The organism is Pseudarthrobacter scleromae, from assembly GCF_014644515.1.
Lineage (GTDB): Bacteria > Actinomycetota > Actinomycetes > Actinomycetales > Micrococcaceae > Arthrobacter > Arthrobacter scleromae.
In genome coordinates this window covers 115,344-321,505 of sequence record NZ_BMKV01000001.1, presented here as the reverse complement: position 1 = coordinate 321,505, position 206,162 = coordinate 115,344, and the positions used below count along the sequence as shown (strand labels likewise).

Here is a 206,162-nt window from a genome sequence, read left to right as displayed (position 1 = left end):
GGTACAGCCGGCGGCCATCCTCTACCCAGCCCTTCGAAATGCCGCTCTCGGCGAGCCACGCCATCTCCTTGTAGAACTGCTGCCCCGTAACAACATCATCAAAAGGCGATTCAGCGGGCGCCGTATAGTCTGGCGACCCTGCCATCCGGTACAGGAACGCGGCCATCGCGTCACGGTTGATGGACTGCAGCGGCCGGTACAGCCGGCGGCCATCCTCCACCCAGCCCGTTGAAATGCCCCGTTGGGCAAGCCACGCCATCTCCCTGTAAAACTGCTGCCCGGTGGAAACGTCATGGAACGGCGAGACCGATGGGGCTACGTAGGCGGCGGACGTCAGGGCTGTTGCTGCATCCACCAGTCCCGCACCACAGCCCTCGGCGCAGGCTACAGGCAGCGGCCGGGCCGTGGCTTTGAGCCGTTTCTCCACCATGTCGGGTGTATAGGTGCTGCCCTTCTGGGACATCAGCAGGGCGGCCACCCCAGCTATGTGGGGTGCCGCCATGGATGTGCCCTCGAGTAGCGCATAGGCTTCCTGTTCCGGGCCGGCGGAGCCAAAGTTGGAGGTGGAAAGGATGCCTTCGGCGTAGGGGTTGGGTATGTCGCCTTGGTTGCTTGTGTCGCCGCCCGGGGCAGTCACGTCGACGGCAGGCCCGTAGTTTGAGTAGGAGGCGCGGCCGCCGTCGCGTCCGGCGGCGGCCACTGCGATGACGTTCTGGCAGTTCGCGGGGCTGGTGCCGGCTGCATTTTCGCCGGAGTTTCCGGCGGCAACCACCACGGCCGCGCCCGCCTTGTAGGCGAAGTTGATGGCGTTCTGCTGCGTGACGGAGCACAAGGGCTCTTCGCCGCCGACACTGACGTTGATCACACGCGCGGGGTTGGGGTTCACCGGCGAGCCGGCGACCTGCCCGCCGGCCGCCCAGATGATCGAATCGGCCACATCTGATGCGTAGCCGCCGCAGGCACCGATGGCGCGGACGGGGAGTAATTTGGCTTCCGGGGCGACACCGATGATGCCTTTGTTGTTGTTGCCAACGGCCGCGATTGTTCCCGCCACGTGGGTTCCGTGCCAGGAAGAGAACGGGTTCTCGCCGACGCACCAGTCCCCTTCGTCCTGCGGGTTGGCGTCGCGCCCGTTGCCGTCCCTGGCGGTTTCAACGTCGGAGACCATGTCATAACCGGGCAGGACCCGGGAGTTCAGCTCCGAGTGGCTGGTGATTCCTGTATCCACCACCGCCACCACTGCGCCTTCACCGCGGTTGATTTCCCAGGCTTGCGGGGCACGGATCCCCGCGGTTTCCTCCCAGAGGTTCCACTGCGCGGGGTACCAGGGATCACTGGGAGCGACGGCGGACGGGTACATGATGATGTCCGGCTCGGCGTAGGCCACGCCGGGGCTGGAGCGCAGCGAGGCCAGGAAAGCAGCCGCTTCGGCGGCCGGAAGGGGCCGGCTGGTTTTCACCACCTGCCCGCCGGCGGCGGTGCCCTTGATGTTCCGGGCCGCGATGCCCAGCTTGCCCGCGGCCTTGCCGGCAGCCTCGGAGGTGACCGCCGCCTCGGACGCAATACCGGGACCTCCCTTGATCCCAACGATGAACTGGTCCGTGGCGGGGGCCACCGCAGGAGCAGCCGCCCGCGGCGGCGTCCTCCGGATATCGTCCAGGTGGTCATCGGCCTGGGCGGGGAGAGCTGCCAGGGTTGTGTTCGCCAGGACAGCGGCCAAGGAGATGGCGACGGCGGCGAAGGGCCGGAAGTGGTGGGTCATTGGCGGGCTTCCTTTAAGGACAGGCGCCATGCACTCGAAGCTGGCGCGGTCAGCCGGGAATCACCGGGCTGACCCCCCTCGGCGATTCTAGCGATAAGCAGGAAGCAGGTGAACGGTGCCCGCGGTAGATGACCTGCTTTCCCGGAGGAGGCAGCGTTTGTGACGAAGCGGAGGCAGCCGGGCGACGCCGGCGGCGCCCACCATTTCCGCGGCTCCGCACGGGTGCCGTAACCTTGGAGGGATTCCTGCTTCGCTGGCGGACACACACCTGGGAGGGTTTTGTCCGGGCACCAGGGCAGGTATCCGTTTCCCATCGGTCTCACATAAGGCGCAGTCGTGAACACTACTTCTCCCCAGGGGAGCACCCTTGGCCCGCTCGAGGACCTGGGCTGGACCGCTCTCTCCGTCAGCGTGGCGCTGGTCCTGCTGCCCGCGATCGGCCTGAAGGCGCTGGGCCAGTCCTTCTTCCCGAAGACTCCCAAAGCTGAAGAACGCCACTACCTGATCCAGTAATGCCCCGCCAGCACGCCAGCAGCACCAGACATTTTGCAGCGCTCTCCGCCGCGGCGGCCGCGCTGCTCGCCCTTGCAGGCTGCGCTTCCGCCTCAAGCCCGGCACCGGGCACCAACGGCACTGCGACTGGCACGGGCAGCGCCCCTAGCACGCTGCCCGGCTCCCACGTCCACGGCATCGCCGTCAGCGGCGAAACCAGCCAGGTACTCCTGGCCACACACGACGGCCTGTTCGACGTCACTACCGCCCCGGCCACCAAAATCGGCGGCACCAACGACCTCATGGGCTTCACCCCCGGCCCCTCCGACGGTGTCTTCTACGCCTCCGGCCACCCCGGCCCGGGTTCGGACCTGCCCGACCCCCTGGGCCTGCTGAGATCTTCCGACGGCGGCAAGACCTGGGAGCAGCTCTCGCGGCAGGGCGAATCCGACTTCCACGCGCTGACCGCCACCCAGGCGGGAATCGTGGCCTTCGACGGCGCCTTGCGGACCAGCCCTGACGGCAAGGCCTGGAGCACAGTCGCCGCAGATTTCACCCCGGCCGTCCTCGCCGGCCACCCGGACAGCACCACCGTCCTGGCCACCACCCAGGGCGGCATCCAGCGCTCAACGGACTCAGGCAGCACCTGGACGCCGCTGGAGAACGGCCCGGTGGTCCAGTTCGCGGCGTTCGCCCACCCGGCGGAAGCCGTGGGCGTAGAACCGGACGGCACTGTCCACTACTCCGCAGACGCCGGCGAAACGTGGACCGAACAGGGCCGCATCGACGCCGAAGTCATGGCAATCGCCGCCCTCAAGGGCGAGGATGGCCGCCCCTGGATCTGGGCCGCCACGGCGGACGGGGTCATCGTGTCCACGGATGGTGGCATGACTTTCCGGCCCGCAGACGCGGACTGAGCAGGCGCGGACTGAGCAGCCGCCTGCGGCCGCCCGCCTAGTGGCGCGCCCTGAACCGGATCAGTCCCGCCGCCAGGAGGCCCACTCCGCCAAGAGAGGCCAGCATCCCGCCAAGGGCTGCAACGTATTCGGTGATGGTCATTGTCTCCACTCCCCTTCCGTACTGCCTGGGTGCCCAAACTACGCCCGGAGGCTCAGGATTGGGCGAAGGATCGCCCGCGTGTTTGGTCAAGATCTGTGCAGTTCCCTGCCACGGACACCAGGCGGGAATGCACGACGGCGGTGCGCGCCGCCGTCGTACATCTCGCCTAAATGTTCACCTTCCGTTAGCTTTCGCTTGATATGCAGGACGCGTGGCCTCCTCCCCTCCGTCCCGTCTCCGCTGTGCAGCCGTCCACGCCCACGCTGGGTGACCTCGGTTTTGAGGCGATGGTCCTGAGCGGCGACACGCCCTCGGGAGAGATCGAGGCGCTGTTCCGGGAGGACCGCGGGCTCCGGGCCGTGGTGGTTGAGGTCCGGGGAATACCCACCCTGCTGACGCGGGACCAGCTGGACCACCAGATGACCGGGCGGCTGGGCTACGGGCGCGCGTTGAACGCCCGCGTGACGGCGGAGGCGCTGGTGCCCTGCACCACCTTCAGCCTGCCGCCGTCCCTGGACCTTCGGGCGGCCGCCGCCGCGCTGCTGGACCGGCCTGAGGAGAGCAGATACCAGGATGTGCTCGTGGTTCCCGCATCGGGGAGCCCGCGCGTGGTGCCCGTCTCGCAGGTCCTGGAGGGCCTTTCGGATGTGTTCCGGCATGCCGCGCTCCATGACCCCCTCACGGGCCTGGCCAACAGGCTGGGACTCGAAGAGTCAGGGCAGGCCCTGCTGGCCGGCTCCGGTTCTGCCCGGACGGCGGCGCTCTACGTGGACCTGGACGATTTCAAGGTCATCAACAACACGTTCGGGCACAGGGCCGGGGACAGTGTGCTCACGGCCTTCGCTGCGAGGCTTAAGGCCTGCACCAGGGCCGCGGACAGGGTGGCCCGGCTGGGCGGGGACGAGTTCGCCGTGCTGCTGGCGAACGTCGATGAAGCCAGTGCCCGCGCTCTCGCGGACCGGATCCTCCGTGTCCTGGATGAGCCGTTCGTCCATGACGGACACCTGCTCCACGTCTCCGCCACCCTGGGGCTGGCCATGGCCGCCGATGTCGGGGCAGGCGATCCTGGGGCACGCGACGGCGGGGCAGGTGTCAGTGCCGGCGGGCAGGAGCCCGGGACGCAGCTCGAAGACTTGCTGCGCCAGGCGGATGCGGCAATGCTGCAGGCCAAGCACGAAGGCAAGCGCAGGCTGGGCCGCATCGATCCTTCCCGGCCGGAAAGCCGCTTCGCCCGCCAGGCCCTGATCCGCCGTCGGCTGCCCCACGCACTCAGCAGCGCAGCGTTCAGCCTCCACTACCAGCCGCTGATGGACATTCCCACCGGTGAGTGCCCCGCGGTGGAGGCTCTGCTGCGCTGGCACGACCCTGAACTGGGCGCCGTCTCCCCCACCGAGTTCATCCACGTGGCCGAGCACACCGGCATGATCCACGCAGTGGGCCAGTGGGTTATAGACCAGGCCTGCGCGCAAGCCCGGCTATGGGCGGACGCCGGCACGCCGCGGGCCATTTCGGTGAATATTTCGCCGCTGCAGCTGGCCGCCGGAAACCTGGCCACGGTCATCCACGGATCGCTGCAACGGCATGGGGTGCCGCCCTCGCTGCTGAACGTCGAGATCACGGAGAGCGCCGCGATCGTGGACCTTTCGTCTGCGGCGGCCCAGCTGCGCACGCTGATCGGGGCGGGCATTGGGGTGGCCCTGGACGACTACGGGACGGCGTACTCGTCCCTCTCACTGCTCAGGGAGCTTCCCCTTACCGGGCTGAAGCTGGACAAGTCCTTCATCGACACCATCGATACCGATCCCACCTCGGCCGTTCTGGTGGCCAACGTCATGGCGTCCGCCAGGGCCCTGGGCCTCCGGACCACCGCCGAGGGCGTGGAGCGGGAAACGCAGCTGGCAGTCCTGCGCGAGCTGGGCTGCGACACCGCCCAGGGGTACCTCATCGCGAGGCCGCTGCCTCCGGCTGAGCTCGATGTGCTCAGCCGGCGGCGAGTGCCATGATGCCGGCGGCCGTGCTCTCCGCTGCGCCGTGCTGGACGATGTGCGGCTTTCCGGGAATTTCGAGGTAGCGCCCGTCCGGGGCAGTGGCGGCGAGTTTGCCGCACCAGGACCGGGAGGCCACGGGATCCTTGGAGCCGCGGAGCACCAGGACCGGCTGTGCCACCTGGGCCAGGCTTCCTTCGAGGTCGTAGGACATCATGACCGGAAGTTCGGTGAGGTACCAGCGCATGCCGGCGCGGACGTAGTCGGTGAACACGATGGCATTGCCCACGGGGCTTTCCCTCAGCGAATCCAGGCCCAGGGCCAGGGTCTGCTGGCGGACGGTCCGGCGTGCCGAGTCCACTACCGGGCCCAGGAGCACCACGTGGGACACCATGCCCGGGTGGCGGACCGCGAGTTCCGTGGCGAACTGGGAGCCCATGGAGTGCCCCACCACCACCACCCGGCCGGCGCCCATTTTTTGCAGCGTTGCGGCGATGACGTCGGCGTAGTCGGAGATGCTGAGCTGCCGGTCCGGGCGCGGCGTGGCACCGAATCCGGGCAGGTCGATGGAGTGTGTGTCCCCGTGTCCGGACAGGACAATCTGGAGCCTGCGGAAGTAGCGGTGGGACATGCCTATGCCGTGGAGCAGCACGTAGACAGGACCACCTTCCGGCGGCCCTGCAAGGGAGTGCACGTGCGAGGTCAGGGACCCCGTGGTGACAACCCTTGGCGTCAGCGGCTGGCGCATCCAGGAGAGAGGTCCGCTGGACTTCGGCGGTTCGATGGAGTTGTGCTGGTGGTTGGTCTCGGTGTGCACCGATGTTCCCTTCAATGGGGGCCGTGCCGGCGGGTGGTCAGCCAAGGGTGGCGAGGGCGGCGGGGGCGCACCGGATGGTTACCGCGGTGTCCGCGTCAACGGATTTCACTTCGCCGTCGATCTGGTACGGGATGGGTTTGAGGGTGGTGAACCCGTAGCTGCTGACGCTCGGCTGATCGCCCAGGCCCCGGGTTGCTGCCCGCAGCGCCGTCAGCAGGATCCGCAGCTTTGAGCGGTGCGGGAAGGTCACCACTTCGAACTTGCCGTCCTGGAGCCTGTGGTCAGCTTCGCTGAGGGTGGCGTATTTGGCCATCTGGGCGATGTTGGCAAAGACCAGGCTGTCGAACTTGCGGCGCCTGCCCTCTGTGTGGCGGATCTCGAACGGCTTGAACTTCGAGAACGTGCGCATCACGGAGACCATTTCCTTCAGCGCGCCCTTGCTGCCCTTTTCCAGGTCGATCGCCATGACCGGGGTCAGGCCGAAGCCGATGTAGGAGTGGGCGTACTCAGAGGGCGCGTCAGGCCCGTCGCCTGTGCTGATGCGCAGGAGGTCGATGTGCCGGACGGAGCCGCTGGCAATGGCTTCCTCCAACGGCTGGGTGCCGGTTGTGCGCCGGTGGTCGTTGGCGTTGCCGGCCGCCATCACGGCACAGACGGCGTCAGGGTTGCCGGCCTGCATGACGCCGTTGACAACTTCGTTGTAGCCGCCGTCGCCGCTCACTGAAATTACCAGCACGTTCCCTGCACCGCGGGCAGCGTCACGGGCCAGTTCCACGGCATGGCCGGCATGTCCTGTGGGCTGAAGGGTGATGCTGGCGGCGTAGGGAAGGCGGTCTTCCAAGTCCGAGCGCAGCTGCTCGGCGAGCGTGGGGGCGTCGCCGGTGCTGTTGGGGTTGAAGATGATGACGATTGATTCGAACGTGCGTGCAGTTTTCATGGGTGGCTTTCGTGGTGCCGCCTGCCGTGTAGGGCGGGGTGATGCACCGGTTTGCGGGGACAGCCGGGAGGGAAGGGCTGCGACGTGGTCCAGGGTGGTGTCCAGGACCCTGGAGACGCTGCACTGCGAGCAGTGGACGGCGACGGCGAGGGAGCCTGCCTGCCTGCCGGTGATGCCGGGGAACTCGACCATCAGGTGCTGGTCGGTATCGCAGTTGGCGCACCAGGGGCGCTTTCCGCGTGGCTGGTGGACATCCCTGGGCACGTAACTGGTGGCTGCGTGTGTGGTCAAGACGGTCAACGCGGTCAGACCACGGCCTGGTGGGTGGCGTCCCCGGGGACCTGGGAGGCGGGTGCTGCTGCCATGGTGGCTCTTCTCAAACGACGTACAAACAAAAGGGGAAAGGGGACAATCCTGGCGCGGCACCGGAGGGGTGCCGCACCAGGATCGTTCAGTTCCCGGCACTGGGCCGGGAGCGCGTGTTAGGCGTGGGTGTTGTGGACCCGGTTGCCGGCCTTCGCCAGGCCGCGGGCCACCATCAGGCCAACCGTGAGGAAGGTAATGTACTGCATGGCCTGGCTGGCGTTGAAGACGTCGACGCCGTTCTCGCTGCCGTCATCCCCCACCACAGCGGCGGTGATGATCGTGGCAATGACTGCGGCAACGTAGACGGCGAACTCGAGGGTCCGCGTTGAGATCTTGATGTCGTTGGCGTTGCGCACCGGGGCGGCGTGGTTGTTCTGGGTGTGGGTAGACATGTGTTTCTCCTGGGATGGCGTGAGCGGCCGTGGCGGCCATGCAAACTCTGATCCCTCTACTGAAACCATGTTGACAAATTCTCTACACTGTAGACTTTATGCGTAGACTAGATAATAAGCAAGCTGAGGAATCGTCCAACCGGAGATGCCCGACGCCCAACAGGATGGATTCTTTATGGCCGACAGTGCCGGCAGTCAAGCAGGTTCCCGGAAAGCGCCCCTGAGCAGGGAGCTTGTCCTCTCCACCGCCCTTGAACTGGTTGACGCTGAAGGACTGGATGCCCTGACCATGCGGCGCCTGGGGCAGGAGCTGGACCGGGATCCCATGAGCCTGTACCGCTACGCCGCCAACCGCGCGGCCCTGCTGGACGGTGTTTCCGAACTGGTCCTGGACGAGCTGGCGATCTTCCCTGACGATCCCGACTGGCAGTCGCAGCTCCGCAAAATCGCCCATGACCTGCGGCTCCTGGCGCTGCGGCATCCCAACGTGGTGCCGCTGCTGGTCACCCGCCCGCTCTCCACTCCCCTGGGGCTGCGCCCGCTGGGTACCCTCCGCCCGCTGGAACAGATCCTTGCCCTGCTGATTGAGGCCGGCTTCACGCCGGCTGTGGCCCTGCACGTCTACCGCGCCTACTACGGCTTCCTCTACGGCCATATCCTGAACGAGCTCCAGGAGTACATCGTTGACCCGGACGAGAATGAGGCCATCCTCCGCCTTGGCCTCCACCGCCTGCCGGCGAAAAGCTTCCCGCACCTCCGGGCGCTCGGCCCGGTCCTGGCCGACTACGACGGCGCCGCCGAGCTGGACCAGGGGCTCGCCATCCTGCTCTCCGGACTGACCAGCCAGCTCTCCGCGGGGCAAAGGGAAAGCCCCTCCTAGGAGGGGCCTTCAACGTAGTGGTCAATTGTCTTTCGGTCTAGGTCAGCGGTGATGCACTCCCCCTTCCCGGACGCCCCCTGGCGCCCATCCGGACTATGACAAGAACTGACTCTAGTAACTGGATTCCGTCAAGTAAAGGGGTCCGGGGCAAGTAAATTTCAGAACCCGTTCACCCGTCCTGTCATGCCTGGCCACGGGCGTGCAGGCGGGTGGCCGCCACGAGTTCACGCCCGCGTTCCTCGGAGCCTTCACCGGTACGTTCCGCGGTGCGTCCGGGAGCGTAAGGCACGACGGCGGGCTCCAGCCTTGCGTTGGCCCAGCGGCGGACGGGCGTTTCCACCAGGCGGTGGGACGCGACTGCCAGCAGCACGGTCAGGGCCGCGGCCAGCGCCACCCGGAGCCACAGCGAGGGGACGAGCGGCATCAGCAGCAGGTAAATCGGCAGGTGCCAGAGGTAGATCGCGTAGGACAGGTCCCGGCCCGGCCCGGCAAGCCACGGGTGGCTGAGCACCCGTCCCGCAAACCCGGCCGGCTGCAGGACGAGCGATCCGATCAGCACCGCGGACAGCAGGGACAGCACCGTGGGCCCAACCGTCCAGAAGGCGCTGAACCAGAGGCCGGGGGTGTCCGGTTCCTTCAGCAGGAACACGGCGGCCAGGAGGGCGGTTCCGGCAAGCGGCCCGGCCCACCGCGCAGCGTTCCGGAGGGATTCGTGGGGCCGTGATCCGGGGGTGACGGTGGTGAAGGCGAGGGCCAGGGTGCACCCGATCAGCAGCTCGTCCGCCCGGGTGTCCGGGCCGTTGTAGAGGCGGTTCAGCGGGGCCCCGAGCAGCACCAGGACGAACCGTTCCAGCAGGAATGCCGCGGCCAGCCCGGCGGTGATCCAGGCGACCGTCCGCACCTTCCAGAACCGCAGCAGCACCAGCAGGAGCACCGGCCATATCAGGTAGAACTGTTCCTCCACGGCCAGGGTCCAGGCGGGGCCGAGGGTTTCACCGGCGATGGACTCGCCGAACAGCCCGATCCTCGCCAGGTTCATCACGTAGCCGGCGGCCGGGAGGACATAGCCTTCCTGGCCGGCCCACTTGGACGCCGGGAACACCACTCCCACTGTGACGATCACGCCGCACAGCGCCAGCAGCGCCGGCCAGAGCCTGGCAAGCCGCTTGGCGTAGAAGATCCCCAGCCGCAGCCGTCCGGTGGCCAGGTACTCCTTCATGATCAGGAGGGTGATCACAAAGCCGCTGAGGGTGAAGAACACGTCCACGCCGATGGATCCGCCCGGGACCAGCTCGGTGACGGTATGGAAGAAGAAGACCCCCGCCACGGCGATGGTCCGGAGCCCGTCCAGGGCGTGCTTCCGCCCGGAGATGAGCCCGCCGCCGGACGCGGCCGGACGTTCCGGAGCTGACAAATTTCCACTGCTTGACCTAAAAACCACCCATCAAGCATATATAACGTTTCGGTAACTGCGCTGGGCGGAAGCTGGACGTAAGCTCCACGCACCCAAGGCAAACGCGTACGACGGCGGCGCGTGCCGCCGTCGTACGCCTCACCTTAGGCCCAGCTCTGGTCCCTGTAGATGCTGAAGCCGCTGCTTAGCGGCGGGCAGCGCGTTCCACGATCTCGTGGGCGATGGCATAGACCTTTTTGTTCGTATCCTGGCTTTGCTGGCTCATGATGTCGTACGCCTTGTCGGCGGTTATGCCCAAGCGTCCCATCAGGACTCCCTTGGCCTGTTCGATGACGGCCCGGTTGAGGGCGGACGCAGCCACGGCCTCGGTTGCGAGCTGGTGGCGGTCGGAATGGATGGACTGGGTGAGGTCCACCACCACGCCCCACACGCCCACAGGCGCACCACCCTCAAGGATGTAGTCCGCGGAGAAAAGCAGTTTGTGCTGGCGGTCCTTGAGGTCGCGGATGGACACGTAGATGGACGACGGGCCTCCGACCGCTGCGACGCGGTCCCAGTAGGCCTGGACAGCGGGCCGGTCCGCAGGCTCGATGTGGGCGAAGGCCATGTCCATGGAAGGGACAACGTCGCCGCGTTCGTATCCGTAGATGCGGTACAGGCCTTCCGACCAGTGGAAGACGCCCTCTGCGAAGTAGTACTCGACGAGTCCCGTGGGACAGTCCAGAAAGTCATCGTGGGGGATTTTTGCTGACGAAAGTGCGGGGGAATTGTTGCTGGATGTCACTGCGGGCCATTCGGTGTGCTCTGTCCGGGCTTCCCCCGGCCCGGAAACTTAAAGGATGAGAACATCCTAAACGAGGGAACACTCCGCCCAGGCAGCGGCAGCACACATGCCTACCGCGTCAGGGCGAAGGCGGCCACCGCCAGGACCACCAGGACAAAGATGCCAAGGACGGCAAGCTGCCGCCTGCTGCCCTTCGCGGGCCCCGGCCCTCTTCTGCGGCCGTGCTTCCGGTTCATTGCATCTGCCATGCGCCGACTCTACGGAGCCCCGTACACAGGCGCCCGCGTATTGCCTACTTGTCCTCTGAGAGTCCACTACTGGCTTAAGCGTGCCGGCACCAAGGACGCCTGCGGATATCCGCAGACTTCCAATAAGTGGTTTCCCTCGGGGACCCGCGTTCGTATGATTCATCCATGCACGTCCGGCTCAGGAACGTACAGGTGGTAGCCAGTTCTCCTTCCAGCAGGAATGGTGATGATGCTCAAGAAGACCGAAACGCAGGCACTCACGGACGTGGTGGACCGGCTCGCCGCGCACTTCCCCGGCCAGCCGCGCTCCGTCATTGAGGATGTGGTTGCCCATGAACACAGCCTGTTTGATGAGGGCCGCGTCCGGGACTACATCCCCATCCTGGTTGAACGCGCCGCGAAGCTCCGGCTGGCCCGCCAGCACCTTTTGATCCCGGCACCGTTGAGCCAGTAACGGCGCAGTAACGCGCGTCTGGTCAACTCGATCCTGTAGTCCCTCGCATGTGAGGACGGGGTCATGGAACAGGGGTGGAGTTCCCTCCGGGTGGCGGGCCTGGCGCTGGACGTTCCCAGCGCGCTGGCACCCTCGCCTGAACGCGGCATCGAGGGCAGCGCCGCTGTCCTGGAGGGTGCCGGCATGCGCCTGACCGTTGATGCGAGCCTCTTCGCCGATCCCCTCACCCGCTATGCAGCCAAACCCGGCTATGAACACTGGCGGGAAACCGTAGGCAGCAGCATCGCTGACTTTGTCGTGTTCGAGGAAGGCGGCACCCGCACCGTTGCCGCCACCATCCCCGGCCGCGCCACCGCCGTGGTCCATCTGCCCGCCGGCGCCCAACGGGACGTCGCCCTGCAGATCCTGCGAAGCATCAGAACAGATGAAGGAGAATCCAATGCCTGAAGAGCAGTACCGCGGCGCCCCGTACCTGGCCGCCGTCGAAAACACCTCCCCCGGCGAGCGCCATGTCGGCTTCAGCAAAGTGCAGACGTACCTCGAGCGGTTCGGCTACCTGGGCCCAGCCACGCCCCGGGAACTGGGCGTCCTGGACGACCCCACCGAAGGGGCCCTCCGGAGTTTCCAGGAGTTCTTCCACCTGCCGGTCACGGGCGTTTTCGACGACGCCACCCGCGAAGCCATGATGCGGCCGCGCTGCGGGCTTCCCGATGTGCGGCCGGGCGAACTCGCCTTTTCCACAACGTGTGCGTGGGCGGACCGGACCCTGACGTACGCGTTCGACACCGGCACGGACGACGTCGCCGGCAACGCCGAGTTCGATGCCATCCGGCGCGCCATCCAGACCTGGCAGGCCGTGGGCGGGCTGACCTTCACCGAGGTGGCCGTGGGTTCCAGCCCGGACATCCGCATCGGGTGGCGGCCGGCCGCGGACCCGGACCACTCCATGGTGGGCGGCGTCCTGGCCCACGCGGACTTCCCGCCGGGTTGCAGCGTCATCACCACCACGCTGCCCAAGCCGGTCCACTTCGATGACAGCGAGCATGTGTGGAGCGTCGGCGCCGTGGCCAGCGCCTTCGATATCGAGACGGTGGCTCTGCACGAGTTCGGCCACATTGTGGGCCTGGCGCATACCAGCGTGGCGAACGCCGTGATGGCCCCCACCGTGTCCTCCAACTTCACCAAGCGTGCCCTCACCCAGGACGACATCGACGGTTTCCGGGCCCTGTACCCGGCTGCCCCTGCGGCCTGGTCCGGCTGGAACTCCCTCGGCGGCGTCGTCACCTCGGACGTGACCGTGGCCAACAACAAGGACGGCCGGATGGAGGCCTTCGCCCGGGGAACAGACGGCGCCGTGTGGCACCGCTGGCAGACCACCCCCAGCGGCGACTGGTCCGGCTGGAACTCCCTGGGCGGGGTGATCACCTCCGAGATCGCCGCGGCCAACAACCAGGACGGCCGGCTGGAGATCTTTGCCCGGGGCACGGACAACGCCCTCTGGCACCGGTGGCAGACCGCACCCAACGGCAACTGGGCGGGCTGGAACTCCCTGGGCGGCGGCATCACCGGGCCCGCGGCGGTTGGACGCAATGCAGACGGCCGGCTGGAAGTTTTCGCCCGCGGCAACGACGGCGCCGTGTGGCACCGCTGGCAGACCGCGCCGAACGGCAACTGGGCCGGCTGGCGCTCCCTGGACGGGGTGATCACCTCCGAGATTGCGGTGGGCAGGAACGCGGACGGCCGGCTGGAGATCTTCGCCAGGGGCACGGACAACGCCCTCTGGCACAAATGGCAGACCGCGCCCAATGGCAACTGGTCCGACTGGCGCTCCCTGGGCGGCATCCTCACCTCCAACATCACCACCGGCAGCAACGCCGACGGCCGCCTGGAGGTCTTCGTCCGCGGCACCGACAACGCCCTCTGGCACAAATGGCAGACAGCGCCCAACAGCGGCTGGTCGGACTGGCGTTCCCTGGGCGGGCTGCTGACGTCGGACATCGCTGCGGGCAGGAACGCGAGCGGCCGCCTGGAAGTCTTCGTACGGGGCACGGACAACGCCCTCTGGCACAAGTGGCAGACCGCACCGAACAGCGGCTGGTCCGACTGGCATTCCCTGGGCGGCATCCTCACCTCCAACATTGCTGTGGGCACCAACGCCGACGGCCGCCTGGAGGTCTTTGTCCGCGGCACGGACAACGCCCTCTGGCACAAGTGGCAGACCAGGCCGTTCCTGACCGAGGAGTCCACCGGGGCCTCCGGCGCCGCCTCCATGACCGGGGAGGGCGGCGGGGACACGGCCGGTGCCCTGGAACAGACAGTGGAGATGCCGGCCGGCGCCATGGAGGAGAGCGTCACCACCAACGGACATCAGCAGCCCGCGGGCATGCCGGGCGTGAGCATGGACGGCGGTTCAAAGGACAGCGGTTCAAAGGACGGCGCCGCCAAGGAGTCCGCGGGCAGCCGCGGCGCCTCCGTCAAGGAGCAGGAGAAGATGCCGGCGGGAAGCATGGGCGCCTGACCAGCTCCAGGACTGAAACGTACGACGGCGGCGCGCGGCCGCCGTCGTACTCTCACCAGGGAACTACCCGTCGAACCGCGCGCTGGTGCTGCCGTGCGGCACCACCACGTGCACGGCGTTGCGCTCGATGGTGAAGTCGGCAGGGGTGGCGGTGGCGATCTCGCCGTCGAGGTTCACCGGCATGGGCGGCTCGGTGACCAGCCGGACGCGCCGGCAGGTCAGGTGGTGCACACCGCTGCGCTCCACGAAGCTGCCGTTCTTGAGCATCCGGGCGATCCTGATGTGCTCCCGGAGCGGCGCCCCCGGGATGGCGTAGACATCCAGCAGGTGGTCGTCGATGCCGGCCGTGGGCGAGACCGCGTTGCCGCCGCCGTAGTGCCGGCCGTTGCCAACAGCCACCTGCAGCAGGTTCTCGAGCTCCAGCGTTTCGTGGTCCCCGTCCGGGAACTCGAGGCGGGCACGGAACGGCTGGTGCCTGGCATAGGCGCGCACGGCGGCAACGGCGTAGGCCACGGGCCCGAGGTACCGCTTGAGGCGGGGGCTGAGGGTCTCGGTGACCCCAACCGAGAGGCCCACGGACGCAACATTCAGGAACGGCTGGCCGTTCACGCGCCCCATGTCGATGTCCACCACTTTCCCGCCGGCCAAGGCAGCTATCGCCCCGGGAAGATCCGCCGGGATCTCCAGGGTGCGGGCAAGGTCGTTCGCCGTCCCCAGCGGAAGGACCCCCAGCACGATTTGTGTCCCGGCGAGCCGGCCGGCGGCGAAGGACACCGTCCCGTCACCGCCGCCAACAACCACGAGGTCGTGCCCCTCGGCAACCACCCGGTCCAGGGTCCCGGCGAGCTCGGCGCCGGACAGGATCTGGTGCACGGCGGAGATGGGCAGGCCCGCACTTCGCAGGGTGTCCACCGCCAGCGCCGGCCCCGCCGATCCCAGGCGCGCCCCGGCGTTGATCACCACGGCAGCGGACTTCGCCTCTTGGGCAATCATCATGGGGAACATCCTAGGCCGGGCGGGCTGGGAACTCCCTGAGTACACCCCTCAGCACGTGCGGGATCGGGCTGGTGGCCTTACCGTGTCAGGGCGAACGCGGCGATGGCCAGCCCTACCGCCAGGACAACATTGACGATCACGTACGGTTGGATGCCGCGTTTGGGTTCCTTGGCCATCCTGCGGCGGCCGTGCTTGCGGTTGATTACTTCTGCCATGCATCGAACCTAGGCAGCAACAGGAGCTGGGGGCCCGAGTAATCGCTACTCGTTTTACTAATCCACGCCACTGGGGCGCCGGTTGCACGCCCAATTCAGCGCAGCAGCACTCATTGCTTCCAGGTGGCCAGATTCCTATGGTGTTCCCATGGCCATCAATCACGTTCAGAGCGATTACGATCAGCTCCAGGGCCTCCTGGCCACGTTCGAGGACCTCAGGAGTTTCCTCAACCGTTTGACCGCCCTCGGGGCCGAGGTGATGACGGAGGCGGCGGGGGCAAAAGTTGAGTGTGCCGTCACGTTGCGGCGGCAAAAGCGTCCGGTCACGATTGCCGGCAGCAGCGAGGTTGCTGTGCGCCTGGACGAGATTGAGCAGGCTGTTGGCGGCGGGCCGTGCACCGAGGCCCTGAAGACCGGCAGGCCGGTGCTGCTGGCGGACGTCTCTACCGACTCCCGCTGGCCCACGTACAGCAAGGCGCTGGCTGCGGCCGGATGCGGCAGCTGCCTCGGTGTTCCGCTTGACCCCGGAGAAAACGCGGCGGCGGCGCTGAATCTCTTTGCCTCCCCTGCCGGTCCGCTCACGGAGCCGATGATCGCCAGGGCCACAGCGTTCGCTGAATCGGCGGGCCACACGATGGCTCTGGCAGTCAGAATGGCGGCCAAGGACGAACTCACCAATGATCTCCGGGCTGCCATGGAAAAGCGCACTGTCATTGACCTGGCCGCGGGCATCATCATGGGACAAAACCGGTGCACACAGGATGAGGCCATGAAGATCCTGCTGGCGGTGTCCAGCAACCGCAACCAGAAACTGGCCGCGGTTGCCGAGGAAGTGGTGGCAGGCGTCTCAGGGAGCCGCACCGTGCGCACGCACTTCGATGATTGAGCGCTCGTCCCCCGGCTACTGCTCCCGGCGGGTCTCCTGCAGCCGCTTGATGAACCAGCGGGACTGCTCCGGCCCGTACGGCAGGACGGGGATGGCCTTGGTGGCATCGTCCGGGGTGTCCCGGATGGACTGGCGTGCCTGGCGGACCGCGGTGCTCAGGGTGTTCGCCATGGTCTTGACGAACTCGTCGCTGCAGGGCTTCCCGTGACCGGGGATCAGGAACTCGTAGCGGTGGCGCAGCGCTGAGATGTGGCGGAGCGCATCCGCCCACTCCTCAGGGTAGGAGTCCTCGAAGGACGGGTGGGCGCCCTGCTCCACGAGGTCGCCCACGAACAGGGTGGTGGGGGTGCCCACCACCAGGTCGCCGTCCGTGTGGCCGCGGCCCAGGTAGAACAGGGTGGCGGTCATCCCGCCCAGGTCCACCAGCACAGGCTGGTCCTTGACGATGGCGTTCGGAACCACGAGTTCTACGTTCTGGCCTTCGCCTACGGACATTTCCGGTTCCAGGGTCCCCACGAAGCGGCGCTGCAGGTCCCCGCGCTCCTCGATTTCGGTGGCGCAGTTCTGGTGCGCCCAGAACTCGGTGACGCCGGCCTCGGCGAACACCGCGTTGCCGAAGAAGTGGTCGTAATGGGCGTGGGTGTTCACCACCACGAGCGGCAGCTGGGTCTTTTCCCGCACCGCGTCCAGGATCTCCTGACCCTGCCGGGGGCCGCAGCCGGTATCGATCACCATGGCCCGCTCGGACCCCACCACCAGCCCGGTGTTGAGCAGCGATCCTTCGGTGACCAGAACATAGTTGTCAGCGCCGACTTCGAGCCATTCCTGCATTGTTTCTCCGTACCTCCGGCAAAAGCAGTGTTCGTTTAGTGGTCGATTGTACCCAGCACTGCTTGGAGTTCCCGGGAGGCCGGGCACGGACGACGGCGGCGCGCGGCCGCCGTCGCCTTCTCACCTCCTGCTCCCCCGGCGTGAGTTGTTGTCCAGATCTGCAGGCTTTCCACGCGGCAGGTTTGCATATCTGGACAAAGACTCCGGACGAGGGGCGATGCGCAGCCAGGAGCGGCCGCTTCGAGTTCCGCAGCCCGGAGACCGGGGCTGCGTCCCATCCTTTCGTGCCTAGCTCAATCCCGATGCATGTACGGCCTTCTCCGACCAGCGCTTAAGGAATGCCGCCATTGCGTCCCGTCGCACAGGCTCGGTGGGCCGGTAGGTTCCGTCCGGGAACCCTGTGGAGATGCCGAAGCAGGACATCCAGGCGATGTCCTCAGCAAATTGCGCGGTGGCAGGATTATCCGTGAAGACCGGTACTTCTTCCCTGGGCCGGATACAGGAAACGTTGTTGCTGTACCTACGAAGGAAGGCCGCCATCGCGTCCCGGTTCACCGCATTCTGAGGACGGAAGGTGCCGTCCTCGTAACCCCTGGTGATGCCCGCCGCATGGAACCAGGTGATTTCCTTGTAAAACGCCGTATTAGGGCTCACATCGTGGAAAGGTGACTGGGCCGGAGGCACAAACTCCGGCCTGCCAGCTGCCCTGTACAGGAAAGCTGCCATCGCGTCGCGGTGAATGGTTTCCAGGGGCTTGTAGGTATTGTCCGGAAAACCTTCAGTCACTCCCCGCGCTGCCAGCCAACGTATGTCTTCAGAGAACTGGAGACCGTCGGCGACATCAAAAAAAGCCGGCGCTACTTTCAAGGACATGTTGATGCCGCGGGTTGTTTCCTCTGACCCGACAGAAACGCTGGTGGCGGAGCCTGCCGAGCTCCCGTCTGTGAACCACTGATCAACCATGCCGCTGGCTCCTGCGGATACTTTGATCCGGTAGCTGCCCGGGAGCAGAGCGGTGATGCGGTACGAAGAGCCCGGTCCCACCGTGCCGTGACCCACCAGGTTGTTGTCCAGGCTTCTTGCCGTGACGCGCACGCCATCCATGGTGGCGCCGTCAGGCAGTGTCAGTGTCCCTTCAATCACAGACGCTTTGGGAAGATATGCGTCAATGCCTGTCACTGCTTCGGGTCCGGATATCGTAAACGGTGTGGGCAGCTTCGACGGTTCCCGGCCGTAGTCGACGGGTTGAAGGTCGGGATTTTGGGGATAAAAGTAGAGGGTGTAGGTTCCTGGGGCCAATCCCTTTATCAGGTAATTACCCTGGGCGTCCACCCATGCGAAGGGGCCGTTTTGGTTGGATTCCAGCCGGTAACTGTGCACGGTGATCTTATCGAAAGTGAATCCTCCCGGGACGGTCACCTTTCCGGAGATTGTTCCGCCAAGGGGGAGTTCGATGTCTATCCCAATAGCATCCTGGGCTGAAGCTAATTGCACGGGTGTAGCGAGTTCTCGTGTAATTCCGCCATACCAGGTGTCATGCCCGCCGCTGCTGACGCCGCTGACCCGGACCACGTATGAGCCTGCCGGTAATCCGGTGACTTTATAGGAACCATCGGCCGCCGTTCGGGTCCAACCCCAATGCTCGCCATCAGTGGCGCCAATTACCGTCACAGGAAGCCAATTGACGCTGATACCGGCACTGGTGGTGACGGTGCCACTAATCGAACCTGTCCCTTCCGCTTCTGCTTGTGCAGGAGCGCCAAACAGGGACATCGTCACGGCCAGAATCAGTGCCGGCAGGACCCGCTTGAGGCCGTGACTGGCCCAATTCCGAAGCATAGTTTCCCCCAATAGAAAAGTGAACGCTGGATAGCAGCGAGCGTGCAATCGCCGCACTCTGGGCGGGCGGCTACGCGCAATAGGCGAATCGTATCGCATTGCACAAGAATTCTGGATCCGAAACAAAATGCGTCACCGGATGCCGGCAGAGTGTAGATTGCGGGAAGCAATTCAGGGAGCATTTTTCTAGGTCTTTTGGCTCCAACGAACTCGGCGAAAAAGCGCCGTCCCAGCCAGGCTCAAGAGAAAGGCGTACGACGCCGGCATACGGCCGCCGTCGTACTGCTCACCTTTCAGCTTCGGGTACCGGCGTTATGGACGCGAAAGGCCCCGGCACTTTCGTGCCGGGGCCCCTAAATCGGATGCCTCGCTGGATCAGGCGAGGAGTCCGTCCAAGCGGAACAGGAAGGCCGCCATCGCATCACGGTTAATCGCCTGCAAGGGCCGATACGTCCGGACGCTGTTACCCTCGTCCCAGCCAGTTGAGATTTTTTGCTCAGCCAGCCACGCCATCTCCTTGTAGAACTGCTGTCCAGTGGACACATCCGCGAAAGGCGACACGGCCGGAACGGTGTACTCAGGCGAGCCAGCCATCCGGTACAGGAACGCGGCCATCGCATCACGGTTTATCGCGTGCAAGGGACGGTACGTCCTGACGCCGTTACCTTCATCCCAGCCGGTCGAGATCTTCTGCTCAGCCAGCCACGCCATCTCCTTGTAGAACTGCTGTCCGGTGGACACATCCGCGAAAGGCGACACGGCCGGCGCGGCGTACTCGGGCGAGCCAGCCATCCGGTACAGGAACGCGGCCATCGCATCACGATTAATCGCCTGCAGCGGACGGTACGCCCGGACCCCGTTGCCTTCATCCCAGCCGGTCGAGATCTTTCGCTCAGCCAGCCACGCCATCTCCCTGTAGAACTGCTGTCCCGTGGACACGTCTACGAAAGGCGAATCGGCCGGCGGGACGTAGGCTGCAGACGTGGTCTTGAACGTGTAACTCCACTCCGCCACGGCACCTTCAGCGAGGACATAGTCAGTCTTGGCACGGGCGGTCACAGCGATTGTCCCCGTGCCCGGATAGGTTCCGGCGGCGGTCACCTTGTCCCCGACCAGGTACTCAACACCCTCAGTGCCCGGAATGGTGTAGGTGTCCTCGGCGGTGCCGTCCTTGTCCATGAAGACGACGGCGGCCGGTACTACCTGATACGGCGTTGCCTTGAACTCGTGTGACCACTCAGCAGACGCGCCCGGAGCCAGCACGTAATCCGTCTTCGCCCGAGCCGTCACAGTCACTGTCCCCGACCCCGGATACGTCCCGGCCGCGGTCACCTTTTCCCCAACTAGGTACTCAACACCCTCAGTGACCGGAACCGTGAACGTATCCTCGGCAGTGCCGTCCTTGTCCGTGAACACCACGGCGGCAGGAGTCACCGAATACGGCGTTGCCTTGAACTCGTGCGACCACTCAGCAGACGCGCCCGAAGCCAGCACGTAATCCGCCTTCGCCCGAGCCGTCACAGTCACCGTCCCCGACCCCGGATACGTCCCGGCCGCGGTCACCTTGTCCCCGACCAGGTACTCAACGCCTTCAGTCACCGGAACCACATACGTGTCCCCAGCAGTGCCGTCCTTATCCATGAACACCACGGCGGCAGGAGTCACCGGATACGGCGTTGCCTTGAACTCATGCGACCACTCAGCAGTCGCACCCGGAGCCAGCACGTAATCCGTCATAGCGCGGGCCGTCACAGTTACTGTCCCCGACCCCGGATAGGCTCCGGCGGCGGTCACCTTGTCCCCAACCAGGTACTCAACGCCCTCAGTCACCGGAACCGTATACTCGTCCTCGGCGGTGCCGTCCTTGTCCATGAAGACGACGGCTTTTGGAACTACCTCGCCGGCTGCCGCATCGAAAGTAAATGACCACTCCGTAGCCGCTTCGGGCAAGAAGATATAGTCCTCCACCGTTGTTGCGCTCACCGTCACCGTACCGGAACCCGCGTAGGTCCCAGCGGCAACGGACTTACCGCTCTGCAAATAATTGACCCCCTCTGCCATGGGAACCGTATAGGTGTCCCTGGTCGAGCCAGGGGCATCAGAGAAAACGACAGCGGTGGGAGTGATCTTGTATGGAGACGCCTTGAACTTAGCGGACCACGTGGTTGTGGCCCCCCAATAAATGGAATACCCGGACTGCGGGCGAGCCAAAACCGAAACTTCACCTGCAGCTGGATACGTCCCAGCTTCCATCACACTTTCGCCGACCACATAGTCAACACCCTGACTGAAAGGAATTGTGTAAGTATCTTCCGCAGTTCCATCGCGGTCCATGAATGCGACAGCGGCTGGGATGGCCTTCCGGCCCTGCCAGTCAAACGTCACTGGGCCGACTCGCTCTGAGGTGCGCGTCTCTGGAACGTAGCCCGCCTTGCGGCCGGTAACTCTTACACTGATGTAGTCGCCAATCTCCCACAGAGACAGATTCAAAGTGGGGCCGCCAGCTCCGCTAATGGGCCTCCCGTCGGCCAACCACTCATAAGTGAACGCGACGTCGTCCGGGCCCCAATCGCCCGGTGCGGCAACAAGCTGGTGATATTCACTCAGGACTCCGGATACCGTTGGCACGGCCGGCTCAAGGGGCAGGTCCGGTTGCGGATCCGGCACTCCCAGTGCTCTCGCAGCGTCCACCAGGCCAGCTCCACAGCCCTCACTGCAAAGCGGCATCGGTCGCGATGTGGATTTGAGCCCTTCCTCGATCAGAGCCGGGGAAAGTCCGCCCGTTTCGGCCATCATCAATGCAGCCAACCCCGCAACGTGCGGGGCCGCCATTGACGTTCCCTGCGAATAGACGTAGTTTTCCGCGACGGGGCCATAGGCACCGTTGTTCAGGGTTGAAGCAATGCCGTTCTGGACTGACTGGGACATGTCGCCGCCCGGGGCCGAAACATCCACTGTACCGCCGTAGTTGGAATAGGGGGCTCGGCCCCCACCACGCGTGCTGGCTCCCACTGCAATCACGTTTTGGCAGTTTGCAGGAGCTGAGTCTGCTGCTGGCCTGTTGGAGTTTCCTGCAGCGACTACAACCACTGATCCGGCGTCGTAGGCGAAGTCGATGGCGCTTTGGTACGTGGAGGAGCATGCGTTTGTTCCACCGAGGCTGAGGTTGATGACACCCGCAGGGTTTGGATTAATCGGGGCCCCTGGAACTTCACCTCCGGCAGACCAAATGATGGAATCTGCAATGTCCGAGGTATAGCCCCCGCAGACACCGAGTGCGCGAATGGGAAGAATCTTGGCCTCGGGTGCCACACCGGTAACACCTTGGCCGTTGTCTGCAATTGCCGCTACAGTGCCCGCGACGTGTGTCCCGTGCCAAGACGAATAGGCGCCCCCTGTACCAGAACCGCACTGTCCGTCTGAGGTCCAGTCACCTTCGTCCTGCGGGTTGGCGTCGCGACCGTCGGCATCGCGCGCACGATAAGCATTGGAAATCATGTCGTACCCGGGCAGAACATTCGCGTTTAGATCGCTGTGGCTGGTAATGCCTGTGTCAATCACCGCAACGGTGGCACCGGCGCCCTTGCTGACTGCCCACGCCTCCGGCATGCGCATACCAGCAGTTTCTTCCCACATGTCCCACTGAAGTGGAAAGAAGGAATCGTTCGGGTCCCCCATCGGCTGCATCAGTTGATCCGGTTCAGCAAATTCAATGTCCGGGTCTGAGCGTAGATCGTCCAGAACTTGTTCGGCCCGGGCCGCACTAAGCTTTTCGTCGAGCTGCAGGACGCTAGCGCCGCTGGCAATGGCCCGCACGTCGGAGACTGCCGCACCCACCTCAGACGCTGCTCTGCTTAATTTCTGGTTCTCCTCCGCAGAACTAATGCTCGCCACTTCTTTGAACTTCACAATGAACTGGTCAGTGGGAACGTCCATGGCAACTGATGGTGCCGTTCTCGGTCCTGCCGGCAATACGGGGGCGTCATCTGCATTTGATGGCATGACCACCAATGAAGTACTTATCAAAGCCATAAGACCGGCGCATACAATGCGTCCGGCTAATCGTGCGCGCAGCGCATCTAACATACGAGCATCCTAGGGAAGGCGCGTCGCCCCCCAAGAGACGGAACGCGGGAAATTGAGACCGCGAACCGCGCGTCAGGTTGATTGTAGCAACAACTTTGTCAATGTCTCTTCGGCTTAAGGACTACATTTGGCGTCGCCATCACAGAAAGATTTCCGGAATCATCCTCCTTGCCATAGGGCTGAAAACCCCTGCGTGCGAGTTTCTGATAGATAGTCCTGATCTTCGCCATCTCCCCCTTCCTCGACGCAAGGGGGGGTCGGTACAAAGAAATAAGAATAATGGCGGCGGGAAACCCAAGCTGCAAAATGCCGATCCCCGAGAAGGTTGAGCTTGACTAGTTCTCCAGTGAGCCCAATGCGCGCATTTTCCGATTACGGGGTGACGTGTCACCCTGCAAACCATAAGTAGGCGCACGATGAATCTGCCAAGTCCGCAGGCTCGCCTCAATATGGAAAACACCTGAAACCGCAATCTGTACCGAAGAGCAGACCTTCACGTCAGAAACACCTTTTGAGGGCGCGGTGGCCTCGCCGTCCGCGTCCTAAATACACGACGGCCGTAGCGGACGCCGTCGCACTAGTCACCCTTCGGGAACACGCGCATGCTCGCCTTCGACACGCAAAGAAGGATGGCGCGGCCCATATCCGGGTAGCGCCACCGTCTTTATGCGTCGGTAAAACGTATACGCGTCGAAAACAAGTGATAAAGGGTTTCCGGGAAGCCAACATCAAGTGAGAGAGCGTCACAGGAAAACCGGCATTAAGTGAGAGAGCGTCGGGTGGGTGTGGTCGGGGGTGGGGTGGGGGTGGGGTTGGGGCTAGATGTCTACCAGAAGGGACTTTGGGTTTTCGATGGCGTCGGCTATGAAGCGGAGGAAGCCAGCCGCCGTGCCGCCGTCGCAGACCCGGTGGTCGAAGGTCAGGGTGAGCTCGGTGACCTTTCGGACGGCCAGCTCTCCGTTGACCACCCACGGCTTGTCAATGATCCGGCCCACGCCCAGGATGGCCACCTCCGGGTGGTTGATGATGGCCGCGGACCCGTCCACGCCGAACACGCCATAGTTGTTGAGCGTAAACGTGCCGCTTCCCAGCTCCGTGGGGGTCGCCTTGCCCTGGCGTGCGACGTCGGTGAGCCGGCGGATCTCGGCGTCCAGTTCGCGGGCGGTCAGCTTTTCGGCGGCGCGGACGGATGGGACCACCAGGCCGCGGTCGGTCTGGGCGGCGATGCCGAGGTTCACGCCGTCAAACGAGACGATCTCCTGCGAGCCGTCCTCCGCGGTTTCGATCCGGGTGTTCAGCTCCGGGTACTTTTTTAGCCCGGCTGTGACAAAACGGGCAATGAACGCGAGCAGGCCGGGCACCTGGGAGCTACCGGACTTGAGCCCTTCACGCAGTTCCATCAGCCCGGTGGCATCCACATCCACCCAGACCGTCGCCTCCGGGATCTCCGAGCGGCTGCGGGCCATGTTGGTGGCAACAACCTTGCGGACGCCCTTGACCGGCGTGCGGGCAGCAATTCCCAGACCGGTGCGGGCATCCACACCCTGGACCTCGGAAGAACGCGGTTCGGCGGGGGCAGACACCGGGGCGGGCTCAGCGACCGGCCGGGGCTTAGCAGCAGCGCGCTCCTCCACCGCCGGGGTGCTGATGGCCGCTTCCACGTCGCGGCGCATGATCAGGCCGCCCTCCCCGGAGCCGGGGAGGGCTCCGAGGTCCACGCCGTGTTCCCGGGCCATGCGCCGGACCAGCGGGGAGATGACTGCGCCGAGTTTGCCGGGGACCCTGGTGCGCAGGAGCGAAAGGTCTAGGTCGGCACTCTCTGCAGTGCCGCCGTCGGCCGCTCCATCCTCCAGCGGCAGGGTGCTGACGGAGCCGGAGGCAGCAGAAGCCTTCCGCGCCCGGGTGCGCCGGGCAACGCCGTGGCCGCCCGGAGTGCCATAGCCGATCAACACGTTCCCGGACCCAGCCTTCTCCTCCTCGCGGTAGGCCTCCGCTTGGGCCTGGGCCGGGGTATCGGCCGGCTCGTCCAAGGCTTCGCCCAGTTCGGTTTCGGAAGGCTCGGTCTCCGGCTCAGCGGGGGCGGCAGCATCCGCGGCAGGCCCGCCAGCAGAAACAGGCGTCACCGAAATCAGCGGCTTCCCCACATCCAGGGTCTCGCCCGGCTGCCCGTGCAGCTCGGCCACGATCCCGGCGTAGGGGGACGGCACCTCCACGGTGGACTTGGCGGTCTCCACTTCGGCGATGGGCTGGTCCACGGTAATTGTGTCGCCCACGGCAACGTGCCAGGACACCAGCTCGGCTTCGGTGAGGCCTTCGCCCAGGTCCGGCAACAAAAACACGCGTGTTTCACTCATGGTCAGTTCTCCCACTGAAGGTCGTCAACGGCGTCGAGGATGCGGTCCACGCCGGGCAGGTAGTACTTCTCAAGCTTGGGCGCCGGGTAGGGAATGTCGAACCCGGTGACGCGGCGGATGGGGGCGGCCAGGTGGTGGAAGCAGCGCTCCTGCACCCGGGCCACGATCTCGGAGGACACGGACGCGAAGCCGTGGGCTTCGGCGATCACCACGGCCCGGCCGGTCTTCCGCACGGACTCACACACGGTCGCGTCGTCGAACGGCACAAGGGTGCGCACGTCGATGACTTCCAGCGAGCGCCCCTCCAGCGCGGCGGCCTCGGCAGCGGCGAGCGCGGTGGGCACGGACGGTCCGTAGGCGATCAGCGTGGCGTCGGTGCCGGGGCGGGCGACGGCGGCACGCCCCTCAGAGGATTCCCCCACCGAAGCAGCAGCAGAGTGGGCATTCCGCAGCTCATCCAGGTCCACCTGGTCCTTGGACCAGTAGAGCTTCTTGGGCTCCATGAAGATCACGGGATCGTCCGAGTCGATGGCTTCGCGGAGCATCCGGTAGCCGTCCGCCACGGTGGCGGGGGTGAACACCTTCAGGCCGGCGGTGTGGGCGTAGTAGGACTCGGAGGAGTCGCAGTGGTGCTCCACTCCCCCGATGCCGCCGCCGTAGGGAACCCGGATCACCATGGGCAGCTTCACGGCGCCCTTGGTGCGGTTGTGCATCTTGGCCACGTGGCTGACGATCTGTTCGAACGCCGGGTAGGCGAACGCGTCGAACTGCATCTCGATCACCGGGCGCATGCCGTTGATGGCCATGCCCACGGCCATGCCCACAATGCCGGACTCGGCCAGCGGGGTGTCGAAGCAGCGCTGCTCGCCGAAGGTGGCGGTGAGCCCGTCCGTGATGCGGAAGACGCCGCCCAGCTGGCCCACGTCCTCGCCGAACACCAGGACGGAGGGGTCGGCGTGCATCGCGTCGGCCAACGCGGTGTTCAGCGCTTTGGCCATGGTGACCGGCTGCGGTCCGGCAGCCTCGGACAAAGCCGCGGCGGAGGCGGCTGCCCGGGCGGTGGCGGCAGAAACGTTGCCGTTGGCCTCGGAGGAAGTGGTGATGGTGGGGCTCACTTGACGGCCTCCTGTGATGTGGATGCTGCTGCATCGCGGGCGAGTTCGTCGGCGAGCAGGGCGGACTGTTCCTTAAGCTGCGGTGTGGTCTTTTCGAACACGTGGCGGAAGAGTTCCTGCGGGTCCACGGGCACGTCCTCGCTGAGCCCCTCGCGCAGCTGCGTGGCAACCGCTTCCGCCTTGTCGCGGATCCGCGCCTCGCCGTCGTCGTCCAGCAGGCCGCGGTCCGTGAGGTAGGTCCGCATCCTATTGACGGGGTCCTTGGCCCGCCACTCGGCAACCTCGCTGTTCTGGCGGTAGCGCGTGTCGTCGTCGGCGTTCGTGTGGGCCTGCATGCGGTAGGTGTTGGCTTCCACCAGCAGGGGGCCGGAGCCGCCCCGGCACAGCGCAACGGCCCGGTCCAGGACGGCGAGGAGCGCGACGACGTCGTTGCCGTCCACGCGTTCGCCGGCCATGCCGTAGCCCACGGCCTTGTGCGCGAGCGACGGCGCCACGGACTGGTGTGCCAGCGGCACCGAGATGGCGTATTTGTTGTTCTGGACGAAGAAGATGACGGGCAGGTGGAAGACGGCGGCGAAGTTCAGGGCCTCGTGAAAGTCGCCTTCGGACGTGGCGCCGTCGCCGCACATGGCCAGCACCACGGTGTCCTCGCCGCGGAGCTTGGCGGCGTGGGCCACGCCCACGGCGTGCAGCAGCTGGGTGGTGAGCGGGGTGCACTGGATGCCCACCTTGTGCTCGAGGGGATCGAACCCGCTGTGCCAGTCGCCGCGGAAGATGGTCATCACCTGCACGGGGTCCACGCCGCGGGTCATCACGGCGACGGCGTCCCGGTAGGTGGGGAACATCCAGTCGCCCTTGGAGAGGCACAGGGCGGCGGCCACCTGGCAGGCTTCCTGGCCGTGGCTGGACGGGTACACGGCCATGCGGCCCTGCCGGACCAGTGCCGAGTTCTGGTCATTGACGCGGCGTCCGACGACGAGCTGCTCGTACGCGGCCAGCAGTTCCTCATCGCCGGGCAAAGGGTATTCGTGGCCGGGTTCGGTGCCCTGCTCACCTTGCGGCTTGAGCCGGCCGTCCGGGTCCACCATCTCGATCTGGTGCCGGGCGGGGAGCATGTAGTCCTCGGCGGTGATGCCGAACTTCTTGGCGGCCTCGGAGAGGGCGTCCTCGGCGGGTGCCTGGCTGGTTGTGTCCGGGTGCGCGGTGTGGTCTGCGGAGATCGTCATTGTTCCGTCCTTCTGTTGCCACTATTCCTTCCCAGTATCGACCTGTGGCCGGTTTCGTATCCAGCACCTGACGGAATCGTGGAGAAGATGCTCGTATCAGTCGATACTCAAAGACGAATTGTAAGTGTGAGCTGGGTTACTGACCGGGCGCGTAGACAAATTGGCGGCCGCGGATGCGGGGTAGGAACCGTTTTGCGTCGATAACTAAGGGGTCATGCGGTAACCGACGCCGTGCACCGTTTCGACCCACCGGGGCCGCCTTGAGCTGTCCCCGAGGCGCTTGCGGAGACTGCTGAGCTGAACCTCCACCGCACGCTCTTCCCCCGCGCTGACAAAGGAATCAGTGCTGTAGGGCTCATTCCGGAGCCGCCTCACCAGATCAGCCTTGGTCTGGACCGTCCGTCCGTTCTCCATAAGGACCAGGAGGATGTCGAACTGACTGCGGGTCAGGGCGACGGGGGCACCATCAATCACTACGCGGCGGGTACCCTCATGCAGGTTCAGCCCCCGGTGGACAAAGTCGAAACGGTCTGCCGGCGAAGCCTGCGCGCGGCCCGTCCCCGAAGGGGCAGGACTGGAATGATGCCCAGCGCCGTCATAACGGATGCTTCTCGGCCGGCGGAACATGGCCCTGGCGCGCGCCCTGAGTTCCCTGGGGCGGACGGGTTTAGTGAGATAGTCATCGGCACCCGCTTCAAATGCCATGAGCGCATCCGCTTCATCTGTCCGGCCGCTCACCATGATGACGTAGGCGTCGCTGAAGGTCCTGATGCGCCGGGACGCTTCAAAGCCATCGAAATCCGGGAGCCCGCTGTCAATCACCACAATGTCCGGGTTGTGCTTCCGCACGCTCCCCAGACCTTCGGCGCCTGACGCGGCTGCCTGGACGGAGAAGCCGGACCGACGGAGAGCCTCAGCCAGCGCCAGCCGCGTACCGCCGTCGTGCTCGATCACCACCGCCACGCGGCGTTCCACCATCGCTTCTCCCTCTGTCGAGGGGCCCCAGGTTAGAGAGCTGGATGGAAGTTGCTGCTGCCGGCGGCCCGGGCCGCCTGAGCATCAAGGTCAGCAGTAATCCGGGGCCGCACGTTGAACTCTTCCTTGTGCATTCGGTGCAGTGCGCTGTGTGGCTGGGTTTTTGTCTGCGTCAGCTGTTGACGAAGCCCTTCATCCAGGTCTTCAGGTCCTCGCCGAACTCCACCCGCTCTGAAGCGAGGGTGATCACGGCCTTGAGGTAGCTGAGCTTATCCCCGGTGTCGAAGCGGCGCCCCTTGAACACCACGCCATACACACCGGAGCCTTCACCCTCCCCGGCGGCCAGAGTCTGCAGCGCATCCGTCAGCTGGATCTCATTGCCGCGACCCGGCTCGGTCCCCTCCAGGATCCCGAACACGGCCGGGTGCAGCACGTACCGGCCGATCACGGCCAGGTTGGACGGCGCATCCCCCACCGCAGGCTTCTCCACCAGGCTGTTCACCCGGACATAATCCTCACCCTCCACAGCAGTGATGTCCGCGCAGCCGTACGCACTGATCTGCGCCGGATCCACCTCAATCAGGGCAATCACCGAACCGCCGGTCTTCTGCTGCACCTCCATCATGGTGGTCAGCAGGTCCTCGGCCTCATCAATGAGGTCATCACCCAGGAGCACAGCAAACGGCTCATCCCCCACGTGCTGGGCCGCGCACAGCACCGCATGGCCCAGGCCCTTGGCCTCGCCCTGGCGGACATAGTGGATGGGGCCCAGCTCCGAGGCGTACTGCACGGACTCCAGCTTGTCCTTGTCCCCCTTGAGCTCCAGCGCACGCTCCAGGCCCGGCTCGCGGTCAAAATGGTCCTCCAGGGAGCGCTTGTTCCGCCCCGTGATCATCAGCAGGTCCGTCAGGCCGGACTTCACCGCTTCCTCCACCACGTACTGGATGGCCGGCCGGTCTACCACCGGCAACATTTCCTTCGGCATTGCCTTGGTGGCGGGCAGGAAGCGAGTCCCCAATCCGGCAGCAGGAATGACGGCTTTGGTTATTGCTTTCCCCGTTGTCATAGCTGAACCCTACAAACGGGGGCGTCAAAATGGGAAATCGAACACCCTTTATCAGGAGCTGACAATGTTCACATCAGTAACATGCTCCATTCACCCAACTAATGACTTCAGGTGAATTACCTCCTCAATGAGACATCGGTCACCCATGGTGTTGCAGAATCACAGCTTCGGCTCAAATCATTTCCCGTTCCACGCTTTGGATCTGTGCGGTGATGCTGCTCACAAGCGCCTGAACTGGGGTGATGCTCCCCACGAGGCGCAGCATGACAACTCTGAGGAAATCTTGAGAAAGCCTCTTAATTTGAGGGAGCCTTGCGTAAATCGAAGGAAAATTCTGAGAACTCACCTGTTCAATTGGTTGTAGCAGGAAAGGCAGGTAATGCTGCTGCGAGAAATAGAGTACCCGCTACTCGTGTACTGGTAATAATTTCCTGTTTCTAATTATGTTGTTAGCTTTCGGCCCCCCGCGGGGCCGGCACCAGCCGGAGTCGACGGCGGAAGCCAGCCCTTGAGACCAGGCTGGTCCCCCAGTCCGCCGTCGACTCCTCTTACCCGTCCGCCCACCCAGCTCCGCCCTGAATAGCACCGTCACCGCCTGCCGCGTCCTCATCGTCGAAGAGGGACCGGCGGGCTTCTTCATGCCCGCATGCAACCCGCTCAGCGGCTTGGCCGGGCCTTCTCAACCCAGCTCCACCGAGCGCACCAGCTTGTCCTAAGAGGAAAGAACACATCTTTTGAAGTCCTTGTTACACGATTCGTACACCCGTCAGATGTCCATGGTCATTGTCGTAGGACTAGTGCTGTCGGCTCTTGTACCCCTCGTCGTTCAGCTCTTTCCCGACGGTGCGGACCTTCCCGTGTTTGCAGCAGCTGCGCTGCCCTTCCTGCTGGCCCTGGCCCTGATCGTCAGGCCCGGCATTGCCGCGCCGAACCGCAGCGGGGATGCCCAGGCACCTGAGCGGCTGGGGGCCGCTCTTCTCCTGTACCTCTCCCCCGTACTCCTGCTGAACATCGTGTACCCATTGGTCAGCCCTTCCATGGCTGCCGTGGACGTCGATGGGGTGCCGCTGACGTTGGTGGTGCTGGCCTCCTCCATCACCGTGCCCTGGATGGCCCAGGCAGCGTGCCTTCCGATCTACCGCGTCCTCGGAGACCTCATGGCAGAGCGGAACCTCGAGGACATTACGCGGAGGTTTTGCCAGTTCTGGCCCATGATCTTTGTGCAGACCCTGCCCCTGATCGCAGTGTTCGCCGTGCCCATGTGGCTGGCGTCGGGATGGTCCGCCACGGTGATGCTCGATTATGCAGTCCTCTGTGTCCTGCATCTGCTCTTTGTCCAGTCACTGGTACTGGCCAACGTTGCAAACCGCCGTGGCCTGTGGGCCATCGCCTGGTCAGGCTATGCAGCTGCGCTCTTCATCGCTCCTACCGTGTGGTGGCTTCCGCCCCTGGTCGGAACAGTTACACAGCTCATAGCCATGCGTTCGGGCCTTCGCCATCTGGGCTTTTCCCAACGCCTGGGCATGCGCGTGTTCAATCTCGACCTGGTCCGCGGGCTGCTCATGGGCGCAGTCCTGTGGGCCGACAAGTTCGCCCTGTTCCTGGTCACCAAAGGAGACTTCCAGGTGGTCGCAGTGTTCGCTGCCATGCTGCCGGCGGTCATTGCCTACAACTTCTACTTCGTCCACCTTGCGCCGTCGGTGGACAGGGCTCTCAACGGCCTGCACCGGGACATCGCCGAAGCGCCCATCAGCTCGCTCAAGGGCAGTTCCCGGCGCCTAACCCGCGTTGTGGACCGGTCCGTAGTGCTCACCGGCGCTATCGCCGCACTGCTGACACTGTCAGTGTCCCTGGTCATGGCAGGAGTTGATCCGCTGCACACACTGCTGGCGGTGGCAGCTGCCGCGGCATCGTGGGGATTCATGGTCCTGACCCTGCTGAGCTACGAGTTGGATTTCATCGGCGAAAAGGCCACGCCCCAGATCCTCGGAGGAGTCCACCTGGCGGTCTGTGTCCTCGCGTTCGCGGCCGGCGGACTGTTCGGCCCCCTCACGGGTGCAGCCGGAAGTTACCTGCTGCTGGGGGCAGTGGACGCCGTCCTCATCGCCGTCGCCTGGATGCTTTACAAGCATCACTGGAGCCAGCCGGAATACACGCTCTTCTGGCGCCACGCCACCACCTGGTAGCCCGCCGCCTGCAGTCCCGGCGGACACTCTCCGCCCCATCAACGCCATACGCCTGAATGTTCAGAATGCCTAAGGGGAAAACTTTGTACTCGATCGCAAGAAGCCGGACCAAGAAACCAAAGGCCCTGCCACCGTTGACGGCTGCCCCCACCGAGGCGGCTCCCAAGCCTGTGTACGACGACGTCGATGTAGCCATCGTGATGGAGTCCACCTACCCGTATCTCAAGGGAGGCGTCTCCGCGGTTGTCCATGACATCGTCACCCACAACCCTGACCTGAGCTACGGCATCATCCACATCACCTGGGATTCGGATGCGCCCCTGACCGACCTGTACGGGATGCCCTCCAATGTGCGCTGGGTCCGCACGGTATTCCTCAGCATGGAAGAACACCGGCAGGACTTCCTCGCCGTCTCGGTCAAAGACCTGGGCATGACGGCGCCGCAGCGTGAAGAACTTTCCCACCGGCTCTTTGACGCCCTCTACGCACTGTCCGAGCACGGGGACGTTGACGGCCTGTGGGATCTGATCGACGAGGGCCTGAACGAGCGCACCCGCCGGTACCCCCTGTGGGCCCTGCTCGGGTCCAGGGAATTCATGCAGACCCTGCAGGAGCGCATGCCGCAGCTGGACCTCTCCTTGGCGAACTCGTTCTGGACATTGCGCAACTTCTTCTCCCTTGCCTTCGCCGTTCTCGGTGAAACCATGCCCCGCGCCAGCGTCTACCACGCCCACACCACCGGCTATGCTTCGCTGCTCGGAGCGGCAGCAGCACGGGACCATGACACCTCATTCCTGCTGACCGAGCACAACCTCTACGTCCGCGACACCGTCAACACCCTGCTGGACCGCAACATGGCCCTGTCCATCACCGCAGACGACTACCGGACGTTCGACGTGACCGCTGAACAGCGTGCGTGGATGGCGTGGTGGACGGAAATGGGCCGGTTCTGCTACCCCAGCGCACGGCTCATCACCTATCTCTACCCGAGTGCCATCACCGAGGCGGCCCGGCTGGGGACCGACATCGACAAATCAGTTGTGGTGCCAAATGGCATGGTCATTGAAGAGTTCGACGACAAGTACCGCGCCCGCCAGCAGGCGCTGGCCACCATGGAGCAGGAGGGTGCGGACTACGTCTGGCACCTTGTGTACATCGCCCGGGTAGTCCCCATCAAGGGTCTCCTGGATCTGCTGTCCAGCATGGACATCTTGCGGGACCGCGGGTACCCCAACCTGCATCTGGACGTCCTGGGTCCCACCGAGCACGTCCCCGAATACTTCGAGGCCTGCCTCGCGAAGATCGACGCCCTGGGCCTCCACGACCACGTCACTATCCACGGGACAGTCCATGTCCGGGAGATGCTTGACCAGTTCGACCTCCTGGTCCTTCCCAGCTACAACGAAGGCCAGCCGATCGTCATTCTTGAGGCCATGGCCGCCGGCATACCCACTGTTGGCTCCGACGTGGGAGGCGTGGCGCAGCAGATTGCCGATGACCTCATCACTGCGGACGGACGCACCATAGGTCCGTGCGGTGAAACCGTCACCCCGGGCGACGTTCAACAGATGGCCGACGGCATCCAGGCCGTCATCGGCAACCTGGATTCCTACGCCGCCTATGCTGCCAACGCCCGCAAGCGGGTCCAGGAACTGTTCCAGATGCACGAGGTCATGTCCTCGTACAACCAGATCTACCGTGCCCTGGGCGATCTTCCGATTGTCGGGGACATGGTTCAGTTCCCAGAAGATGAACTGGCTCCGGCAGAGCTGTGAGCGGTGTTGGCGCGTGGATCCGATACGGCGATCCAATCACCCCGGAGCAGACGGCGTTCGCGGCCGACCATTACCGCGCCGCCATCCTGCAGCCCTGGGAACTGGACGCGGCAGCTGAGCTTAAGCGGCGCCGCCCGGACATGACAGTCCTTTGCTACAAGTGCCTGTCCTCAACCCGGGATTATGAGCCCGGGCCGGTCTACAGCTCAGGTGTGTCATACAAGGAAGCGGAGGACCAGGGCGGAAACTGGTTCGCCGCCCGGCTGGACGGTTCCCGCATTGAGTGGAACGGCTACGGCGGGCACTGGCAGATGAACGTGCAGGACCCCGGGTACCGTGCACGCTGGGTCCAGAATGTCACTGCGGAACTGGCGGACTCGCCCTTTGACGGTGTGATGGCTGACAACGACGTGTTCGAGGACTACTACCAGCTGAACCTGCCCATCCGGGAAGCCTCCTCGATGGCTGACCTGCGGGGCGGGCTTGACCTCCTGGTGCACGCCGCCGGCCAGTCCCTGAACCGCGTTCACAAGATCCTGGTGCCCAACATCGCCGAATCACGGCGGCTCCCCGGCCGGTGGGCCGCCCACGCAGCCTACGGGGGCGGGTTCGAGGAAGTCTGGCTGGGCTACGGGCCGGAGAACCTTTTCGATCCCCACACTGCCGAGGCACAGCTTCCCCAGGCGGAAGGCCCGGGCCTGTCCATCCTGCGCGTACCGACCGACGGGAATGACAACCATCCCAACTTCACGTACGGGCTGGCGGCTTTCTGGATCTTCAGCGGCGGCCGGGGTTCCTTCTCGGCCACCGCGCACGACGACTACAGCCGCACGCAGCACATCCCCGCACTTGATTGGGCGCTGGGCAAGCCCAAGGGTAATCCGAAGGGCCGCCACCACGTCTGGTCCAGGGAGTTCAGCGACGGATGGGCTGCTGTGAACTTCAACAACGACGGCCGCCGCAGGCGCCGGATCACGGTGCCGTCCGGCCTGGTGGACGCAGCTGGAAACCCGGCCCCATCATCCCTGGTCCTGCCTGCACAGCGGGGCGTCATCTATCAGCGAGGGCAGAACCATTAAGATACTCATCACCGGCGGCTGCGGGTACATCGGATCCCACACAATCCTCGGATTGCTCGAGGCCGGACACGACATCACGGTCATTGATAACCTCAGCAACTCCTCCTCCGAGTCACTGCTGCGGGTGGAGAGGCTCGCGGGACGGGACATTTCCTTTGTCGAGGGGGACATCGCTGATACCTCTTGCCTGGAGAAGATCTTCACCCAGGGGGCTATTGAGGCGGTGATCCACTTTGCCGGCTACAAGGCCGTGGGAGAGTCCGTCAGCCAGCCCCTGCGCTACTTCCGCAACAACGTCACCGGAACACTGAACCTCCTGGAAACCATGGACTCCCATGGCGTCCGGAACCTGGTGTTCAGCTCGTCGGCCACCGTCTATGGGGCGAACCCTGACATGCCGTTGAGGGAAGACCTTCCGCTGAGGGCCACGAATCCCTACGGCCGGACCAAACAGCACATCGAAGAGATCCTGACGGATCTCCAGGCCGCTGACGGGCGGTGGCGGATAGCACTCCTGCGCTACTTCAACCCTGTAGGGGCCCACCCCTCCGGGCTCATCGGGGAAGACCCGCAGGGTCCCCCCAACAATCTCTTCCCTTTCGTCACCCAGGTAGCTGTGGGCCGCAGGGACAAAGTCAGTGTTTTCGGCAACGACTACCCCACGCCTGATGGAACAGGAATCCGCGACTACATCCATGTCATGGACCTCGCCGCAGGCCACGCCGCAGCGCTGAACTACCTGGCCGACCACCGGGGGCTGCACACGTGGAACCTGGGGACCGGCCAGGGCTACTCAGTCCTGGACATCATCCATGCTTTTGAAACTGCGTCGGGCACCACCATCCCCTACGAGATCGTGGACCGGCGTCCGGGAGACGCCCCCGTCAGCCTGGCCGATCCGTCCAGGGCCCTCCACGATCTCGGCTGGAAGGCGTCCGAGACCCTGGAGAGCATGTGCGCAGACTCCTGGCGCTGGCAGCAAAACAACCCCAACGGGTACCGGACCAGCACACAACCTGGCTAACCCTTGGGCCGCCGTCGTCCTTCCGCTTACGGAGCCGGCAGGTACTTCCTGCCAAGCGTCAGCCACCCGGTCAAGGTCTGGTCCTGGGAAGCATTTGCGAAGCGCAGGGGCATTCCGTTTGCCAGGGGGTTAACCGGCCGCACCAGGAGTGTGTAGTACCCCGGTGCCAGTCCGCTGCTGCTGACAGGTGCTTTCCACTGAACGGTCATCCCCGGCTTCACCGCAGAAAGCTTCCACGGGGTGGTCCATGTCCGGGCGATTTTTCCCGCACCGTTGACGGCAGCCACCTGCACAGGCCAGTCGTAATAGAAAGGCGCAACACCCACATTGCTCATCTTCACGCTGAGATCACTCTGTCCCTGGGCAGCCCCCCGGGTCAGGGCGAAGGCCGTCGCTTGGAACCGGTAGCCCAGGGACTGGGACGCCGCGGTGGCATCACTGAGCGCCTGGCCCGCGTACCCCGGACTGAATGCGTGGTGGTTCAGCAGCCAGGAGGCGTGCGTCGCTTTAACGCTGCCTGCAAAGTCGTTATCGGCCCCGTCCTCGATCACCGGACAGTTCATTGGCGCGTTGAAGATGCAGTGCTGGATTTCAGGGCGCAGTTCTCCGCCCACCGGCTGGGAGAGCCACTTCTCCGTGGCGCCGGCCTGCATCAGTTTGTCCATGAAGTGCCAACCTATGCCCGGCAAAGTTCCTACAGCGAACGAGTCGTCATGGTAGCCGACGTTCAGGCTGCTGTTGGCCGCGTCCGGGTACCTCACCTGAAGCTTCGTTTTCTTAAAGGCGTTGGTGTAGGCCTGGAGCACCCGTTGCTGGGTGGCCGAGGATGCAAGCCAGTTCTCGGGGCTCGCCCACCCGTCATGGGGGTACGTGTGCCATTCACCCCAAAAACCCAGGAGGCCCAGTTGGATGAACCCGATGCGCGGATCTCCGTCATAGCGGGACCCGAGGGCTGCGATGAAACCATCCAGGGCTTCCAGCAGGCGTGGGTCCTCGTAATTTGGGGAGACACTCACACCATTGTTGCCGTGGTCCGTATAGGTGCGGGTGGAAAGTCCCGAGGTCAAAAGATACCCGGGAATGCCAGAGGCCTTGCCAGGGTAATCAAGGTAGAACCTGAAAACTGCCTGGTGACCGCGTGCGGAGATGGCGTTCAACTGCGCGTCAAAACTGGACCAGTTGTACGTTCCGGGGCCTACCACAACAGAGTTGACCGGGGCATAGAACCACTCCATGGAGTGCGGCACCCCTGTATAACTGCCCGCGAACGGAACGAAACCCGCCAAGGGATTACTCGCTGGAACAGGACCAGCCGCCAGGGAAACCCACTCCCCCGGGGGATCCGCCGCTTCCGCTGCGGGAACGGTGGACGCGGACGGGACTACCAGCAACAGCACCGCTACAAAGCAGGAGACAAAGGCGGCAGTAAAAAGCCGTCCGCGTCGCTTGCTCCCCAGCAGGCAATACCTCAATGTATTCAATTGCACTTCCCCCTGAGACACGGTGCCAAGCACCAATGAGACCAAGCAGTGACAAACACCGGTGAGACCAGGACGTACCACGCCACCACCCCTGGCGGCACTGCAACCTCAGCACGTGGGACTGATCATAAGGCTTGAAACAGGATTGTCCTCAAGGAAGCCCACAACTTTTTTCAGAATTTCGGGGCACGGATCAGTCCCGGCCCAAGGAAGGAATTATGAGCCATCACCAAACCCGGCAGGATGAGCGGGGAGCCCCCGTGAACAGGGACGTCCCGGCCCGCCCTGCGGACGCCGCCAGGCTCGTGGACCGGTCAGTCCTCGACCGGCTGGGAAAAGAACTGGACGACGACGGCGAGGGGTACACGAGGATTTTTGTCGCCAACTTCATCACATGCCTCCCAGGCAGGATCGAACGGCTGCGGCTGGCGCTGACCACCGGAGACTTGGAGGCAGCCGTCGATGCAGTGTTAAGCCTGAAAACGTCCAGCCAGATGGTGGGTGCAGAGCGGCTGGCCGGCCTGGCCATGGATCTGGAAACGGAAGTGCGCTGTGAGGCTTCGCGCTCAGACACGATGGCGCTCCCGAAGCTGGCAGCGGCATTCTTGGGTCGCATTGCCCGGTGTGGCGGCCAGACGGTGCACATCCTTGATCAATGGACTTGAGCAGGATCGGTGAGCCGGAGATAGACCCCCGCATTGGCCGTTTAACGATGCCCTTCCGGGGCGGGGGTCGGTAATAGTCTGTACGTTTCGCAAACTCCTTGACCCCTTCCAGCGGTGGGGCCACACTCGGTGAAGACGATAGGCAAAAACGGCTACCGGCCGGTGAGCGGAAGCCTCCTTTCAGCGGGGCGGGGCGCGAATTCGTCTACAGGGAAAATGACAACGAGTGGGGGCATCAGTGATGGGCATTGAGAAGTTGTGGGACCGGCTTGAGCCTGGAACGCGGCAGTGGCTGGTGGACAATCCCGGCTGCAGGATTCTTCCCCGGACCGTGGTGGCCGCCATCGCGAAGGCCACGGGCGAAGAGCTGGAGCAGGATAGGCACGGTGAAACCGTCCTCTCCCCCAGCGACTGCGAGTTCATCCGCACCACCTCGCAGCTTCAGGACGCCAACAGCCACAAGTCCCCGTAACCACGGCCCAAGTCAGCCTATGCATCACTGGTAAGGACACGGTGCTGGGCCTGCGTTCTGATCGCCAGAGTTCCGTCCCGCTGCTAGAGCAGCGTTCCCGCGAGGAAGGCTGCGTAGCACGCAGCGGCCGTGATCGCGATGCCGTCACGGGTCCGCTTGGGTGCATCCAGCGCAACCAGGACGCCCACGACGGCCAGGAGCGCCCAGCAGACCGGATGCCCCCAGCGGATGGCGAGTTCCTGCACTCCGGAGGTTTGCGCGGCCTTGTCCGGCACAATGACAGTCCACACGACGGCCATGCCGGCTGCCGCCGCAGCCCCCGCCAGACCGAGCGCCTTTCGGTGGCTCCGCGTCCATGCGGTCAGCATCGGCCGCAGAGGACCGCCTTCCCGGCGCTGCATACCCCTCATGCTCCGGACACCCCTTCCGGCAGCCCGCGTCCGCAGCCGCCACGCCCACATAGTATCTCCGCGGCGTTTCTGGCGTGACCTAGGGTGGCACCCGTGCCGAAAGACCCTTGACCCCTTCCTTGTGCGGGGACCACACTCGGAGGACGCGCAGGGCACGGAGGGGACACATGCAGTCCTGCGCTTCCTAGCCGCAGCGGGCACCGCGGTTTTCCAACACAGCGAAATTTCAAAGGTGGGGGCGTCTGTCATGAACATTGAGAAGTTGTGGGACCGGCTTGAGCCTGGAACGCGGAAGTGGCTGGTGGACAATCCCGGGTGCAGGATCCTTCCCCGGACCGTGGTGGCCGCCATCGCGAAGGCCACGGGAGAGGAGCTGGAGCAGGACAGGCACGGTGAGACTGTCCTCTCCCCCAGCGACTGCGAGTTCATCCGCACCGCCTCGCGGCTTCAGGAAGCCAATAACCAGATGTCCCCGTGACCCACGGATGCGGCGGGATTTCGTATCTGGCGTCCCACGAACTGTAACGATGCTGCGCGGTTCTGCCTACACTGGAAGACGAATTGCAGGTGTGAGGCAGATTACTGACGGGGGCCGTGGGCGCAGTGGCAGGCAAGGACGCCGGGACGGAACCCGTCCCGCTGGACGAGATTGACCGCAGGATCATTGCGGAGCTGACCCGGGACGGCCGCATGTCCGTCACGCAGGTGGCCGAGAACGTCCACATCTCCCGGGCGCACGCGTACACCCGCATCGCCAGACTCACGGGTGAGGGCGTGCTGTCCAGGTTCACCGCATTGGTGGACCCCATCAAGGCCGGGCTGCGCTCGTCCGCCTACGTGACCTTGAAGCTGAAGCAGGACGCCTGGCGTGAGCTCCGCGACCAGCTGGGCGCCATCCCTGAAGTGCACCACGTGGCCCTGGTGGGCGGCGACTTCGACGTGATCCTGCTGGTCCGCGCCGTGGATAACATCGACCTGCGCCGGGTCATCTTCGATCAGCTGCAGTCCATGCCGGGAGTGCTGGATACCCAGACGTTCCTGGTGTTTGAGGATTTGGATACCCGGTAGCCGTCGTCGCCGCGGGCACAATCGAGCAGCCCGCGGCAAGTTCGACGAACTCCTCACAAGCGGGGGATCCCCGGAAGGGTCTTGGGGTAGTAGCCAGCGCGGTCGAGGACTGACCGCGCAGCTATATCGTCCAGGATGGGTCCGTTGGCGGACTTCCGGAAATGAAAAGGTGCTTTCCGACAGTATCCAGTGCCTAGGAGCATTTCCACGTGGTCGAACTGTCCGGCGGTGTCCGCTTCCGCGTCGAAGAACCCCAGATCTCCGGGCTGAATCCGGTCGAAGGATGGCGGGCCCCGTTCACGCCTCGGAAGCACAAGAAATAGCGGTGACAACTGATGCCACCGATGTGGCCAGTGCGGCTCGATGCTTGATGTTCAAAGGTCCCCTAATAGTTGTCACCCGGCCGTGTTGCTTGACAATGCGTTGTTTGAAGCCGCAGCGGTAGCATAAAGCGGCCGGCGGCGCGGCCTGAAAAGGTTATTCGCCGGCCGCTCCACCAAGAACCAACTTAGAACCGCGAACGGCGCGGTAGCCAAGATGCTAAAAACAATGAATGCTGTTGGGCCAAACTGCGCGGCACCACCGATAACCAACCACTGCTGCATCGGAAAAGCGTAGAGGTATGTGCCGTAGGAGAAGTCATCGGTCTTACACAGCGCAGCAAGAGGCTTGGGAATCACAAGGCCGAGCCACAGAAGCAGGTATGCCACGGGTAATGCAGACAGAGATTTTCCTTGCCCTACCGCGAGGACGACCAGGAGAGCGCCGCAGGCTGCGAACGCCATAGCGTTGTTGCAGGGAATCTTATCGGCGTAGGCGTGAATTGTTGCGCCTGCAAGGAAGAACGGAACTAACAGGGCGAGGTCCGCGGGGATACCGCCGATATCAGCAGCATGCACGGCCAAGCTTCCAGCGGTGGCACCCGCGAAGGCGGCAGGGAAAACAGCACGCTGTTGCCGCACGAAGCTGACGAGCAGAGCCACGCCGACCACTATGTAACAAAGAACCTCGAAGCGAAGCGTCCAGAGGGAACCATTCCAGGCCCCCGAATAAGGCAGCCCCGCAAGGGTGCTCCCGATGTCGCTCCCGCCAGCCTTGACCATGACAGCGTTCCAACCTATAAACTTTGCAGCTTCTATGGCGGACCACCCACCACGGACAAGCCCTGCCAGCCCGGAGGCTATAACTGCAGTGAAGAAGAGGCAGGCCCAGTATCCGGGGAGGATCCTGAGTGCCCGCCTGATCGAGTAGCTTTTTAGATCGCTACGAAATCGGCTCTGGGTGATGAGGTAGCCGCTGATCGCAAAGAACCCACCTACAGCGAAGCTTCCGAGGCCCAGTCCACCAATTGCCGGGTCAGGGCCGTAGCCACCAACGGGGAACGCATGCGAGACAATCACGAGAACCGCCAGCACAAGGCGTATGAGGTTGAGCGCGTTGTCGCCGCTGCCCATACGGTTCCCGATAGCATTTGCGTGCGCGACCAAATTGCGTCATCCCCCAAGAAGTAGTTGCCCCAATGATACGGGGTCAATAAGACGGGGCAGGCTCCTAACACTGGACGGCTTGATTCTATGTCCCGATTAGCAGGGCGCCCCTACAGCAACACAACAGGCTTCATTTACTGGGGAACGTCAGATTCGCTGACCGAGTAGCGCCGGCGGACCTATGACTTCGTCCTTCGGGGCTGGCTGCTTTTGGCATTGACGCAAGCCCGCGGCTAGGGCGATCGCGCCGATCATAAGCGGCCACTGGTAGAAGTCGAAGAAGATAATCTGCGCTGACAGTCCGACGGCGAGGACTCTTCCCAGCAGGGCGCCCCTTTGCAGGATCATGGCAAGAAGCATTATCCCCAACAGCGCTACGGGGATCACCCCGTAGTCGAACCACATAGTGAGATAGCTGTTATCGAACGTTGCAGCAAGATTATCCGACGTCTTATTGGCCGTGAAGTAGGCGACCAATGCGCCAGGACCCAGCCCCCACCACCAAGAAAACTCAGTGTGGGTGATCTGACTCCATGCCAAGTTCACCCGCAATTGACGTGCGAGGGCTGACTGGGACTCTGCGAAGTTCTCTACGCGCCCTGTAGCGGCGGAAACCACGTTGCTAACGCCGTCCGGGAAGACGATTATCGCCATAACGACGAGGCATAGCCCAATCAAGCCGGAGTAAAGACCCCAAAAGGAGACCTTCGGGCGCCGGATTATCAGGACGAGTAATAGTCCAACCGCCGCCCCTACCCAGGCGCTCCGCGCCCCGCATAGCACCAGGCCGCCCAAAGAGGCAACGAGTAGCACGCGCCACCATTTCGGTGTGAGTACTGCGGAGATTAGGGCTGTGACCATGCAGTACCCGCCGTACAGGATGGAGTGGCCCATGATGGCGGCGCTGCGGGAGGCGTCACCGCGTGAGGTGTAGGACTTGGCAATGGCGAACTGGTCAAGAACCGGCCAGTATCCCGCCACGCGCTGGTACGCGGCAAGTAGGAACAATGCCGGGGCGGCCCATGCGACCATGAGCGCAACGCGGCGCATTCGCTGAGGGTCAAGCCGCGCCTCTGCCACAAGGTGCCAGGACACCACGACAAGGACCAGAAGCGGCTTGACGTTCGCAAACCAGTCCCCCGGCGACGTGCTGTGGATTATCCCCGAGAGAATGATGGGTAGTAGGAACCACAAGATCCAGCCAGCTTCGAAGAACCTTTGCTTCCGCGTGATTGCCCGCACAAACCTGCCTAGCACGGCAAGCGCGAGGGCGGCATAGAACACGTAGGTCGCCGCTTGCCCCGGCCAGCCCAGGTTGATGGTGATCGGAGTGAAGAACAACATCGCCACGAGCGCGTAGAGGCCAACTGCTGGGCGGACTACACAGTAGAGGAAGCCAAGGGCAACAGGTACCGCAAGAACCAGAATGGGCTTGACCAGAGCTAAGAGCCCAATGCCTATCAAGCATGCCGGAATCAAAAGTCCTGGCAGGGCTAGGCCAATGCCACTACGCCTTACCCCCAAATTTGCGCGAGTCACGTGCACGAGTTTACCCGGACGAACAAGGAGTTCCTCATGAAGGCATTGCTTCTGTCTTGATCGTGGCCTTCGTATGCGGGGCCGGGACAATCGCCTTGGCCAGCACCTTGGAGCCCAAGGTCGAAAGCATGCCCATGGTGATGGCAGCATATTGCGCACTCCGACTGACCTACCATGAGCCAGCTGTGTAGCCTCCAAGCCCCTTACCTGATGACCCGAACCACGGAATATTGTTCAATGGCATAGCAGTGATGGCGGGAATTAAGGGCTTCCGCTGGCATGATGAGCGCAGCCCAATTGGCAGGAGAAGGCGGCGGCGCGGTTTCCGATACGTAGCAGTCCATCGCCGTCCCCTTAGCCAAAAACGGGGTCGCCGGAGATGCCCTCAAAGTGTCGAACTTTATCCCCGTTGGCGCAGTTCCATCGTGCACGCGACGTCGTAGACGAACACGTTGGTACGTACCATAGGGCGGATTTCATGCTCGCCCTGGCCGCGCGCATGCCGGCCGCCTAAGTAGCGATGTGATCTTGATGAAGGTCCGGGTAGGGAAGGTACATTTCATCCGTCCGGACCGATGCCACCAGCGCGTCCGTGCCTCTGACCATGGTTCGCATCGATTTCCGCGGGTTGCCATCCGGCAGTCTGAGAAACTGCGTGGTCTTGAAGCCGAGGGCAGCGCGTGTCCCTTCATGCTCACGCAACCAAATCTCGGTACGCCCGGCCAAACCACGACTTCGCATTTATCCGGGTACTGTGCTAGCAGCCCACCACCTCTTCATCACGGTGCGAATTATGCTGGGCATAGCAAGGCCAGCACAAGGGCTGAAGGCCGCAAATCCCTAAGTACGCGGCCACCCAGAATAGCCCAAGTACAACGAGTGACGCGAAAGCTCCACGACCTTAGCGGCGAGCTGCTGGGCGTACAAAATACGCCCAAGGCTCAGCGTCGAAGCCACCGGCAGCAGGTTTGCCGTGCCAACGAGCCCTTGGACCATAAGGACGTTAGCCATTGGTGTCACCGGAGAAAAGGATGCAACGTGTCCGGTGTAGCCAGCAGAAGGTATGCACCCAAGCCAAATCAATAAACGGGGGTGACGGCGGGAAGAACCTGCGGACCAAGAACGTCCGGTATCCTGTCTGGCCAGGCTCAGAGGGATGACGTAGCGGCTAACGAGGAAGAAGGCGACGACGCCGGCCCGCCCTAGATCGCAGTGACTTCCGTCCATTCATCATAGGGTTGCCACGAAGACGCAATGGCATGTCGTAGGACGACAAGGGCAGCAGCAATCCCGAACGGCCAGCAAGAAATTACTATCTTTGAGCCCTCACAGAAAGTCGGCCCGGCAGCTTTCATCGACACGACTGCACTCAATTGTTTCCATACATTCGACGCGTACCATTGGCGACACAGACGTCCGAAACTTGGGGCAAGTAAGAACTGAGCGGTGGCGACGCGTGACAGGTTGCGATGTGCGCATTGTGCAGGTTTAACTGGGCCTCGAACGCACTGACTGCGGCCCCAGATTAAGCATGGGCCTGCGGCCTCTATGCCGCCTCAGACTAAGCGAGGTTTGGCAGCTCAACCCTTCTTCCATTCCAGCTACGGGATCTGGTCATACATCTCGCGGAAGTCAACAGCAACCTGTTGTGCATACTGCTGGGTGGGGTGGATGAAGTCCCTTTTGATCGGGGTAGTTCCGGAGAACGATGGACATTTTCCGGATACACAGAACCAGTGCAGAGTATCGAGATAGGTGGCTCCGTCAAGCTTGGACTCGACTTCGCGGACCTGCTGCCATGTGCCCGGTATGTCGCTCACGCAACTACTCGGTGTGCTGACCTTGGAAGCACAGTCTGCCAACTGCTTGCCCTCAGGAGGCGGGGCCACAAAAACAACCCGCTTTGTTGAACCTGAAACCTTGCTAATGAAGGACTGAGCTGCAGCGCGCCATTCTTCTTGCATGGCTTCACCTGCAGCTCTGGAGGTGAGCTTCTTCGAGTTTGCCCACGCATAGTTCTCAATGACCAACACGGCTTCCGGCCGACGCTCTTGAATGTAACGCACAGCTTCCGCCCGAACGTTCAAGCAGTTGTCTCTGACAGCTTCCGACTCAAACTCGACCTCAAGGTCAATGACGGCGCATGCGGCTAAGGTCAAGCCGCGCACATAGTAGTCGCTTTCTAGCGCCTCCCGCACTGTCGGCATGAGCGTAGTTCCAAGGGAATCGCCGAAAACGACCACTTCCGGATTGGAGGGATTACCAAATCCACATGACATCGGGTCAAACACGTCCGCAGCCCCACAGCCCAAAGTCGCCTCCATGGGCATACCCTCCGCCATCACATTGTCTACGCTCGGGGAAAGCTTCGGCCATGCTGCGGTAGCTAAAGCAGCCGACAGCCCGCCGAGAATCTTTGACCGTGGAGTGTCAGCAACCGGGGCAGCCGGAGCAGACGTCCCGGCTCCAGTGGAAGCCAAACGCTCATTGTAAGCAGCAGCCTCCTCGGCGCTCGGCGACGATGTGGGACGCACGAGTACTATGGCGACAACCACGGCTGTGGTCACCGTTAGCGCCAGCAGCCCTCCGTTTTGGAAGACGCTTGCATGCGCGGTTCTCCACTTCTGCCAGGCACGCCGTCCTTCCGTTTTCGAATCGTGCTTGACCAAGATGGGCGCCTTGTTGAAGGGCTTCTCCACGAGGTGGTAGGAAGCGACTGACAGGGCCAGCGTCAAGCCCAGCGCGATAAACGTGTAGGCGATGCCGCCCTCTGGATAGAAAACGCCGAGGAAAATGATGACGGGAAAGTGCCAAAGGTACAAGCTGTAGGAGACATCGCCGAGATACCTGGACACCGGATTGGTGAGCAGATAGTTGTGCTTTGCTTCCGCTCCGATACCCGCAGCAATCACGGCCGCCGTTGCGGCCACGGGAAACACCCCACCGGGCGCCGGAAAACCGGGGCCGGATGTTACGAAAAAGATTGAAGCCAGCATCCCGGCTGTACCCAGCCATGCCAAGAGGGTACGGGCAGCGGCAGGTATGCCTACGAATGCTCCTGCGAAGAGTGCGAGCAGCGCTCCAACGCCCAGTTCCCAGGTTCTAGTTAGGGACGAGAAATAGGCAACTGTCGGGGCGGACGAGCTTTGTTCTAGAGCCCACGCAAACGAAGCGATGATGGCGACTGCCATCGCCAGTCCAGAGATCCGGACGGCGCGAGGGGCGGATACTTTCCAAAGCTTTGTGACCAGAAGAAGGATGCCTAGCATCAGCCATGGCCAAACGAAATAAAATTGTTCCTCGACGGCTAGCGACCAGAAGTGCTGCAACGGAGAGGGGCTGCCGCCGGCGGCGAAATAGTCAGTTCCCGTGGCAGCGTATCTCCAGTTGCCGACGAAAAAGAACGATGCAATCGAGTCCCATAGGACTGACTCGAAGTTGCTCGCCGTATACAAGAGCTTGGCTGTCAGGACAGTTGCGGCCAGAACCAGCAGGGAAACAGGGATTATGCGCCTTATGCGTCGAGTATAAAATCCCGTGAAAGAGATGTGCCCCGTTCGGGTGAACTCCTTGGCCAAGATGCCGGTGATCAAGAACCCGGAGATGACAAAGAAGATGTCCACTCCTACAAATCCACCGCTAGGCCAATGCAGCAAGTGATCAAAGATGACGGCGGTTACTGCAAGTGCTCGCAGCCCCTGGATGTCGCCGCGGAGCTTGGACGAAGGCTTGACCCCGCCCGAAGCTTTTCTCCTGATTTTGAGCATGGACATAGCTATATTTCCCCCACAAATAGAACTGAGACTTCGGCTATTCTACCGGGCGTGGATGTGTCAATAAGACCGTTTATGTATGCCTCGGACGTGATAACTCGGTAGGTCCCGAGGGTTTTCGTTGAGCCGCTATACACCGAAATTCACGATACTTACCTGCAGAAATTTCCGCTACTAGTCGGTCGTAAGTGCACTCGGCATTACTACTAGACCTGCCGGCCGAAGCGCCTACCGATACCCGTCCACAATCGCGGCTGCTATCTGCTTATATGCACGACGCGTCTCGGGCTTTAGCACATCCAAGGTCACAAGGTCGCCATCAGCAACCCCGCGGTCGTGCGGAACGGCAATTAGCTCGCGGCAGATGCCAGCCAAGTGTTCTTCAATCGCGTCCTTGTCCACGCGCGACGATACCTCGTCCTTGTCCGTGATCACCACAATCGCGTTTCGAGCCAAATCTTCGTACCCGTGGCTGGCGAGCCATTGCAGGGTGCTGCGGGCGCGTTTGGCCCCGCTCACTGCATATCCTGCGGCGATGACCAAGTTGTCCGTGGACTGCAGGATGCCGCTCATGGCGTTGTGGGTAACTCCGGTGCCGCAGTCGGTCAGGGCCACGGAGTAGTAGGCGGAGATCAGCTTCCGGATTCGCAGGTACTCCTCGGCGGTGAGCGAGTCCGAGACCTCCGGGTCCTGCTCCCCTGCAATCAGATGAAGCCGGCCGGCGTGGTGCATATATCTGGACAAGGAGGTCAGCGAATCTATGGACTCGACCTTCTCCAGCAGGTCTGATATGGTGCGCGGGCTGGACTGCTGGTAGATGCCCTCCCCCAGGGCACGCTCCACTAGGTCCCCGGAGTCAGGGTTCGCGTCGATAGCGCAGGGAGCATCCCCGCGGTATTCGGCGAGGGTCAGACCCACGCCCACGGTTGTCGAGGTTTTGCCGATGCCACCCTTGAGACTCAGAACAGCAGTGTTGTAACTGCCATGCAGCTGCCGCGAAATACGGCGACCCAGCTCCTCTTCTTGGCGCTGTTTCTGCCCCGGGCCCAGATTCCAGGCACCGCCGGTCATGTTGTAGAGCGCGCCACGGATGCCGCCGACAGGCCGGGGTTTCTGTTCCTTCACGAACGATCCAGGGGAGCTGATGAAGTCGGGCATGGGGCTTTCAGCGATGTTGTCAGCAACTGTGGGGCGGGCCCGGCGGAAGGCGGGAGTTTCAGTAGGAGCGGCCGACGGCGTCGGCGGGGCTTCCGCAGCAGCTGCGCCAGGGACAATGGTGATAGTCCTCGCCGCGGACTGCTGTGCGGATGCAGGCGCACGGGTGGGTGCCGGGACCTGCGATGCCGGCTTGGCTGCATCAGCCGCCGCGGCCGCCTCCGCCCAAGAGGACCGTCGCGTGAGAGGTGCGCCTGATTCCGGTTGGCTGGAAAGGTCGGGCGTTACGGCTGGCATGATTCCTGTCCGGGCATCCGCCAGCCCGCCGTCGGCGCGACGAAATTCACGGCGACGGCGCCGCTGCGGCTGCCCTGCATCCTCTGCGTGGGAGCGCGCGTTCTGATCCGCCGGATCTGGCATAAGTGTCCCCCCAGGACGTTCGGCAAAACTATCGAGCAGCACTATTTCAAACAGTAAGTCTAGGGGCTTTGGCAGCTACGGCAGATCAGATGCGGGCGAGGGCGGCCGCGACCACTGCGGCCGTGAGGACCAGGAGAACGCACAGCACGGCATAGCCGTGCCATCTGGGGCGTTCCTTGTGCGGGTTGATATCTACGTACGGCATAGCTAACGGCGGGCACCTCGGGATGGGGCGGGAGCAGTGATCCGGATGGCACGGCGCTTGAGCCGAAGCATCTGGTACAGAACAGTAAAAGGGATCAGCAGGGTGGCCAGCAGCAGGCAGAGCGCCAGTACAAAATCGGATAAAGCCACAACAGACCTCCGTCGGTGAGCAGTGATCCGCATGTCAGATCCCTTCGGACGCTACTCGCCAGTCACAGCTTTGACAAGTTCCGTCAAGGCTCTCAGTTGAGGGCGCTTTCTGGATGCACGAAAAACATCGAGCATTCTCCGCGCCAATACAAGGAAGTAAGGGTACTGAGCACTTCACTTGCAGAAAAGGCCAAACGGTTCAAGTCACGCCGCGTATGACGCCTGCAATGTCCGGCTTGGAATGCGGCGTTGACGTACTTCAAGGTTTGGAAGCTAAGGCCTAACATTCGTGCGAGGCGCCATTAAGGAATGGAACGCTCATGTGAAGCCGGACCACAGCGAAGGCTTTGTCATGATGCTCTAATGGTCAACAGCGCCACCGGGAGGGGGCAATGGCCAGCGAGGTGAGGCCACCTAGGTAAGAAGCCCCACCTGTTCGATTCGCACCTCGCGCCACATCCCTAGTGTGGAGACGAGTGTGCGAGACCATATTATCTTGATCATCTCGGGACGCCTTATGACAGCGTCCGACATCCCGCGCGTCGATAGCCATAAGCTCATTTGGCGGGCAGCCTAAGGCGTCTAGCCTCGCCTACGACATCACCCGGCAGCGCGTCACCTACACCCCGGATCTCTCCGGCCGTGCCGAGGACCAATTCCAGCGAAACTCGACACGTTAAGGGCGCCCTCCGGGTCTAAACAACCCCGGCGATGCGGCGGGATCCTTCTCGCCGAAGACGATCTGGTCAAAGGAACCATCTTGTCTGATGGCACTATTGCGACCGCCCGCTGCAATACTGTCCCCAGCAGATCTGTTTAAAGGACTAGTGCTACTCGAGTAGTAAGAATACGTGTAGGCGTCCGGGTCTTTGGCGGGCAGACGATTCAGAACCACGCCCAGCAGATCAGCCTCAACCATACTCAGGGACGACAGCGACTTCTCAAGGTCAGTGATCTTTACAATCTGGCTACCGACAACGAGCACGACGCCCCCCACCCGCTGTGCCAAGACCGCGGCATCGGTGACGGGCAGCAACGGCGGTGCGTCAATCACAACGGCGTCAAAGTCAGCCTCGAGAGTTTTGATTAGCCCCGACATTGCAGAGGATCCGAGAAGCTCGCTGGGATTAGGCGGAATCATCCCTGAGGTCAATACACACAAGTCGTCTGTTCCCCATGGCTGCAACAAGTCGTCCAGGCTCCCGTGCCCCACAAGGTAGGTAGTAAGGCCCGCACTCCCGTCAAGGCCTAGGTATTCGCCAACCATTGGCCGCCGCAAATCCGCATCAACCAATGCCACCCGTTGACCTGTTTGAGCAAGGGATATGGCCATGTTGACGGCTGTTGTGCTCTTACCCTCACCCGGCAGGGAAGACGTAACAACTACGGACTTTGAGCTGTGACTGACATGGGCAAACTGCAGATTCGTCCGTATCTGCCTGAAGGATTCTGCGCGGGGACTCTGCGTCGGTACTTGGGTAAGGAGCGGCTTCTTCACAGCATCGGCATCGAATGCGATGCCACCCAGAACGCTGGCTTCAGTCACCTTCCTCAGGTCCAGTTCTCCGCGGATCCTGGTGTCTATAGCAGACCGCAACAAAGCAGAACTGATTCCGACACCCGCTCCGATCAGCAGGCCAGCTGCAAGATAGAGGCTTGTGTTCGGAGAAGCAGGTGTCGAAGGAGCCGCTGCAGGAGTGATGACCGACAACCGTACAGGCGATATTCCATCCCTGGATGGGTTCTCAAGCTGGTCCACAGCTGAAATTAAGCTATCCGCAACTGCCTCGGCAACAGCCGCAGCCCTTACCGGAGAAGAATCTGTGACGGCAATATTTAGGAGGACAGTAGACCCTTCAACGCTTGCTTCAATTTTGCTCGCAAGTGCTGAGGGACTGAGCTCAAGGCCCAAAGAATCGATGACAGGTTGAAGAACTACAGGTGTCTTAGCGGTTTCGACGTAGGAGGCGACCCTAGCTTGGCTGAACGTGTTCCCTTGCTGAAGCTCGAGTACGCTACCCGAATTTTGTGTTGCCACGAACAACTGGGTGCGTGCGGTGTAGCTGGGCGTCGTGGCCATCGCTGCGGCGCCCGCTACAAGTAGACCCAACAAAGTTGAAGCTGCTATGACAACCCAGTTGCGGCGCACTACCCGCAAGTAGTCGATGATCTCCAAATTTGAACCTCTCAGATTCATGCCTCTGCATGGATAGACAACGCCGCGGAGGCAGGCCACCTTCTTAGTGCAGCCATGAGTCCCCCGAACTAGGATATCCGTATTGCATTCGGCCGTAGTTATTTAGACCTGAGCCTTTGAACACATGGCCCGGTAACAGTCGCCGACGATACGAACCTTATCCCTTGTTCTTGGTTTCTACTTGGGCAGCTAAGTTTGGCTGTTCGCACCCAACCGCCGATGAGCAATCCGTCATATTGTCAGTGAAAACCTGCGCGAGGACCGCTGCATCTTGAAGGGCTAGCAAGGGCAGATGACATCGGATGACTCGCAAAAGCGATAGGCACTTCTACAAGTGCTATACGGTAGAACCGCCCCACACATGGTGCACACACCTGATGGTGGGAAATATTTGAAGGGGAGTAGTGCAACGCTCTCGGATTGTTCGGATCCTCGGCTTTGTGGTCGTGCCAATGTTGAGCATCGCCAGTCCCTTGCTCGCGATTCCTGCTATAACTTCGCAGTTTGGTGCTGCAGGATGGTCCGCTGTAGCTGTTGGTCAATCCGTGGGCGCTTCTGTCGCTGTCATTCTCGAACTTGGATGGGGACTCACTGGGCCACAGCGAGTTGCCCGGCAGAGTCGAAGGAACCGACAACAAACCCTAGCGATGTCAATATGTACGAAGCTCGCTGTCCTTGCTCCCCTGGTTGCTCTTGCAAGTAGTGTCAGCTTCGGACTGTCCCATACGTTCCGATGGGAGGCGGCAGCCGTCGCCGCAGGCGCAACTGCTTACGGTTTAAACAGCAGCTGGTATTTCATCGGCATCGGTTCATCTGTGAAGTTACTACTTTGCGATGCGGTACCCAGACTTCTTTTCGTGAGTCTGTCCGCGTTCCTAATATTCGTGGGAGGGGAGCTCGCACTGTATCCCCTTGTTGGGATACTTTTGCCGATAGTCGTCAGTGCGTTCCTAGTAATTCGAACCGAAGAGCTCCAAGTGAGCCATCTTCGTGGCATGACATCCCGCCGCCTAACTCGAGTCCTAACTTCTCAGGGCACGGCGCTGGGAGGGCGCGCCCTGAGTGCCATTTATATGTCACTCCCTATCGCTCTGGTTAGCCTTGTAGCCCCGGGAGCAGTCGCCGTTTTTTCTGCAATCGAACGATTGCAGCGAATTTACCTGCAAGTGCTAGCCGCAGCACCCAATATTATGCAGAAGTGGGTAGGACAGTCAGTTGGCAACCGCAGAAAATCACGCCGAGCAAAAAAGAGTGTGTTCTACAGCGCCACTCTGGGGGTAGTGGCAGGATTGGGCTTTACGGTCGCCGCTCCGACCATGGCGGACGTCATCTTCGCCTCCACTGTCACGATTCCCCTCGAGTACGCCGCCCTCTCAGGAGTATTGATTTTCGTCGTGTCGGTGTCACGAGCCAGCGGGTCGATCGCGCTCGTGGCGTTTGGCCGGATTCATACCGTTTTTGTCAGCGCAGTGGCTGGCGTCTCTGTAGGAGTACCCAGCATTCTTTTAGGCGCCAGACTGCTAGGGCCTCCAGGTGCGCTTATCGGCGAAGTCCTAGCCGAAGTCGTAGTGCTAACGATCCAACTGCGCCAGATGCGGAAAATCATATGATCGGACGCATATCCCGGGGTTTGAAGACTTCACTACTTATGAGAGCGAGCTAGATAAATTTGACCGGTTTGATAGTCCACGAATGGATCGCCCGCTCTGGCGGGTCAGAAAACGTACTCCAAGCAATGTCTGATACCTTCCCAGGGTCGGATATTTTTTGCCTTTGGAACGATGCCCCGCACCGTTTTGAGCATCGGAGCGTGACAGAGTCCGTTCTAGCACGCACCCCCCTTCGTAAGAACAAAGCCGCGGCTCTCCCCTTCATGCCCAGGGTATGGAGCGGCATCTCCCTGGATACGTATGATTGGACGCTGGTTAGTTCACACTTGTTCGCCCATCATGTGGGAAGTAAAGCAAACCGTAACGACGGCAAGATATTTGCCTATATCCACACGCCCGCGCGTTATATCTGGACACCAGAGTTGGATAAACGAGGGCAAAGTATGGCAACTCGGCTCGTATCCCCCTTCTTTAAACGACTCGACCAGAGAAAAGCTGCCGAAGGTACAACCTTCGCCGCTAACAGCGTCTTCATCCGTGAGCGGATTCAGGCCACATGGCAACAAGAGGCTGTAGTGATATATCCACCAGTTGCGGTTCGCCGGCTGCAGTCTGAGGAATCGTGGAAGAATGTGCTCAGTGATTCGGATTCTGAGATATTCGCACGGTTACCCCGTGAATATGTGCTCGGCGCCTCCCGCTTTGTTTCCTATAAGCAGTTGGAGAATGTAATTAGTGCCGGCGAGTCAACGGGTATTCCGGTTGTCCTGGCTGGGGCCGGCCCCGAGGAAGAATTCCTGCGTGAGGTGGCCGCCCGCGCCTCAGTGCCAGTCCACTTTGTTCTCTCTCCCACTGATGCTCTGCTATACGCCCTTATCCAGAACGCACAGGTATTTGTCTTCCCACCAATCGAAGACTTTGGCATCATGCCAGTTGAAGCGATGGCACTTGGGACACCTGTGATAGTTAATTCTGTCGGTGGCGCCGCTGAGAGCGTAAACGCACTCGATGGCGGAACCGCGGTGGAGAGCTTCCAAGGAGCTGAAATTGCCGCAGCTGTAGGCACTGCCATCGCCAAGAACATGACACAGGCGAAACAGAAAGCTGAAATGTTTTCCGAGGAATCGTTCAGTAGGAATCTCCGGAAATGGATGTTTGCATGAAACAAGCCCTGCTGCCACCTTGCACTCGACTGCTACTCACCCTCGCCAGTGGGAGGGACCGAACCATTCTCGATATCTCGTCTACATTCCTTCAGGCGTCTAATGGATAGCGCCGAAGAGATACGTCAACTGCCGCTGGCCATTAGCTCACCGGTTCTGGGGGTGTCAATAGTCAATTACTTCTCGCACGCCAGCGTGGAACTTCTACTAGAGTCGCTGTCTGATTTTGCCCGCGATGCAACGGTTCAGGTGGTTATCGTCGATAACAGCCAGGACCCTGAACGCCGTGAGTGCCAGCGGCTGAACGAGATTGCCTCTCGCTATGCTAACAATCGCCTGCGGATAGAGGTTCTTGCAGCCAAAAGTAACTTGGGCTATGGCGCTGGCAACAACCTGGGGGTCGCGCGGCTGATAGAGACGGGATCTACATTTCTCTGGGTGCTAAACCCGGACACAACCGTGAGCGGTTCCGCAAAAGCATTAATGGCAGAAGCAAGCAAAAGCCCTCAGGCGTTATGGTCCACGGTCACCCAAGAAAACGGGGTCACATCAAATGGACTGGGACTGCTAAGTACGCTAACGGGTCAGGCTACCGCTAGTTCACGTCGCGAAGTCGAAGTTAGTCGCTACAGCCTGCACTACCCTGGCGGTCACTCGATAATTTTCTCTCTAGATGCTTGGCGACAACTCAACGGATTTGATGAGGACTATTTCCTTTTCATGGAAGAAGCTGACCTGACACTCCGATCTTGGCAAATAGGCATTGCCATTGGAACTCTAAAAAGCGTCATCGTTCTCCATGACCAGGGCCTTACCACTGGGAGTTCGACTGACGTCAGATCGAAATCGCTCTTGGCCTTTACCGAGGCTACGAAGAGCCGAATGGTTTTTTTCAGGAAGAGATATCCTTTTCGTATTCCCGTCATAGTCCTCATTCGCTCGGGCTACATTGCGCGAGTTCTCACCAAGGGAAATGCTGCCGGGGCTAAAGCTATTGCTAAGGGTATCCTTCTCGGCCTGTCGAAGAAGCTTACGAGCGGAGTTTAAGGTGTCTGAAAAGAACTTATGTATTCTAATTCTTAATTGGAACTGTTTAGAAGATTCTCTCCGCGCGGTTAGCCTGCTGGCCAAAAGCCCATGGCAGATCTGCGTAGTTGATAATGGCTCTGCGGATCCGGCGGAGGCGAGCGTGATTCGCGCACGTTATCCAGCGATACACACGATAAGCACAGGTGTAAATCTTGGTTATGCAGGCGGCATGAATACTGGCATGCGGTGGGCTTTTGCGGAGCGATTTACGCACTGTCTATTGCTCAACCCGGACACTACCCCGACTGTTCAGGTCGTCGAGGAAATGTTGAAACTGGCGGACGACGGCGCAGTTGTCGGAACCGCGCAGGTCACAGAAAACGGCCAACCCTACATCTCAGCCGCTACCCTCCGAGGTAGAAAAGTTGTGCCATTCCAATGCGCGACTTCATGCGGGATTGGACATGAAGTGGATATCGTCTCGGGGGCAGGCATAATGGTTGAATTGGGAGCCGCGAACAGCGTTGGCTTCATGGATGAACGCTTTTTCCACTATAAAGAGGAATTTGATTTTTGCTTCCGCATCTTACGCCTCGGGCGGAAGCTTCAATATAGCTGCGGCTCTGCCCTTATACACCGCCGCGGCGGCTCGCTATCGGGGTCGTCGCCGGCAGCAATGTATTACTCCTATCGTAATGAGATTCTTTTCTTGAAGAAGCACTTTGGAACGTGGGCATGGATTTCTAGCCTTGGCCTGTTTCGAAACGCCGTTATGTCCGGCATCAAGTCTCCCCGCACTACCCACGCCATCGTCCGTGGACTTGTGCACGGCGCCAGGGGTGTTACCGGGCCCCTAGCTGACCTGAGGATAGGAGGGCTGGCCAAATGAAGATCTTGTTTGCTTCCCACAGTTCCGCGCTGGCCGGTGCAGAGCAAAGCCTTCTACACCTCGTGGGTGCCGCCGCAGAGCGGGGCCATACAGGAACCGTTGCCCTGCCTGAACCTGGTCCACTGGCAGCCCGGCTTGAAGCGCTTTCGGGTTCTTTCGAAACTGTCATTATGCCGAGTCGACTTTGGATGGGCAGGCGATATTCGTTCTTGGTGGGTTTGGTGCGGCTGGTGCAGGCCGTATCGGACTTACCACGCTACGCGTCGCATATCCGTTCCTCCGGGTACGACGTAGTGGTTGTGAACAGCAGTGTTTCGCCAGTCCCCTTGGTCGCAGCTAAGCTTGCAGGGGTGCCCGTCTTGCAAGTGGTACGGGAAAGTCTGATATCCAACCCCATGCTTAGGTCGGCTCTACCCAAGAGCATCATTAGACGATCGCTCTCTAGGTGGTCTACGTCTGTCATTTGTATATCGCAGTACGTCGCGGCCCAATTCTCGTACCCTAACCGGATTATTTACCCCCAGGTGGGACGAGAATTTTTTGCAACTCCCGCTTTACAGGAGCGGCCAGCGCAGGTCCAGCCGCGTGCAATCATGTGCGGCACAATCAGCCCCGAAAAGGGGCAGATTGATGCCGTGCGGGCAATTCACGTGGCACGTTCGCTGGGTACTGAACTGCGTTTAGATATATACGGACATGGCAAGCCGGGGGATGTCGAAGAGTTGAAGCGGCTTGTAGACGACCTGGACCTCAATGACATAGTCGCGATCAAGGGGACTACATCGGAAATCAAAGGCGCCTATGAATCTGCTGACATCGCAATCGTATGTTCTCGGAATGAAGGCTTTGGCAAGGTAACGGCCGAAGCAATATTGATGGGACGTCCGGTGGTGGCCTACGGCCTGGGTGGCACGGCCGAAATTTTGGCATTTGGCGGAGGTCTTACGACCGCAGCTTCGCCACACGATCTCGGTGCTGCGTTGCACAGAGTATTCACAGAAGGCTCCTTACTGCAAAAGCTAGGCGCCGAGGCGCGCGAAAGCGGCATTCGCAACGAGTTGGCCGAAAGTGCTCAGCGAGTGCTCGAGTGCGTCGAGGATTTGCAGGCGACATAGCCTTCAGGTTGTAGAACGGGCGTCGGAGCTCGAAGCGAAGAGTAGTTCGCTCTTGAGCATGCCCGTCCGAAACCAGCAGGAGTTACGTGCCCCAGACGTCGTTGTCAGCACAAAGGGCAACAGCAAGTATGATCTGAGAGCACGAACTTAAGGTGGGGGAAATTGGGGCGTTTAGTGAGCAAAGCCTCTTGGCGTCGCAAGTATGCGATTCGTCTGAAATTTTTGGACGCTGGTGTCATCCTGTGGGCTGTGGCAGGTGCCTATGGAGTCCGATTCGGGTTTTCCGACGAAGGTACCGTGGGATCCAGCGAGATTGACTATGCGGCATTGTCAATCGTTCTCGTCATCGCATGGTGGCTCATGCTTGACTTCTGGGGCTCCCGAGAACCTCGGGTGCTTGGCTCCGGATCGGAAGAATACAAGCGCGTTCTCTCTAGCTCTCTATGGCTATTCGGCCTAGTTGCAATTGTTTCCTATGCGTTGCGCATTGACACAGCCCGTGGTTTCGTCGGCTTGGCTTTTCCAGCTGGTGTTCTGGGCTTGCTAGCCAGCCGCTGGCTCGTCCGTCAGCACCTGAGCATTGAGCGCAAACATGGTAAGAGCAGCTCGCGAGTCATGATAATCGGCGGTCCATATTCCGCTGCACACCTTGTTGCATCCTTACAGAGCGTCCCCAGCGCAGGCTACACCCCTGTCGCTGCTCAACTTCCTGGAGCGACGCAGCCCGTTCGGTCATTCTCCGCCCTGAACGTCCCAGTTGCAGGCGTTAGTACAGACTTCGACGCAATTCTTGGCGCTATTCTCGATTCGAATGTTGACGCCGTCGCTATTTCGGCGGGTGTAAACCTACATCCAAAGGATTTGCGAAAACTTGGCTGGGAGCTCGCGGCAAGAGACATTGGAATGATACTGGCACCGGCTTTGACCGACATCGCCGGTCCTAGGATCCACACGCAGCCCGTCGCTGGCTTACCTTTGATTCACGTCTCCACCCCAAAGTTAACAGGCGGAAAAAAGGTAGCGAAACGCGCTTTCGACATTGCTGTAGCCGGACTTCTTGTCCTCGCTCTCGCGCCCTTGTTTTTGATCCTGGCGCTACTGGTCCGCATGACGGATTCAGGACCCGTCTTCTACCGGCAAGAGCGCATCGGTCTTCGTGGCACAACCTTCTCCATGCTCAAATTCCGCTCCATGAAGGTAAATGCCGACGCAGAGCTGCAGTCTCTTTTGGCAGCCCAAGGGTCTGAAGACACTCCACTATTCAAGGTGGAAAACGACCCTCGGATCACACCACTTGGCCGAATTCTTCGCAAGTACTCCCTTGATGAGCTTCCGCAACTGCTCAACGTATTGGGCGGGAGCATGAGTCTGGTTGGTCCACGTCCTCAACGTGAGGGCGAAGTAGCTCTATACGATGACGCAGCGCATCGACGTTTGTACGTAAGTCCAGGGATGAGCGGGCTATGGCAGGTCAGCGGCCGCTCTAACCTCAGCTGGGAAGAAAGCATAAGACTTGATCTTTACTACGTAGAGAACTGGTCATTGATGGGCGACATCGTAATTCTCTGTAAGACATTCAAAGCAGTATTTGCGAGCACGGGCGCAGTTTGATCTGTTTCCAATTGGCTAGCAACTGCAAGGAAAACCTAGCATTGGGGAAGGCACAATAATGCGCATCACGGTAATAGGCTGCGGCTACCTTGGGGCGGTTCATGCCGCCTGCATGGCAAAACTTGGTCATGACGTCACAGGCATTGACGTAGACGAAGCAAAAATCGCCGCGCTTTCTGCAGCAAGGGCCCCGTTCTATGAGCCCGGGTTGGAAGAGTTGCTCGACGACGTTCAGGCGACAGGCCGGCTCTCGTTCACCTCGGACATGTCGGCCGCTGCGGGCAGCGCAGTTCACTTTGTCTGCGTCGGAACTCCCCAGAAAAAGGGCGAAAATGCCGCAGATCTGACATATGTCGATGCTGCCGTAACAGCGTTGCTGCCGTATCTCTCGTCGGGGGACCTAGTGGTGGGCAAGTCGACGGTTCCAGTTGGAACTGCTGGACGCCTTGCCCAACTCGTTCAGGCACAAAACCCTTCTGTGCACCTGGTTTGGAATCCTGAGTTCCTGAGGGAAGGGCATGCAGTTGCCGATACGCTACAGCCCGATCGATTTGTATACGGTGTTACTGACGGTTCCGAAGATCACCCAGCCGTAGCAGTCCTCGATGCTGTTTATTCGACGCCTTTGGCATCGGGAACACCTCGGCTGGTCACAGATCATCCCACAGCTGAGCTCGTAAAGACGGCAGCAAATTCCTTCCTCGCTACCAAGATATCTTTCATAAACGCAATGGCTGAGCTATGCGAGGCCGCCGGGGCAGATGTCACGAGGTTGGCAGATGCTATCGGCATGGACGACAGGATCGGAAGGAAGTTCCTCAACGCGGGAATTGGATTTGGTGGGGGTTGCTTGCCCAAGGACATCCGCGCGTTCATGGCGCGCGCTGGCGAACTCGGTGCCGACCAGGCTCTTACCTTCCTACGTGAAGTTGATGCGATAAACATGCGTCGGCGCACTCGAGTTGTGGAACTTACCCGCGAATTGTGCGATGGTTCGTTACTCGGACAGCGCATAACCGTGTTGGGCGCAGCATTCAAACCGGAGAGCGACGATGTTCGTGATTCGCCAGCGCTTAGCATTGCCGCGCAATTACAGTTGCAGGGCGCCGTCGTTACCGTCACTGATCCTAAGGCCCTGTCGAACGCGGCTCGCCGTTTTCCTGAGTTGCACTATGAACCTGACACGGACAAGGCAGTTGAGAATGCCGACGCCCTCCTAGTGCTCACAGAGTGGCAAGAATATGTTCAGCTCGACCCTTACGCGCTTTCCGGTTTGGTTGCTTCGACGCGCGTCCTTGACGGCCGAAACATCCTCGACCCAGGAAAGTGGCGTTCTGCTGGATGGAGCTATCGAGGTATGGGGCGCCCCTGACCATGGTGAAAAGGGGTAGTGCTCTCGGCGAACCAAGCTCCCGGCAGATACTGGAGCAGGAAGACCGCAACAGAAACCGGCGCCGCTGGAAGAGTGCTCGCGCCGTAATGGCGATGTTAGCTGTGCTTGCGGTTTTGACCCTGGGGACACTTTGGCTTGGCGCGAGGGCCTTGACGATAAAAACAGAATTAACAGCAGCGGAAGCTTTGGTGGGGCCACTGAAAGAGAGCCTCAGCAAGAATGACGTCGCAGGAGCGGCCGATGCCGTGCACGACATCAGGACGCGCACTCAGGCTGCAAAAGAAGCTGCCAACGACCCTCTTTGGTCCCTCGCAGTCTCCCTCCCCTGGGCCGGACGAAACTTCAGCGCCATAGCTGAGATCTCACGCTCTGCTGATGACGTTGCAGACCTCGGGCTGGCGCCGTTGCTCGGTGCTTTCGGTTCATTGGACTGGAATGCCCTAGTCCCGGGGAAGACTGGAACTGACCTAGCAGCTCTCGAAGCAGCAGCACCCAGCGTCAGTTCAGCAGCCTACGCAGTGCGGGCTTCTTCCGAGCGCCTCAGTCAGATAGATGCAAAGCAATTGCTGCCTGAGGTTGCGGAGCCATTGACACGAGCGCGCCTGCAACTGACGGAAGTAACAGGGACGTTAGATGGGGCAGCTAGCGCGGCGCAAGTCCTCCCAGCAATGCTTGGTTCCGAAGGTCCGCGTAATTACCTCCTGATAATTCAGAACAATGCGGAATCTCGATCATCTGGAGGTATTCCAGGGGCGCTCGCAATACTCACGCTTGATGAGGGAAAATTGTCGCTTAGCGGCCAGAGCAGCGCTTCTAGCATCGGGGTAATGAACCCGGTCGTGCCCACGGATCCGCAACAAGTACAAATATTTTCGGGGCGGCTCGGAAAGTTCATGCAGGATGTGAACCTCACTCCGGACTTTCCGACTGCAGCGAGTACGGCTCAAAAAATGTGGGAGCGCAAGACGGGCCAGCGAGTTGATGGGGTAATTTCAGTCGATCCCATCGTGCTGGGTTACGTACTGCAGTCCACGGGACCAGTTTCACTTAACCAACCTGACATACTTTCGATCGCCGGCTCGAGCCTCCCGCTTGAACTCACTGGCGCTAACGTCGTACAGACCCTTCTCTCAGACGTCTACGCCGCTGTGGACGAGCCCGAACTGCAAGATTCTTACTTTGCGTCGGTGGCTCAAGAGGTCTTCTCTGCAATCTCCCTGGGCAAGGGAGACTCGACTGGGCTACTTGCAGCCATTTCGCGAGGCGCCGAAGAAAACCGAGTGCTTGTCTGGTCAGCTCTACAGGAGGAGCAAGCCGTCATCGCCCGGTACGCAGTGAGCGGATCAGTTACAGGGCCAAGCATCTCGCCTGCCCAATTCGGCGTGTACTTCAATGACGGTACTGGAGCGAAGATGGACTACTACGTTAAGCGCACTGTGCAACTAATCAAAGAATGCCCAATGGACGGCTACGAGCAGACGACAGTCCGCGTGACCAGCACAAACTCTGCGCCTACTGACGCAGCTACGTCCTTACCCCCATATGTCACCGGCGATGGAATTTTCGGAGTGCCACCGGGGTCCGTGCAAACGAACATCGTTGCCTACGGCCCGGTACAAGCGAATGTCGAGATGGCGAAGCTTAACGGGCAGAAGACCGAGTTTGCGCCTCATCTCCACAGCAGCAGGCCGGTCGGCGTTCTCGCCATTCGGCTCGCCCCGGGAGAGAGCAAAACTGTGGAGTTCACGTTTGGAAAAATCGTGCAGCATGCCGAGCCGGAGTTGGTTGTCACGCCTACGGTTCAGGATGTCAAGGACGTGACACTGCCCACAGAAATTGCAACCTGCCTCTAGAAAACGAAAATGGCTCGTTAACACTATGTAAACCGACTGGATTGACATTGCTCACAAACAGGAGCAGATGGTAGCGTCTCTCTTGGGATCATTATCCGTAGTTCCGCATAGGTCTCGTGTGGAGAGGAAAAATTTCCTCAAAATCGGGTACACCAAAAACTTAACGTCTCCGGGGGGACACTCATGAAGAAAACACTCGCAGCACTCGCACTCGCTGGCTCACTCGCCCTTATTGGCTCACCGGCTGTAGCAGCCGAATACCCTGCACTTCCGCCGCAGGCAGCTGTTTCTGACGGCGTTGTTGGCCCGGGCGAAAGCTTCGTCTTCCGCGGCCAGGGCTTCCTTGCCGGCGAACCGCTCATCATCCGCGTGACGCCCGGCCAGCCGCCGGCAGCAGGCGGCGCCAACATCGCCGGCGGCACGTCCTTCTCCGCCAAGATCCCTGTCTTCCTGGCACCGCAGGAACTCAACGCATCCGCCGACGCCCAGGGTGCCTTCTCGCTCCCGATCTCCATCAGCGAAGCAGGCACCTACAGCCTGACCGCTGAAGGCACTCAGTCTGGCGTCGTCGTCGGCCCCGTTACTGTCACCGTGGCAGCTTCCCTGGCCAACACCGGCGGCAACGCTGGCGGTGCTCCGCTCGCCAACACGGGTGCAGGCCTTGCAAACACCGGTGCGGACTCCGGCCTGGTCCTGTGGACCCTGGTGGGCGCAGGCGCACTGGCAGCCGGCGCAACCTCAGTAGTGGTTGTTCGCCGCCGCGCCAAGGCTGAGGTAGCTGCATAACAGCACCACCCAAGTACCACCGAAGAAGGTAGGTGTACTCCGGCAACGGAGTACACCTACCTTCTTCGCTTAACGTCCCGACGGGTCGAGGCAGCAAATGTGAGGCTGGGCTGTGGTATCAATATGAGCTATGGGGAGACATTGGCGGAAAGCACCAAGGGAATACGACTTCTGGATTCCCCTCCCCAGCCCACAGGTGCTCCCCTACCTTCTTCTGACGCTGCTGGCGGTTGCCGCCCTGGGTACCGCAGCGTTAGCCCTTCTGCGGACCTCCTGAAGGCCACATGAAACAGCTCGCAAACTACCGGCTGTGGCGCCTTGTCCTCATCGTCATGCTGGTCCCCCTTGCATTGATCGCCTTCTGGCCAAGCCCAGTGGACCAGCCGGTTCAGGGCCAGCTCGCTGCCGTCCTGAATTTCCTTCACCGGCAGGGAATTCCTGCTTGGGTCAATTACAAATTTGTGGAATCGTCCGCCAATGTGGCACTCTTTGTCCCCGTTGGCGCAGTAAGCTCGTTGGCTTTTCCCAGCTGGCGCTGGTGGCGAATCGGCGCATTCGGATTCCTTATTTCCTGCTGCATGGAACTGGGCCAGCTGCTGTTTCTTCACGACCGTTTTCCGAGCCCGCTTGACCTTGTGACAAACACGTCAGGCGCTGTCTTGGGTGCTCTCTTGGCAGCAGCACTCCTAGAATGGCGGGCTCGCGACGTATCTGTTGCGAGCCCGCAGAGCCCCGGAAACATCGTCTAGCGGATCTACTGACCCTGTTCTTTGTACTTGGCTTCGGTCTGGACCTTTTGCGGGCGCCACCAGTCTTCGTTCTCGCGGTACCAGGCGATGGTGTCCTCGATACCAGCGTCGAAATTGGAGAACTTCGGTTCCCAGCCGAGCTCGTCGCGGAGCTTGGTGAAGTCAATGGCGTAGCGCAGGTCGTGGCCCGGGCGGTCCACCACATGGTCATACGCGTCCGGGGCCTGGCCCATGTGCTTCAGGATCAGTTCAACAACGTCCTTGTTGTTCTTCTCCCCGTCGGCACCGATCAGATAGGTCTCGCCGATTCTTCCCTTGGCGATGATGGCCAGCACGGCAGAGGAGTGGTCATTGGCGTGGATCCAGTCGCGAACGTTCTCGCCCTTGCCGTAAAGCTTGGGCCGGATCCCGTCGATCACGTTGGTGATCTGGCGCGGGATGAACTTCTCCACATGCTGGTACGGGCCGTAATTGTTGGAGCAGTTGCTGATGGTCGCCTGCAGCCCGAAAGAACGGACCCAGGCGCGGACCAGCAGATCAGAGCCGGCCTTCGTGGAGGAATACGGGCTGGACGGGTTGTAAGGGGTCTGCTCGGTGAACCGCTCCGGGTCATCCAGTTCCAGATCGCCGTACACCTCATCGGTGGAGATGTGGTGGAAACGCTTGTTGTGCTTCCGCGCGGCCTCGATCAGCGTGTACGTGCCAATGATGTTGGTATCCAGGAACGGGCGCGGATCATGCAGCGAGTTGTCGTTGTGTGACTCTGCCGCGTAATGGACCACAACGTCTGTCTGGGCCACCAAGCGGTCCACCAGCTCCGCATCAGCGATATCGCCGCGGACAAACTCAAAGCGGTCGTCCGGCAGTCCTTTCAAAGATTCCAGGTTCCCTGCGTATGTCAGCTTGTCCAGAACGGTGACTTGATCATCCGTATTGTCCAAAGCGTAGTGGACAAAATTAGAGCCAATGAACCCGGCACCGCCGGTTACAAGAAGTTTTTGCATTGATACATCGTTCCATGCCCACTCGATTTGGCTGAATTTGTAACACCCCGGAAAATAACCGTATGCGCGGAATAATCCTCGCCGGGGGAACCGGTTCACGTCTTCATCCAATTACGCTTGGCATCAGTAAGCAGCTAGTGCCCGTCTACGACAAGCCCATGATCTACTACCCGCTCTCCACTCTCATGCTGGCCGGGATCCGGGACATCTTGATTATCACTACGCCGCATGACGCCGACCAATTCCAGCGGCTCCTAGGCGATGGCAGCAGGTTCGGCATCAATCTCACCTACACGCAGCAACCGTCACCGGACGGCTTGGCCCAGGCGTTTATCCTTGGGGCGGACCACATCGGAGACGGGCCAGTTGCGCTGGTTCTTGGCGACAACATCTTCTATGGGCAAGGCATGGGCAAACAGCTGCGACGCTTCGAAAACATCGATGGAGGAGCTGTGTTTGGTTACCGGGTGGCAGACCCCTCCGCGTACGGTGTGGTGGAATTCGATGAGAATGGAACGGCGATCTCACTGGAGGAGAAACCAGCAAGACCCAAAAGCCACTACGCCGTTCCCGGCCTGTATTTCTACGACAATGATGTGGTTCAAATCGCACGGGACCTCAAGCCCTCGCCGAGGGGTGAGCTCGAAATTACTGACGTCAATCGCGTTTACCTGGAGCGGGGAAAACTTCAGGTCGAGATTCTGCCGCGCGGCACCGCATGGCTGGATACAGGGACATTCAACGACCTCAATGATGCTGCAGAGTTTGTGAGGACCGTGCAGCACCGCCAGGGTTTGTCCATTGGATGCCCGGAGGAAATTGCCTGGCGCCTCGGCTTCCTGACGGACGAGGAACTTCAGGAGCGGGCAGAACCGCTGGCAAAGAGCGGGTACGGCAAATATCTTTTGGAATTAGTCTCCGAGGATGCCTTAGCCGACGATCTCCAGCTGGTTGGCCGCTAATCAGCGCTTCAGCCTTAACCAATAACGGGCCCCGCATTGATGGCGGGGCCCGTAATTCCTTAGTAGTAGCGTCGTCTAGTTGACGAAGCCCTTCATCCAGGTCTTCAGGTCCTCACCGAACTCCACCCGCTCTGACGCGAGGGTGATGACGGCCTTGAGGTAGCTGAGCTTGTCCCCGGTGTCGAAGCGGCGGCCCTTGAACACCACACCGTACACACCGGAACCTTCACCCTCCCCGGCAGCCAGGGTCTGCAGCGCATCCGTCAGCTGGATCTCATTGCCGCGTCCCGGCTCGGTCTCCTCCAGGATCCCGAACACGGCCGGGTGCAGCACGTACCGGCCGATCACAGCCAGGTTGGACGGCGCATCCCCCACCGCAGGCTTCTCCACCAGGCTGTTCACCCGGACATAATCCTCACCCTCCACAGCGGTGATGTCAGCGCAGCCGTACGCACTGATCTGCGCCGGATCCACCTCAATCAGGGCGATCACCGAACCGCCGGTCTTCTGCTGCACCTCCATCATGGTGGTCAGCAGATCCTCGGCCTCATCAATGAGGTCATCACCCAGCAGCACAGCAAACGGCTCATCACCCACGTGCTGGGCCGCGCACAGCACCGCGTGGCCCAGGCCCTTGGCCTCGCCCTGGCGGACATAGTGGATGGGACCCAGCTCCGAGGCGTACTGCACGGACTCCAGCTTGTCCTTGTCCCCCTTGAGCTCCAGCGCCCGCTCCAGACCCGGCTCGCGGTCAAAGTGGTCCTCCAGGGAACGCTTGTTCCGCCCCGTAATCATCAGCAGGTCCGTCAGGCCGGACTTCACCGCTTCCTCCACCACATACTGGATGGCCGGCCGGTCTACCACCGGCAACATTTCCTTCGGCATTGCCTTGGTGGCGGGCAGGAAGCGAGTCCCCAATCCGGCAGCAGGAATGACGGCTTTGGTTATTGCTTTCCCCGTTGTCATAGCTGAACCTTACAAATCAGCGGCAGGCAAAGGCAATTTTCGTCCCGGAAAGTCAGCGCGTGGAACAGCGGGACCTTCAGCCCTAGAAGCCGGCCGCCGTTGGGCGGATCCTCGAAGAAGACCCACCGGGTCCACCGCTCCATCCCCTGCCGTCCTTCCCCGAGCGACCTCTCCCTATGCCATGAACTCCCACCGGACTCTGCCAGCCCACGGCGCCACCGCCACGGAAGCGCCAGTCCCGTCGCGGCGCCGTCGGGCCGTTGGCTGGAAGACAGCCCTCGCGCTGGTGGCCGCCTTCGTCCTGCTCCTGCCGGTGGTGCTGCTGCCCCTGACCACGGGGGTTCCCGCCCTGGCCTGGCTGCCCCTGCTGCTGGTGGCGCTGGCTGCGGTGGCCTGGCTGGTGGTCCGCCGCCGGCAGCCCTACGCCCAGCCGGCCGGCCTGGGGGTCCTGGTGCTCATCGCCGCCGCTTCCGTCCTCGCCTCGCAGGTATTCACGACGACGGCGCCCATCACCGGCGCGGACGGCCGCCCCCTGCCCGGCAGCATCGCGAGCGTCGAAAAAGTGGAGCTGAACGGCAGCGAGCAGTGGATCATGGTGCGGGGCAGCGACACCTCCAACCCCGTGCTGCTCAACCTGGGCATGGGCGGCCCGGGCGGTGGCGGGTTCTTCAACTCCATGGAGTTCCGGCCGCTCGAGGAGCACTTCACGGTGGTGAGCTGGGACGAGCCGGGCACCGGGAAATCCTACGGCGCCGTGCCCTACAGCGAGCTGGACAAGGAACGATACGTGGCTGATGCCGTGGCCCTCACCAACCTGCTCCGGGAACGGTTCGGGCAGCAGAAAGTCTTCATCTACGGGGTGTCCTGGTCCAGCATCATCGGCATCTGGCTGGTCCAGGAACACCCGGAGCTGTACCACGCGTTCGTCAGCAGCGGACAGATGGTGAACACCACCCAGAACGACCGCATGGGCTACGAGCTGGCCCTGCAGCATCTTGAAGAGCAGGGCGACACCGGGCGGGCGGAGGAGCTGCGCCGCAACGGCCCGCCGCCCTACCGCGGGGACAACGTGGTGGCCCCCTATGTCGACTTCCTGGACGTGCTCAATGAAATCATGGACACCCCGCGGTTCACGGTCATTGTGCCCCTCATCCCGTTCTTCGTCCCCGAATACGGCTACATCGACAAGATCAACCACACACGGGGGCTGATCGAAACGTTCAACGTGGTGTACCCGCAGCTGGAAGGCCTGGACTTCAAGGAACAGGCAGCGGAACTGCAGGTGCCGGTGTACTTCTTCGTGGGCCGGCACGACGTCAACGCCATGGCCTCCCTGGTGGAGGAGTACTACAACGCCCTGACGGCCCCGGACAAGAAACTGGTCTGGCTTGAGGGCGGGCACGGCCTGGGCAGCGCCGACAACCAGAGCGTGTTTATGGACGAGATGGTCAACCACATCCGCCCGTTGTCCGGGGCTGGCTGATGACCCCGTCTCCCGCTGGTCCCCTGCCACTCATCAAACGGCATCCCGTGGCAGCCATCGTGGCCATCGGCGTCACGCTGTCCTGGGCCGCCCAGATCCTGTCCCTCCTGCTGCTGGGCAACATCCTGCCCGGAATCCTCGCCGAATTGCTGATACTGCTGGGCACGGCCATCCTGGTCACCTGCGCCGCGGACGGCCGGCCAGCGGTCCGTGAGCTTTTCCGCCGGGCGTTCCGCTGGCGGGTGAGCGCACCCTGGTACGTGGTGGCGGTTCTGGCCCTTCCCGTGCTGACGGCCCTCATCGCTGCGCTCACGGGCACGTTCCACGTGCCGGCTGACGGCTGGGCGCCCCTGGCAGGGAACTACCTGCTGAACACCGTGGTCATCGGCGCCCTGCTGGCCAACATCTGGGAGGAGCTCGCCTGGACCGGCGTGGTGCAGCACCGGCTCATGGACCGGCACGGACCTGTCATGGCCGCCCTGCTGACCGCCATCCCGTTCGCACTCATCCACCTGCCCTTCGCCTTCGCCGAGAAGGGCTTCGCCGGCACGCCCTGGACCGACGTTGCCGTCTCCTGGGCGGTCCTGTTCCTTTTCGCCCCGTTCTTCCGCCTGCTGATGGGAATCGCGTACTTAAGGACGGGCTACTCCCTGCTGATCGTGGGGCTGCTGCATGCGTCCTTCAACGCCTCCGCATCCACGAAGCTTGACGTGTTCGACGGCGAGTGGCAGCAGATTGCCGCGGTTATCGTCCTGCTGGGGATTGTTGCCGCGGCTGCCGCGTCCCGCGCGGTCCGCTCCAGGCCTGCGCCTGCCTGAGGGGCCGCTCAACCGCGGCCGGTGAATTTCGGCTCACGCTTCTCCTGGAACGCCCGGAAACCCTCGGCATAATCGTCCGTGGTGCACAGGCGCGCCTGCTCGGCGTTCTCCTCCTGCATGGACTGCCACAGGCCCAGGCGCTGGTCCCGGATGTGCGCCACCAGCTCCTTGCTCGCAACAAACGCGCCCGTTGCGCCGGAAGCCACCTTGCCGACGATCCCCCGCGTGGTCTCCAGCAGCTGGTCCGCCGGCATGGCGCGGCTGAACATCCCCTGCGCCACGGCTTCGGCGCCGGAGATCAGGTCCGCGGTGTAGATCAGGTCCAGCGTCCGGTGCATGCCCAGCCGCTCCGTGAAGTACCAGTGCCCGCCCGAGTCCAGCGTGGCCCCCAGCTTGGCGAACGGGGACCCGAATTTGGCGTTCTCCGCCACGTACACCACGTCCGTGGCCAGCAGCAGCCCCAGCCCCACCCCCAGGCACGCACCGTGGGCGGCCGCGAACGTCGGCGCCGGGAACGCGGCCATCTTCTTCAACAGCGGCTCCACCAGCCCGCCCAGGTATGCAGCGGCGTCGTCGCTCTCCGGCGTCACGTTCTGGATGTCCCGGCCCGCGCAGAAGGCGCGGCCCTCTCCTCGAAGCAGCAGCGCCCGCACCTCGCCGCGGGAGGCGGCGGCAGCAGCGTCGTCGTACGCCTGTGTTAAATCCGCCAGGGCCTGCTCATCCAGGGAGTTCAGCTTGTGCGGCGCGTTCAGCACCACCTCGGCCACGGCGTTGTTGATGGAGAGGGAAATCATGGAACTCCTTGTTTGGGACCGGTCGGGCTAGACGTCGAAGTCGACGGTGACTTCCTTGCTGGTGGGGTGGCTCTGGCACGTCAGCACGTACCCCTTGTCCAGCTCATCCTGCTCCAGCGCGTAGTTTTCGTCCATGGTCACGCTGCCGGTGACCACCTTGGCCCGGCAGGTGCCGCACACTCCCCCGGCGCACGCGAACGGCACGTCCGGGCGGACCCGCAGGGCGGCGTTGAGGATGGACTCGCGGGCGTGGGTGGGGCTGGCCACCTCGCCCTGCAGGCCGTCCAGCTTGAAGGTGATCTTGTACGTCTCCTTGGACTCGTCCACCAGCACGGGACGGCCGGCGTTGCCCTCCGGCTTGTCCGGCTTGCCGGAGGTGAACAGCTCGAACCGGACGTTCTCCGGCTTCACGCCGCGCTCCGCCAGGGTGTCCCGGCACAGCTGCACCAGCTCGAACGGCCCGCACAGGAACCACTCGTCCACATCGTCCGCGTGGATGGCGGTGCCCAGCAGCTGCTGGAGCTTCTCCGAATCGATCCTGCCGGAGAGCAGCGGCGCGATCCGCTGCTCGCGGGAGAGCACGTGGTGGATGGCAAGCCGCTGCGGGTACTTGTCCTTCAGGTCCGCGAGCTCCTCCAGGAACATCACGTCCATGGCGGCCTTGTTGGCGTAGATGAGATCGAACCGGCACTCCGGGTTGGCGGCCAGCAGCGTCCGGGCGATGGCGATCACCGGGGTGATGCCGCTGCCCGCGGCGATGGCCACGAAGCTTGCTTCCCCCTGGGAGGCGACGTCCCCCGCCAGCTCCTCCGGGTTGTTCATGGAGTTCATCCGGTTCTGCTCCACGGCCTGGCCGTCGCGGCCGTGGCGGGACACAAACGCGCCCATGGGGCTCATGACGTCCAGGGTGTCCCCGGCCTTCAGCTCGGCGTTGGCCCAGGTGGAGAACAGCCCGCCCAGGTCCTTCTTGATGGCCACGCGGATCTCGCTGGTGCCGTCCTCGAAGCTGCGCGGCTCTGCGCAGATGGAGTAGCTGCGGCGGATTTCCTTGGGCTCGCCAGACTCGTCCGGCAGCGTGGTGCGCAGCGCCACGTACTGGCCGGGCAGGTAGTCGAACTGGCCGGCAAGCTCCGCGGGCACGTGGAAGGACACCTCGATGGCATCGTCGGTGAGCCGGCGTACCTCCTTAACGGCGAGAGTGTGGAAGGAAGGACGACGGCGGCCGGTGGCCTGCGCCTCCTCGGCGGCGGTCTGGCGGACAACAGGCATGGGGCTTCCTTACAGCACTTTGAAGTAGTCGAACGGTTCCTTGCAGTCCTGGCAGACATACAGCGCCTTGCAGGAGGTGGAGCCGAAGCGGGTGAGTTCCTTGGTGTTGAGGCTGGAGCACTGCGGGCATTTCACGGCCATGGTGAGGCGGATGGGGCCGGCGTGCCGTGCAGCATTGCTTTTTCCAGTAGGCGGAGCGATCCCGTACTCCTGCAGCTTCTGCTTGCCGGCCTCCGTCATCCAGTCCGTGGACCAGGCCGGGGCGAGCACCAGGTCCACCTCGACGTCCGTGTAGCCCTCCTTGGTGAAGGCGGTTTTGAGGTCGTCGCGGATGGCGTCCATGGCCGGGCAGCCCGAGTACGTGGGGGTGATGGTGACCTTGACGTGCTGGCCTGTTCCGTGTTCCTGCGTCACTTTCACGTCCCGCAGGATCCCCAGGTCCGCGATGCTGAGCACGGGGATCTCCGGGTCCACCACGGTGGCGGCGATGTCCCAGGCCTTCTGCTCATCCTGCCGCGGCGTCTGCGTCCGGGATTCAAAGTCCGAGATGTACATGGCGGCCGTCACCAGCTCGCTCCGGGGTGCTCGCGGGCCAGGACCTGCATCTCGGCCAGGATGTAGCCCAGGTGCTCAGAGTGCCTGCCCTGCCGGCCACCGCCGGGCGCTGCCGGGACGTCCGGGACCTCGAGTTCAGCTTCTGTCAGGACCTCGCCGGTGAGCCGGTCAAAGTCCTCTTTCAGGGAGGAAGGCGCGACGGCGATGCCCGCCTCAGCGAGCCGGCCCGTCAGGGCGTCGTCGCGGAAGAGTTCCTCCACGTACGGCCACATGATGCGGAAACCGTGGATCATCCGCGTGCGGGATTCCTCGGTGCCGCCGGCCAGGCGCAGGACCCACTGGGCGGCGTGGTCCCGGTGGTAGTCCACTTCCTTCACGGCCTTGGCGGCGATGGCGGCCAGGGTGGCGTCCTTGGATTCGGTGAGGCGGCTGTAGAGCAGGAACTGGTAGTAGCTCACCACGAACTGGCGGGCGATGGTGGCTGCGAAGTCCCCGTTGGGCTGCTCGAACAGCTGCACGGAGCGGAACTCATGCTCGCGGCGGAAATAGGCGAGGTCATCCTCTGACTTGGCCGAACCGTCGTCGTTCACCATTGCGCCGCCGGCGTAGCTGAGCAAGGAGCGGGCGTGGCCCAGCTGGTCCAGGGCGATGTTGCCCAGGGCGATGTCCTCCTCCAGCTCGGGGGCGCGGGAGATCCAGTGGCCCAGGCGCTGGGCCAGGATCAGGGCGTCGTCGCCCAGGCGCAGCGCGTACTCGGCGGTGTCTTCGCTTGGCTTTGCAAGGCCGGTGCGGACCTCCAGTGCGATGTCCTCCGGGCGGAGGGCGTTGCCGGGGGTGATGCGGGTGGCGCTGGCGTTGGCTTCGCTCACAGGTGCTTCACTCCCTCGCTCTTGGTGTAGTACGTGGCGTGGCGGTAGTCCTTGCCCTGGGGCGACTCGAAGAACGCGCCCTTGGAATCGGGATCGCTGGCGGCGATGGCGTCCGCCGGGACAACCCAGATGGAGACGCCCTCGTTGCGGCGGGTGTAGAGGTCCCGGGCGTTGCGCAGGGCCATGGCGGCATCCGGTGCGTGCAGGGAGCCGGCGTGGACGTGGCTCAGGCCGCGGCTGGACCGGACGAAGACCTCCCAGAGGCCCCAGGCGTGGTCCGTGTGTTCCTGCGGCTTTGGGGATGCCTTGGGGGCTTCGCGGTTGATCTCGGTGGCGGAGCTGGCGGGTGCTTCCGGGTTCCCGTGGGGGCTCATGCTGCGTATTCCTTCGTCTTCATTGACTGTTTCTGTGCATAGGCTGCCGCTGCCTCGCGGACCCAGGCGCCGTCGTCGTGCGCTTCCCGGCGGCGCTCAAGGCGCTGGGAGTTGCAGGGGCCGCGGCCGGCCAGGACCTCGTGGAACTCGTCCCAGTCCAGCGGGCCGTGCTCCCACTTTTTGGAGTCCTCGTTGAAGCGGATCTGGTCATCCGGGAGGGTGAGGCCAAGGACCCGGACCTGCTCCACCATCATGCCCACGAAGCGGCTGCGGAGCTCATCATTGCTGAAGCGCTTGATGTTCCAGGCCATGGACTGCTTGGAGTTGGGGGAATCGTCATCCGGCGGGCCGAACATCATCAGGGCCGGGGCGTACCAGCGGTTCACGGCGTCCTGGGCCATCTGCTTCTGGGCGGGGGTGCCGTTGGAGAGTTCCAGCAGGATCTCGAAACCCTGGCGCTGGTGGAAGCTCTCCTCCTTGCAGATGCGCACCATGGCCCGGCCGTAGGGGCCGTAGGAGGCGCGGCACAGCGGGACCTGGTTGCAGATCGCGGCGCCGTCCACCAGCCAGCCGATGGCACCCATGTCCGCCCAGGTGAGCGCGGGGTAGTTGAAGATGGACGAGTAGCGGGCCTTGCCGGCGATCAGGGCGTCCGTCATCTCGTCCCGGTTCTGGCCCAGGGACTCGGCGGCGGAGTAGAGGTACAGCCCGTGGCCGGCCTCGTCCTGGACCTTGGCCATGAGGATGGCCTTGCGCTTCAGGCTGGGGGCCCGGGAGATCCAGTTAGCCTCCGGCTGCATGCCGATGATCTCGGAGTGGGCATGCTGGGAGATCTGGCGCAGGAGGGTCTTGCGGTAGGCCGGCGGCATCCAGTCCTTGGGCTCGATGCGGGAGTCCTCGGCGATGACGCGGTCAAAGTTGGCCTGGCCGTCTGCTTCCGCCGTTTCGCTGGTTCCAGCCGTTAGCTCGACCGGCACTGACTGCAAGTTCTGGGCTGCCATGGTTGCTCCTATGCAAAGACCGTCTGGGACGTGCGGAATTATTTACCGACCGTTCGTTCAGGATATGCGGAACCGCGAGGGCCCGTCAAGCGTTGGCCCGCACCCGCGCGATGCGCACATTCGGGTTCGATGCAGATGTTCGTCTGCGCAGCCCATATCGCCGGTGCGCCGGCGAATGCGTGTGTCGGGACCGGATATGCGCGTCGCCTGCGCTTCTCCACATAACGGCACCAGCCCCTACCGGCCGGGGCATGCGGCTGAGAATCTCGGTCAATGCCAGATCTTCCACCGCTTCTGCTGTCCCGCGACCGCCTCCTTCATGGACTGACCCCGGACGAGCTCGCGAAACGCGTGAAGGCTGGCATCCTGGTCCGCATCCGGCATGGCGTCTACACGGACGGAGCGGCCTGGCGCAGCCTCAAATTATGGGAGCAGTACCGCCTCCGCATCCAGGCAGCAGCCGAAACCCTCGAGAAACCCACGGTCTTTGCCCGGCGCTCGGCCGCCAGTGTGTGGGGTATCCCGACCATCGGCCTGCACCACCCGGTCCAGGCCCTCACGTTCAAGAACGACGGCGGCCGGTCACGTGCCGGAGTCAGCCGCCACTATGCAGCACCGGCGGGGCTGCACGTGGTAGAGCGGGAGGGCCTGCTGGTCACCGGCCGCATCCGCACCGTCCTGGACCTGGCGGCGTCCATTCCGTTTGCCGAGGCTGTTGCGCCCATGGACCACGTGCTGCGACCGGACAGGGCGCGGCGCCTGCCCGCCGTGACCAAGGAGGACCTGGACGCCGGTATCGGCTCAAATTTTTCCGCCGCGGCCGGGCGGAGGATCCGTGCCGTTATTGAGTTTGCCGATCCTGAATCGGGCTCGGCCGGGGAATCCTTGAGCCGGGCACTGATGCACGTGGCCGGATTAGAGCCCCCGGTCCTGCAGCACCCGATGTACGACCGGGGCGGCTTGGCGGGGTACGCGGACTTTCACTGGAAGCGCTCCAAAGTGGTTGGTGAGTTCGATGGCGAGGAAAAGTACGTCAAACCCGAATTCCTGAAGGGTATGACTTCATCGCAGGCCGTGGTGGCTGAGAAGAAGCGCGAAAACCGGATCCGGGCCACAGGCTTTGCCGTGGTGCGGTGGGACTGGGCTGACTTGATGGCGCCGGGCAAGCTGGAACGCATGCTGACGGCGGCCGGCGTGCCCCGCCGTCGTACTCGCTCTGCCGGTTTCGACACGCAGACCGGGCCGTGACCCGCATATTCGCTGACGCACGCCATATCCGGGCGTCGCCATCGAACATGCGCAGCGACGGTGCCATTCGGGAATGTCAGCCCGCCCACGGGTGCGGTGGTAACGCGGCAGTAACGGCTCGCTGCTCTACTTGGCGATGGGAGGTTGTGCCGTGCCCAAGAAACATAAACCAGCAGCTAAGCCTCCCTGGTACAAGCGCACCTCCACGTTCATCATCGCCGCGGGTGCCCTGGCCGCCGCGATCCTGGGCGTGCTGAACCTCTGGGACAGGATCTTCCCTCCGCCCGACGACGACGTGGCTCGGATCGAGTCGATCCACCTCATCAAGCGCACACCGCTGACCGGCTTCGCCCCGGAAGGGATCGGCGGGCTCCTGCCCCTGACCGCCGTCCCTGAGGCTGCCTCGGCGGGGCGGATTTACGACGACGGCGGGCTGGCCGGGGCGGGTTTCGTCCAGGCGGCGCCGCCGGCCGGACGGGACGCAGCGGCCGCGCCCCAAGTCACGGGACTGGAACAGTTCACCATGCGTCCCCTGCCCACTGTCCGGCCGGTCCCGCGGCCCACCTTCCTGACGTTCACGCCGGAGCCGACGCCCACGCCGACGCCGACGCGTACGACGGCGACGCCCAGTCCCACGCCCACCGGCACCTCCACCGGGACGGGCAGTCCGACCTACTCCCCCGGACCGACAATGACAAAGCTCAAGATCCCCAAGCCACTTACAGCGGACATCAGGGACGTCATAGCCGAGCAGAAGGTCCTCTCCATCTACGTGCCCGAGGCCGCGCAGCGCGCCATCCAGTATTTGAGCATCGAACCGGTGGACGAAACAGGTGAATCGCTTCCCCCAGCCGAACTGGCTGTAAGACTGGCCGCGGCGCTGGAGGAGGTGGAGTCGACCACCGGCCCTCAGGGCGAGGATCCGCAGGGCTGGACCGTGGCCGTCAGGGTAGACCTCCAGGGACTAGCGGATGTCCCCCTGCTCCTGACCTGGTCCCTGGACGGCCTGGATGTTCCGCTCACCTGGCAGGCCGAAAAACTCGCCTACAGGGTGGTGGGAGGCACCCCTCACGATGCGGGGGTGGCCGAGATCTGGGTGCCCGACCTCAAGCGTTCCGGCGCCTACAACGTCAATATCAAACTCTCCTACGAAGCCACCGGGGTCATCGCAGACCTGCGCCCGCTGGCACTCCCGGACACGGGAGTCACCCAGGGCGGCTGAGCCGTAACGCCGTGGGCGCCGGCGCTACCGCCGTTCAGAGAGCCCGGAACGGGGCTGCATGCGGCAGAGTTTCAGGGCAGTGTCCCTCAGCGTGCTTGGAAGGAAAGGTTTTGTAAGATACGCGGCAGCTCCGGCCGCCAGCCCGGCAAGAACGTCGTCGTCTTCTGCCCTGGACGTAAGGAACAGCAGCGGTGCCGGGCTCAGCTTCCGCAGTTCAAGGCAGAGATCCTGCCCGTCCATATCCGGCAAACCCAAGTCCAGGGTGATCAGGGACAAGGTGGAACCGGCCGCAACGGCTGCGGCCTTACCCTCGGCCCCTGAGCCGACCGCCACTACTTTGAACCCGGCGCGGGTCAACACTGCGGTAATCAGTCCACGGACATCGGCGTCATCTTCAATGACCAGGCAGACGTGCTGTTCTTCCACTAAGCGCCCCCCGGCTCCTGTTAGTTGTGGCAAGTTTAAGGCTGGCCGGCCCGGACAGGGCTCCAATGCGGAAAAATTTCCTCCCCGGGACGGACTGTACAACAAGCTCAGCACTCGCGGACAATAACCACCGGTCTGTTCTGTACCCGGGTGAGTCTGTCTGCCACCGCACCCTCCATAGTCCTGCCAAGTTTGGCGAGGAGACCTGGCCGGCCGTTCCCGACCATGAGCATGCTGGCGCCGGTGCTCACAGCAAGCCGCGCCAGCGCGGTGCTGACGTCGCCGTGCAGTTCACGGAAGGACCATGCTGTTCCGTCAGGGCCCAGAAGAACCGCGATGCGCGAACGTACCTCGTTGGCGGGGTAGAGCGCTTCCTCATTGACAACGGGATCGAGCGAAAGCGCCGTACGTATCCGCGGGGGTTCCCATTCGGTGAGAACACTGGACGGATCAACATAGGCACAAACAAGGTGGATGTCCAGAGCATCGGCAAGCTCTGCACCCGTGCGTACAAGCGCCGGCGGCGCCGGCCACGGGACGCCGAGAATCAGCGGCCCTGCGTAAGCCATGACCACGTCCAAACTGGCGGAGAAGTGATTGGATGCATCCATGCTCCCTGACAGCACTCAGCGTTCGTGCTCCCGCACGTTGCCCTCTCCGAATTCAAGCATGCCCGGGGCCACCGCGCCTGCAAAAACTGAACCTGCCGGTCCGTATTCACCGGATGTTCACCACCCACGGCTGCCGCAGCTGTTCACCATCCGTTCACACCGGCAGAGTAGCTTCGGCCGGTGAATGTTTCTGATCTGACTGAACCGGCCGGGACGCAGGCAACATACCTGCCGCAGTTGGCCAGCGCCGGGAAGGCTGCACCGCCGCGCACCCTGGCCCAGGTTTTTGAGGAAACGGCCCGGCAGTTCCCTGACGCTTCCGCCCTCGACGACGGCAGGGCCTCCCTCAGCTACGCGGACCTCCACGCCGCGGCCAAGGAGTACGCCAGGCGCCTGCACCGGAACGGGATCGGGGCCGGCGACAAAGTGGGGATCCGCATCCCGTCCGGCACCAACGAATTGTACGTAGCCATCCTCGCCACACTGCTGGTGGGCGCAGCCTACGTTCCGGTTGACGCGGATGACCCCGAAGAGCGGGCGGCCCTGGTCTTCGAAGAAGCCGGCGTGGCGGCGATCCTCCGCGCCGGTGAGATCCTTACCGTTCCCGGCAGGGAGGGTCCCTTCCCTGCGCCCCGGCAACCCGGGGTTGAGGATGACGCCTGGGTCATTTTCACCTCCGGCTCCACGGGCAAACCGAAGGGCGTGGCCGTGACGCACCGGTCAGCCGCCGCCTTCGTTGACGCCGAAGCCAGGCTGTTCCTTCCGGACAATCCGGTGAACTCCTCGGACCGCGTCCTGGCGGGACTGTCCGTCGCCTTCGATGCGTCCTGCGAGGAAATGTGGCTGGCATGGCGGAACGGCGCCTGCCTGGTGCCCGCCCCGCGGTCCCTGGTGCGGACCGGGATGGATCTGGGCCCGTGGCTGATCACCAACGGAATCACCGTGGTGTCCACCGTTCCCACCCTTGCCGGCCTGTGGCCCGCCGAGGCCCTGGATGCGGTCAGGCTCCTGATCTTCGGCGGCGAGGCCTGCCCGCCCGAGCTGGCGGCGCGGCTGGCCGTGGACGAACGCGAGGTCTGGAACACCTACGGGCCCACCGAGGCCACCGTCGTCGCGTGTGCCGCACGGATGGACGGATCCGGTCCGGTGCGGATCGGCCTGCCCCTGGACGGGTGGGACCTGGCCGTCGTCGACGCCGCCGGCGTTCCCGTGGCCGACGGCCAGACCGGGGAACTGATCATCGGCGGGGTTGGCCTTGCCCGGTACCTGGACCCGGCCAAGGACGCCGAAAAGTATGCCCCCATGGACACGCTCGGGTGGGACCGCGCGTACCGCAGCGGCGACCTTGTGCGGTACGAGGCTGACGGCCTGGTTTTTGTGGGCCGGGCCGATGAGCAGGTGAAACTCGGCGGGCGCCGGATCGAACTGGGCGAAATCGACGCCGCGCTGCAGTCCCTGCCCGGCATCCAGGGCGCGGCTGCCGCGGTCCAGGGCACCGCCGCGGGAAACCAGATCCTCGTGGGGTACCTGGCGCCGGCGCCGGGCACGTCCCCCGACCTTGACCAGTTGCGAACCCTGCTGGCCGCCCAGCTCCCCGCGGCGCTCGTTCCGCTGCTCGCCGTCGTCGACAGCCTCCCGGTGAAGACCAGCGGCAAGGTGGACCGCCACGCGCTGCCATGGCCGCTGGCGCAGGCGTCTGCAGGTGAAGGCGTGGCGCCGGACCTGGACGGGCCATCAGCTTGGATCGCTGATCAGTGGGCGGCCGTCCTGGGGACGCCACCGGACAGCCTGGATGCCGATTTCTTCGCCTACGGCGGCAGCAGCCTGGCCGCCGCCCGGCTGGTCTCCGCCCTCCGGGTGCGCTACCCCACCATCACCGTGGCCGACGTGTACGCCCGCCCGCGGCTTGGCGCACTGATTGAACTTGCGCGGCTTTCATCGCCCGACGGCGGCATGGCGGCTTCCGAGCGGATGGAACGTTCAGTGCGGCCTACTGCCCGTAAATCGCAGGTCTTCCAGATCGTGGCCGGGTTGCCCCTGCACGTGCTCGTGGCAATGCGCTGGCTGACATATCTGATGGCCATCAACAACGTCCTCGTCGCGTGGGGTGTCCTGAGCGGGGCCCCGACAGTGTCCTGGTGGTGGGTGCTGGTGTCCTGGCTGGTGTTTGTGAATCCGCTGGGCCGGATGGCCATCTCCGTTGCGGCGGCGCGCCTGCTGCTCCGCGGCGTGGTTCCCGGCAGTTATCCGCGGTCCGGGAAGGTGCATCTGAGGCTGTGGCTGGCAGAACAGATCGCGGACTTGTCCGGGGCGGTCAGCCTTGCCGGCGCCCCCTGGGTTCCGTACTACGCCCGGGCCTTGGGCGCCAAAGTAGGCAAGGATGTTGACCTTCATTCCGTCCCGCCCGTGACCGGCATGCTGAGCCTGGGGACGGGCTGTTCAATCGAACCCGAGGTGGACCTTTCGGGCTGGTGGATCGACGGCGACCTGGTCCATATCGGACACGTCCGGGTGGGCCCGGGCGCCACCGTCGGCTCGCGGAGCACCCTCATGCCGGGCGCTCGCATCGGTGCCGGAGCGGAAGTTGCCCCGGGCTCGGCCGTCCTGGGCAAGCTCAAGGCGAACCAGCGCTTTGCGGGCTCGCCCGCCCAGCGCCTCGGGAAGGCACAGCAGGACTGGCCCGCCCGGCCGCCGTCGGGCCTGAAATCGGTGCTCGCGTTTGGCGCCTACGCGCTCGCCGCGGCAGCGCTGGCGCTCATCCCCTTCGTCTCGGCAGCCCTTGGCGCCCTTCCGGTGATCGCCGCCGTCCGGGGCCAGGAGTCCCTGTTCTCGTCGTGGCCGGAACTGTTGTGGACTGTGCCTGCTGCCGCCGTCGTCTGGTTCCTATCCAACATGGCCTTGACGGCCGCCGTCGTCCGTCTTCTTGGCCTGGGACTCCGCGAAGGCCACTACCGCGTCCGCAGCTTCACCGGCTGGCGGGTGTGGGCCACCGAACGTGTCCTGGACATGGCCAGGGACCTGCTTTTCCCCCTCTACGCAAGCCTGTTCACGCCGGTCTGGCTGCGGCTGCTGGGGGCGAAAGTGGGCCGCAACGTTGAGGCGTCCACGGTACTCCTGCTGCCTTCCATGACGACGGTGGGCGACGGCGCGTTCCTGGCCGATGACACCATGATTGCCTCCTACGAGCTCGGCGGCGGGTGGATGAGGATCGCTCCGGCGAAGATCGGCAAACGGGCGTTCCTGGGAAATTCGGGCATGACCGGGGCAGGACGCAGCGTGCCCAAGAACTCGCTGGTGGCTGTGCTGTCCGCGACGCCCGCGAAAGCGAAATCCGGGACGTCCTGGCTGGGCAGCCCGCCGGTGCGCCTCCGCCGCGCACGGATGGAGGTTGACCAGAGCCTGACCTATGACCCGCCGCTGAGGCTGAAGATCTACCGCTCCTGCTGGGAACTGTGCCGGGCTGTTCCCGTCATCCTCACCGCAGCCATCGCCGTCGCCATCCTCGCCGTCCTGGACTGGATCGGCGGAGCTGCCGGATATGCCGCCGCCGCCCTGCTCGGGGCGCCCGTGCTGCTGGCAGCCGGGGCTGTGGCCGCGGCAAGCTCGGTAGCGGCCAAGTGGCTGCTCGTGGGGAAGATCGATGCACGGGAGCACCCCCTGTGGAGCTCATTCATCTGGCGCAACGAGGTGGTGGACACCTTCATCGAGATGGTCACGGCGCCGTGGTTCGCGCGCGCTGCCGCGGGCACCCCCGCCCTGGTGTGGTGGCTGCGTGGCCTCGGCGCCAAGATCGGCTCCGGCGCCTGGTGCGAAAGCTACTGGCTGCCCGAAGCGGATCTGGTCACGCTGGGTGAGAACTCCACGGTGAACCGCGGCTGCGTCATCCAGACCCACCTCTTCCACGACCGGGTGATGAGCATCGACACCGTTACGCTTGAAGCCGGGGCAACCATGGGCCCGCACGGAGTGATTTTGCCTGCAGCCCGGATTGGTGCCGGCGGTACAGTGGGTCCGGCATCGCTTGTGATGCGTGGCGAGACCGTTCCGGCGGCCAGCTACTGGATCGGGAATCCGGTCAGCCCATGGGCTTCCCCGGCCGCAGCCGTTCCCGCCCGAGAGGCCCAGCTACAGTGACAGCACACCAGGAGCACGTACCAGGCGGGCAGCGGGCAGCCGTCCCCTGCCGTCCGCTACCCGATCCCTACACGCCAGGGCACGGATCCGCAGACTACGGCGTCTCCCGCTACGAGCTGTACCTCGACTACCGCGTGTCCACAAACCGGCTCTCCGGCCACGCCGCCATCACAGCCCGCTCCCACGTTGAGCTCGCCACCATCATGCTGAACCTGGCCGGGCTGCGGGTCCTGAAGGTTCAACTGGACGGGCAGCGCGTGCAGAGGTTCAGCCAGCGGGGGCACCAGCTCTTCATTGTCCCCGGCCGCCCCGTGCCCGCCGGCAGCGACTTCAGCCTCGATATCCGGTACGAGGGCTCCCCGGGTCCCCTGCGCGGCAACTGGGGCGAAGTGGGCTGGGAAGAGCTCACCGACGGGGTGCTTGTGGCCGGGCAGCCCACCGGCGCGCCGTCCTGGTTTCCCTGCAATGACCATCCCAGCCAGAAAGCCAGCTTCGGGTACACCATCACCACGGAGGCCAACTACAGGGTGGTCTGCAACGGGGTGCTGGTCTCGCGCCATGCCAAGGCCAGCCGCGAAACCTGGGTCTTTGAACAGCCTGAGCCCATGGCCACCTACCTGGCCACAGTGCAGATCGGCCGCTACGACCTTCGACCCCTGGCCTTCCAGCCCCACCTTCCGGCCCACCTTCCTGCCCACCGGGCGGGCACCGCGGACGACGGCGGCCAGCGTCAGGTCCCGCAATTCGTTGCGGCACCCCCGGCCCTCATGGCCACCGCCACTGCTGCCCTCGGCCGGCAAGGCCAGATGATGGAGACGTTCGAGACGTGCTTCGGCCCGTACCCCTTCCCCGGTTACACCGTGGTGGTGGCGGACGACGAACTCGAAATCCCCCTGGAAGCGCAGTCGCTGTCTGTTTTCGGCCCGAACCATCTCAATCAGCAATGGGAGGCCCAGCGGCTCATTGCCCATGAACTGGCCCATCAGTGGTTCGGAAACTCCCTGACCGCCACGGCCTGGGCCGACATCTGGCTGCACGAGGGATTCGCCTGCTACGCCGAGTGGATCTGGTCCGAAGCCTCCGGAAACACCACGGCACACCAACGGGCCCAGGGCGCCTGGCAACTGCTTTCATCCCAGGCGGAGGATCTTCTGGTGGGTGACCCCTCACCGGAGCTGATGTTCGATGACCGGGTCTACAAACGCGGCGCCCTTGCCCTCCATGCCCTAAGGCGTGCCACCGGCGAGGTGCTGTTCTTCGAGGTCCTAAGAACCTGGACGCACCGGTACCGCTACGGCGGAGTCACAACTGCTGACTTCGTGGAAACCGCCAACCAGGCATGCCTCGAACTGCCCGGATTCGACGCGCGCGCTGTGTTGGACCCCTGGCTCTACCAGTCAGCACTCCCCACGCTCCCGTGACGCCGGCAGATCAGGGCCTCTCGCTGGCAGCCGTACGGTTGTCCGGCGTGGACCTGGGCCTGGCGCATGTCCTGGGTGAGGCGGAGCTGGCCCGGGCTTCGACATTCCGCTCCCCCGCCCTGCGGGAGGCCTTCCTGGCCGGCCGCATAGCGTTGCGCCTCCACATTAGTGCGCTGACCGGAGACAGCCCCGGGTCGCTCGAAGCGGACTATTTCTGTCCCACCTGCAGCGGCCAGGGACACGGGATCCCCCGGTATCGGCTCCCCTCCCGTCCCGGCCTCCTTCGCGCCAGCCTCAGCAGGTCCGGGAGCTGGTGCGTGGTTGCCGCTGCCCTGGATGACCGGATCGCCGGTATTGGGGTGGACATCGAGGACAGGTCCGCTGCAGACTTTGACGGATTCCCGTCGCTTGCGATGACCGCGAACGAGCGCGGCCAGCTGGAAAAAGTGCCCCCGGCGCTGAAACCCAGGTTCCAGACCCGCCTTTGGGTCCGCAAGGAGGCCGTCCTTAAGGCACTCGGTACGGGCCTGGCGAAGGCCCCCTCCCTGGTTGATGTGTCCGGATCAACCCCCTCCGGGCTTACGGGACCTCCCGGGCAGGCACTGTGGAGTCTCGAGGACGTCAGTCCCGCCGGTCTTCCGGGAGACTTCGCTGCCTCAATCGCTACCTTCTCGGAGATACCTCACGCCAGCTCCACGACGGGGTACGGCCACCTGCCTGCCGGCGGCCCTTAGGCAGGAAGCGTCCAATCCCGGCTTTGACGGTGGGAGAGGGAACACGGACAACGTCGAATTCTGACATGTCGATGAGCTGCCGGGAACCAGTCAATGTGTCCAGAATCCACAGCAACCCGCAATCCGGGATGGCGTCCACCACCGGCCCGCGATGGACCAGCCCGTCGCCGGAGTACGCTTCCACGGCATCTCCCGAAACCAGTTCGTGGCATGATCCGACAACAATGCCATCCCCGTTTGTCATGCTGAGTGGCTGTCCCGCGCCGTGAGCATTTCTGCCAGCTGGCTTGGAGTGGCCCGGGCGGCCGCGAAGGCAACGATAGCCAGCGGCGGGACCGCGACGAAGATTGCGACGAGGACCGCGATCACGGCCTCTGTGGTTGGCATATCCATTGCCCGTTCCTTCCACTTTGCCTTGCCTTGTCCTGTCTCCAGAATGGCGCCGCAAGGTGGACTGCAGGTGTCCCCCGGATGATCATTCCCTGATGTTTAAGGCTTGGTCTTTTCGCGGAAAGGGACAGCAATGCGCGGACCACGACGCCGGAAAAGCAGTGCGGCCCACCCTCCTGTGCCGGAGGGCGGGCCGCACTGATGAAAAAAAGGCGCCAGGAATGCCGCTAGAAGCGGTTGCGCGGAGGCTGCGTCTGCTGGCCGGCGCGGAGCTGCTTTGCCTTACGGGCTTTCTGCACCTTGCTGATGATGGTGGGCAGGAAGAACAAGAACAGTCTTTTCATGACGGTGGTCCTTTCGTTGATGTTCCACGGTCCCGCTGCGGGATCATCCAGGCCCTGGGGGCACCGTCAGATCCCGGCATGTCGAGATAGTAAGCATGGTTACTAAATAGATCCTACGCACAGTGCCCGCCCATCGCGCAAGGCTTCAGCCGGCCCCGAACTCCGAACTAGGTAGCAGCAGATGCTGTTTTGGGGCCTCATAACGACATGTGCTGCTACCTAGTTGGGCCAGCGGCACCCACGGCGAGCGCCGCCGCCACACCCGCCCACCGCCGTCGTCCGCCAGTGCGGCACCGCGCCCCCTCCGCCGCACGCCCCGCCGCCGCCGCCGGAATCACCCCGCAGAAGTGTGGCGCAGCTCACATACCTTTCTGCGTGAGGTTTGGCGGCCCGGCTGCGTCTTATCTGCACAGGCGCACAACAGCGCAGGTTCAACAAAGAGGAGTGATCGCTTTGACTACCCAGACGCAGACCCCCGCAACTGTCGCCGCCAAGACCCCGTCGGCCGGTGTGGCCGCCCCCGCCCAGCCCAAGGGCAAGGACGGGCGCGGCGCCACCACCGTTGACGACGCCGTGGTGGCAAAGATCGCCGGCATCGCCATCCAGGAGATCGACGGCGTCCACGCCCTCGGCGGCGGAGCAGCCCGTGCACTGGGCACGCTCCGGGAAAAAGTGGGCCAGAAGGACCTGACCCAGGGCGTCAGCGTTGAGGTGGGGCAGACCCAGGTGGCCGTTGACGTCACCCTGGTGGTCGAATACCCGCACCCCCTCCAGGACGTGGCGGACCGCGCCCGGGACGCCGTGTACACAGCCATCGAGGACCTCGTGGGCATGGAGGTGACCGAAGTCAACATCACCATCACCGACATCCACGTCCCCTCCGACGACGCCGAAGAAGAGGCCGACCAGGAGCCGAGGGTCGCGTGAGCCCGGCAGTAACGGGCGCCGCCGCCGGGGCTGTGCTGGCCCTGGCGGCCCTGGCCTTCGGCTTCTGGGGATTCCTGCTCACCGCCCTGTTCATGGGGACCGGCGCGGTGCTGGGCCGGGCCGCACAGGGCACGCTGGACGTCGGCGCGGTCATGGACGCCCTCCGTGGCAAGCGCTCCTCCCCATGACACGCCGGGGCTACAACCGGATCTCGCCCGCGGCGCTCCGGCACACCCTGGAGACAGTTGCGGCTGATGCTTTCGGCGTCCCCGGGAAAAACGTTGAGGCAGATCTCCGGGATGACGGTGGCACATTGGGGGCCGCCATCTCGGTGATGCTTCCCCTTCCGCCGCTGCTGCCACCGAGCTCCGGCACAGGCACACCACCCGCAGGGGGCACGCTGTTCGAGCAGACGCGGGCGGCGCGGGACACCATCCTGCGCCGGGGCGCCGACCTCAGCGGGCTGCTGATGGGAACGGTGGACATCACGCTCACCGGCGCCCGGCAGCCGCACCGTCCCAGCAGGGTCGACGGCGGTCCCCAGACGGGTGCGCGCTCCGGCGGTCCCCAAACGGAACCGCACCAGACAGGTCCCCACCATGAACACCACCAGGAAAGGAGGCCGGCATGAACAACCCACGGCTCATTCGCCGCCTGGTGCGGCGGGAGACCCACTCGTCCCGGGCAGCAGTATCGGTCCTGGCCGCAACGGTCCTCCTGGCGTTATGCCTCTGGCTGGCCCTGGAAGCAGTCCTGATGATGGCCGGGGTTCCGGCGCTGCTGGCTTCCCCCGGGGACACAGGACGGTGGCTGGCCGGGCTGCCTGCCGCCACCATTCCGGGCTGGCTGGCTGCCGCCGGCACAGGGATCGCGCTGCTTGGAGTGGTCCTGGTTGTTGCCGGGGTGGCAGCCGGGCGCCGGCCGCGACGGGCCCTGGCCAGTGACCGCTGCGCCGTGGTGGTGGACGACGACGTGATCGCCTCAGCCGTCTCACGCACCGTGCAGCTCAGCTCCGGAGTCGCGCCGGGCCAGGTGACCACCACCGTGGCCGGACGTTCCGCCCGCGTCCAGGTGCGGCCGACGTCGGGCCTTGCGCTGGATGCCGGCGCCCTCACCGCCGCTGCCAGCAGCGAACTGGCGCGGTACGGACTGGCCACGCGCATCACCCCAGCGGTGCGCGTGGCCAGCAGCGGGGCGGTGGGGCAATGAGGAGAACCAACCGCGCCCTGAACCGGACCCTGCTGATCGTGCTTGGACTGCTCTTGGTGGCCGTGGGTGCGCTGGTGGCGGCGGCCGGGTTCCTGCCCGTAGTGGCGGACGCCTGGGCTGCCACCGCGTCCACGCTCCTGGGCCAGGCATCCGCCTTGCTCAGTAGCGCCCCGCTGCCGGGACCCGTCCGCAGCTGGTGGGCTGTTGCCTGGGTGGGCGGCCTCCTGCTGGCCGCGGCGCTGTGCGTCGCATGGATCGCGTCGCAGGGCGGCGGCCGGACCAGGAGGCTTGCACAGGAGGACGACGGCGGCCGCGGCACCACGGTGGTGGACGTCGGGCTGGTCTCCGCGGCGGTAAAGAACGCCACGGCGGACAATCGTCTGGTGGTTGGCACGGCAGTCTCCGCATGGGAACTTCCCCGCGCAACGGGGCTCCAGCTGCGGCTCCAGGCTCGCCAGGGCGCCTCCCCCGGCGATCTTGCCGGGACGGCGGAGGAACTGGTGACAGGAATTGATGCCTGGTTGGGCGATCAGATCCCGGTCCTGGTCCGAATCACCAGCGGCGCCCGGACCGCCACGGCACGGCGGGGCAGGGTGCGGTAGCCCTTCCCGGCCGTGCCGGACACGTCTTCTGCACCACCAGCTGTGCTCCACGACGTTCGCTCCACCCCGCTCTAACCGAAAATTCGCCGCAGCCGCGGTGATGGACGAAAGGAAATGACCATGGGAATCGACGACAAGGCAAACAACGCAGTGACCAACCACGTGGGCGCCGCCAAGGAGGCCACGGGCAAGCTCACCGGCAACGAACGCCTGGAGCGGGAGGGCCAGCAGGACCAGGCCGAAGCCAAGCTCAGGGATGCCGGGGAGAAGGTCAAGGACGCCGCCCGGAAGCTGAAGGACGGCTTCAGCAAGGACTGATGCTCCTGCGCCGGGGAGGCCGGCCCGCATCCGCCGGCCCTCCCCCAGCCGGTTGCACAAGGCCAGTCCCCCGGCAGCACCCACCCCAACACCCCGTCTCACGACGCCCGATGAAAGCAGAAGAAGTGAGTGGATCACCCGCGGCTCCGCACCAACTCGACCTTGTGCCGGACGCCCTTCTGGCCGGCCGGGCAGCCGACGGCGATACAGCGGCTTTCGAGGCCCTCGCCCGGCGCTACGGTCCGCTCATGCGGGCCAGTGCCCGGCGGCTGACGGGCTCCACCGCGGATGCGGACGACATTGTCCAGGACGCGCTGATCCAGGCCTGGAACCAGCTGGACTCGCTCCGGGAGCCGGCGGCCGTCAAGGGCTGGCTGATGCGGATCACCGGCAGCCGCAGCATCGACCACCTGCGCAGGCGCCGCTACGACGCCGGGCTTGACGCCGTCGAAACCACCAGGGACAGCCGCGGGCCGGACGGCGCGGGCTCGTGGCCGGATCCCGAGGCGGCGGCGCTGGACGGGTCCCGGGTTGAGGCGCTGAAAGCGGCCCTGTCCCGGCTCCCGGAGGAGCAGCGCCGATGTTGGGTGCTCAAGGAGTTCAACGGCCAGAGCTATGAGGACATTGCCCGGACGCTGAACATCAGCACCGACAGTGTCCGCGGCAGGCTGGCACGCGCACGGATTGCCCTGGCGAGCACAATGGAGGAATGGCGATGAGCACCCCGAACGGCACGTTCGACTGCGGGCACGATCTCGCGGAACTCAGCAACTACCTGGACACAGGGGAACTGCAGGACCCGGCCCACCTGGACAGCTGCCCCGAGTGCCAGGCCGGCCTGGCCTCGCTGCGGCGGCTGTCCAGCCTGGGCCAGGAACTGCTCGACGCCGATGTTGCCGACTCCGGCAAAGGCACCGACGGCTGGATGCAGAAGATCCTGGGCAACCTGGCCCTGGAGCTCCGGCCGGGCCGGAGCATCCCCCTGCGCGGCGACCACCCCGACGACACCCTCTCGCAGACCGAGGGGGCCGTCTCGGCCCTCATCCGCTCCATCGCGGACACCCTCCCCGGCACCACGGCAGGGCGGTGCCGCCTCCACGGGGACGTCACCACGCCGGGAGACGAGGTCACCGTGGAGGTCCACCTGGCCATCGTCTTCGGCCATCCGCTGGAGGAACGCGCCAGCAGCCTGCGCCGGCAGCTCGCCCGGGAACTGGCGGTGCAGACCGAACTCAACATCACCTCGATCGACATCACCATCACCGATGTCCTGGAGCCCCAGCCCGCGGGCCCGGGAACAGCCGCCGGACTGATGGGACAGACCCCTCCCCAGGAGAAGCCATGACTGAAGCCCTGGTCCCCCAGCCGGGACGCACGCAGGTGCCCGCCGGACTTGCGGCACAGCTGCAGGAAGCAGTCCTCGCCGTCGACGGCGTCAGCGCCACCTACCCGGCGCGTCCGCTCCGCCAGGTGATGGCCGCGGTGGCGAAGGAGCCTGTGCCGCACATCGACGTCGTGCCTTCCGACGACGGGCTGCGCGTCACGGCGCGCATTGGCGTGGCAGCGGACAACGGGCCGGACGTCGCCCGGTCCGTCGCCGGCGCCATCCGCAGCCACCTCGCTCCCCAGCCGGTGCAGGTACACGTGGTGATCGTGACGATGGCCCCGTCAGGAAACGGATAGCCGGCACCGGGCAGTCCAGCCGGCTGCCGGCCCCGAACAACCGGTAGCACCCTCCGCAGACACAGCAAAGGACGAACAATGGCTGACCTCACCGCACTTGCCCTGATTTGCTCCCTCACCCCCTCCCCGGCGCCGTCCAGCAGCGAGCTCATGGCCCGCCACGTGCTGGACGAGCTGGCTACCCACGGCGTGAGCGGGACGTCGCTGCGGGTGGTGGACCACAACGTGATGCCGGGCGTCCAGGTGGACATGGGCGACGGCGACGCGTGGCCGGGCATCCGGGACAAGATCCTGGCGGCGGACATCCTGGTGATCGCCACGCCCATCTGGATGGGGCACCCCAGCAGCATCACGCAGCGGGTCATGGAACGGCTCGATGCGGACCTTGCGGAGACGGACAACGAAGGCCGGCCCATCATGTACGGGAAGGTTGCGGTGGTGGCCGTGGTGGGCAACGAGGACGGCGCCCACAAGACCGTGGCGGACACGCAGCAGGGCCTGAACGACGTCGGCTTCACCCTCCCGGCGCAGGGCGCCACGTACTGGGTGGGCGAAGCCATGCAGACCGTGGACTACAAGGACCTGAAGGCCGTGCCCGAGAAGGTCGCCTCCGCTACCGCCGGCGCTGCCCGGAACGCCGCGCACCTGGCCCGGTTCCTCCGCACGTCGCAGTATCCCGCGGGGTAAGGGGAACGACGGCGGGCCGCCGGGGGTGGGTGCCCGCCTGGGTTCGCTACGCCGGCCTAGCTGGCAGGCGGCTGCCCGCCGCCGCTCCCCAGGAACGCCCGGATCTCCTCAGCCATCCGCCGGGACTGGGTCCAGTGCAGGTAGTGATGGCCCTGCAGTGGCACAATCTCGTGGCGGTCCACGTTCGCCAGCAGGTTCTCCGCGGATGACAGCTTGGTAGCAGTGGAATCGTCGCTTTCATCAGCTATGAAGGAAAGGACCGGCAGGTCACTCGGGAAGGTCACGCCCCTCAAGGCCGCCGCGTTGTTGGCTATCCGGGCCGTTTCGTCAGCTACGGCCGGGTTGCCAAAGTTCCAGCTCATCATCAGGCGCATGCGGTGCAGTTCATCGCCGGTGTAGGCGTCACTGTCCGGATCGAGCAAGCCGGGGGCCACAAAGGTCACCGCGCGCACCATCCCTGTGACGGCCAGGGCCCGTTCCACGCTGAAGCCCGGCTCCGGTTCCGGAACCTGCCCATCCCCGGGTTTTGGGATGGTCGCATCGATGCCGACCACTGCGGACACTTCCGCCCGGTACCGGTTGGCGTAGTCAAGCATGTAGAAGCCGGCAATCGAGTGCCCCGCCAGGACGTACGGCTGCCTGACCTGGAGACTGGCCAGGACTTCGTGCAGTTCGGAACTGATGATTTCGTTGCTCCGCGGAGGCCCGTCCATGTCGCTGTAGCCGTATCCCAGGCCCTCGACCACCAGGACGTCAAAGCCGCCCAGCTCACGTATCAGCGGGGCAAAGTCAAGGCCCGGAGCCGGGGTGCCCAGGCCGCTGAGAAAGACAATCGGCTGACCCTCTCCCCCGTTCCGGTACACGTTGAGGACGCCGCCGTCCACCGGGACGCGTTCGCCGTAGGCAGGAATGCTCGACTTCTCCGCCCCCTCCATTGCCGCGTTGATCGCCGTCGACATTAGAAGCAGCCCAAGCGCCACAAGCGCGGCGATGCCGAGCCTGCGCAACCAGCGCCGCGGCTTCTTCCGGGGCACGGAAACGGCGATGTCCCGTGCCCCGGAAGCCCTTCTACCAAGGACGCGCACAGCCGCCCGGCATCAGGCAGGCTTGGCGAAGGTAGCTGCGCTCATGACCTCGTAGCCAACGAACGCCTCATCGCCCTCAACCCACGCGTCATGGCCGGCCGGAATGGTGTACGCGTGGCCGGGGCTGACCGTGGCCCGCGATCCGTCCTCCATTTCCACGGTCAGTGTTCCGGCGGCGCAGATTCCCACATGGTTCACCTGGCACGTGTCCGTGTGGACCACGGTCTTGACGGTCTCGGACCACCGCCAGCCCGGCTCAAAGGTGAACCTGCCGAGCGTTGTGTCACCGAGGGTCACCACATCCACCTGGGTCTTGGGCGGACGGCGCTTTTCATCGGGCTGGTCGAATGACTTGGCTTCCAGGGCGTTGACGGTCATTTCCTTCTCCTGACAGGAAGGGTGTGGGAACTACGCATCCGGAGCGCCCAGACAGCCCCGGGTTTCGGTTGGCGGGCCTGCGATGGGCCGCGGCCGCCAGCCACTGGCACCCAGCGCTATCAGAGTGCGCCCGCGGGTGGTCCGTGTCAATATGCCCTGCCACCGGCGATCGGGGCTAGGCTTCCGGGATGGGACTCATCATCACACTGCTTATTATCTGGCTCGTTCTGTCCATCCTGGGCTTCGTTATCGAAGGGCTGCTGTGGCTGGCGCTGATCGGCCTGGTGCTGTTCGCGGCCACCGCCGTTTGGGGCTGGCTGAAGCGCAGAACCAGGGCCTGACCCGCTCCGGCGCTGCCCGCCCAAGGTGAGGCGCCGCCGTCATGCGCTCCTGCCCGGGGCTGCCCGCCCAAGGTGACGCGCCGCCGTGCGTTCCTGCCCAGTTACTTCCCGGGGCACCCGGGCGGCGCGCCGCGCACGACGGCGTGTCCCGGCCCAGGTGGGCATGGCCCCCTGAGCAACTGGGCAGGACCGCACGGCAGCCCCGGCCTGCACGCACCTCACCGGCCCAACCCACGTCGGCCGGTCCGCTGCCGGGGCTGCCCGGTTGCTTCCCGGGGTGACGCGCCGCCGTCGTGCGTTCCTGCCCGGTTACTTCCCGGGGCACCGTCGCGGCGCGCCGCGCACGACGGCGTGTCCCGGCTCAGGGGGCCTGGCCCCCTGACGAACTGGGCGGGACCGCACGCAGCCGGGGGTGACGCGCCGCCGTCGTGCGTTCCCGCCCGGTTACTTCCCGGGGCACCGGGGCGGCACGCCGCGCACGACGGCGTGTCCCGGCTCAGGTGGGCATAGCCCCCCTGAGCAACTGGGCGGGACCGCACGCAGCCCGGGAGAATACGGGCGGAATGTGAGGTCTGTTTCATCTGGCGGACTGCGCCGTGCTGCGGTGGTACCGTGGCGCCTATGCACCTGAAGGCTTACCAGCGAAGCCCCCACCCTCAGCGCCGAAGGAAAAAACCCAGGGCGGTGCTGGCCGGGTACAGCCGGTCCCTGGCGGAACTCCAGGGCAAGCAGGTGTCCACCCTCCGACGGCTGGCCCACAAGCTGGTTCCACGGCACCCGGCGCAGCTGATCGCCCTGGGATTCGTCCTTGCCATCGCGGCAGGGACTGTGCTCCTGATGCTGCCGGCAGCCGCAACGGGACCACAGCCGGCGTCACTGCTGGAAGCCCTGTTCACCGCAACATCCGCCGTGTGTGTCACCGGGCTGATCACGGTGGACACCCCGGTGTTCTGGACAGGCTTCGGGCATGCGGTCATCCTGGTGCTGATCCAGATCGGCGGGTTCGGCGTGATGTCCTTCGGTGCGCTCCTGGGCGTGCTGACTGCCCGCCGCCTGGGCCTGCGGTCCCGGATGCTGGCCGCCACGGAGACCAAGAGCACCGGCTTCGGCGACGTGCGCCGCGTCCTGATCGGCGTCCTGCTGATCACCGTCATTGTGGAGACCATCCTGGCGGTGCTCCTGATGCTCCGCTTCCTCCTGGGTTACGGCTACACGCCCGGCGAGGCCCTGTGGCACGGGGTGTTCCACTCCGTGTCCGCCTTCAACAACGCAGGTTTTGCGCTGTACTCGGACAGCCTGATGGGGTTTGTGGGCGACCCGTGGGTGTGCCTGCCCATCGCGGGTGCGGTGATCATCGGCAGCCTGGGCTTTCCCGTGCTCTTCGAGCTCCGCCGCCAGTACCGCCGGCCCGTCTACTGGAGCATGCACACCAAAATCGTCCTGGCCGGCAGCGCCGTGCTCCTGGTTGGCGGGACCGTGTTCCTCACGGCCGCGGAATGGACCAACACCGCCACCCTGGGCGGGCTGCCGCCCGAGGACCGCATCCTGGGCGGATTCTTCCAGTCCGTGATCACCCGCACCGCCGGGTTCAACAGCGTTGACATCGGCCAGATGCACCCCGTGTCCTGGCTGGGCATGGACATCCTGATGTTCATCGGCGGCGGCCCGGCCGGCACCGCAGGCGGCCTGAAAATCACCACCTTCGCCGTGCTCTTCTTCATCCTGGCCACGGAACTCCGGGGCGACACCGCGGTGAACATCTTTGGCAAGCGCCTTTCCCGGGCCGTGCACCGCCAGGCCATCACCGTGGTGCTCCTGGCCATCGCCCTGGTGACGGCGTCCACAATGTTCCTGATGATGATCACGGACTTCGGCCAGGAACGGATCCTGTTCGAGGTGGTGTCCGCCTTTGCCACCGTGGGGCTGTCCACCGGCATTACGGCCGGAATGCCTCCCGCCGGGCAGGTGGTGCTGATCCTGCTCATGTTCATCGGCCGGCTTGGCCCCGTCACGCTCGGCACCGCGCTGGCCCTCAGGAAGCGCCCCATACTGTACGAAAACCCGAAGGAAAGGCCCCTCATTGGCTAAGGACATCTTCACCCGCAGGGGCGAGCGCGCCGCGCACCCCGATTCCGTGGCCGTTATTGGCCTGGGGCGCTTCGGCGGCTCCCTGGCCCTGGAATTGGAGGCCCAGGGCACCGAGGTGCTGGGGATCGACAACAACGAGGACATCGTGCAGTCCTACAACGGGCGGCTGGCCCATGTGGTCCGTGCCGACTCCACGAAGGAAGAAGTCCTGCGGCAGCTCTCCGTCCACGAGTTCGACCGGGCCGTGGTGGGCATCGGTTCGGACCTGGAGGCGAGCATCCTCACCACCTCCCGGCTGCTCACCTTCAAGCACCCGCAGATCTGGGCCAAGGCCATCAGCGAGCCGCACGCGGAAATCCTGGAACAACTCGGCGTGCAGCACGTCATCCGGCCCGAGCACGACATGGGCCGGCGGGTGGCGCACCTGGTCCGCGGGTCCATCCTGGACTACGTGGAATTCGAGGACGACTTCGTGATGGTCCGCACCCAGCCACCGGCGGATGCCCGGGACCGGCCCCTGGGCGTGCTGGGCCTCCGGGACAAGTACGGGATCACCATCGTGGCGGTCAAACGGCCGGGCGGAACCTGGCAGCACACCACCGCCCAGACCGTGCTGTACGACGACGACCAGATCATCGTCCAGGGCACCAAGAACCTGGCTGAGCGGTTCAGCAGCCGCCCCTAGTTTGGCCCTGACGCACCGCGGCGGTCTGCGGCGCTTATGAGTATCCGCCGCTAGTTCCCCGGCACGAATACGTTGATGTTGTCTCCATCGTCCTGCACCAGCGCATCAGGCTGTTGCCGGGAGACGACGTAGACCTCAACGTAATCCCCGGCCGAGCCGGCAAAGTTCAGTGCCAGGAGGACATACATGGTGATCCGGTAATCAGCCGGGACCGTCAACAGTGCGGCGAGGAGGACACCTCCCCAGACGATGCACGGCGCGAGTGCCACCACCACGGCAGTCCGCCGGGTGAGGTAGGCACGGTTCCCCGTTGTCAGGAAGGGGAAGCGCACCGCATAGGTGGGGCGGACCCTGGTCAGCAACTGCAGGACGACGCCGTGGGTCGCCTCGTGCGCAGCCATGTACGCCAGGCAGGCGAGCAGGGTCACCGGAACTGTGACGAGGGGACTCAAGCCTGACCCGAGCGGCAGGCCAAGAAGCAATGCAGCGGAAACTGCCAGGAGCGCCACCAGAACGAAGATTCCCTGCACTGCCGCCGGGAGCTTTCCGTCCTTCTTGAGGTTGACGGTCCGGTGCGGCCGGTAATCCGGCGGTAGTTCCACTGTGTCCGACGGGATTTGACCGTGCATGCCGTCTCCATTCCCCCTGCGCACCGTAACCGTTCGTCCCATACTGCCGGAGCCGCGGGCTCGGGACTAGTGCCCGGCGCCGAGCTTCCCGCCCAGGCGCTCACGCATGGTGGTGCTGGCATCGTTCAGGCCGACGATCTTCACGTCCTTGCCGTGGTGCCGGTACTTCTCGGTAATGGCGTCCAGGGCTGCGATGGTTGAGGCGTCCCAGAGGTGCGAGGCGTGCATGTCGATCACCACAAACTGCGGGTCCAGCGCGTACTCGAACTGGGTGTAAAGATCGTTGGACGAGGCGAAGAACAGCTCGCCGTTCACCGTATAGGTGGCGGTTTCATGGCCCTCCACGCCGGTGACCGTCCGTTCCACGGTGACGAAGTGGGCCACCCGGCGGGCGAACATCACCATCGCCACCAGCACACCGACGCCGACGCCGATGGCCAGGTTGTGCGTGGCAACAGTGACCACGACGGTGGCCACCATGACCAGGGTTTCGCTCTTGGGCATCATCTTCAGCGTGCGCGGGTGGATGCTGTGCCAGTCGAACGTTGCCCAGGATACGAAGATCATCACAGCAACCAGGGCGGCCATGGGAATGACGGACACGACGCCGCCGAGCACCACCACCAGGATCAGCAGGAACACGCCGGCCAGGAAGGTGGAGATCCGGGTCCGGGCGCCCGAGGCTTTGACGTTGATCATGGTCTGACCGATCATGGCGCAGCCGCCCATTCCGCCGGTGAAGCCGGTGACGATGTTCGCCACGCCCTGCCCCCAGGCCTCGCGGCTCTTGTGGGAGCGGGTATCGGTGATGTCATCCACGAGCTTGGCGGTCATGAGGGACTCAAGGAGCCCCACGAACGCCACGGCCAGGCCGAAGGGGAAGATGATCTGCAGGGTCTCAAGGGTGAACGGCACGTCCGGAATGAAGAGCGAAGGCAGCGAGTCCGGCAGCTCGCCCTTGTCCCCCACCGTGGGAACGGCGATGGACGCCAGGACGGTGATGAGCGTGAGGACCACGATTGCCACGAGCGGCGCGGGGACGGCCGTGGTGAGCTTGGGGAGTCCGAACACGATCACCAAAGCCAGCGCCGCCAGGGGGTACACCAGCCAGGGAACGCCCAGCAGTTCGGGCACCTGGGACATGAAGATCAGGATGGCCAGGGCGTTGACGAAGCCCACCATCACGGACCGCGGGATAAAGCGCATCAGCTTCGCCACGCCGGACAGGCCCAGGATCACCTGGAAAATACCGCCGAGGATGACGGCGGCGATGAAGTAGTCCACTCCGTGGGACTTCACCAGCGGGGCTATCACCAGGGCCACCGCGCCGGTGGCGGCCGAAATCATCGCCGGGCGGCCGCCCACGAAGGCGATGGTGACGGCCATGGTGAAGGAGGCGAACAGGCCCAGGCGGGGATCGACGCCGGCGATGATCGAGAAGGCGATCGCCTCCGGGATCAGCGCCAGCGCGACCACGAGTCCGGCGAGGACTTCCGTTTTGAGACGTCGCGGGGACTTCAACGTCTCCCGGACAGACTGGAGCTGTTCCGGTGTGTAGGCGGGGGCATCCGCGGCGGTTTTGACGGCCATTGCTGGCTCCGTTCATGGTCAGGAAGGCGCAGGGCGGCGCCTCCATTTTTCGAAGAATGAAGGGGCGCAGCCTTGCGCCGGGACGTCGGGAGTCCGCTCAGGCGTCTCACCAACCGGAACCAACCCTACCCTAACGTGATGGTAGGGTTGAACGCGGATATTACGGAGGCCCACGACATGACAGCACGAACCGGTACTTCCACCATGCACATTGGCGAATTGGCGGAACGGACAGGTTTGTCCCTGCGCACCATCCGCCATTACGACGACGTGGGGCTGCTTCCAGCCACGGCCCGCACCGAGGGCGGCTTCCGGGTGTATTCAGAAGACGACGTCGAGCGCCTCATGGTGATCAAGCAGATGAAGCCCCTGGGGTTCTCGCTGGAGGAGATGGCCGACATCCTCGAGCTCTTCTCCTCGCAGGAGACAGGGTCCGCCGGTGACGCGCAGGCCAAACTCGCCGCGTACCTGGAGAAGGCCGTGGCTGAACGCGCCAAGATGGCCCGCAACCTGGCCCAGGCCGATCAACTCATCGAACGGCTCAGCGGCCGCGGCTGACAATCGACGCTCTGCAGCACCGAACCGCCGCGGCCGGGCTGCCCTCGGCGCCCCCAAATAAGCGCCAATGACAACCCTGTCGCTGGACAAGGGCCGGTCAGCCCTCCCAGTGATCGAAGCTGAACCCGCACGCGCACCGGTAGGTGAGCAGGCCGCCGTCGTTCTTTGCTGCCAGCCCTTCGCCCGGCGCCGCTACCAACTGCATGGGCTCGCCGCAGTGGACGTGCGTGGCCAGCATCCGCCGCAGCTGCGGGTCTTCCGCCCGCCCTGCACGGGATCCGCCCCTGCCGCCGGCGCGTCGAACCGCCAGCGGAATCTGTGAATGTGTCATGGCCGCCACCTCCACCTAGTCCAGCGAGGCCAGGAGGTCGGTGCAGGCCTGCTCACAGCGGCGGCAAGCCTCAGCGCATACCTCGCAGTGGCGGTGCATGGAGGCGTGCTGGCCGCACTCCTCCGCGCAGGCACGGCAGGCGATGCGGCATGCTTCCAGCACTGCCCGGGTGATGCCGACGTCGTAATTGCCGTGGCGGGAGAGGATCTTTCCGGTGGCGGCGCAGATGTCGACGCAGTCGAGGTTGGTGCGGATGCACTTGGTGAGCTCGGCCACCATGTCCTCGTTCAGGCATGCGTCGGCGCATGCGGTGCATGTTTGTGCGCAGTCGAAACATGCCTGGATGCATTCCACGAGCTTGGCTTTGTCGATGCCCGCCACATCCTTGGGGTAGGCGTCCAGCATGGACTGTACATGTGTCATTGGTATCTCTTTCCAGGTCAATACAGCAGGTAGAGGTGTAGTGGAACGGCGAACCGCTCCTACGTCCTGCTGATGGAAAGATCCACCACCGTGAGCGCCGGCAGTTCCGGCTCCGGCGGCACGTCACTGGAATGGAGGCTGCCACCGGGCAGCCGCTGGATCAACGACGGCGGATCCACCGCACCGGTCCGCACCGGGACCGGTTCGCCGCGGGGCGCCTTACTCCGCTCGCCCTCTTTCTCGAGTCCCGCAGGCTCGGACGGGCCGGCCTCGTGGATCACGCGGACGGACTGCGACGCTGAGGCTGAAGGCTCTGCCGGGCCGGCTTCGGTTATTGCCTCAAGCGGCTCTTCGCCGGCGGTTTGTCCGCCCGCTGACTGCACCGGGCTGTGCCCGGGGACCAGCGCGTACCGGCTGCCGGCCGTGTAGGAAGCAGCACCGGCAATCAGCAGGACCAGGAGCAGCCATACGAAAACGCCCCGCAGCGCACCAAGGCAGCGAAGCAGTCCAAACGCAGACGAACCCAGTGTGGCCATCACCACTTCCTGTTGAGGGCTTTTTCTCAGCCTAGCTTCGTATTCCTGTTCCGCAGATCACATGAGTATTACTTTTGCGATGGAATCAGCCAGGTCCATCAGGTTTTTCCGTTCCGGGCTCGAATAGTGTGCGGAGCCGATGGCGTTGCGCATCCGGCCCAAGTGGTCCACGATCTCCGCCCGGTACCGGCCCGTCCGGTCGCACCACGCAAGCTCGTGGAGGAGCCGGAGGAGGCGGGCGGCGACGGCAGGGTCCGCCGCGCCGTACTGCCGGGGCTGGTCCATGGCCAGGCTGAGGAAGACCTGCATTCCGGGATGGGACAGCACCACCCTGACCCGCCCGTCGTCGTCGACCAGGTGCTCCGGTCCGGGGTTACGCTCCGCCAGCCTGCAGAGGAGCGCCGAGAGGTGCCCGATGACGTGCACTGCCGTGGTGGGATCGTTGATGCCCGGGGAGAGCGCCCGGGCGGCAACATCCACGAGCTGCCGGAACCCGAATCCGACGTCCTGGACGTTGGTGCGCTCATACCCGGTTGCCACGGCGGCGTTGGTGTCCTTGGTGAGCTTCTCCCGGACTTCTGCAGTGAACGTTGCTCCCGGTGCCACGGGCCAGGCGGTGGCAAACGGGACGCCTTGCACCAGTGAGCTGCCCGGTTCCCGGTCTATGCGGAGAACGGCACCGGCATCTTTCGCAGCCTGCAGGAGTTCGCCCTGGACATATGAGGTCAGGAAGCCGGAAGAACTGGCGCGGATGGGGAAGCTGCCCGACGCCGGAAAGGGCTGCGGCAGGAGTGCGGGCCGGTCCTGGGGAAAGACGCGGTCCATGGTTTCCTGGGTTTCCACGTTGACTCGGCTCATCATGGTTTCCACCCGGATTTCCCGCGTGAGGTGCGCCAGGAAGAGCACCAGCCCGACGACGCTGGCCATGGCGAGCGCATAGGCCACCGTGACGGAGATTTCAGGTACGAAGGCGGTGTTGCCGTTGCCCTCGTCCCGCACACTGCGCAGGACTGTCAGAGAGAAGGCGAAGGCTGCCAGGAAGAGCGCCAGCGTTCCGTGGACAAACCGGTCCGAGGTGAAGGTCCGCAGCAGCCTGGGTGAGAACTGGCTGCTGGCCAGCTGCAGGGTTACCACGGTGAGCGAGAACGTCAGCGAGGTCACCGTGATGAGCGAACCCGAAATGGCCTGCAGGACAGCCCTGGCAGCCTCCGGCCCGCCGCTGAAAAGAAAAACCGTGACGCTGTCCGGCAGCTCGCCGTCAACGGCCGAATCCAGCGCAGGCAGCGCTATGCCCAGGACGACGGCCAAGGCAACAGCCAATGCCGGAAGCGGCCAGAGCTGGGTCCGCAGGGCATCGAGCCAGTGTGCGCTGCGGGTAGTGGTGTTCACCTATTCCTCGGTTCCCTGGCCCGCGCCGCTGTGGGATGCCGCCGGTTCCCGCGAAGGCTGCTCCGTTGCCGCGGCGGCGGACAGCTGGCCGTGGGAATCCCTGGCGGTCTCCTGCTCGGCTCTGGAAACATCCTCCGCCGTGATTTCATCGTCTGATTTTTCGTTCCATGCTTTGATCGCGGCCCAGATAACGGCCGCCAGGGGAACGGAGAGGATGGCGCCGATAATGCCCGCCAGGATAGTACCGGCTGTGAGTGCCAGCAGGATGACGAGGGCGTGCACGCTGAGAGTACGCCCCATGACCACCGGCTGCAGGAAGTTGCCTTCAAGCTGATTGACAACAACCACCACGATGATGACGATCAGGGCCGTGACAGGCCCGTTGGCCACCAGCGCCACGAGGGCAGCCAGCACGCCGGCGAGGGTGGCGCCCACCAGCGGGATAAAGGCGCCGATGAACACAATCGCGGCCAGCGGCAGGGCGAGCGGAACTCCGAGGATTACAAGGGCCAACCCGATGAAGACCGCGTCGACGACGGCCACGATGGCCGTTCCCCGGACATACCCGCCCAGCACCGCGAGGCTGTCATGCCCCACGCGCCTCGCCTTGACCAGCCGTGTGCCCTTGAAAGCGCGCAGGACGAACGCCCAGATGCGTTCTCCGTCCTTGAGGAAGAAGAAAAGGATCACGGCCATGAGCAGGGCACCGGTGATGAACGTCCCTGCCGCGCTGAGGCCGGTGACAACACCGGCGCCCGCGGTGCTGCTGGTGACGAAGTCCAGCACGGCGTCACGTGCCTGCTGGATCTGTTGGTCATCGATCGGAATCGGGCCGTTCCGGACGAAGCCGTAGACCTGGTCGAACCCCTCCGTCGCGCTGCGTCCCAGTTCCCCCGCCTGGCCAATCACGGCGAAAACAATGGCCGTGACCACTCCACCCAAGGTCAGCAGGAGCAACAGGAAGGAGAAGCCGGTGGCGGCCGCACTGGGCCAGCCCTTCCTTCTGAGCCAGTTCACCAGCGGTGCGATGGCAGCCGCCAAAATTAGTGCCAGCAGCAGGGGAATGACCACCAGCCGCACCTGGATGAGCCCGTAGACCAGGACGGCCGAAAGTGCCAGAAGCACCAGAATCTGGCCTGCCCTGATACTCGCCCGGCCAAGACCGTCCTGCCACGGGTTTACCCGGTTTTGAGTCTGCATTCAGTTGTCTCCCTGGATCAGCAAGCGCTGGAGCTGCGAAAAAGTGGCATCGGCGACGCCCCGCAGGCTACCTAAACTTCTCATGGAGCCACAGTGGTATACCAACCAATGGCCCGCCTTGGACCAGCCGCACGGTGCCGGCACCGCCGCGCTCCGCCGTGGGCGGGAACCGAATGGTGCCACATCACTCGCGTTCAGGCTTCAACGGCCGGGAAGGTATCACCAAAACCGGAGAGGACGTACTTTCCAAAACGGCCTGGCTGACTGACCCGCGAACGATTCCCGGAAGGCCGCTGAGGCCGCGCGATCCAATGACCAACAGCCGGGCGCCGCTGGCTGCCTCCGTGACTTCACCGGCCGGATTCCCCGTCAGGGTAACGCTTGCGCACTGGAGTTGGGGGTGCTTTTCATTTATGCGGTGAAGAAGCTCCGGGAGCCAGGCCGCGCCGTCCCGGGCTGCACCATCAGGGCTGACGGTAACGGCAGTCAGCGGCGCGCCGTGCCGCTGGGCCAACTCTGCTGCCACGGCAAGCAGGTTTGCTGCCTCCGGCCCCTCCTCCGCCCCTACGATGACATGCCCGAAGAATCTTGCCGTGCCGGGGGCCCGGACACCGTCCAAGGCAGGTTGGTCCCGCTTCCACCTCTCCGGGATGACTGCAGTCCAACAGGAAGAGTGCGCCGCCAAGGCGGCGGAGACGCTTCCGAAGCGGGATGCGTAACCGGTGCGGTGACGGCGCCCAACGACTACAAGCCCAGCCCGGGACGACAATCGGATCAGCACGTCCTTGGCGCGTCCGGCAACCACCCGGCTTTCCGCAGGCACACCCCTCGACTCTGCGTCCTCCAGCAACGGCCCGAAGGTCCGTTCCGCTTCACTGAAGGCTGCTCGAAAGTACCGTGCCTCAACTTCCGGGTCTGCAACATCGACAGGGGACACGGCATGGACGAACATAACGCTCCATTTGAGCGACTTCGCCTCTGCCAGCGCCCAGTCCGCGGCAGCGGCGCTTTCAGTGGAGGCATCAATACCGACAAGAATCGTGTTCGCCATACTCCACGATAGCGGGGCGCAGGACCACGGGATTCAGAGCCTGCCAAAGTTCCGGTAAACGCAGGAAGGGTGCGGCTCCAGTGGAACCGCACCCTTTGCTAATGGACCGGTAGGTCAGTCCTTCTTGAAAGCGTCCTTGACCTTTTCGCCGGCCTGCTTCAGGTCGCCCTTGGCCTGGTCGCCCTGGCCTTCGGCCTTCAGGCGATCGTCGCCGGTCGCTTCGCCTGCGGCCTCTTTACCCTTGCCGCCAAGCTTCTCGGCTGCGTTACCAATCTTGTCGTCCAAACCCATGGTGTTTCTCCCTACGGTCGGCTCCCGCCGGCGTGCTGCCAGCGGCTTACCTACCCATCGTAACCACAAATCACTAAGGGTGCTGATCATTTTGCCCGGTGAGCTGCGGCACGCGGCCTTGCGACGCGTCAGCCGTGGGTGGGTTCGCCGGTGACGCGGTGGTCCGCATGGTTGATGGTTTCGCGGATCAGGCGCACCAGGTGCCCGTCGCGCAACGAATAGATCACGTGGCGGCCGTCCTTGCGCGTGTCCACCAACCCGCTGAGGCGGAGTTTGGCCAAGTGCTGGCTTGCCACCGTCCGCGGAACTCCGACGGCGGCCGTCAGCTCGGTCACGGTCCTGGGGCCCTGCGACAACTGCCAGAGCAGGTGCAGGCGCGTGGGCTCGGCCAGCATCCGGAGGGTGGCGGAGGCTGCCTCCAGCAGCTCCGGCCCCGGAGTTACCTGGTGTACCAGGGACGGGACATCAACGGCGGGCGCGGCTTCGCTGCGGGGCTGGCTGGCCACTGTCCTGCTCCTCCCCTGCACGGCCCGTGGCCCCTGCGGCATCATGCCGGGGCCAGGACAGGAATGCTCCTGCACTGCCTATCATCGCAACAATTGTCAGCCCCGCCGCGGCCCAGCCCAAACCGGCTATGGCTCCCACCCAGCCCGCCAGCGGATAGGCCAGGATGTAGCAGGCGTGCGAGAGCGAGAACTGCGCCGTGAAAACATACGGCCGGGTGTCCTCGGTGGAGGCTTCGCGCAGCAGTCTCGACGACGGCGTAAGGATGGTGGAGTTCGCCGCACCCAGGAGGAACCACAGGGTGAGCAGCAACCACCATCCGCTGCCGGGCGTGGCCCATGAGATGGCGGCGGCGCCGGCCATGACGATGGGAACGACGGCGGCCCCGGCGAGCATCACCGTCCGGTCACCCAGGCGTTCAAGCAGCCACGGGGCGGACAGGGCAACGATCATGGACCCCACCCCAAAGCAGGCCAGCGCCAGGGCAAGGTCCGTGTCCGGCCGCTGTAGGACGTCACGGACATAGACCACCGTGTTCACCAGCACCAGGGCCGTGGGGGCCGCGACCACCAGGTTCAGTGCCAGCAGCGACCTGAGCCGCCGGTTCCGCCAGAAGATCCTGGCTCCGAGCGTGGTCCTGTGCCAAAGCGAGGCCTGCGGCGACTCCCCCGCGGGGACCTGCGGCAGGACGGACATGGCCACCATGAGGGCGGAGAACACGAACCCTGCCACGGTACCCAGGAACAAGTTGTTGTAGCTGACAACGGTGAGCAGCAGCGCGGCAAGGGCCGGGCTGGCCAGGGCCTCCATGTCGTACGCCAGCCGGGACAGGGACAACGCGCGCGTATAGTCCCGTTCGTCCGGAAGGACGGCGGGGATCAGCGACTGGAACGCCGGGGTGAACGTGGCAGAGGCTGACTGCAGCAGGAAAATCACTACGTAGATCTGCCAGGTTTCGGTGATGAACGGCAGCGACAGTGCCATTGCCGCGCGCACCAGGTCGGCCCCGATCAGGACCGGTTTTTTCGGCCAGCGGGCCAGCAGCGCGTTGATCACCGGCGCCAGGCCCACGTACGCAAGCATCTTGATGGTCAGCGCGGTACCGAGCACCGCCCCGGCATTACCCGCAGCCAGGTCGTAGGCCAGCAGCCCCAACGCGACCGTCAGCAGGCCCGTGCCGATCAGCGCCACGATTTGCGCAGCAAAGAGCCTCCGGTACGTTGCGTTCCGCAGAACCGAAAACATCCAGCCCACTCCTTGAGTGCATATGTGCACGTATATGCACTTATCATAGGCCCGGCCTGCCATTATGTCCTGCGCCGCCGGCCGGGCCCGTTAACGGCGAAGGCGCCGCTCCGTGACGGAGCGGCGCCTTCGTGGCTGTGGTGCAGCAGTGTGGTGCGGTGGCCGTGCTGCAGCCGGCGTTTCAGGCGCTGGTGGCGTCCTGGACCTCGCCTACCAGTTCCTCGATGATGTCCTCCAGGAACAGGACACCGGTGGTGTTGCCCTTCGCGTCGAACACCCGCGCAACGTGGGCGCCGGTGCGGCGCATCGTGGCCAGTGCGTCCTCAAGCTCGCTGCCGCTGAAGGCGGACGCGAGGCGGCGGATCCGCTTGGCAGGCACCCGCTGGGTGAACTTCTCCTGCGTTGTCAGGTCCATGACGTCCTTGAGGTGCAGGTACCCGGAGGGCTCGCCGTCGTCATTGGTGAGGATGTACCGGGAATACCCGTGCCCGGCCACGGCGCGCTGGATGTCAGCCGGCGTGGCGGACTCAGGCAGGAGCACCATCTCGGAAATGGGAACCTCCACGTCCGCCACGGTCTTGGCCGTGAATTCGAACGCGGCGGTCAGGGTTCCGGTGGTGTCCGTCAGCATGCCGTCCCGGGTGGACTGCTCCACGATGTTCGCCACCTCATCCAGCGTGTAGGCGCTGGTGGCCTCGTCCTTCGGCTCCACCTTGAACAGGCGGAGGATGGAGTTGGCAATGCCGTTCAGCGTCCAGATCACCGGCTTGACCACGCGGGAGACCATGACCAGCGGCGGGGCCAGGATCAGGGCTGCCCGCGTGGGAACGGAGAAGGAGATGTTCTTGGGGACCATCTCACCAAGCACCACGTGCAGGAAGGTGACCAGCAGCAGCGCCGTGATGAAGGCAATGATGCTGATTGCCTCGTAGGAGAGGGACGTCAGGCCCAGCGGAATTTCCAGCAGGTGGTGGATGGCGGGTTCGGAGACGTTCAGGATCACCAGGGAACACACGGTGATGCCCAGCTGGCTGGTGGCCAGCATCAGAGTGGCATGCTCCATGGCCCACAGCGTGGTCTTGGCGGCCTTGCTGCCGGCCTCTGCCTTGGGCTCAATCTGGGAGCGGCGTGCGGAAATGACGGCGAACTCCGCACCGACGAAGAACGCGTTGACCACCAGGAGCACCACCAGCCAGATAATGCCGGGAAGATATTCACTCATGGGTCAGCTCCTGCGTAAGGTCATCAATGATGCGGTCATGCGCACTCTTGGGCGCTTCCTGGGATCCGTTAGGCGTGAAGCGGATCCGCTCCACGTGCGTACCCAGGACACGCTCCACCCGGAGCGTCCCGCCGTCGATCATCACTTCATCACCGAGTTCGGGAATACGGTCCAGCTGGTCCGTGACGAAACCGGCCAGGGTGTCATACTCCTCGCCGTCGGGCACCGTGATGCCTGTCCGGTCCAGCAGTTCGTCGGGCCGCAGGGACGCGTCAAAGGTGATGGACCGTCCGGTCCGGACGACGCCGGTGCGGGCACGGTCGTGTTCATCCTCAAGCTCGCCGACAATCTCCTCCACCAGGTCCTCCAGCGTCACGATGCCGGCGGTGCCGCCGTGCTCATCGGAGACGATGGCCACCTGGAGGCCCTGCTTGCGCAGCAGGACCAGGAGCGTATCCACGCCCATGGACTCGGGCACCCGCAGCGGCTCAATCATTAACTCCGACGCGAGCACCCGCGACCGGTCTGCCAGGTCCACGGCGAAGGCCTGCTTTACGTGGAGCACGCCCAGCACGTCGTCACGGTCCTCCCCAATGACGGGGAACCGGGAATAGCCGGTGGTGGTGGCAAGGGCGACGATTTCTTCGGCCGTGTCATGGGCGTTGACTGCTGTCATCCGGACGCGGGGGGTCATGACGTCCGCGGCAGAGTGCTCGGAGAACCGCAGGGTCCGGTGCAGCAGCACCGCATGGTCCTCATCCAAGAGGCCCTCAAGGGCTGACCGGCGAACCAGCGAGCTGAGTTCCTCCGCGCTGCGGGCGCCGGAGAGTTCCTCCTTCGGCTCGATGCCGAAGGAGCGGATGATCTTGTTGGCGGTGTTGTTGAACAGCAGGATCACCGGTTTGAACACGGTGGTGAAGAGGGCTTGGAACGGCACCACGAACTTGGCCGTGGCCAGGGGCAGCGCCAGGGCGAAGTTCTTGGGCACCAACTCGCCGATCACCATCGAGAAGATCGTGGCGATAAAAATGCCGATCACCGCACCAATGCCCGGCACAACAGCCTCGGGAAGCCCCGTGGACAGCAAAGGGCCGCGCAACAGCGAGCTGATCGCCGGCTCGAACGTATAACCCGTGAGCAGCGTTGTCAGGGTGATGCCCAGCTGCGCACTTGAGAGGTGGGTCGAGGTGATCTTCAGTGCTTTGATGGTGGGCTTAAGGCGCTTTTCCCCGCGGGCCTGGCGGGCTTCGAGGTCATTGCGGTCCAGATTGACCAGCGCGAACTCGGAAGCAACAAAGAAACCGGTACCGACCGTCAGGACGAGGCCGATACCGAGCATGATCCATTCATACATTCAGGCGCCCCTCTCCCGTGGTGGCCGGCGAACCGGTCAGAAGGCGGAGGGGCTTGGGCATATGTGAGGGAGGGTCATCCATAATGCACTCCATCATACCGGCACGGTCCCCACCGGACCGGGCCTGTACGCCCAGAGCAGAGACGCATAGGAGTCCTGCGGCCGTTCCGTACCGTCACCGGCGAACCGCACGGGTGGTTCGATTGCTGTACTTACCCCTTGGGCGGGCGTACATTCGGAAGAGTGACGGGAATCATTCCCTGTCCCCTCCCGGACCCCTGCACAGGCCCCTGAGAAGCTGCTGTAGCCACACGGCGGCACATGATGCAGAAGATGAACAGGCCACATTATGGCAAGCACGCACTTCCAGCAGTTCCTTGACCAGGCAACGGTTTTAGATCCTTCGAACGACGGCGGCCTCGGGCCCGACTGCCTCTACGGCCTCTATGTGAGCTGGGCCGCACTCCGGGGGCTGGAGCCCAAGCCGGACCAGGCATTCCGGGCGGGGATGCACCGCTGCGGCATTGACCTGGCTAACAGCAGGCTCCGGATGACCGGTCCGGCTGCGGCCGACTACATCCTCTACAGCTATCCCGCCGTGGCCTGATGCCCGTCCCTCCTGACGTCAACCGCGCTGCCTTCCGGCTCCCCAGGGTAATGCGCTGCAGTTGCGGTTTCCTGGCCAGAATTCCGGACCAGCCATGAACTACACGGCAGGGCGATCCAGCAGGATTCCCGTGGATGAACTGACCCTTGCCGTGGCACGCATCAGGGGGATGCTGCTGACGCAGGAAAAGGCAGGACATGCGGTCCACCTGCTGGCGCGCGGCATCAAGGACTCAACGCCGGGAGCAGGCGGCAGCGGCGTTTCGCTGATTGGCCGGGGAGGTGCGGGAACCAGCAGCGGTTTCACCGACGCCCTTGTAGAGCAGGCGGATGCCCTCCAGTACGGGCTCCGCGAAGGCCCCTGCTTCACCGCATGGGCGACGGAACGGGTGGTGATCGTCGACGACGTGAACACGGACAGTCGATGGCCTGCGTGGCAGTCTGCCGTAGCTGCCCTGCCGGTCCGTTCCGTGGTCAGCGCGCCGCTGGTGTTTGGACAGGAAGGAATCGGAACGTTGAAGATCTATGCGTCCCTTCCGGGACAATTTGATGAGGACAGCGGACGCATCCTGTCCCTGTTCGCAGGAACGGCCGCCACACTCCTGGCCCACATCCAAGGTGCGGACACTCCGCTGAGGATCAACGGAAATCTCAAGGCGGCGCTGGCCAGCAGGGACACCATCAACCGCGCCTGCGGAGCACTCATGGAACGCGAGGGCCTCAGCCAGGACGACGCCTTGAAACAGCTCGTCAGAAAAGCCAGGGAATCCGGTCTTCCCTTGATTGAGGTCAGCGAAGAGCTGCTCACCAAGGCGCCCCCGGAAGCACGTTAAGAGGTTGGAACGTGGGCTTCGATCCTCATGAACCGGAACAACGCAATCAGCTCAACGATGCCCTGAAGTCCGCTGACATCAGCATGGGTGAACTCTGGCTGAGGTACTTCAGCATTTGCGGTTCCGCGGGCGAATACGAGGTTCAGGCCTACTCACAGGGCCTCATTTCCCTGCCCGTCTTCCAGCGCGACCTCCTGGCCATGGCCGCGAACGAGCTCATCGACGAGAAACCGCAGCTTCATGCGCCCTACTCGGACCAGCTCAACGGCGCGGAAGCAAATGGCGCAGGCACCGGTTCCGGCCCAACCGGAACTACTGGGACGCCGGACCGCCACCTTGGCGACACCGGCAAAGGCACGTCACGCTGACAGTTTGACTCCCGCATAGTCACAGAAAAAACACCGCATTGAAACATTTCAGCAACCTGGCCACGGCATGCTGTCTCTTACGGGGACACAACAGCAGGAGGCGCATCATGGAGGCACAGGGAGTTCTCACCGGCCAGCTCAGGGTCGGGGACCAGATCGAAGCATGGCACAACGGCAAACTTTTCCACCGGGGGCGGGTGATGGACGTCGTCCCGGCCCTGGAACTGTTCTGGATCCTGGACGCAAGGACCGGCACGCGGAAGCTGCTGGACCCGGAGGCGCTCGAAATCCGGCACGTGGAGGAACAGGCCAAGCCCCTGGCCCCGGCCTGATTCCCGCCAGCACGGGGACCATCGTCCTCAGGGCCGCCACCGCGCGCAGCAGAAACGGCCGGAGGTGTACATAGAATGAATCCATTGCGGCACCGCTGCGGCAGTACGGGCGTCATCCGTCCGCAACCACCACTAAGGAGCACACCGTGATTGGATTCATCGTCGCCGGCCTGGTCATTGGCGCACTTGCCCGCCTGATCAAGCCGGGCAAGCAAAACCTGGGCCTGCTGGCCACCCTCCTGCTGGGCCTTGTTGGCTCGGTCATCGGCGGAGTGGTCGCATCATTGCTGGGCACCGGAGACATCTTCGAGCTGAACTTCGTGGGCTTCATCGTGGCTGTCATCGCCGCGGTGCTGCTGGTGGGAACAGCCGAGGCCGTTGTGGGACGCAGGAACTCAGTGCGCCGCTAGGCGCGTTGTCTGCGGCACAACCAAACGCGGGGCCGCTCCGCACCCATCCGATGATTCGGGACGGGTGCGGAGCAGCCCCGCGTTTTCTATTGAGGTTGTGTCAGTTCCGTTCCTGGTAGACGTCCGGAATGCCGTCCTGGTCCGCGTCCACCTTCTCGGCCTCTTCCTCGGCACGGTACTGGCGGTTCCTTGTGGTCAGTACCGCCGCGGCCAGCAGCGCCGCGAGCACTGACGCGGCCAGGATGCCTACCTTGGCGTGGTCATCGTGCAGGCTCCCCTGCCCGAAGCTGAGCTCGGCCACCAGCAGGGACACCGTGAACCCGATGCCGGCCAGGAGTGCCACGCCAAAGACGTCGATCCACTTGAAGGACTTGTCCAGCTCCGCCCGGGTGACCTTGGTCAGCAGCCAGGTGACGCCCAGGATGCCGATCGGCTTGCCCACCACCAGGCCCACGATGATGCCCAGCGCCACCGGGTCCGCAAGGGCCGAACCCAGCCCCTCCCAGCCGCCAACGGCCACGCCGGCGGAGAAGAACGCGAAGATGGGAACCGCCACGCCCGCGGAGATGGGCCGGAAGCGGTGTTCGAAGATTTCCGCCAGGCCTGGCCCGGCGTCCGGACCGCCCGCGGCCTGGGAGCGGATGACGGGGACGGCGAAGCCCAGCAGCACGCCGGCCACGGTGGCGTGGATGCCGGACGCGTGGACAAGGGCCCAGGTGATCACGCCAAGCGGCAGCAGGATGACCCAGGCTGCGGAGGCTTTCATACCGAAGAAGTGGCGGTATTTGTGGGCCAGGAAGGCGTAGAGGGCCAGCGGAATGAGGGCCAGGACCAGCGGCATGACGTCCAGGTCGCTGGTGTAGAAGAACGCGATGATGGAGATCGCGATGAGGTCGTCCACCACGGCCAGCGTCAGCAGGAAGATCCGCAGGGCGCTGGGAAGGTGGGAGCCGATGATGGCCAGGACCGCCACCGCGAACGCGATGTCCGTGGCAGTGGGGATGGCCCAGCCGCGCAGGGTCTCGGGGCTGGTGAGGTTGATCACGACGTAAATCAGTGCGGGTACCACCACGCCGCCCACGGCGGCCGCAACGGGCACGATCGATTTGCTGATCTGGCGCAGGTCCCCTGCCACGAACTCGCGTTTGAGTTCCAGGCCCACCAGGAAGAAGAAGATGGCCAGCAGCCCGTCCGCCGCCCACGCACCAAGGCTGAGCTCAAGGTGCCAGGGCTCGTAACCGAACTTGAAGTCCCGGAGGGCAAAGTAGCTGTCCGACGCCGGCGAGTTGGCCCAGATGAGGGCGATGACCGCAGCTGCCACCAGCAGGGCGCCGCCGACGGTCTCCTTGCGGAGAATCTCCCCGATCCGGAGCGCCTCGGCGTAACTGCCCCTGGAAAGAACGGTGGATTTCCCCTTCCCGGGCGGGGGTGTGGAGGGCGTGGTCTGGTTCATTGAGTCTCCTGGCATTTGGGGTCTACAAGACTATGCCGACCAGACTTCCCGGCGCACCTTCTGTCCATCCTACAGGGGGTGTTTCCCTCGAGTTCCTGTATTGCTAACACCACGTCCTGTGTTCCAGTTCACTTTCTTCCCATCCGTAACAGCAGCGGCGCCGAAGTACTTTTGTCCCTCATCCGGGACGACACCGTTACTTGTATGAGGAGACTGCTTTCTGATGAACAAGACACTCCGCTTTTTGGCTGTACCAACCCTCGCACTGGGTGCCCTTGCCCTCTCCGGCAGCCCCGCCATGGCCGCCGACCAGTCGTACCAGTCCACCTTGGGCCAGATCAACGGCAGCTCGGCCTCCGGCACCATCACCGTAGATGTCACGGGCAACCAGGCCCACGCCGTCCTCAAGGTCTCCGGCCTTGCCGCCACATTCATGGATGCCCCCTACCCCCACGTCCAGCACATCCACGGCGGTGCGCAGGGCGTGTGCCCGGCCCCCTCCGCCGACAAGGACGGTGACCAGGTCATCTCCACCACCGAAGGCGCACCGGGCTACGGCGGCATTGTCACCACCCTGTCCACCAGCGGCGATACCAGCCCTGCCGCCGGGCTTGACCTCAAGGTCGCAGGCCAGGGCGCAAGCTACACCGTAGACCGCACCTTCGAACTGAACGCCGAAACTAAGGCCGCCTTGGAAGCAGGAACCGCCGTGGTTGTGGTCCACGGCCTTGACCCGGCAACGTTGAGCGCAGCGGGCCAGGCAGCCAAGAGCGACCTTGTCCCCGAACTCCCGCTGGCCGCCACCTCCCCCGCCCTGTGCGGAACCCTGGCCGCCGGACAGATGAAGATGCCCGCCGGCGGTGCTGACACCGGCGTTAGCCAGGAAACCGGCACCGACAACGGCGCCCTGGCCCTCGGTGGCGGCATGGCCCTGGCCGCTCTCGCCGGCGGCGCGTACGTTGTTCGCCGCCGCAGCGCCGGATCCGCGGCCTAAGCCTGGGCTGACTGGATCTTCACTGTGACAACCATGAATTCCGGCCGCCGCGGGGGCCCCTGGGCCACCGCGGCGGCCGGGCTTCTGCTCCTGCTGGCTTTGGGCGGCTGCGGCACCGCAGATTCGGTAGCGCCCGACGCCGGTGCCCCACCTTCCGCTTCTGTGGCGGCTTCCGCGGCACCCACCCTGGCCGCGGCCAGTCCGGCGATGCCGGCACCGGCCGTTTCCGCTCCGGCGCCTGCAGCATCACAGCCGGCAGTCCTGTCCCGGTCCGAGCCGGTGGTCCTGGAAATTCCCGCCATCGGCGTGCGGACCGATCTGCTCAAGCTGGGCCTGCGGGAGAACGGCTCGCTCGAGGTACCGCAGGACTCCGGAAGCGGCGCTCCGGCCAGCTGGTACAACGGTTCCCCCACCCCCGGCGAGCGTGGACCGTCCGTCATGCTTGGCCACGTCAACTCTCCCAGCGGCCGTGGCGGTGTGTTCGCGGACCTCCGCAAGCTCACCCCGGGAGCCGAGATCAACGTCTCGCGAACCGACGGCAGCATCGCCGTATTCACCGTTGACCGCGGAGCCCTCTACAGCAAGAACAACTTCCCCACGCTGGAGGTCTACGGAAACACGGCAGGCCCGGAACTCCGGCTGATCACCTGCGACGGCTATGACCCCGCCACAGGGCTCTTCGATGACAACTACGTCATCTACGCCAAGCTCAAAGCCTGACCCGTTTCCCGCCAGCGCCCCATCGCACCATCACCTAATCCCTCAGTAACCGAACAAACGGCCGCGAACCCGCACAGGGGTGCGGCCAGGACGGACGAGTCATGACCCACCGCACCCCGCTGCTTGCTTCGCTTGCTGTCTCAGCCCTGCTGCTCTCCGGCTGCGCTGCTGCGGCGGGGTCCGTGGGAGCGGCCCAGGCGCCGTCGTCGGACGCCTCCGCCCCGGCAGCACCAGCTGCCGCGGACCCCTCAGCGCACGGCAGCCACGCGGGACATCATGGCGGCGGCTCCCCTTCCCCGCGCGCTGCCGTCAGCGAACCCAGCGAAGCAGCGAAGATGGTGTGCGGTGACCAGCCGATGGACAGGCTCACGGCGATCCTTGACCTGGAGCAGGATCCGCATACCGTCAACAGCTGGGCGGAAAGCACCTTCACCTGCACGTACCACCTGGACGAGGGTGCGCTCGAGATTTCCGTCCGGGAAGCACCGGACAAGGCGGCGGCGCTGACCTACTTTGACGCCATGCAAGCGCTGGCTGTGGACGCGACGCCGATTGAAGGGCTCGCCAGCCTCGGCTTTCCCGCCTACGAAACCGCGGACGGATCGGCAGTGTTCCAGAAGGACCGCTTCGTGCTGCAGGTGGACGCCTCGGGCTTGCCGGAGGCCATGGGCCCGGATGGCATCAGCCGCAATGCGCTGGCCTACCAGTTGTCCACCACCATCCTGGCGTGCTGGGTGGAGCACCACTAGCTGACCCTAGACAGCCCGTTTCCGTTGTGCCGCATTCCCCCGGCCGTCCATCTCGATGGCCTTGACAGCCGCCTCGAGGTACTTCCGCGACTCCGCCGAGTTGGCCAGCTGCACCAGCTCGGCGGCCACCACCACCAGCTTGACGTTGCGGTGGCTGCTGGTGCTCACCAGCATCTGGAATGCGTCGTCAGACCCCATTTTCAGCTGGCCCATGAGGATGCCGCGGGCCTGGTCGATGACGGTCCTGGTGGAGGTGGCTCCAATGACAGCGTCACGGGCGGTCTGCTCGGTTTCGCGCTGGAGCGTTGAGGTGAGGTCGATCATGACGCCTTCCAGGGCAGTGACCCTCCCGCCCTCTACGAGCGCGTCACCGGTTGTCAGGACCCGCCGGGTCCGGCCCTGCGCATCGATGATGCGGTGGTACATGCAGAAATAGCCGCCGGTCCGGACAACCTGCGCCACAATTTCCTCGCACTTGGGCCTGTCCTCAGGATGCTTGTGGGAGAAGAGCAACTCCAGGGTGGGCACCACCTCGCCCCGCTGGTATCCGTGCAGCTGGAACATGGCCTCCGACCAGTGGAGCCTCCCCGTGGCGACGTCCGCGTGGAACGTTCCGGCAACGCACTGGTTGTCCCCCAGCGCGCTGGAATAGGTATAAGGGCCGGTCAGCTCTGACACAGGGCCACCTCCATGTAGCGTCCAACACGTCCCCGGCCGTTGGCACAGTCCGCACTTATTCCATTATGGCCGGGCAAGGCCCCGGGCGTAAGGGACCATGGCCCCTTCCGAAGCGCCGGTGCCCTTCGGTGGCAGCAAGGCTTGACGCATATACCCCCTAGGGGTATATTCAAGGTGTTGTCAGTGAAGTGGTATGTCCAGGCCGGTGCCCCGCACCGCCATCACAGCCGTTCAACCCCAGCGCCTGCCCAGCGAGGAATCGTCCTTCACCAAGGAATGGAACTGACATGTTTGATAGTGAGAACCGCACCGCACTCCCCCTGGCCTCCAGCGCCGGCTGCAGCTGCTGCTCCCCCGCAGGCCACGCGCAGAAGGCGCCGGCCGCCGTCGTACATTCCGACGCCGCTGCCCCCTCCCAGCGAACCTTCTCCGTCGAGGGCCTCACCTGCGGGCACTGCGTCCGGACGGTGGAGAAGGCCGTCTCCGCCCTTGACGGCGTCGAGTCGGCCTCCGTTGACCTGGTAGCCGGCGGCCGTTCCGGCCTGACCGTTGCCGGCTCCGTTTCAGACGCGGCGGTCCGCCAGGCCGTCACCTCGGCCGGGTACTCCCTGGCTGCCAACTGATTTTCCGCAACGGGGCTGTTGCCCCGGGTTGCGGCGCCCTCCAAGGAGGATCCGATGCAGGACCACCAGCACCACCATCACGACGACGACGACCGCCCCTCACGCGGCACCCTCACCAAACCGGCGGCTGCTTCAGGCAGCGGGCACGATGGCCACGGCCACGCCGCGCGCCCTGACGACGATCATGCCGTCCACACGCACGGGCAGCACGCCGGACACAGCACGGCCATGTTCAAGAACAGGTTCTGGCTGACGCTGGCCCTGTCCATCCCCGTGGTCTACTTCAGCCCCATGGTGGGGCACATCCTGGGCTACATGGCCCCCATGTTCCCCGGCTCCACCTGGATCCCGCCCGTCCTGGGCACGGTGATCTTCCTCTACGGCGGCCAGCCATTCCTCAAGGGCGGCCTGCAGGAGCTGAAGGACCGCCGGCCGGGCATGATGCTGCTGATCGCCATGGCCATCACCGTAGCGTTCGCCGCGTCCTGGGTCACCAGCCTGGGCCTGGGCGGCTTCGACCTGGACTTCTGGTGGGAGCTCGCGCTGCTGGTGGCCATCATGCTGCTGGGCCACTGGATCGAGATGCGGGCCCTGGGTTCGGCGCAGGGGGCCCTTGATGCCCTCGCCGCGCTGCTGCCGGATGAAGCCGAACGCATCACGGACACCGGCACCGAAACCGTTCCCGTCTCCGAACTCCAGCAAGGCGACCTGGTCCTGGTCCGTTCCGGCGCCCGGATGCCCGCGGACGGAACGGTGATGGAGGGGCAGGCGGAAGTCGACGAGTCGATGATCACCGGCGAATCCAAAACCGTGCCGCGCGGCCCGGGCGACACCGTGGTGGCCGGAACCGTCGCCACGGACACCAGCGTCCGCGTCCGGGTGACGGCCGTGGGCGATGACACGGCCCTGGCCGGCATCCAGCGGCTGGTGGCCGAGGCACAGTCGTCCTCCTCCCGGGCCCAGGCCCTGGCCGACCGCGCCGCAGCCTTCCTGTTCTACTTTGCCGCCGGCGCGGGTGTCCTCACCTTCATCGCCTGGACCCTGCTGGGCAGCATCCCGGAGGCCGTCACCCGCACCGTGACCGTCCTGGTCATCGCCTGCCCCCATGCCCTGGGCCTGGCCATCCCGCTGGTCATCGCCATCTCCACCGAGCAGGCCGCCCGGGCCGGGGTGCTGATCAAGAACCGGATGGCGCTGGAACGCATGCGCACCATCGACGTGGTCCTTTTCGACAAGACCGGCACGCTCACCACGGGCGCACCCGAACTGAAGGACGTGGCCGCCGCCGAGGGAGTGGACGCTGATGAGCTGCTGGCCCTGGCCGCCGCGGTTGAGTCGGACAGCGAGCACCCCGTGGCCCGGGCCATCGTCCGCGCGGCCCGGGAACGCAACCTCACCCTTCCTGCCGCCACCGGATCCACCTCCCTGACCGGCCGGGGCGTGCGGGCCTCGGTGGACGGACGCACCGTGCACGTGGGCGGGCCCGCGCTCCTGCGCGAGCTGGGCGCCGTCGAACCTTCCGCCCTGGCCCGGTCCACCCGGGCATGGATGGACCGCGGTGCTGCCGTCCTGCACGTGATTGACGACGACGGCCGCGTGCTGGGGGCGGTCAGCCTGGAGGACGCGGTGCGGGCTGAGTCGCGCCAGGCTGTGGCGGCCCTGCAGAACCGCGGGGTGAAGGTTGGCATGATCACCGGCGACGCCCGGCAGGTGGCCCAGGCCGTGGCCGAGGACCTGAACATCGACGAGGTGTTCGCCGAAGTCCTGCCGGCGGACAAGGACAAGAAGGTTGCCGAACTGCAGGCCCGCGGCCTGAAGGTGGCCATGGTGGGCGACGGCGTCAACGATTCGCCGGCGCTGGCCCGCGCCGAGGTGGGCATCGCCATCGGGGCCGGCACGGACGTGGCCATGGAGTCCGCCGGGGTGGTGCTGGCCGGAAACGATCCGCGCGCGGTGCTGTCCATGGTGGACCTCTCCCGGGCGAGCTACCGCAAGATGTGGCAGAACCTGGTGTGGGCCACCGGCTACAACGTCCTGGCCGTGCCGCTGGCCGCCGGTGTCCTGGCGTTCGCCGGGGTGGTGCTCTCGCCGGCTGCCGGAGCCGTCCTGATGTCCGTGTCCACCATTGTGGTGGCCCTGAACGCCCAGCTGCTGCGGCGGGTGAAACTCAACCCGTCCGAGGTACGTTGAAGGTACTGAACCCGGTCCGATCCATCCCAGCCTGATTCAATCCAGTCCAGCCTGACCAATCCAGTCCCGCCCCGCCGGACCCACCCCAGTCCCGGCCCGTCCACTGAAGGAGGAGGAACCAGCATGACCGCACGCGCCAGCGTCCTGCCGGCAGCCCTCCTCCGCGCGGGGCTGCTGGCTGTGGTTATGGCCGTCGTAGCCGGAATCTTCGGCATGCACGTCATGACCGCGGACCATTCCTCGCACGCGGCCCACGCGGACGTCGCCCTTGGTGCCGGGGACTCCGCCGTCGGGCATTCTCCCGGTGGGCACTCCGCGGCGGAACACGCCGCCGTCGGACATTCCCATGCTGGACACGCAGCGACCCTGACGGATGCGGTAGGCGCGGCCTTCACCGCCTCCGAATCCTGCAGCGCGGGGTGCCCGGATGTGCGGGAAGAAGGCGCGTCGTGCACCCCGCTGGCGAAGACCGGATCGCTCGCGGCCGTCCCTCCCCCGGCAAGCCCCACCGCACTACTGGCACCGGTTTTTGGCACCCACAGGGCCGCCGGTTACTCCTTCGTCCCGCCAAGCCCGACGCCCTGCGACCTGTCCATCAGCCGAACGTAAACGTACTGCGCCGCGTGGCCTCCCACGCCTCCACAGGCCCAGTTCACCTACTTTCCTGAAGGACCATCACACAATGAACAGCAAGATCAAAGCCCTGTCCGTCGCCGCTGCGCTGGCAGCCTCGCTTGGCCTGGCCGGGTGCGCCACCGATGCCGGAAGTTCCGGCGGAAGCACCATGCCCATGAACCACGGGAGCTCAGGCCCCGCGTCCAGCATGATGCCCGATGCCAGTGCCGGCCATAACCCGGCGGACATCGCCTTTTCCCAGATGATGATCCCGCACCACGCGCAGGCCGTGGAGATGAGCGACATGATCCTGGCGAAACCGGACATGCCCGCGGACGTCACCGCCCTGGCCACCAAGATCAAGGACGCGCAGGCGCCGGAGATCGAAACGATGACCGGGTGGCTCGAGGACTGGAACGTGCCCACCATGATGTCTGACCACTCCGGGCACGGCATGACCGGCATGGTTGATTCTGAGGGCATGGAGAAGCTCAAGGATGCCCAGGGAACGGACGCCGTCCGGCTCTTCCTGGAGCACATGATCGGACACCATGAAGGCGCGATCGACATGGCGCAGCAGGAAATCGCCGCCGGCAAGCACCCCGAGAGCATCCAGCTGGCCCGCGACATCGCCACGTCCCAGGAAGCGGAGATCGCGGAGATGAAGGAGATGCTGGCCGGGCTCTAACCCTCCCCCACGACGCTCTCTCACTTAATGCCCCAAATCGGCCAACGCTCTCTCACTTGATGCCCAAATCGGCCAACGCTCTCTCACCTAACGCACCAAATCGGCCGACGCTCTATCACTTAACGCACCAAATCGGCCGACGCTCTATCACTTCTCCAAAGAACTTGAGAGAGCGTCCGTCCGGGGACTGCGTCAAGTGAGAGAGGGTCCGCCTGGCCGGCGGCGCCTGGATCGCATGGATCCAGCCGCCGCCGGTTTCACATGCTCGGGGCGGATTCCGACGCCGATAAACCGTGCGGTGAAGCGGCGCAGCAGCGGCGAGGCGATCCCGATCAGCACAACCACCCAGCGCGGGGCGAAGCTGTGGCCCGTGGCTGCCCTGGAGATGGCCTTGTGCCCGTTGCGCTGTATCAGCTGCATGACTTTCACCGGCATCTCGCGGCGCCGCTGCACGGCCGCGAGCTTCTCCACCGGGGCCGCTCCGGCAGCCAGGTCCCCCGAAATGGCGTTGAACAGTGCCACGGCGTCCTGGATGGCGAAGTTCACGCCGACGCCGAACACCGGGGACATTGCGTGGGCGGCATCGCCGATCGCCATGAACCCCGGCCGGTACCAGCGCCGGAGCCGGTTGATCTGGACGGAGAGGAGTTTGACCTGCTCCCAGTCCTGCAGGGTGCCAACCACCGGCTGCAGCACAGGAGCCGCGCGAGTGAGCCGTTCACGGAGTGCGGCCAACCCTGCAGCCCGGAGCTCATCGAGTCCGCCTTTCTGGATGGCCATGCCCGACTGGTACCTGTCGCCCCGGTCGAGCGTGAGGACCATCCCGCGGGAGGAGATATACCCGAGGGTCACGGGCGGCGGCGAGGGCGGTTTGGGAAGGTTGAACCACAGCACGTCGATGGGCACGCCGAACTCATCCGGAACCAGCCCTGCCGCCGAGCGCAGCACGGACGCCCGCCCGTCCGCGGCCACGGTCAGCGTCGCACGGATCTCGCGTCCGCCGTCGGGCGTTTCAACCCGCACTCCGCGCACCTGGTCCTGCTCCATGATCAGTCCGGTGGCCTCCGTGTCCATGAGCAGCTCGAAGGTGGGGAAAGCTGCCGCCTCGCGGGCCAGGAAGTTCAGGAAGTCCCACTGCGGGGCCAGGACCAGGAAGTTGTCGGGGGCCCGGAGGGTGCGGAAGTCGGCCATGGTGATGCGCTGCCCTTCCACAACGGCGTCCAGGGTGGGCAAGCGGGTCAGGGGCAGCTGCAGGAATTTCTCCCGCAGCCCGAGCTCGCCGAGCAGGGTGACAGTGGAAGGATGCACGGTGTCCCCGCGGAAGTCGCGCAGGAAGTCCGCGTGCTTCTCCAGCACCGTGACTTTCAGGCCGGCGCCCGCGAGCAGGTAGCCGAGCACCATGCCGGCCGGGCCGCCGCCGGCAATCACGCAGTCGCGTTCCAGCTGTTCCTGTGGACTCATCGTGCCACTCCTCCGCATCGGTGCCTGCTTCCATGGTGGGCGCAGCGCCGCCGGATTGGTAGTCGTGGCGGTGCCGCTGCGTCAAGTGAGAGAGCGTCCCGGGAAAAGCTGCGTCAAGTGAGAGAGCGTCCCGGGAAAAGCTGCGTCAAGTGAGAGAGCGTGTGGGTGTTGCGTGTTAAGTTGAAACGTGCGGGCCGGACGGTCCGCGCACCGGCTGGAAAGAGAAAATCCCCTTGGACACATCCGCACCAGTACGAATCCTTACCGTCTGCACCGGCAACATCTGCCGCTCTCCGGTGGCCGAGAGGCTGCTGCAGGCAGGCCTCGACCAGGCGGTGCCGGGCGGTTTCGTGGTCACCAGCGCGGGGACCCGCGCCATGGTGGGCGAGCCCATGCAGCCCATCTCAGCGGACATCGTGCGCACCTTCGGCGGGGACCCGGACAACTTCGCGGCCCGCCAGCTGACCCCGGCGATCCTGCGCGGCGTGGACCTGGTGCTCACCATGACCACCGGACACCGCGGCGAAGTGCTCCAGCTGGACGCCTCTCTCCTCAAGCGCACCTTCACCATCCGCGAGTTCGCCCGCATGCTCGACGTCCTTGACCAGCGCGCTGCAGCATCGGACGGGGGCGCGCCTCCTGCAGGAGCGGCCGACGACGGCGACCGGCTGGCTGCCAACACCGCCTTCTGGAAGAGCCTGGCAGCGAGGGCTGCGGGGGTCCGGCACTTGTCCCTGCCTCCCAACGCAGGGGACAACGACATCATCGACCCCTACCGGCGGTCACCCGAGGTGTACCGGCAGATGGAGGACGAGCTGGCTCCGGCCATCGTCTCCATCCTCCGCCACGCGCGCCTGAACGTTCCCGCCTGAGCCGGCCTCCGCCGTCGTCATCTAACCTGTGGTTTTCTCTGCGGTTTTTCTGCGGATTCCCCCGATGTAATGAATTTTTGCCGGTGCTAATTTTCCCAAATGGGCATCCAGCTGCACGATCCAAGCACCCAGCCAGCCGACGCACCCGAGCCGGCCAAACGCGGCAGGCGCCACCGGTTGCGGACCATCCTGCTGGTGCTCCTGGCCGTGGCAATCATCGTTCCTGCCTCCCTCGGCGCCTACCTGTACAGTCTGGGACAGATCTACGAGTCCGAGATCACCACCATCGACTCTCCCTGGCCGGCGGAATCTCTCCGGCCCCAGCGCCAGCCGGCAGGAGCGGCGGCGGGAGAGCCAGCACCCGGTGAAGGCGGCGGACCGGCCGGAAGCCAGCCCGGCACCGGCACAGCGGAGGGCACCCAGAACGCCGTGGCCGACGGCATGCTGAACATCCTGGTGATGGGCAGCGACAGCCGCGGCGCCACCACGGAAGAGGCATTGTCCGGCGGCAACTCCAACCAGCGCGCGGACACCCTCATGCTGGTCCACGTCCCCGCAGACAGGTCGAAGATCTTCACCGTCTCCCTGATGCGGGACCTGTGGGTGGACATCCCGGGCAACGGCCAAGCCAAGATCAATGCAGCCCTCGCGTACGGCGGGGTCCCGCTGATGGTGCAGACGGTGGAATCCCTGTTCAACCAGCGGATCGACCATGTGGCCATGATCGACTTCGAAGGGTTCGTAGGCATGACCGACGCCCTGGGCGGTGTGGAAGTCAACGTCACCCAGCCGTTCGTCTCGCCGCACAGCAGCAAGAAGTACGCCAAGGGGCCCACGGTCCTGGACGGCAAGGGAGCCCTGGACTTCGTCCGCGAACGGTATGCCTATGCCGACGGCGACTACCAGCGGGTGCGCAACCAGCAGGCCTTCCTGCAGGCACTGCTAGCGAAGAACCTCAGCCGGGACACGCTCCTCAATCCCGTGAAGATCCACAACGTCATCAGCGCCATGGCACCCTTCGTCAGCGCGGACAGCGGCCTGAACGCCGGAACGCTGGCACGGCTGGGGCTGGAACTCCGGAACGTCCGCTCCGACGACATGGAGATGTTCACCCTCCCAACACTCGGAACGGGAACGTCGGCGGACGGCCAGTCCATCGTGATCCCGGACCGCAACGCCATTGCGGGGCTCTCGCGGGCCCTGGCAGATGACAGTTTGGACAAGTTTGTAGCCAGCAGGGGCCTTGCGGGCTGACACTGATCCCACCTACCCACAACGAGGTGAGACATCGTGAGCACGCCTGGCGGTCCTGATTCATCCGGTTCCTCCGGGTCCGGTTCGTCCGGGCCTGGTTCGTCCGGGTCCGGCTCGTCCGGGTCCGGCTCGTCCGGGTCCGGAGGTACCGGCCCAACCGATCCCCCCGCGTCCGGTCCGCACGGCGGCAGCTGGGTGGCCCACGGCCGCCGGCGCTGGATCGCGGCGCTGCTGGCGCTCGCCCTGGTGGCTGTAGCCATCGTCGCCGTCTTCAGCCTCAACCGTCCCGCCCCCGAGGCCCAGCCCGCCGCAACGCAAAGCGAAGCGCCGTCCCCGTCGCCGTCTGAGACACCGTCCCCCTCGGAAACCCCTTCTGAGGCACCTCCGCCTGCCCCCGCTCCCCCGCCGCCTCCGGAGCCCATTCCGGAGCTGCCGCCCGCGCCCATGAACGTGCTGGTCATCGGCAGTGACATACGCGGCAACGCGAAGGACGCGGCGGCGCACACGGCAGCAACCGGCGAAGCGATGGACCAGCGCTCGGACGCCCTGATGCTCGTCCACGTCCCGGCCGACCGCAGGACCCTGTACATCGTGTCCATCAACAGGGATACCTGGGTGGACATTCCGGGCTTCGGCGGGGCGAAGATCAACGCCGGCCTGCAGTACGGCGGCATCGACATGACCACCCAGACGGTGCAGCAGCTGTTCGGAATCACCATCGACCACACCCTGATGCTGGACTTCGGCGGCCTCAAGGTTCTGGTGGACGGGCTGGGCGGGATCGACGTCAACGTCCCCATTCCCTTCCAGTCCACGCACGACACCGGCCACGTCTTCGGCCCCGGAGTCAACCACCTTGACGGACAGGCGGCCCTCGAGTTTTCCCGCGAGCGGTACGCCTTCGCAGACGGCGACTTCCAGCGGGTCCGCAACCAGCAGATCCTGCTCAAGGCCGTCCTGGCCCGGCTGACCACAGGCGGCGGCCTGAATGACGTCAACGCCGTCCGCGGGCTGGTGGACTTCGCTTCCTGCTGCCTCACCGTGAACAAGGGTTTCGACCCGGTCCAGGCCGCCATCCTGGCCTACAGCCTGCGGAACCTGGACGCCAACGCCATCGGCACCATGACCCTGCCAACCGCCGGATCCGGGTTCGTGGCCGGCCAGTCCGTGCTGTTTCCGGATTATGGCGCCATCAACGCCGTGGGAGCAGCGCTGCGGGAGGGCCGGATCGGCGAGTTCGCCGTTCCGTAAGGGATGCGTCCATGCCGGAGGTGTGTCCCCGGGTGTTCAAGCACCCGGCACTCCGTGTTCATCCGAGGGCCAGAGTCCGTGCGCCCGGCGGCGGCAGCCTGAGGGGCATGACTTCCACTTCACCGGCCGACGTACCGCGCCGCACCATCGTCAAGGGATCCGTCCTCGCCGCCGCACTGGCCGCCGTGCCCGCCGCAGCGCAGGCCGGCACCGTCCAGGCTGCCCCGCGCCAGGCCCCCGCCGGCGTCGCGCTGGTCCGGAACCGGCTCACCCTGCCCAGCGGCATCGCCACCGGAGACGTCACGTCGGACTCGGCGGTGCTGTGGTCGCGCGCGTCGGGGTCCGGGCGGATGACGGCAATCCTGCGGGCCGTTGACGACGGCGGCGAACTGCTGCGCGGCCGCGGCGCCTTCGAGCGCGTCATGCGGGGACCCCGTGCCACCCAGGCGTCCGACTTCACCGCCAAGATCCACGACGGCAACCTGCCGTCCAACACCCGCTTCGCGCTGGACATCAGCTTCGAGGACGACGGCGGCGCGGCCGGTGAGAGCGTGCGCGGCACCTTCCGCACGGCTCCGGATGCCGGGACGTACAACGGCCGGAGCCGCACTGGCGGGACAGGCAACGGAGGCGACGCGCCGTCGTCGTCCGCCCAAAGCTTTGTGTGGACTGGCGACACTGCCGGCCAGGGCTGGGGCATCAACGAGGAGATCGGCGGCATGCGCGGCTACCGGGCCATGCACCAGACCCGGCCGGACTTCTTTATCCACTCCGGCGACACCGTGTACGCGGACGGTCCGCTGGCCGAAACCGTGGTGGAGAAGGACGGGCAGGTGTGGCGGAACCTGGTCACCGAGGAGGTGTCCAAAGTAGCCGAAACCCTCACCGAGTTCCGCGGCCGGCACCGGTACAACTCCATGGACGCCAATATGCGCGCCATGTTCGCCGACGTGCCGGTAATCGCCAACTGGGACGACCACGAGACCACCAACAACTGGTACCCCGGCGAGATCCTGGACGATCCCCGCTACACCGTCCGCGAGGTCAACACCCTCGCCGCCCGCGGCCGCCAGGCATGGCAGGAGAACATGCCCATCGCCGATTCCGCAGCGATCTGGCGGCCGGGAACGTTCGACGACGCCGGCCAGTACCAGCCCGCCCGCATCTACCGGAAAATCAGCCGCGGCCCGCAGCTGGACATCTTCTGCCTGGACATGCGCACCTTCAAGTCACCCAACACGGACGGCAAGGAGGCCTACTCAACGAACGTTTTGGGCCAGGAGCAGGTGGACTGGCTGATCCGCGTGGTCTCAAAGTCGAAGGCGACGTGGAAGGTGATCGCCGCGGACCTGCCGCTGGGGATTATCGTGCCCGACGGCGCCGTGAACCAGGAAAGCCTGGCCAACCGTGATCCCGGCGCGCCGCTGGGCCGCGAGCTCGAGATTGCCGGGGTGCTGAGCGCCTTCAAGCGCAACCGCGTGAAGAACGTTGTGTGGCTGACCGCCGACGTGCACTACTGCGCCGCGCACCACTACTCCCCCGAGCGGGCGGCGTTCACCGACTTCGACCCGTTCTGGGAGTTCGTGGCCGGGCCCATCGCCGCAGGGTCTTTCGGCCCGAACGCCATGGACGGCACGTTCGGCCCCGAGGTGGTGTTCTCGAAGGCCGGGCGCTTCCCCGGGGAGTCACCGCGCGACGGCGAGAACCAGTTCTTCGGGCACGTCCAACTGGATGCCGGGTCCTTTACCGTGAGCCTGCGGAACGCCAACGGTGCCACGGTGTTCTCAAAGGTGCTGACGCCGGAGCGGTAGGCCCCGCACTGCCCGGCCAGCCGCCGTCGTCCGTTATTTTCCCTGTCCTGTGGGTACGCCGCTGGTAGTGTTCCTGCATTCGGCAAGGCACGCGGACGGGGTGATTCTTTGTGAAGGACGACGGACTGACAGAGGCTGTGCAGGAAGCCGGGGCGGTGGAACTGCTGCTGATCCGCCACGGTGAAAGCGAAGGGAACGTGGCTGCCACCGATGCCCGGATGGCAGGGGCGGAAGTTATTGCCGTGCCTGCCCGGGACGCCGACGTCAACCTTTCGGGCACCGGCCAGGAACAGGCCAAGGCTCTGGGCGCGGCTCTGGCCCGCATTGCCGAGGAATTCCGGCCGGACGCCGTGGTCTCCTCCCCCTACGCGAGGGCATTCCAGACGGCCGAGATCGCGGTGGAGGCTGCGGGCTGGCCTGTTAAGGTCCAGCTGGATGAGCGGCTGCGGGACCGGGAACTGGGCATCCTGGACAGGCTGACCCGGCTCGGCGTGGAGAAGCGCTACCCGGAGGAGGCCGAGCGCCGCGAGTGGCTGGGCAAGATGTACTACAGGCCGCCAGGCGGTGAATCCTGGGCGGACGTGGCCCTCCGGCTGCGTTCCGTCCTGGACGAACTGAACAACCTCGGCAGCGGGCACCGGGTGATGCTGGTGTGCCACGACGCCCTGATCATGCTGTTCCGGTACGTGCTGGAGGGGATGACCGAGAAGGAGCTCCTGGACCTGGCGGCCAGCACCTCGGTACTGAATGCCTCCATCACGCGCTTCGTGCGGCCCGCCGGCGAGGGCCCGTGGACGCTGGAGAGCTTCAATGTGGCCGACCACCTGGCCGAACACGGCGTCACCGTCACCGAACACGGAGGGGATTCCAGTGTCCACCCCCAGTGATTCCGCCGCGCCAACCCTCGTGACACCGTCGCTGCTGCGCGACTGGCCGCTGCCGGCGCCCGGGGAGGACAAGTATTCGCGCGGCTCGGTCCTGGTGATCGGCGGCGCGCGGGCAACGCCGGGGGCGGCGCTGCTCGCCGGCGCGGCCGCACTGCGCGCCGGAGCCGGGAAGCTCACCCTGGCAGTGGCGGAATCCGTGGCCGTGCAGGTGGGCGTGGCGCTGCCCGAGTGCGGGGCCATGGGGCTGCCCGAAACCTCCAGCGGGTCCGTCACGGGTGAGGGGCTGGACCTGATTTCGTCGTACCTGGACAGCGCTGACGCCATCCTGGTCGGCCCGGGCCTGGACGATCCGGACCTCGCCGAGGACCTGCTCCGGGCCCTCTTGGAGCGCGAGAGCACCGCTGGGGAGAAGAACGACGGCGGAGGTCCCGCCGTCGTTCTCGATGCCTTCGCTTTGGGTGCCTTGGTGAACGTGGCGGACCGGTGTGGCCCGTGGAAGGGCCGCCTGATCCTCACGCCCAACCCCAAGGAGGCGGAGATCCTGCTGGGCCGGGACCTGAAGGATCTCCCGGCTGATGTTGCGGAAATCGCCGACAGGTACCAGGCCGTGGTGAGCTGCCAGGGGCTCATAGCCCGCCCGTCCGGCCCGGACGCCCCGGAGGAATCGGAGCTGTGGAAAATCACCACCGGTTACGGCGGGCTGGGCACATCCGGCAGCGGGGATGTTCTGGCGGGGGCGATCGCCGGCCTCCGGGCCCGGGGAACCACGGGACCGCAGGCGGCCTGCTGGGGAACACACCTCCATGCAGCTGCCGCGGACCGGCTGGCCAGCAGGCTGGGCCCCCTGGGATTCCTGGCCCGCGAACTGGCCGACGAACTGCCCGCCCTGATGCTGGAGCTCAACACCTGATTCGGGGCCTCGACCGGGCCTAGGACTCCGGGCATGGGACGACCCCCGGCCGAAACCGGGGGCCACCGTATCGGGAAGTTCAGGCGCAACCTGCCGATGCGCGGGAAGCGCTGTGGCGTGCTCAGAATGGCCATCCGCCCTGAAGAGGCAGTACACAATCAGTGCCCGACGTCCCGATCCTGTGTTGAAACTAGGCGGCGATTTCCTGCTTTGCCCCCTTCGTCTCAATTTCGATCTTCCGCGGCTTGGCCTTTTCGGCGACAGGAATCCGCAGTGTCAGGACACCGGCGTCGTACGTAGCCTTCACATTCTCAGCATCCAGGGTGTCCCCGAGGATCAGCTGGCGGCTAAACACGCCGCGCGGCCGCTCGGAGGCGATCAGCTCGGTGTCCTTGCCCGCAGGATCAGGCCGCTCGGCCTTGACCGTGAGGACGTTCCGTTCCACATCCAGATCCACTGAATCCACATCGACGCCGGGCAGATCAAAGGCGACTACAAATTCCTGGTCCTCACGCCATGCGTCCATCGGCATAGCTGCCGGACGCGCTGCGGTGCCGAGGACCTGCTGGGCCAGCCTGTCCAGCTCGCGGAACGGATCGGTTCGCATCAACATGGCTTCCCTCCTCGTAAGAGACGGTCCAACACTTTTTACTATCAGCCGATCTGTATTGGCTGATACAGATTTTTTATCACTGGCGAGGCAGGTCCGCAAGCGTCTCGCGGGAGATTTTTTGGACTTTTTTGGGTGTAGGAAGGCGCGTCTGAAGGCGGGAAAAGGAGCCTTCCACGTGGTGCGGAAGGCCCCTTTTCTGGCTGCTCTTGGGTTGGGATGTGGCGATGTTCGCCGGCGCCGGCTTAGTCCCGGGTGGGGTCCGGCCGCAGGGGTGCGGGACCGGGGTCAGGGACGGGCAGCGGCCCTGGAGGTTCGGGTGCAGGGAACGGATTGGGGGCCGGCGGGCCGGGATGCCCGGGGTGGGCCGGATCCGGCTGGGTGGGGCCCGGTTCCGGCGGGAACGGCTCGGGCTCGTGCACTGGCGGGATGGTCATGAACTTCCCCTCTCACGCTGGGCGGATGTGCCTTGGCGTGAACAGGATACGCCTGCCACCTCAAGCCGACCAGCGTCCTCGGGTGAGAGAGCGTCTGGGGAAAACCCGCGTCAAGTGAGAGAGCGTCCGCGGAAAACCCGCGTCAAGTGAGAGAGCGTCCGGGGTGGGGGGAGAGGGGTTGGCGGTGTAATCCCCCGGTAGCGAACGGCGGCATAATTGTCGGGGCGGCTCTATATATTGAAGGCATGACCCAGACCCCGCTGCAGGACTCCGCCGCCACCGCCGTTCCCACCCCGCCGGCGGCCAAGAAGATCCCGTCCGAACGCCTCCACCACGGGGACACCTTCGTGGACAACTACGAGTGGCTGCGGGACAAGGAATCCGCCGAGGTTGTGGAGCACCTGAAGGCCGAGAATGCCTACCAGGAAGCAGTCACCGCCCACCAGGAGCCGCTGCGGGAGGCCATCTTCCAGGAGATCAAGGGCCGCACGCAGGAAACCGACCTCTCCGTGCCGCACCGCAAGGACGGCTGGTGGTACTTCAGCCGCTCGGCCGAGGGCAAGGAGTACGGCATCCAGTGCCGGGTCAGGGCCGCGGACACCGGGGACAAGATCGCCGACTGGACCCCTCCGGCGGTGCAGCCCGGCGTCGGGATCCCCGGCGAGGAAGTCCTCCTGGACGGCAACATCGAGGCCGAGGGCAAGCCGTTCTTCTCGGTGGGCGGGTCGGCGGTAACGGTAGACGGAAACCTCTACGCCTACGCGGTGGATAACTCGGGAGATGAGCGTTTCACCCTCCGCATCAAGGACCTCCGCACCGGAGAACTGCTGCCTGACGTCATCGAGAACATCTTTTACGGCGTCGCTTTCTCACCGGACGGCACCCGGATTTTCTACACCGTGGTGGACGACTCCTGGCGCCCCTACCAGGTGAAGGCGCACACTCTGGGAACGCCCGTGGCCGAGGACGTCGTCATCTACCAGGAGGATGACGCCGCCATGTGGCTGGGCTTCGAGCTTTCCTCCGACCGCCGGTACCTGGTGCTGGGCATCGGATGCTCGGAATACAGCGAGACGCGCCTGCTCCGTTTTGACGACCCCGCCCAGGAACTGACCACCGTCATCTCCCGCAACGACCGGGTGCTCTACGAGGCGGAGCCGTTCCTCCTCACCGGCCCGGACGGCACCGCCAGCGAACGTATTTTGCTCACGCACAACCGCGGGGCCATCAATTCCATGGTGTCCCTGGCGGACCCGGCCGAGCTCGCCAGGCCGCTGTCCGAGCAGGACTGGGTCACCGTCGTCGGGCATTCCGACGACGTCCGCGTCAACGGGGCCGGCGTCACCTCCACGCACCTCATCGTGTCCATCCGCAAGGACACCATCGAACGGGTACAAGTCATCGGGCTGCATGGGCTGGGTACTCCGGCGCAGGAAGCACCGGTTGAACCCGCCTTCGACGAAGAGCTGTACACCGCGGGCGTGGGCGGCTCGGACTACGAGGCACCCGTGATCCGGCTGGGCTACACGTCCTACTTCACGCCGTCGCGCATCTATGACTTTGTGCTGCCCACCCCCGAGGTGCCGGCAGGGGAACTGCTCCTGCGGAAGGAAAGCCCGGTCCTCGGCGGCTACGACGGCAGCGACTACGTGGCCACCCGCGAATGGGCCACCGCCGCCGACGGCACCCGGATCCCGCTGTCAGTGCTGCGGCACAAGGCTGTGAAGCAGGATTCGACGGCGGCGGGCCTGGTGTACGGCTACGGCTCCTACGAGATGAGCATGGACCCGGGGTTCGGCATTGCGCGGCTCTCGCTGCTGGACCGCGGCGTGGTGTTCGTGATCGCCCACATCCGCGGCGGCGGGGAGCTTGGCCGGCACTGGTACGAGAACGGCAAGAAGCTCACCAAGAAGAACACGTTCACCGACTTCGTGGACGCCACTGACTGGCTGGCAGCCTCGGGCTGGGTGGACCCGGCACGGATCGCTGCCCTGGGCGGTTCGGCCGGGGGCCTGCTGATGGGTGCCGTGGCGAACATGGCACCGGAGAAGTACGCCGCCATCGTGGCCCAGGTGCCGTTCGTGGACCCGCTGACCAGCATCCTGGACCCGGAGCTGCCGCTGTCCGCCCTGGAGTGGGAGGAATGGGGCAACCCCATCACGGATCCCGGTGTCTACGAGTACATGAAGTCCTACTCCCCCTACGAGAACGTGCGCCCGGCCGCCTACCCGAAGATTGCCGCCGTCACGTCCTTCAACGACACCCGGGTCCTTTATGTTGAGCCGGCGAAGTGGGTGCAGGAGTTGCGGAACAAGACCACCGGAACCGAGCCGATCGTCATGAAAATCGAAATGGACGGCGGACACGGGGGCGCCTCCGGCCGGTACGTGCAGTGGCGCGAGCGCGCCTGGGACTACGCGTTCATCGCCGATTCCCTTGGGGCCACAGAGCTGCTCCCGGGTGCCGGCCTGAAGTAGGCCGGGCGTACGCCATCGATTGCTCCAATACTGCCGTTTAGAGCCCTGTGAACGGCGCTTTCGGAGCAATCGATGGGGAAATCTGGCAGCTCAGGTCTGTGGATGCTCCACCAGCCACTCCGCCAGGGTTTCGAGGTTGGCGCGGACGGTGCGGCCCTGGGCCCGTTCAACGAGCGGGTCGGCCAGCTTGCCGAACACGCCGCCCAGTCCTGTGGCAGCGTCGATCCGCTGGGTGAGGCGGGTGCCGCCGTCGGCCGACTCAAGGGTAAAGGTGATGGTGAAATCCAGCTTGCCCTCGACCGAACGGGACACCATGCGCCGGGGAGGATCGAACTCGGTAACCTCGACGGTCCAGTCGAACTGCCTGCCCATCACTTTGCTGGTGCCCCGCCCGCGGGTTCCGACGCCCAGAGGGCCGTCCCCCACCTGCTCCGAGGACGTGACGGAGGAATCGAAGACCGCGACGTTCTGGAACTTCGACACAAAGTCAAAGACCTCCTGCGGCGGCCGGGCAACAACAACACTTTCTTCTACAACAGGCATGGGAGCCTCCTTCACAGGGCACCTGATGCCGGCTCGGCTCTGCCGGCACGATAGGCAGGCACAGCGCCAGAGTGGACCTTCGGCAGGCCGGTGTCAATGCCCTGCCGGAAGGGCCGGCACCGCCTGCGAATGAAGCCGCGCGCGTGCGGTCCCACAGGCCTGACCAGCGGTAACGCTCATGACGCCTCCAGTACCCATAAATGCTAATCAGGCTTACTATTGTCTGGCTGGCTGCCCGCTGGGGGCAGGACAACCAGCGCCGCATGTGGAGGTTTTGCGTGAGCATGGAACAGGAAATGCGTCCCCTGACCGACGACGAACTGATGTCAGAGCAGGCAACGGCCCTGCCGGATAAGGAAGTTGCCTCTGTCCTGGACTTGAATGCCGACCTGGACCTGGGCATCGACGCGGCAGCGCCCATCGACCTTGCTGTGGCAGCGAACGCCAACGTCGCAGCACCGATTGACGCCGCAGCCTCCGCCAACATTCTTTCCTACGGCTCGGACGCCCAGGCACTCGCCGATCAGGGCGTCGTTATTGAGCAGGGCATCGTGGCGGATGCGAATGCCGAGTCCACCCAGGACAGCACCATCGACCAGGGCAATGACACGGTGGACGGCGGAACCCCGGAGAACACCGGCGCGGGCACGGTGGACGGCGGAACCCCGGTTGCGGGAACCACCACAGGAACGGCCGACGGCGGCGCCCTCCTCCCCGATGGAACCCTGCCCGACGACACACTGCCCGATGGAACCCTGCCCGATGTCGGCGCGGTGCCTGTGGATCCCGCAGCGGCACTGGACGGCGACCTGCTCAACGTCAACGTGGACTTTGCTGCGGACGCGGACATTGCGGCGCCGATCAACGGTGCCGTGGCCGCCAATGCGAACGTCGCGGCCCCGATCGACGCGGCTGTGGCCGCGAACATCGGTTCCATCGACAGCCAGGCCTACGCCGTGGCCGAGCAGGATGCCATCATCAGCCAACACATTGAGGGCCAGGCCAACGCCTCCGCTGACCAGCAGTCCAACCTCGAACAGTAAGCACAGATGACCCAAACCAGTGGCGGGCCGCGCCCCCAGGCGGGCCCGCCGCCGTCCCCTGCCCTGGAGGCTGAGCACCGCCCGCACGTCCCCCGGCTCGCCGACGGCGTCCAACTGATCGGCGAGTCCGAAGGATCAGGCTACCGGGAGCCGCCCTCCCTGGTCCGCCGCGCCGACGGGCAAACCCTCCAGCTCACACCGCTGCTCTATCTTGTGCTGGAAGCCGTGGACGGGATCCGCGGACTTCCCGAGATTGCGGAGCATGCCAGCGCCGGGTCCGGCAGGCTCATCAGCACTGACAACGTACGCACCCTGATTGATTCGCAGCTGCTGCCGCTTGGCCTGCTCCGGCGGGCCGACGGATCCCAGCCGGAAGTCAAAAAGGCGGATCCGCTGCTGGGCATGCGCTTCCGCTACACGGTGACGGATCCGGTGCGGACCGGCAAAATCACGGCCCCGTTCGCGGCCCTCTTCAACCCCCTGATCGTCGCGGCTGTTACCGTGGCCTTCCTGGCAGCGTGCTGGTGGGTGCTGATGGTGAAGGGACTGGGGTCAGCCACCCACGAAGCTTTTGAAAACCCCCTCCTGCTCCTGCTGATCTTCGCCATCACCATCCTGTCTGCAGGCTTCCACGAGTTCGGTCACGCCGCCGCAGCACGGAAGGGAGGCGCCATCCCCGGCGCGATGGGCGCGGGCCTCTACCTGGTCTGGCCGGCATTCTTCACAGATGTCACCGACTCCTACCGGTTGGGCCGCGGCGGCCGTCTCCGGACGGACCTCGGCGGCCTCTACTTCAACGCCATCGTTGCCGTCGCAATCATGGGACTCTGGTGGGCCACCGGCTTCGACGCACTGCTGCTGGTTGTGGTGACTCAGATCCTGCAAATGGTCCGGCAGTTGCTGCCCCTGGTCAGGTTCGACGGCTACCACATCCTGGCGGACGCCACCGGCGTGCCCGATCTTTTCCAGCGCATCAAACCCGTCCTGCTGGGCATGCTTCCATGGCGCTGGGGGCGGCCTGAAAATAAGGTCCTCAAACCGTGGGCGCGCGCCGTTGTGACGCTTTGGGTCCTGGTCACCGTGCCCCTGCTGCTGTTCAGCCTGGCCATGATGGTGATTTCGCTGCCACGGCTGCTGGCCACCGCATGGAGCAGCGCCGCCCGGCAGCAGGACCTGCTGGCAGAAAGCCTTTCGGCAGGAGACCCGGCCGGGGCCGCAGTGCGCTTCCTCGCCATTGTTGCCGTGGCACTGCCCATGCTGGGCATGCTGTACATCCTGCTGCGGCTGGTACGCCAGCTGCTCACCGCGCTCTGGAAGAAGACCCGTGGCAGGGCCGTGCAACGTACCGCTGCATTGACAGTGGTGGGTGCCCTCCTTGCCGGCCTCGCCTGGGCATGGTGGCCCGACGGCGCAACCTACCGGCCCGTCCAGCCCTACGAACGCGGCACCCTTGCGGATGCGACCACATCGATCCTCCCGGCCGGCGGCACCGCCCTGAAAGAAGGGCACGGCGGACGCACAGTGGCCCTCTGGCCTGCGGGCACCCCGACGCCCACGCGCGAGAATCCCCAACTGAGCATGGTGCTTGTTCCCGTTGCAGGCCCGTCCGGCACCGAACCTGCTGCATCCACATCCGCCGCGGGTGCTTCCGCCGCGCCGTCCTGGGTGTTCCCGTTCGACCGGCCTGCCGCGCCTGAGCCGGACGGCAACCAGGCCCTTGCCATCAATACCAGCGACGGCTCAGTCACCTACAGCGTGGCTTTCGCGCTGGTATGGGCTGAGGACGGCGAACCGGTGGACGCACGGAACGAGGCCTACGCCTTTGCCAGCTGTACGGGGTGCGCGGCAGTGGCGGTCGGTTTCCAGGTGGTTCTTGTTGTGGGGCAGGCGGACGTCATCGTCCCCGAGAACCTGTCAGCTGCCGCAAACTACAACTGCCTGGACTGCCTTACCTATGCGCTGGCCAGCCAGCTCGTGCTCACCCTCGACGGTCCGCTTGAAGAGGACAGCATGGCCCGACTGACAGCCCTGTGGGAAGAGATCGCCGCGTACGGCAGGAACATCCACAATGTTCCACTGTCAGACATCCAGGCCGCGCTCGCCTCCTACAAGGAACAAATCGTAGCCATCATCAGGGCCGATCCCAGTGCCTCGGCAGGTCCGGCCGCCAGCCGGCCGGCCTCGCCCAGCCCGACTTCAGCCTCCACCGCGCAGGCAGACCCGGAGCCAACTGTTCCGGCCGCTGAAGCATCTGCTCCTGCTCCGGCAGGAACCGAAGCAGCAACCGCGCCGCCGGCCCCGGCCGGCGGAGCCAGCCCGGCGCCGTCGTCCACTCCGGTTCAAACTGCACAGCCGACGGCGGGCAAAGGTCCCACTGCCCCTGCTGCGGAACCGCTCCCCACAACAGATCCGGGCTAGGCCAGCCGATTATTTCTCCACTCAATGGTCTATAACAGTGCTTTTTACTTAGGTGAGGCTTAGCTAATACCATCGTCGGATGACCACGCAGCTTGACTTCGCGCGGGTACCTTTCGCTGCCGATCTTTCGAGCTACGGAAACAGGCCTGCCATCATCACCGACGGACTGACCCTCACCTACGGCGAACTCGCCGACCGGGTGGACAGCTTCGCCCGAAGGCTCGGCACCGAGCGCCGCCTGATCGCGCTCGCCGCCTCCAACGACGTCGAATCCGTTGTCGCCTATTTGGCAGCCCTCGCCTCCGGCCACCCGCTGATCCTCCTCCCGGAGGACAAGCCCGCGGCCCTTGAGTCCCTGGTGGCCGCCTACGATCCCGATGTGGTGGTGCGCTCGGCCGACGGGCAGTGCGTCCTGGACGAACGCCGCCCGGGGACCCGGCACACCCTGCATCCGGACCTTGCCCTGCTCCTCAGCACCTCAGGGTCCACGGGCTCCCCCAAGCTGGTGAGGCTTTCCCACGCCAACCTCCAGGCCAACGCCGAATCCATCGCCAGTTACCTGCAGATCACCCAGGACGACCGCGCCGCCACCACGCTGCCCATGTCCTACTGCTATGGGCTCTCAGTGATCAACAGCCACCTGCTGCGTGGCGCAGGCCTGGTCCTCACCGGGCTGTCCGTGGTGGATCCGTGCTTCTGGGAGCTGTTCCGGCGGGAAGGGGCCACCGCCTTCGCCGCCGTTCCCTACACCTTCGAACTGCTGGAGCGCGTGGGCTTCGCGGACATGGACCTGCCCAGCCTGCGCTACGTGACCCAGGCCGGCGGCCGGCTTGCCCCGGACTCGGTACGGCACTACGCCGAACTGGGCAGGGAGAGGGGCTGGGACCTGTTCGTCATGTATGGCCAGACGGAGGCCACCGCCCGCATGGCCTACCTGCCGCCGGACCTGGCAACCGACCATCCCGGCGCGATCGGTGTTCCCGTTCCCGGCGGAGCCTTCCGGATCGAGCCCGTCCCGGGGCTTGCCGACGGCGAATTGGTGTACAGCGGCCCGAACGTGATGCTGGGCTATGCAGAGAGCCCGGGCGACCTGGCGCTGGGCCGCACGGTCACCGAACTGCGCACGGGCGACCTCGCCCGGAAGAACAGTGCCGGACTCTACGAGGTGCGCGGGCGCCGCAGCCGGTTCGTCAAGATCGTTGGGCTGCGGGTGGACCTGGGCCAGGTGGAACGCCTCCTCGCCGACCTCGGCGTGGACGCGGCCAGCGCCGGGACGGACCAGCGGCTCGTCGTCGCCGTCGAAGGGGACCACGACACCCACCTGCTCACCAAGGTCCTGGCCCAGGGGCTGGGACTGCCGCGGGCCGCCGTCGACCTCCATGCCGTGGAGGAGCTCCCCCGCCTGGGCACGGGGAAAGTGGACTATCCGGCCGTGGCGGCACTGTCCCCCCGCCCGGCCACAGCCGCTGAGCCCATGGCGGACGCTTCCGGTGCCGCAACAACGCAGGCCACCGCCGCCCAGCCGGACACGGTCAGGCGGATCTTCGAGGACACGCTGGAACTGACGGACATTTCCGACGACGACACGTTTGTTTCGCTCGGCGGCGACTCCCTCTCCTTCGTGGCCGCCTCAGTCCGGCTCGAGCAGGTTCTGGGGCATCTGCCGCCGGACTGGCACGTGACGCCGGTCCGGAACCTCAAACCGCGGCCGGACAGGAACAAGAACGGGCACCCGGATCGGCTTACGGACGGGCGCCAGGCCGAAAAGCCGGCCCGCCCGTGGACCGCCCGCCTCCTGGCCCCGATGGACACCAGCCTCGTCCTCCGCGCCGTCGGGATCTTCCTGATTGCCAGCACCCACATCGGCCTCTTCAGCTGGCAGGGCATGGCGCACGTATTGTTAGCGGCGGCGGGATTCAACTTTGCCCGTTTCCAGCTCTCCGGGGAGAGGCTGCCCCGCCTGCGGCGCCAGCTCACCAGCGTGGCACGGATCGCGGTGCCCAGCATGGTGTTCATTGCCTTCGCCTACCTGGTCACGGACCGGTACGGCCTGGTGAACATCGTGCTGCTGAACGCCGTCCTCGGCCCCGAGCAGGTGACCACGCAGTGGCACTTCTGGTTTATCGAGGTGATGGTCTACATCCTGCTGGCGATGACGGCCCTGCTCGCCCTCCCCTGGCTCCACCGGGCCGAACGCCGGTTCCCGTTCGTCTTTCCCCTGGTCCTGTTCGGCGGCGGACTACTCACCCGCTTTGAGCTGGTGGAGCCCGGCGTGCCCCATACCGTCCCTGCCTTCTGGCTGTTCGCCCTGGGGTGGGCGGTGGCCCGCTCCCGCACCCTCGCCCAGCGCTGCACCGTCACCGCGCTGACGCTCCTCACCGTCCCGGGATTCTTCGAGAACCCCTCCCGGGACCTCACCGTGATGGCCGGAATCCTCATGCTCGCCTGGCTGCCCACCCTCCCGGTGCCGCGCAGCATGAGCCGGCTGGTAGTCCTGCTGGCCAGCGCCTCCATGCACATCTACCTGGTCCATTGGCTGGCCTACCCCCTGCTGACCGGCATCAGCGTGCCCCTGGCGGTGGCCGGCTCACTGGCCGCGGGGGTGGCCTACTGGGCCCTGTGCAACAGGACGGCCGGGGCAGCAACCCGCTACCTGGCACGGCGGTGAGGTGACGACGGCGGCCGCCTCCCGCCGTCGTCACCCCACCTTCATGCGGCGGCAGTACCCGGAGAAGCTAACCGTGCTTACTATTGTGGAGCACCCGTATTCCAGCCGGAGACCGCTACGGCCCGGACCCCACCAAAGGAGCAGGCATGCCGCTACGCAAGGGAACGTCCGTCGAATGGAACACGTCGCAGGGCATGACCCACGGAAAGATCGTTGAGAAGAAGACCAGCGACTTTGAGCTGGACGGACACACGCACCGGGCCAGTGAGGACGAACCGCAGTACGTGGTGGAATCCGCCAAGACCGGCGCCCGGGCCGCGCACAAGGCTTCTGCCCTGACCGAAAAGAAGTAGCACGGTGGCCACGCAGCATGAAGTGGTGATCATCGGCGGGGGCAACGCCGGCGTTTCCCTGGCGGCCCGCCTGGAACGCTACGGGGTCAACGACGTGGCCGTCGTCGAGCCCAAGGACCACCACCTCTACCAGCCGCTGTTCTCCCACATTGCCGGCGGCCGGGCCCAGGCCCAGGAGGCCGTCCGCTCCCAGGAGTCGGTGATGCCCCAAGGCGTGACCTGGATCCGTGACGGCGCCGTCGGCGTGGACACGGACACCAACACCGTCAGCCTGGCCTCGGGCTCCTCGGTGTCCTACGGGCAGCTGGTGGTGTGCCCCGGCCTGCAGTACGACTGGGACGAGGTGCCGGGCCTTGCCGAGGCCGTGCATTCGCTGCACGGGGCGTCGCATTACGAGTTTGAGCTGGCGCCAAAGGCCTGGACCCTGCTGAGCGGGCTCACGTCCGGGACCGCCGTCTTCACCATGCCCGCCGGCCCCATCAAATGCGGCGGCGCCAGCCAGAAGCCCATGTACCTTGCCTGCGACTACTGGCGTGAACAGGGCGTGCTGGACCAGATCCGCGTAGTGATGGTCCAGCCCTATCCCACCGTTTTCGGGGTGCCCGAGATCGACCGGGAACTGGACCGCAAGATCGCGGAGTACGGCATTGAACTGCGGACCAACAGCGAACTGGTTTCCGTGGACGCGGCCGGCCGGAATGCCGTCATCCGGAACATCTCCACCGCGGCAGAGGACACCATCCACTACGACGTGCTGAACGCTGTCCCGCCGCAGTCGGCGCCGGACTGGCTCAAGGCCACGGACCTTCCGGCGGCAGGCGACGCTGGCGGGTTTGTGGAAGTGGACCGCCAGACGCTGCGGCACATCAGGTTTCCGAACGTATGGTCCCTGGGGGACGCGGCCGGAACCACCAACTCGAAATCCGGCGGCGCCCTCCGGAAGCAGACCAAGGTTCTGGCCAAGAACCTGGTGGCGGCGCGGAAGGGGAAGCCGCTTCCCGCAAAGTACAACGGGTACTCGGTGTGCCCCTTCACGGTGTCGCGGGACACGGTGGTGTTCGCCGAGTTCGACGACCGCTACCGGCCCATGCCCACCATTCCCCGGGTCCCCACGTGGAACGAGAGCAGGCTGTCCTGGGTGGTGGACCGGGACATCTTCCCGCAGGTCTACTGGAACCTGATCCTCAAGGGCCGGGCGTAGGTGAGAGAGCGTCGCGGGAAAACCGCCCTCAAGTGAGAGAGCGTCGCGGGAAAACCGCCCTCAAGTGAGAGAGCGTCCCGGGAAAACCGCCCCTAAGTGAGAGAGCGTCCCGGGAACCCCATCGAGTGCTCCAATAATGCCGTTTTGGGCGCCGAAAACGGCACTTACGGAGCAACCGATGAGGAGACGACGGCGGCCGTCGCCTCCGCGATGGCGCGCTCCTCGTCGGTGGGAACCACCAGGACGGGGATGGCGGACCCGGCCGTGGAAATGACGCGCGGATCCCTGGACCGCTCGGCGTTCAGGCCGGCGTCGAGCTCTACGCCCAGGGCGCCCAGCCGGTCCGCCACGAGCGCACGGAACTGGTGGGAGTTCTCGCCGATGCCGGCCGTGAACACGAGGGCCTTCGCCCCGCCCACGGCCACGTGGTACCCGCCGATGTACTTGGCCAGCCGGTAGGACGCGACGGCGAGCGCCGTGGCAGCCGTGGCATCGCCGGACTCGGAGGCCTCCACCACCGAGCGCATGTCATTGTTGCCGGCCAGGCCCTTCAGCCCGGATTCGCGGTTGAGCATGGTGTCCAGGTCCTCCGGGGTCCAGCCAGCCCGGCCCAAAAACACCAGGATGGACGGGTCCAGGTCGCCCGAGCGGGTCCCCATCACCAGGCCCTCGAGCGGCGTGAAGCCCATGGAGGTGTCCACGGAGTTGCCGCCGCGGATGGCCGTGACGGAGGCGCCGTTGCCCAGGTGGGCGATGACGCCGTCGAACTCTTCAACGGGCAGGTCCAGCAGCGCGGCGGCGCGGCCGGTCACGTACTCGTGCGAGGTGCCGTGGAAGCCGTAGCGGCGGATGCCGTGGTTGGTGTAGAGCTCGTCCGGGACGGCGTAGCGCCAGGCGTGCTCGGGCAGCGTGCGGTGGAACGCGGTGTCGAACACGGCAACCTGGGGCATGTCCGGCCACTTCCTGGTGATGGCCCGGATCCCCAGGACGTTGGCGGGGTTGTGCAGCGGCGCCAGCGGGTTCAGGCGCTCGATGGCGCGGGTGATCTCGTTATCGATCAGCACGGGCTCCGCGAAGCGCTCCCCGCCGTGCACCACCCGGTGGCCCACCGCGGCCAGCTCCAGGCCGCCAAGTTCCTGGTGGATGGCGGCATCCACCTGCTCCAGCGCCTCGGCGTGGTCCCGCGGGCCCTCGATTTCGCCGTCCCCGTCACCACCGTTGCCCATGCCGATCTTCTCGATCAGCCCCTCGGTCAGGACGGTCCCGGCGGCGACGTCGCGCACCTGGTACTTGAGCGAGGACGAGCCGGAGTTGATGACGAGCACGAGCATGTGGGGCCTCCTGAGCCTTGCTTCTGCGGTTCAAACCCCACTATAGGCGGGCCGGGGCACGGGTTTCTTGCGGACAGGCGAGGCGGGGGCCTAGAGTCGGCACACGAGCTGGACCACGCCCGAGAGGACACTTCCATGACGAACGAGCCGAATTCGATCGACGAGAACGACCCCACCCACACGGGATCCAGCAGCACCGCGCCCCTGCATCCGCAGGCGGATTCGGATGCCGGTTCCGGGTCCGGTTCCGGTTCCGGTTCCGGTTCCGGTTCCGGGAAGAAGGACCCCACTGTGGTGGAAGGCGCCAACCCTGCCCTGGACGACACCGGCGCCGTGAAAGCTGAGGAAACCGGCGAGGCACCCGAAGCCCCGGAGAACACCGAGGACCTGGACCTCACCCCGCAGGGACTGTCCGATGAGCCTGCCAAGCAGGAGGACCCGGCCAGCATGGCGAAGCCGGACAACAGCTGACGCAGCGTTAAGCACCTGAATACAAAGGGCGACGGCGGCACCCACGGAGGGTGCCGCCGTCGCCCTTTGTGCTGGCTTGTTTGGGCCCTGGCCCTGCCCTAGGAAGCGGGGGCCTGTGCCTGGATGGCCGTGATGGCCACGGTGTTGACGATGTCCTCCACGGTGCAGCCGCGGGAGAGGTCGTTGACCGGCTTCCGCAGCCCCTGCAGGACGGGCCCGACGGCCACGGCACCGGAGCTCTGCTGCACCGCCTTGTACGTGTTGTTGCCGGTGTTGAGGTCCGGGAAGATGAACACCGTGGCCTGCCCGGCAACGGACGAGCCCGGCATCTTGGACTCCGCGATGGAGGCGTCCACGGCGGCGTCGTACTGGATGGGCCCCTCGACGGCGAGGTCCGGGCGGCGCTGGCGGACCAGCTCGGTGGCCTGCCGCACCTCGTCCACCGCTTCACCCGAGCCGGAACCGCCGGTGGAGTAGGAGAGCATGGCCACCCGCGGTTCCACCCCGAACTGCGCCGCGGTTTCCGCCGACGCCAGTGCGATGTCCGCCAGCTGCTCTACGTTCGGGTCCGGGTTCACGGCGCAGTCGCCGTACACCAGCACCCGGTCCGGCATCAGCATCAGGAACACGGAGGACACGATCTTGACGCCCTCGCGCGTCTTCACGAACTCCAGGGCGGGCCGGATGGTGTGGGCGGTGGTGTGGGCCGCCCCGGACACCATGCCGTCCACCACGCCGAGCTGGACCATCATGGTGCCGAAGTAGCTGACGTCCTGCATGATCTCCAGCGCCTTCGCCAGGTCCACGCCCTTGTGCGCCCGCAGTTCCGCGTACTTTTCGGCGAACTTCTGGCGCAGGTCGGAGGTGGCCGGGTCAACGATGTTGATGCCGGACAGGTCGATGCCGCGGGCGGCCGCCAGTTCGCGGACCTCCGATTCGGGGCCGAGCACGGTGAGGTCGCAGACGTCACGGCGGTGCAGGATCTCGGCTGCCCGGAGGATACGCACGTCGGTCCCCTCCGGCAGCACCACATGCCGGCGCTGCGACCGGGCACGTTCGATGAGGTCATGCAGGAAGCGCAGCGGGGTCATCCGCTCCGCCCGGGGCAGGTGGAGGCGCTCCATCAGTTCGGTCTCGTCCACCCGGCGGGACCAGAGGCCCAGGGCGGAAGCGACCTTGCGGCGGTGTCCGGACCAGATCTCGCTGCGGACCTCGGAAACCCGGCGGGCCGTGGTGTAGGTGTCCTCCGTGGCGGCAAACACGGGGAACGGGGCCTGCGCCAGGAGCGGGTAGATGTTGGCGTCCGGTGCGAGACCGCCGGTGAGGATGAGCGCGGAGGCCACCGGGAACTCCGGTGAGAAGGACGCCGCCAGGCACGCCACCATCACATCGGCCCGGTCGCCGGGGACGATCACCAGGGCGCCCTCGTCCAGCACGTTCAGGAAGTTGCCCACGTTCATGGCGGCCACCTTGATGTCCTTGACGTCGCGTTCCATGTCCGGCCGCCCGGCGATCTGGCGGACGCCCAGCGCCGCGGCAACCTCGCCGGTGGTGGGCCGTGCGATCGCCTCCAGCTCGGGCAGGATGTACACGGGCCGCTTGGAGGCGCCAGGCTTCACGGCGGCGGCGATCGCGTCCAGGTCCGCCGGATCCGCCCGGTTCACCATGATGGCCAGCAGGGAGCACCTTTCAGCGGCGAGTTCCTTCCGGGCAACTTCGACGGCGGACGCAGCCTCGGCGACGGTCCGCCCCTTGGCGCCCACCACCGCCACGATGGGGGCGGCCAGGTTGTTGGCCAAGCGGGCATTGAGGTCGAATTCGACGGCGGAGTCCTGGCCCACCAGGTCCGTTCCCTCCACGATCACCACATCGCAATGCCGCGAGATCTCGGCGAAGATCTCCACGCAGCGGGCGTCGATCTCGGCCCGGTTTCCCTCGGCCAGCAGGGACCGGACTTCCTCATGGGTGAGGCCTCCCCGGCAGCGCTCGTCCTCCAGCGCGAAACGGGACTTCATCAGCGCGACCATCGGATCGGCCGTAGCGTCCGGGCCATGGACCACGGGCTTGAAGAAGCCGATCCTGTCCGCATGCCGGTGGAGGGTGTCCGCCAGACCCAGGGCCACAAGTGACTTGCCCGATCCGGGGGTGGTTGCGCTGACGTAGATGCCTTTGGCCATGGTCCGCCCTTTGCTGTGCTGGTGCCGGTTACTCCATCCTTGCACTTCGGCACGGGCTTTCGGCAGCGTGGGAGCCTGCCGGGCCTGTGGTGATGGGCACGGGATGTTGTGGCGGCGGGCACGGGGGCGGTGGGACCGCGCATCAGGCGGGCCGGCGGCGGCCGGTGCGTGCCGCCGTCGTACGTTCCAGCCCGGTTGCTTCTCCGCACCCTGACCGGCGCGCCGGGCACGACGGCGTGTCCCGGCTGCGGCGCACGATCCCGCCGGAGCAAGTGGGCAGGAACGGCCGGCCGTGGACGCCCGGCCCTTGACACCGGACCCCTCCATGGGATTACCTAATGAACATTCGGTAAATAAAGCTGGAGGCAATGACGCATGGCTGAAACCACCCTTTCCGGGCCCACACACCAGATCCTGGAGAACGACTATGCCTCCGAGTGGATGGGCATCGAAGTCCTCGCCATCAGCGACGGCCACGCAACCATCCGGATGACCCTCCGGCAGGAAATGCTCAACGGCTTCGGCATGGCCCACGGCGGAATGATCTTCGCCTTCGGGGACACCGCGTTCGCCCTCGCCTGCAACCCCGCCGTCCAGGCACCCGGCGAGGAAAACAGCATCACCGTGGCCTCCGGCGTCGACATCAATTTCCTCAAGCCGGCGTTCCGCGGCCAGGTGCTGACCGCAGTGGCGGACCGCCGCTCCAGCGCCGGACGCAGCGGCCTGTACGACATCCAGATATTCGCCACGGATGCTGCACCCTCCCCAACAGGCCAGCCCGCACAGGCCCTGCCAGGCCCAGTCCAGCCCAATTCAGTCCAGCCCAGTTCAGCCCAGCCCGGCGAGCTCATTGCCGAGTTCCGCGGACGCAGCCGCACCATCCCCAAGAAGTAGGAAAATCATGACCCTGCATGCCCCCGAAACCCCCGCCGCTGCCGCAGCAACGGCCGCAGGCACTAACGTCATCCTGGACCGCGAGGAGACCATGTCCCGCGACGAGCTCGAGGCCCTGCAACTCAGCCGCCTGCAGCACACCGTGGCCTACGCCTACGAGCGCGTGCCCCTGTACAAGCGCAAGTTCGATGACGCCGGCATCCACCCGAACGACCTCCGGGAACTCAGCGACCTGGGCAACTTCCCCTTCACCACCAAGGACGACCTCCGCGAGGAATACCCGTTCGGCATGTTCGCCGTCCCGCAGCATGAAGTAGCCCGCGTCCACGCCAGCTCGGGCACCACGGGCCGGCCCACGGTGGTCGGGTACACCAAGAAGGACCTGGCGGACTGGGCAAAGCTGGTGGCCCGCAGCTTCCGCGCCTCCGGCATCCGCCCGGGCATGAAGGTCCACAACGCCTACGGGTATGGCCTGTTCACCGGCGGCCTGGGCGCCCACGCCGGCGCCGAAGCACTCGGCTGCACCGTCATCCCCATCTCCGGCGGGCAGACCGAACGGCAGATCCAGCTGATCCAGGACTTCAAGCCGGACGCCATCCTGGCCACCCCCACGTACCTGCTCACCATCGCGGACGCCATGGCGCACATGGGCATCGACCCCGCCTCCACCTCGCTGAAGTACGCGGTGCTGGGCGCCGAGCCGTGGACCGAGGAAATGCGGCACGAACTTGAGGTCACCATGAACATCAAGGCCTGCGACATCTACGGGCTCTCCGAGGTCATGGGACCCGGTGTGGCCGGCGAGGCCGTGGAGACCCAGGACGGCAGCCACATCTGGGAGGACCACTTCCGCCCCGAAATCATCGACGCCTTCAACCCGGAGGTGGGCAAGGAAAACGTCCTGCGCGACGGCGAGCACGGCGAACTGGTGTTCACGTCCCTCACCAAGGAAGCGCTGCCCATCATCCGGTACCGCACCAAGGACCTCACCCGCCTGCTCCCCGGCACGGCCCGCCCCGCCCACCGCCGGATGGGACGCATCACCGGCCGCAGCGACGACATGATCATCCTCCGTGGCGTGAATGTGTTCCCGTCCCAGATCGAGGAAATTGCGCTCCGCATCCCCGAGCTCAGCCCGCACTTCCAGCTGGAGCTCACCCGGCCCGAGGGCCAGCGGATGGACCAGATGACGGTGAAGATCGAGCGCCGGGAAAGCGTCACCGTTGAGCAGTGCACGACGGCGGCGCGCGCCTTGAAGGAGCAGATCAAGATCCACGTGGGTTCTTCGTGCGCAGTCGACGTAGTGGAGCCGGGCTCGCTGGAGCGTTCCAACGGCAAGCTGCGGCGCATCTACGACCTGCGCCCTAAGGCGTAGTCATCCAGCGGTGGCGCAGGCTCCGGGCTGCGCCACCCGACCGACCGTTCATGAGAAACTAGCCACTATGCCCAGCAGCACTGATACAGCCAGCACAGCCAAGCGCGGCCGCCCCGGATACGACCAGCAGTCGGTGCTGCGCATCGCCGTCGACGTCTTCAACCGTCATGGCTACGACGCAACGTCCATGGGCATCCTTGCGGACAACCTGGGCATCTCCAAGTCCGCCATCTACCACCACGTGCCGTCCAAGGGCGACCTCCTGAAGCTCGCCCTGGAGCACGCCCTCGGCGGACTTGAGGCCATCCTGGAAGAGCCTGCCGCCACGTCCGGCGCGGCCGATGCCCGCCTGGAGTTCGTGCTCCGGCAGACCGTGGCCGTCCTGGTGGACCGGCTGCCGTTCGTCACGCTGCTCCTGCGGCTGCGCGGGAACACGGAGATCGAGCGGGACGCCCTGGAGCGTCGGCGCACCTTCGACCACAAGGTGGCCGCACTGATCTCCGCAGCCCGCGACGAAGGCTCGCTGCGCCAGGACATCGATCCGCGGACCGTCACCAGGCTGCTGTTCGGCATGATCAACTCGATCGTGGAATGGTACAAGCCGGGCGGCTCCCTCTCCCCCGAACGGCTCGCCGACGACGTGATCACCATGGCGTTCGACGGGCTGCACTCCACCCAGCACTGAGATAGATACTAAGGGTGCTTGGTATTTTCTCCGATCCCCGGCTACGGTGGTAGAAACCAGCCAGGACCCGGAGGAGGCCGTCCATGAATACCGTCACCCGCCGGGCGCTGCCGCGTCCGGACCGCTTCCGGACCGCCGCGGGGGCAGCACTGCTCACGGCTTCCCTGGCCCTCACCGGCTGCACCGGCTCCACGCCTCCCCCGGCCCCCAGCGGCTCCTCCAGCCTCGGGCCGACGTCCACGGCCACGCCTGACGGCACAGCGGCGCCGGCCCCCGCGCCGGCCGAGGAGGGCGATATCCCCCAGCTGGTGGAGAACCTCGCACCGTCCGTGGTCACCATTTTCACGGACGGCGGCCTGGGCAGCGGCGTGGTCTACTCCGAGGACGGCCTGATCCTGACGAACGAGCATGTGGTCCGGGGCAACACCCGCGTTGAGGTGGCCTTTGCGGACGGCCAGCGGGTGGAGGGAACCGTCAGGGCAACCGACCCCGTCACGGACCTCGCACTGGTCCAGGCCAACCGAACCGGCCTGCCCAAACCCGTCTACCAGACCAACCTCCCGCGCGTCGGCGAGGGCGCCGTGGTGCTCGGCTCCCCGCTCGGCTTCGAGAACACCGCCACCGCCGGGATCATCTCCGGGCTGCACCGGTCCATTCCCGGTTCCGCCTCCAACAGCCTCTCCCTGGTGGACCTGATCCAGACCGACGCCCCCATCAGCCCGGGCAACTCCGGCGGAGCGGTCATCAATATGCGCGGTGAAATCATCGGCATCAGCGAGGCCTACATTCCCCCGTCAGCCGGGGCCGTGGCCCTCGGGTTCGCGATCCCCGCCGCCACGGCCGTGGAGGTCGCCGAGGAACTGCTGGCGGACGGCACTGCCGAGCACGCCTATCTGGGCCTCACCCCGGGAGAATTGACCCCGCAGATCGCCGGCCAATTGGGCATCGACGCACGCACCGGCGTCGTGGTCCTGGCAGTGGACGACGACGGCCCGGCGGCACGCGCGGGCATCCGCCCGGGTGACGTCCTCGAGTCCCTGGAGGGCGTGGACCTCACCGCTCCGGAGAAGCTCCTGGCGGAACTCCGGAACCGCAACCCCGGCGATACCGTAGGCTTCAAGGTCAAGCGGCAGGACCAGAGCCTTGACCTCAAGGCGGACCTCATCGCGCGGCCCACAAGTAACACCCGATAGGAAGGTAAGAAAATGAGCCACCCCAAAGACGAAGCAGACGCCGGATACATCATTCCGGACCCCTCGAAGGTCCGTGAGGACGTTCCCGGCGACGCCGGCGATGAGGCCAACGTGATCCGCTTCAGCGAAGAGCAGGCACTGATCGAGGAACAGTCTCACGGCATCCGCCCGGACACCTACAGCGTCCCCTCCGGCGGCCCTACCATGGCTGAGGCCCGGGGCAACATGGACCTCTCGGACCAGAGCGAAAGCGGGCACGGCACCGGCCGTGAGGATGACAGCAGCGACGACAGCCTGCACGGCGGCGCAGAGTCCTAACCCCGCTTCCTGCCGGAACGGCAGCAGGGGCGCCCCGGAAACCCGGGGCGCCCCTGCTGTGTTTTGGGGGAGTTCGCTGCGCCGCTAGAGTTCGTATTCGGCCTGGACCCCGAGCTTCTCGTGGACACACAGGATGTTGTGTTCGGTGTCCATGAACCACGCGCATTTCTCCGAGTCGGTGGTGCAGATGTGGTTCTGTGTCTTCAGGTTGGGCAGATCGTAGTCCTGGAACGCGACCCCCCTGGCTTCCATGTCGCGGACCGTTTTTTCGATATCCGTGACCTCGAAGCTCAGGGCTGTGTGCTCGGAGTGCTTGCCGTCCGAGACCGGCATCAGCTGCAGCATGGGGCCGCCGTCGCTGCCGAGCAATTCGCTTCCGTCGTCTGTCATGCCGCGGTGCGGGAGTCCGAGCTTTTCGGTGTAGAACCTTCGGGCGCGCGCTGCATCATCGACTGGCAGGACGGTTGTGGCTGTGTTCATTCTTAGGTTCATGTGGCCACCTCCTACGGGCAAAATTTTACGCCTCCGCCCGCCAAAAAGAACCGGCCGCCTCCTTGCCCGGTCCAGCCTCAAACGCTCTCTCACTTGATGCAGGAAATCCCCAAACCCTCTCTCACTTGATGCTGATAAATCGCCAACGCTCTATCACCTACCAGGGGCGAGTGATAGAGCGTTGGCGACAAACCGGCATTGGGTGAGAGAGCGTCACGATGAAACCGGCGTCAAGTGAGAGAGCGTGCCAGGCGGGTGACTTGGCTGCGGGGCTACTTGGCGACGAGGGTAAGGACGTCGTAGGTGGCCACGATCTCGTCGTTCTGGTTGGTGAGCACCGCGTCCCAGGCCACTTCGCCGTACTCGTCGGTTTCGCGCGGGGTGATCTTCTTGGCGGTGAGCGTCACCCGGATGGAGTCGCCCGCCGCCACGGGGGTGATGAACCGCAGGTTCTCCAGCCCGTAGTTGGCCAGCACGGGACCCGGAGCCGGCTCCACGAACAGGCCGGCACCCCACGCCAGCAGGAGGTAGCCGTGCGCCACGATGCCCGGGAAGAACGGGTTGGCTTCCGCGGCCTCGTGGTTGGTGTGGGCGTAGAACGTGTCGCCGGTGGAGTTGGCGAACGCGGTGATGTCCTCCAGGGTGACCTGGCGCAGGTCGGAGCGGACGGCGTCGCCAATCCTCAGGGTCTCCAGCGACTTCCGGAACGGGTGGGTACCCTCCGTCTCGACGGTGAAGTTGCGGTCCGCGCCCGCGTGCCACACACCCGTGACGGCGGTGAGCATGTTCGGCGAGCCCTGGATGGCGGTGCGCTGCATGTGGTGCATGACCGACCGGATGCCGCCCAGTTCCTCACCGCCGCCGGCACGTCCGGGCCCGCCGTGGACCAGGTGCGGCACGGGCGAACCGTGGCCCGTTGACGAACGGGCGTCCTCGCGGTTGAGCATCAGTACACGGCCGTGGTGCGCGGCGATGCCGGTGACCAATTCCCGGGCCACCGCGGGATCGTTGGTGCAGACCGAGGCGACCAGGGAGCCGCCGCCGCGGGCGGCGAGGCGGACGGCGTCGGGAAGGTCCTTGTACCCGATCACCGAGGACACGGGACCGAACGCCTCCAGGGAATGGACTTCCTCCGCCTCGGGGTCCTGCCAGTTCAGCAGGACAGGCGCCATGAACGCGCCGCCGTCCACCACGCCCGTGGATCCGTCCGCGGACGTGACCGACGGCGAATCGAGCGTCCCGTAGGCCAGCTCACCGCCGTTGTCCAGCATCGTCTGGACGGCCGCCCGGACATCCTTGAGTTGCTCCACCGACGCGAGCGCGCCCATGGTGACGCCGTCCGCGCGCGGGTCGCCGAGGACAACGCGCTCGGAGATCCGCTTGCCGATGGCCGCCGAGACGGCGGCAACCAGCTCCTGCGGCACGATGGCCCGGCGGATGGCGGTGCACTTCTGCCCTGCCTTCGCCGTCATCTCCGTGACCACGGACTTCACGAACGCATCGAATTCCGGGGTGCCCTCCACGGCATCCGGCCCGAGGATGGCGGCGTTGAGGGAGTCGGTCTCGGACGTGAACCGGACCCCGCCCTGCACCACGTTGGGGTGCGACTTCAGGGAGAGGGCCGTGGATGCGGAGCCGGTGAAGGCCACCAGGTCACGGTAGTCCAGGACATCCAGCAGGCCGCGGACGGAGCCGGAAATGAGCTGCAGCGAGCCCTTGGGAAGGATGTTCGATTCGACGATGGCCTTGACCACGGCGGCAGCCACGTACCCGGTGGGGGTAGCGGGCTTGACGATGGTGGGGACGCCGGCGAGGAAGGCCGGGGCGAACTTCTCCAGCATGCCCCAGACGGGGAAGTTGAAGGCGTTGATCTGCACGGCCACGCCGGGGATGCGGGTGTAGATGTGTTCACCGGCGAAGGAACCGTCCTTGGACAGCACCTCCATGGGCCCGTCCACCACCACCTGGGAGTTGGGCAGCTCGCGGCGGCCCTTGGAGCCGAACGTGAACAGGACGCCGATGCCGCCGTCGATGTCGATCATCGAGTCCACCTTGGTGGCGCCGGTCTGGGCGGAGAAGGCGTAGAAGTGCTCGCGCCGGGCGTTGAGGTACTGCGCCAGCTCCTTGAGCTTCAGGGCGCGCTGGTGGAAGGTGAACTGGCCGAGTTCCTTCTGGCCGGTGGTGCGGCCATAGTCAACAACGGCGGCCAGGTCCAGCCCCTCGGTGCTCACCTTGGCCAGGACCTCCCCTGTGCTGGCATCCCGGACCGGCGTTGCGGAAGCTGCCGCTCCGGCGTCGGGCGTCCACCACGAATCCATGATGAAGCTGGGCACTGTCTCCACGGTGTCTACCGTGGCCTGGGGAGCTGTGGCTGTGGTGGTCATCGTTGACGGGTCCTTCCAACAAAGGGGCAGGCAAACAGGACGAGTCATTACTGACCGTCCGTTCGGTAATATATTCACCATACATGAAGTGCCATGCTGCACACTAGAAGGCCATGACGGTATTCGGCCACCAAGAGGAGAACTAATGAGCGCCCCATCACCCATGGATGCTGCCGAGAGCAAGCCTTCGGCGCACGAGCTGTGGAAGATCACCCTCGGCGAACTGGACGCGAAGATGGGCGTCAAGATTATTGAGGAGTCCGTCCAACGCGTGGTGGCCACCATGCCGGTGGAGGGGAACCGGCAGTCATTCGGGCTGCTCCACGGCGGGGCGTCGCTGGCCGTGGGCGAAGCGGTGGGTTCCTGGGCGGCCGTGATCCATGCGAGCACCCTGGGCAAGACGGCGGTGGGCGTGGATGTTTCGGCAACCCACCACCGCTCCGCGAGGGAAGGGCAGATCACCATTACGGCCACGCCCATCCACCTGGGCGGCACGCTCACCACCCACGAGGTGCTGATCACCAACGAGGCGGGGCAGCGGCTCTGCACCCTCCGCATCACCAACCTGCTGATGCGTCGCCACAAGGAGCCTGCCGGCCGCGCCTGATCGCGTCGCTATCCGGGGGTGTGCTGCCTCCGGCGGCGGACGAGTGCCGTCAACAGGGTTCCGACGGCGATCGCCCCCGCGGCAGCACCCGCTGCCGGGAGTGCGCTGGCACCCGTGTACGCCAGGCCGCCGCCGTCGCGGTGGCGCGCGTAGCCTGACGGGTCCGCGGGAGGGGCGGCGGCAGGCGAAGGTACGACGACGGCGTCCTGGCCAGCCGCAGAGGAATCCGCCGGCGCCGGGGCCGGGGCTGCCGGCACAGGTGCGGGCGCCGGGTCTGCCGGCACAGGTGCCGGGGCGGGCAACGGGCTGGCGGGGGGCTCTTCCGGCTCCGGCTGCACCGGCGGGGCCGGTTCTTCCGGGGCCGGTTCCGGGGCAGCGGCGGCGAACTCGAAGTCCGCAGCACCGGAGGCACTGAACCCGTTGACGGTCTGCGCGGTAAAGCGGAGTGTTCCCTTGCCCTCCGGCGCCGGGAAGCTCCAGGTCCCGTCGGCGTTGACGGGGACCTCGACGGTGTCCTGCTGCTGGATAGTGATCCGGACCTTCGAGCCGGCAGCCACGGCAGAGGCAGGGGCCGCAGGGACGGTGCCGCCGATGACCTGCCCCGGTTCATAGGTGGTGCCGGGCGCCGGAGAGGACACCGAAGGCGTGTTGAGGAAGAGTTCCAGCATGTAACCGGGCAGCACGGCCAGGCTGTCCGCCAGGGTGGCCCCGACTGCGAAATTCTCCACCACGTTGCCCTGCTCGTCAGGAGTGTCGCCGGCGGCATGGGTGCCCACGGCGTAGTTGCCGCTGACATACGGGCCGCCTGAATCACCGCCGCTGGACTGGACGCCGTAGGACAGGAAGCCGTTGAATGCCCGCAGGTCGTTGGGATCCGCGGCGAAGCCGGGCCCGGGAACCACAAAGATCCCCACCGCATCCACGGTGCCGCAGGACCAGGCCGAAGTCCGGCCCGAACGGCACACCGGCATTCCCGCCACGGGCTCGGCCGTCCCGATGATCTTGACGTCGGGTTCCGGCTGGGACACGTCGCCCCAGGTGCTCGCTGCCGGCACTGGGTCCAGGTCCTCACGGAGGGATTCGACCACCGCGATATCTGTTCCCACGTTGCCCGGGTCATCCGGCTGGAGCGGATCATCCACGCTCCCGGGCCGGAGGACCGGGCTGTTCCCGGGGCCGCCGAACTGGCTGAAACCGAACTTCCCGAGCAGCCCGGTCCGGTTGAACTGGAATTCCAGCTCCGCCGTTTCCGCCTCCCCGTCCGAAGCACAGTGCCCTGCCGTCAGGACGGCCGGCAGGCCGGCCGGGTCAAACGCCGAGAAGCCCGTGGAGCAGATCCAGCCTGTGTCGGCGATGTAGCCCACTCCCCCGGGAACCTCGGCCTCCGGGGCAAGCGGCGTGCCGTCGTCGAGCTCCACGTTGGCGAACCGGGCAACGAATTCCGCCGGCGATTTCCTCCCGGCGTGCCCCGCTTCGGAGCTCGTGGCCTCTGCAGCCGCGGTACCGTCCGGGGCCGCTTCCGGCGCGTTGACGCCACCGGTCCGGATGACGAACTTTCCTCCAGAGGTGACTACCGCCTGCAGTCCCTGCAGCCCCACCTCGGCCACGTACGCCTGGAACAGCTGCTCCGTGCTCAGCGCCAGCTCGGAACCAGGGTTCGGCACGGCAGGGTTCGGCGGGGCGGGCATCGCGGCGCCGGTCGGAGCCGCCTCCAGAACAAGGCCCGGGATGCCGGCGCCGAGCGCCGCCACCGAGTCCTGGAGTTCTGCACCTGTTCCAGACACCACGATCTGCCCCTCCTGGAGCCGGATGCCCGCATAACCGGGGACATCCCGGAGCTGCCCGGCGGCGGCTGCGGCCCGGGCACCGAGGTCCCCGGCGGCGGCGAACTGTTCCGGGGTGAGGCCGAGGTCCCGCTGCATGGCATCGGCCAGGGCGGCGTCCGACAGGAAGGGACTGCCCGAGCGCAGGGCGGCGCTGGCTTCCGTGCCGTCTCCCGGAGGAACCACAGCCCAGCCCGGCGCAGCCACAACAGCGGAGGATGCGAGGACGCCCGCAGCCGCGCCGAGGGAGAGGACCCGGCGGATGCTCATCGGGACACCCCGGCTCCGCATAAGGCCCGTACGGCGTCCAGCTCCGCGGCGCTGAGTCCGTTGTCCAGCAGGAACGCGCGGGTATCCAGGCTCCGCACGAACTGCACCACGGCCTCTCCGCGCGCCTCAAGCAGCGGGACCAGTTCCGCCTCGCTGAGGTAGCGTTCGCGCGCATGGGGCGGGCCGTGGGTGCGGTAGCGGTCGTTGATGCCGCGGGCCGCGCGCCGGTAGCCGTCGGCGATGTCCCGCCCGGAGTCCCCGGCAAGGTCCTGGACCATGGCCGCCACCATGCCGCTGCGGTCCCGGCCGGCCGCGCAGTGCAGCACCACGGCGCCGCGGGCCGAGGCTGCCGCGAGCTCGCGGAAGACGCCCACCAGCTTGTCCGGGAACAGCCGCGCGTTCTCCGGATAGTGGGCAGGATCGTTGAGGTAGGGGCCGGTCACCTCGGTAAAACGCGGATCGCCCGGCTCCTCGGTGGGCGCGGAAACCACCACCATCCCGGACCAGGCTGCCACCCCCACCACGGGATCGGTGTCCCGGCGCTGCGCCTCCGCCTCGTTGCGGAGATCAATCACCGTGCGGATGCCGTCGTCGTACGCCTGCCGCCAGCCCGACTCGGTGAGCCACTCGCGCCTGCCCATGCGGTAGACGCCGCCGGCCACATGCCAGGCGTTGACAGCACCGTCCCAGTCCATGGGCCTGCCCGGTTTCTTCATCCGCACAGCTAATCACACCGGCCACAGGAGGTGCACGTCACAGCCAGGTAGTACGGTGGCTCGTACTTGCCTTCTTCCACCCGTTCAAGGAGAGCCACTTGGGAAATATCACCGTACGACGCCGTCGCTCGGCTTTTGCAGCAGGCCTCGCCACCCTCGCCATGGCAGTAGGGCTGGCCACCATGCCTGCACAGGCTGCGGACAAGACCAAGTACATTGCGCTGGGAGACTCCTTCGCCGCCGGGCAGGGAGCCGGGCCGTACCTTGATGACTGCTATCGCAGTGACAACACGTATTCAGAGCTCGCCGACGGGTCCAAGGCGATCAAACTGATGGTCAACGAGGCGTGCAGCGGGAAGACAACCCAGGATGTGGTGGACTCCCAGCTTGGGCGGCTGAACAAGAGCACCGAACTGGTGACCATCACCGCCGGCGGCAACAACCTCGGCTTCGGCGCCATCATTACCTACTGCGGCGTGGCGTTGGCGGGTGCAACCCCGGGCCAAGAGTGTGCTGCTGCCACCGCGTATGCAACAGCCCAGCTCGAGAGCGGGCAGCTGTACCGCGACGTCGTCTCGATGATCGAGGGCGTGCAGGCCGCCGCGCCCAATGCCAAGGTTGTAGTCACCGGATACCCCTATCTCCTGGACCCCATCCCGGCCGGGCAGACAAGTGCCGCCGCGCTGTTCGTCTACCAGGCCACCCAGTTGGCCGACGCCCTGAACGGCGCCATCTCCGAGGCCGCGGGAGACGCCGGCGCCACCTACGTTGACGTGCGGTCCGCTTTCCTTGGCCATGGAGCTTCGTCCCCGGACCCGTGGATCAACCTTGGCGGCGCGGGCAGCCCCGACAGCTTCCACCCGAATGCCGAGGGCTACGAGGCGTATTACGCCGCCCTGGACGCTGCCGGCGCCTACTAAGCGGCTAGCGGGGAACAGCTAACCGCGTTTGGCCAGCCTGTATTCCAGGCCCGCCCGGACCATGGGCCACTCGTGCTCCAGGATAGAGAACACCACGGTGTCCCTGAGGAGCCCGTCGCGGGTCCTGGAGTGGTTGCGCAGCACGCCGTCCTGCTTGGCGCCCAGCCGGGCGATTGCCTCGCGCGACTGGTGGTTCAGCCAATGCGTCCGGAACTCCACGGCCGGGCAGCCCAGGGTTTCGAACGCGTGCCGCAGCAGCAGGAGCTTGGAATCCGGGTTGGTCCCGGTTCCCTGGACGGAGGCGGCGTTCCAGGTGGAGCCAATCTCCACCCGGGGCGTGCCGGCGTCGATGTTCATGTAGGTGGTCATGCCGATGATCCGGCCGGGAGCGCCGGTGCCGGGGTCGACCAGCCGCGTGGTGAACGGCAGCATGGATCCCTGCTCCTGCAGGTCCAGGCGGCGCCCGATCTCAGCGGCCATTTCGTCGGGAGCCGGCACCGAGGTGTACCAGAGCCGCCACAGCTCGCCGTCCCGGGCCGCGTCCACCAGGCCGTCGTGGTGCTCCCTGGACAACGGTTCCAGGGTTACATACCTGCCCGTGAGGGTAAGGGGTTCTAGGAAAGTCACGGCACCAGCCTAGGTGCAACCACCTGGGGCGGTTACGCTGGGGACAGCATCAGGACGGCGAGCGAGGGAGTTTACGTGTCAGGAACCAATCCGGACCCGGAGGATGACAAGATCACAGGCCTGGAGCCCGGCGGCGGGGTGCCGCCCGGCGAAACGCCTCCCGGTGAAGGGTCGGTGGCAGGCACCCAGGAGCCCCGGCAGAAGGGCTCAGGGAAGGGCCAGCAGATCTTCTGGATGGGCGCCATCGGGGCCGGCGTCCTGCTGTTCCTGCTCTACTTCATCGGCTACATCGTTGGCTTCTTCGACTGACCTGCGTTCCTAGCCGGGCCAGTCGAAAAAGCCCTTGCCGGTTTTCCGTCCCAGCTCGCCCCGGGCCACCTTGTCCTTGAGGATCTGGGGTGGGGCGAACCGCTCGCCCAGGGTGGAGTGCAGGTATTCCGCGATGCCGAGCCGTACGTCCAGCCCCACGATGTCCGTGGTCCGCAGCGGTCCGGTGGGGTGCTTGTAGCCCAGGACCATGGCGGCGTCGATGTCTTCGGCGGACGCAACCCCTTCCTCAACCATGCGCATCGCCTCCAGGGCGATGGCCACGCCCAGCCTGGAGGATGCGAACCCCGGGGCATCATTCACCACGACCGCGGTCTTGCCGAGTGCCTCCACCCACCCCTTCGCGGCGGCAGCGAGCTGGGGAGACGTGCGCTTCCCCAGCACCACCTCGATGAGCGTGGATGCCGGAACAGGGTTGAAGAAGTGCAGGCCCAGGAAGTTGTCCGGCCGCTTCAGTTCACCGGCGAGGCCGTTCACGGACAGCGATGACGTGTTCGAGGCCAGGTAGGCATCATCGGCCAGCCGCTCCTCAATGCCGCGCAGTGACGTGATTTTCAGGTCCCAGTCCTCCGGCACTGCTTCCACCACCAGCTGGCGGTCCGCGAAGTCGTCGTAATCCACGGAGACTGACAGCCTGGACACCATCTCGTCCAGGTTGACGTCCGTCATGCCGCGCTCGATGCTCTTGGCCGCTGCTGATTCCACGCGCTCACGGGCAGCTTCCGCTGACTGGTCGTCGCGCTCCACCACCAGCACGTCCGCGCCCTTGACCAGAAATGCATGGGCGATTCCGGCGCCCATGCGGCCGCCGCCCAGGACGCCCACGAAGTGGGGAAGATCAGTGGGCAGGCCGGGGGAAAGTTCGGGTGTGCTCATCGGTTCTGCTCTCTGCTCTCTGTGCCTTCCGGGGTTCCGGTGGTGGTGGCGGCGGTGGCTGCACTGCCGCCGTCCTTCGTGCCGGTTTTCTTGTCGTTCTTCTTGTCCAGGAACTGCTGCATCCGGTCGAATTTGGCCTCGGATTCAAACAGGATGCCTTGTGCCAGCTGGTCAATGACGGGATGCGCTTCCGCGGGGGCGTGGAACACGGACTTGGTGATCCGGACTGCCAGCGGATCCTGCCGGGTGATCCTGTCCGCCAGGCCGTGCGCCGCGTCCATGAGTTCCGGTGCGTCGTGGATTTCGGTGATGAGGTTGACGGCCAGTGCTTCTTCGGCGGTGAGGACCTTTCCCGCCAGGAGGACCTGCTTGGCCACGGGCTCCCCCACCAGTTCCTTCAGCCGCCAGCTTGCACCGGCGGCGGCCAGGATTCCCAGCCCTGTTTCGGGGTTGCCGATGCGGACGCTGGACGTCCCGATCCGGAAATCCGCCGCGTAGGCCAGCTCCGCCCCGCCGCCCAGGCAGTACCCGTCGAGCGCGGCAATGACCGGCATGGGCAGCTTGGCGATGCGGACAAAGATGGTGGAATTGATGCCCTGCAGGGCGTCGTCACGGCGCCGTTCGCGCAGCTGCGCAATATCGGCGCCGGAGGCAAACACGCCATCCACGCCCGCGATGATCAGCACCTTGGGCTCCTGCTCCAGCGCGGCGCACACCACGTGCAGCTCGTCCACCATCTGCTGGTCGATCGCGTTGCGCACCTCGGGCCGGTTCAGCAGCACCACCACCCGGTCGGTGCGTTCCTCCACCAGAAGGGTGTGGAACTTCTCGGCGGCCAGGTCCACGGGGCCCGCCATCAGACTTTCTCCACCAGCATGGCCGTACCCTGGCCCACGCCGATGCACATGGTGGCGAGGCCCCTCCTGGCGTCCTCGCGCTCCATCCGGCCCAAGAGGGTGATCGCGATCCGCGCCCCGCTGGAACCCAGCGGGTGCCCCAGGGAGATCGCGCCGCCGTCGTTGTTCACGATGTCCGGATCCAGGCCAAGGCGCCGGATGCTGGCGAGGGATTGCGTGGCAAAGGCTTCGTTAAGTTCGACGGCGTCCAGGTCACCTGCGCTGAGGCCGCTCCGCTTGAGCACCTTCTGGGTGGCGGGGACAGGGCCGATGCCCATGATCTCCGGCTCGCAGCCGGCAGAGGCACCGTCGATGATGCGTGCCCGGGGCGTCAACCCGAGCCTTTCGATGGCGGCTTCGGAGGCCACGATGATGGCGGACGCCCCGTCATTCAGGGTGGAGGAGTTGCCTGCGGTGACCACGGAGCCTCCGTGCGTCACGGGCTTCAGTTTGGCGAGGACCTCCATGGTGGTGCCTTCGCGGGGGCCTTCATCCGTGTCCACCACGGTCTCGGATTTGCGGGTCCTGACGGTCACCGGGACGATCTCGTCCTTGAACCGCCCGGCAGCGATGGCGTCCAGGGCGCGCTGGTGGGACCGGACGGCAAAGGCGTCGGCGTCCTCGCGGGAGATGTTGTCCACGCGGGCCACTTCCTCTGCGGTCTCCGGCATGGAGTAGGTCATTTTGCCGTCGCGGGACAGCTCGCCCTTCTGGAACAGCGGGTTGGCGAACCGCCAGCCGATGGACGTGTCAAAGATGGCGCCCGGCTTTGCGAACGCCGTTGCGGGCTTTTCCTGCACCCAGGGCGCCCGGCTCATGGATTCCACGCCGCCGGCAATCACGATGTCCGCCGCACCCGATTTGATCATGTGGCTGGCCATGATGATGGCACTCAGCCCTGACGAGCACAGCCTGTTGACGGTGATGCCGGGGATGTGGAGGGGCAGTCCGGCCAGGAGGGTGGCCATCCGGGCCACGTTGCGGTTTTCCTCACCGGCTCCGTTGGCGTTGCCCAGGATGACCTCGTCGATGCTGTCCGGGTCCAGTCCGGCCCGGCTGACCGCCTCCCGGAGCACCAGGGCGGCCAGGTCATCGGGACGGACAGCGGAGAGGCTCCCGCCGTACCTGCCTACCGGCGTTCGTACCCCGCCAACAAGGAAAGCCTGTGGACCTGCGGTTGCAGCCATGGAAACACCCTTCACGCGATAAACAGCACTGTCATCATCGGCCGGCGGATCCCTACTTACCGACCGTTCGTTCTGTAAATAGTACACGGGAGGGTGTGCCGTGGATACGGGAACCCCTCAGCGCACCGGCGCTCCGGAGGCTCAGAGGACCGTGAGCCCCAGATGAGCTGCCAGCAGGGGCGCCAGGAGGCCAAGCTGGGAGTCGTCAATAACCACGCCGCCAAGGCTGCCGAGACCGCTGATCCCCCTGAGCTCAGTGCCGCGCAGGTCAAAGTCCTTGAGCCTGGCCCCGCTGAGGTCCAGGGAGCCGATGGTGCAGTTCTTCAGGGCCACCCGCGTTCCGGTGGCAGAGCCGAGGTCCAGTTCGTTGATGATGCAGTCGCTGATCACGACGTCGGTGAGCTTGGCGGCACGGAGGTTGAGGAAATCGAGTTTGCCGCCGTCAATGCTGACCGACTGCCAGCCGCTCTCGTACAGTTCAGCAGAACCAAGGCGGGCATTCCGGATCTCAACCTCCCGCCAGGTGGAACGGGCCGCCAGAAAGACCGGCGCGTACAACTCCTCCAGGATGCAGTCGCGGAAGGTGGAGCCACGCAGCTGCGCTTCATTAAACGCCGCGCCCCGGAACTCACAATCGATGAAATCCGCACCACCCAGGTCCATCCCCTCGGCAGCCACGCGGCTGTACCGCGCGCCGTCGTACCGCCCTCCGCGCTGGAAGTCCGGCTCGGCGACGTCGGTCAGGTTTTCGAGCCGGACAGGGGTCAGGCGCGGTGCCGCGACGCCGGGGGGTGCTGCCCGCGGGGTGCGCGCGGCCATTAGATGGATTCCGCCTTGGCCGCTATGTCTGCCAGGTCCTTGCGGAGCGCTTTCCGGGTGGCCGCCATTGCCATCTTGCCGAAGACCGCCATCATGATGCGGGTTGCGGCGGTCGGCTTGTGCACCTCTCCCCCGAACGTCACACTGAGGTCCGTTCCGCCGTCGCGCGGTGCGAGGGTGAACAGCGTGCTGTAGTCGGCGCCGCCCTGGACGGCTTTGACGGTGGTGCTGCGCGGCGGTTCAGCCTGCGCCACCCACATCTCCACCGTCTCGGATTTGCCCATCATCTTCCGGGTCTCCTTCCAGCGCGTTCCCTCGCCGTACGGGCCGTCCGTCAGCAGCTGGACGGACTCCACCCCGCTCAGCGTGGTGGCCGAGCCGGGAATGTCCGTGATGACGGACCAGACTTTTTCCGGCGACGCGTGGATGTGCTGGCTGAGGCTGATGCTGTGGTCCATGGGTTCGAGCCTAGCCGCGGACCCCCGCAATCGACAGAACCCGGCGCCCCTGGGGTTCTTGAATTAGTAAGCATGCTTCGTGTTAGTGTGAAAATGTTCGATCACCGGAAACGAAAGGAGGCCACCATCATGGGCCTCGGAGACAAGATCAGCAACGCAGCCGAAGACATGGGCGGCAAGGCCAAGGAAGCGGCCGGCAACGCCACGAACAATGACCGGCTGAAGGCCGAAGGCCAGGCGGACCAGGTCAAAGCCGACGCCAAGAAGGTCGGCGAGAGCGTCAAGGACGAGTTCAAGCGCGACTAGGTTTTCCTGCGCCGCTCCGGCTGGGCCGGGCGGCCCCAAGCAGGACGGCCTGAAGCAGGACGGCTTGAAGCAGGACGGCTTGAAGCAGGGCGAAACGGCGGCGGATCCCACGGGATCCGCCGCCGTTCTGCATGTCCGCGGGTATCCCCACCAACACCTTCATCGATTGCTCCAATACTGCCGTTTTGGGGCGGCATAAAGGCAGATACGCAGCAATCGATGGAGCCCGTCACCATCCGCTGCGGGTTGGGGTATGCCCCTGCCGGGAATCCTCGGGCATCGTCATTTCGGCGCGCAGCCCAAGGAGCCGGATGGGCCGGCCCGGCTCGATCTTCGCCGCAAGGTCGAGGGCGCGCGCCAGCACTTCCGCGGGGTCCGATGTTTCGGGGATCTTCCGGGCGTACGTCTTGGTCAGGAACGGCGCGTAGCGGACCTTGAGCGTCAGCCCGATCACCGGCCGCCCCTCGGCGGCGACGTCCTCCAGGACGTGGGCCGCCAGCTCCCTCACAGCACCATCAATCTGCCCGGACCCGGTCAGATCCTGTTGGAAGGTGGTTTCCCGGCTGTGCCCGCGCGCCACCCAGGGTGTGTCGTCGACTGTCCGCGAGCCGTCGCCCCGCCCCAACTGCGCGTACCAGGGACCCATCTTCGGGCCGAACTCGGGGACCAGGTCATCGGGGTTGGCCGCGGCAAGCTCGGCAACCGTCCCAATGCCGAGCTTGGCCAAGCGGGCAGACACCTTCGTCCCCACGCCCCACAGCTCGATCGTCGGCCGGCTCCCCATGACCTCCAGCCAGTTGCCTTCCGTGAGCCTGAAAACCCCGGCCGGCTTGCCGAACGTCGTTGCCACCTTGGCGCGGACCAGGGTGTCGCCGATGCCTACGCTGCAGTGGAGCTGCGTCGCCTCCAGGACGGCGTGCTGCAAACGGCGGGCATAGGACTCCGGATCTTCCGTCCGGACGCCAACAAAGGCCTCATCCCAGCCGAGCACCTGGACCGTGGCGCCGGGCTGTGAGCGCAGTACCGCCATGACCTTCTCGGAGGCTTCGAGGTAGGCCTCGTGGTCCACGGGCAGGATTACGGCGTCGGGAACTTTCCGTGCTGCGATGCGCAGCGGCATTCCCGATCCCACGCCGTAGGCCCTGGCTTCGTAGGACGCCGTGGACACTACCGCCCGCTCAGTGGGATCACCGCGGCCGCCAACAATCACCGCCTTTCCCGCGAGCTCGGGCCGGCGAAGCACTTCGACGGCTGCGATGAACTGGTCAAGGTCCACGTGCAGCACCCACGGTTCGTCCACACGCCCAAGTCTGCCCCCGCCGGCCGCTCCGCACCACCGTTCCCGGCCCCCGCAGTCGTAATCGCTGGAACGGTGTCCGGACGCTGAACCGTTCCGGCGGCCGGGCAGCGTTCCGGCGACGGGCGGGCTTTCCACATAACGACGACGACACCTGGCCAGGGCGTTTTCCGCACCGGAGGCTAGGCGGATGACACAAGTCCCCGCTCCTTTGCCACAGCTGCCGGCCACTGGAAGCCTGTGGCGCACTGACCAGCTGCATGCCAGCGGGCTCAACTCGCGGGCCATCCGGCGTTTGGTCAGCCGCGGCGGCCTGGTGCGCCTCAGGTACGGCTGCTACATCCGGGCCTCCTTGTGGGAGAAGCAGTCTCCCACAGTCCGCGGCCTGCAACTGATCCATGCGCACGCCCATGGCACGCTGACCACGTCAACGGGGAACTTCGTCTACAGCCACACCTCAGCCGCCCGCCTTCACGGCCTGTTCCTGTGGAACGCGGACACCCTGATCCATGTGCTGCTCCGGGTAAGGCCATCCAGCGAACGCCTCGGGAAGGATGTCCGCGGCCATACCCGGGCATATACCGAGGCGGACGTGACAACCCTGGGACAGCTGAGGGTCACAACCCTTGAGCGGACAGTGGTGGACTGCGCCATGACGCTCGAATACCGCCAGGCGCTGATACTCGTGGACCATGCGCTCAGACTGGGCGCCAACCCCGATCTGATGCATGCCATGGCGGGCAATCTTTTCGGCCGCAGCGGGATACGAAACCTTCGCCGGGCGCTGGCGAACGCGGATATCCGCGCCGAGTCGGCCGGAGAAACGATGACCCGGGAGCTTCTGGTGCGGCTGCAGCTTCCCCTGCCCGAGGCCCAAGTGGAGGTCCAGAGCCGCGTGGGCCGGCATCGTCTTGACTTCGCATGGAGGGAAAAGAAGGTGGCCCTGGAATTCGACGGAAGGGTCAAGTATTTCGACTACAAGCCAACTGCCGAGGTCCTCTTCCAGGAGCGGCGCCGGGAGAAAGCACTCACTGAAGACGGGTGGCTCTTCCTCCGCGTGGAATGGAGCGACCTGTTCCGGGAGCACGAGTTCAAGAACCGGATCCTCGCTGCCCTCCGGCGCTGAGTCCGATCCCCACGGCCGCGACAGCATCCAAATCGCCGGAACGGTGCCCGGACGCTGGAGCGTTCGGGCGAACGGGCACCGTTCCCCGGACGCTGGAGCGTTCGGGCGAACGGGCACCGTTCCCCGGACGCTGGAGCGTTCGGGCGAACGGGCACCGTTCCGGCGATTGGGGCGGGGTGGGGCGGCGGACCGTCAGCTGTACAGGGCGTTTTTCGGTTCGTTGGCCTTGACCTTCTGCCAGCCGAGCCACAGGAGCAGGGCGAAGAACGGGATGGTGGCCAGGGTCCACAGGCCCAGGTAGAACACCTCGCCGGACTTGCTGGTCATGGTGTCGAAGCCGATCAGCACGGTGATAACCAGCAGCGAGACCAGGCCGGCCCAGCTGGTCCACGGGGAGCCGGGCATCGGCAGGCTGGAGGTGACGCCCTTCTTGTGGCGCAGCGCGATCTGGCTGGCGAAGATGGCACCCCAGGTGAAGATCACGCCGATGGAAGCCGTGTTCAGGGCGAGGTCGAAGGCGTGCGAGCCGCCCAGCCAGATGTTCAGCAGGATGCCCACCAGGTAGAACGCCGCGATGGCCAGGATGGCCGCGAACGGAACGTGGCGGCGGGACATCCGGGTGAGCCACTGCGGGGCGTGGCCGTTGTTGGCCATGGTGCGGAAGACGCGGCCGATCGAATACAGGCCCGAGTTGCAGGAGGACAGCGCCGCGGTGATCACGATCATGTTCATCACGTCGCCCACCCATGCGAGGCCCATCTGGCCGAACACGGTGACGAACGGGGAGGTGCCGGCCACGTACTGGTCGGACGGCAGCAGCATGGCGAGCAGGGTCACGGAACCGACGTAGAACACCACGATGCGCAGGACGACGGCGCGGATCGCCTTGGGGACTTCGCGCTGCGGGTTCTGCATCTCGCCGGCGGTGATGCCCACCAGTTCGATGCCGTTGTAGGCGAAGATCACGGCGTTGAGCACCAGCACCATCACCAGGGCGCCCTTGGGGAACATGCCGCCCTCGGCCGCGAACAGGTTGGCCACGGAGGCGTTGCCGTCGCCCACCTGGGCGTTGGTGACCACCATGAACGTGCCCACCACCAGGAAGGTCAGGATGGCGCCCACCTTCAGGCAGGAGGCCCAGAACTCGAACTCGCCGAACGCCTTGACGCTCAGCAGGTTGACGGCCACCAGCAGGGCCAGCGCGGCGATGGCGGAAGCTTCCACGGGAACATTGGGGAAGAAGAACTGGAAGTACAGGCCGATGGCGATCAGCTCGGCGATGCCGGTCATGCCCCAGTTGATGAAGTACATCCAGCCGGACAGGAACGCGCCCTTCTTGCCGAACATTTCGCCGGCGTAGCTCACGAACGAGCCGGAAGTCTGGCGGTACATGATGAGCTCGCCGAGGGCCCTCATGAGCAGGTAGGCGATGACGCCGGCAATGGCGTAGGAGAAGATCAGGGCGGGGCCGGTGGAGGCCAGGCGTCCGCCGGCGCCCATGAAGAGGCCGACGCCGATGGCGCCGCCCATGGCGATCATGGTGACGTGGCGCCTGCCCAGCGTCTTGCTGTAACCCTCAGCGCTGAGGGTGGGGTCGACGGCCGCGGATGGTGCCGTGGGGTTCTGGAGATCTGTGGGGGTACTTTGAGGCACAACTGTTCCTTGTGGGTTGGGGGGTTGGCCGCATCCGGAACACGCATGATTCCGCCCACAAATTCGGATTAATGCCTTCTGGGCATCCGAATGTGAGCGGAATCTCTTGTGGCGCCGAAGCTTCGCGCGGCTCGTCTATCCTACAAGACCCACCGGGGTGCTACGTGACCCGCACTACACCCCGCCCGTCTCCAACACAAGGTTCTGCTCACCGTCCACGCTCACGCGGTAGGCCTGCAGCGGTTCGGCGCCGGTGGTTGAGCAGCCGCTGGTGAGGTCGAACGCGTGCTGGTGCAGCGGGCAGATCACCTGCTGGCGGTCGATGGTGCCGTCCGCGATGGGGCCGCCCCGGTGCGGGCAGACTGCCGCGAGCGCCCGCACGGTTCCGTCGCGCAGCCGGAAGACGGCCACCTGTTCGCCCTCCACCGCAAATGCCCTGCCTTCCCCCAACGGAACCTGGTCCACGGGGCCGAGGATGTGGAACGCTGCGGCCGCACCGGCGGCGCTCATCGGACCGGCACCTGCGGAAGGACCGTCAGCGGCAGGGACGTCCTGAACTGGCCGGGCGTCAGCGGATCCGCGCGTTCACTCCACGGATCTACGTAGCTGTCCACGGACGCCTGCATCGCGGCATCCAGCTGCCCCGCGATCCCCTCCGCGTCCTCGACAATCACCGCGCGGAGATGCTCGATGCCCACCCGTGGCACAAAGGCGTAGGTCCGTTCCAGCCAGTTGGCGTGTTCGCGGTAGTACTGCATGAAACGGCCGGTCAGGACCTTCACCTCTTCCGGGCTGTCAACGGTGGCCAGGAGGTCGCCCTTGCGGATGTGGGCTCCCGCCGCTCCCCCGACGTAGACTTCCCAGCGGCCGCCTTCCACAGCCACCACACCCACGTCCTTCACCAGGGATTCCGCGCAGTTGCGGGGGCAGCCGGAGACTGCCAGCTTCAGCTTGGCCGGCGACTCGATGCCCTGGAACCGGGATTCGATCTCGACGCCCAGCTTGGTGGAGTCCCCCGTCCCGTAGCGGCAGAAATCCTTCCCAACACAGGTCTTCACGGTGCGGAAGCTCTTGCCGTAGGCGTACCCGGACGGCATGTCCAGGTCGGCCCAGACCTGCGGCAGGTCCTCCTTGGGGATGCCCAGCAGATCGATCCGCTGGCCGCCGGTGAGCTTGATCAGGGGCACGTTGTACTTCTCGGCCACGTCCGCGATCCGGCGCAGCTGCTGCACGGACGTGACGCCGCCCTTCATCTGCGGCACCACGGAGAACGTGCCGTCCCGCTGGATGTTGGCGTGGACCCTGTCGTTGATGAAGCGGGCATCGCGTTCGTCGACGTACTGGTCCGCGAGCATCATCTTGAGCAGGGACGCCAGGCCCATTTTGGACTTCGCGTCCTCGGCGCCGCCCGGGGCCAGCGCGTGGAACACGGCCGAAACGGATCGGAGCCCGCGCTTCCGGATCTCTGCCATCAAGGCGGCCTTGTCCAGGGGGATGCCCGGTACGTAGTAGGTGGCGGCAGGGTCCTCCTCCACGGCCCCGTCCGCCGCCCACTCCACCACCTGTTTCACCAGGAGCTTGCACGAGCCGCAGCCCTTCCCGGCCCGGGTGGCGTCCATGGCCCCGGACAACGAGGCGCAGCCGCCCCTCACGGCTGCGGCCAGGTCCTTCTTGCTGACACCGTTGCAGTTGCAGACCTGGGCGTCATCATCCAGTTCCGCCACGCCCACGTCCTCCCCGGGCGTCCCGAGATCGAACATCAGGCCATGCCGCTCCTCCGGCAGCGGGAGGCCTCGGTCGTAGGCCTGGGTCAGGAACGCCACCTTGCGGCTGTCGCCCAGGAGGGTGGCGCCCACCATCTTGTTGTCGCGGACCACGATGGACTTGAAGACCCCGCGGCTGGGTTCGGAGAAGACGATGTGCTCGTCGGTGTCGAGCTCCGGCCCCTGCAGGCCCATGGAGGCGACCTCAACCCCTGCCACCTTGAGCTTGGTGGCGGTCCGCGAACCCAGGTACGCGGCGCTGGTATCCGCGCCGGTCACATGGTTTGCCAGCACCACCGCCTGCTCCCACAGCGGTGCCACCAGCCCGTACACCTCACCGCGGTGCTGCACGCACTCCCCCACGGCGTAGATGTCGTCCTCATCCTGCACGCGCAGCCGGTCATCCACCACGATGGCCCGCTCCACCGGCAGTCCGCTGAGGACAGCCAGGTCCACGTTGGGACGGATCCCGGCCGCCACTACCACCATGTCGCAGCCGATGTCCGGCCGGTCGCGGAGGCTGACGCCGGTCACCCTGTCCCTGCCGAGCACGGCGGTGGTCCGGCTGCCCGTCAGCACCCCGATGCCCAGTGCCTCAACGCTCCGGCGGAGCACCGCACCGCCGTCGGGCCCCATCTGCGCGCTCATGAGGTGGCCGCCCGAGTGGACCACGTCCACCCCCAGCCCGAAGCTGCGCAGCCCGGCGGCGGCCTCCAGCCCCAGCAGGCCCCCGCCGATCACCACGGCATGCCGGTGATAATCATGCCGGGCGTGCTCGGCCATTTTGCGGGTGTCGTCGATGGTGCGAAAGCCGAAGACGCCCGGTTTGACCGAGCCGCCGGGCGTGTAGAGGCCGTCCATCGGGGGCAGGTGCGGGCGGCTGCCCGTGGCGATGACCAGGGTGTCGTAGGGCGTCACCCTGCCGTCGCTGGAAAACACGTGCTTGGCGAACCGGTCGATCCTGTCCGCCCGGACCCCCGCGTGGAGCGTGATGCCGTTGTCCTCGTACCAGGACAGCGGGTTGAGGAAGATGTCCGCATCGCTTTCCTCCCCGGAGAGGACATGGCTGAGCATGATCCGGTTGTAGTTGCCGTAGGGTTCGTCCCCGAACATGGTGATGCTGAACTGCTCCGCACCGCCCCTGGCCAGGATCTCCTCCACGGCGCGGGCTCCGGCCATCCCGTTCCCGATGACCACCAGGCGCCGGCGGCTGTCCCGGCTGCGTGCCCGGCCGCCCGGCCGGGGTTGGGCCCGTTCGGCCACGCTGGTCATCAGTGCTCCACCATGCCCAGGTCGATCACCACGGTGCCGTTGACGCCCTCGGGCGCGGCCAGGTAGAGCTCGATGGCCGAGCCGCCTTCGATGTCCTCCACAACGCGCAGCGGGACGTGGACGTCACCCTTGGCGCCGATGGGGAAATACCGCATGGGCACCCCGTTGCGCATCAGCACCACGGCGATCAGTTCGCCGCTGGAGTTGCCGCCGCGGAAGTACAGCGCCTGGTTGACGACGCCGTCCGGGACATAGTGCGAGAGCTCGCTGTGCAGGGGCACGGGTTTCTCCATCCCCACACCCTGGAAGTGGTAGATGCCCTGCATGAAAAGGTTCCTGGTGATCACGGGCAGATCCTTTCGGCCGGCGGAATGACGGGCATGGCCCTATCTTCCGCCGCCGATGTTTCCGCCTGCCGGTCCCCCGGTAAAGACTGCTTAACGCAAACCTCACCGGTTCCCGGGCCTGCCCCTAGACCGGCGCGAGCACGCCCTTGTCCATGGAATACCGGGTCCAGCGTCCGACGGCGGTGTTCCCGGCACGGTTGCCTTCCGGGCCGCCGGACTCACCACGGCTCCGCCGCGCGCACGCCGCGAACCACTCCCGCAGGGCACGGTCGTGGCTGACCATCACCAGAGTCCCGGTGAAGCCGGCGAGCGCCGCCTCCAGCTGTTCCACCAGCACGGGCGCCAGATGGTTGGTGGGTTCGTCCACGACGAGGGTGCCGTAGCCGCCCAGCAGCAGGCGGGCCAGGGCCAGCCTTCGCTGCTGGCCGGCGGACAGGCTTCCCACGGGCACGTGGAACTCGCTGGTGCGGAAGAGGCCCAGGCGGAGGAGGGCCTCGGCGTGCTCGTCGATGTTGCCGCCGAGGCCCGCGGCGAAGGCCGGCAGCAGGCGCAGGGAGGGCCGTTGCGGCAGCTCCAGTTCCTGCTGCAGGTAGCCGACGCGTTCGGGCCGCGTGACAGAACCGGCAGCCGGGTCCAGGGCTCCGGCAAGGACGGAGAGCAGCGTGGATTTGCCCGCGCCGTTGGGCCCGGTGATCAGGACCTTCTCGCCGGGGCCCGCTTGGAAGTCGGTGGTTCCCAGCCGGCCGGGCACGCACACCCCGTGCACAGCCAGCACCGGCGCGCCGTCCTGCGCTGACCCGGAAGTCCCCACACCGGAAAGCTCAGCATCGGAAGTGGCAGCACCCGGGTCCGCGGCGAGATCAACGTTCAGCCGCAGGGGTACGGGCGGCCGGTCCACGGGGCTGGCTTCGAGCCGGCGCAGGCGTTCCTGGGCGTTCCGGACCTGGCTGCTGGCGGCCTTCTGCCAGGTGCCTGCCTTGAAGTCAAAGCCCATCTTGTCGCCGTCGCGCTTGCGCCCGTACCCCATGGTGCCGGCAACAGTCTCTGCCTGCCGTTTTTCGGACTCCATCGCATCAATCCAGGTGTGGTACTGCTGGACCCAGCGCGCCCGTTCGGCTGCCTTCTCCCGGAGGTAGCCGTCGTAGCCGTTGCCGTAGCGGGTCACGGCGCGGCGCTCGGCATCCACTTCGATGATGGTGCTGGCCACCTTGCGGAGGAGCACCCGGTCATGGGAAACCACCACCACGGTGCCGCGGTGGGCGGCCAGCCGGTCCTCCAGCCAGGCCGTTCCGCGGGCGTCCAGGTGGTTGGTGGGTTCGTCCAGGAGCAGGATGTCCGCGGGATCTGCCAGGACACACGCCAAGGCCACCCGTTCCTGCTCCCCGCCGGACAGCGATCCCAGCACCCGGTTCCGGTCCAGGCCGCCCAGGCCCAGCCGGTCCAGCGCAGCCTCCACCCGGGACTCGGCCGCGTAGCCTTCCCGCAGCTGGTATTCCGTCTGCAGCCTGCCGTAGGTTTCCAGCTCGTCGTCGCCGGCGTCAGCCAGCCCCGCCTCCAGCCGGTCAAGCTCCGCTTCGATGGCACGCAGGGCGGCCAGGGATGCGTCGACGGCGGCACCCACGGTGAAGGTTTCCGGCAGGCCATGGGTCTGGGCGAGGTAGCCCACCCGGCCCTGGATTGCCGCCGTGCCTTCGTCGGGGGTTTCGAGGCCGGCCAGGAGGCGCAGCAGGGTGGATTTGCCGGCCCCGTTTTCGCCGACGACGGCCACGTGTTCGCCGGGGGTTATGGCCAGGGTGATGCCGTCCAGCAGCAGGCGGTCGCCATAGCCGTGGGAGACTCCGGAAAGGGTCAGGTGTTCAGTCAAGGGAAGTCCTCGAAAAGTTCCGCAGTGTGGCCGCGGGGTGGACCGGATTTCTCCGGTCCCCAACGGCGGCCCTGGATTCGGGAAGGCAGCCCGGCATGGCCGGCTGCTGGCTAGGACTTCATCGCTCCAGCCTGCCCGCCGCGGGTGGCCGAGTCAAGCGGTGGCGAGTCAAGCGGTGGCCGGGTCAGGCAGCGGCGAGCACGGCGGCCTTCCTGCGCCGCGCCTTCGCCAGCCGGGTACCGATCAGTCCCTGCCGCGGGCTGAAGAGGTAGACGACGGCGAAGACCACACCCTGCGTGAGCACCACCATGGCGCCGGAGGCTGTGTCCAGGTAATAGCTGAGGTAGATGCCGGCGATGGAGCAAACTGCCGAGACCACCGGTGCGATGACCAGCATTCGGGAGAACCGGTCCGTCAGCAGGTAGGCCGTGGCGCCGGGGATGATCAGCATGGCCACCACCAGCACCACGCCCACGGTCTGCAGCGCCACCACGGAGGTCAGGGCAAGCAGGCCCAGCAGCAGCGCCCCCAGCCTTTGTGGGGACAGTCCGATGGCGTGCGCGTGGGTGGGGTCGAACGCGTAGAGCGTGAGGTCCCGCCGCTTGAGGATCAGGATGGCGAAAGCCACAACGCCCAGCACCAGGACCTGGATGAGGTCCGGAATGCTCACGCCCAGCAGGTTGCCGAAGATGATGTGGTTCAGGTCCGTTTGGCTGGGCGTGACGGAAATCAGCACCAGGCCCAGGGCAAAGAGGGAGGAGAACACGATGCCGATCGCGGCGTCCTCCTTAACCCGGCTGGTATTACGGACTACTCCGATCAGGGTCACGGCAATCAGGGCGAACACCAGCGCCCCCAGCGCGAAGGGGGCACCCACGATGTACGCCAGCACAACGCCGGGCAGGACGGCATGCGAGACGGCGTCACCCATCAGGGACCAGCCAATCAGGACCAGCCAGCAGCTGAGCACTGCGCAGACGACGGCGGCGAGCGCGGTGGTGACGATGGCCCGGACCATGAAGTCATAGCTGAGGGGTTCGAGGAGGAGTTCCATCGTCAGCCCGCTTCCTTCCGGTTGAGCACGTCCAGGCCGAACGCCATGGCGAGGTTTTCCGGCTGCAGCACCAGCTCCGGCGGGCCGTGCATGAGGACTTTGTGCATCAGCAGCACGGCTTCGTCGCACAGCTGCGGGAGGGCATGGAGATCGTGGGTGGACACCAGTATGGTGCAGCCGTCGGAGGCGAGCTCGCGCAGCAGGCGGGTGATGGTGGCCTCGGACCGTTTGTCCACGCCGGCAAAGGGTTCGTCCAGCAGCATGATGGTGGCGCCTTGCGCGATGCCGCGGGCCACGAAGGCACGCTTCTTCTGCCCGCCGGACAGCTGGCCAATCTGGCGGCCGGCGTAATCGCCGAGCTCCACCCGGTCCAGCGCCTCGTCAACGGCAGCCCTGTCGGCCTTGGATGCCCGGCGGGTGAACCCCTGGTGGCCGTACCGGCCCATCATCACCACATCGCGCACGGACAGCGGGAACTGCCAGTCCACTTCCTCGCTTTGCGGAACGTAGCCGATCCCACCTTCACGGCGTGCTTTGGAAGGTGACTGGCCGCCAATCCGCACGGTGCCGGCGTCGGGCTTGACCATTCCCATGATCACCTTGAAGAGGGTGGATTTCCCGGAGCCGTTCATGCCCACCAGGCCGCAGATCCGTGCCGGGTCCACCGTCAGGGAGGCGGCGTCGAGGGCCAGGACCTCGCCGTAGTGCACCGTGACGTTGTCCACGGCGATGGCCGGGGTGCTCATGATCCCGCTCCGGCGGTGAGGGCCTTGGTAATGACCTCTGCATCGTGCCGGATCAGGTCCAGGTAGGTGGGGACCGGCCCGTCCGCTTCCGAGAGGGAGTCCACGTAGAGCGTGCCGCCGAAGCGGGCGCCCGTGGCCTCCACCACCTGCTGCATGGGGGCGTCGGACACTGTGGATTCGCAGAATACCGCGGGAACCTGGTTTGCCTTGACGTATTCGATGGCCCGCGTGATCTGCTGCGGGGTGGCCTGCTGTTCGGCGTTGACCGCCCAGATGTAGACCTCCTTCAGCCCGGCGTCGCGGGCCAGGTAGGAGAATGCGCCTTCACAGGTGACCAGGGCGCGCTGGTTTTCCGGGACGCCGGCCAGGCTGGCGGTCATCTGGTCCTGCACAGCCTGGAGCTCGGCCTTGTAGGCGTCGCCGTTCGCTGCGAAGGCAGCCGCGTTGTCCGGGTCCAGCTCGCTGAAGGCCCGGACCATGTTGTCCACGTAGGTCTGCACATTCACCGGCGACATCCAGGCGTGCGGGTTGGGTTTGCCCTGGTACGAGTCCTCGCTGATGGACATCACTTCCACACCCTCGCTCACCACAGCGTGCGGTACGTCCAGCCCTTCAACGAACTGCCCGAACCAGGCCTCCAGGTTGAGTCCGTTGTCCAGGATGAGGTCGGCTTTGGAGGCCTTCCTGATGTCCCCCGGGGTGGGTTCGTAGCCGTGGATCTCTGCGCCGGCCTTGGTGATCGACTCCACCGTGAGCTTGTCCCCCGCAACATTCCGGGCCACGTCGGCCAGCACGGTGAAGGTGGCCAGGACCACGGGTTTGCCGTCTCCGTTGCCGGAGGCTCCCCCGCCGCAGGCGGTCAGCACCAGGGAAAGCACGACGGCGGCCACGGCTGCGGCGCGGAGACGCACCGTCCGCCCGGGGCGGGTCCGGGCGGCTACTTTGGCGCACCGAAACATAAATTTAGGCATACCGAAGATTCTACGGGAAGCACGTTTCGGCCAGCAACGCACCCCGGCCCATCCAGGTAGCAGCAGATGTCCGTTTGACCGCTGAATCCGACATCTGCTGCTACCTGGTTGGGAGGCTAGGCTGAAGCTATGGCTACCGCCCACCGAATACCACCCGCACCGCAGCCGGAGCTGTACCGCTTCAAGCCGTTGGATTTCGCCACCCTCATCACCTACGTGGCCATCGCCGGCTTCTTTGCCGTGGCCGGTGAACTGCTGGCTCCCTTCCTGCGCCAAATAGCCCCCAGCCCGGCGGCAGCTTCCTACGCGGTCAACCTGCTCTTTTATGCCTCCGTGGGCATGCTCGCTGTGCTGGCAGCCCGGAAGGTGGTGGGCCGCGACCTCAGGGTGCTGGCCACCCGGCCCTGGTTCACGCTGCTGATGGTCCCGGCCGCGGTGATTGCCATGATGATCCTGACCGCCGTGGTGGTGGCCCTGAGCGGCGAGGCCCAGACGTCACAGAACCAGGCGGGACTACAGGAACTGGCCCAGCAGATCCCGGCCTGGCTGATGGTCCCGCTGCTGGTGGTGGTGGGACCGTTCGTGGAGGAATACATCTTCCGCCACCTGCTGATCGGCAAGCTGAGCCGGCGGGTGAACATCTGGATCTGCTGCGCCCTCTCCGTGGTGCTGTTCGCGGCCCTTCACATCGTGGGCCAGGAAGCGGTCACCTTCACCGCACTGCTTCCCTACCTGGCCATGGGCGCCACGCTGGTGTTCGTCTACGTGTGGACCGGGAAGAACCTGATGTTCGCCTACTTTGTGCATGCGGCAAAGAACCTGCTGGCCGTGGTGTTCATTTACGCCATCCCCCCGGAGGTTTTCGAACAGCTCCAGCAGGTCCAGCCCTAGGAGCTCCGGGGCACGCCGCGCAGCGTGAACCGGTGGCTGCCGCGGGTGCGCCCGGTGATGTACACCTTCACGCCTCCGGTCGCGTTGGTTCCGGCCAGGTACCGGTAGCTTTCACCCGGATTGTAGGCAGCCGGAGTGTCCGGGCCGGCAGGCAAGCCGGGCCCGAACTCGATGGCGTCCCCGCCCACCTCGTAGCGGCCCATCCCCTCCACCAGCTGGAAGGCGCCTGTTCCGCCCAGCGGGATAACGCCATCGAGCGTTCCACCCGGCCGGAACGTCAGCTCGAGGGCGAAGGCCGTGTCCGCGCCGTCGAAACTGACGTCCAGCACCGCCTGCCCGCCGCCAGCCTGCACGGCTATGTCCGTGGCGAGCCTGTGGACCACGGTGGGGCGGCTGCTGAAGTCCATGCCGGCGCTGAACCGGCCCTCGTGCTGCAGCGTGTAGATGCCGTCCGCCCGCCGCTTCTGGGAAGGAAGGGGCAGGTAGAAGTTGGCTTCCAGCTCCTCGGACAGGGTCACGGCATTCCCGCGCGCCACCGTGTGCTGGCTGCGGAAGGGCCCCAGGTCAAAGAAGCTGCGCGACAACCGGACGTCCGTGAGCACCGCCGCGCCGTGCGCAAAGCGGAGGAAGGTGGGATTCGTGGCAAGCCCGGACACCACACCGGGGACCAGGGCGTCGCAGCCGCCGAACACGGTGGCCACCGATCCTGCGTCCCGGAACCGGTACGCGCCGCAGCTCTCCAGCGCAGCTCCCGCGGGTGCCATGGCGGCGTGGAATGAATTGTCCGACGACGGCGGCACCCCTTCACCCGGGCGGTTTCCGGGCAGCACCTCCCGCAGCCACGGGTCCAGCCGGGACAGCGCCAGCAGCTTGGCCGGCTCATGCAGGGGCAACGCCTCCAGCCAGGTGGCTGCGGCGGCGAAGTCCTGCCGCCCGTCCTGGTTGGCCAGCCGCCGGTACAGGTGCAGGAAGGGGGCGGCGTCGAAGGTCATCCACTGGTCCTGGCGGCGAGAGAACACCGACTCCACGCTGCCGTCCGGGCTGAACCACGGCAGGAACGCCGTGAGGTTCCGGCGGACGTGGTCCAGCAGTTCCGGCCGCCCGGAGCTGTCCGCGATGGTCAGCAGGGACGGGTTGGTGACGGCGGTCGCATACAGCGGACTGCGCTCGGAGTACATCCCGTCCGGCAGCTGGTCGATCCCCTCGGCCAGCCACTCCGCGATCCTGTCCGCAATGCCCGGCCGCGGCTGCAGCCGGTCCATCTGCGCCAGCGCCGCGCACAGCTCCCACCGGTGGTTGGGCGTGTGGACCCCGCCCGCAACCATGGCGTCCGTGGCCCGGGAAACAATGCGGCTGAGCCGGGCATCCACCCCGGCAAGCACCGGGTCCGGCGGGCTGTCCAGTTCCCGGATCAGGTCCAACGCAAGGCACACGTCATTGAGCGTGAAAGCGGAGTCAGGCGGTGAGCACAGGTTGGTGCCGTCAAACAGGCCGGTGGGGCCCTGAAGCTGTTCCAGCCGGTCCAGGCACCTGGACATCGGCTCCCGCAGCCCGTCCGCCCCGTAAAAACCGGAGCAGGGCTCGGTGAAGACCGCCACCATCGCCAGCAGCCTGCCCATGGCGGGCCGGTGCGCCAAGGCCGCCACGCCGGCGTCGTGCGTTTCCAGCATCGCCTGCACGGACTGGTCCGCCGCCTCCGCCACGCGGTTCAGGAATGCGGCGTCGGCCGAAGCTGTCTGCAATGTTGTTACCTTTCATGGGCCTGCCCGGGGGCAGGCTGGCGGGGTGGTGCGTCGGGGACGGGCGCTAGTCCTTCAGGCCCGCGCTGACGTCGGCGTTGAGCACGTATTTCTGGAACACAAAGAACACCAGGACCAGCGGCAGGATGGAGATCACCGAGGCGCCCAGCAGCACCGGCCAGTCGATGTTTTCCGCACCCACGATGCTGCGCAGGGCCACCTGGAGCGTGTACCACTTGGGATCGTTGAGGACGATCAGCGGCCAGATGTAGTCGTTCCACCGCCACTGGAACGAAAAAATGGCGAGCGTGAACAGGATGGGCCGTGAGAGCGGCAGCATGATCCGGAAGAAGATGGCCAGTTCGCTGGCGCCGTCGATCCGGGCCGAGTGCAGCAGGTCATCCGGGACAGTGAGGAAGAACTGCCGGAACATGAACACGCCCGTGGCCGTCAGTACGGACGGCACGATGATGCCGGCCAGCGAGTTGTAGAGGCCCAGATCGCGGATCACCGTGAACGTGGGGTTCAGGATCACCTCGGTGGGCAGCATGGTGGTGGCCAGGATGCACACGAAGAACAGCCGGGTGCCCTTGTTGTTGTACTTGGCCAGCGCGTAGCCCGTGCAGGCGCTGAAGAACACCGTGAGCACCGTGGTGACGATGGCAACCGTTGCCGTATTCAGGAAGTACTGCGCGAAGTCCACCCGTTCCCAGGCATCCACGAAGCCCTGGAAGGTCCATTCCCGCGGAATCATGGACAGCGGGTAGCTGAACAGTTCGCTGCCCGGCTTGAAGGAGCTGAGGAGGAACCAGAGCAGCGGCAGTGCGTAGATTGCCGCGATGACCCACATGAGCACGGTGAGGGGGACGGAGAGCCTGGCCCGGCCTTCCCGGTTGCTTCGGGGGCCCCGTTGTCCCCGCCCGCCCCTGGCGGCTTCCACTTTCTCGGCTCCGAGGGCGGATTCCTCCGCGACGGCGGGAGGGAGGTTGGCTGCTGTTGCCATGGTCAGGCCTTCTTCCGGTTGAAGCGCAGCTGGATGAGGGCGATCGCCAGCAGGACCACCATCAGCACCATGGAGGCGGCACTCGCGTACCCCACCTTGGACTGCTCGAAGCCGGTCTTGTAGATGTACTGCACGATCAGGGTGTTCTCCGTTCCGGGGCCGCCGTTGGTCAGCGCCTGGATCATGGCGAATTCCTTCATGGCATGGATGGTGGAGAGCAGGATGACCATGAACGACGTCGGCGCGATGCCCGGGAGGGTGACGTTCAGGAAGCGCTGCCACGCGTTGGCGCCATCCAGTTCCGCTGCCTCCAGCAGGGCTTCCGGGATGTTCTTCAGGGCCGCGATGAAGAGCAGCATGTTGAAGGCCGTCCCGCCCCATGCGGAGGCGAAAATGACCACCGTGAGGGCCAGGTTGCCGTTGCTGGACCATGGGACCGCGCTGCCGCCGGCGCTGGTGATCAGGAAGTTCACGAACCCAAAGTCCTGGCCGAACAGCCACTTCCAGATGACGCCCACCACGATGGGTGAAATCAGCCAGGGCAGGAAAATCACGATCTTGGCCGCGGTGCGTCCCCGGACAGCCTTGCTGACCAGCAGCGCGGCTACCCCAAGGGAGCAGACGTAGATCAGTGGCACGGACAGGACCGTGTACACAAAGGTCCTGCCCAGGGCGGCGTAAAAGGTGCCGTCCGCGAAGAGCTTCTGGAAGTTGGCCAGGCCGATGAAGTTCAGCTTGCCCACGCCGCGGTAGTCCGTGAAGGAATACAGCAGCCCCAGCGCTCCGGGCCAGACAAAGAAGACCAGGAAGAGCACCACGTTGACGCCGATGAGGACCAGCGGTGCGATGACGTAGCGGTTCCGGCGCTTCTGCTGGGACTTGCTCCGGACTGCACCCGGTTCCGGTACCCGCGGCGCCACCGTGGTGCTCATGGTTGGGTTGGCCACGGATCAGGCTCCGTTGTAGAGCTTCACGATGTTGTCCACCGTGGTCCTGGCATCCTGGCTGCCGGAGAGCATCTTGACGGTCTCTTCGCGCAGGGGGTCGCCGGAGAACGGGGTTTCCGCGTAGGCCTCGGCCACCACGCGTTTGATGGCGTTGTCCCCCTTGGCCTCGTTGCCGGCGATCTGCTTCTGGTACAGCTCAAAGGAGGCCTGCTGGAACGGGTACTCCACCTGCAGGTCCTTCACCGGCAGGTAGCCGCCCAGCTTGGCGAACTCGGTGTAGTTGGCGTCCTCGTAGAACCAGTCGATGAACTTCTTGGCTTCCTCGTCGGCGCCGGTGTCCTTGAAGGCGATCATGAAGCCGCCGCCGAGGTTGGTGGCGCTGACCTCCTTCTTGGGCAGCGGCACGGAGAGCCACTCGAAGTCCTTGATGTTCTTGTTAAAGTCCGCCACCTGCCAGCTGCCGGAGTAGTACGCGGCAACCTGGCCGCTCTTGAACATCGCATTGCCGTCCTCGCCGCTGAGCCAGACCGACTTGGGCATGGTCTGGTCATCGTTGATCTTCTGGAAGTACTCCAGGGTTTCCACGGCCTCGTCATCTGCGGAGTACTTGTCCCCTTCCTTGGCGAAGGCGGTGCTGCCGAACTCGTACATCATGGCGCGCAGGCGGTGGCCGGAGCGGTCCATCACGAAGCCGTACTTGGCGCCGGCCTTCTCGCGGACCTCGTTGACCGCAGCCACGAACTCGTCCCAGGTCCACGCCTGTGCAATGTCGGTGGGGTAGCTGACGCCGGCTTTGTCGAACAGGCTCTTGTTGACGAACAGGCCCACGGCGGTGAGGTCGGAGGGGATGGCGGGGATGATGCCGTCCGGGGATTCCTGCAGGAAGTTCTGGTCGATTCCGCGGGACTGGGCGATGTCCGAGAGGTCCTGGAGCTGGTTGACCCACAGCGGATCCAGGCCGGTGACGCGGGCCAGGGCCGGGAGGTCATTGGCCGTGGCCGCGTTCTTGAGCTTGGTGGTGATATCCGCGGTGGGAACGTCCACCACCTCGATGGTGATGCCGGTGGCTTCCTGGTATTTCTTGGCCGCGGCCGCGAAGGCGCCGCCCTGGTTGGTGTCCCCGGAGAGGACCAGCTGCAGGGTTTTTGCGCCGCCCTCCGATCCGCCTCCGCCGCTGCTGCCGCAGGCGGTAAGCCCCGTGGCCAGGGCCGAGAGTCCGAACGCCGTCAGTCCGAACTGGCGGCGGCTGATGCTGGAGATTCTTGTCTTCTCTGACAATGGTCTGTCCTGTCTCTCGCTGGGCTCCAGGCCCTCCGTTGGCGGCCCTGGGTGAAAGTGGTGGCGCTGCCCGCCGGAAAACAATCCGGGAGGGAAAAGCCTTTCCGCCCAACTGTGACTTATGTCATGACAATGTGTCAAGAGAACTTTCTATCGTTATACAATCCTTGCCAGGCCTTCCCCGGCAGCACGTGCCACCGTACCTTGGTGGGATGGGACTGAACATCCAGATAGTCATCGACTGCACCCGTCCGCACGAGCTTGCCGACTGGTGGGCTGAATCCCTCGGGTGGTCCGTGGAGCCACAGGACGCCGCTTTCATCCGCTCCATGATCGAGCAGGGCTTCGCCACGGAGGACATGACCATGACCCACCGGGGCAACCTGGTGTGGCGCGAAGGCTGCGCGATCCGCCCAACGGAGGAATTGAAGTCCAAGGCGCCGGAACGGCGCCTCCTCTTCCAGACGGCGCCCGAGGCCAAAACGGTGAAGAACCGCGTGCATTGGGACATCAACCTGGCCGGCCGGGACAAGGACGAGGTCCGCCGGGAATTTGAGGCCCGGGGCGCCACGTTCCTGTGGACGGCCAGCCAGGGGCCGCACTCCTGGCACACCATGGCGGACCCCGAGGGCAACGAGTTCTGCATCAGCTGAGGCCGATTACTAGACTTGCACGGTGAGCAAACAGATTCCCGCACAGGTGTCCGACGTCTTCGACCCCTCCCGCTGGCGCACCGTGGCCGGCTTCGAGGACTTCCAGGACATGACCTACCACCGGCAGGTGGAGCGGGATTCCGACGGCGGCTGGGTGCGTGACCTGCCGACCGTCCGGATCGCGTTCAACCGGCCCGAGGTGCGCAACGCCTTCCGGCCGGGCACCGTGGACGAGCTCTACCGGGCCATGGACCACGCCCGGATGTCCCCGGACGTTGCCACCGTCCTGCTTACCGGGAACGGCCCCTCCCCCAAGGACGGCGGGCACTCGTTCTGCTCGGGTGGAGACCAGCGGATCCGGGGCCGGGACGGCTACCGGTATGTAATACAAGAAACAGACGGCGAAACCCAGGAAACCATCGACCCCGCCCGCGCCGGCAGGCTCCACATCCTGGAAGTCCAGCGGCTCATGCGGACCATGCCCAAGGTGGTCATCGCCGTCGTCAACGGCTGGGCGGCCGGCGGCGGGCACTCCCTGCACGTGGTGGCGGACCTCACCATCGCCTCCCGCCAGCACGGCAAGTTCAAGCAGACGGATGCCACGGTGGGCAGTTTCGATGCCGGCTACGGCTCGGCCCTGCTTGCCCGCCAGATCGGGCAGAAGGCGGCGCGCGAAATCTTCTTCCTTGCCCGCGAATATTCCGCTGAGGACATGGTTCGGATGGGTGCCGTCAACGAGGCCGTGGACCACGAACGCCTCGAAGAGGTGGCCCTGGAGTACGCCGCGGACATCGCACGGCAGTCGCCTCAGGCCATCCGCATGCTGAAGTTCGCCTTCAACCTTGCCGACGACGGCCTGGCCGGGCAGCAGGTGTTCGCCGGGGAGGCCACCCGGCTGGCGTACATGACGGATGAGGCGGTGGAGGGCAAGGAAGCCTTCCTGCAAAAACGCGAACCCGACTGGTCCACCTTCCCGCACTACTTCTAGGCAGGAGCGGAACATGAATACTCCAGCGAAAGCCGCCGGCCCCATCAACATCGAGCCGGCACTGACAGCCCTGGCGGCCGCCCTCCATGGCGAGGGACCCGCCGTCGAACTTTCCGTCGGCGAGGACGGCGCCCTGGTGGTGGGGCACGTGGAGACTCCGGGCTGCGATGACGCGGTGGCCGTGGTCCGCACGTCCGGCTCCACCGGCGCACCCAAGGCCACGGTGCTGACCGTCGAGTCTCTGGCGGCGTCCTCGATGGCTACGGCCCTGGCGCTCAAGGGCGAAGGCCAGTGGCTCCTGGCGCTGCCCGTGCAGTACGTTGCGGGCATCCAGGTGCTGGTGCGCTCCCTGTTCGCGGGCACCCGCCCGTGGGTCATGGACATGTCCCACGGCTTTACCCCCGAGGCCTTCACCGCCGCGGCACAGGAACTCACGGACAAAATCCGGTTCACCTCGCTGGTCCCCACCCAGCTGCAGCGGCTCCTCGACGCACCGTCGCCGGAGACCCTGGCCGTGCTCCGCCGCTTCAACGCCGTCCTGCTGGGCGGCGCCCCCGCACCGGCATCCCTGCTGGCCGCCGCCCGCGAGGCCGGAGTGCGGGTGATCACCACCTATGGTTCCGCCGAATCCTGCGGGGGGTGCGTCTACGACGGTTTCCCGCTGGAGGGCGTCTCGGTCCGGGTCGAGGAGGACGGCCGCATCCTGCTGGGCGGGGACACCATCGCTGCGGGCTACCTCGAGTCGCCGGAAAGCACGGACACGTTTTTCGAGGAGGACGGCGTGCGCTGGTACCGCACCGGCGATCTCGGCAGCATTGACGACGACGGCCGGCTGACCGTGCTGGGCAGGGCCGACGACGTGATCATCACCGGCGGCGTGAAGGTTTCCGCCGCGCACGTGCAGGAAGAGCTGGAGAAGTCCGACGGCGTCGCGGCGGCTTTTGTGGCAGGGGTGCCTTCCGCCGAGTGGGGCCAGGCCGTGGCGGCCTACGTTGCGCTGGCGGACCCCGCGCCAGCTTCGGCTCCGGGCGCGTCAGGCGGGGACACCGCCGTCGTCCTTGAACAGCAGTGGCACCGGACGCTGGGGGTCCTTGCGCCCAAAACCGTCCTGGCGGCCTCCGCGCTGCTGATGCTTCCCAACGGCAAACCGGACCGCCTGGCCATGACCGCCGAACTCAAAGCCCGGCACCAGGGAAAGTAAAGTAGACCTGCACCACCCGGCAGGGCCCCCCTCCTGCCGCCCCCAACACACGCGAGGTACTTAACGTGGCTACAGCCGCACAATGGATCCAAGGCGCCCGGCTCCGGACGCTGCCCGCAGCGATTGCGCCGGTGCTGATCGGCTCCGCCGCAGCCTACGAGATGGGTTCGTTCCTCCTGTTCAACGCCATCCTCGCGGCGCTGGTGGCCCTCCTGCTCCAGGTGGGGGTGAACTTTGCCAACGACTACTCGGACGGCATCCGGGGGACCGATGATGACCGCGTGGGCCCGCTGCGCCTGGTGGGATCCGGGGCGGCCAGCCCTGAGCACGTGAAACGGGCGGCGTTTGCTGCGTTTGCGGCCGCCATGGTGTTCGGCCTGGTCCTGGTAGTGATCACCCAGAGCTGGTGGCTGATCCTGGTGGGGCTGGGCTGCGTCATGGCCGCCTGGGGCTATACCGGGGGGAAGAACCCGTACGGCTATATGGGCCTGGGTGATGTGTTCGTGTTTGTGTTCTTCGGGCTGGTGGCAACCCTGGGCACCACGTACACGCAGGCCGGGCAGATCAACCTGCCCGCCATCATCGGTGCAATCGGCACCGGGCTGATCGCCACCGCCCTGCTCATGGCCAACAACGTCCGGGACATCCCCACGGACATGCAGGCCGGCAAGAAGACCCTGGCGGTCCGGCTGGGCGACAAGCATGCGCGCGAAAGCTACGTGCTGATGCTGGCCGTGGCCATCCTGCTGGTGGTGATCCTGGCTCCCGGCCGGCCGTGGATGCTCATAGTGCTGCTGCTGATTCCGGCCTGCCTCATGCCCGCGTGGCTGATGATCAACGGGCGCAAGCGCAAGAGCCTCATCCCGGTCCTCAAGCAGACCGGACTGATCAACCTCGGCTACAGCCTGCTGTTCTCACTGGGACTGGTGCTCAGCCGCGGTTTCTAGCGGACCACAGCCTGCGGAGCGCGGCGGGGCCTAAGGGCGCGTGCGGCCCTTTGCGTCATTGTTGATGGTGACGCCGGGGTTGGCGTCCAGCAGTGCGTCCTCGGCGTGCGCGTCCTGGACCTCGCCGGCGGAGCGCAGCGGCTTGGCCTTCCCGGAAAAACGGTGCTGGAGTGCCGCCGCGGCTTCGTCCCGCTGCTTCTGGAAAAACAGGTAGCTCACGGCGAAAGCGATCAAGGCCGCGCAGATGACGGACATGAGGGCGCCCAGCCCCAGGAAGGTGAAGAGCACGAACAGGGGCGCGAAGAGAGCCAGGCGGATCAGGGAATATTTCAAAAAGGCCACTATTCAAGTTTAGCCGCCTCCCGCCTGCGGCCCCTGCCCCTCCTGACGATAGACTTAATGGCATGCTCTTCCGTGTGGCTTTGGCCGTCGCAATTCTCGCCATCTTCGTGTATGGCCTCGTCGACGTGATCCGGACCGACGGGCGCCTTACCCGCGGAATTTCCAAACCCGCCTGGATCGTGGTCATGATCGTCCTGCCGGTGCTGGGCGCGATCCTCTGGCTCCTGATCGGCCGGCCGCGCGGCACTCCCCCGCCGCGGCAGGACTACCGCCACCCCACTGCCCCGGACGATGACCCGGACTTCCTCCGCAACCTGGAGGTCCGCCGCCGGCAGGAGGCGGAAGCCGCCCGCCTCAAGAAGCTCAAGGATGAGCTGGATGCCAAGGCAAAGGACGTCGACGGCGGGAAAGACAAGCACGAGACCGACGAGCACGATAACGACGGGCTGAAATAGGTCTCCGCCGGGGAACACTCCCCCGGCCGTCCTTCAGGCCGGTTGGCGCTGGCGCTGGCGGGCAGACGACTCCGCGAGCACACCCTCGCAGCTGCGGACCACAACCCGGCAGGCATCAAGGGCCAGCCCGTCCGTCAGCGGGCTCTCCGCTACTGCGCGCCAGCGCAGCAGGTAACGGCGGGCTTCTTCAGCCATGTCGCTGGGCGTCGTGTCCGGCTCCATACCCAGCCTCACGTGCAGCGCAGCACCCCGGCCGCCGATCAGGCCCTCGGCTTCCGCCGCCAACTCGGGGCTGAGCGGCACGCCCGTGGTCCGCAGGACGGCCAGCAGCCGCAGTTCGCGGAACTCATGCGCATTGGCCTGCAGCCGCTCCAGGGCCGCAGCCAGGTGCCCGGTGCCCGGGCGGGGCGAGTTGCGCAGCAGGGACTCCACCGCCACCAAAGCCGTGCGCGCCTTCAGCGCCTCGGCCCGTGCCTGGAACTGGCGGCCCAGCAGGTCCAGCAACGGATCCAGGCCGCTGCGCCGGGCCAGCTCGTGGGCCAGCGGGGTGGGTTCATTGAATCCGCTGGAGATCAGGACCACGGCCAGCCGGATCCCGAACAGGCCAAACCTTGCCAGCAGCGAGGCCCTGGCTTCCGCCGCCAGCCCTTCCGGGATGGTGGACCGGATGAACCTGTCCGCCGAGAGCAGTGCCCTCTCGCGGTCACTGCGGTCCAGGCCCGCCAGCAGTTGGAGGGCGGCGAACTCCTGCTGGCGCATGGTCCGCGCACTCTGGGCAAGGAGTCCTGCCACCGGCACCACGCCCAGGGCAAGCTTCCGCAGGTTATGGTCACGGCGGTACCTGTCCGCGATCTCTCCCGCTGAGAGCAACGAATCGATGCGGCCGCCACCAACCTCATCGGCCCTGGAGAGTACCGCGATTGCGTTGACCGTTCCCGAGCGGCCCGCTTCCGTGTCCCGGAAGGACTCAAGGAACCGAACGTCCGCTGCGTGCATGTGGCGCATCAGGTAGATGATGGCGTCGGCCTCCGACTCAGTGTCCGCCGGGGCCAGGAAAGCGGTGGAGCGGGCGGACACCTCGCGGGACAGCGAAGCGATGCCGGGGGTATCGATCAGGGTCATGTTCCGCAGTGCCGGCGACGGCCACTCCACCTCCAGCCGGTCCACGTCCGCCGCGTCCACATCCCCCAGCACGAAGACGAGGCGGCCGTCCACGCGTTTGAGCGGCAGCACCCTGGGCTCGCCGCCGGCGGGATGGAGGGTGATGCGGGGAGTGTGCCCGTGCCGGTACCAGGTGATGATCCGGGTGCACTCCCCCGTGTCCGTGGGCGCTATCTCCTCGCCGAGAACCGCGTTCAGCAGGGTGGACTTGCCGGCTTTGACCATGCCCGCAATGGCCACACGCAGCGGTTCCGCGAGCCTCCGGGCAATACCCTGGAGGGCGGCCACGCTGGCCGGATCATCCGCGTAGGTTTCCAGCGCCTCCTGGACCAGGCCTGCGGCACCGGCAACTGTTGAACCAGTCATCGGGGGCCGCCCGCCGGCATCATGGTTCCGGACACGGATACCTCGGCGGCAACGGCCTGCGCGGCCCGGTGGAGTGCATCCACCTTCTTGAGCTCGGCCTTGATGTCCCTGATGCGGGCGTCCTTTTCCAGGGCATAGGTATTGGCGGCTTTCTGTGCGGCGGACACCGAGTCGGCCAGGGAGCGGTGGTGCTCATCCGCTATCTCGGTGAAATGGTCCCGGATGGAACGCTGCACCAGCCGCAGGCGGTCCTTCAGCTGCTTGCCCACCTGGAAGGTCACGTCGTCGAGCTGCCGCCTGACGAGGGCCTTGGCCTCCCCCTGCCGGCGCTTGAGCCGCGCTTCCTTGTCTTCCCTGTATGCCTTGCGTCCCAGCAGGATACCGGCGCCCAGCGAGAGCGGGTTGATCAGCGCCATACCAAAGATGCCGGTCAGGAGCCCGAACATCAGCACCCCTCCGTAGGAGCCCCGCATGCCGATCAGCACTTTTTGCACGGGGTTGACGTGCCCGGCGTCCATCCCCGGCATCGCGTCCACGGGATCCAGCACGTCAGCGGAATGGGACACCTGCATCACCGGCAACGGGACTTCGTCCTCGGCGAAATGGTCAGCCACCTGCCCGGCCAGCCACTGCGCCCGTTCACTGGTGAGGACGAAGGTGTCAGAGACGGCGGCCGCGGTGGATACTTCCAGCCACTTGGAAAACTCAGCCCAGGCCGGTCCCGGGTCCTCCTGGTCAATGGCGGCTTCAGCTTCCCGCTGGATGTGGCGGAGACGGTTGCGGAGGTCGTACTCCATGTCGGCGATGAGGTCGCTGATGCCGTCGCTGAGGGTGAGCTGCCAGCGGGCAGACCGTTTCCGAAGGTCGTCAGCCTCGGCCCGGGCCGCCTCCAGCTCCGAGATCATCTGGGGTGTGCCGCCAGGGTTCTCGAGTGCTTCAAGCTCCGATTGCAGGGAGAGGCGCAGGTTCTCGGTGACGGCGAGCAGATCCTGGCTCACGGAGCGGCCCTGGAGGCGCTGTGCGCCTTCCACGATTCCGCTGCGGAGGTGGGCAACCAGTGCGGGGAAGCCGGATTCCTCATTCAGCTCGCTGTCCTGCAGGCGTGCTGCCTCCAGGCGGAGGTCCGAAGAGACGGGAAACAGCGGAATCCCGGGCGCTACGTTTCCGAGATGGGAGCGGTCGATCTCCTCCACCCGCCGCCAGTCCGGGTAGAGGTCGGTCTTGGTCAGCACGCCCACAACGTTCGGGGTAATCCGCATCGCTTGCCGCAGGAAGCGCAGCTCCGGTTCGGTGTATTCCTGGGAGGCATCCGAGACCAGGAGCATTGCATCGGCCGTGGGCAGGGCCGTGAGGGTGGCCAGGGTGTGCGCGGACCCGAGGCCCCCCACCCCGGGCGAATCGATGACGATGAGCCCGCCGGCCAGGATCCTGCGGGGCAGGCATACCTCGGCAGCCAGGAGTTTTTTGCTGTTGCCGGGATTGCCTTGTTCGGAAACATACGCCGGGAGGTCGGCGACGGGAATCGGTTGGCGGTCAACGGCACCGTCATCGCCGGAGTCCGCATCGGAGGTGGGGACCAGGATCGCTGCCGAGGCCGGGTCCCCGTAGCGGACCACCGTGGGAACGGACGTGGCGACGTCGTCGTCGACGGGGCAGGCCGGGGCACCCACCAGGGCGTTGATGAACTTGCTTTTACCTTGCTTGAACTCACCCACCACGATGACCCGGATGCTGGGATCCCTCAGCCTCCCCAGTGCCAGGTCAAGGCGTTTCCGGAGGTCCTCCCGGTCTCCGGTGCCCACGAGCTGGAGTCCATGCTCCACAAGCTGGATCAGCTGGCCGGCCGTCACCGGAGTTGTTGGGTGTGCCGGTCCTGCTTCTGCCACAGCCTGTCCTCTGTACTACGCCTTAAATATCGTTCCGGGACCGGGGTCCGGCTGCTAGGCACCAAAGTCCATGGAGTCTGCCGCCTCCCCAGCGCCAGCGTCGTCGATGTCGTTGTCGATGTCAATGGCGGCCGCGTCGTCCTCCGTGAACTCGAGCCCGGCACCGGTATCCACATCCACCTCGACGAATGCCGGCTGCTCTTCGGTGAAGGATTCGTCGATCAGGGTGGCCGGGTGGACAGCCCCGCCGGCGCCCGCCGTCGCGGTGTCGCTGTCCGCGTCCAGGTCGAAGAGGCCGTCGATCCGGATGTCAGCGAAACCCATCCCGGTTCCGGCACCGATGGCGGGGTCGCCGAAAGCCGGCACGGAGTCGTTGTCGAACCATTGCTCCACGTCGCCGTCGGCCCAGATGTTGAGGGCCGGGGATTGGTCCGCCGTGGCGCCGCGGTCATCCGGTGTGGAGGGGAAGGAGTAGCTGGCCACGACGTGGGTGAGCTGTTCCACCGCCTGTCCATGGTCGTCGTCGTGGCCTCCGCCGGAGGGAAGCGGGCTCCAGCCGCTCCCGGCGTGGCCAGTCCCCGCGCTGATTTCCCGGTCAACGGTGGAAGCCGTAACGCTCAGGGGGGCGTAATCCAGGACAACCGGCATGGCGGCGTCAACATCTGCGGGGCTGACGCCGGCCAGGCCGTGCTTCTCCAGGATGCCTTCGGGATCATCCAGGAAGTCCTGGGCGGCCTGGCGGTCTCCGAAGATGCCCATCAGGAACTGGACCACTTCCTTTGCGACTGTCATGTGCTGGTCCTCAGATCGTCTTCATTTCGGTGCGCCGGCCCTGATGCCTTGGATCAAACCTATTGTTCTTGCGGGGAACCGGCATCGGGCCGGTCCCCCTTACCGCCGGCGCCCCTGGTGGGGAACCGGGGACGTCCCCGTTAGGGGTGTTAGGGGGACTGGTCATGGGCCTGGTTCTCCGGGCCAAGCGCAAGGCGCAGCTTGGCCATCAGGTCCGAGCGGTTTTCCGCGCCAAGCCTGCGCCGCATCCGGGCAATGTGGTGCTCAGCGGTGCGCGGGGAAATGTAGATGGCCTCGCCAATTTCCCGGTAGGTCTTGCCGTCGAGCACCAGCCGGGCCACTTCCTTTTCCCGCTCACTCAGCCCTGCGCCGTCTGGTTGCATGCCATTACCTGCCTCGGTGGGGGGAGCGTTGCGGGCTTCGGAGGACGCCGGAGCCCCCGGGCCCGCCGAACTGGCCTGGGGGTGGAGTTCCCGGGCACAGGAGAGCAGGCGCACCATGTCCTTGCGCTCGTCCGCCCGGGCCGCGGCGTGGCCGGCAAGCCGTGCCCCTTCCCAGGGCATTCCCACCAGCCCCAGGCCCCGTGCCGCCGCCTCGACGTCATCAGGACGGAACCTCTCGGCCAGAACCGTTACCCACGCTTTGCCGGCCGCTGCGAGTACGGCCGCCAGGTGGCTTTGCCCTGCGGCCCGGGCGAGCGCTGCTGCATGCGGTGCCAGGTCGGCTGGGCTTTCGTTCAACAGGGCAGCCTGGACGGCAGCCCAGTGCAGCGGCACGGCCCACAGCGGCGGATTGCCCAGGCGCTCCAGGAGGTCCCATGCGTCAGTGAGATACGGGGCAACCCTGCGGCCCTCCCGAAGGCGGGCGGCTGCGATCATGAGTTCCCCCCAGGGCAGCAGGCTGTACAGGTCCACGGCGGTGTGGAGCGTCGCTTCGCGCGCCCGTTCCCAGGCCTTGATGAGCTCGGGGAAATCGCCGTTGCGCCGGGCAAGGCCCACTTCCAGGGCCGAACAGAGGAATTCGTCCCGCGGCACCAGCGGCCAGTGGTTCGCTTTGGATGCCTCGTTGATCGCAAGCCGGGCGTCCTCGAGCCTGTCCTGCATCATCGCCGACCACGCCTGCAGCAGGAAGAGTCGCGGTTTGGCGGTATCGCCTCCCTGCCCGGCGGCGGCCGCGGACCGGCAGATTGTTTCCGCCAGGTTCGGCTCTCCGCTGTGCAGCGCCACCAGCGCCGCCAGTGCAGCCGGAGTCTCCGGCAGGGGAAGCGCAGCACCCGCCGCGTTCAGCATGTCTGAGGCGTGGATCAGGGTCTGGAGTCCCTGGTGCGGGTCCCCCGCCAGGGACTGGAGAATGCCTCTTCCAAGGTGGGCAAGGGTGGCGGCAAGCAGCGTGGGGGACGCGGGCGGTGCGTCGGACCCGAAGATGTTTTCAGCACCGGACAGGTCACCGCAGCCGATTAGGGTAACGGCGGCAAGGGGCGCGGATTGGCCGATGCGGGAGGGGCCCAGCCAACTGTAGACATCAGCTCCGCGGGCCAGCATGCCCCGTTGGGCCCACACCGCGGCTGCCACATCCGCGGCGCGGCGGACGTCCGGTGGGCTGTCCTGCCCCAACAGGGTGTCGACGATGCGGGTGGCCGTGTCGAGGTCGCCGTTGGCCGCCGCGGCCTGCGCACGCCGGGCCGCTGTGGCTTTCTCATCGGTGCCCGCCAGCAGGGCCTCATCGTAGAGCTGGTACGCCAGTCCGGGATCGCGCTCCAGCGCCTTGTCCGCCGCATGCTCCAGCTCGGTTGCCACCCGCGGATCGGCAAGTCCGGTGCGTGCCAGTTCCCGGGCGAGATCTCCCAGCGGCTGGCCGTTGGCCGCGTAGACGCCCACCAGCTCCCGCTGGAGCGCATGCACCTTGGTGGTGGGGGCGACGGCGAGAAGCGCGTGCCGGGCCGGGCCGATGACGGCCCCGTCAGGAGTCAAGAGGCCTGACGACTCTGCCCTGTGCACCAGGGCGTCAAGGCTCTCCACCCCGTTCCCGTCGATCTTGCGCTGCAGGTCTGAAGGCAGCGGTCCCGGCAGGGCAAAACCCACGGACAACGCCAGCAGCAGTTCCCGGACTGCCGCGTTCTCACCTTTGAGCTGGCTTGCCATGAGTTCTGCGCTCTGCAGTGCCGCCACCTGATGGTCCGGCTCCGGATGGCGGAATGCGGTCTTTTGCGTGTGCGGCTGGTAGCTGACCATGTCAGGCCGCCGGAATTGTCGTCGTGGCCGTTGCAGTGTCCGTGGCAGTGGACGTGCCGGACGGACCTGAGCCCACGGACTCCTCCGCCACAGAGGTGACAAGGTTGTTTTCCGTCGGGGACGCCGATACCTGGACCGTCGGTGAAGGGGAAGCCGTGCGATCCCGCGACTTCGAACCCTTCACCGGTTTAAGCCATCGGCCAGGTTCGCTCGGTGTGGCTGCCGTGTCCGTCGGTGTGGGCTCCGCCGTGTTTGACCCCGTACCGGAATCCGTAACGTAAGGTGTCGGCGTCTCAGGCTGGCTGCCAGGTGCCGTGGGCGAAGGGCTCGACGTGCCCGGCTCCGTGGCTTCTGTCGTCGTTGGATCAACGGTGGGAGTCGCCCCGTCAATTGTCGGCGTACCGGTCGGCGTTGTTTGGTCGGGAGCCGCTGAGACCCCCGGCGCCGTGCTGCCGGTGGCCTCGCCTGCCGCAATAGCGCTGGCGGAGGGTCCTTCGGAGGCGCCCTTCTCGATGGACCGGATGGAAGGCACCTTCCCGTTCGCCACGGGGCCAGGCGCCTGGGAGGCAGCGGCCCGCTGCATGCCGGAATCGATGCCCGCCACCGGGGCCTGGACATCTCCCGCAGCCCCGGCCGCGGGGCCGGCACCATTGCCGCCGCCCGCGGCGCCAGTGGCGGGCACCGCACCCCGGTCGTTGGAGGCCCCGGCCGGCGGGACGAACACAGAGGTCAGGCTGTTGAATCCTGCCGGGCTCTGGGCCGCCGTGGCAGTGAGAACGGTGAACAAGACGGCGGTGGCCGCCACGGCAGTAAGCCGCACCCGCGGTTTCGGCGCATGTGCTCCGCCCTTGTCACCATGGCCCTGGCTGAGGGCTGCCGCCGCCAGGGACTGCGGGGCAGGCATGGGGTTGCGGGACCAGCTGGCCAGCCGCAGCGGCGCCTGCGCACCATCCTGGGCGGGGCTGGAAACAGCCTCACCGGGAGCTTCCGCCGGACTCGATTCCGCCGCGGCGGCAGCCGCCAGGGCCGCCCGGCCCAGCACCGCGGAAACGGCTGCGCCCATGCAGATGGAGGACTTGGGATCGGCGTCCACGGCGATAGGACGGTCAAGCTGCTCCGAGATCAGCTGTGCAACAAGAGGGATCCGGGAGGATCCGCCAATCAGCAGCACGGCGGTGAGGTCAGCCGGCTCCAGCCCAAGCTGGCCCAGCGATTGTTCCAGGGCATCCACGGTGTCCCGGACAGGGTCTTCGATCAGGGATTCGAATTCCGGGCGGACCAGGCGTATCTGCTGCTGGAGACCAGGCAGGAGCACGGAGATGTTGGCTTCGCTGTCGCTGGAGAGCGCTTCTTTGGCTTCCACGCACTCCCGCCGCAGCCGGGAAAGCGCGGCGAGCACTCCGGGGGCTGCCGGGTCTAGCCGGGCCAGGGCGCCATCCGTATGTTCAGCCACAAAGCGGAAAAGGGCGGCATCGAAATCGGCGCCGCCCATGTGTTCAAAGCCTTCCGGTTTCCCGAGCAGTTCAAACCGGTTGCCGGCCTCCTTGCGGAGGACAGCGGTATCGAAGGTGCCGCCGCCCAGATCGTAGACGGCAATGATGCTGCCGTCCTCCACCCGAACCTGGGATGCGTAATGGAGGGCCGCGGCTTCCGGTTCCGTCAGCAGCGTGACGTTGTGGAGACCCTTGGCGGCGAGGGCGCCTTTAATGAGGGACGTGCGGTGGAAGCCCCAGGCAGCGGGGTACGTCAGGATGATGTCCGACGGCGGCGCCCCCTGGCGTTCTTCCGCACGGTCTGCCACCCAGCGGGCCATGGTGGCGAACACGTCCTCGGCGGCCAGGGACAGCGTGCCCACGGAGATCGGCACGGCGTCGCCAACGCGGCGCTTGAATTCCCGCACCACCTGCCCGGGGGAATCCAGGCCGCGGCGTTCTGCGGCTTCCCCCACCAGGACGGGGCCGTTGTCGGGGTAAAAAAGAACAGAGGGTACCGAGGTTCCACGGAGTCCCAGCGGCAGGCACTCGGGAGAGGAACCTCCCTGGTCAAAACGGGCGATGGCAGCAGCGGTGAAGCTGGTTCCCACGTCAACGGCGAGAACATAGCTCATGGGTACCTCAGGAAAAACTGTTGTTCCGCCAGCAAACTTCATCACGGGCGCACGAAACCAACGTAGCATTACCGGCTGACCGGGAACAGCCCTGTTGCTACATCGATTTTAGAAGTCCCGGCTACCTGGGAACCCCGCAGAAGTCCTGCTCAGAGGCCTGAGTACGAGTGGAGCCCGTTGAAGAACTGGTTCACGATGGTGAAGTTGAAAACCACGCAGAGGTAGCCAACGATCGAGAGCCAGGCGGCACGGGTGCCGGTCCAGCCGCGGGTGGCCCGTGCGTGGAGGTATCCGGCGTAGACAACCCAGATCACGAAGGTCCACACTTCCTTGGTGTCCCAGCCCCAGAACCGCCCCCAGGCCTTTTCTGCCCAGATGGCACCGAACATGAGGGTGAACGTCCAGCCGATAAAGGCGATGGCATTGATGCGGTAGGACAGGTTTTCCAGGCTCAGCGCGGACGGTACCAGGCGCATGAAGCCCAGTTTGTCCGCCCCGCCTGCAGCCACCGTCTTCTGGCGGTGGGACTGGACCAGCTGCAGCGCGGACATCGCGAAGGTCAGGGTGAAGAGGGCTGAGGACAGCACGGCGATGGACACATGGATGATCAGCCAGTAGCTCTGGAGGGCGGGAACCAGGTGCCCCACGGGAGTCCAGTAGGCCACGGAGGCGGCCACCAGCATGATGATGGCCAGGCCCACCACGAAGGTTCCCAGGAAGCGGAGGTCGCGGCGGACCAGCACCAGCAGGAACACCGCCACCGCCACGAACGCGCCGGTGGTGAGGAATTCGTACATATTGCCCCACGGCACCCGGCCGGCACCCAGCGCACGGGTCAGCACGCCGGCGGCGTGGATCAGGGCGCCAAGGATGGTCAGGGCCACCGCCACCCGCGCGGGCGCGCGGCGTTCCGCGGCATAGCGCATGTCCGCGTCGGCGGTGATGACTCCCCCGGCCCCCGTACCCGGCGCCTTGGTGGTGGACGACGACGGCCGCTCGGCCCTGCCGGCCGGCCCGCCCAGGTGCGCCCCGGCGGAATCGGACCGGGAGCCGTCAGCGGATGCGGCGTGTTCCCCCACTCCGGCTGCCACCGGAACCCTGGCTGCGTCCTGGGCCTGGCCTGACTGCGAGGCCTGCGCAGCCTTGAGGTCGATAGCACGCAGCGCCTTGCTGCTCTTGGCCAGGTCCCAGGCGAAGGCGATGAAGGCGACGGTGTACGTGCCGGCCGCCAGCAGCATAAAGAGCTCGCTGTACTGGCCCATGGTTTCGTTGATTCCGTACGGCATTACTGGTCCTTTTCGGGCCCGGTGGGGCCGGCTGGGGTGGTGACTGTGCCTGTGGTTGCGGCAGCTCCGGTGCTATTGTCCCCCGGGCTGCCGGGAGTTTCCTGTGAGCTCCGCGGCGGGCCCTGGTCCGGATCCAGCTGCCACTCTTCGGTCAGCAGCTTCCGGAGGGCTGCCGCTTCCCCGGCAAGCCGGTGGTCCTCGCCGCGGGCCAGGAGCCCGTACTCAACCATGGTGCGGCCGTCCTCGTGGGTGCCCGTCCGGACCCATACGCGGCGGCGGTTGACGTAGAGCGACAGGATCAGGCCGGCCACGGCCAGCAGCGCGAAGATCAGGGCGTAGAACTGGCCGGGGTTGTGGTGGATGTCCACGCCGATGTACCGCTTGACGCCGTCGAAGCTGATGGTGCCCTTCCCGTCAGGGAGGGTGTAGCTGGTCCCCGGCGAGAGGGTGATGCCGCCGGCGTCCAGGTTGCGGGCGTTCAGCGGGGTCAGGTCCTTGACGTCCAGTTCGAAGACGTTCTGCGGCGCTCCGTCATCCAGGCCAAGGTCGCCGTAGTAGGAGTTGAGCGTGAGCTGCGGGTTGAAGAGTTCCGGGTCGCCGCTGAAGGAAACCCCCTCATCGGTGATGAAGGCGGTGGGCAGGAAGAATCCGGCGAATCCCAGCTGGTCCGGCGCGGCGTCGGGGACCTTGATCACGACGGAGGAGTAGTAGTTGTCCCCCTGCAGCTTGGCCACCACGGGGCCCTGCATGGCCACGTTGCCGGCACCGTCCCGGATGGTCACCACGGGGGCATAGCCGTTGCCGGTGAGGTAGATGCTGGTGCCGCCCAGGGTGACGGGATCGTTGACCTTCAGGGTTTCCTGCCGCGCGGGCGCGTCCGGGTTTTCCTTGGTGGTCACTGCGGCCGAGAAATCGATGGGCTGGCCGAACTTGCCCTCGGACTCGCGGTCGAACGTGATGTCGAACTTGTCCAGCTGGATGGAATAGGGCTGCAGCTGGCTGGACTGGAAATTGGTGCCGGGCGTGAACTGGTCGTAGCCCACCAGGGTGTTCACGAACGTGTCCCCCTCCACCAGGATCCGCTGGCCGCTGTAGCCGAGCAGGCCGCCGATGGCCACGGACACCAGGACGCCGATGAGGGACGTGTGGAAGACGAGGTTGCCCACTTCCTTCAGGAAGCCGCGCTCGGCACCCAGGGACGGCCGCGCGCCGTCGTCGTCCCTGACCTCCACGCGGTAGCCGCGTTTCTTCAGCAGTCCGGCGGCGCCGTGGATGGCGTCCGACGCCGGGATCCCGGCCCGGGCGGGTATCACCAGGGTCCCGTACTCGGGGAGGCGGGAGAGCCGTTTGGGGGTGCGCGGCGGCTGGGACCTCATCGCCTTGTAGTGGGCGATGGCGCGCGGCACCACGCACCCGATCAGGGAAATGAACAGCAGCAGGTAGATGGCCGAGAACCAGGCCGAGGAGTAGACGTCGTACAGCTGCAGGGTGTCCAGCAGCTTGCCGTAGTCCGGGTTGTCCTTGATGTACTGGGTGACCACGGACGGGTTGGCGGGGCGCTGCGGGAACAGCGAGCCCGGAACGGCGGCAACGGCCAGGAGCAGCAGCAGGAACAGCGCCGTGCGCATGCTGGTCAGCTGGGTCCAGGCCCAGCGCAGCATCTCCTTGGGACCCAGGGCGGGCAGCGCGGCGTCAGCCTTGGCCGCTGCCACGCCGTCGCGCGTCACCGGGGTGGAGGATTCTTTCTCTACGTTCACGCGCTCGCTCATCAGATCGGCAACTTCACATCGGTTTGGAACCAGTACTGGAGTTCGGTCACCCAGGTGCCCCAGACGCCGCTGGCCATCAGCAGGCCCAGCACCACCAGGATGCCCCCGCCGGTGCGCTGGATGGCCAGGCGGTGCCTGCGGAAGAACGCCATCACACCCATCCCCCGGCGGACCGCCAGTGCTATCAGCAGGAAGGGGATGCCCAGGCCCAGGCTGTACACGAAGGCAAGGAAGGCGCCCTTGGCGGCGGACGATCCCCCGGAAAGGCTCAGCAGCTGCACGGCCGAGTAGGTGGGCCCGATGCAGGGCGCCCAGCCCAGCCCGAAGGTCAGGCCCAGCAGCGGCGCTCCCCAGAGCCCGGCCGGCGGCCTGGCGGAAATTTTGGCGTCGCGCTGCAGCCAGCTGAAGCCGCCCATGAAGACGACGCCCATGACAATCACCAGGATGCCCAGGAGCTGCGTGATCCACGCGTTCTGCGAACCGGTGATCAGGGTTCCCAGCTGGCCGAAAGCCCCACCGAGGAGGACGAAAATGACCGAGAAACCGAGCACGAACAGCCCGATGCCCACCAGCATGCGGCCGCGCTTCTGCTTCTGCAGGTCCACGCCGCTGAGCCCGGTGACGTAGCCCAGGTATCCGGGGACCAGGGGCAGCACGCACGGGGAGAGGAAGGAGACCAGTCCGGCCAGCAGCGCCACCGGGATGGCAAGCAGGAGCGAGCCGTTCAGGATGGCTTCGGCGAAGGGGCTGTTCACGGTCCGGACCGCCGCTACTCTGCCACGGCGGCAGCGATGAGGGCCTTCAGGGTGCCCTTTTGGACTTCGCCCAGGACACGGGATGCCACGCGGCCCTGCTTGTCCAGCACCAGGGTGGTGGGGACCGCGCCGGGCGGAACCAGTCCGGAGACAGCCAGGAGGACGCCGCCGTCCTTGTCGTCAAAGCTGGGGTAGGTCAGGTTGAAGGTCTTTTCGAAGGCCTCGGCGGTGGCTTTCTCGTCCCGCAGGTTGACGCCGTAGAACTGTACGCCCTGGTCCTTGAACTCCTGGTGGAGCTCTTCCAGGACGGGGGCCTCCACGCGGCACGGGGCGCAGGCGGCGAACCAGAAGTTCAGCACCGTCACCCTGCCCTGGAAGTCGGCGGGCGCTACGGTGGTGCCGTTGAAGAGCGTGCCGTTGACCTGGATGGCGGACTTGCGGTCCCCGGCAGCAAACTCCGTCACGGAGCCGTCGCCGGCAACATAGTTTTTGTTGTCCCCCGCCTTGGCCTGCTGGGCCAGGGCATCCTCCTGGGCGCAGCCGGACAGGCCCAGGGTCACAGCGGTCAGGGCCAGGCCGCCGGCAGCCAGCAGGCTCCGGCGGGAGGTCACGGGATTGCGGTGGGTCACAGCTAGGCTCCAGGGGTGCTGGACGCACCCGGAAGAAGGGAAGCCGCCGGTTCGCTGTACTGCACGCGCAGGAGCGTGCCGGCGTCGTCGAACACCAGGGAGGTAATGGAGGTCAGGGTGCATTCGCGTTTCCGCGGGTCATGCCACAGCGGTTTTCCCTCGGCGCTGAGGCGGGTGGCCCAGATGGGGAGCTGGTGGCTGACCATGATGGCTTCCGGTCCGTCCGTGCCGAAATCCCCGGCCGCCAGTTCGATGGCACGCAGCCGCGCGTCCTGGACCGCCTCCATCACCCGGGAAGCCTGCTTCTTGTACGGTTCGCCCCAGGATGGCCGCAGCGGGTTGACCAGCCGCGGCCAGTGCTTCGGGCGGCGCAGCTCAGCCTTGGTGACCCTCATGCCCTCGAAGTAGTTCTCCGCCTCGATGATCCGCTCGTCCGTATGGATCTGCAGGCGCAGGGCGTCCGACGTCGGCCGGGCAGTTTCCTGCGCACGGTCCAGCGGCGAGGCTGCCAGGTAGGTGATACGGGCACCGCCGGCGGCGCGGCGGCTGAAGTGTTCGGCGAGGGTGCGTGCCATCTCCTGCCCCAGTTCGGAGAGGTGGAATTCGGGCAGCCGTCCGTACAGAACGCCGTCGGGATTGTGGACCTCGCCGTGGCGGAGCAAATGGACAGTGGCTTGGGGCATGTTTACCAGTTTCTCAAAGATGGCGTGCGATCCGAAATCTCCCGCACAAGCTTCTACAGAGAGTAGAACTGAAGTTTTTGAAGAAATGTTCCGAAGATGGGAACAAAACATGCAAATGCATGTTTATACTGGATGCAGCAGTTAGTTGAGACTTCAACAGATGAAGGTTCAACAGCAAGCCCGACAAGTACGCAAACCCAAGGAGCATCACCATGGCACTTCCCGCAGACGTCACCACCGGCACCTGGACCCTGGACAACTCACACAGCGAGATCGGCTTCACGGTCCGCCACGCAGGCATCAGCAAGGTCCGCGGCCAGTTCACCGAAGCCGACGCCACCCTTGACCTCCCCGAGGACGTCACCGGTGCCAGGATCAACGCCACCATCAACACCGCCAGCTTCGATTCCGGCGACGTAAACCGCGACGGCCACGTCAAGGGCGAGGACTTCTTCGACGTGGAGAAGTTCCCCGAAATTTCCTTTGTCTCCAGCGGCCTCGTGGCCAAGGGCGACAGCTACGAGCTGACCGGCGACCTGACCATCAAGGGTGTCACCCGCCCCGTCACCCTGGACACCGAGTTCAACGGTGTTGCTGTTGACCCCTTCGGCAACACCCGTGCAGGCGTTTCCGCCGAGACCACCATCAGCCGCAAGGACTTCGGCCTGACCTGGAACGCCATCCTCGAGACCGGCGGCGTCCTGGTGAGCGACAAGGTTGCCATCAACCTCGAACTCGCCTTCATCGCTCCCGCGGCATAATTCCTTCCGCTCCGGCACCCCGGCCCAGGACTCTCCCAGTCCGGCGCCGGGGTGCCGTCTTTAAGCACACCGCTCCTTCCGGGTCCCGACGGGGTTTACAGTGAGGGCCATGAGCAATTCACCCAGCGCGCCGCGGAGCGGTTTTGCCCGAATGTTCCTGGTGACGGGCCTGCCCACCGAACTCAAGGCCTCCTTCTGGATCTGGTTCGTGGGCGGCATCCTGGGCCTGCTGGGTGGAATGCTGGGCATGCTGGCATCGCTGGTGCTCTTTGCCGCGGCACCAGGGGCGGCCACGCTGGTGCTCCTGCTCATGCTGCTGGCGGCAGCGGTGGGTGCTGCGCAGATTGTCCTCGCCCTTGCCATGAAGGACGGAAAGCGCTGGGCCCGGTTGGGCCTCACCGCCCTCACCGGCGCCACCCTGGTCCTGGCGGTGGCCAACGCCATGATGGGGGTGGGCCAGGGCGGCAACTGGGCAACGTTCCTCATCAGCCTGGCGGCAACGGTCCTGCTGTGGCTGCCCAATTCCCAGGCCTTCTTCGCGGCGACCCGCTCCGGGAATACCTCTTCCGAATGACCCACAAGGCGCCTGCCCGGGGGTACGGTGGACGTAAGTGATGCTGGGGGTAGGGGACAGGACCGATCCCGGCGATTTACCTGGAACCCGACACGCAAAAGGACCGCCCATGAGCACTCCCCCCGTCCCGCCTCCCGTTCCGCACGAGCCCGAGCCCGGCTCCGAGTCAGGCAGCCAGGGTCCGCGCTACGGCCAGAATGCACCCCAGTATGGCCAAAACCAGCCCCAGTACGGCCAGCAGTCCGGAACACCGCAGTATGGACAGAATGCCCCGCAATACGGCCAGTCCGGCGCACCCCAGTACGGGCAGAACGCCCCGCAGTACGGCCAAAACCCGCCGCAGTTCGGACAGAATCCGCCGGCAGCACCCGGCTACGGCCAGCAGCCGTACGGACAGTCCCCCTACGCGCAGTATCCGTCGGAGCAGCCCCAGCCGTCCGGCAGCACGGGCGTTCCCCAGATGGTCAACATCTCCTTCTGGCTGCTGATTGCCTCCGCCGCGATCTTTGTGATTTCGATGCTGACCGGGCTGACCACGCTGGACGATCCCATGTTCCGCGACGCCTTCGAAACCCAGATCGAGGGCAGCGGCGCTGGAGTCACCTACGAGGATATGAAGGGCGTCATCGCCGGAACCCTGGTGGTGTTCGCCATCATCGGGCTCGCCCTCTACTTGCTGGTGGCGTTCTTCGTCCGCAAGGGCAAGAACTGGGCACGGATCCTGGGCACGGTCTTCGCGGCCCTGTCCATCTTCGGCCTCTTCGGCCCGCCCAGCTTTGCAACCATCGGCACCCTGCTGGGGATCGCGGCCATCGTGCTGCTCTACCTGCCGGCCTCGGCTCCGTATTTCCGGCGCCAGCAGCCGTTCGCCAACCCTTACGGCGGCAATATGGGTAACCCGTACGGCCGGTAACTCCAAGCACCACCCACCCTTCGGGCGTGGGCCCCGGAACTAGCAAGCACCGCTGACGGAAACTAGGCGGTCTGCCCCGGGGCCTGCGCCCGTTGTGCGTGATAGGCGAGGATCTGCAGTTCCGTTGCCATGTCCACCTTGCGAAGATTAACGCCTTCCGGCACCTGGAGCATGATGGGTGCGAAGCTGAGGACGCTGCGGACCCCGGCCGCCACCACGCGGTCGCAGATGTCCTGGGCCACGGATGCGGGCAGGGCAAGGACCACCATATTGGCTCCGGTGCGGTGCAGCACGGTTTCCAGGTCTGCCACATCGCTGACGCGCAGCCAACCGACCTCGTTGCCCACCACCATCTGGTCCGCGTCAAAGATGGCCACGACGTCGAAGCCCCGGGATTCGAAGCCGCCGTACCGTGCAAGCGCCTTGCCCAGGTTGCCGGCACCGACGATGGCCACTTTCCAGTCGTGGGTGAGGCCCAGGGCTGCGGCGATGTGCCGGCTGAGGTACTGCACCTCGTAGCCCACGCCGCGGGTGCCGTAGGAGCCCACGTGGGAGAGGTCCTTGCGGAGCGTTGCGGAGCTGACGCCGGAAGCCTCGGCAAGGGATTCGGAGGAGACCCGCTCCACGCCCTCGGCCAGGAGCGTATTAAGGGCACGCAGGTAGAGGGTCAGCCGGGCCACTGCAGCGGGCGGAATCTGTTTGGCTGCCGTGCCCGCGGCTCCCGGCAGGCCCGGGACAGCCTGGGGGGTTGAATCCAGCGAAGCCACCAGCCCCTCCCTCGCATCGCGTTGTGACTCCACTCTAGGGCCCAACCGGCAATGCCATCAAAGCAGGAGCCGCCGATGCAAGGGACACGACAGGACTCTCCACCACGGTACGGCTCCCCTACTGTGCCATGGCCCGCTGGAGCACGCGTGCCAGCCGGGCTTCGTCGATTTTCCAGAAGTCGCGCTGCACGCCATCCACCAGCACCACCGGGATTTCTTCCGCGTAGCGCTCACGGAGTTCCGGCTGGTGGTCCACCAGCTCTTCGCTCCACTCAAGTCCCAGCGAGGCCGTAACCCGGCTGACGGCGTCGCGCGCGTCTTCGCAGAGGTGGCAGTCTGCCTTGGTGATCAGGACAACGCGGGGTGTGGCCATGCCTTAACCGTAGTCCCGTTCCCCCGGGACCGGCGACGCCGGGCAAGGGGGAACAAGGCTAAACGGGGATTGAACAGTGGATTGACTAGACTCGACTGCATGCCCGAGGAGAAGTACGTTGCCGTAGTCACCAAACCGGTTGCTGCGCCGCAACCGGGCGAGGCGGCGTTCTTCGATGTGGACAACACCCTGATGCGCGGCGCCAGCCTCTTCCACGTTGCCCGCAAGATGCACCAGCGCGGGGCGTTCACCATGGCCCAGGCCGCCGGATTCGCGTGGAAGCAGCTCAAGTTCGTGGCCCGCGGCGAAAACATGGACGATGTCCACGCAGTCCGCGACTCCGCCCTGACGCTGGCCGCGGGCATCACGGTTGACGACATCAAGGCGCTCGGCGAAGAGGTCTACGACGAAATGATCGCCTCCCGCATCTGGCCGGGCGCCAAAGCGCTGGCGGAGCAGCACCTGCGCGTGGGCCGCCGGGTGTGGCTGGTGACCGCCACCCCCATCGAAGTGGCCACGGTGATCTCCACCCGGCTGGGGCTGACCGGGGCACTGGGGACGGTGGGCGAAATCTCCGAAGGCATGTACACCGGCCGCCTGGTGGGTGACATCCTGCACGGCTCGGCCAAGGCTGTGGCTGTCCAGGCCATTGCGGACGCCGAGGAGTTGGATCTCAAGCGCTGCTGGGCGTACAGCGACTCCTACAACGACATCCCGCTGCTCACCCTGGTGGGCCACCCGGTGGCCATCAACCCGGATGCCCGCCTGCGCCGGCACGCCCGCGACAACAACTGGCCGGTCTACGACTTCCGGTCCGGCCGGCGAGCAGCCACGTTCGGCCTCAAAGCCGCGACGGCCGGCGGCGCCGTCTACGGCCTCTGGAAGGGCTTCGCCCGCATCCGCGGCCCGCGCATCTAGGTCGCAGCAGATGTCTTTATGAGCCTTGTTAACGACATGTGCTGCTACCTAGTTGGGGACAGCACAAGAAAATGCCCGCCGCCTCGGAAGGCGACGGGCATTTCTGCGCTGTTGAAGTATCTCTACTTCTTGTTGCGGCGCTGGTGACGGGTCTTGCGAAGCAGCTTGCGGTGCTTCTTCTTGGCCATACGCTTGCGACGCTTCTTAATAACTGAACCCACGTAAGTTCCTTACAAACTAGATGCAGTACCTGTCTGATGGAAAGTGTTCGTGGACAGAGCTACGAACTGAACAACTGACAGATTCTTACAATGACGTAAAACGTTCCTTAACAGGGTACCGCTTCCGGGAGGCGGCTACGGACAGTTGCTCAAGCTGTCTCAGTGTGGCCGTCCACGACAGCACCTTTGAGGTACTGCTCAACGGCCTGTTCCGGAACCCGGTAGGAGCGGCCGAAGCGCACTGCCGGCATTTCGCCGGAGTGCACCAGCCGGTACACAGTCATTTTGGAGACGCGCATGACCTGGGCGACTTCAGCCACGGTCAGGAACTTCGCGTTGGAGAAGTTCTGTTCTGCCGACATTTCCCTATTTCCTTTGCTGACGGATGGACAACAGTGACCCCAGGTACATGCCAATGCGGTGTTCCGATGCTGAGCCATCCACCAACCACTTATCTAGATACTCTAGATGTTCCTGTGGCAGAAGTGAAAGTAGTAAATCCCCTAATTCGCTTCCCGGCGCTTGCGCGCGGACGCCGCCAGCTGGTCCAGGACGGAGACCGAAACGTCCCACTCCATGCAGGCGTCTGTGACGCTCTGCCCGTACACCAGCTCAGCCCGTCCGGCCGCGTGCTCCGCAACATCAAGGTTCTGCGCACCGCCCACCAGGAAGCTTTCCAGCATGACGCCGGCAATCGCCTGCGCCGACGTGCCGCCGTCCTCGAGCTGCGCGCCGATCTCCAGCGCCACCTCGGCCTGCCGGTGGTGGCTCTTGCCGCTGTTCGCATGGCTGGCGTCCACGATGAGGCGCGGGTTCAGCTGCTTGCCGGCCAGCGTGGCTGACGCCGCCCCGACGTCGGCGGCGGAGTAGTTGGGTCCCTTGCGCCCGCCGCGGAGGATGACGTGGGTGTCCGGGTTCCCGGCGGTGGACACCAGGGCTGCCCGGCCGTCACCGTCAATGCCGAGGAAAGCCTGGGCCGCGGCCGCTGCACCGCAGGCGTCAATGGCCACCTGGAGGTCGCCGTCGGTCCCGTTCTTGAAGCCGATGGGCATGGACAGCCCGGACGCGAGCTGCCGGTGGATCTGGCTTTCGGTGGTCCGCGCCCCGATGGCACCCCAGGAGATGAGGTCGGCCATGTACTGCGGGCTGATGGGTTCGAGGAACTCCGTTGCGGTGGGGAGGCCCAGGGCGGTGACCTGCTGCAGGAAGTGCCGGGCGGCGCGGAGGCCGGTCACCATGTCGTGGCTGCCGTCCAGGCGGGGATCGTTGATCAGGCCCTTCCAGCCCACGGTGGTGCGGGGCTTTTCGAAGTAGGTACGCATCACGATCAGCAGGTCTTCCCTGTGCTTCTCGGCCTGGCTCACCAGCCGGCGTGCGTACTCCAGGCCCGCCTTGGGGTCGTGGATGGAGCAGGGCCCAACGATCACCAGCAGGCGGTCATCCACGCCGTCCATGATGGCCCGGACTTCATCGCGGCCGCGTTCGACGACGTCCGCCACCCGGGCGTCCAGGGGCAGTTCCGCGATCAGTTCCTGCGGGGTGGGCAGCGGCGTGAATTCGCTGACGCGCAGGTTCGACGTGGACCTGGCCGCGGATTCCGTTGCGGAAGTGCCGGCGGTTGTGGTTGCGGGGGCTGTTGCGGTGCTCATGTTCGGGTCCTGTTCCAGATGGGAAGCGGGCCCGGATCAGAACCCGCCGGAGAAACGGCGAAGGGCAGAGAATAATCTCTGCCCTGTTGGCTCTGAAGGAAAGTTGGATGCGTGTCAGTTAGACGCGGGCCCCTCCAGAGCCAACGAAAAATACGCATACCAACGGTTAGTCATGCCATGAACCATAACCGCGGGTTCCGCGGATGGCAAAAACGGTTACCTTGCATCACGCGTCAGGCTTGCCACCAGCTCGGCGTGCTTCCGGTCCGTGAGGCGGTACCAGTACATGATGCCCACGGCTGCCAGGACCAGGACGCCGGGCAGCAGTCCCGCCGCGGCCCGGATGGCCAGGGTTGCGGATTCCGGCTGTTCTGCCACACCCGACGCGTAGCCGCCCCAGGCCAGGGAAAATGCCACAACGCCGGCGCCGAAGCCCATACCCAGCTTCCTGGTGGCTGCCAGGAGCGCGTAGTTGATGCCCTGCACCCGGACCCCGGTCTTCCACTCGCCGTATTCCACGGTGTCCGCGATCAGCGCCCACGTGACAATGCTGACTGACGCGGAAGCAAGCAGACCCAGCACCAGGCCTGCCACGCCCAGCAGGGGCGCCTCTGCGGGCGCCAGGAAAACCAGCAGGCCGCCAACGGCGCCGAGGCACGCGCCGGCGCTGTAGACAGCACGTTTGCCCCAGCGCGCCACCGGACGCGGAATGAGGACCGCCACAGTGAGCGTGATGGCCACCTGCGCGGCGGCCATCAGGGGGAACAGGTCCACCCGGGACATGACATCGCGGAGGTAGTAGAACTGGGATGCTCCCGTGGCGGATGTTCCGGTGACAAAAAGCACCGAGCTGACGCAGAGGATCACCAGCGGCGAATTTGCCTTGAGGGCCGCCATGCTCTGGCCGAGGGTGATCCTGGGGACGCTGCCGGGGACTTGCTCGGCGCAGGCGGCACCGGTGAAGGCGTACAGGGCTGAACCCACAACGGCGAAGGTGATGGTCAGCCAGGTGAAGACCTGCTGCATGTCCTGCCCGGCCCCCAGGAGCGGGGCGATGAAGAAGCCGAGCGCGGCGCCAACGGACAGCCCGCCAAGGGTCCGGGCTCCGCCCAGCCGGGCGCGCTGCCTGGCGTCCTGCGTCATGGCCCCCACGAGGCATCCGTAGGGAACATTGACCATGCTGTAGGCGACGCACACCAGGCCATACGTGCAGTAGGCATAGAGCAGCTTCAGGGATGGTTCGACGTCCGGAACATGGAACACGGCCACGCTCAGCAGGAGGGGGACGAAGCCGAACATCAGGAACGGCCGGAACTTCCCCCACCGTCTGCTGTGGACGCGGTCCACAATGCGCCCCGCGGCGATGTCGGTGAAGGCATTGAAGACCCGCAACAGAAGCAGAAGGGTTCCCGCTGCGGCCGCCCCGATCCCGGCAACATCCGTGTAGTAGACGAGCAGGAACATGTTCCCGGTGCTGATGATCATGCTGTTGGCGGCATCACCCGCGCCGTAGGCAAAGACGCTGAGCCTGCTGAGTTTCTTCATTGCTTCCTGTTCCGGCGGGCGAAGAAACCGTTTTCTCACCCCCGCAGAAGCAACTTACCCCAAAATCTTGCGCAGAAACAGCAGCTGGCGGATCCAGTGGTGTTCCTGGCCGCCCTCGTGGTTGTTGAACCGGTACACCTCAATCTCCTTCCCGGCACCGGTTCCGGAGGAGCCTGCCGTTCCGGAGCCGTAGGCGTTGAAACTGGCGAAGACCGTGGACGGCGGGCAGATATCGTCCATCTGGGCCGCTGAGTACAGCGCAGGGGCTGTTGCCCACCGGGCCAGGTTGACGCCGTCGAAATAGCGCAGGACGGCGAGCGCGGAGTCGTACCGGTCCCGGTGCCGGGCCAGGAACTGGGCGATCTCGGGGTACGGGCCGCGGGGTGTGATGTCGATGGCCCGGGGGAAGTCCTGCAGGAACGGGACATCGGGCAGCGCGGCGATGACGCCGTCGAGCCTTCCGGCGGCCAGGCCCGCGGTGGCCACCACAATGCCGCCGCCCTGGCTGACACCGGCCAGCACCACCCTGGAGGGGTCCACGGCGGGGTGGGACTGGGCGGCTTCCACGGCCCGGAAGGCGTCCACGTACACACGGCGGTAGTAGTAGTCCTCGCGGTTTCCGATGCCCCGGGTCATGAGTCCGGCGTGGGCGACGTCCCCGGCGGAGGGGTGCGGGTCCGGCGTGTCGCCCAGCGTGCCGCCGTAGCCCTGGCCGCGGGTGTCCATGATGAAGTGCGCGTAGCCGGCCTGGGCCCAGCGGGTGTCCTGGTTGACCAGGCCGCGGCCGCCGGAGTAGCCAACGTACTGGACCACCACCGGCAGTGACGCCCCGGGTTCCCTGTGCGCCGGGAGGTGGAGCCAGCCCCGGACCGGAGCGCCGCCGTAGCCCGCGAAGGTGACGTCGAAGGTGTCGATGACGGAAAGGTAGTTTTCCACCGGCTCAAAACTGGCGTCCAGCGGGAAGGCCCGGGCTTCCCTGATGGTGGCGTCCCAGAAGTGGCCCAGGTCCTCCGGGGGCGTCACGTCCGAGGAGTAGGCGCGGAGCTGCGCAAGGGGAAGGTCGAAGAGCGGCATGGGTCATCCAATCCTGTCGGTGGGGGCGCTGTAGGTGAGAACTGCGGGTATTCCTGGCTCAAGGTGCGCTTCCCTGGTGCCCCGTCCGTACCGGACCAGCACCTTGACCGGCTTCCGCGCGGCCAGGGTTGCCTGCACCAGCAGCCCGTCCCGCCATTCCAGGTCCACGTCCACCCCGGGCCGCGCACGGAGCCGCCCTGCGCGGCCGGCGGGCAGCTCGGAGGGGAGGGCGGGAAGCAGCTCTATCTCGTGCAGCCCGTCCACGGTCCGGTGGCTCTGGACCAGGCACTCGGCCAGGGCGGCCACGTACCCGAGGTTGCCGTCGATCTGGAACGGGGGGTGGGCGCCGAAGAGGTTGGGGTACAGGCCTCCGCTTTGGCCGCCGCGGGGTGTCTCCATGTCCCGGAAGTAGAGCCGCAGGAGGTCACTCACCTTTCCGGCCTGGCGGAGCCGTGCGCGCAGCAGGATCTTCCAGGCCAGCGACCAGCCGGTGGCTTCGTCGCCCCGGCCGTCCATGCTGGCCCGGACGGCCGCTTCGAGCCTGGGGGTGAGCGGCGTGTCCCCGGGATAGGCGAGGTAGAGGTGGCTGACGTGCCGGTGCCCGGGCTCCCATTCCTCCGGATCATCAAGCCACTCGCGGAGCTTTCCGCCGCGTCCGGGTGCCGGCGCGGGAAGCCGGGGCAGGGCAGTCCGCGCGGCGGAGGCCACGGGGTCATCCTCCAGGCCGAGGCTGCAGGCCAGGGCGTCCAGCATCCGGAAAACATCGCCGATGAGGGTCAGGTCCATGGTGGCGGAGCGGGCAGCGGATCCCTGCACCCGCGTGCCGGTGGACGGGTCTGCGGCCGCAAACGTGTTTTCCGGGGACGTGGACGGGCTGGTTCCCAACGAGCCGTCGGGGAAATCAACCAGCAGGTCCAGGGCGAATTCAGCGGCACCGCGGATGGCCGGCCAGGCTGTGTTCCGGGCAAAACTGTCCGGGGCGAAAGTGTCCGGGGCGAAGGTGTCCGCGTCCGCGGAAGTGTCCGTGCTGCCAAACTGCAGATGCTCCCACAGGTGCCGCACCAGCCAGAGGCCTGCCATGGGCCAGTACGCCCACTCCGGCGAATGCGCGCCGTGCCCCACCGGTTTTGCGTAGGCCCACAGATCCGAGTTGTGGTGCACGGCCCAGCCGCGGGCACCGTAATACTCCCGGGCCACCTCGGCCCCGGTCCCCTGCATCGCCTCAATGAGCGCAAAGAGCGGTTCCGCGCACTCGGCAAGGCCGGTGGGTTCGGCGCCCCAGTAGTTCATCTGCAGGTTGATGTTGGTGGTGTAGTTGGAGCTCCAGGGGGCGGGCAGCTCGGCGTTCCAGATGCCTTGGAGGTTGGCCGGCACTCCGCGCCAGGCTGTCCCCTGCCGGGACCCCGCTGGGGCGGACCGCGAGCTGGAGATCAGCAGGTACCGCCCGTAGTTAAAGAGCAGCGCAGCCAGGCCCGGATCGGCCGCCAGCGGCCCCTCAGGGTGGGCGTTGGCCGCCAGCAGCCGCCGGCCCGTATCCCCGCCCTCCCGCACCGGAACATCGAACTCCACCCACGCGGCCCCGTAGAGCCTGGAATGGCTCTCCTCATGCCGGTCAAGCAGGACCTCCCGCCCGGAGGCCCGGGCCTGGTCCACCACGGTGCGGGCGGCGGCCGCGGCAGTGGCGGCGGTACCCCGCGGCTGGCGGGCCAGCCCCGCGAAGGTGGTTTCGGTGGTGAGGTAGATGTCGGCGCGCCGGACGCCGGTGGCAGCCAGGCCGTCGTCGTGCCCTGACGCTTGCCCGGCTGGGCCGGCTGGTCCTTGCAGGGGCCGGCCGTCGTGTTCCCAGGTGGCCGCCACCGCCCCCTGCATGCTGAGGGAATCGTCCTCCGAGTACTCCACCACGCCGCCATCGTGCGCCGGGGCTGCGTCGGAGGGCATTTTCAGTTCGAGGGACAGGCTCCCCTCTCCGCAGGAGCGGCGGAGGATACGCAGCGGGGAGTCCAGGCGTAAGGCGAGGTCGAGGCCCTGCGGCGCGTCGGTCCGCAGCGAAACCACCAGCACTGACGGATCGTGGCTGATGAACGCTTCCACCCGGACGGCGTGGCCGTCCAGGAGGTACGTGTTGGTGTTGAGGGCGCGGGCAACGTCCAGGCCGCGGTGATAGTCCGACGACGGCTGTGCGGGAGCGCCGCCGCCTTCCCTTTTGCCTGCTGCCGGGTTCGCTGCGGTGGCTGACGCCGTGAGGTAGAGGTCGGCGAACGGGAGGTACGCCTGGGAGTGCCGGTGCTGCAGTCCTTTCAGGGTTACCGCGGCGCCGGCGAAGTCGCCGGAGCCGATCAGGCGGCGGCTTTCGCTGAGGATCTGATCCGCTTCCTCCCGGCTGAAGACGGGCTCCCGGTCCTGGCTGTGCGGTGACCCGGACCAGGCGGACGAGTCGTTGAGCTGGAACCGGTGCTCCACGTCCGCGTCCGCCCGGCTCCCGCCGAACACCATGGCGCCCAGCCTGCCGTTTCCCAGGGGAAGGGCTTCCAGCCACCGGGCAGCAGGGGCGTCGTAGGCAAGGAGGTGTTCTGGGGGCATGGGTTCAGATCCTAGGGCCGGCCGGGGAACAAGGGAAGGTCAGGCCA

Annotated in this window: 193 protein-coding genes; 93 read left to right on the top strand and 100 right to left on the bottom strand. The window is 65.5% G+C overall.

The window, feature by feature from the left end; genetic code table 11:
* On the bottom strand, positions 1-1,762 hold a 1,762-nt coding region (locus tag IEX33_RS01470), incomplete at its 3' end, for a S8 family peptidase (protein WP_229675184.1).
* A 336-nt stretch (positions 1,763-2,098) separates the two neighbouring features.
* On the opposite strand from IEX33_RS01470, the gene IEX33_RS01465 reads away from it, so the two are divergent.
* The 3 genes from IEX33_RS01465 to IEX33_RS01455 all read left to right on the top strand — a co-directional run bounded on the left by IEX33_RS01465 (position 2,099) and on the right by IEX33_RS01455 (position 5,316).
* Positions 2,099-2,275 carry a hypothetical protein gene (locus IEX33_RS01465; RefSeq protein WP_172801451.1) on the top strand — a complete coding sequence of 59 codons (177 nt, stop codon included), beginning with the start codon at positions 2,099-2,101 and terminating at the stop codon, positions 2,273-2,275.
* Positions 2,275-3,171 carry a F510_1955 family glycosylhydrolase gene (locus IEX33_RS01460; RefSeq protein WP_188727146.1) on the top strand — a complete coding sequence of 299 codons (897 nt, stop codon included), beginning with the start codon at positions 2,275-2,277 and terminating at the stop codon, positions 3,169-3,171. Before IEX33_RS01465 ends, IEX33_RS01460 begins: the two co-directional genes overlap by 1 nt.
* A 342-nt stretch (positions 3,172-3,513) precedes the next feature.
* Positions 3,514-5,316 carry an EAL domain-containing protein gene (locus tag IEX33_RS01455; protein ID WP_188727144.1) on the top strand — a complete coding sequence of 601 codons (1,803 nt, stop codon included), beginning with the start codon at positions 3,514-3,516 and terminating at the stop codon, positions 5,314-5,316.
* Here the strand turns inward: IEX33_RS01455 and IEX33_RS01450 are convergent.
* From IEX33_RS01450 to IEX33_RS01440, 3 genes are all read right to left on the bottom strand, one after another.
* The gene (locus tag IEX33_RS01450; protein ID WP_188727142.1) at positions 5,294-6,115 is read right to left on the bottom strand and encodes an alpha/beta fold hydrolase; all 822 of its coding nucleotides are present in this window, start codon (positions 6,113-6,115) and stop codon (positions 5,294-5,296) included. The two genes, IEX33_RS01455 and IEX33_RS01450, sit on opposite strands and share 23 nt — an antisense overlap.
* A 37-nt stretch (positions 6,116-6,152) precedes the next feature.
* Positions 6,153-7,343 carry a diacylglycerol/lipid kinase family protein gene (locus tag IEX33_RS01445; protein WP_229675183.1) on the bottom strand — a complete coding sequence of 397 codons (1,191 nt, stop codon included), beginning with the start codon at positions 7,341-7,343 and terminating at the stop codon, positions 6,153-6,155.
* Positions 7,344-7,534: 191 nt separating this feature from the next.
* The gene (locus tag IEX33_RS01440; protein WP_104184486.1) at positions 7,535-7,810 is read right to left on the bottom strand and encodes a hypothetical protein; all 276 of its coding nucleotides are present in this window, start codon (positions 7,808-7,810) and stop codon (positions 7,535-7,537) included.
* 175 nt (positions 7,811-7,985) lie between these two features.
* On the opposite strand from IEX33_RS01440, the gene IEX33_RS01435 reads away from it, so the two are divergent.
* Entirely contained in the window at positions 7,986-8,690 is a 705-nt protein-coding gene (locus IEX33_RS01435; protein ID WP_188727140.1) for a TetR/AcrR family transcriptional regulator C-terminal domain-containing protein, read from the top strand.
* 181 nt (positions 8,691-8,871) lie between these two features.
* Here IEX33_RS01435 and IEX33_RS01430 read toward each other — a convergent pair whose 3' ends face one another.
* The 3 genes from IEX33_RS01430 to IEX33_RS01420 form a co-directional block, all read right to left on the bottom strand.
* Positions 8,872-10,104: an acyltransferase family protein gene (locus IEX33_RS01430; protein ID WP_188727138.1), complete on the bottom strand. Its 1,233-nt coding sequence runs from the start codon at positions 10,102-10,104 to the stop codon at positions 8,872-8,874.
* 184 nt (positions 10,105-10,288) lie between these two features.
* Complete coding sequence (locus tag IEX33_RS01425; protein ID WP_188727136.1) at positions 10,289-10,888, bottom strand: ANTAR domain-containing protein; 600 nt, start codon at positions 10,886-10,888, stop codon at positions 10,289-10,291.
* 110 nt (positions 10,889-10,998) lie between these two features.
* Positions 10,999-11,136 carry a hypothetical protein gene (locus tag IEX33_RS01420; RefSeq protein WP_188727134.1) on the bottom strand — a complete coding sequence of 46 codons (138 nt, stop codon included), beginning with the start codon at positions 11,134-11,136 and terminating at the stop codon, positions 10,999-11,001.
* Positions 11,137-11,362: 226 nt separating this feature from the next.
* On the opposite strand from IEX33_RS01420, the gene IEX33_RS01415 reads away from it, so the two are divergent.
* From IEX33_RS01415 to IEX33_RS01405, 3 genes are all read left to right on the top strand, one after another.
* Positions 11,363-11,590 carry a three-helix bundle dimerization domain-containing protein gene (locus IEX33_RS01415; protein ID WP_229675182.1) on the top strand — a complete coding sequence of 76 codons (228 nt, stop codon included), beginning with the start codon at positions 11,363-11,365 and terminating at the stop codon, positions 11,588-11,590.
* A gap of 63 nt (positions 11,591-11,653) precedes the next feature.
* Positions 11,654-12,037, top strand: a complete 384-nt coding sequence (locus IEX33_RS01410; RefSeq protein WP_188727132.1) for a hypothetical protein — start codon at positions 11,654-11,656, stop codon at positions 12,035-12,037.
* The gene (locus IEX33_RS01405) at positions 12,030-14,108 is read left to right on the top strand and encodes a matrixin family metalloprotease (protein WP_188727130.1); all 2,079 of its coding nucleotides are present in this window, start codon (positions 12,030-12,032) and stop codon (positions 14,106-14,108) included. The genes IEX33_RS01410 and IEX33_RS01405 overlap by 8 nt, the downstream gene beginning before the upstream one ends.
* A 63-nt stretch (positions 14,109-14,171) precedes the next feature.
* On the opposite strand, the gene IEX33_RS01400 is transcribed toward IEX33_RS01405, so the two are convergent.
* Together IEX33_RS01400 and IEX33_RS01395 are read right to left on the bottom strand one after the other, a co-directional pair.
* Positions 14,172-15,104: a lipid kinase gene (locus tag IEX33_RS01400; RefSeq protein WP_188727128.1), complete on the bottom strand. Its 933-nt coding sequence runs from the start codon at positions 15,102-15,104 to the stop codon at positions 14,172-14,174.
* A gap of 77 nt (positions 15,105-15,181) precedes the next feature.
* Complete coding sequence (locus IEX33_RS01395; protein ID WP_188727126.1) at positions 15,182-15,319, bottom strand: hypothetical protein; 138 nt, start codon at positions 15,317-15,319, stop codon at positions 15,182-15,184.
* A gap of 148 nt (positions 15,320-15,467) precedes the next feature.
* On the opposite strand from IEX33_RS01395, the gene IEX33_RS01390 reads away from it, so the two are divergent.
* Positions 15,468-16,205, top strand: coding sequence for a GAF and ANTAR domain-containing protein (locus IEX33_RS01390; protein WP_188727122.1), 738 nt, complete (start codon positions 15,468-15,470; stop codon positions 16,203-16,205).
* Between the two features lie 15 nt (positions 16,206-16,220).
* Here the strand turns inward: IEX33_RS01390 and IEX33_RS01385 are convergent, their stop codons facing one another.
* The 8 genes from IEX33_RS01385 to galU (IEX33_RS01350) all read right to left on the bottom strand — a co-directional run bounded on the left by IEX33_RS01385 (position 16,221) and on the right by galU (IEX33_RS01350) (position 29,697).
* Positions 16,221-17,036 (bottom strand): MBL fold metallo-hydrolase, encoded by an 816-nt coding sequence (locus tag IEX33_RS01385; protein WP_188727120.1) that lies wholly within the window; start codon positions 17,034-17,036, stop codon positions 16,221-16,223.
* A 288-nt stretch (positions 17,037-17,324) separates the two neighbouring features.
* Positions 17,325-18,809, bottom strand: a complete 1,485-nt coding sequence (locus IEX33_RS01380) for an S-layer homology domain-containing protein (protein WP_229675230.1) — start codon at positions 18,807-18,809, stop codon at positions 17,325-17,327.
* A gap of 441 nt (positions 18,810-19,250) precedes the next feature.
* On the bottom strand, positions 19,251-22,811 hold the full coding sequence (locus IEX33_RS01375; protein WP_229675181.1) for a S8 family peptidase: 3,561 nt from the start codon (positions 22,809-22,811) through the stop codon (positions 19,251-19,253).
* A gap of 968 nt (positions 22,812-23,779) precedes the next feature.
* Positions 23,780-25,315 carry a dihydrolipoamide acetyltransferase family protein gene (locus IEX33_RS01370; protein WP_188727117.1) on the bottom strand — a complete coding sequence of 512 codons (1,536 nt, stop codon included), beginning with the start codon at positions 25,313-25,315 and terminating at the stop codon, positions 23,780-23,782.
* Positions 25,316-25,317: 2 nt separating this feature from the next.
* Complete coding sequence (locus tag IEX33_RS01365) at positions 25,318-26,430, bottom strand: alpha-ketoacid dehydrogenase subunit beta (protein WP_188727114.1); 1,113 nt, start codon at positions 26,428-26,430, stop codon at positions 25,318-25,320.
* Entirely contained in the window at positions 26,427-27,656 is a 1,230-nt protein-coding gene (locus IEX33_RS01360; RefSeq protein WP_188727112.1) for a thiamine pyrophosphate-dependent dehydrogenase E1 component subunit alpha, read from the bottom strand. Before IEX33_RS01360 ends, IEX33_RS01365 begins: the two co-directional genes overlap by 4 nt.
* Before the next feature lie 204 nt (positions 27,657-27,860).
* Positions 27,861-28,634, bottom strand: coding sequence for a response regulator transcription factor (locus IEX33_RS01355; RefSeq protein WP_188727110.1), 774 nt, complete (start codon positions 28,632-28,634; stop codon positions 27,861-27,863).
* Between the two features lie 169 nt (positions 28,635-28,803).
* Positions 28,804-29,697, bottom strand: a complete 894-nt coding sequence (gene galU / locus IEX33_RS01350; protein ID WP_188727108.1) for a UTP--glucose-1-phosphate uridylyltransferase GalU — start codon at positions 29,695-29,697, stop codon at positions 28,804-28,806.
* A gap of 770 nt (positions 29,698-30,467) precedes the next feature.
* Between galU (IEX33_RS01350) and IEX33_RS01345 the strand changes: the two genes are divergently transcribed.
* The 4 genes from IEX33_RS01345 to galE all read left to right on the top strand — a co-directional run bounded on the left by IEX33_RS01345 (position 30,468) and on the right by galE (position 35,761).
* Positions 30,468-31,883, top strand: a complete 1,416-nt coding sequence (locus IEX33_RS01345; protein ID WP_188727107.1) for a hypothetical protein — start codon at positions 30,468-30,470, stop codon at positions 31,881-31,883.
* A gap of 83 nt (positions 31,884-31,966) precedes the next feature.
* A complete protein-coding gene (gene pelF, locus IEX33_RS01340; RefSeq protein WP_308421940.1) occupies positions 31,967-33,658 on the top strand; it encodes a GT4 family glycosyltransferase PelF in 1,692 nt (563 codons plus the stop codon).
* Positions 33,655-34,737 carry a putative glycoside hydrolase gene (locus IEX33_RS01335; RefSeq protein WP_188727105.1) on the top strand — a complete coding sequence of 361 codons (1,083 nt, stop codon included), beginning with the start codon at positions 33,655-33,657 and terminating at the stop codon, positions 34,735-34,737. The genes pelF and IEX33_RS01335 overlap by 4 nt, the downstream gene beginning before the upstream one ends.
* Entirely contained in the window at positions 34,733-35,761 is a 1,029-nt protein-coding gene (gene galE, locus IEX33_RS01330; protein WP_188728128.1) for a UDP-glucose 4-epimerase GalE, read from the top strand. The genes IEX33_RS01335 and galE overlap by 5 nt, the downstream gene beginning before the upstream one ends.
* Positions 35,762-35,787: 26 nt before the next feature.
* Here galE and IEX33_RS01325 read toward each other — a convergent pair whose 3' ends face one another.
* Positions 35,788-36,996: a DUF4832 domain-containing protein gene (locus IEX33_RS01325; protein WP_229675180.1), complete on the bottom strand. Its 1,209-nt coding sequence runs from the start codon at positions 36,994-36,996 to the stop codon at positions 35,788-35,790.
* 464 nt (positions 36,997-37,460) lie between these two features.
* Between IEX33_RS01325 and IEX33_RS01320 the strand changes: the two genes are divergently transcribed.
* Complete coding sequence (locus tag IEX33_RS01320; RefSeq protein ID WP_188727103.1) at positions 37,461-37,907, top strand: Hpt domain-containing protein; 447 nt, start codon at positions 37,461-37,463, stop codon at positions 37,905-37,907.
* Positions 37,908-38,148: 241 nt separating this feature from the next.
* The gene (locus tag IEX33_RS01315) at positions 38,149-38,379 is read left to right on the top strand and encodes a hypothetical protein (RefSeq protein WP_188728124.1); all 231 of its coding nucleotides are present in this window, start codon (positions 38,149-38,151) and stop codon (positions 38,377-38,379) included.
* Between the two features lie 83 nt (positions 38,380-38,462).
* On the opposite strand, the gene IEX33_RS01310 is transcribed toward IEX33_RS01315, so the two are convergent.
* Positions 38,463-38,789, bottom strand: coding sequence for a hypothetical protein (locus IEX33_RS01310; protein ID WP_229675179.1), 327 nt, complete (start codon positions 38,787-38,789; stop codon positions 38,463-38,465).
* A 247-nt stretch (positions 38,790-39,036) separates the two neighbouring features.
* Here IEX33_RS01310 and IEX33_RS01305 point away from each other — a divergent pair, with 247 nt between their 5' ends.
* The gene (locus IEX33_RS01305) at positions 39,037-39,267 is read left to right on the top strand and encodes a hypothetical protein (RefSeq protein WP_188727101.1); all 231 of its coding nucleotides are present in this window, start codon (positions 39,037-39,039) and stop codon (positions 39,265-39,267) included.
* A gap of 125 nt (positions 39,268-39,392) precedes the next feature.
* A complete protein-coding gene (locus IEX33_RS01300) occupies positions 39,393-39,857 on the top strand; it encodes an Lrp/AsnC family transcriptional regulator (protein WP_188728120.1) in 465 nt (154 codons plus the stop codon).
* 395 nt (positions 39,858-40,252) lie between these two features.
* On the opposite strand, the gene IEX33_RS01295 is transcribed toward IEX33_RS01300, so the two are convergent.
* From IEX33_RS01295 to IEX33_RS01275, 5 genes are all read right to left on the bottom strand, one after another.
* The gene (locus tag IEX33_RS01295; RefSeq protein WP_188727098.1) at positions 40,253-41,311 is read right to left on the bottom strand and encodes an acyltransferase family protein; all 1,059 of its coding nucleotides are present in this window, start codon (positions 41,309-41,311) and stop codon (positions 40,253-40,255) included.
* Between the two features lie 180 nt (positions 41,312-41,491).
* Positions 41,492-42,883 (bottom strand): O-antigen ligase family protein, encoded by a 1,392-nt coding sequence (locus IEX33_RS01290; RefSeq protein ID WP_188727096.1) that lies wholly within the window; start codon positions 42,881-42,883, stop codon positions 41,492-41,494.
* A 1,601-nt stretch (positions 42,884-44,484) separates the two neighbouring features.
* Complete coding sequence (locus IEX33_RS01285) at positions 44,485-46,656, bottom strand: acyltransferase family protein (RefSeq protein WP_188727094.1); 2,172 nt, start codon at positions 46,654-46,656, stop codon at positions 44,485-44,487.
* 228 nt (positions 46,657-46,884) lie between these two features.
* Complete coding sequence (locus IEX33_RS01280) at positions 46,885-48,108, bottom strand: MinD/ParA family ATP-binding protein (protein WP_229675178.1); 1,224 nt, start codon at positions 48,106-48,108, stop codon at positions 46,885-46,887.
* A gap of 1,153 nt (positions 48,109-49,261) precedes the next feature.
* Positions 49,262-50,761, bottom strand: coding sequence for a polysaccharide biosynthesis tyrosine autokinase (locus IEX33_RS01275; protein WP_188727090.1), 1,500 nt, complete (start codon positions 50,759-50,761; stop codon positions 49,262-49,264).
* A gap of 878 nt (positions 50,762-51,639) precedes the next feature.
* On the opposite strand from IEX33_RS01275, the gene IEX33_RS01270 reads away from it, so the two are divergent.
* From IEX33_RS01270 to IEX33_RS01225, 10 genes are all read left to right on the top strand, one after another.
* Positions 51,640-52,392: a hypothetical protein gene (locus IEX33_RS01270; RefSeq protein ID WP_188727088.1), complete on the top strand. Its 753-nt coding sequence runs from the start codon at positions 51,640-51,642 to the stop codon at positions 52,390-52,392.
* A 125-nt stretch (positions 52,393-52,517) separates the two neighbouring features.
* The gene (locus IEX33_RS01265) at positions 52,518-53,555 is read left to right on the top strand and encodes a glycosyltransferase (RefSeq protein ID WP_188727085.1); all 1,038 of its coding nucleotides are present in this window, start codon (positions 52,518-52,520) and stop codon (positions 53,553-53,555) included.
* 102 nt (positions 53,556-53,657) lie between these two features.
* On the top strand, positions 53,658-54,602 hold the full coding sequence (locus IEX33_RS01260) for a glycosyltransferase family 2 protein (RefSeq protein ID WP_188727083.1): 945 nt from the start codon (positions 53,658-53,660) through the stop codon (positions 54,600-54,602).
* Position 54,603: 1 nt separating this feature from the next.
* The gene (locus IEX33_RS01255) at positions 54,604-55,473 is read left to right on the top strand and encodes a glycosyltransferase family 2 protein (protein WP_188727082.1); all 870 of its coding nucleotides are present in this window, start codon (positions 54,604-54,606) and stop codon (positions 55,471-55,473) included.
* Complete coding sequence (locus tag IEX33_RS19460) at positions 55,470-56,588, top strand: glycosyltransferase family 4 protein (protein ID WP_188727080.1); 1,119 nt, start codon at positions 55,470-55,472, stop codon at positions 56,586-56,588. The genes IEX33_RS01255 and IEX33_RS19460 overlap by 4 nt, the downstream gene beginning before the upstream one ends.
* A 174-nt stretch (positions 56,589-56,762) precedes the next feature.
* Positions 56,763-58,199 (top strand): sugar transferase, encoded by a 1,437-nt coding sequence (locus IEX33_RS01245; protein WP_229675176.1) that lies wholly within the window; start codon positions 56,763-56,765, stop codon positions 58,197-58,199.
* Positions 58,200-58,257: 58 nt separating this feature from the next.
* Positions 58,258-59,571, top strand: a complete 1,314-nt coding sequence (locus tag IEX33_RS01240; RefSeq protein WP_188727079.1) for a UDP-glucose dehydrogenase family protein — start codon at positions 58,258-58,260, stop codon at positions 59,569-59,571.
* A gap of 107 nt (positions 59,572-59,678) precedes the next feature.
* Positions 59,679-61,445, top strand: a complete 1,767-nt coding sequence (locus tag IEX33_RS01235; RefSeq protein ID WP_229675175.1) for a DUF4012 domain-containing protein — start codon at positions 59,679-59,681, stop codon at positions 61,443-61,445.
* 183 nt (positions 61,446-61,628) lie between these two features.
* Entirely contained in the window at positions 61,629-62,231 is a 603-nt protein-coding gene (locus tag IEX33_RS01230) for an LPXTG cell wall anchor domain-containing protein (protein WP_188727077.1), read from the top strand.
* Between the two features lie 284 nt (positions 62,232-62,515).
* Positions 62,516-62,980: a VanZ family protein gene (locus tag IEX33_RS01225; RefSeq protein ID WP_188727075.1), complete on the top strand. Its 465-nt coding sequence runs from the start codon at positions 62,516-62,518 to the stop codon at positions 62,978-62,980.
* A 5-nt stretch (positions 62,981-62,985) separates the two neighbouring features.
* Here IEX33_RS01225 and rfbB read toward each other — a convergent pair whose 3' ends face one another.
* Complete coding sequence (gene rfbB / locus IEX33_RS01220) at positions 62,986-63,984, bottom strand: dTDP-glucose 4,6-dehydratase (protein ID WP_188727073.1); 999 nt, start codon at positions 63,982-63,984, stop codon at positions 62,986-62,988.
* Positions 63,985-64,046: 62 nt separating this feature from the next.
* Here rfbB and rfbA point away from each other — a divergent pair, with 62 nt between their 5' ends.
* Entirely contained in the window at positions 64,047-64,946 is a 900-nt protein-coding gene (gene rfbA / locus IEX33_RS01215) for a glucose-1-phosphate thymidylyltransferase RfbA (RefSeq protein ID WP_188727071.1), read from the top strand.
* Positions 64,947-65,021: 75 nt separating this feature from the next.
* On the opposite strand, the gene galU (IEX33_RS01210) is transcribed toward rfbA, so the two are convergent.
* Entirely contained in the window at positions 65,022-65,912 is an 891-nt protein-coding gene (gene galU, locus IEX33_RS01210) for a UTP--glucose-1-phosphate uridylyltransferase GalU (RefSeq protein WP_188727069.1), read from the bottom strand.
* A gap of 181 nt (positions 65,913-66,093) precedes the next feature.
* On the opposite strand from galU (IEX33_RS01210), the gene IEX33_RS01205 reads away from it, so the two are divergent.
* Both IEX33_RS01205 and IEX33_RS01200 read left to right on the top strand, forming a co-directional pair.
* On the top strand, positions 66,094-67,395 hold the full coding sequence (locus IEX33_RS01205) for an alpha/beta fold hydrolase (RefSeq protein ID WP_229675174.1): 1,302 nt from the start codon (positions 66,094-66,096) through the stop codon (positions 67,393-67,395).
* Entirely contained in the window at positions 67,395-68,213 is an 819-nt protein-coding gene (locus IEX33_RS01200; RefSeq protein WP_188727067.1) for a CPBP family intramembrane glutamic endopeptidase, read from the top strand. The genes IEX33_RS01205 and IEX33_RS01200 overlap by 1 nt, the downstream gene beginning before the upstream one ends.
* Before the next feature lie 8 nt (positions 68,214-68,221).
* Here IEX33_RS01200 and IEX33_RS01195 read toward each other — a convergent pair whose 3' ends face one another.
* The 6 genes from IEX33_RS01195 to paaA are packed head-to-tail and all read right to left on the bottom strand — an operon-like array spanning position 68,222 to position 73,075.
* Positions 68,222-69,007: an enoyl-CoA hydratase/isomerase family protein gene (locus IEX33_RS01195; RefSeq protein ID WP_188727065.1), complete on the bottom strand. Its 786-nt coding sequence runs from the start codon at positions 69,005-69,007 to the stop codon at positions 68,222-68,224.
* Positions 69,008-69,034: 27 nt separating this feature from the next.
* Positions 69,035-70,276, bottom strand: coding sequence for a 1,2-phenylacetyl-CoA epoxidase subunit PaaE (gene paaE, locus IEX33_RS01190; RefSeq protein WP_188727063.1), 1,242 nt, complete (start codon positions 70,274-70,276; stop codon positions 69,035-69,037).
* A 9-nt stretch (positions 70,277-70,285) separates the two neighbouring features.
* A complete protein-coding gene (gene paaD / locus IEX33_RS01185) occupies positions 70,286-70,831 on the bottom strand; it encodes a 1,2-phenylacetyl-CoA epoxidase subunit PaaD (RefSeq protein ID WP_188728110.1) in 546 nt (181 codons plus the stop codon).
* Positions 70,832-70,839: 8 nt separating this feature from the next.
* The gene (paaC, locus tag IEX33_RS01180) at positions 70,840-71,700 is read right to left on the bottom strand and encodes a 1,2-phenylacetyl-CoA epoxidase subunit PaaC (protein ID WP_188727061.1); all 861 of its coding nucleotides are present in this window, start codon (positions 71,698-71,700) and stop codon (positions 70,840-70,842) included.
* Complete coding sequence (gene paaB, locus IEX33_RS01175; protein WP_104184541.1) at positions 71,697-72,074, bottom strand: 1,2-phenylacetyl-CoA epoxidase subunit PaaB; 378 nt, start codon at positions 72,072-72,074, stop codon at positions 71,697-71,699. The genes paaC and paaB overlap by 4 nt, the downstream gene beginning before the upstream one ends.
* Positions 72,071-73,075 carry a 1,2-phenylacetyl-CoA epoxidase subunit PaaA gene (paaA, locus tag IEX33_RS01170; RefSeq protein ID WP_188727058.1) on the bottom strand — a complete coding sequence of 335 codons (1,005 nt, stop codon included), beginning with the start codon at positions 73,073-73,075 and terminating at the stop codon, positions 72,071-72,073. The genes paaB and paaA overlap by 4 nt, the downstream gene beginning before the upstream one ends.
* Positions 73,076-73,348: 273 nt before the next feature.
* Here paaA and IEX33_RS01165 point away from each other — a divergent pair, with 273 nt between their 5' ends.
* Positions 73,349-74,323, top strand: a complete 975-nt coding sequence (locus IEX33_RS01165) for a type IV toxin-antitoxin system AbiEi family antitoxin domain-containing protein (RefSeq protein ID WP_188727056.1) — start codon at positions 73,349-73,351, stop codon at positions 74,321-74,323.
* A 151-nt stretch (positions 74,324-74,474) separates the two neighbouring features.
* Positions 74,475-75,545, top strand: a complete 1,071-nt coding sequence (locus IEX33_RS01160; protein ID WP_188727054.1) for a hypothetical protein — start codon at positions 74,475-74,477, stop codon at positions 75,543-75,545.
* A gap of 24 nt (positions 75,546-75,569) precedes the next feature.
* On the opposite strand, the gene IEX33_RS01155 is transcribed toward IEX33_RS01160, so the two are convergent.
* Together IEX33_RS01155 and IEX33_RS01150 are read right to left on the bottom strand one after the other, a co-directional pair.
* Positions 75,570-75,971: a response regulator transcription factor gene (locus tag IEX33_RS01155; protein WP_188727052.1), complete on the bottom strand. Its 402-nt coding sequence runs from the start codon at positions 75,969-75,971 to the stop codon at positions 75,570-75,572.
* 107 nt (positions 75,972-76,078) lie between these two features.
* Positions 76,079-76,582, bottom strand: coding sequence for a universal stress protein (locus IEX33_RS01150; RefSeq protein ID WP_229675173.1), 504 nt, complete (start codon positions 76,580-76,582; stop codon positions 76,079-76,081).
* A 180-nt stretch (positions 76,583-76,762) separates the two neighbouring features.
* Here IEX33_RS01150 and IEX33_RS01145 point away from each other — a divergent pair, with 180 nt between their 5' ends.
* The 3 genes from IEX33_RS01145 to IEX33_RS01135 are packed head-to-tail and all read left to right on the top strand — an operon-like array spanning position 76,763 to position 82,871.
* Positions 76,763-80,716: a Pls/PosA family non-ribosomal peptide synthetase gene (locus tag IEX33_RS01145; protein ID WP_377089669.1), complete on the top strand. Its 3,954-nt coding sequence runs from the start codon at positions 76,763-76,765 to the stop codon at positions 80,714-80,716.
* Complete coding sequence (locus IEX33_RS01140; RefSeq protein ID WP_229675172.1) at positions 80,713-82,137, top strand: M1 family metallopeptidase; 1,425 nt, start codon at positions 80,713-80,715, stop codon at positions 82,135-82,137. The genes IEX33_RS01145 and IEX33_RS01140 overlap by 4 nt, the downstream gene beginning before the upstream one ends.
* The gene (locus tag IEX33_RS01135) at positions 82,134-82,871 is read left to right on the top strand and encodes a 4'-phosphopantetheinyl transferase family protein (protein WP_188727050.1); all 738 of its coding nucleotides are present in this window, start codon (positions 82,134-82,136) and stop codon (positions 82,869-82,871) included. The genes IEX33_RS01140 and IEX33_RS01135 overlap by 4 nt, the downstream gene beginning before the upstream one ends.
* 240 nt (positions 82,872-83,111) lie before the next feature.
* Here the strand turns inward: IEX33_RS01135 and IEX33_RS01130 are convergent, their stop codons facing one another.
* Positions 83,112-83,258 carry a hypothetical protein gene (locus IEX33_RS01130; RefSeq protein ID WP_188727048.1) on the bottom strand — a complete coding sequence of 49 codons (147 nt, stop codon included), beginning with the start codon at positions 83,256-83,258 and terminating at the stop codon, positions 83,112-83,114.
* A gap of 800 nt (positions 83,259-84,058) precedes the next feature.
* On the opposite strand from IEX33_RS01130, the gene IEX33_RS01125 reads away from it, so the two are divergent.
* From IEX33_RS01125 to IEX33_RS01080, 10 genes are all read left to right on the top strand, one after another.
* On the top strand, positions 84,059-84,532 hold the full coding sequence (locus IEX33_RS01125) for an Asp23/Gls24 family envelope stress response protein (protein WP_188727046.1): 474 nt from the start codon (positions 84,059-84,061) through the stop codon (positions 84,530-84,532).
* Positions 84,529-84,720 carry a DUF2273 domain-containing protein gene (locus IEX33_RS01120; RefSeq protein ID WP_188727044.1) on the top strand — a complete coding sequence of 64 codons (192 nt, stop codon included), beginning with the start codon at positions 84,529-84,531 and terminating at the stop codon, positions 84,718-84,720. The genes IEX33_RS01125 and IEX33_RS01120 overlap by 4 nt, the downstream gene beginning before the upstream one ends.
* Entirely contained in the window at positions 84,717-85,163 is a 447-nt protein-coding gene (locus IEX33_RS01115; protein ID WP_188727042.1) for a hypothetical protein, read from the top strand. Before IEX33_RS01120 ends, IEX33_RS01115 begins: the two co-directional genes overlap by 4 nt.
* On the top strand, positions 85,160-85,741 hold the full coding sequence (locus tag IEX33_RS01110) for a hypothetical protein (RefSeq protein ID WP_188727040.1): 582 nt from the start codon (positions 85,160-85,162) through the stop codon (positions 85,739-85,741). Before IEX33_RS01115 ends, IEX33_RS01110 begins: the two co-directional genes overlap by 4 nt.
* Positions 85,738-86,343 (top strand): hypothetical protein, encoded by a 606-nt coding sequence (locus tag IEX33_RS01105; protein WP_188727038.1) that lies wholly within the window; start codon positions 85,738-85,740, stop codon positions 86,341-86,343. Before IEX33_RS01110 ends, IEX33_RS01105 begins: the two co-directional genes overlap by 4 nt.
* A gap of 120 nt (positions 86,344-86,463) precedes the next feature.
* Positions 86,464-86,661 (top strand): CsbD family protein, encoded by a 198-nt coding sequence (locus tag IEX33_RS01100; protein ID WP_188727036.1) that lies wholly within the window; start codon positions 86,464-86,466, stop codon positions 86,659-86,661.
* A 125-nt stretch (positions 86,662-86,786) separates the two neighbouring features.
* Entirely contained in the window at positions 86,787-87,380 is a 594-nt protein-coding gene (locus IEX33_RS01095) for an RNA polymerase sigma factor (RefSeq protein ID WP_229675171.1), read from the top strand.
* Positions 87,377-88,006 (top strand): anti-sigma factor family protein, encoded by a 630-nt coding sequence (locus tag IEX33_RS01090; RefSeq protein WP_229675170.1) that lies wholly within the window; start codon positions 87,377-87,379, stop codon positions 88,004-88,006. Before IEX33_RS01095 ends, IEX33_RS01090 begins: the two co-directional genes overlap by 4 nt.
* Positions 88,003-88,344 (top strand): hypothetical protein, encoded by a 342-nt coding sequence (locus IEX33_RS01085; protein WP_188727032.1) that lies wholly within the window; start codon positions 88,003-88,005, stop codon positions 88,342-88,344. Before IEX33_RS01090 ends, IEX33_RS01085 begins: the two co-directional genes overlap by 4 nt.
* A gap of 78 nt (positions 88,345-88,422) precedes the next feature.
* The gene (locus IEX33_RS01080) at positions 88,423-89,031 is read left to right on the top strand and encodes a flavodoxin family protein (RefSeq protein WP_174178043.1); all 609 of its coding nucleotides are present in this window, start codon (positions 88,423-88,425) and stop codon (positions 89,029-89,031) included.
* 56 nt (positions 89,032-89,087) lie between these two features.
* Here IEX33_RS01080 and IEX33_RS01075 read toward each other — a convergent pair whose 3' ends face one another.
* Together IEX33_RS01075 and IEX33_RS01070 are read right to left on the bottom strand one after the other, a co-directional pair.
* The gene (locus IEX33_RS01075; protein WP_229675169.1) at positions 89,088-90,065 is read right to left on the bottom strand and encodes an alpha/beta fold hydrolase; all 978 of its coding nucleotides are present in this window, start codon (positions 90,063-90,065) and stop codon (positions 89,088-89,090) included.
* A gap of 63 nt (positions 90,066-90,128) precedes the next feature.
* Positions 90,129-90,494 (bottom strand): cupin domain-containing protein, encoded by a 366-nt coding sequence (locus IEX33_RS01070; protein ID WP_104184564.1) that lies wholly within the window; start codon positions 90,492-90,494, stop codon positions 90,129-90,131.
* Positions 90,495-90,682: 188 nt separating this feature from the next.
* Here IEX33_RS01070 and IEX33_RS01065 point away from each other — a divergent pair, with 188 nt between their 5' ends.
* The 3 genes from IEX33_RS01065 to IEX33_RS01055 all read left to right on the top strand — a co-directional run bounded on the left by IEX33_RS01065 (position 90,683) and on the right by IEX33_RS01055 (position 93,608).
* The gene (locus IEX33_RS01065) at positions 90,683-90,835 is read left to right on the top strand and encodes an LPXTG cell wall anchor domain-containing protein (protein ID WP_188727030.1); all 153 of its coding nucleotides are present in this window, start codon (positions 90,683-90,685) and stop codon (positions 90,833-90,835) included.
* A gap of 621 nt (positions 90,836-91,456) precedes the next feature.
* Positions 91,457-92,923 (top strand): TrkH family potassium uptake protein, encoded by a 1,467-nt coding sequence (locus tag IEX33_RS01060; RefSeq protein WP_188727029.1) that lies wholly within the window; start codon positions 91,457-91,459, stop codon positions 92,921-92,923.
* Complete coding sequence (locus IEX33_RS01055) at positions 92,916-93,608, top strand: potassium channel family protein (protein WP_188727027.1); 693 nt, start codon at positions 92,916-92,918, stop codon at positions 93,606-93,608. The genes IEX33_RS01060 and IEX33_RS01055 overlap by 8 nt, the downstream gene beginning before the upstream one ends.
* Positions 93,609-93,658: 50 nt before the next feature.
* Here the strand turns inward: IEX33_RS01055 and IEX33_RS01050 are convergent, their stop codons facing one another.
* The gene (locus tag IEX33_RS01050) at positions 93,659-94,237 is read right to left on the bottom strand and encodes a DUF3267 domain-containing protein (RefSeq protein ID WP_188727024.1); all 579 of its coding nucleotides are present in this window, start codon (positions 94,235-94,237) and stop codon (positions 93,659-93,661) included.
* Positions 94,238-94,303: 66 nt separating this feature from the next.
* Positions 94,304-95,827 carry a SulP family inorganic anion transporter gene (locus tag IEX33_RS01045; protein ID WP_188727022.1) on the bottom strand — a complete coding sequence of 508 codons (1,524 nt, stop codon included), beginning with the start codon at positions 95,825-95,827 and terminating at the stop codon, positions 94,304-94,306.
* A gap of 177 nt (positions 95,828-96,004) precedes the next feature.
* Here IEX33_RS01045 and IEX33_RS01040 point away from each other — a divergent pair, with 177 nt between their 5' ends.
* Positions 96,005-96,385: a MerR family transcriptional regulator gene (locus IEX33_RS01040; protein ID WP_188727020.1), complete on the top strand. Its 381-nt coding sequence runs from the start codon at positions 96,005-96,007 to the stop codon at positions 96,383-96,385.
* A 97-nt stretch (positions 96,386-96,482) separates the two neighbouring features.
* Here IEX33_RS01040 and IEX33_RS01035 read toward each other — a convergent pair whose 3' ends face one another.
* The 11 genes from IEX33_RS01035 to IEX33_RS00985 form a co-directional block, all read right to left on the bottom strand.
* Positions 96,483-96,716 carry a hypothetical protein gene (locus IEX33_RS01035; RefSeq protein WP_188727018.1) on the bottom strand — a complete coding sequence of 78 codons (234 nt, stop codon included), beginning with the start codon at positions 96,714-96,716 and terminating at the stop codon, positions 96,483-96,485.
* A gap of 15 nt (positions 96,717-96,731) precedes the next feature.
* The gene (locus IEX33_RS01030) at positions 96,732-97,139 is read right to left on the bottom strand and encodes a four-helix bundle copper-binding protein (RefSeq protein ID WP_104184579.1); all 408 of its coding nucleotides are present in this window, start codon (positions 97,137-97,139) and stop codon (positions 96,732-96,734) included.
* A gap of 59 nt (positions 97,140-97,198) precedes the next feature.
* Entirely contained in the window at positions 97,199-97,675 is a 477-nt protein-coding gene (locus tag IEX33_RS01025; protein ID WP_188727016.1) for a hypothetical protein, read from the bottom strand.
* 57 nt (positions 97,676-97,732) lie between these two features.
* The gene (locus tag IEX33_RS01020) at positions 97,733-99,064 is read right to left on the bottom strand and encodes a DUF2254 domain-containing protein (protein ID WP_188727014.1); all 1,332 of its coding nucleotides are present in this window, start codon (positions 99,062-99,064) and stop codon (positions 97,733-97,735) included.
* Positions 99,065-100,264, bottom strand: coding sequence for an AI-2E family transporter (locus tag IEX33_RS01015; RefSeq protein ID WP_188727012.1), 1,200 nt, complete (start codon positions 100,262-100,264; stop codon positions 99,065-99,067).
* A gap of 184 nt (positions 100,265-100,448) precedes the next feature.
* Positions 100,449-101,315 (bottom strand): universal stress protein, encoded by an 867-nt coding sequence (locus IEX33_RS01010; RefSeq protein WP_188727009.1) that lies wholly within the window; start codon positions 101,313-101,315, stop codon positions 100,449-100,451.
* 114 nt (positions 101,316-101,429) lie between these two features.
* Positions 101,430-101,606 carry a CsbD family protein gene (locus IEX33_RS01005; protein WP_066278512.1) on the bottom strand — a complete coding sequence of 59 codons (177 nt, stop codon included), beginning with the start codon at positions 101,604-101,606 and terminating at the stop codon, positions 101,430-101,432.
* Positions 101,607-101,734: 128 nt separating this feature from the next.
* Entirely contained in the window at positions 101,735-102,112 is a 378-nt protein-coding gene (locus IEX33_RS01000) for an ArsR/SmtB family transcription factor (protein WP_229675168.1), read from the bottom strand.
* Positions 102,072-103,355, bottom strand: a complete 1,284-nt coding sequence (locus tag IEX33_RS00995; RefSeq protein ID WP_188727007.1) for an MFS transporter — start codon at positions 103,353-103,355, stop codon at positions 102,072-102,074. Before IEX33_RS00995 ends, IEX33_RS01000 begins: the two co-directional genes overlap by 41 nt.
* Before the next feature lie 181 nt (positions 103,356-103,536).
* Entirely contained in the window at positions 103,537-104,577 is a 1,041-nt protein-coding gene (locus tag IEX33_RS00990; RefSeq protein ID WP_104184586.1) for a hemolysin family protein, read from the bottom strand.
* Positions 104,570-105,931, bottom strand: a complete 1,362-nt coding sequence (locus tag IEX33_RS00985; RefSeq protein ID WP_188727005.1) for a hemolysin family protein — start codon at positions 105,929-105,931, stop codon at positions 104,570-104,572. Before IEX33_RS00985 ends, IEX33_RS00990 begins: the two co-directional genes overlap by 8 nt.
* A 349-nt stretch (positions 105,932-106,280) precedes the next feature.
* Between IEX33_RS00985 and IEX33_RS00980 the strand changes: the two genes are divergently transcribed.
* The 5 genes from IEX33_RS00980 to IEX33_RS00960 all read left to right on the top strand — a co-directional run bounded on the left by IEX33_RS00980 (position 106,281) and on the right by IEX33_RS00960 (position 108,480).
* The gene (locus IEX33_RS00980; protein ID WP_188727003.1) at positions 106,281-106,538 is read left to right on the top strand and encodes a hypothetical protein; all 258 of its coding nucleotides are present in this window, start codon (positions 106,281-106,283) and stop codon (positions 106,536-106,538) included.
* Positions 106,539-106,632: 94 nt separating this feature from the next.
* On the top strand, positions 106,633-107,370 hold the full coding sequence (locus tag IEX33_RS00975) for a GAF and ANTAR domain-containing protein (RefSeq protein WP_188727001.1): 738 nt from the start codon (positions 106,633-106,635) through the stop codon (positions 107,368-107,370).
* Between the two features lie 11 nt (positions 107,371-107,381).
* A complete protein-coding gene (locus IEX33_RS00970; protein WP_229675167.1) occupies positions 107,382-107,738 on the top strand; it encodes a hypothetical protein in 357 nt (118 codons plus the stop codon).
* Positions 107,739-107,845: 107 nt separating this feature from the next.
* Complete coding sequence (locus IEX33_RS00965) at positions 107,846-108,070, top strand: hypothetical protein (RefSeq protein ID WP_188726999.1); 225 nt, start codon at positions 107,846-107,848, stop codon at positions 108,068-108,070.
* Positions 108,071-108,216: 146 nt separating this feature from the next.
* Positions 108,217-108,480 (top strand): GlsB/YeaQ/YmgE family stress response membrane protein, encoded by a 264-nt coding sequence (locus IEX33_RS00960; RefSeq protein WP_188726997.1) that lies wholly within the window; start codon positions 108,217-108,219, stop codon positions 108,478-108,480.
* A 100-nt stretch (positions 108,481-108,580) separates the two neighbouring features.
* On the opposite strand, the gene nhaA is transcribed toward IEX33_RS00960, so the two are convergent.
* Positions 108,581-109,933: a Na+/H+ antiporter NhaA gene (gene nhaA, locus IEX33_RS00955; RefSeq protein WP_188726995.1), complete on the bottom strand. Its 1,353-nt coding sequence runs from the start codon at positions 109,931-109,933 to the stop codon at positions 108,581-108,583.
* A gap of 223 nt (positions 109,934-110,156) precedes the next feature.
* On the opposite strand from nhaA, the gene IEX33_RS00950 reads away from it, so the two are divergent.
* The 3 genes from IEX33_RS00950 to IEX33_RS00940 all read left to right on the top strand — a co-directional run bounded on the left by IEX33_RS00950 (position 110,157) and on the right by IEX33_RS00940 (position 112,396).
* Complete coding sequence (locus IEX33_RS00950) at positions 110,157-110,927, top strand: LPXTG cell wall anchor domain-containing protein (RefSeq protein ID WP_188726993.1); 771 nt, start codon at positions 110,157-110,159, stop codon at positions 110,925-110,927.
* Positions 110,928-110,960: 33 nt separating this feature from the next.
* Positions 110,961-111,647 carry a sortase domain-containing protein gene (locus tag IEX33_RS00945; RefSeq protein WP_188728101.1) on the top strand — a complete coding sequence of 229 codons (687 nt, stop codon included), beginning with the start codon at positions 110,961-110,963 and terminating at the stop codon, positions 111,645-111,647.
* Between the two features lie 101 nt (positions 111,648-111,748).
* On the top strand, positions 111,749-112,396 hold the full coding sequence (locus IEX33_RS00940; RefSeq protein ID WP_188726991.1) for a hypothetical protein: 648 nt from the start codon (positions 111,749-111,751) through the stop codon (positions 112,394-112,396).
* 6 nt (positions 112,397-112,402) lie between these two features.
* Here the strand turns inward: IEX33_RS00940 and IEX33_RS00935 are convergent, their stop codons facing one another.
* Positions 112,403-113,074, bottom strand: coding sequence for a PAS and ANTAR domain-containing protein (locus IEX33_RS00935; RefSeq protein ID WP_188726989.1), 672 nt, complete (start codon positions 113,072-113,074; stop codon positions 112,403-112,405).
* A gap of 287 nt (positions 113,075-113,361) precedes the next feature.
* On the opposite strand from IEX33_RS00935, the gene IEX33_RS00930 reads away from it, so the two are divergent.
* The 4 genes from IEX33_RS00930 to IEX33_RS00915 all read left to right on the top strand — a co-directional run bounded on the left by IEX33_RS00930 (position 113,362) and on the right by IEX33_RS00915 (position 117,190).
* Positions 113,362-113,697: a heavy-metal-associated domain-containing protein gene (locus IEX33_RS00930; protein ID WP_188726986.1), complete on the top strand. Its 336-nt coding sequence runs from the start codon at positions 113,362-113,364 to the stop codon at positions 113,695-113,697.
* A 54-nt stretch (positions 113,698-113,751) separates the two neighbouring features.
* Positions 113,752-115,887, top strand: coding sequence for a heavy metal translocating P-type ATPase (locus tag IEX33_RS00925; protein WP_188726984.1), 2,136 nt, complete (start codon positions 113,752-113,754; stop codon positions 115,885-115,887).
* A 123-nt stretch (positions 115,888-116,010) separates the two neighbouring features.
* Complete coding sequence (locus IEX33_RS00920) at positions 116,011-116,496, top strand: hypothetical protein (protein WP_188726982.1); 486 nt, start codon at positions 116,011-116,013, stop codon at positions 116,494-116,496.
* A gap of 73 nt (positions 116,497-116,569) precedes the next feature.
* Positions 116,570-117,190, top strand: coding sequence for a DUF305 domain-containing protein (locus IEX33_RS00915; RefSeq protein WP_188726980.1), 621 nt, complete (start codon positions 116,570-116,572; stop codon positions 117,188-117,190).
* A gap of 192 nt (positions 117,191-117,382) precedes the next feature.
* Here IEX33_RS00915 and IEX33_RS00910 read toward each other — a convergent pair whose 3' ends face one another.
* Positions 117,383-118,651: an FAD-dependent oxidoreductase gene (locus IEX33_RS00910; RefSeq protein ID WP_188726978.1), complete on the bottom strand. Its 1,269-nt coding sequence runs from the start codon at positions 118,649-118,651 to the stop codon at positions 117,383-117,385.
* Positions 118,652-118,884: 233 nt separating this feature from the next.
* On the opposite strand from IEX33_RS00910, the gene IEX33_RS00905 reads away from it, so the two are divergent.
* The 6 genes from IEX33_RS00905 to IEX33_RS00880 all read left to right on the top strand — a co-directional run bounded on the left by IEX33_RS00905 (position 118,885) and on the right by IEX33_RS00880 (position 125,636).
* Positions 118,885-119,523 carry an arsenate reductase/protein-tyrosine-phosphatase family protein gene (locus IEX33_RS00905; protein ID WP_188726976.1) on the top strand — a complete coding sequence of 213 codons (639 nt, stop codon included), beginning with the start codon at positions 118,885-118,887 and terminating at the stop codon, positions 119,521-119,523.
* Between the two features lie 99 nt (positions 119,524-119,622).
* Positions 119,623-120,777 (top strand): LCP family protein, encoded by a 1,155-nt coding sequence (locus IEX33_RS00900; RefSeq protein WP_188726974.1) that lies wholly within the window; start codon positions 119,623-119,625, stop codon positions 120,775-120,777.
* A 36-nt stretch (positions 120,778-120,813) separates the two neighbouring features.
* Positions 120,814-122,028, top strand: coding sequence for an LCP family protein (locus IEX33_RS00895; RefSeq protein WP_229675166.1), 1,215 nt, complete (start codon positions 120,814-120,816; stop codon positions 122,026-122,028).
* A gap of 107 nt (positions 122,029-122,135) precedes the next feature.
* Entirely contained in the window at positions 122,136-123,839 is a 1,704-nt protein-coding gene (locus IEX33_RS00890) for an alkaline phosphatase D family protein (RefSeq protein ID WP_188726972.1), read from the top strand.
* A gap of 110 nt (positions 123,840-123,949) precedes the next feature.
* Positions 123,950-124,726: a histidine phosphatase family protein gene (locus tag IEX33_RS00885; protein WP_188726970.1), complete on the top strand. Its 777-nt coding sequence runs from the start codon at positions 123,950-123,952 to the stop codon at positions 124,724-124,726.
* Positions 124,710-125,636 carry an NAD(P)H-hydrate dehydratase gene (locus IEX33_RS00880; RefSeq protein ID WP_188726968.1) on the top strand — a complete coding sequence of 309 codons (927 nt, stop codon included), beginning with the start codon at positions 124,710-124,712 and terminating at the stop codon, positions 125,634-125,636. Before IEX33_RS00885 ends, IEX33_RS00880 begins: the two co-directional genes overlap by 17 nt.
* Positions 125,637-125,826: 190 nt before the next feature.
* On the opposite strand, the gene IEX33_RS00875 is transcribed toward IEX33_RS00880, so the two are convergent.
* Together IEX33_RS00875 and IEX33_RS00870 are read right to left on the bottom strand one after the other, a co-directional pair.
* Positions 125,827-126,249, bottom strand: coding sequence for an Hsp20/alpha crystallin family protein (locus IEX33_RS00875; RefSeq protein ID WP_104184606.1), 423 nt, complete (start codon positions 126,247-126,249; stop codon positions 125,827-125,829).
* A 242-nt stretch (positions 126,250-126,491) separates the two neighbouring features.
* A complete protein-coding gene (locus tag IEX33_RS00870) occupies positions 126,492-126,683 on the bottom strand; it encodes a hypothetical protein (RefSeq protein WP_104184607.1) in 192 nt (63 codons plus the stop codon).
* Between the two features lie 245 nt (positions 126,684-126,928).
* On the opposite strand from IEX33_RS00870, the gene IEX33_RS00865 reads away from it, so the two are divergent.
* The gene (locus tag IEX33_RS00865) at positions 126,929-129,160 is read left to right on the top strand and encodes a S9 family peptidase (RefSeq protein WP_188726967.1); all 2,232 of its coding nucleotides are present in this window, start codon (positions 126,929-126,931) and stop codon (positions 129,158-129,160) included.
* A gap of 90 nt (positions 129,161-129,250) precedes the next feature.
* Here the strand turns inward: IEX33_RS00865 and IEX33_RS00860 are convergent, their stop codons facing one another.
* On the bottom strand, positions 129,251-129,703 hold the full coding sequence (locus IEX33_RS00860) for an SRPBCC family protein (protein WP_188726965.1): 453 nt from the start codon (positions 129,701-129,703) through the stop codon (positions 129,251-129,253).
* A gap of 284 nt (positions 129,704-129,987) precedes the next feature.
* Here IEX33_RS00860 and IEX33_RS00855 point away from each other — a divergent pair, with 284 nt between their 5' ends.
* The 5 genes from IEX33_RS00855 (at position 129,988) to IEX33_RS00835 (ending at position 137,386) form a co-directional block, all read left to right on the top strand.
* Positions 129,988-130,746 carry a peptidoglycan-binding protein gene (locus IEX33_RS00855; protein WP_188728097.1) on the top strand — a complete coding sequence of 253 codons (759 nt, stop codon included), beginning with the start codon at positions 129,988-129,990 and terminating at the stop codon, positions 130,744-130,746.
* Positions 130,747-130,752: 6 nt separating this feature from the next.
* Positions 130,753-133,164, top strand: coding sequence for a M50 family metallopeptidase (locus tag IEX33_RS00850; RefSeq protein WP_188726963.1), 2,412 nt, complete (start codon positions 130,753-130,755; stop codon positions 133,162-133,164).
* A 79-nt stretch (positions 133,165-133,243) separates the two neighbouring features.
* Positions 133,244-135,832: an AMP-binding protein gene (locus IEX33_RS00845; RefSeq protein ID WP_188726960.1), complete on the top strand. Its 2,589-nt coding sequence runs from the start codon at positions 133,244-133,246 to the stop codon at positions 135,830-135,832.
* A gap of 146 nt (positions 135,833-135,978) precedes the next feature.
* Positions 135,979-136,185, top strand: a complete 207-nt coding sequence (locus IEX33_RS00840) for a hypervirulence associated TUDOR domain-containing protein (RefSeq protein WP_104184611.1) — start codon at positions 135,979-135,981, stop codon at positions 136,183-136,185.
* 4 nt (positions 136,186-136,189) lie between these two features.
* Entirely contained in the window at positions 136,190-137,386 is a 1,197-nt protein-coding gene (locus IEX33_RS00835) for an NAD(P)/FAD-dependent oxidoreductase (protein ID WP_188726958.1), read from the top strand.
* Between the two features lie 164 nt (positions 137,387-137,550).
* On the opposite strand, the gene IEX33_RS00830 is transcribed toward IEX33_RS00835, so the two are convergent.
* Positions 137,551-138,717: an acetate kinase gene (locus IEX33_RS00830; RefSeq protein ID WP_188726956.1), complete on the bottom strand. Its 1,167-nt coding sequence runs from the start codon at positions 138,715-138,717 to the stop codon at positions 137,551-137,553.
* 135 nt (positions 138,718-138,852) lie between these two features.
* Here IEX33_RS00830 and IEX33_RS00825 point away from each other — a divergent pair, with 135 nt between their 5' ends.
* On the top strand, positions 138,853-139,188 hold the full coding sequence (locus IEX33_RS00825) for a hypothetical protein (RefSeq protein ID WP_188726955.1): 336 nt from the start codon (positions 138,853-138,855) through the stop codon (positions 139,186-139,188).
* Between the two features lie 98 nt (positions 139,189-139,286).
* Here the strand turns inward: IEX33_RS00825 and pta are convergent, their stop codons facing one another.
* Positions 139,287-141,365, bottom strand: a complete 2,079-nt coding sequence (gene pta, locus IEX33_RS00820) for a phosphate acetyltransferase (RefSeq protein ID WP_188726953.1) — start codon at positions 141,363-141,365, stop codon at positions 139,287-139,289.
* Positions 141,366-141,740: 375 nt separating this feature from the next.
* Between pta and IEX33_RS00815 the strand changes: the two genes are divergently transcribed.
* The 5 genes from IEX33_RS00815 to IEX33_RS00795 all read left to right on the top strand — a co-directional run bounded on the left by IEX33_RS00815 (position 141,741) and on the right by IEX33_RS00795 (position 145,830).
* Entirely contained in the window at positions 141,741-142,259 is a 519-nt protein-coding gene (locus tag IEX33_RS00815) for a hotdog fold thioesterase (RefSeq protein ID WP_188726951.1), read from the top strand.
* Between the two features lie 7 nt (positions 142,260-142,266).
* Entirely contained in the window at positions 142,267-143,634 is a 1,368-nt protein-coding gene (gene paaK, locus IEX33_RS00810) for a phenylacetate--CoA ligase PaaK (RefSeq protein ID WP_188726949.1), read from the top strand.
* A 67-nt stretch (positions 143,635-143,701) separates the two neighbouring features.
* Entirely contained in the window at positions 143,702-144,319 is a 618-nt protein-coding gene (locus IEX33_RS00805) for a TetR/AcrR family transcriptional regulator (RefSeq protein WP_174177945.1), read from the top strand.
* Between the two features lie 83 nt (positions 144,320-144,402).
* Positions 144,403-145,512 carry a S1C family serine protease gene (locus tag IEX33_RS00800; RefSeq protein ID WP_188726947.1) on the top strand — a complete coding sequence of 370 codons (1,110 nt, stop codon included), beginning with the start codon at positions 144,403-144,405 and terminating at the stop codon, positions 145,510-145,512.
* A 12-nt stretch (positions 145,513-145,524) separates the two neighbouring features.
* Positions 145,525-145,830, top strand: coding sequence for a hypothetical protein (locus IEX33_RS00795; protein WP_174177942.1), 306 nt, complete (start codon positions 145,525-145,527; stop codon positions 145,828-145,830).
* 84 nt (positions 145,831-145,914) lie between these two features.
* Here IEX33_RS00795 and IEX33_RS00790 read toward each other — a convergent pair whose 3' ends face one another.
* Together IEX33_RS00790 and paaZ are read right to left on the bottom strand one after the other, a co-directional pair.
* On the bottom strand, positions 145,915-146,310 hold the full coding sequence (locus tag IEX33_RS00790; RefSeq protein ID WP_229675165.1) for a VOC family protein: 396 nt from the start codon (positions 146,308-146,310) through the stop codon (positions 145,915-145,917).
* A 284-nt stretch (positions 146,311-146,594) separates the two neighbouring features.
* Complete coding sequence (gene paaZ, locus IEX33_RS00785; protein ID WP_188726945.1) at positions 146,595-148,706, bottom strand: phenylacetic acid degradation bifunctional protein PaaZ; 2,112 nt, start codon at positions 148,704-148,706, stop codon at positions 146,595-146,597.
* A gap of 145 nt (positions 148,707-148,851) precedes the next feature.
* Here paaZ and IEX33_RS00780 point away from each other — a divergent pair, with 145 nt between their 5' ends.
* The gene (locus IEX33_RS00780) at positions 148,852-149,313 is read left to right on the top strand and encodes a PaaI family thioesterase (RefSeq protein ID WP_229675164.1); all 462 of its coding nucleotides are present in this window, start codon (positions 148,852-148,854) and stop codon (positions 149,311-149,313) included.
* Between the two features lie 8 nt (positions 149,314-149,321).
* On the opposite strand, the gene IEX33_RS00775 is transcribed toward IEX33_RS00780, so the two are convergent.
* Positions 149,322-151,406: a S1 family peptidase gene (locus IEX33_RS00775; protein ID WP_229675163.1), complete on the bottom strand. Its 2,085-nt coding sequence runs from the start codon at positions 151,404-151,406 to the stop codon at positions 149,322-149,324.
* On the bottom strand, positions 151,403-152,122 hold the full coding sequence (locus tag IEX33_RS00770; RefSeq protein ID WP_229675162.1) for a tyrosine-protein phosphatase: 720 nt from the start codon (positions 152,120-152,122) through the stop codon (positions 151,403-151,405). Before IEX33_RS00770 ends, IEX33_RS00775 begins: the two co-directional genes overlap by 4 nt.
* 98 nt (positions 152,123-152,220) lie before the next feature.
* Between IEX33_RS00770 and IEX33_RS00765 the strand changes: the two genes are divergently transcribed.
* Positions 152,221-153,042 (top strand): SGNH/GDSL hydrolase family protein, encoded by an 822-nt coding sequence (locus IEX33_RS00765; RefSeq protein WP_188726942.1) that lies wholly within the window; start codon positions 152,221-152,223, stop codon positions 153,040-153,042.
* A gap of 18 nt (positions 153,043-153,060) precedes the next feature.
* Here the strand turns inward: IEX33_RS00765 and IEX33_RS00760 are convergent, their stop codons facing one another.
* Complete coding sequence (locus tag IEX33_RS00760) at positions 153,061-153,669, bottom strand: GNAT family N-acetyltransferase (protein ID WP_188726939.1); 609 nt, start codon at positions 153,667-153,669, stop codon at positions 153,061-153,063.
* A 75-nt stretch (positions 153,670-153,744) separates the two neighbouring features.
* On the opposite strand from IEX33_RS00760, the gene IEX33_RS00755 reads away from it, so the two are divergent.
* Entirely contained in the window at positions 153,745-153,978 is a 234-nt protein-coding gene (locus tag IEX33_RS00755) for a DUF6480 family protein (RefSeq protein WP_174177928.1), read from the top strand.
* Between the two features lie 9 nt (positions 153,979-153,987).
* Here the strand turns inward: IEX33_RS00755 and IEX33_RS00750 are convergent, their stop codons facing one another.
* The 5 genes from IEX33_RS00750 to IEX33_RS00730 all read right to left on the bottom strand — a co-directional run bounded on the left by IEX33_RS00750 (position 153,988) and on the right by IEX33_RS00730 (position 158,232).
* Positions 153,988-154,872 carry a 3-hydroxyacyl-CoA dehydrogenase family protein gene (locus IEX33_RS00750; RefSeq protein ID WP_188726937.1) on the bottom strand — a complete coding sequence of 295 codons (885 nt, stop codon included), beginning with the start codon at positions 154,870-154,872 and terminating at the stop codon, positions 153,988-153,990.
* Positions 154,869-155,729 (bottom strand): enoyl-CoA hydratase/isomerase family protein, encoded by an 861-nt coding sequence (locus tag IEX33_RS00745; protein WP_229675161.1) that lies wholly within the window; start codon positions 155,727-155,729, stop codon positions 154,869-154,871. The genes IEX33_RS00750 and IEX33_RS00745 overlap by 4 nt, the downstream gene beginning before the upstream one ends.
* Positions 155,729-156,955, bottom strand: a complete 1,227-nt coding sequence (locus IEX33_RS00740) for a thiolase family protein (RefSeq protein WP_188726935.1) — start codon at positions 156,953-156,955, stop codon at positions 155,729-155,731. The genes IEX33_RS00745 and IEX33_RS00740 overlap by 1 nt, the downstream gene beginning before the upstream one ends.
* Before the next feature lie 141 nt (positions 156,956-157,096).
* Positions 157,097-157,774, bottom strand: a complete 678-nt coding sequence (locus IEX33_RS00735) for a pentapeptide repeat-containing protein (RefSeq protein WP_188726933.1) — start codon at positions 157,772-157,774, stop codon at positions 157,097-157,099.
* Positions 157,774-158,232 (bottom strand): SRPBCC family protein, encoded by a 459-nt coding sequence (locus IEX33_RS00730; RefSeq protein ID WP_188726931.1) that lies wholly within the window; start codon positions 158,230-158,232, stop codon positions 157,774-157,776. Before IEX33_RS00730 ends, IEX33_RS00735 begins: the two co-directional genes overlap by 1 nt.
* A gap of 129 nt (positions 158,233-158,361) precedes the next feature.
* Here IEX33_RS00730 and IEX33_RS00725 point away from each other — a divergent pair, with 129 nt between their 5' ends.
* Positions 158,362-158,538 (top strand): CsbD family protein, encoded by a 177-nt coding sequence (locus IEX33_RS00725; RefSeq protein ID WP_066280975.1) that lies wholly within the window; start codon positions 158,362-158,364, stop codon positions 158,536-158,538.
* A 229-nt stretch (positions 158,539-158,767) separates the two neighbouring features.
* On the opposite strand, the gene IEX33_RS00720 is transcribed toward IEX33_RS00725, so the two are convergent.
* Complete coding sequence (locus tag IEX33_RS00720) at positions 158,768-159,838, bottom strand: DNA polymerase IV (RefSeq protein WP_446686949.1); 1,071 nt, start codon at positions 159,836-159,838, stop codon at positions 158,768-158,770.
* Between the two features lie 187 nt (positions 159,839-160,025).
* Between IEX33_RS00720 and IEX33_RS00715 the strand changes: the two genes are divergently transcribed.
* Complete coding sequence (locus IEX33_RS00715) at positions 160,026-160,961, top strand: type IV toxin-antitoxin system AbiEi family antitoxin domain-containing protein (RefSeq protein WP_188726929.1); 936 nt, start codon at positions 160,026-160,028, stop codon at positions 160,959-160,961.
* Positions 160,962-161,153: 192 nt separating this feature from the next.
* Here IEX33_RS00715 and IEX33_RS00710 read toward each other — a convergent pair whose 3' ends face one another.
* The 8 genes from IEX33_RS00710 to IEX33_RS00675 all read right to left on the bottom strand — a co-directional run bounded on the left by IEX33_RS00710 (position 161,154) and on the right by IEX33_RS00675 (position 170,631).
* Positions 161,154-162,614 carry an amino acid permease gene (locus IEX33_RS00710; protein WP_188726927.1) on the bottom strand — a complete coding sequence of 487 codons (1,461 nt, stop codon included), beginning with the start codon at positions 162,612-162,614 and terminating at the stop codon, positions 161,154-161,156.
* 174 nt (positions 162,615-162,788) lie between these two features.
* Positions 162,789-163,124: a Rieske (2Fe-2S) protein gene (locus tag IEX33_RS00705; RefSeq protein WP_188726925.1), complete on the bottom strand. Its 336-nt coding sequence runs from the start codon at positions 163,122-163,124 to the stop codon at positions 162,789-162,791.
* Positions 163,121-165,649 carry a nitrite reductase large subunit NirB gene (gene nirB / locus IEX33_RS00700; RefSeq protein WP_188726923.1) on the bottom strand — a complete coding sequence of 843 codons (2,529 nt, stop codon included), beginning with the start codon at positions 165,647-165,649 and terminating at the stop codon, positions 163,121-163,123. The genes IEX33_RS00705 and nirB overlap by 4 nt, the downstream gene beginning before the upstream one ends.
* Positions 165,649-165,996 carry a molybdopterin oxidoreductase gene (locus tag IEX33_RS00695; protein WP_188726920.1) on the bottom strand — a complete coding sequence of 116 codons (348 nt, stop codon included), beginning with the start codon at positions 165,994-165,996 and terminating at the stop codon, positions 165,649-165,651. Before IEX33_RS00695 ends, nirB begins: the two co-directional genes overlap by 1 nt.
* Positions 165,997-166,120: 124 nt before the next feature.
* Positions 166,121-167,860, bottom strand: coding sequence for an ABC-F family ATP-binding cassette domain-containing protein (locus IEX33_RS00690; RefSeq protein WP_188726918.1), 1,740 nt, complete (start codon positions 167,858-167,860; stop codon positions 166,121-166,123).
* 184 nt (positions 167,861-168,044) lie between these two features.
* Positions 168,045-168,914, bottom strand: a complete 870-nt coding sequence (locus tag IEX33_RS00685; RefSeq protein ID WP_104184640.1) for a metal ABC transporter permease — start codon at positions 168,912-168,914, stop codon at positions 168,045-168,047.
* A 2-nt stretch (positions 168,915-168,916) separates the two neighbouring features.
* Positions 168,917-169,660, bottom strand: coding sequence for a metal ABC transporter ATP-binding protein (locus IEX33_RS00680; protein ID WP_104184641.1), 744 nt, complete (start codon positions 169,658-169,660; stop codon positions 168,917-168,919).
* Positions 169,657-170,631, bottom strand: coding sequence for a metal ABC transporter substrate-binding protein (locus tag IEX33_RS00675; RefSeq protein WP_308421937.1), 975 nt, complete (start codon positions 170,629-170,631; stop codon positions 169,657-169,659). The genes IEX33_RS00680 and IEX33_RS00675 overlap by 4 nt, the downstream gene beginning before the upstream one ends.
* Positions 170,632-170,760: 129 nt before the next feature.
* Here IEX33_RS00675 and IEX33_RS00670 point away from each other — a divergent pair, with 129 nt between their 5' ends.
* On the top strand, positions 170,761-171,522 hold the full coding sequence (locus tag IEX33_RS00670) for a CPBP family intramembrane glutamic endopeptidase (protein WP_188726917.1): 762 nt from the start codon (positions 170,761-170,763) through the stop codon (positions 171,520-171,522).
* Here IEX33_RS00670 and IEX33_RS00665 read toward each other — a convergent pair.
* The 4 genes from IEX33_RS00665 to IEX33_RS00650 all read right to left on the bottom strand — a co-directional run bounded on the left by IEX33_RS00665 (position 171,519) and on the right by IEX33_RS00650 (position 176,489).
* Positions 171,519-173,264: a hypothetical protein gene (locus tag IEX33_RS00665; protein ID WP_188726915.1), complete on the bottom strand. Its 1,746-nt coding sequence runs from the start codon at positions 173,262-173,264 to the stop codon at positions 171,519-171,521. The two genes, IEX33_RS00670 and IEX33_RS00665, sit on opposite strands and share 4 nt — an antisense overlap.
* Before the next feature lie 64 nt (positions 173,265-173,328).
* A complete protein-coding gene (locus IEX33_RS00660; RefSeq protein ID WP_188726913.1) occupies positions 173,329-174,264 on the bottom strand; it encodes a carbohydrate ABC transporter permease in 936 nt (311 codons plus the stop codon).
* A 2-nt stretch (positions 174,265-174,266) separates the two neighbouring features.
* On the bottom strand, positions 174,267-175,211 hold the full coding sequence (locus IEX33_RS00655) for a carbohydrate ABC transporter permease (protein ID WP_188726911.1): 945 nt from the start codon (positions 175,209-175,211) through the stop codon (positions 174,267-174,269).
* A gap of 3 nt (positions 175,212-175,214) precedes the next feature.
* On the bottom strand, positions 175,215-176,489 hold the full coding sequence (locus tag IEX33_RS00650; protein WP_188726909.1) for an ABC transporter substrate-binding protein: 1,275 nt from the start codon (positions 176,487-176,489) through the stop codon (positions 175,215-175,217).
* Between the two features lie 212 nt (positions 176,490-176,701).
* On the opposite strand from IEX33_RS00650, the gene IEX33_RS00645 reads away from it, so the two are divergent.
* The 4 genes from IEX33_RS00645 to IEX33_RS00630 all read left to right on the top strand — a co-directional run bounded on the left by IEX33_RS00645 (position 176,702) and on the right by IEX33_RS00630 (position 180,278).
* Positions 176,702-177,142: a VOC family protein gene (locus IEX33_RS00645; protein ID WP_188726906.1), complete on the top strand. Its 441-nt coding sequence runs from the start codon at positions 176,702-176,704 to the stop codon at positions 177,140-177,142.
* A 22-nt stretch (positions 177,143-177,164) separates the two neighbouring features.
* Positions 177,165-178,130 carry a 1,4-dihydroxy-2-naphthoyl-CoA synthase gene (locus IEX33_RS00640; RefSeq protein ID WP_188726904.1) on the top strand — a complete coding sequence of 322 codons (966 nt, stop codon included), beginning with the start codon at positions 177,165-177,167 and terminating at the stop codon, positions 178,128-178,130.
* A gap of 13 nt (positions 178,131-178,143) precedes the next feature.
* Positions 178,144-179,331, top strand: coding sequence for an AMP-binding protein (locus IEX33_RS00635; RefSeq protein ID WP_188726902.1), 1,188 nt, complete (start codon positions 178,144-178,146; stop codon positions 179,329-179,331).
* Positions 179,332-179,396: 65 nt separating this feature from the next.
* Positions 179,397-180,278: a 1,4-dihydroxy-2-naphthoate polyprenyltransferase gene (locus IEX33_RS00630; protein WP_188726900.1), complete on the top strand. Its 882-nt coding sequence runs from the start codon at positions 179,397-179,399 to the stop codon at positions 180,276-180,278.
* A 30-nt stretch (positions 180,279-180,308) separates the two neighbouring features.
* Here the strand turns inward: IEX33_RS00630 and IEX33_RS00625 are convergent, their stop codons facing one another.
* The gene (locus IEX33_RS00625) at positions 180,309-180,620 is read right to left on the bottom strand and encodes a DUF4229 domain-containing protein (RefSeq protein ID WP_188726898.1); all 312 of its coding nucleotides are present in this window, start codon (positions 180,618-180,620) and stop codon (positions 180,309-180,311) included.
* Positions 180,621-180,682: 62 nt separating this feature from the next.
* Here IEX33_RS00625 and IEX33_RS00620 point away from each other — a divergent pair, with 62 nt between their 5' ends.
* Entirely contained in the window at positions 180,683-181,075 is a 393-nt protein-coding gene (locus tag IEX33_RS00620) for a PLD nuclease N-terminal domain-containing protein (protein ID WP_104184650.1), read from the top strand.
* 33 nt (positions 181,076-181,108) lie between these two features.
* Here IEX33_RS00620 and IEX33_RS00615 read toward each other — a convergent pair whose 3' ends face one another.
* The 10 genes from IEX33_RS00615 to IEX33_RS00570 all read right to left on the bottom strand — a co-directional run bounded on the left by IEX33_RS00615 (position 181,109) and on the right by IEX33_RS00570 (position 194,740).
* The gene (locus IEX33_RS00615; RefSeq protein WP_188726895.1) at positions 181,109-182,602 is read right to left on the bottom strand and encodes a dynamin family protein; all 1,494 of its coding nucleotides are present in this window, start codon (positions 182,600-182,602) and stop codon (positions 181,109-181,111) included.
* A complete protein-coding gene (locus IEX33_RS00610) occupies positions 182,599-184,488 on the bottom strand; it encodes a dynamin family protein (RefSeq protein WP_188726894.1) in 1,890 nt (629 codons plus the stop codon). Before IEX33_RS00610 ends, IEX33_RS00615 begins: the two co-directional genes overlap by 4 nt.
* Before the next feature lie 54 nt (positions 184,489-184,542).
* Positions 184,543-185,280 carry an IniB N-terminal domain-containing protein gene (locus tag IEX33_RS19255; RefSeq protein ID WP_229675160.1) on the bottom strand — a complete coding sequence of 246 codons (738 nt, stop codon included), beginning with the start codon at positions 185,278-185,280 and terminating at the stop codon, positions 184,543-184,545.
* 149 nt (positions 185,281-185,429) lie between these two features.
* Positions 185,430-187,511: a LuxR C-terminal-related transcriptional regulator gene (locus IEX33_RS00600; RefSeq protein WP_188726892.1), complete on the bottom strand. Its 2,082-nt coding sequence runs from the start codon at positions 187,509-187,511 to the stop codon at positions 185,430-185,432.
* 1 nt (position 187,512) lies between these two features.
* Positions 187,513-189,618, bottom strand: a complete 2,106-nt coding sequence (locus tag IEX33_RS00595) for an Hsp70 family protein (protein ID WP_188726890.1) — start codon at positions 189,616-189,618, stop codon at positions 187,513-187,515.
* A 149-nt stretch (positions 189,619-189,767) separates the two neighbouring features.
* Entirely contained in the window at positions 189,768-190,904 is a 1,137-nt protein-coding gene (ccsB, locus tag IEX33_RS00590; protein ID WP_188726888.1) for a c-type cytochrome biogenesis protein CcsB, read from the bottom strand.
* Positions 190,904-192,673, bottom strand: a complete 1,770-nt coding sequence (gene resB / locus IEX33_RS00585) for a cytochrome c biogenesis protein ResB (RefSeq protein WP_188726886.1) — start codon at positions 192,671-192,673, stop codon at positions 190,904-190,906. Before resB ends, ccsB begins: the two co-directional genes overlap by 1 nt.
* On the bottom strand, positions 192,673-193,428 hold the full coding sequence (locus IEX33_RS00580) for a cytochrome c biogenesis CcdA family protein (RefSeq protein ID WP_104184658.1): 756 nt from the start codon (positions 193,426-193,428) through the stop codon (positions 192,673-192,675). The genes resB and IEX33_RS00580 overlap by 1 nt, the downstream gene beginning before the upstream one ends.
* Positions 193,429-193,442: 14 nt before the next feature.
* Entirely contained in the window at positions 193,443-194,057 is a 615-nt protein-coding gene (locus IEX33_RS00575) for a TlpA family protein disulfide reductase (protein ID WP_229675159.1), read from the bottom strand.
* A 2-nt stretch (positions 194,058-194,059) separates the two neighbouring features.
* Positions 194,060-194,740 carry a histidine phosphatase family protein gene (locus tag IEX33_RS00570; protein ID WP_188726884.1) on the bottom strand — a complete coding sequence of 227 codons (681 nt, stop codon included), beginning with the start codon at positions 194,738-194,740 and terminating at the stop codon, positions 194,060-194,062.
* 212 nt (positions 194,741-194,952) lie between these two features.
* On the opposite strand from IEX33_RS00570, the gene IEX33_RS00565 reads away from it, so the two are divergent.
* The 3 genes from IEX33_RS00565 (at position 194,953) to IEX33_RS00555 (ending at position 196,988) form a co-directional block, all read left to right on the top strand.
* Positions 194,953-195,501: a YceI family protein gene (locus IEX33_RS00565; protein WP_188726882.1), complete on the top strand. Its 549-nt coding sequence runs from the start codon at positions 194,953-194,955 to the stop codon at positions 195,499-195,501.
* Between the two features lie 109 nt (positions 195,502-195,610).
* On the top strand, positions 195,611-196,075 hold the full coding sequence (locus tag IEX33_RS00560) for a hypothetical protein (protein WP_188726880.1): 465 nt from the start codon (positions 195,611-195,613) through the stop codon (positions 196,073-196,075).
* A gap of 109 nt (positions 196,076-196,184) precedes the next feature.
* On the top strand, positions 196,185-196,988 hold the full coding sequence (locus tag IEX33_RS00555; protein WP_188726879.1) for a heme-copper oxidase family protein: 804 nt from the start codon (positions 196,185-196,187) through the stop codon (positions 196,986-196,988).
* A gap of 62 nt (positions 196,989-197,050) precedes the next feature.
* On the opposite strand, the gene IEX33_RS00550 is transcribed toward IEX33_RS00555, so the two are convergent.
* Together IEX33_RS00550 and IEX33_RS00545 are read right to left on the bottom strand one after the other, a co-directional pair.
* Positions 197,051-197,755 carry a redox-sensing transcriptional repressor Rex gene (locus tag IEX33_RS00550; RefSeq protein ID WP_188726877.1) on the bottom strand — a complete coding sequence of 235 codons (705 nt, stop codon included), beginning with the start codon at positions 197,753-197,755 and terminating at the stop codon, positions 197,051-197,053.
* Positions 197,756-197,873: 118 nt separating this feature from the next.
* Positions 197,874-198,128, bottom strand: coding sequence for a glutaredoxin family protein (locus tag IEX33_RS00545; RefSeq protein ID WP_066278753.1), 255 nt, complete (start codon positions 198,126-198,128; stop codon positions 197,874-197,876).
* Between the two features lie 99 nt (positions 198,129-198,227).
* On the opposite strand from IEX33_RS00545, the gene IEX33_RS00540 reads away from it, so the two are divergent.
* Positions 198,228-199,046: an HAD family hydrolase gene (locus IEX33_RS00540; protein WP_104184663.1), complete on the top strand. Its 819-nt coding sequence runs from the start codon at positions 198,228-198,230 to the stop codon at positions 199,044-199,046.
* Between the two features lie 122 nt (positions 199,047-199,168).
* Here IEX33_RS00540 and IEX33_RS00535 read toward each other — a convergent pair whose 3' ends face one another.
* From IEX33_RS00535 to IEX33_RS00510, 6 genes are all read right to left on the bottom strand, one after another.
* Entirely contained in the window at positions 199,169-199,267 is a 99-nt protein-coding gene (locus IEX33_RS00535; protein WP_003792170.1) for a 30S ribosomal protein bS22, read from the bottom strand.
* A 149-nt stretch (positions 199,268-199,416) separates the two neighbouring features.
* Complete coding sequence (locus IEX33_RS00530; protein ID WP_066278759.1) at positions 199,417-199,629, bottom strand: helix-turn-helix domain-containing protein; 213 nt, start codon at positions 199,627-199,629, stop codon at positions 199,417-199,419.
* Between the two features lie 141 nt (positions 199,630-199,770).
* Positions 199,771-200,916: a 3-deoxy-7-phosphoheptulonate synthase gene (locus IEX33_RS00525; RefSeq protein ID WP_229675158.1), complete on the bottom strand. Its 1,146-nt coding sequence runs from the start codon at positions 200,914-200,916 to the stop codon at positions 199,771-199,773.
* A 216-nt stretch (positions 200,917-201,132) separates the two neighbouring features.
* Positions 201,133-202,461, bottom strand: a complete 1,329-nt coding sequence (locus IEX33_RS00520; protein ID WP_188726875.1) for a glycoside-pentoside-hexuronide (GPH):cation symporter — start codon at positions 202,459-202,461, stop codon at positions 201,133-201,135.
* 54 nt (positions 202,462-202,515) lie between these two features.
* The gene (locus tag IEX33_RS00515) at positions 202,516-203,535 is read right to left on the bottom strand and encodes an acetylxylan esterase (RefSeq protein ID WP_174177863.1); all 1,020 of its coding nucleotides are present in this window, start codon (positions 203,533-203,535) and stop codon (positions 202,516-202,518) included.
* Between the two features lie 3 nt (positions 203,536-203,538).
* On the bottom strand, positions 203,539-206,115 hold the full coding sequence (locus IEX33_RS00510; protein WP_188726872.1) for a glycosyl hydrolase family 95 catalytic domain-containing protein: 2,577 nt from the start codon (positions 206,113-206,115) through the stop codon (positions 203,539-203,541).
* Positions 206,116-206,162: the final 47 nt, after the last annotated feature.

Coding starts and splice junctions, on each gene's coding strand:
- IEX33_RS01460 (WP_188727146.1), top strand. CDS start 2,275: ATGCCCCGCCAGCACGCCAGCAGCACCAGACATTTTGCAGCGCTCTCC.
- IEX33_RS01455 (WP_188727144.1), top strand. CDS start 3,514: ATGCAGGACGCGTGGCCTCCTCCCCTCCGTCCCGTCTCCGCTGTGCAG.
- IEX33_RS01440 (WP_104184486.1), bottom strand. CDS start 7,810: ATGTCTACCCACACCCAGAACAACCACGCCGCCCCGGTGCGCAACGCC.
- IEX33_RS01435 (WP_188727140.1), top strand. CDS start 7,986: ATGGCCGACAGTGCCGGCAGTCAAGCAGGTTCCCGGAAAGCGCCCCTG.
- IEX33_RS01420 (WP_188727134.1), bottom strand. CDS start 11,136: ATGGCAGATGCAATGAACCGGAAGCACGGCCGCAGAAGAGGGCCGGGG.
- IEX33_RS01415 (WP_229675182.1), top strand. CDS start 11,363: ATGATGCTCAAGAAGACCGAAACGCAGGCACTCACGGACGTGGTGGAC.
- IEX33_RS01410 (WP_188727132.1), top strand. CDS start 11,654: ATGGAACAGGGGTGGAGTTCCCTCCGGGTGGCGGGCCTGGCGCTGGAC.
- IEX33_RS01405 (WP_188727130.1), top strand. CDS start 12,030: ATGCCTGAAGAGCAGTACCGCGGCGCCCCGTACCTGGCCGCCGTCGAA.
- IEX33_RS01400 (WP_188727128.1), bottom strand. CDS start 15,104: ATGATGATTGCCCAAGAGGCGAAGTCCGCTGCCGTGGTGATCAACGCC.
- IEX33_RS01395 (WP_188727126.1), bottom strand. CDS start 15,319: ATGGCAGAAGTAATCAACCGCAAGCACGGCCGCCGCAGGATGGCCAAG.
- IEX33_RS01390 (WP_188727122.1), top strand. CDS start 15,468: ATGGCCATCAATCACGTTCAGAGCGATTACGATCAGCTCCAGGGCCTC.
- IEX33_RS01385 (WP_188727120.1), bottom strand. CDS start 17,036: ATGCAGGAATGGCTCGAAGTCGGCGCTGACAACTATGTTCTGGTCACC.
- IEX33_RS01380 (WP_229675230.1), bottom strand. CDS start 18,809: ATGTCCCTGTTTGGCGCTCCTGCACAAGCAGAAGCGGAAGGGACAGGT.
- IEX33_RS01375 (WP_229675181.1), bottom strand. CDS start 22,811: ATGGACGTTCCCACTGACCAGTTCATTGTGAAGTTCAAAGAAGTGGCG.
- IEX33_RS01370 (WP_188727117.1), bottom strand. CDS start 25,315: ATGAGTGAAACACGCGTGTTTTTGTTGCCGGACCTGGGCGAAGGCCTC.
- IEX33_RS01360 (WP_188727112.1), bottom strand. CDS start 27,656: ATGACGATCTCCGCAGACCACACCGCGCACCCGGACACAACCAGCCAG.
- IEX33_RS01355 (WP_188727110.1), bottom strand. CDS start 28,634: ATGGTGGAACGCCGCGTGGCGGTGGTGATCGAGCACGACGGCGGTACG.
- galU (WP_188727108.1), bottom strand. CDS start 29,697: ATGACAACGGGGAAAGCAATAACCAAAGCCGTCATTCCTGCTGCCGGA.
- IEX33_RS01345 (WP_188727107.1), top strand. CDS start 30,468: ATGTCCATGGTCATTGTCGTAGGACTAGTGCTGTCGGCTCTTGTACCC.
- IEX33_RS01325 (WP_229675180.1), bottom strand. CDS start 36,996: ATGGAGTGGTTCTATGCCCCGGTCAACTCTGTTGTGGTAGGCCCCGGA.
- IEX33_RS01320 (WP_188727103.1), top strand. CDS start 37,461: ATGAGCCATCACCAAACCCGGCAGGATGAGCGGGGAGCCCCCGTGAAC.
- IEX33_RS01315 (WP_188728124.1), top strand. CDS start 38,149: ATGGGCATTGAGAAGTTGTGGGACCGGCTTGAGCCTGGAACGCGGCAG.
- IEX33_RS01310 (WP_229675179.1), bottom strand. CDS start 38,789: ATGAGGGGTATGCAGCGCCGGGAAGGCGGTCCTCTGCGGCCGATGCTG.
- IEX33_RS01305 (WP_188727101.1), top strand. CDS start 39,037: ATGAACATTGAGAAGTTGTGGGACCGGCTTGAGCCTGGAACGCGGAAG.
- IEX33_RS01295 (WP_188727098.1), bottom strand. CDS start 41,311: ATGGGCAGCGGCGACAACGCGCTCAACCTCATACGCCTTGTGCTGGCG.
- IEX33_RS01285 (WP_188727094.1), bottom strand. CDS start 46,656: ATGTCCATGCTCAAAATCAGGAGAAAAGCTTCGGGCGGGGTCAAGCCT.
- IEX33_RS01280 (WP_229675178.1), bottom strand. CDS start 48,108: ATGCCAGCCGTAACGCCCGACCTTTCCAGCCAACCGGAATCAGGCGCA.
- IEX33_RS01265 (WP_188727085.1), top strand. CDS start 52,518: ATGTCTGATACCTTCCCAGGGTCGGATATTTTTTGCCTTTGGAACGAT.
- IEX33_RS01260 (WP_188727083.1), top strand. CDS start 53,658: ATGGATAGCGCCGAAGAGATACGTCAACTGCCGCTGGCCATTAGCTCA.
- IEX33_RS19460 (WP_188727080.1), top strand. CDS start 55,470: ATGAAGATCTTGTTTGCTTCCCACAGTTCCGCGCTGGCCGGTGCAGAG.
- IEX33_RS01240 (WP_188727079.1), top strand. CDS start 58,258: ATGCGCATCACGGTAATAGGCTGCGGCTACCTTGGGGCGGTTCATGCC.
- IEX33_RS01235 (WP_229675175.1), top strand. CDS start 59,679: ATGGCGATGTTAGCTGTGCTTGCGGTTTTGACCCTGGGGACACTTTGG.
- IEX33_RS01230 (WP_188727077.1), top strand. CDS start 61,629: ATGAAGAAAACACTCGCAGCACTCGCACTCGCTGGCTCACTCGCCCTT.
- IEX33_RS01225 (WP_188727075.1), top strand. CDS start 62,516: ATGAAACAGCTCGCAAACTACCGGCTGTGGCGCCTTGTCCTCATCGTC.
- rfbB (WP_188727073.1), bottom strand. CDS start 63,984: ATGCAAAAACTTCTTGTAACCGGCGGTGCCGGGTTCATTGGCTCTAAT.
- rfbA (WP_188727071.1), top strand. CDS start 64,047: ATGCGCGGAATAATCCTCGCCGGGGGAACCGGTTCACGTCTTCATCCA.
- galU (WP_188727069.1), bottom strand. CDS start 65,912: ATGACAACGGGGAAAGCAATAACCAAAGCCGTCATTCCTGCTGCCGGA.
- IEX33_RS01205 (WP_229675174.1), top strand. CDS start 66,094: ATGAACTCCCACCGGACTCTGCCAGCCCACGGCGCCACCGCCACGGAA.
- IEX33_RS01200 (WP_188727067.1), top strand. CDS start 67,395: ATGACCCCGTCTCCCGCTGGTCCCCTGCCACTCATCAAACGGCATCCC.
- IEX33_RS01195 (WP_188727065.1), bottom strand. CDS start 69,007: ATGATTTCCCTCTCCATCAACAACGCCGTGGCCGAGGTGGTGCTGAAC.
- paaE (WP_188727063.1), bottom strand. CDS start 70,276: ATGCCTGTTGTCCGCCAGACCGCCGCCGAGGAGGCGCAGGCCACCGGC.
- paaD (WP_188728110.1), bottom strand. CDS start 70,831: ATGTACATCTCGGACTTTGAATCCCGGACGCAGACGCCGCGGCAGGAT.
- paaB (WP_104184541.1), bottom strand. CDS start 72,074: ATGAGCCCCCACGGGAACCCGGAAGCACCCGCCAGCTCCGCCACCGAG.
- paaA (WP_188727058.1), bottom strand. CDS start 73,075: ATGGCAGCCCAGAACTTGCAGTCAGTGCCGGTCGAGCTAACGGCTGGA.
- IEX33_RS01165 (WP_188727056.1), top strand. CDS start 73,349: ATGCCAGATCTTCCACCGCTTCTGCTGTCCCGCGACCGCCTCCTTCAT.
- IEX33_RS01150 (WP_229675173.1), bottom strand. CDS start 76,582: ATGGATGCATCCAATCACTTCTCCGCCAGTTTGGACGTGGTCATGGCT.
- IEX33_RS01130 (WP_188727048.1), bottom strand. CDS start 83,258: ATGCCAACCACAGAGGCCGTGATCGCGGTCCTCGTCGCAATCTTCGTC.
- IEX33_RS01115 (WP_188727042.1), top strand. CDS start 84,717: ATGACACGCCGGGGCTACAACCGGATCTCGCCCGCGGCGCTCCGGCAC.
- IEX33_RS01110 (WP_188727040.1), top strand. CDS start 85,160: ATGAACAACCCACGGCTCATTCGCCGCCTGGTGCGGCGGGAGACCCAC.
- IEX33_RS01105 (WP_188727038.1), top strand. CDS start 85,738: ATGAGGAGAACCAACCGCGCCCTGAACCGGACCCTGCTGATCGTGCTT.
- IEX33_RS01100 (WP_188727036.1), top strand. CDS start 86,464: ATGGGAATCGACGACAAGGCAAACAACGCAGTGACCAACCACGTGGGC.
- IEX33_RS01090 (WP_229675170.1), top strand. CDS start 87,377: ATGAGCACCCCGAACGGCACGTTCGACTGCGGGCACGATCTCGCGGAA.
- IEX33_RS01085 (WP_188727032.1), top strand. CDS start 88,003: ATGACTGAAGCCCTGGTCCCCCAGCCGGGACGCACGCAGGTGCCCGCC.
- IEX33_RS01080 (WP_174178043.1), top strand. CDS start 88,423: ATGGCTGACCTCACCGCACTTGCCCTGATTTGCTCCCTCACCCCCTCC.
- IEX33_RS01070 (WP_104184564.1), bottom strand. CDS start 90,494: ATGACCGTCAACGCCCTGGAAGCCAAGTCATTCGACCAGCCCGATGAA.
- IEX33_RS01065 (WP_188727030.1), top strand. CDS start 90,683: ATGGGACTCATCATCACACTGCTTATTATCTGGCTCGTTCTGTCCATC.
- IEX33_RS01060 (WP_188727029.1), top strand. CDS start 91,457: ATGCACCTGAAGGCTTACCAGCGAAGCCCCCACCCTCAGCGCCGAAGG.
- IEX33_RS01050 (WP_188727024.1), bottom strand. CDS start 94,237: ATGCACGGTCAAATCCCGTCGGACACAGTGGAACTACCGCCGGATTAC.
- IEX33_RS01045 (WP_188727022.1), bottom strand. CDS start 95,827: ATGGCCGTCAAAACCGCCGCGGATGCCCCCGCCTACACACCGGAACAG.
- IEX33_RS01040 (WP_188727020.1), top strand. CDS start 96,005: ATGACAGCACGAACCGGTACTTCCACCATGCACATTGGCGAATTGGCG.
- IEX33_RS01035 (WP_188727018.1), bottom strand. CDS start 96,716: ATGACACATTCACAGATTCCGCTGGCGGTTCGACGCGCCGGCGGCAGG.
- IEX33_RS01030 (WP_104184579.1), bottom strand. CDS start 97,139: ATGACACATGTACAGTCCATGCTGGACGCCTACCCCAAGGATGTGGCG.
- IEX33_RS01025 (WP_188727016.1), bottom strand. CDS start 97,675: ATGGCCACACTGGGTTCGTCTGCGTTTGGACTGCTTCGCTGCCTTGGT.
- IEX33_RS01015 (WP_188727012.1), bottom strand. CDS start 100,264: ATGCAGACTCAAAACCGGGTAAACCCGTGGCAGGACGGTCTTGGCCGG.
- IEX33_RS01010 (WP_188727009.1), bottom strand. CDS start 101,315: ATGGCGAACACGATTCTTGTCGGTATTGATGCCTCCACTGAAAGCGCC.
- IEX33_RS01005 (WP_066278512.1), bottom strand. CDS start 101,606: ATGGGTTTGGACGACAAGATTGGTAACGCAGCCGAGAAGCTTGGCGGC.
- IEX33_RS00995 (WP_188727007.1), bottom strand. CDS start 103,355: ATGTTTTCGGTTCTGCGGAACGCAACGTACCGGAGGCTCTTTGCTGCG.
- IEX33_RS00990 (WP_104184586.1), bottom strand. CDS start 104,577: ATGAGTGAATATCTTCCCGGCATTATCTGGCTGGTGGTGCTCCTGGTG.
- IEX33_RS00985 (WP_188727005.1), bottom strand. CDS start 105,931: ATGTATGAATGGATCATGCTCGGTATCGGCCTCGTCCTGACGGTCGGT.
- IEX33_RS00980 (WP_188727003.1), top strand. CDS start 106,281: ATGGCAAGCACGCACTTCCAGCAGTTCCTTGACCAGGCAACGGTTTTA.
- IEX33_RS00975 (WP_188727001.1), top strand. CDS start 106,633: ATGAACTACACGGCAGGGCGATCCAGCAGGATTCCCGTGGATGAACTG.
- IEX33_RS00965 (WP_188726999.1), top strand. CDS start 107,846: ATGGAGGCACAGGGAGTTCTCACCGGCCAGCTCAGGGTCGGGGACCAG.
- nhaA (WP_188726995.1), bottom strand. CDS start 109,933: ATGAACCAGACCACGCCCTCCACACCCCCGCCCGGGAAGGGGAAATCC.
- IEX33_RS00950 (WP_188726993.1), top strand. CDS start 110,157: ATGAACAAGACACTCCGCTTTTTGGCTGTACCAACCCTCGCACTGGGT.
- IEX33_RS00945 (WP_188728101.1), top strand. CDS start 110,961: ATGAATTCCGGCCGCCGCGGGGGCCCCTGGGCCACCGCGGCGGCCGGG.
- IEX33_RS00940 (WP_188726991.1), top strand. CDS start 111,749: ATGACCCACCGCACCCCGCTGCTTGCTTCGCTTGCTGTCTCAGCCCTG.
- IEX33_RS00930 (WP_188726986.1), top strand. CDS start 113,362: ATGTTTGATAGTGAGAACCGCACCGCACTCCCCCTGGCCTCCAGCGCC.
- IEX33_RS00925 (WP_188726984.1), top strand. CDS start 113,752: ATGCAGGACCACCAGCACCACCATCACGACGACGACGACCGCCCCTCA.
- IEX33_RS00920 (WP_188726982.1), top strand. CDS start 116,011: ATGACCGCACGCGCCAGCGTCCTGCCGGCAGCCCTCCTCCGCGCGGGG.
- IEX33_RS00915 (WP_188726980.1), top strand. CDS start 116,570: ATGAACAGCAAGATCAAAGCCCTGTCCGTCGCCGCTGCGCTGGCAGCC.
- IEX33_RS00910 (WP_188726978.1), bottom strand. CDS start 118,651: ATGAGTCCACAGGAACAGCTGGAACGCGACTGCGTGATTGCCGGCGGC.
- IEX33_RS00900 (WP_188726974.1), top strand. CDS start 119,623: ATGGGCATCCAGCTGCACGATCCAAGCACCCAGCCAGCCGACGCACCC.
- IEX33_RS00890 (WP_188726972.1), top strand. CDS start 122,136: ATGACTTCCACTTCACCGGCCGACGTACCGCGCCGCACCATCGTCAAG.
- IEX33_RS00875 (WP_104184606.1), bottom strand. CDS start 126,249: ATGTTGATGCGAACCGATCCGTTCCGCGAGCTGGACAGGCTGGCCCAG.
- IEX33_RS00870 (WP_104184607.1), bottom strand. CDS start 126,683: ATGACCATCCCGCCAGTGCACGAGCCCGAGCCGTTCCCGCCGGAACCG.
- IEX33_RS00865 (WP_188726967.1), top strand. CDS start 126,929: ATGACCCAGACCCCGCTGCAGGACTCCGCCGCCACCGCCGTTCCCACC.
- IEX33_RS00860 (WP_188726965.1), bottom strand. CDS start 129,703: ATGCCTGTTGTAGAAGAAAGTGTTGTTGTTGCCCGGCCGCCGCAGGAG.
- IEX33_RS00855 (WP_188728097.1), top strand. CDS start 129,988: ATGGAACAGGAAATGCGTCCCCTGACCGACGACGAACTGATGTCAGAG.
- IEX33_RS00850 (WP_188726963.1), top strand. CDS start 130,753: ATGACCCAAACCAGTGGCGGGCCGCGCCCCCAGGCGGGCCCGCCGCCG.
- IEX33_RS00845 (WP_188726960.1), top strand. CDS start 133,244: ATGACCACGCAGCTTGACTTCGCGCGGGTACCTTTCGCTGCCGATCTT.
- IEX33_RS00840 (WP_104184611.1), top strand. CDS start 135,979: ATGCCGCTACGCAAGGGAACGTCCGTCGAATGGAACACGTCGCAGGGC.
- IEX33_RS00830 (WP_188726956.1), bottom strand. CDS start 138,717: ATGCTCGTGCTCGTCATCAACTCCGGCTCGTCCTCGCTCAAGTACCAG.
- IEX33_RS00825 (WP_188726955.1), top strand. CDS start 138,853: ATGACGAACGAGCCGAATTCGATCGACGAGAACGACCCCACCCACACG.
- pta (WP_188726953.1), bottom strand. CDS start 141,365: ATGGCCAAAGGCATCTACGTCAGCGCAACCACCCCCGGATCGGGCAAG.
- IEX33_RS00815 (WP_188726951.1), top strand. CDS start 141,741: ATGGCTGAAACCACCCTTTCCGGGCCCACACACCAGATCCTGGAGAAC.
- paaK (WP_188726949.1), top strand. CDS start 142,267: ATGACCCTGCATGCCCCCGAAACCCCCGCCGCTGCCGCAGCAACGGCC.
- IEX33_RS00805 (WP_174177945.1), top strand. CDS start 143,702: ATGCCCAGCAGCACTGATACAGCCAGCACAGCCAAGCGCGGCCGCCCC.
- IEX33_RS00800 (WP_188726947.1), top strand. CDS start 144,403: ATGAATACCGTCACCCGCCGGGCGCTGCCGCGTCCGGACCGCTTCCGG.
- IEX33_RS00795 (WP_174177942.1), top strand. CDS start 145,525: ATGAGCCACCCCAAAGACGAAGCAGACGCCGGATACATCATTCCGGAC.
- IEX33_RS00790 (WP_229675165.1), bottom strand. CDS start 146,310: ATGAACACAGCCACAACCGTCCTGCCAGTCGATGATGCAGCGCGCGCC.
- paaZ (WP_188726945.1), bottom strand. CDS start 148,706: ATGACCACCACAGCCACAGCTCCCCAGGCCACGGTAGACACCGTGGAG.
- IEX33_RS00780 (WP_229675164.1), top strand. CDS start 148,852: ATGAGCGCCCCATCACCCATGGATGCTGCCGAGAGCAAGCCTTCGGCG.
- IEX33_RS00775 (WP_229675163.1), bottom strand. CDS start 151,406: ATGAGCATCCGCCGGGTCCTCTCCCTCGGCGCGGCTGCGGGCGTCCTC.
- IEX33_RS00770 (WP_229675162.1), bottom strand. CDS start 152,122: ATGAAGAAACCGGGCAGGCCCATGGACTGGGACGGTGCTGTCAACGCC.
- IEX33_RS00750 (WP_188726937.1), bottom strand. CDS start 154,872: ATGAGCACACCCGAACTTTCCCCCGGCCTGCCCACTGATCTTCCCCAC.
- IEX33_RS00745 (WP_229675161.1), bottom strand. CDS start 155,729: ATGGCGGGCCCCGTGGACCTGGCCGCCGAGAAGTTCCACACCCTTCTG.
- IEX33_RS00740 (WP_188726935.1), bottom strand. CDS start 156,955: ATGGCTGCAACCGCAGGTCCACAGGCTTTCCTTGTTGGCGGGGTACGA.
- IEX33_RS00735 (WP_188726933.1), bottom strand. CDS start 157,774: ATGGCCGCGCGCACCCCGCGGGCAGCACCCCCCGGCGTCGCGGCACCG.
- IEX33_RS00730 (WP_188726931.1), bottom strand. CDS start 158,232: ATGGACCACAGCATCAGCCTCAGCCAGCACATCCACGCGTCGCCGGAA.
- IEX33_RS00725 (WP_066280975.1), top strand. CDS start 158,362: ATGGGCCTCGGAGACAAGATCAGCAACGCAGCCGAAGACATGGGCGGC.
- IEX33_RS00715 (WP_188726929.1), top strand. CDS start 160,026: ATGACACAAGTCCCCGCTCCTTTGCCACAGCTGCCGGCCACTGGAAGC.
- IEX33_RS00705 (WP_188726925.1), bottom strand. CDS start 163,124: ATGAGCGCCGCCGGTGCGGCCGCAGCGTTCCACATCCTCGGCCCCGTG.
- nirB (WP_188726923.1), bottom strand. CDS start 165,649: ATGACCAGCGTGGCCGAACGGGCCCAACCCCGGCCGGGCGGCCGGGCA.
- IEX33_RS00685 (WP_104184640.1), bottom strand. CDS start 168,914: ATGGAACTCCTCCTCGAACCCCTCAGCTATGACTTCATGGTCCGGGCC.
- IEX33_RS00680 (WP_104184641.1), bottom strand. CDS start 169,660: ATGAGCACCCCGGCCATCGCCGTGGACAACGTCACGGTGCACTACGGC.
- IEX33_RS00675 (WP_308421937.1), bottom strand. CDS start 170,631: ATGCCTAAATTTATGTTTCGGTGCGCCAAAGTAGCCGCCCGGACCCGC.
- IEX33_RS00670 (WP_188726917.1), top strand. CDS start 170,761: ATGGCTACCGCCCACCGAATACCACCCGCACCGCAGCCGGAGCTGTAC.
- IEX33_RS00660 (WP_188726913.1), bottom strand. CDS start 174,264: ATGGCAACAGCAGCCAACCTCCCTCCCGCCGTCGCGGAGGAATCCGCC.
- IEX33_RS00645 (WP_188726906.1), top strand. CDS start 176,702: ATGGGACTGAACATCCAGATAGTCATCGACTGCACCCGTCCGCACGAG.
- IEX33_RS00635 (WP_188726902.1), top strand. CDS start 178,144: ATGAATACTCCAGCGAAAGCCGCCGGCCCCATCAACATCGAGCCGGCA.
- IEX33_RS00620 (WP_104184650.1), top strand. CDS start 180,683: ATGCTCTTCCGTGTGGCTTTGGCCGTCGCAATTCTCGCCATCTTCGTG.
- IEX33_RS00615 (WP_188726895.1), bottom strand. CDS start 182,602: ATGACTGGTTCAACAGTTGCCGGTGCCGCAGGCCTGGTCCAGGAGGCG.
- IEX33_RS19255 (WP_229675160.1), bottom strand. CDS start 185,280: ATGACAGTCGCAAAGGAAGTGGTCCAGTTCCTGATGGGCATCTTCGGA.
- IEX33_RS00600 (WP_188726892.1), bottom strand. CDS start 187,511: ATGGTCAGCTACCAGCCGCACACGCAAAAGACCGCATTCCGCCATCCG.
- IEX33_RS00595 (WP_188726890.1), bottom strand. CDS start 189,618: ATGAGCTATGTTCTCGCCGTTGACGTGGGAACCAGCTTCACCGCTGCT.
- ccsB (WP_188726888.1), bottom strand. CDS start 190,904: ATGCCGTACGGAATCAACGAAACCATGGGCCAGTACAGCGAGCTCTTT.
- resB (WP_188726886.1), bottom strand. CDS start 192,673: ATGAGCGAGCGCGTGAACGTAGAGAAAGAATCCTCCACCCCGGTGACG.
- IEX33_RS00570 (WP_188726884.1), bottom strand. CDS start 194,740: ATGCCCCAAGCCACTGTCCATTTGCTCCGCCACGGCGAGGTCCACAAT.
- IEX33_RS00565 (WP_188726882.1), top strand. CDS start 194,953: ATGGCACTTCCCGCAGACGTCACCACCGGCACCTGGACCCTGGACAAC.
- IEX33_RS00560 (WP_188726880.1), top strand. CDS start 195,611: ATGAGCAATTCACCCAGCGCGCCGCGGAGCGGTTTTGCCCGAATGTTC.
- IEX33_RS00555 (WP_188726879.1), top strand. CDS start 196,185: ATGAGCACTCCCCCCGTCCCGCCTCCCGTTCCGCACGAGCCCGAGCCC.
- IEX33_RS00545 (WP_066278753.1), bottom strand. CDS start 198,128: ATGGCCACACCCCGCGTTGTCCTGATCACCAAGGCAGACTGCCACCTC.
- IEX33_RS00540 (WP_104184663.1), top strand. CDS start 198,228: ATGCCCGAGGAGAAGTACGTTGCCGTAGTCACCAAACCGGTTGCTGCG.
- IEX33_RS00530 (WP_066278759.1), bottom strand. CDS start 199,629: ATGTCGGCAGAACAGAACTTCTCCAACGCGAAGTTCCTGACCGTGGCT.
- IEX33_RS00525 (WP_229675158.1), bottom strand. CDS start 200,916: ATGAGCACCGCAACAGCCCCCGCAACCACAACCGCCGGCACTTCCGCA.
- IEX33_RS00520 (WP_188726875.1), bottom strand. CDS start 202,461: ATGAAGAAACTCAGCAGGCTCAGCGTCTTTGCCTACGGCGCGGGTGAT.
- IEX33_RS00515 (WP_174177863.1), bottom strand. CDS start 203,535: ATGCCGCTCTTCGACCTTCCCCTTGCGCAGCTCCGCGCCTACTCCTCG.
- IEX33_RS00510 (WP_188726872.1), bottom strand. CDS start 206,115: ATGCCCCCAGAACACCTCCTTGCCTACGACGCCCCTGCTGCCCGGTGG.